Here is a 226,762-nt window from a genome sequence, read left to right on the forward strand (position 1 = left end):
GAGTTGCACCGGCTGGCTGATGCTCGACCGGCGCGGCAACTGGCGCATGCGCGACGAAGCGGCCCAGGCGAGCGGCGCGCCCGGCACGCCGATCCGGCACGAGGCGCTGCTGGGCTTCATCAACCGGAACTACGAGGTCGACGAGCGCGGACAGTGGTTTTTCCAGAATGGGCCGCAGCGCGTGTATGTCGAGCTGGGTTATACGCCGTGGGTGGTCAGGTTGTCCGCAGACGCGGCTGGGTCGCTTGCGTTGCACGACCAGGGTAGCCGCCCGTTCGATCCGGCCGCGGTGTTCGTCGATGAAGACGGCGGCATTCTATTCGCCGATCGCTCGCAACCAGCACGCATCGCGGTGCTGCACGATCACGACCTCGAGATTTTCTCCGATCACGCGACGCTCGCCGACGATGGCTCATTGAGCGGCACATTCCACTGGAGCGCTCAGCTCACACTGCCGCTGCAAAGCGTGCGACGCGATCAGGTGGCCGCGCGCTTCGGCTTCGTCGCGAGCCCGGCGGCGCTGGCCTGACGCGCGTAGCGGCGCGCGTTCGCGTCCACCCTACCCCTTCTCGTCGAGCCGCTCTTCCTTGTAGCGGCTCTCCATCTCGTGCAGACGCGCGTCGACGGTCGCGAGGTCGTAATAGCCGATCGTCTTCAGGTCGCGCGCGTCCTTCAGCTGCCGGATCGCCGATGGCCACGCCCCTTCCAGCGCGAACTTCTCCGCCATCGCGCGATGCTGCGTCAACGCATCGCCACTGCCCGCGCTCGCCTGCGCGAGATACAGCCACCACGCGGGTTGATCGGGATGCGCCTGGGTTTCCTTTTTCGCGAGCGCCTGCGCGTCGGTGAAGCGGTGCAGCGTCAACAGCGTTTGGATATGCATGTCGATCGCGGCGTTCGACTGCGGCCAGCGCTTCTGCGCGAACTCGGCGAGACGTGCGGCTTCGTCGACGTGACCCGCTCGCCGCGCGATGTCGGTCGCGAGCACGTCGAGGCTCGGCGAATCGCGCTCGGGCTCGCCTTCCGCACGCGCGCCCGAGACGAACGTCGCGCGCGCGTTCGCAAGCGATGCCGCGGCGTCATCGTAACGCTCGAGCAGCATCTGGCCGTACGCGATGCCGTACCAGTTCGCCGCGACGTTCAGCGCGGTGCGGTCGTCGATTTCCGAGCGCAATCGCGAAATCTCGTCGGCGTACTCGTTGCGCGCATGGTCCTGCAACAAACGCGCGCGCGCCCGCACGAAGCCGTACTCGGGGTCTTGATGCGGCTGCCGGTACGGCGCGCGACGCGCTCGGTCCTCCATGTCGGCGATCCGCTCGCCGGTCAGCGGATGCGTGCGCGTGTAGGCCGGCACGCCGTTTTCGTTCATCGCCGCGCGGTCGAGCCGGTGGAAGAAAGTCGGCATCGCGTAGGGATCGTAGCCGGCGCCGGCGAGCAGCAGAAAGCCGACGCGGTCCGCCTCCTGCTCGGCCGATCGCGAGAAGCGCAGCTGGCTGTCAACCGCATACGCCTCGCTGCCGAGCGCGATCGCGCTGCCGAGGTCGCCGCTGTGCGCGAGTACGCCAGCCAGCACGCCGAACAGCACACCGACGAGCGCCGCGTAGCCGCTGCGCTCGCCGTTCGAGATCATCCGCGAGATGTGCCGCTGCAGCACGTGCCCCATCTCGTGACCCAGCACGGACGCGAGCTCGGACTCGGTCTGCGTCGCCTCGATCAGTCCCGTATTCACGCCGATGAAACCGCCCGGCAGCGAAAACGCGTTGATCTGCGCGTCGCGCACCGCGAATAGCTCAAAGTCCGGCCGATAACCGCCGATGTACAGCGCGCTGGCAGCCGCCGCTAGCTTGGCGGCGACCGAATTCAGGTAGTCGCGCACGAGCCAGTCGTCGAGATAGTCGGGGTCGCGGCGGATCTCGCGCATCACGCGCTCGCCGAGCTTGCGTTCGGCCTGCGGGGTCAGCGAGCCGGCACCGCCGCTGCCGAGATCGGGCAATTGCTGCGCGACGATCGGCGCGCGCCAGTCGGTGCTGCCGGCTTTGCCGCCGTTGCCGCCATTGGAAAAACGGCTCTGCGCGCCGCCATACGTGCCGAACACGCCACGCGCGATGTCGGGCGGCAGGATCGGATCGGCAGATGCGTCGCTCGAGCCGCTGACGAGCGGCGCCTCGGACGATGACGTTCCCGGCGCGACGGCCGCCCCGCCAGTCGATTGCGCGAACGCGCCCGGCGGCATCGCGAGCGCGACGGATAGCAACGCAGCGAGGAATCGTTTTGAATGCATCGCGAAGCCGATCTGACGAAGTCGAAAAACGCCGCCCGTGGCCCGGACTAAGATAGCGGGCAGGTGCGTCGCAGGACGCATACAAGCCAAACCGCAGAGCACGACGCAGCGCAACCGTAATCAGTCGCCGCGACAATTCGAGGCCGCGCCGCACTGCTATGATAGGCGCCCTCTGAAGGAGTCAACCATGCCTGAGCTCACTCATTTCGATGCGTCTGGTGACGCGCATATGGTGGACGTCGGCGGCAAGCAGGAGACCAGGCGCATCGCGATCGCGCGTGGCTCGATCCGCATGCTTCCCGACACGTTCGCGCTGATCCGCGACGGCAACGCCAAAAAGGGCGACGTGATCGGCATCGCACGGATCGCGGCGATCCAGGCCTCGAAGCGCACCGCCGATCTGATTCCGCTGTGCCATCCGCTCGCGCTGACACGCGTGAAAGCCGATTTCGAACTCGACGAGCAGATGCCGGGCGTGCATTGCACGGTGCAGGTCGAGACGTTCGGGCGCACGGGCGTCGAAATGGAGGCGCTCACCGCCGTTCAGATCGGGCTGCTGACCGTGTACGACATGTGCAAGGCGGTGGATCGCGGCATGACCATCACCGATGTGAAGGTGATGGAAAAGCATGGCGGGAAATCGGGGGATTGGGTGGCGCAAGCATGAAGCGCGGTTCGGCAACTATCCGGGTAGCAACATGACCATCGACGAACTGCTCGAGCAGCTACTGGTGTTTCGCGACGCGCGCGACTGGCGGCAGTTTCATACGCTGCGCAACCTGATCGTCTCCACCGGCATCGAAGCCGGCGAGCTTCTGGAGACGATTCAATGGAAGTCGGACGCGCAGATCGACGCGCTGCTCAGCGATCCCGCGCAATCGACGAATCTCAGGCACGAGTGCGCCGATGTCTTCATGTACCTGCTGCTGGTCGCCCATACCGCCGGCTTCGATCTCGTCGACGCGGCGGCGGAAAAACTGAAGCTGAACGAAGCGCGCTACCCCGTCGACAAGGCGAAAGGGACCGCTGCGAAGTATTCCGATATTTGAACTTTGAGGCGCGCAAGCCCGGCTTGGCGCCACCGCGCCTAAGCCTGCGCGTTGCGATCAATCTTCGTCGCTGTCGTCGTCCGGCGTCGCATCGGCCGCCGGCGTGCCGTAGCGCTTCACCAACTGCTCCTTGAAGCCCGCGAGCGACTTCTGCTCGTCGACGAGCTGGTACAGATAGCCGAGTTGCGCCGGCCAGTCCTTCAGTTCCTCGGCGAAGATCCGCAGGCGTTCGACCGTGTCGAGCGCCGCCGCGGTATCGCCGGTCAGCGCCTGCAGCACCGCATAGCGACGCAGCACCGTCTCGCCCGGCAGCAGCGCGATCGCCTGCTTGTGCATCGAGAGCTTGCGCTGCAGGTTCAGCGGATTCATCGGCTGCAGCGTCGCGAGACCGTATTCGCCCCACGCGCCGAACAGGAACGACGGATCGGCGCCGTACTGCTCGGCCGGACGCTCGCCGTAGTACAGCACCTCGGCACGCGCATAGTCGCGATACACCGGATACAGCGAGGCGAGTCCGCCGAACACCACGACCGCGAACGCGCCGAGCGACAAATTCGCCGGCACCGCGCGCAACGGCCGCGTTTCGAGCAGGCCGAACACGAACATCGCGGGCAACAGGAAGAACATGTACTGCTGCGGATACTCGACGAGCGCATGCATCGTCAGCACGCCGATCAGCGCGATGCCGAACACGCGCGCGGCACTTTGCGGCGCACGCACGACGCGCACGAGCCACGCGACGAGACCCACGAGCACGATCGCCAGGCCGATCAGACCGGTTTTCGCGAGCAGGTCGACGAAGATGTCGTGCGAGTTGTTGGCGATTTCGACGCCGCCCAGCTGCCTGACGAGTTCGAACTGATAGCTCGGGAATCCGCCCCAGCCGACGCCGAGCAGCGGATGCTGCTTGAACATCGTCCAGCCGTATTTCAACAGCGCGATGCGCGGCGCGATCTGGCCGGCGTCCTGGAAGCGCTCGGCCGCCGACTGCCCGAGTTCCAGGTGATAGCGCACATTGGCCCAGCGGATCAGCGCATTGACCACGAAGAACAGCACCCCGAGCGCGATCGGCACCAGCCATTCGCGGTTGCTGCGGCGCAGTCGCGGTTCATTGCGGGTCTGCGCGAAGGCCATCCAGAAGCCGGCCACGACGATCACGCCCATCTGCAGCCACGGACCGCGCGATACGGTCAGCGCGAGGCCGACCGAGAAAATCGTCGACACGAGCAGCCAGATCGGCACCGCGATGCGGCGCGTCTGCACGAGGTACAGCGCGCCGGCCATCGCGAACGCGATATACGTCGCCAGGTGGTTCGCCTGCGCCATGTTGCCGAACGGCCGGCGCTCGACGGTAATGTTGTACGCGACGACGAGCGGAGCCACGCGTGTCTCGAGGTGAAACAGCTGGATGACCTGGCTGAACACCGCGAACAGTCCGCCGACGATCAGCGCCCCCGCCGCCCAGCGCAGCGCGGTTTCGTCGAGCTTCACGCGCGTGAAGCCATAGCCTACGTGCACGGCCATCCACGCGGCGAGCAGGAAGCCTGCGCCGAGCCAGTTCATCGACGGCTCCGTGACTGGCAGCACGAACGTCTGCACGACCAGCACGAGGCCGAACAGCAAGGGCACGAGCGCGACCGTGGGCGACGCGAAGCTCAGGCGCGGCCGCGTGGTCGCGACCAGCAACACGACGGCCGCCCCGGTCAGCAGATACAGCGCGAGCGCGGTGAATTCGGCGTAGAAGGTTGGGATCGGATACGTATGGTTGGCGACCGCGTAGGGCAGGATCAACGCAAGAGCCAGCAGTACGAGAGATAGGTAGCGCGCGAAAGGGTTGGGCATCGAATCAACGGTGGGCATCAGGTAGGGTAGCCCCCCTTCCTTGCGGAAGAGGGGCCCCCTAAGAACCGTACGTGCGAGTTTCCCCGCATACGGCTCAAGCCTACATATTTCTTTACAAAGCCCCGTCAGTGCAACGACGGAGCCGGCTTAGTTACCACAAGTTTACCAACGTGTACCTGCCGGTGGCAGTCGGGGTGTAGCAAGACCCTGTTGGAAAGAGCGTCGGTCCCGCCATGCATCCGATATTCCAGATGATGGTCGTGCCAACTGGTCTCGTTCGTCAGAGCCCAACCACAGTGCGCACATAACCCGCCCTGTGATTTGTACAGCGCCACCCATTGCTTGCGATAGCGCATTGAGTACTCCATGCGCTCCTGCCGCAATTGCTCGCTGTACTGCTCCCACAGCGGATCAAAAGGATTGAATTCCCCTTTGACCTTCCTGTGGCGCTTGATGTCCGTACCGCTGATCTGGTACAGCTCAAGCAAACCCTTGCTGCCGTCCTCTTGAACTACGGGAGCGGCGAACACCCAATGCCGGTTGCCGAGCGAGTGAAAGTACTTCCGTCTCACCCACTCCGCGCTCTTCTTTGGATGCCTCCGCTTCGACCACCGCCAGAGCCTGTAAAACACCAGCGACTCCATGCGGCTATACGCCTGCTTGGCTACTACAGGGCTGTGATATTGCGCCCAGCCTCGTAGCATCGGGTTCAGCAATCGGATCAACTCCTCCTGCTTTACCGCCTTGTGACCGCTGATCGTATCCGCCACCTTGCGATAGAACGTCTGCACGTTCTTCCTGCTCGGCTTGATGAGCAGCGTTCCCGAATACTTCCGGAAATTCCACCCAAGGAAATCAAAGCCTTCGTCAATGTGACCGATCCGGGTCTTCTCCTGCGATAGTTGCAATCCCCGTACCGCGAGGAAGGTCTCTATCCAAGGCCTGACTTCGTGTTCCAGCATCTCTTTCGAGTCGCCGGTGATGACGAAGTCGTCCGCGTATCGAACCACATTCACTTTCAGCTTGTTCGCTTTCCCGATCCCAAATTTTGCACCGAGGTACGCAATCAGTTCCCGTTCCAGCCCGTTCAGCGTTACGTTTGCCAGCGTCGGGGAGATGATGCCTCCCTGCGGCGTACCGGCCTCCGTCGCCTGTAGCTGCCCTTTGTAAATCAGGCCAGCCTTCAACCATTTGCGAAGGATCACCCTGTCCATCGGGACATTGTTCTCCAGCCACTCGTGGTTGATGTGGTCAAAGCATCCCTTGATGTCCGCTTCAAGTACCCATTGCGCCGAACGGCGACGGGCCATGACAACGAAAATCTGAGACATGGCATCAGCCGTCGAACGATTGAGCCTAAACCCATAAGAGTTCGGGTCACTCGTCGACTCTGCTACCGGCTCCAAGCCCAGCAGATACAAGGCTTGCATCGCCCTGTCCCGCATGGTCGGAATGCCCAGAGGGCGCTCCTTCCCATTTGCCTTGGGGATAAAGATTCTCCGTAGAGGCAGAGGCTTATATCCGTGCCGCTTCAACCTGCCGACAGCAAGCCACCGGCTTTCAGGCGAATCCCATAGCTCGCGATCGACTCCAGCCGTTCGCGCACCCTGGTTCTGCGTAACACGTCGTACCGCATACAACTTTGCGGACAACGTGCGAGTCAGCATCCGTTGCAAGGCTTTCACCCTGCGCCAGTCACTTTCTCGCGTCGCCTTCGCAATTCGAATCTGCATCCCTCTCACGTTCCGTTCAACCCGACGCCAATCTATGGCGTGCCAGTTGTCCGGCGCGTGGGAAAGCGCAGATCCGGTCTTTCGACCAGATACTTTCATGCTGCTCTCCTACCTGGAAAAGTCCCCAGACAGAAGGCGCATCTCCCCCAGCGGGGCAGATACACCCCGCTGGGGAACAACAAAACTCAATGCAGGCGCATGCACCTGCATCTGACCAAGTTACAGAGGGTAGTCAGCCGTCTTGCGACGGTAGACCAGACGGAAGTCTGCCCGCTTTCGCGTGAGGTGATGTTCCAACCCCTATCCGAACCATTACAGCCCGGCTTTCGCTTTTTCCGTCCTCCCATACCTGCACAATCAACAGCGTCCCTTGCGGTCCGCCTGCCAGCCTTACTGCGCTGGCAACCATACAGGCTTACCACGTTCCCGGCATGTCACACGACTGACGTAGGTTCTGCCTCTTCCCCGGTGGCTAAATGACGACGTAATCCGACGGTTGAGCGAATTAACCAGCCACGTACCTTTTGGTTAGAGCCCAATGTTCAAGCAGCTTTGGCTCCTCAGTGCTTACGAGGTTTATCAGCAGTTCACTTACATTAACCCTATCAGCCAGCCTAGCTCCTCAACCCCCTTGCTGCTGGGAGTCTCCAGATCGTTCCTCGCGGAGCCGATCTGCCCGAAACGTCCGGGGGCTACGTTGTCAGAAGAGCTTCACACCCCACCGTTGCCAGTGACGCATGTCTTCCTAGGCTACTGCTGGTCGTACAGCAGGTTCACTTCCTCACCCGGACATCAGGCAAGGCAAAACAATGACACACCGAGCTTTCGCTCGTATCGGTTTGCGAATCCGTTGCTGTTGAAAGCGCGGGAATTGCACACGACATCCCGCCCGGTCGGCGGAGATGAAGCCGCTGACTGGGCGGGACCTGACGGTAGTCAGGTCAATACAATGCGATCCTCCGGCTGGACAAGCCCGGGTCACGCTTCACAAAAATATCGGGCGTAGTCCAGAAGGACCACACACTCAGCTACTAGAAATCGCCCCCGAAGAGGCCTCAAGCACATCTTTACTGCAGTCGATGCTCGTAACGTGAGCGAACGGACACGAGCGTGCGTGTCGCACCAACCGGCGCACTATACAAAAAATTCGTTGCACTGTGCGCCGGCCCGGCCGAAATAGGCTGAAAATCAGCCCTTTACGTTGTGGCTTCGACTCATCCGGTCAGCGTTCGGCCGCTGTCTCGTTCACTGACTCAGTTGCCCCCTTACGAGCGGCATTCGGGCGGCGCCAGGTTCGCAGCGAGCGTCGGCGCTTCGGTTGGCATCGGCCCCGAACCCGGCGCCGGCAACGACGACGCGCTCTTGCCGCCAGCAAAGCATTCCCACGTCAGCGCGCCGGTCTGCACCGCGTCCTTGCTCAACGCGACGCGTGCGCTCGGCGCGTCCGCATTGTCCGGCACCGAGGGCACCAGCGTCATCGTGTTCGCGCCGGACTGCGCGACCCGCGTCGAGTACGTGATCATGATCTGGCCGGTGTCGTCGTCGATCTGGATGGACTCGACGTTGCGGGTGGCGGGCGGCGACGCATAGCCGCCGCTGAACGCGTTGCCGCTCGCGGCGTTTTCGGCCACCGCGAGCCGCGCCGACGCCGCGAGCGACAAGCCCTCGCCGACCCGGCTGCGCGCCAGATAGTCCTGGTACGCGGGAATTGCATAGGCCGCGATCACGCCGACGATCGCGAGCACGATCATCAATTCGATCAGCGTGAAACCGACGCCGCAGCGGCGGCGGATGCGCGCGAACCAGCTCGCGCGCCAGCGTGCGCGGCGCAACGAACGCATGGATTGCGTCGACTGAGAGTAAGGGGAATACGGCAGGGTAACGATCATCGGCAGACTCCTGATACGAGAAACGCCTGCCCCGTGGATCGGGAACAGGCGCTTCAATCGTAGCGAGCGAAGCTCGCGCGTCACAGTCAGCCGGATGGCCAGGCTTGCATTCGGACGGCATCACGGTTTAGGCAGTGGCACCGTCAGCGCCACGCTCACACCGCCGCGCGTTTCGCGTAACGGCGCTTGAGCAGATAACCGACGATCACGACGAACAGCGCGCCCGCGATGCTCATCCCGTATTCGGCCACCGGCGTGTCGAGGATCGGCCAGCGGTCGCCGGCCGGGTCGTTGACCATCAGACCGCCCGCGATCCAGCCGAGCAGCCCCGCGCCGAACAGCACGATGCCCGGAAAGCGATCGAGCAGCTTCAGAATCAGCTGGCTACCCCACACGATCAGCGGAATGCTCACGACGAGGCCGAAGATCACCAGAGCCAGACGGTGGTCGTGCTCCGCGGCTTCGGCCGCGCCCGCGATCGCGATCACGTTGTCGACGCTCATCACCGCATCCGCGACGATGATCGTCTTTACCGCCGAGATCAGCCTGTCGGCCGGCTTCACGTTGCCGTGCCCCTCGTGCGCCGGCGCGAGCAGGCGCACGCCGATCCACAGCAGCAGCAGGCCACCCGCGAACTTCAGGAACGGCACGTCGAGCAGCACGACCGCGAACGCGATCAGCACGACACGCAGCACGATCGCGCCGACGGTCCCCCACACGATGCCGCGCATGCGCTGCGTCTGCGGCAGGTTGCGACAGGCGAGCGCAATCACGACCGCGTTATCGCCGCCGAGCAGAATGTCGATGACGATGATCTGAAAGACCGAGCCCCAATGGAGGGTCGTGAAGAATTCGAGCATGGACAAAAGCATTAGAAAGAATCGGCCGGGCGGACAGCAACCCGGCGCAAGCGCGGACGAAAAAAAAGCGGGGGAGTCTGCACTCCCCCGCTTTTCGGGACCGCTCGCTCACGAAAGGACTTCGTAAGCGTATCAAAATCGCGCGCCTAGGGCACGCGAATTCGATTTACAGCATCGCCTTCAGAAGACGCGCCATTTCCGACGGGTTCTTCGTGACCTTGATACCGCATGCGTCCATGATTTCCAGCTTCGCTTCAGCGGTGTCCGCACCGCCCGAGATCAGCGCGCCGGCGTGGCCCATGCGCTTGCCCGGAGGCGCCGTGACGCCAGCGATGAAGCCAACCACCGGCTTCTTCATGTTGTCCTTGATCCACTCGGCAGCGTTCGCTTCGTCCGGACCGCCAATTTCGCCGATCATGATGACCGCGTCCGTATCCGGATCGTCGTTGAACATCTTCATCACGTCGATGTGCTTCAGACCGTTGATCGGGTCGCCGCCGATACCGACTGCCGACGACTGGCCGAGGCCGATCGCGGTCAGCTGGCCGACTGCTTCATACGTCAGCGTGCCCGAACGCGACACGACGCCGATGCGGCCCTTGCGGTGGATGTGACCCGGCATGATGCCGATCTTCAGTTCGTCCGGCGTGATCGTGCCCGGGCAGTTCGGTCCGAGCAGCAGCGTCTTGCGGTTTTCTGCGCGCATGCGGGCCTTGAGCTCGATCATGTCGCGGACAGGAATGCCTTCCGTGATGCAGATTGCGAGATCCAGGTCGGCTTCGACGGCTTCCCAGATTGCCGCGGCAGCGCCTGCCGGCGGAACGTAAATCACCGACACGGTCGCGCCCGTTTCGGCCTTCGCTTCAGCGACGCTCGCGTAGATGGGAATGCCTTCGAAATCTTCGCCGGCGCGCTTCGGGTTCACGCCCGCGACGTACGCTTCGCGGCCGTTTGCGTATTCACGGCAAGCACGCGTGTGGAACTGACCGGTCTTGCCGGTGATGCCCTGCGTGATGACCTTGGTGTCTTTGTTGATCAGAATCGACATGTATTGACCTCTGTTCGTTTGGCGTCGCGCGTGTGCGCCACTCGGCGCGATATTTCACGCCTGAGTCGCTCGCGCGCCGCCACTCGTCATTTTGGCAAATGAGCTGGTAAATGCGCCGTAGACAGGTGGCTTACGCCTTGCCCGAAGCAGCCGCGACGACCTTCTGAGCCGCTTCTTCCATGCTGTCGGCCGCGATGATCGGCAGACCGGATTCGGCGAGCATCTTCTTGCCCAGGTCTTCGTTCGTGCCCTTCATGCGGACCACGAGCGGCACCTTCAGCGACACGGCCTTCGAGGCCGCGATCACGCCTTCCGCGATCACGTCGCAGCGCATGATGCCACCGAAGATGTTGACCAGAATCGCGGTCAGGTTCGGGTTCTTCAGCATGATCTTGAACGCTTCGGTGACCTTCTCTGTCGTCGCGCCACCGCCGACGTCGAGGAAGTTCGCCGGTTCGCCGCCGAACAGCTTGATGGTGTCCATCGTTGCCATTGCGAGGCCAGCGCCGTTCACGAGGCAGCCGATGTTGCCGTCGAGCGAGATGTACGCGAGGTCGAACTTCGATGCTTCGACTTCAGCCGGATCTTCTTCGTCCAGATCGCGGTAAGCGACGATTTCCGGGTGACGGAACAGCGCGTTCGAGTCGAAGTTGAACTTCGCGTCGAGCGCGATGACCTTGCCGTCGCCGGTCAGGATCAGCGGGTTGATTTCGGCGAGCGACGCGTCGGTTTCCCAGAATGCCTTGTACAGGCCTTGCAGGATCGCGCGAGCTTGCGGGATCGAAGCGTCGGGCACGCCGATCTTCTTCGCGAGGTCGTCGGCTTCCGAGTCCTTCAGGCCGGTCGTCGGGTCGACGGCAACCTTGTGGATCAGCTCAGGCGTCTTTTCCGCGACTTCTTCGACGTCCATGCCGCCTTCGCTCGATGCCATCACGACGATCTTCTGCGAAACGCGATCGATCACGAGACCGACATACAGTTCCTTCTTGATGTCGGCGCCTTCTTCGATCAGCAGACGGTTGACCTTCTGGCCTTCCGGACCGGTCTGGTGCGTGACGAGCTGCATGCCGAGGATCTGGTTCGAGTACTCGCGAACCTGCTCCAGCGACTTGGCGACCTTGACGCCGCCGCCCTTGCCACGGCCACCTGCGTGGATCTGAGCCTTGACGACCCACACCGGGCCACCGAGCTCTTCCGCGGCCTTGACCGCATCATCCACCGAGAAGACCGGCTTGCCGCGCGGTACCGCGACGCCGAATTTCCGCAGGATTTCCTTACCCTGGTACTCGTGAATCTTCATGCGTGATTCCCTTCAGTCTGAGAGTTGGATTGAACTTCGTTTCCGCCGCCGTTCAGGCCGACGCGTCGCCGCTTCGTTCGCGGGCCGCCGCGTCGTCCGACGAGGCCGCGCGTTCCGCCGGACGCGGTGCGTGACCATACCAGCGCGGATAAAACTGTTTCACCGCCTCGCCGTCGAAACGCAGCGCGTGGCAGCGTCCCAGCTGGAATGGCGGCTTGTCGTTGGAATGTTCGCCTGTGCCGTTGGACGATTCGTCTCCCGAACCCGCGTTCGCGCCGGGCGTGCCGTCATCGGTATTCCACACGTCGCCGGCGAACGCCTGGATCGCGGCGGTCGGCAGGATCGCGCACAGCTCGGTGAGATGCGTGCAACCGGCCGTGCCGGCCAGCAAACGGGCAGCATCGCGACGGAAGTTGTGGAACAGATTGAGCCCGATGAGGGCACGGTAGGCGGGATTGCTGGCCTGGCACAACCCTGGATAGGGCACCCAGTCGGACGACGCCTCGGCGTCGACGACGTTGAGCTTGCGATCGATGGTGATGCGAAGCCAGAGTTCATGGATCGGCTGACCATTGGGCCGGATTCCCGACGCAAGCGCCACATCGCGTGGCTTTTCGTCGGTCAGGCACGCTTCCACATCCCACAGGCCATCGGCTCGCTCGTAAGCTTCCGCTCTGATTGCGCGACGATGGCGCAACTGACGGGACACTGGCGGGGAGAGCGACATGCGGGAAGGAAAGGCCGGATTGGAAAACCTCTGGATTTTAGCATAACGGGTATTTGGGACAGCCCCGATTGCGCACGGCCGTGCGACCGGTTACGGCGCGGCAATTGACCGGCCGCCGAGGCCGGCGTGCTAGTCGCCGTCCCACGTGTCGTCGATACCCTTCAGGATCTTGCCGATCGTCGCGCCGGAGAAGCCGCGCGACGCGAGAAAGCGCGCCTGCTTCGCTCGCTCGGCCGGCGTTTGCGGCAGCTGGCCGAACTTCTTGCGCCAGACCGCCTGGGCACGCGCGAGTTCGGTTTCGCGCAACTGCGCACTCGCCTCTTCGACGAGCGCCGGGTTCAGCGCGTGTTGCTTCAGTTCGCCGAGAATGCGACTCGTGCCGAGCCGCGATGCGCGCCGGTGGACCAGACTTTCCGCGAAGCGCGAGTCGGATAGCCAGTTTTCCGCTTCCAGCGAGTCGAGCACCGTGTCGAGCGAATCGGTTTCCTCGACGTAGGGCTTCAGCTTGCGCGCAAGTTCGGCGCGGCTATATTCGCGGCGCGACAGATAGCCGAGCGCGCGCGCTTTCAGCGAACGGGTTGGGCGTTGGGATTTTCCGCCGCCGTCTTCGTCGGACTGGCCCGGTTTCGCTTCGCCGGGTTGGCGGCGCGAGCGGGTGTAGGTGACATCGGAGGGGGTTTGGGAATCGTGCCCCGGGGAATCCGGGCTGGACGACGCTGCAGGGGATGCAGAGCGCGTACGCTGCGGGCCGCGGCCGGCAGCTCGGTCGTGTGCGTCGAACGATTCGAACGGGTCGAATGGATCGCCGGAGTCAGGCGATCCATCCGCCGTGTCGCGCGGGCCGTCCGGATAGCGTCCGGAGTCGGAACCGGACAGCGGCCGGCCTTTGCGTATCACGTGATGCTTACTCTTCTTCGCCCGCGACTTCAGCGTCCGCGCCGGTCACGGCGTCCGCCATCGCGGTGACGCCCAGCGATTCGCGGATGCGGTTTTCGATTTCGCGAGCGATGTCCGGATTTTCACGCAGGAATTCACGCGCGTTGTCCTTGCCCTGACCGATCCGCTCGCCGTTATAGCTGTACCATGCGCCGGCCTTGTCGACGATCTTCGCCTGCACGCCGAGGTCGATGACCTCGCCCTGACGCGAGATGCCCTCGCCGTACAGGATGTCGAAAATCGCTTCGCGGAACGGCGGCGACACCTTGTTCTTGACGACCTTCACGCGCGTTTCGTTGCCGATCACTTCGTCGTTCTTCTTGATCGAACCGATGCGGCGAATGTCCAGACGCACCGACGCGTAGAACTTCAGCGCGTTACCGCCCGTGGTGGTTTCCGGGTTGCCGAACATCACGCCGATCTTCATGCGGATCTGGTTGATGAAGATCACGAGGCAGTTCGTGCGCTTGATCGTGCCGGTCAGCTTGCGCAGCGCCTGCGACATCAGACGCGCCTGCAGACCCGGCAGCGAGTCGCCCATTTCGCCTTCGATTTCCGCCTTCGGCACCAGCGCCGCGACCGAGTCGATCACGATCATGTCGATCGAGCCCGAGCGCACCAGCGCGTCGGCGATTTCGAGCGCCTGTTCGCCGGTGTCCGGCTGCGAGACCAGCAGGTCGGCGACGTTCACGCCGAGCTTGCCCGCGTATTGAATGTCCAGCGCGTGCTCCGCGTCGATGAACGCCGCGGTGCCGCCGAGCTTCTGCATTTCGGCGATGACCTGCAGCGTCAGCGTGGTTTTACCGGACGATTCCGGACCGTAGATTTCGACCACGCGGCCGCGCGGCAAACCGCCGACGCCCAGTGCGATGTCGAGGCCGAGCGATCCGGTGGAGACCACCTGGATGTCTTCGACTGCCTCACCTGCGCCGAGCCGCATGACCGACCCTTTGCCGAACTGCTTTTCGATCTGCGCGAGCGCGGCAGCGAGAGCCTTGCTCTTTTCAGCAGTCAGTCCAGCCGAGCCTTTCTTGCTTTCTTCCATGAATCGTCCTTTGCTATGATGAACGGCGTCTGAGGCAGGTGTGCACCGGTGGTTCCGCTCAAATCGAGCCGAGTCTCCAGGACATCACACGAAACGCAGACACTGTATAAAAAAACAGTAGTTTTGGCAAGCGCGATTATGATGCGAACGCGCATTTTTTAGTGTCGCGCCGCCCCAACTACCCACAATAATGTTCGGAGACCGCTGCGCGCCGAGGCAACCCCCACGGTGCCGGCAAAGCCAGGCTGGCGCATCATGCGAATTCTGATAGCCGAAGACGACAGCATACTCGCGGACGGTCTGGTTCGATCACTCCGCCAATCGGCCTATGCGGTCGATCACGTCAAAAGCGGCGTAGAAGCCGATACCGCGTTGTCAATGCAGACGTTCGATCTATTGATCCTCGATCTGGGTCTGCCGCGCATGTCCGGACTCGAGGTGCTGCGCCGCCTGCGCGCGCGCAATTCGAACCTGCCCGTGCTGATCCTGACCGCCGCCGATAGCGTCGACGAACGCGTCAAGGGCCTCGACCTCGGCGCCGACGATTACATGGCCAAGCCCTTCGCGTTGAACGAACTCGAAGCGCGCGTGCGCGCGCTGACGCGGCGCGGTGCCGGCGGCGGCCCGACGGTCGTGCGGCATGGCTCGCTGTCGTTCGATCAGGTGGGCCGCATCGCCTATGTCAACGATCAGGTGATCGATCTGTCCGCGCGCGAGCTCGGCCTGCTCGAAGTGCTGCTGCAACGGATCGGCCGGCTGGTCTCGAAAGAGCAGCTCGTCGACCATCTGTGCGAATGGGGCGAGGAAGTCAGCAACAACGCGATCGAAGTCTACGTGCACAGGCTGCGCAAGAAGATCGAGCCGAGCGGCGTGCGCATCATCACCGTGCGCGGGCTCGGCTACTGCCTCGAAAAAGCGGCGCCGCCGGCAAATGCGAGCGCGCCCGCCGCCCCCGCCGGCTCCGAGCCGCAAACGGCACAAGCGGCCCAAGCTGCACAACCGTCCGCCGCGCCGTCGTCCGCCGCGATGCCGGCGAGCCACCACTACAAATAGAGGCCAGCGATGTCCGCACGCGCTGATCGTGCCACGGCGCACGCGGCGGACCTCGACGAGGCGCGCGACGCGCGCTACGCCAATCCGTTCGCGCCGCCCGACGAAACCGAAGCCGTCGCCGAAGCGCGTCCGCGCTCGCTGTTCGGCGAGATTCTCGACTGGATGCTCGCGCCGCTGCTGCTGCTGTGGCCGATGAGCCTCGCGGTCACGTATCTGGTCGCGAAGTCGATCGCCAACGGGCCGTTCGACCGCGCGCTCGAAACTGACGCCTACGTGCTTGCGCGTCAGATCCATCCGGTCAACGGTGTCGCGGAGCTGTCGCTGCCCGAGTCGACGCGCGATTTCCTGCGCGCCGACAACGTCGACAGTGTGTTCTTTCAGGTGCTCGGCACGCGCGGCGAGCTGGTGGCCGGCGAGCGTGACATGCCGCTGCCGCACGAGGAAGACCGCCCGCCGCCGGGCCTCGTCGAATTCCGCGACGACGTGCTGCGCGGCAGCGACATCCGCGTCGCGTATACCACCGTCGAATTTCCGCAGACGCCGGGCGCGCAGCCGGTGCTCGTGCAGGTCGCCGAAACGCTCGACAAGCGCAGCCAGCTCGCCAACGACATCATCAAGGGCGTGATCCTGCCGCAGTTCGTGATCCTGCCGCTCGCGATCCTGCTGGTGTGGTTCGGGCTCTCGCGCGGACTCGAGCCGCTGCATGCGCTGCAGGCGCATATCCGCGCGCGCCGGCCGGACGACCTGTCGCCGCTCGAGGCGCGCCGCGCGCCGCCGGAAATCGAGCCGCTCGTCACGTCGTTCAACGATCTGCTCACGCGCCTCGAACAGAACATGGAGTTGCAGAAGCGCTTCATCGCCGACGCCGCGCATCAGATGAAAACACCGCTCGCCGGCCTGCGCACGCAGGCGGAGCTCGCCTTGCGCCAGAACGCGTCGGCCGAGGTGCATCGCTCGCTCGAACAGATCGCGACCAGCTCCGAGCAAGCCGCGCGGCTCGTCACGCAGTTGCTCGCGCTCGCGCGCGCGGAGAACCGACGCTCGGGACAGATCTTCACGCCGGTCGAGCTCGGCGAACTCGCGCGCAGCGCGGTGCGCGAATGGGTGCAGGCCGCGCTCGCGAAGCAGATGGACATCGGCTACGAAGCGCCCGACGAGCCGGTCGAAGTCGCCGGCAATCCGGTGATGCTTCGCGAAATGCTGTCGAACCTGATCGACAACGCGATCCGCTATACGCCGGCGGGCGGCCGCATCACCGTGCGGGTGCGGCACGACGTCCCCGCACGGCTCGTGCATCTGGAAGTCGAGGACACCGGACTCGGCATTCCGGCCAGCGAGCGCTCGCGCGTGGTCGAACGCTTCTACCGGATTCTCGGCCGCGAGGGTGACGGCAGCGGCCTCGGCCTTGCGATCGTGCGCGAGATCACGGCGATGCACGGCGGCGAGCTCGCCATCGACGACAACGTGTACCAGGAGTCGCCGCGGCTCGCCGGCACCCTGGTGCGTGTCAGCTTGCACGTGCTCGAACGGGGGCGGGACTTACCCTAACGCGGCCGGATCGGTGGCAATCCCGCGACGCATTTTCGAGATACTTCCGTGCTCGTTAGAAGAACATAGCGATTCGTTGGCGAAATTTGACCACAGATTCGTCGAATTACCGGACCACCCCAGCTTCTACCCCTGAGTCAGAACGCCGTAAGTTTCCACTCCAATAATCGGTTGCACGGGAACGCCTGTGCTGGCGATCCGTACGTATATCAATATTGGAGACGACATATGGCTACCGTTGGCGGGCAAATCTCGCACGTGCCGATGACGCGCGATGAGAAGCGGGTGATCTTCGCATCGTCGCTGGGTACGGTTTTCGAGTGGTATGACTTCTATCTGGCCGGCTCGCTCGCGGCCTTCATCAGCAAGAGCTTCTTCTCCGGCGTCAACCCGACCGCAGGATTCATCTTCACGCTGCTCAGCTTCGCCGCGGGCTTCGCGGTGCGCCCGTTCGGCGCGATCGTGTTCGGGCGGCTCGGCGACATGGTCGGGCGCAAGTACACGTTCCTGATCACGATCGTCATCATGGGCCTGTCGACGTTCCTCGTCGGCTTCCTGCCCGGCTATGCGGCGATCGGGATCGCTTCGCCGGTGATCTTCATTGCGATGCGCCTGCTGCAAGGTCTCGCGCTTGGTGGTGAGTACGGCGGCGCTGCGACCTACGTCGCCGAACACGCGCCGGCGGGACGCCGCGGCTTCTACACCGCGTGGATCCAGACCACCGCGACGCTCGGCCTGTTCCTGTCGCTGCTGGTGATTCTCGGCGTGCGCACGACCATGGGCGAAGACGCGTTCGGCGCATGGGGCTGGCGTATTCCGTTCATCGCGTCGATCCTGCTGCTCGCGGTGTCGGTGTGGATTCGTCTGCAACTGCATGAGTCGCCGGTGTTCGAGCGCATCAAGGCCGAGGGCAAGACCTCGAAGGCGCCGCTCTCCGAAGCGTTCGGCCAATGGAAGAATCTGAAGGTCGTGATTCTCGCGCTGGTCGGCCTGACCGCCGGCCAGGCCGTGGTTTGGTACACGGGCCAGTTTTACACGCTGTTCTTCCTCACGCAGACGCTGAAGGTCGATGGCACCAGCTCCAACATCATGATCGCGCTCGCGCTGCTGATCGGCACGCCATTCTTCCTGTTCTTCGGTTCGCTGTCGGATCGCATCGGCCGCAAGCCGATCATCATGGCGGGCCTGCTGATCGCCGCGCTGACGTACTTCCCGCTGTTCAAGGCGCTCACGCACTACACGAACCCGGCGCTCGAAGCAGCAACCGCGAAGTCGCCGATCGTCGTGATTGCCGATCCGGCCGAGTGCTCGTTCCAGTTCAACCCGGTGGGCACGGCGAAGTTCACGAGCTCCTGCGATATCGCCAAGAGCGCGCTGTCGCGAGCCGGCCTGAACTACGACAACGTCGCGGCGCCGGCCGGCACGATGGCGCAGATCCGCGTCGGCGATACGGTCGTCAACACGTTCGACGGCCGCGCCGCCGACGCCAAGGAGCAAACCAAGACATTCGAGAAGACGCTCGCCGCGACGCTGAAGGCCGCCGGCTACCCGCCGAAGGCCGATCCGGCGCAGATCAACTGGCCGATGAGCATCGTGGTCCTGACGATCCTCGTGATCTACGTGACGATGGTGTACGGGCCGATCGCGGCGATGCTGGTCGAGATGTTCCCGACGCGCATCCGCTATACATCGATGTCGCTACCGTATCACATCGGCAATGGCTGGTTCGGCGGCTTCCTGCCGGCGACCGCGTTCGCGATCGTCGCGGCGAAGGGCAACATTTACTCGGGGCTCTGGTATCCGATCGTGATCGCGTTGGTCACCTTCGTGATCGGCATGTTGTTCGTGCGCGAGACCAAGGACTCGGATATCTACGCGAAGGATTGATTGGGCGGTCAGCTAGAGCCATCTGAAAAAATTGTGCGCCGGGGGTTGACAGCCTCCGGTCGCATCAGCATAATCTCGCTTCTTTAGGCGAATTAGCTCAGCCGGTTAGAGCGACGGAATCATAATCCGCAGGTCCGGGGTTCGAATCCCTGATTCGCCACCAGTTGCACGAAAGCCCTTGATCTAGCGGTCAAGGGCTTTTGTTTTGGTGCCTCCCTGTGGCAGGTGCAGCACAAACGTGCAGCACAGGCCCAACATGGCAGCAAACTTCCTGCAAAGATCGCGGCACGATTCCGTGTTCTATTTCCGGCGGCGCGTCCCCGCCGACCTGTTTGACTCCCTCCGCAAGCGCCAGATTTACAAGTCGCTCAACACGTCCGACCGGCGAGAGGCGATAATTCGCGCGCGCGCCCTCGCGGCACAGACCGACCGAATTTTCGCCTCACTTCGCGCCATGCCGAAGACCAACATTCGCCGTATCGACTACACCCTCGAACTGAGATTCGACCAAAGCGGACTGCCGCAGGCGGTCAAAATCGAAGCCGAGCCGGGCGAGCATGAGGCCGCGCAGAAAGCCCTTGAGACGGCTGTGAGCGGCTTGGCGGCGCTTCGGCAACCTGCTGCGAGCACCCAGCCGCCGATGTCCAGCGCGCATGCTCTAACGCTGGCGGACGGGATTGAAGAATACATGGGCAAGGCGGACATAAAGCCGACAACGCGCGCGAGCTACCGAACGAAGCTCGCGTATTTGGTTGAGCAAGTGGGCGGAGCCACACCGCTCTTTGATATCGACCAATTGCGATTCGTGAAGCTGGCGGAGACAATCACCGCCGACAACACGCGGCACGACAAAACCAAGGGCGACTACATCACCATCATTGGCGGATTCCTCAACTGGCATCGTATCCGAGGCGGCCTGCCACAGCTTACCGCCGCAACGCTGAAGCCCAAGCGCGCGGCCCCATCGACGCTAGACCGCGACGCATTTACCCGCGATCAGTTGCGGACCGTCTTTCTGCACGTGGCGCGCTACCGCGCATCCGAGCCGCACAAGTTTTGGGCAACGGTGGCGACCGCTTTTCTAGGCTGCCGAATTGAGGAGCTAGCGCAGGTCAATATCGGCACCGACCTAAAGCGCGACCCGGATACTGGCGTTTGGTTTTTTGAGTTTGCGGAGACCAAAGACATGGACGGCGTGCTCCGGAAGTCTCTCAAGCGACATTCCAGTTGGCGGCACGCGCCGATACATAGCACCCTTGCTCAACACGGCTTCATCGATTACTTGACTGCACAACGTGACGCCGGATACTCACGCCCGTTCGAGGCGGGTTGGAAACCGCATATCGACAAGACGGATGGCGGCGGCATTAAGTGGAGCCACAAAATTACCAAGTGGGGAGGCGATATGCTCTGCGAACTCATCTCGTCCAGTTCCGTGCCTGACGCTGCCCTGACCTACTTTCACAGCATGCGGCATTCGTTCGCGAACACGCTGGCGGCGGCAGGCGTGAGTGAGGAATATCGCGCCGCGCTACAGGGGCAAGCGTTTGGTGGCATGAATTCACAGACGTATGCCAAGCTTCGGCAGGACCATAACACCCTCTCGAAAGCACTGGAACCCGCCCTAGCACCTTACGCCGCCCTGCTTGGCTAGCGGCCGCCAAGGACCAGACCTACATTAAGAAAACGACCATAGTCGGCAAAAAAATGGACCCCAAATTAGACGCATGGCTTGACGACGCTCTGCAGCGTCACAATCGATTGACCCAGATCGTTACAGCTCTCATGCAGAGTCTTCTTACCGACCGAGGTATCGATTTTCTGACGGTCACTGGTCGGACAAAAGATAAGGGAAAGGTAGTTGAGAAAATTACTCGAAAACGCTACAAAGACCCACACCGACAACTCACCGATCTAACCGGTGTTAGGATTATTGTCTTCTTCGAATCTCAAGTTGAACAAGTCTCTGCGCTGATCAACGAGGCATTCAATGTGGACCTAAAAAATTCGCTAAACAAAGATGCAGTTTTGTCCGTTGATCAAACTGGCTATCGATCGGTTCATTACGTGTGCGATCTAGGGCAAACGAGATTGGCACTCCCCGAGTTCGTCGGACTCGGTGGACTTAAATTCGAGTTGCAAGTGCGCACACTATTGCAACATGCTTGGGCTGAGCTCGCTCATGATCGAAATTACAAGTTCTCGGGAAAATTGCCGCGCGAAATGGAACGGCAACTTTATCTTTATGCGGGAATGTTGGAGATTGCTGACAAAGGTTTTGATCAACTATCGAAAGACATAGACCAATACGCAAGAGACCTTCGCGAGAAAGCGGAAGTCGGTGACCTTACACCTGAAATAGACTCGATAAGCCTTCCAGAATTCATCGATAAGTGGGCGAAAGACAACGAAATTAATTTAGACCCTGCTGGCGACGCAGGAGCCAACTTATCTTCGCTAGTTTCGGAACTGAGGCAATTCGGAATTCGCGATCTTTCTGCGCTGAACGCCATAATTCCAAATGACTACGCGGATCGACTCAAACAGCGCAAGTGTTCAACCACTATATATGGGCTTGTCCGCGATTCCATGCTTATAAAAGACTGGCGGCGGTTTGCAGAAACCGTCCACTTTGATTGGATGATTGATGCAGAAGAGGACAACGAAATATTGAAGGACTACATCCCTGAAGATGACTACCAAAATTTTCTCTCTGCGTTTTCAGGGATACCAGATGACGACAACGGTGATTCGTAGGAAGAGGTCTCCCACACCTTGTCTTAGGGTTAGGGGCCTGCAACGCTTAACCTCATGCCGCACCGGCCAGCGTGGCTAACCAGGCGTTGCGCACCTGGATGTCCTCGCGCCGCGTGCACTGTCCGCGCTCTGGCACGGGAGATCGATTCGTTGCAGAAGGCGGCAAAGCTGGCCTCGGTGCCATGTGCCGCCACTCGGCGTCTTGATGCCAAGCGCATTTAACTCACTCACCATATCCCGCTGTGACAGGCCGCGAGCGCGAAATCCTGCTACAACCCCCGCCAACTTCCGGGCAAACGCGTCAGCGGCTTGCTGACGGGCTTCCGCGTTCGGCTTGAGGTTCGCGGCACCAGCCGTCCCCAGTCTGACGCCACGCGCCTTTGCGGCAGCCAGCGCATCCTTTGTCCGCTTGCTGATCTGGTCACGCTCCCACTCGGCCATCACGGCGTGCATCTGGATCATGACTTTGTTCGCCTGCGGCATGTCCGCCGCCACGAAGTCGCACCCGGTCTCCAGCAGGCCCGACACGAAATGCACGTTACGGGCGAGCCGGTCCAGCTTGGCGATGATGAGCGTCGCACCAAGACGCTTGCACAGCTCCAGCGCGGCGCGAAGCTGCGGGCGTTTTTCGAGGGCGTTCGCACCCTTGCCGGTCTCCGTCTCGGTGAACTCGCCCACCAGTTCCCAATCGCCACCGTTCAGGTATCGCGCTACGGCCTCGCGCTGGGCATCGAGGCCGAGCCCTGACTGACCCTGCCGCGCAGTGCTAACCCGGTAATACGCGACGAACTGACTTTGTGCCATCTCTTCCCCTCGATGCCGGCCTCACGACGAGACGAGGAGCAAGCAATCACGGACCGCAAGCAGCGCGACATTGAGATGTGCAAGGCGTTCGGGACCGCACTAGACAACTTGCGCCGCCGCTACGCCGACGCGCCCTGAATTTTGGCCCCTATAACTGTAAGCTCAGGGAGTGTATATGTATCAATGGGTTACACAGGGTTTGGAGGCTGGAAAGCTGTAAATTGGGATGTGAGCACCTAAGAGCGCGGCCGGCGCATCGTGCTTTTGAGCGACCGCAAACTCAATACCTCCTTCAGCCCATCGCTTTATAGTCTGAATGGGCGACTCGATCACCCATGAACATTGTAGGCATAACTCGACGTAACCCAACCGTAGCTATACCGCGACCGAACCCTGAACAAGTATGTGCCGTCAACCTACAGGGCTACTTTCCTGCGGCCGACCGCCATCATACGCGCACCCTACTTCGCCCCCGGGCTTATCGTCCGCCACATAACCAAGAACATGACCCGAAGCCGTCGTGGCTTAACACCGGGCCGCGCCTTCGAAGATTCGGCGTCGAAGCGATGTCCTAGAAGAGATTGAGCAACGGGACGGGCAACCATTCATCAACTGGAGGTTCGCCGAACGAAACCTTATACTTCGTTTCTACCCGCGTCCCCCCGCATTCGCCCCCATCAATATTGCGACTGCGCTGTTTGGCGCCCAAAAATACTGCGCGCATGTCATTGAGCAAGGAACCTAGTTCGTGAAAAAAGTAGAAGAGGTGTTCAAGCGATCGGGGCTGCCGACCTATACCTTCGTCGAGCCAACGGAATATAACAAACTTCTCGTTTCTGTTCGGACTCCAGGCCGGGGCACCATCGTTGAGGGTCCCTCGGGGATTGGCAAAACGACCAGCGTTTTGCGCATCGTTGACTCACTTACTCAGACGCAGGTAATGAAAGTGTCGGGGAGAAATCCTGACGATTTCGATCTGATCGCAGCCCTACCGGAAATGAAAGACATTGGCATCGTCGTGATTGACGATTTTCATAGGCTGCCAGAAGAGATCAAACACTCGCTTGCCGACTACATCAAACTTCTTGCTGACAAGGAAGATGTTGGGAGCAAGCTTATTATCGTCGGCATAAATAAGGCCGGTCAATCTCTTCTCAATTACGCCTCGGATCTAACCGGACGAATAGACACCATCCAATTTGAGGCAAATCCTGAAAACAAAGTTGAAGAATTGATTTCCTTAGGGGAAGCCGCGCTAAACGTTAAAATCAATATCAAGAGAGAGATTATTGAGGAGGCACAGGGCAGCTTCCATCTTGCGCAGATGCTATGCCAAGAAACGTGCATCGAAGAGGGGATTTTGGAGGAACGCGACACCGAACAAGAGACAAAGACGAGTATGGAAGTGATACGCGAGCGGATCCTTGTGGAGCTCGCGAAATCGTTTTTTGAGAAGGCCAAACTATTCGCAACAGGCCCACGGCTCAGGAAAGAGGGCCGAGCACCATACTTCTTTTTGTTATATTGGTTAGGGCAGGCGCGTGAATGGAGCATCAACGTTACTGACGAAATTAAGCGAAATCCCGAGCACCGAGGAAGCGTCGGCCAAATTGTCGACAAGGGTTACTTATCAGACCATATCGCCAAAAATTCCGACCTTCAGGAAGTAATACACTTTGACGTAAAAACGAAAGAGCTCAGCATCGAGGATCCAAAATTCGTTTATTACTTGAGAAATCTTCTATGGTCAAAATTTTGCGAAAGAGTCGGATATAACTCAATTCAGTTTGATTCTCAATACGATTTCGCGCTTTCGTTTGCCGGCGCCGATAGACCCGTCGCCGAGAAGCTGTTTACTTATTTGACGGAGCGTGAACTTTCCGTATTTTATGATCACAATGAGCAACACCGCATCCTCGCCTCGAATGTAGAGGATTATTTGGGCCCATATACGCTAGTGAAGCCTCATTCGTATTGACTTTATTGGGTAAAGAATATCCCAAACGAATCTGGACAAAGTTCGAGTCCGAACAATTTAAAGAACGGTTCGGTCAAAACGCCGTTATCCCAATTTGGTTCAGCGACGCGCCCCCCGGAATGTTTGACGAAACCACAAAATACGGTGGGATCATGTTAAATACCGAGGAGGATCTTGACAAGGAAGTCGAGCGCATTGGCACGCTGCTTTGCCAAAAAATTACTGAGCACAAAGAATCCAAGAGGACGCTGGATCCGCTTGACGGCGAGGTTTAGTCGCCTTGTGTGGGTAACGCGTACCAGTCCGAGATCGGATCCCCTCATGTCGGAATGGATTACCAAGTCGCCCACGCAGTAAAATGTCACACCCAAAGCGCTTTGGGTGAGATCCGTCGTCTACAACGCAACGGTGCAGCACATTCGCCACTGAGGACCAAGTCGCGCGAGAACAAATTCCCTATAGATCAATGGGTTGAGAGTAGACTGGGTGGAGATCCTTGCGAATCCCTGATTCGCCACCAGCTTCAAGAAAAAGCCGCTGTCCCACAAGGACAGCGGCTTTTTTGTTTTGAAACGCCGTCGCGCGCCTGGCCCGACGGTAGGCATCCAGGCTCAGGCGGCTGCAACCACACACCACTCAACGCGTTGGGACATAGCGGCAACAATGCGCGCATTTTCCAACCCGATACCCAGGCTCTACCACGTTACCTCAGGTCGTTACGAGATTCGCCGGGTGTCGGATGAAAGAGCAGCAGCACGACGGTCATCAGACCAAAGGCTGCGCCCGCATAAAACGTCGTAGCTGCGCCCAGACGTTCCCACAACTGCCCAGCGATAACGCTCGAAGCCAGCGTCACGATACCGCTCAGCAGGTTGAAGAAACCAAACGCAGTCCCGCGCAGATGCGCTGGCGCCGTGTGAGCGACCATCGTGGCGAGCAGGCCTTGCGTCATCCCCATGTGCAGCCCCCAGAGCGCTACGCCCACCACGACTATGCTCCAGTGGGTGCCGTGCGCAAGCACGAGGTCGGCGCCGATCAATACGACGAGACCACCTATCAGCAGCCGCGTATGACGCATCGTGTCCGCGAGCTTCCCGAAGGGATAAGCGGCCAGCGCGTAGACGACATTCATTGCCACCATGACCAGCGGAACGAGCGCAATCGGTACGCCGCTGCCCATCGCGCGAAGAACCAGGAAAGCCTCGCTGAATCGCGCCAGCGCGAAAACAGCGCCGATCCCTACGACCCACCAGTAGTCCGACCCAAGGTCCCTGAGACTCTGCCACCGCACGGGTTTGCTTCTTCTGGCGTCAGACTCGTGCTCAGGCTCCGTGATACCCAACATCAACAGCGCGACCGCGAGCACACCGGGAATGACGGCAAGCCAGAAGGCAAGCCGAAAATTATCCGCCCACACCAGCATGATCAGAACGGCCAGCAGCGGTCCGAGGAACGCGCCGACCGTATCGAGCGACTGGCGCAACCCGAAGGCCGCGCCACGCAGGTGCTGCGGCGTGACATCCGCGATCAGCGCATCGCGAGGCGCACCGCGAATCCCCTTGCCGACACGGTCGATGATGCGCGCCGTCACCACGACGCCCACCGACGACGCAATGGCAAAAAGCGGCTTGCTCATTGCGCCGAGCGAATACCCGGCGACGGCCAGCCACTTCCGGTTGCCGAGGTAGTCACTCAGCGTTCCCGAAAACACCTTGACGATTTGTGCCGTGGCCTCCGCGATGCCTTCGATGAGCCCAATCGTGCCGGCGCCGGCGCCAAGGCCCGCCAGCAGAAACATCGGCAACAGGCTGTGGATGATTTCGGACGAGATGTCCATGCAAAGACTCACCCATCCCAGCACCCACACGCTGCGCGGAATCTGCCGGACGACATTGACTTGCGGTTCGTTTCGCATTCGATAGCGATGGCATCAAATAACACTTTCGAACGGCGCGGCCGCACGCGAGCGCCAATCCAACTTGCTGCGACCCGCTACATCTTATCCGGCATCGCTGGGTCGGATACCCGTCCTCTGCGCCCGAATCGAGTGCACGCCCTGACACACATCAGTGCACTCGCTCCCCGCCCCAGGGCAAAAACTTCCCCTTCGCCGCACCAGGCCCCCGACTAATCCAGGGCATCCCACCTGGCACGCTTCCCGCTTTAAAGAGCGCGCAAGGAGCCGGCGCAACCTCCGGTTCGACAAACAATCTGGAAATGGACGGCTAGGGTTCCGGCCTGCTTCACGCAGGTGCTGGTCCGAGAGCTGTCGACCTCTGGCGAGGTTACACGGCGGGACAAAAGCCCGGGAGAGAACGCGATGTTTGCGCTGCTCCCTGCCGTCGCTAACCGTCCCCTCCGAGGTCAACCCATGTTCAAGCTCGTTCGCTGTCTTGGCATTGCCGCCGTCTCCCTCGCCACCTTCGCCTCCAGCCCCACGTTCGCCGCGGGCCGCAACGACTTCAAGGTCTGCTGGACCATCTACGCCGGCTGGATGCCGTGGGGTGAAGCGAAAACCCAGGGCATCGTGTCCAAATGGGCGAAGAAATACGGCATCAATGTCGACGTCGTGCAACTGAACGACTACGTCGAGTCCATCAATCAATACACGGCCGGCAAGTTCGACGGCTGCGCGATGACCAACATGGATGCGCTGACGATCCCCGCCACCGGCGGCGTGGATTCGACGGCCCTGATCGTCAGCGACTATTCGAACGGCAACGACGGCGTGCTGATGAAGGGCAAGGGCAAGCAGATCGCCGACCTGAAGGGGCAACAGGTCAACCTCGTGCAGTTCTCGGTCTCCCACTACCTGCTTGCACGCGCGCTCGAAAGCGCGCACCTGAGCGAGCGCGACCTCAAGGTCGTGAACACCTCGGATGCCGACATCTCCGGCGCATTCGCGACCCCCACGGTTCACAACGCGGTCACCTGGAATCCGATGCTCGCCGATCTGAAGTCGCAGCCGAACGTCAGCGAAGTGTTCGACTCCAGCAAGATCCCCGGCGAAATCATGGACATGATGGTCGTCAACACGAAGACGCTGCAGCAGAACCCCGCCCTCGGCAAAGCGCTGACCGGCGCATGGTTCGAAATGGTCGCGCTGATGCACACCGACTCCGCGGCCAGCACGACCGCGTTGACGGCGATGGCGAAGGCCTCGGGCACCGATCTCGCCAACTTCAAGGGCCAACTGTCGACCACTGCCCTGTTCTATTCGCCGCAAGCCGCGCTCGACTTCGTCACCAGCGCCGACATGCCGAAGATCATGACGCGCGTCGCGAAGTTCTCGTTCGATCACGGCCTGCTAGGCCAGGACGCGAAGAGCGCGGACGCGGTCGGCATGGCGTTCGACAAGGGCGTCGTGGTCGGCAACAAGAACAACGTCAAGCTGCGTTTCGATCCGACCTACGTCGCGATGGCGGCCGCGGGCAAGCTCTGACACGGACCTTCCAGCCACTTGCCGAGGGCTCGCCGGCGCGGGCTCGCATTCCAGCTTTCCAACCGGGCGCTCACCATGCGACTCATCAATCGACATCCGAGCCGGATCGGCGGCTTGATGCTGCTCCTGCTGCCATTCGTCGTGCTGTTCGCGGTCTACTTCAGCGGATCCTCGATGCGGCTCTCGCTCAATCCCGATGACAAGCTGCTGCCGAGCGCTGCGCAAATGAGCGACGCGGTGAAGCTGGCCGCCTTCACCGAGGACAAGCGCACCGGCGAATATCTGTTGTGGACCGACACGCTGTCGAGCTTGCGGCGGCTCGGCATCGGGCTCGTCGTAAGCGCCGTGATCGCGCTGGTAGCCGCGATCGCGACCGGTTCGTTTCCGCTCGTGAGCGCGACGCTGTCGCCATTCATCACCGTGATCTCGATGGTGCCGCCGCTGGCGGTGCTGCCGATCCTGTTCATCGTGTTCGGGCTCGACGAGTTGTCGAAGGTCGTGCTGATCGTCGTCGGCATCACGCCGGTGATCATTCGCGATCTGCATGCTCGTACCCGCGAGATTCCGGTCGAGCTGTGGGTCAAGGCGCAGACGCTCGGCGCCACCAGCTGGACCTTGATTCTGCGTCTGGTGCTGCCGCAATTGCTGCCGCGTCTGCTGGTGGCGACGCGTCTGTCTCTCGGCGCGGCGTGGCTCTTTCTGATCGCCGCCGAAGCAATCGCGTCGACCGATGGCCTCGGCTATCGCATCTTTCTCGTGCGCCGCTATCTGTCGATGGACCTGATCCTGCCGTACGTCGCGTGGATCACGCTGCTCGCCTGGCTCACCGACGAGCTGCTGCGGCGGATCACGCAATGGTGCTTCCCGTGGTACGGAGGCGCGCGATGATCGAAGTCCGCAACGTCTGGAAAGAGTATGGCGACCAGGTCGTGCTCGAACGTTTGAATCTGACCGTCAAGGAAGGCGAGTTCTGTTCGATGGTGGGCGCATCCGGCTGTGGCAAGTCGACGTTTCTGCGCCTGTTGCTCGGCCAGGAGCGCGTGACGCGCGGCGAGATCCTGCTGGACGGCAAGCCGCTGCCCAGCGAACCGGACAGGCATCGCGGCGTCGTGTTTCAACGCTACTCGGTGTTCGACCATCTGAGCGTATTGCGCAACGTGATGCTGGGGCTCGAGCTTCCCCACGCGAAATTCACCGGCCGGCTATTCGGTGCCCGTCGGCGCGTGGCGCGTGACGAGGCAGCGGCGATGCTCGAGCGCGTCGGTCTGGGCGCTGCGTTGAACAAGTTTCCGCAGCAACTGTCGGGGGGCATGCAGCAACGCCTCGCGATCGCGCAGGCGCTGATGATGAAGCCTCGCGTGCTGCTGCTCGACGAACCGTTCGGCGCGCTGGACCCCGGTATCCGCAAGGACATGCACGAGCTGCTGTCCGACCTGTGGCGCGAAGCGAAGCTCACGATCTTCATGGTCACGCATGACCTGAAAGAAGGCTTCACGTTGGGAAGCCGTGTGCTGGTTTTCGACAAGGTGCGCGTCGACCCGCAGGCGCCGGGCGCCTATGGCGCGCGCATCACCTACAACATTCCGCTCGAGCGCAGCCGCGATTCCGTGTCCGCCGCGCATCTCGCCGAAGCGGCCGTGCGAGGCGCATCGCATATCGAACTGGTCTCCGACTGAAGGGAACTCAGGTATGAACTCAGATACGACCTTACTGCTTGAAGAAACTGTCCCGGGTGGCGGTCATACGTCGCTGATCGTCAAACGTGGTCAATCGCTGCGCATTACCGACCTGCGCGGCGGCGCGAACGTCAGCGTGATGATGGTCAACGCGACGGAAAAGAGCGAACGGCTGAATCTGCCGGATTCGCTGAAGTGCCAGCACACGGCGAGGCTCACGCTTGGGCACTGCCTGTACTCCGACATGGGCCGTGTGCTGGCCGCGATCGTCGCGGATACCTGTGGCTGGCACGACAGCATCGGCGGAGTTTCGAATGCCGGCGAAGTGCACGAACGATACGGCGCAGGCCGCTACCAGGAGCTGCGCAACGCGTTCTATCGCAACGGCACGGACAATCTGCTCGTCGAGATGGGCAAGTGGGGGCTCGGCATCACGGACCTGTTGATGACGCTCAATCTGTTCAGCCGTGTCGACGTCAGCGACGACGGCGTGCTCAGTTTCGTGCCCGGCAACTCGAAGGCCGGCAACTACGTCGAGCTCTACGCGCCGATGAACACGCTCGTCGTGCTCACCGCGATCCAGCACCCGCTCGACCCGAACCCCGAGTACGCGCCAAGGCCCGTCAAGTTCGAATTGAGCGCCGCGCGGCCCGAGGTCGCCGAAGTTTGCCGTACCGCATGCGACGAGAACGCACGCGGTTTCATCAACACAGAACGCTTCTTTCTTTGAGCGAAGGCCACGCTTATGACCAGCACGCTTATCGTCAGCGACAAACGTCCGGAATCCGCGGTCCATCGCGAGACACTCGCCGCGGGCGAGCCGTGGCTTCATGAGGTGAAGGCCGGGCAAACGCTGCGCATCGTCGATCTCGAAGGCAATCAGGCGGTCGACACGCTGTTCTACAGCGTCGCCGATCCGCGCGAGCGCTTCGATCCGCAACGCACGTTGCGCCGCCAAAAGAGCCTCTACCTGAGCACCGGCTCGGTGCTGTACTCGAACCTCGGCAACCCGATGCTGACGATCGTCGCCGACACGTGCGGGCGCCACGATACGCTCGGCGGCGCCTGCGCGCAGGAGAGCAATACGGTGCGCTACGCACTGGAGAAGCGCTACATGCACAGCTGCCGCGACAACTTCCTGCGTGCCTGCGCTCACGACGGCCGCCTGTCGAAGCAGGACATCGGCGCGAACGTGAACTTCTTCATGAACGTACCGGTGACGGCCACGGGCGGGCTCAGTTTCGAAGACGGCATTTCGGCGCCGGGCAAATACGTCGAGTTGCGCGCCGAGATGGACGTGATCGTGCTGATCTCCAACTGCCCGCAGCTGAACAATCCGTGCAACGCCTACAACCCGACGCCCGCGGAGCTGCTGATATGGAACTGAAGCGCATCCGCCACTGGCTTTTTCTGCTGATGCTGGTTCGCTCGGGCCGCTACTTCAGCCGTACGCGCGAAGAACTGACCCAGACCGATCGCTGACGCGACTTCGGCCGTGGACGACCACGGCCGGCCATTCCCACGGCGGGACGGCCCGCCTCCGAATCAACACACCTTCCATGTTCGAGAAGATTCTGATCGCCAATCGCGGCGCTATCGCGTGCCGCATTCTGAGGACGTTGCGCGAACTCGACGTCACCGGCGTCGCCATTTACGCGGAAGCCGACAGAGCGAGCCGCCACGTCAGCGAAGCGCCGGTCGCTCATGCGCTTGGCGAGGGTCCAGCCGCGCTGACTTATCTCGACGTGGAGAAAATCCTCGCGATTGCGCGTCGCGAAGGCGTGCAGGCGATCCATCCCGGCTACGGCTTCCTGTCGGAGAACGCTGCGTTCGGCGAAGCCTGCGAAGCGGCCGGCATCGCGTTCATCGGACCGACGCCCGCGCAGCTTCGCGCGTTCGGCCTCAAGCACACGGCCCGCGAAATCGCGGCGAAGCAAGGCGTGCCGATGCTCGAAGGCACCGGGCTGCTCGCGGACCTGGCGGCGGCGCTCGCGGCGGCACAGACCATCGGCTACCCGGTAATGCTGAAAAGCACCGCGGGCGGCGGCGGCATCGGCATGCGGGTGTGCTGGCACGCCGACGACCTCGGCGCCCATTTCGACGCGGTCAAGCGCCTCGGCGAAAACAACTTCAGCGATGCCGGCGTGTTTCTGGAGAAGTACATCGAACGGGCGCGGCATCTGGAAGTGCAGGTATTCGGCGACGGCAAAGGCGACGCGCTCGCGCTCGGCGTACGCGACTGCTCGGTGCAGCGGCGCAACCAGAAAGTGCTCGAGGAAACGCCGGCGCCCTGCCTGCCCGACGGTATTCAGGCCGCGTTGTGCGAGGCCGCGGTCAAGCTCGCGAAAGCCGTCGACTATCGATCCGCCGGCACCGTCGAGTTCGTCTACGACAGCGCCGCCGAACGGTTCTATTTCCTCGAAGTCAATACGCGTCTGCAGGTCGAGCACGGCGTCACCGAACAGGTGTGGGGCGTCGACCTCGTGCGCTGGATGATCGAACTCGCGGCCGGCACGCTCGCGCCGCTGAAGGACCTGGCGGCGGGCCTGACGCCGCGAGGGCACGCGATCCAGGCGCGACTCTACGCGGAAGATCCGGGGCGTGATTTCAAACCGAGTCCGGGTCTCCTGACCGATGTCGCGTTCCCGCATGCGGACGGCCGCGCATTGCGCATCGATACATGGATCGAGGCCGGTTGCGAAGTGCCGCCGTACTTCGACCCGATGCTCGCGAAAGTAATCGCCTGGTCGCCGACTCGCGATGCGGCGCGCGAAGCGCTCGACGATGCGCTGCTCAACACCCGCCTCTACGGCGTCGAAACGAATCGAGACTACCTGCGCCAGATTCTGCGCGACAGGCCGTTTGCGTCGGGCGAACCGTGGACTCGATGTCTCGAAGGGCTCAGGTATCAGGCCAGCACGGTCGAAGTCGTCAGCGGCGGCACGCAGACCACGGTGCAGGACTATCCAGGGCGCCTCGGCTACTGGGCGGTCGGCATCCCGCCATCAGGACCGATGGACGACCGGGCGATGCGGCTCGGCAATCGCCTGCTCGGCAACGCGGCCGACGCCGCCGCGCTCGAAGTCACGATGAGCGGGCCGACGCTGCGCTTCAACACGGATGCCGTGGTCGCCATCACCGGCGCGCAGATTCCGGTGCTGCTCGATGACGTCGCGCAGCCGCTGAACACCACCATTCACGTCAAGGCGGGTTCGACGCTCGCGCTCGGCACGATACGCGGCGCGGGCGCGCGCGCTTATCTATGCGTGCGCGGCGGCTTCGACGTCGCGCTGTATCTTGGCAGCCGCAGCACCTTTACGCTCGGCCAGTTCGGCGGACACGGCGGCCGCGCGATCCGCGCGGGCGACGTGCTGCATCTCTATCCGCTCGACGACGCACAGGCCGGCGCGGCGCTCGTCGACGCGCCGACGCTCGACGGCGTGCGCACCCTTCGCGTGATCTATGGCCCGCACGGCGCCCCCGAATACTTCAGCGCCCGCTATATCGCGCAGCTGCTCGACACCGAGTGGGAGGTTCACTTCAACTCCAGCCGGACCGGCGTGCGCCTGATCGGACCGAAACCCGAGTGGGCGCGCGAGGACGGCGGCGAAGCCGGACTGCATCCGTCGAACATTCACGACAATCCGTACGCGGTCGGCGCCGTCGACTTCACCGGCGACATGCCCGTGATTCTCGGACCGGACGGCCCGAGTCTCGGCGGCTTCGTGTGTCCGGTGACGATCATCGAGGCGGACCTCTGGCAGGTCGGCCAGCTAAAAGCAGGCGACAAGATCCGCTTCGCGCCCGTCGAAGTCGACGAAGCACGTGCGGCTGCGCGTGAGCGTCGTCGGGAACTGGAGAGCCTCGAGCTTGCACCGGGCGCGCGAGTCGAAAGGAGAGCCACGCTGACCTCGCCGATCGTGCTCGATACCGGCGCGGACCGCGACAGACTCGTCGCGCGCGTATCCGGCGACACGCATCTGCTGCTCGAAATCGGACCGGCGGAACTCGATCTCGTGGCACGGTTTCGCGGACATGCGCTGATGCAGTCCCTCGAAGCGAAGCGTCTGACCGGCGTCGTCGATCTGACGCCGGGCATCCGTTCGCTGCAGATCCACTACCGGCCCGAGGATCTTCCGCTCGCCAGATTGCTCGACATCGTCGCGCAGGCTTGGGACGAGGTCTTGCTGCACAAGGACCTGCGCGTGCCATCGCGCATCGTTCATCTGCCGCTGTCCTGGGACGACCCCGCGTGCCAGCTCGCGATCGAGAAATACATGACCACCGTGCGCAAGGATGCGCCGTGGTGCCCGAGCAACCTCGAATTCATTCGCCGCATCAACGACCTCGACTCCATCGACGCGGTCAGGCAGATCGTCTTCGATGCGAGCTATCTGGTGATGGGTCTCGGCGACGTGTACCTCGGCGCACCGGTCGCGACGCCGCTCGACCCTCGTCACCGGCTGGTCACGACGAAATACAACCCGGCGCGTACGTGGACCGCGGAGAACTCGGTCGGCATCGGCGGCGCATATCTGTGCGTGTATGGCATGGAAGGGCCGGGCGGCTATCAATTCGTCGGCCGCACGTTGCAGATGTGGAATCGCTACCGCGATGTCGCGGATTTCGCCGGACAGCATTACTTGCTGCGCTTCTTCGATCAGATTCGCTTCTACGAGGTGTCGGCCGACGAACTGTTGCGCATTCGCGCGGACTTTCCGCTCGGGCGTTATCCGTTGCGGATCGAAGCGTCCGAGCTTTCGCTGCCGGACTATCAGGCGTTTCTCGCGAGCGAATCCGTCAGCATCGAGCAGTTCCGTTCAAGGCAGCAGGCGGCCTTCCAGGCGGAGCGCGAGCGGTGGCGTGAAGCCGGCACCGCGGAAGTCTCGTTCGAGACGCCGGTCGCCGAAGACATTCAGGCGGCTCCGCTGAAAGACGGTGAAGTCGCCGTGGACAGCGAGATCGCCGGCAGCCTGTGGCAAGTCAAGGTCAAAACCGGCGACACGGTCGACACGGGCGACGTGCTGCTGATCATCGAGTCGATGAAGATGGAAATCTCGGTGTGTGCGCCGTGCGCCGGAATCGTCGGCGAGATCCACGTGGCGCCCGGTTCGCCCGTGCGCGCGGGGCAACGCGTCGCGGTCGTCGAACGTCTTTAATTATCTGGACGCAAACCATGTCGTCATTCCCGTCATCCTCGTCATTCGATCTTCGCCTCCCGACGCTTCGCGCCGCGTATCGCGCGGGAACGCTCACGCCACGCAGGCTCGTCGCTGAACTGCTCGAAAAAGCCGCGGCGCTCAATCCGTCGTTCAATCTGTTCATCCATCTTCTGACCGAAGATGAAGTCGCGCCCTACCTCGACCGGCTCGACACGCAAAGCGTCGAAAGCCTGCCGCTCTATGGCGTGCCGTTCGCAATCAAGGACAACATCGATCTCGCCGGCATCCAGACGACCGCCGCTTGCCCCGCGTTCGCGGACACGCCGTCGCGATCCGCGAGCGTCGTCGCGCAGTTGATCGCGCTCGGCGCGATACCGCTCGGCAAGACCAATCTCGATCAGTTCGCAACCGGCCTGAACGGCACCCGGTCGCCATATGGCAAGTGCCGCAATAGCGTGCATCCCGACTATCCGTCGGGCGGCTCGAGCGCGGGATCGTCGCTCGCGGTCGCGCTCGGCGTCGCCAGTTTCGCGCTCGGAACCGACACGGCCGGTTCCGGTCGCGTGCCTGCCGCGCTGAACAATCTCGTCGGTCTGAAGCCGACTAAAGGCCTGCTGTCCACCGCTGGGGTGGTGCCCGCGTGCCGCACGCTCGATTGCGTGACGTTCTTCACAGCGACCGCGCAAGAAGCGAGCGAGCTGCTTGCGTTGAGCGCGCGCCCCGATCCTCGCGATGCATATAGCCGCGCGAATCCGCAATGGAATACGGCACGCGCGTTCGGCGAGCCAACTGCGTTCCGCTTCGGCGTGCCCATGCAACTCGAATTCGCCGGCTGCGCCGACAGCCCGGAACTGTTCGCGAAGGCGCGCGCATTGCTCGAAGCGGCAGGAGGCGAAGCTGTCGAAATCGACTTCACGCCGTTCGTCGAAGCCGCCAGGCTGCTCTATCAGGGGCCGTGGGTAGCAGAGCGTTACAGCGTGGCGGGCGAGTTGATGACGGAGAAACCCGCTGCGGTATTGCCCGTGATTCGCGATGTGCTGGCGAAGGCGCCCGCCGCGACCGCGGTCGAACTGTTTCGCGCGCAGTATCGCTTGCAGGAATTGAAGGCCGTCTGCGACGCATCGATCGATTCGCTCGATTTCGTCCTGACGCCGACCTATCCGCGTGCCGTCACGCTCGACGAATTGGAGCGCGACCCGATCGGCCCGAATTCCCTGCTCGGCTATTACACGAACTTCATGAATCTGCTGGACTATGCCGCGGTCGCTACGCCGACCGGTTTCATGAAGAATGGTCTGCCGTGGGGCGTGACCGTTTTTGGCCGCGCATTCACCGACCAGTACCTGTTGGGCGTGGCCGACCTGCTGCAACGAAAGAGCGGCGTGCACTGCGTCGGAGACCTAACCGTCGAGCCAGAACAGCCGGGCGATCGATCCGCGGCGACCCACGACCGGATGCGGATCGCGGTCTGCGGCGCCCACATGCAAGGTTTGCCGCTCAACCGGGATCTGCTCGCCCGACGCGCGCGGCTCGTGCAGGCCACTCACACCGCGGGTCGGTACCGGTTGTCGGCGCTGCCCGCGTCGGCCGACGGCACGCGGCGCCCAGGCCTGTGGCGCGTCACCGAGGGCGGCGCAAAAATTGCTGTCGAAGTGTGGGAAATGCCCAGCGCGGAGTTCGGCTCGTTCATCGCTACCGTTCCGTCTCCGCTGGTTCTGGGGAAGGTCGAACTGCTGGACGGTTCGTGGGTTACCGGCTTCCTGTGCGAGCCGTACGGCGTGCAGTCGGGAACCGATATCTCGGAGTTGGGCGGATGGCGGGCATGGCTTGCCAGCGAGCGTGGCGCGAGCTTCTGATGGAACGAACGGTGGGCGGCGGCGTCGCAAGGTATATCCGGCCGCAACTTCGAGGAGGTTCCTTAATGACGTTCCGCACCGTCGCGCTCGCCGCAACCACCGCTGCGCTCACGCTCGGCGGCACGACCGCCGCCCTCACCGCACACGCCCAAACCCCGGGCACGTCCGACAGTCAATGGCGCGCCAGTTCGACCATGCTCGCGACGCTGCTGCAGGACGGCTACAAAATCGTCGCCGTCGTCAACCACGGGGCCACCGACACGATCTTCGCGCAGCGCGATCAGAGCGCGTTCAAATGCATCGATCCGCAGCAAGCGGATGCAAAAGCGAAAACGTCGGTAGCGCCGGGCTGTTACGAGCTTGTGCCGCCGAGCGGCGCCGCGCCGGCGTCAGAATCCAAATAACATGAACTGAAGCGCGAGCCCACCGCCGCCCCGGCTCGCGCGATAGGCGACGGCGTCGCGCCGCCACCGCGACGCTTCAGCGATCCACCAGCCGGCTCAGATTGCCGCGCACCCGCTGCAGCAACGCGATCAACTGCGCCGCTTCTTCATCGCTGAAACCATTGAGCGCTTCGAGCGCGACCTCGTCGCCGACCTTGCGCGCCTTGCCGAGCGTGCGCTCGGCCTTCGGCGTCATGCGCACCTGGCGTTCGCGGCGATCCTGCGGATTCGCGGTCCGCTCGATCCAGCCGCCCTCCTCCATCCGGTCGAGCAGCCGTCCCGCCGAGATCGGCGCGACCTCGAGCAGATCAGCGAGCCGCGCCTGATTGATGTCGCCGTAGTGGCCCAGATAGGCCAGCACGCGACACTGCGCGCGCGTCAGATCGACCGACGACTTCGCGAGATCGTCGAAACGCTTGCCCGCCAGCCGGCCGACGTCGTAGATCAGAAAGCCGAAGCGCTCTTCGAATTGGGTTTTCATGCGCGGATTATACGGAAGCGCTTCGGCGTACAACGCGACCGCGCATGCGTTCTAGCGTCAGCACAACTCCCGATAGCGCAAACCCGCATAGCCGATATACTAAGCATGCTTACTATATCGACCCTCCCCACCGTTCATGTCTTCCGCCTCTACGCCGGCGAGCGCCACCGAGTTGCTCAACCGGCCAATGATCACGATCTCGATCATGCTCGCGACGCTGATCCAGACGCTCGACAGCACGATCGCCAACGTGGCGCTGCCGCATATGCAAGGCACGCTGTCCGCGTCGCAGGACGAGATCACGTGGGTGCTGACCTCGTACATCGTCGCCGCCGCGATCGCCACGCCGCTCACCGGCTGGCTGTCGGACCGCTTGAGCGTGAAGCGGCTGCTGCTGATCGCGATCGGCGGCTTCACCGTGTCGTCGGCGTTGTGCGGGCTCTCCGAGACGCTGACGCAGATCGTCGTGTCGCGGCTGTTGCAAGGGATCTTCGGCGCGTCGCTGGTGCCACTGTCGCAATCGATCCTGCTCGACATCAACCCGCGCGAAAAGCAGGGCCAGGCGATGGCCGTGTGGGGCATGGGCGTGATGGTCGGGCCGATTCTCGGCCCGACGCTCGGCGGCTGGCTCACCGACAGCTACAACTGGCGCTGGGTGTTTTTCATCAACGTGCCGATCGGCGCATTCGCGCTGTTCGGGGTCGCCACCTTCCTGCCGACGCGCGAGCCGAAGCACGACGTGAAGTTCGACGCGTTCGGCTTCATCACGCTGGGCCTCGCGATCGGCGCATTGCAGGCGATGCTCGATCGCGGCGAGCAGCTCGACTGGTTTTCGTCGACCGAGATCGTGATCGAGGCGCTCGTCGCGGCGATCAGCTTCGCGTTCTTTCTGGTCCATACAGCCACGGTCGGCGAGCGCTCGTTTTTCAAATACAAGTTGCTGAAGGACCCGAACTTCGCGACCGGCACGTTCTTCATCTTCGTGATCGGCGCGGTGATGTACGCGACGCGCGCGCTGCTGCCGCCGATGCTGCAAAACCTGATGGGCTATCCGGTCGCGACCACCGGCCTCGTCACGGCGCCGAGCGGCGCCGGCACGATGGTCGCAATGCTGATCGCCGGCCGGCTGCTGAAGCGCGTCGACGCCCGGCTGCTGTTGCTCTGCGGCTTCCTGATTTCAGCGTTCGCGCTGTGGCAGATGATGCAGTACACGATCGTGCTGTCGGCGTCGAACATCGTATGGCCCGGCGTGATCCAGGGCTTCGGGCTCGGTCTCGTGTTCGTGCCGCTGTCCGCGCTGACGTTCTCGACGTTGGCGCCGGAGCTGCGCGCGGACGGCACCGCGACGTATAGCCTGATGCGCAATATCGGCAGCAGTATCGGTATTTCGATCGTGCAGACGCTGATGACGCGTAACACGCAGATCTCGCACGCGGACCTCGCGGCGAACGTCACGGCGTTCAATCCGGCGCTCCAGTCGATGCTCGACGGCGGTTCGAACTACGACATCGCGGCGCTGAACGCGTCGATCACGCAGCAGGCGGCGATGGTCGCGTATCTGAACGACTTCAAGCTGATGTTCGTGGCGACGCTGCTGGTGATCCCGCTGTTGCTGCTGATCCGCCCGTCGCACAAGGCGCCGGATGCGTCGGCCGCGCATGCGGCGATGGATTGAGATCCAGTCCGGCGAAGCCCGCCTCAGCCCTCGATCCGCCCGCGCGTCACGCCGAGCAATGCCGCCATCGCCGCGTACGCCGCGGCGGCGTCGCGCGATCGGATCGCGTCGAACACCGCCGTGTGCTCGGCGAGCGACGCGTTGAACACATCGGCGCGTTTCGCATTGAGCCGCAACTGTGCCTCGAGCGTGCGTTCGATCAGCGCGCCAAGCGGAATCAGCAATTCGTTGCTGCACGCGGTGAGCACGCACAGATGGAACTGCAGATCTGCCCGCACCCATTCGTCGACGTTACGTGCCGCCACCATCGCGGCATGCGCGGCCGCCAGCGCGCCCATCGTGGCGTCGGTGTACGCGGCGGCCGCGAGGCCGGCAGCGTATGGCTCGATCATCTCGCGCATTTCCTGCAGCTTGAGCGCGAATGCCATCGGTTCGGCGACGCGCGAATACCAGTCGAGCAGATCGGCGTCGAGCAGATTCCACGCGGACTTGACCCGCACGCGCGTACCGACGCGCGGCCGCGATTCGATCAAACCTTTCGACGTCAGCGTGCGCAGCGCCTCGCGCAGCACCGTGCGGCTCACGCCGAACGTCTCCATTAACTCGGCTTCGCGAGGCAGGATCGACTCCGGCGCATAGTCGCCGCGCAGAATCGAGGTCGCTAGCAGTTGGGTGACTCGCCCGTGCAGATCGTGCGGAATGATTTTTCTCCTCGCGGTTGGTGGTTTCGTAGCTCGACGCGGCGACAAGTATTCCAAATCCAACCACCAATTCCAAATCTCACCACTATGTGGCAAATAATACTATTAATAGTACTTTAGCGCACTTTTGTTGTAGCATGGAACCCTCGAAAACCTTTGGCAGGCGCCGAGGCCTGCTGCAACCATCTCGCATGAGCTCTGAATAGGCGCCGAAGCGCCTGCTCCGACCGGCATAGGAGACACACCGCCATGAAAATCACCAAGCTCGAAACCTTCATCGTCCCGCCGCGCTGGTGCTTCCTGAAGATCGAGACCGACGAGGGCATCGTCGGTTGGGGCGAGCCGGTGGTGGAAGGCCGCGCGCATACGGTCGCCGCGGCCGTCGAGGAACTGTCCGATTATCTGATCGGCAAAGACCCGCTGCTGATCGAGGATCACTGGCAGGTCATGTACCGCTCGGGCTTCTATCGCGGCGGCCCGATCACGATGAGCGCGATCGCCGGCGTCGATCAGGCGCTGTGGGACATCAAGGGCAAGCATCACGGCGTGCCCGTGCATGCGCTGCTCGGCGGCCAGGTGCGCGACAAGATCAAGGTGTACTCGTGGATCGGCGGCGACCGTCCGAGCGATGTCGCGAACAACGCGCGCGCGGTGGTCGAGCGCGGCTTCAAGGCCGTCAAGATGAACGGCTCGGAAGAACTGCAGATCATCGACACTTTCGACAAGGTGCAAGGCGTGATCAACAACGTCGCGGCCGTGCGCGAGGCGGTCGGGCCGAACATCGGCATCGGCGTGGACTTCCACGGCCGCGTGCACAAGCCGATGGCGAAGGTGCTCGCCAAGGAGCTCGATCCGTACAAGCTGCTGTTCATCGAAGAGCCGGTGCTGTCGGAAAACGCCGAGGCGCTGCGCGACATCGTCAATCAGACCAACACGCCGATCGCGCTCGGCGAGCGTCTGTATTCGCGCTGGGACTTCAAGCACATCCTGTCGGGCGGCTACGTCGACATCATCCAGCCGGATGCGTCGCACGCGGGCGGCATTACGGAATGCCGCAAGATCGCCGCGATGGCCGAAGCCTACGACGTCGCGCTCGCGCTGCATTGCCCGCTCGGCCCGATCGCGCTCGCAACCTGCCTGCAGATCGATGCGGTCAGCTACAACGCGTTCATCCAGGAACAGAGCCTCGGCATCCACTACAACAAGGGCAACGATCTGCTCGACTACATCAGGAACCCGGAAGTCTTCAAGTACGAAGACGGCTTCGTGTCGATTCCGCAGGGCCCGGGGCTCGGCATCGAGGTCAACGAAGAGAAGGTGCGCGAGATGGCGAAGGTCGGCCATCGCTGGCGCAATCCGGTGTGGCGTCACGCGGACGGCAGCGTCGCCGAATGGTGATCTGAACACCTGAGCGAATCACGCGGAGTGCCGCCGGCGGGCGGCATTCCGGCTCCGCGCGGCTTGCGCCGCACCCATCACCCGCCGTCGATAGAAAAACATCAAGAGGTTCACCTCAGTGGAGACGACCCACATTCACGTTCGCACGCAAGCGACCGGCAAACGGCATCGCCTGCTCGCGATGCTGTTCATCACCGTAGTCATTACGTATCTCGATCGCAGCAATCTGTCGATCGCCGCGACCGCGATCGGCCAGGACCTGCAGCTCGATCCCGCCCAGATGGGTCTCGTGTTCTCGGCCTTCGGCTGGTCCTACGCGCTGCTGCAGATTCCGGGCGGCATGCTGGTGGACCGCACGCGCCCTCGCCTGCTGCTCGCGCTGATCATCGGGCTGTGGTCGCTCGCGACGCTGCTGCAGGGCTTCGCCAGCGCGTTCGCGATGCTGCTGTCACTGCGCGTGCTGCTCGGCGCGCTCGAAGCACCCGCCTATCCGACGCTCAATCGCATCGTCACCACGTGGTTTCCGGACCACGAGCGCGCGCGTGCGATCGCCAGCTACACGTCCGGCCAGTACGTCGGGCTCGCGTTCCTGACGCCCGCGCTCGTGCTCACGCAGGAACACTTCGGCTGGCAGGGCGTGTTCTTTCTGACGGGCGCGATCGGCATTGGCTGGGCGCTGGTCTGGTACGCGCTGTACCGCGAGCCGTCCGAGGCCACCGACGTCAACGCCGCCGAGCTCGACATCATTCGCGCGGGCGGCGGCCTCGTCGAACTCGGCAACACGCAACGCGTGCGCACGCGCTACACCGCCGCCGACTGGCGCGCCGTGCTCGGCAACCGCAAGCTGTGGGGCGTGTATATCGGCCAGATCGCGGTGACCTCGACGCTGTGGTTCTTCCTCACCTGGTTTCCCACCTACCTCGTCAAGTACCGGCACATGGACTTCCTGAAGGCCGGCTTCATGGCGGCCGTGCCGTTTCTCGCGGCGTTCGTCGGGATTCTCGGCTCGGGGCTGCTGTCGGACTGGATGATCCGGCGCGGCGTGTCGGCCACCGTCGCGCGCAAGGTGCCGATCGTCACCGGCCTGTTGCTGTCGACGGCGATCGTCGGTGCGAACTACGTCGACACGCCCGCGATGGTGATCCTCTTCATGGCGATCGCGTTCTTCGGCAGCGGTTTTTCGTCGATCACTTGGGTGCTGGTGTCGTCGATGGCGAAGAAGGAACTGCTCGGCCTGACCGGCGGCATGTTCAACCTGATGGGCAACCTGTCGTCGATCTGCGTGCCGGTGGTGATCGGTTTCATCGTCAAGAACAGCGACTTCAAGCCCGCGTTGATGTTCATGAGCGCGGTCGGCGTGGTCGGCGCGCTGTCGTATCTGTTCCTCGTGGGCAAGATCGAGCGCATCCGCTGACGCTTCGTTCGTCATTGCGCCTGCGCGTCACGGCCACCTGACGCGCAGGGCCGTCGCAGTAACGTGACATCCCGGACCGCGGCGGCACGAACAGACGTTCGAGCGCCGCGGCCCGCCCTGCCTCATTCCCCGCCAAGCCTTATCCCGCCTGGCTTTCGCGACGTTTGTTCGGTATCGGACATACGCATGGCCTGCTCCTTGCTGAAATGCGTGCAAATAACGCACGCAGTGGGGAACACCATGGGCGAATTCCTTCCTGACTATCTGATTCGTGAACAGGCGGCGGTCGGCGCGCTGGTCGCCTTCGGCGTGCTGCGCGTCATCGGTGCGATGCTCGCGTATGAGCGCGGATGGAACATCTCGGTGGTCGAGAAATGCTTTATCGCCGCGGCGGTGCTGTACTGCGTGCCGCAGATTTTCGATCTGCTCACGCAGATGGTCGGCTCGCACGCGGCGGTCGCCGAACTCGAAGGCAAGACCGCGGGCTGCGCGATCGCGTTGTTCTGCGCGCCGATTCTCGGCCATCGACTCGGCTTCGAGTAAGCGGGCTTCGCACCTGAGCGCGCGATGCGACTGACGCCACCACTCAGAATCAGATCCGCGAAACGGGCGTTTCGCGCGGGCGACGTGCTTCGGCTAAAGTCCGGCGGCCGCCCGATGACGGCGACGTGGCGCGGTCGCGTGCTGTTCGCGCCGGGCAACTGGCTGATCTGCCAATGGTTCAGCGACGCGGGCGAACTACAGCAGGAGATGTTTGCGGAGGAGACGCTGGAACGGGCGCGCGACGACGCGCCCGTTGCCTGACGAGTAGTAGCGGATGCGCTGGCCACCGCCAGGCGACCGTGTGTATTGCGCCGCACGTGTTCGGAGTGCGGCGTTTTTTTATGCGGCGCTTATAACGGCGCTCATGCGGCGCTGTCGCGCGGACTATGTCGCAGAACTGATGCGTGATGGACGGGCACGGCCTTCACGCATCCATCACGCAGCCATCGAACAGCGGTCGAACACGCATGCCGCGCCCCCGTTGCGTTCAACCGAGCGCCGCGAACGCCGGCACGGTATGCGACAACGCGGCCGCGACGACGAACACGCCGATCATCACGAGCGCTTCCAGATACATCACGTTGACGAAGGTGTGCGCATCCATCGTCGACGCGGTGCGACGCAGACGCGGCAGCGCCGAGCTCCGGTTCAGTCCGCCGAGCACCAGCGCGAGCGCGACCAGCACGAACTTCAGCGTCAGCACGTGACCCCACGTGCTCACCTGAATCGCTTCGAACGAACCGCCCGAGCCGCGCACCGCGTTGAAGACGCCCGACAGCAACACCAGCGCGACCGCGACGATCGACACATTCGACACCTGGGTCGCCGTGCGGATCAGCATGCCGCGCGCGGTCGATGCGCCGAGCGCCGGCAGAACCGCGAAGCCGGAGGCCATCACGAGTCCGCCCCATACGCTCGTCGCGAGCACGTGCAGCGTCTGCATGCCGATTGCGGCCGACATGACGCCGGCATCGGCCGCATGACCGAGCGACGCCTTGCCCGCCGCGATCGCGAGCACCGCGAGCCACAGCAGCGTAGTGCGCAGCATGCCGGTGCCATGGCTCAGCGCGGTGCCGAGCAGCACCAGCGCGCCGCCGAACGCGACGCTCCAGCCGTAGCCGACATGCGTTTGCGTCAGCACCGTCGGCACCACGCCGAACGCCGCGGGCAATGCGACGCCGCTCATCGACGCCGCCTGATACAACAGCCAGCCGAGATCCGCGAGCACCAGCACGAGGGTGGCCGCGAGCATCGAGCGTTGCGCACGTATCAAGCCGGGGCGCGCCGGCGACGTGCTCGCGAGGCCGTCCTTCGCAAGCCATGCGCCGAGCAGTGACGAGCCGACCGCGAAACCAAATGCGACGTTCATGAGCGCGGCCATTGCGACCTGCCCGATCCACAGTCCGTCGAAGTTCATTTGACGTTGAACGCGAAGTCGCCTTGGGTGCGATGGCCGTCGGTGGCCACCGCGATCCAGTGCACCGCGTAGCGGCCGCTCGTCAGTTGTGGCAGCGCGAGGCGCATCACGCGGGCGTCCGCGCCGTCGACCGTCGACGCGCCCGGCGTCGCGGGCTTGCCGCTTGCATCGGCGAGTGTGATCTTGCTGAACGCGGGCTCGAGCGGCTCGGTGAAATGGATCGTCACGTCGGCGGGCGCGTCGGTCTCGGCATTCGCGGCCGGCACGCTCGAGATCAGATGCGCATGCGCGAACGCGGTGGACGACATGGCCAGCGCCAGCGCGCCGGACATCAACGCACGCAGCGTCGAGGAAAAATCGAATAGCTTCATGTAAGGCCGATAGCGGATGAGAACGAACGGAACATAGCCGGGCCGGCGACGCGTAGCGTCTCTACGACGGCCGGCGAGCCCGGAAGTGTACGCTTCGATGGCGCGCGCGGGGATCGGTTCAACCTGGCTCGAGCGAATGTGCCGCGCGACGTCGTGCTTGCGGCGACGTGGCGGCGATTATTTTTTAGGCACGGAAGTGCATTGACCACGACGCACGACGCATCTGAAGTCCGAAACTGGCAAACGCGGCAGACTGTCGCATGGCGGTCACACCTGAAACCGCATCTAATGCGGCAAATAGTCACCATCACCCTTCGATGATAGAATGCTGCGTCGCCGCAGCGACGGCTGTCCTTCACACCGAGCCGCCCGAAGTTCGGTCAGGTCCCCGATTCTGATGGAGTTACGCGTGTCTTCAAGACGCCTCTTCCGCCCGTTGCTTGCCCTTCTGCTGATCGGCTCCGCGGGTGTCTATAGCGCTGCGAAAGCGCAGACTCAACCGAAGGCCCCCGACACGATGGAAGCGCGCGTGCAAGGCTGCACGGCCTGCCATGGCTCGCATGGGCAAGGTACCGACAACGACTACTTCCCGCGTCTCGCGGGCAAACCGGCGGGATATCTGTTCAATCAGCTGCAGAATTTCCGTGAAGGGCGCCGCAAGTACCCGCCGATGAACTACCTCGTCACGTATCTCTCCGACGACTACCTGCATCAGATCGCCACCTTCTTCTCGCAGCAGCGCCCGCCGTATCCGACGCCGGCCAAGCCGACGGTCTCGGCCACCACGCTCGCGCGCGGTCAGGAGATCGTGCTGCACGGCGATGCCGCGAAGCAGGTGCCCGCTTGCGCGGCCTGCCACGGCAAGGCATTGACCGGTATGGAACCGGCGATCCCGGGTCTCGTCGGACTGCACGCCGACTACATCAGCGCGCAGCTCGGCTCATGGCGCTCGGGTACGCGTCACGCGATCGCGCCGGACTGCATGCACACCATCGCCACGCGCCTGACCGACGAAGACGTGAACGCCGTCGCGGCCTGGCTTTCCACGCAGCAGGCTCCGCAAAACCCCGTGCCGGCTCCGGCCCGCTCCTTGAAGACTCCGCTTGCCTGCGGCAGCGAACCGCAATAAGGCGCCGGGAGAGACATTCAAATGAAACGCAAGTCTTTGTTCGCCCTCTCGGCAGTCGTCGTGGTCGCGGCCGCCGCACTCGTTCCCGTCCTGTGGTCGGGCGGCGACCATCTGCATAGCAGCGGCGTGGCCGTGGCGGCAACGCCCGCGGACCAGGCCGACCTGATCAAGAAGGGCGAGTACCTCGCCCGCGCCGGCGACTGTATCGCCTGCCACACGGTGCGCGGCGGCCAGCCGTTCGCGGGCGGCTTGCCGATGGCCACGCCGTTCGGCACGATGTTCACGCCGAACATCACGCCGGACGACCAGTACGGCATCGGCAAGTGGACCCAGGACGACTTCTATCGCGCGATGCACACCGGCCGCTCGAAAGATGGCAGCCTGCTCTATCCGGGCTTCCCGTTCACGAGCTACACGAAAGTCACGCGCGCCGACGCGGACGCGATCTACGCGTACCTGCGCTCGGTCACGCCGGTCAACGTGCCGAGCCGTCCGCACGAACTGAAATTCCCGTTCAACCAGCGCAACATGCTGATCGGCTGGCGCACGCTGTTCTTCCGTGAAGGCGAGTTCAAGCCGGATCCGACCAAGTCGGTCGAATGGAACCGCGGCGCGTATCTGGTCGAAGGCCTCGGCCACTGCGGCATGTGCCACACGTCGATCAACGCGATGGGCGGCCCGGTCAACTCGGCGGCGTTCGCGGGCGGTCTGATTCCGTTGCAGAATTGGTACGCGCCGTCGCTGACGTCGAACCGTGAAGCCGGCCTCGGCGACTGGGATCTGAAGGACATCGCCGATCTGCTGAAGACCGGCGTGTCGAACCGCGGCGCGGTGTTCGGTCCGATGGCCGAAGTGGTTCACAACAGCCTGCAGTATCTGTCGCCCGAAGACATCAACGCGATGGCGACGTATCTGAAGACGATTCCGCAGAAGAGCGAAGCACCGGAACCGATGCAGCTCGAAACCTCGGAAAAGTTCGGCGGCGAACTGTTGAAGCAAGGTCAGAAGATCTACGCTGACAACTGCGCGAAGTGCCACGCGGAAAATGGTCTCGGCCAGCCGCCGGCGTTCCCGCCGCTTGCGAACAACCCGTCGATCCAGATGCCGTCGGCGGTCAACCCGATCCGCATGGTGCTGAACGGCGGTTATCCGCCGAGCACGGAGGCGAACCCGCATCCGTACGGCATGCCGCCGTTCGCGCAGGCTCTGTCGAATCAGGAAGTCGCGGCGGTCGTGACGTACATCCGTATGTCCTGGGGCAACCACGGCACGGCCGTATCGCCGCAGCAAGTGGCCGAACTGCGTTCGGCGCCGCTCGACTAAGCAGGGTTTGACGCACCCCGGGCGCGGCCTGCGAAATTCGCGGCCGCGCCCTTCGTTTTTTCAGGACCGGTATCATGTGGGCCTGTTTGTGTTGGTGGTCGCCTTCGTGGGACCGTGCAGGAGGAAAGAGTCGTGCCCTTCGGTGAGCGTTTGAACAGCATCACCCATCTCGTCGGCGCCGTGCTGTCGGTGGTGGGGCTGGCGGCGCTCGTCACGATGGGAGCGCTCGACGGCGACGCGTACAAGGTCGTCAGCTTCAGCGTGTATGGTGCAATGCTGTTCGTGCTGTATGCGATTTCGACGCTGTATCACAGCGTCAGTCATCCGCGTCTGAAGGCGATTCTGCAGAAATGCGATCATTCGGCGATCTACCTGCTGATCGCCGGCAGCTACACGCCGTTCACGCTCGTCACGTTGCGTGGACCGTGGGGCTGGTCGCTCTTCGGCGTGAGCTGGGGGCTCGCTGCCCTCGGCATCGTGCAGGAACTCACGCTCGGGCGACGCACCCGCAGCGTGTCGATGGTGCTGTATGTGTTGATGGGATGGCTCGCGCTCGTAGCCGTCCGCCCGCTGGTGCAGGCTCTGCCGGCCGCGGGGACCGCGTGGCTCGTGGCCGGCGGCGTCATCTATAGCGCCGGCATCTATTTCTTCATCAACGACGAGCGCATCCGCCACGGACATGGTATCTGGCACCTGTTCGTACTGGCGGGCAGTCTGTGTCAATTCGTCAGTGTCGCGCGCTATGTCGCGTGACATTCCACGGCGACGAATTGCAACTTAAGGCCAGTCGACGTGTCTGCATAGCGCGTTGAAACATTCGGCACATCTGTGAGCGTGCCGCCGATTTCTCCGTGAACGGAACCGGGCTTCGGCCTCGCACACGCCATGCGGGCGTGTCGATGCCGCGCTGGTTTTCCGCGTTGGGGTCCGTTGGGCCCAGCGGGGCCGTTCGCGAAACTGCATTGCAAAGAGCTTTTATGTCTTTTGATTCCCTCGGCTTGTCCGAACCGCTGGTCCGCGCTGTCAATGAACTCGGCTACACCAGCCCGACTCCGATCCAGACTCAAGCGATCCCGGCCGTCCTCAACGGCGGCGATCTGCTCGCCGGCGCGCAAACCGGCACCGGCAAGACCGCCGGTTTCACGCTGCCGATCCTGCAGCGTTTGAATTCGATGCAGCCGGCCGCCGGCGGCAAGCGCGTGGTGCGCGCGCTGATCCTCACGCCGACGCGCGAACTTGCCGCCCAGGTCGAAGAAAGCGTGCGTGCGTACGGCAAGTATCTGAAGCTGAAGTCGACCGTGATGTTCGGCGGCGTCGGCATCAATCCGCAGATCGATGCGTTGAAGCGCGGCATCGATATCGTCGTCGCGACGCCGGGCCGTCTGCTCGATCATATGCAGCAGAAGACCATCGACCTGTCGCATCTCGAGATCCTCGTGCTCGACGAAGCCGACCGCATGCTCGACATGGGCTTCATCCACGACATCAAGCGCGTGCTCGCGAAGCTGCCGCCGAAGCGTCAGAACCTGCTGTTCTCGGCGACCTTCTCCGACGAGATCAAGGCGCTCGCCGACAGCCTGCTCGACTCGCCGGCGCTGATCGAAGTCGCGCGCCGCAATACGACCGCCGAAACGGTCGCGCAGAAGATTCACCCGGTCGATCGCGACCGCAAGCGCGAGCTGCTCACGCATCTGATCCGTCAGCACAACTGGTTCCAGGTGCTCGTGTTCACGCGCACCAAGCACGGCGCGAATCGCCTCGCCGAGCAGCTGACGAAGGACGGCATCAGCGCGCTCGCGATCCACGGCAACAAGAGCCAGTCGGCGCGCACGCGCGCGCTCGCGGAGTTCAAGGACGGCACGCTGCAGGTGCTGGTCGCGACCGACATCGCCGCACGCGGCATCGATATCGATCAACTGCCGCACGTGGTCAACTTCGATCTGCCGAACGTGCCGGAAGACTACGTGCACCGTATCGGCCGCACCGGGCGCGCGGGCGCGACGGGCGAGGCGGTGTCGCTCGTGTGCGTCGATGAACTGCAGTTGCTGAAGGACATCGAAAAGCTGATCAAGCGTCCGGTCCCGCAGGAAGTGATCGCCGGTTTCGAGCCGGACCCGAGCGCGAAGCCGGAGCCGATCCAGCGGCGCGGCCAGGGCGGCGGCGGGCGTTCGCCGCGCCAGGGACAAGCTACGGGGCGTCGTGATGGCGCGGGTGCGGGTGGCGGCGCATCGGCGAACCCGGCCAAAAGCGCGGCTAAAAGCGCGGCTCAAGGCTCCGGTCAGCGTTCGGGACAGGGCACGGGTCAGCGTTCATCGAACGCTCAGCCCGCACCGCGGCCGCAAGGCGCGAAGCCGGCCGGCAACGGTGGGCAGCCGCGCCGCGAGGCACAGCGTCACGACGATCGTCCGCGCACTGCAGCACATGATGGCGGTGCCGCGCACCATGCGCCGCGCAAGCCGCAAGGCAATCGTTCGCACAACGGCGGCAATCCGGGCGCACTGCTCGGCGGCGGTGCGAAGCGCAACGATGCGCCACGAAGCACGCAATCGTCGCGCAACGGCGAGCGTGGCCGTTAAGCGTCGCCGTGCCTGAAGGCTGCCGTTCGATCAGCCGTTAGCGCTTCACTGCTCGAAGACTAACGGCTGCTCGCGGCGGCGGCCCGCTTCAAATGCTCGACCTGCTGTTCCCATCGCTCGAGCACCGCACTCCCCTCCCCCTGCAATTCGAATGTGATGCCGCCTGTCAGGCGCGCATAGCGGACGCTTTGCGCCTCCGCCGTGTCGATCGAGCCGAGCAGATAGACGAGGCCGCTGTCGTCGCCGGCAACGCCAGGCAGCGCCGCTACACCTAATTGCACCTGATAGAACGCCTCGTCGCAGACGAAGCTCAACGCCGCGCGCCCGCTTTGAGAGATCGCGCGCGTCGCCCGCGCCTGCGGCCATAGCGCGATGCACAGCGTGCGCGAGTCGGGCGCATAGAGTTCGCCGACGCTCAGCAGCGATGTGCGCACGTGGCCGTTCGCATCGACGCTCAGTAGCGACGCGGTGAAGCCCACCTTGTCCGCAAGCGACGAACCGTCGAACAACGCGCGCACGTTGGCCGGCCATTCGTCGAACACGTTCTGTTCGAGCGGACGCGCGGACCCGGATGCGGAAGAGGAATCGCTCATGCCATTGGTCCAGTCGAAGTAGTCAGCGAAGCTCGATCATGCCTCGAAAAGGCCAAAGCCCGCATCAGCGGGCTTTGCTTCCTGTTTCTCTTCGTCGGGTCCATGGAAAGCTCACCGAAAGAACACGTGCTGAGTGATCTTCGCGAGCGGGTAATGCAAGCCCGGCTGAATGCGCGCCGGCAGATCGAGCGGCTTGAGCAGCATTTTGATGCACATGTCGGCGGACAGATTGCGCCGCACCAGCTTACTGATGCGCGCGGCGCGCTCGCGGTTATACGCGCAGTCGTGCACGCGCTCCGGATAGCGAATAGCGAACACGTGCCGCAACGCGATCTCCGAATCTTCGTTCTTGATCTCCATCACGCGACGCATCAACGCGCCGAGCACCGCGAGCCGGCCGTTGCCCTCGATCCGGTTGTACTTCTTGAAGTACTTGAAAAAGTGCTTGTAGTGACGGACTTCGTCGGTGCGGATGTTGTCGGTGATCTGCTTGAGCACCGCTTCGTCCGAGCACTCGTTGATCGCGCGATACAGCGTCGCGGTGCCCGTTTCGACGACGCAACGCGCGACCATCTCGAGCGCGCGGGTCTTTTCGAAATCCTCGACCGAGCATGTCAGCGAATACTCGCCCATGAAATTGCGGAACGCGGTGTCCCAGTCGAACTCGGGCCATACATACGCGATATAGGTCTTCAGCGCCCGGCCGTGCTGCATTTCCTCGGGCTCCCACTCGTGGTTGAGCCAGGCCGAGACCTCGGGGTCGTCGTTGAAAAACGTACTCAGATTGCTGGTGTAGAGATCGGTGCCGCTTTCGATGAACGAAGCCGCGCACAGCAACAGCAGCAGGTCTTCGTTGGCCGCGGCCTTCTGCCGGTCAATGCGCGTCAGATCGATGTCCTCGATCCGCCAGGGCATGACATGCTTCAGCTCTGTGTGCATCGTGTCTTGCTCCCATGCTGTACCGACCCGTGGAGTTCTTCGCAACTGCCCCCGCGCTCGCCGTGATGTTTCTCCGTGCCGGATACAACGCCGTGAATTAGAGTTGGGCCCTTGTACTCTGCATGTTAGCCGGAGATATCCGACCATGCAGATCACACAGCACTGACCATGCCGCATCGACGCAGTTCCGATTCCAAGATAGTCGAAATCTTCCAACGTATTAAAACGTCGTGCACGAGGAAAAAAAAAGCCAGCCCAAAAGGCTGGCTTTACGGACAGATGTCAGACCCGGCGGGGTTGACGGCCCGGGCGGTGCCGCCCGGCGGGTCCATCGGCGGTTCCATCGGCTGGCCCCAGGCGCCCCCTTAGCCGGCTACCACGCCCTCAGGCAGGTTGGACGTTGCCCGGGAGTGCACGCACCCGACGCATGCGCAGCGCGACGATGATCAGCGACACGCCCGACAGCACCGCCGCCAGCAGCACGTAATAACTTGGCGCGAGTTTGTCGCCGGTCAAATGAATGAAGGTTTCGACGATGGTCGGCGCGAAGCCGCCGAAGATCGTCACGCCGATGCTGTAACCGATTGAAAGGCCCGTCGAGCGCACCTCGGTCGGGAAGATCTCCGACATCAGCGCTGGCATCGGTCCCGAGTAAGAGGCCTTGAAGAGACCGGCGACGCCCTGCAGCACGAGCAGCCAGCCAATCGTCGGATGGGTCTGAAGCCATGCGAACATCGGATAGATCAGCAGGCCCATCAGAATCGACGTGGTCAGCATGATGCGAATGCGGCCGATGCGATCGGACAGCGCGCCCATGATCGGCGAGAAGATGAACTGCATGCCGCCGTTCAGCACGACCACGCCGAACGACGCGGCGGCCGCCATATGCAGCTGCTTGACCGCATAGAGCGGCATGTAGAGCTGCAGCACGTACACGCCGACCGTCGACTGCGCAACGATGCCGATCGCGAGCAGCAGGTTGACCCAGTGATTCGAGAACGACGCGTCCTTCGTTTCGTTCACGACCTTGTGCTCGCCAGCCGCCTCGCTCGCCGCGCGCTCTTCACGCATTGCGAGGAATTCGGGCGTCTCGTCGAGATGCGAGCGGATGTAGTAGCCGACCGGTCCGACCAGCAGACCGAACACGAACGGCACGCGCCAGCCCCAGCTGTTCAGATGCTCGGCCGGCAGCCACGCGGTCAGCAGTGAACCGAACGCCGCCGCGGTGATCGCCGCGAGACCCTGGCTCGCGAACTGCCAGCTTGCGTAGTAGCCGCGCCGCGTCGCACTGTGCTCGACCATGAACGCGGTCGCGCTGCCGAACTCGCCGCCGACCGCGAAGCCCTGCACGAGCCGCGCGAGCAGCACCAGCAGCGGCGCCGCGAGACCGATCGACGAAAACGGCGGCATCACGGCCATCGTGAAAGTACCGACCATCATCAGCGCGATCGCGAGCGTGAGCGCCGCCTTGCGGCCCTTGCGGTCGCCGTACACGCCGAGCACGATTGCGCCGAGCGGGCGCATCAGGAACGAGATGCCGAAGGTGGCGATCGCGAGCAGCGTGGACAGCCATTCGTCCTGCATCGGGAAGAACTGTTTCGCGATGATCGTCGCGAAGTAGCCGTACACCAGGAAGTCGAACCACTCGAGCGCGTTACCGATCGACGACGAGAAAACGATCCGCCGCACCATCGCTTTCGAAAGCGGTGCGGCGTGAGGGGAAGCGGTCGTCGAATGCGACGCGGGGGTGTTCATGATGGTCTCCTGCTGGTTTGCTGCGTGATATGTGTTGTAGGTGCGCACCGCCTGCGTCAGCGAGGCGGCGCAGCGCACGCGCAAGAGCGCGGCATGCGGGATGCCGCGGCTTACGTGGCTTACGTGTTACCTCTGGCTGCGTGCCGGGAGCCAGGTTCCTGCGCGGACCCCGGCTCCGGGCGTTGCCTCGTTCTTGCTAGAAACCGGCCGCGAGTCCGTCGCGGCGGCTGTCGCTGGCCGCCACGTAGCCGCGCTCCGGCTCGTTGCGATCCAGCTTCCAGATGAACTGGCCGGAGCCGAAGTCCATGTACGGATCGTCGACCGACTTGATCGTGTGGCCGAGCTTCTGCAGGCCCTCGGTGGTCTTCGGGTCGAGCGTCGATTCGATATCGACCGTGAAGTCGCGGTTGACCTTCCAGCGCGGCGCATCGCACGCGGCCTGCGGCTGCTGACCGTAGTCGAGCATGCGCACCACCGTTTGCAGATGGCCTTGCGGCTGCATGTCGCCGCCCATCACGCCGAAGCTCATCACCGCTTCCTGCTGGCCGTTCACCTGCTGCGTGAGGAACGCCGGAATGATCGTGTGGAACGGCCGCTTGCCGCCCTCGACGACGTTCGGCGACTTCGGATCCATCGAGAAGCCGCAGCCGCGGTTCTGCAGCGCGATGCCGCTGTCCGGCACCACGACACCCGAGCCGAAGCCCATGTAGTTCGACTGGATGAAGCTGACCATCATGCCGTTTTCGTCCGCAGCCGACATGTAGATCGTGCCGCCCGCCTTCGGCATGCCGAAGTCGAAGTGGGTCGCGCGCTTCGGATCGATCAGCTTCGCGCGCGAGCTCAGATACGCGTCGTCGAGCATCTGCTCGGGCGTGACTTCCATCGAGCGCGGATCGGCGACGTAGCGGTACAGGTCGGCAAACGCGAGCTTCATCGCTTCGATCTGCAGATGCTGCGACTCGACGCTGTCGACCTTCAGCGACTTCACGTCGAACTTTTCGAGGATGCCCAGCGCCACCAGCGCCGCGATGCCCTGGCCGTTCGGCGGAATCTCGTGCACGGTGTAGCCGCGATAGTCCTTGCCGATCGGCTCGACCCAGTCCGCGCGGTAGTTGCGCAGGTCGTCGGCGCTCAGCGCGGCGCCGCCTTCGCGCGCGAACGCGGCGATCCGCTCGGCGATCTCGCCTTCGTAGTACGCGCGCGGGCCTTGCTCGGCGAGCAGGCGTAGCGTCTTCGCGTGACCGGGGAAGCGCACCAGCTCGCTGACCTCGGGCGCGCGGCCGCGCGGCATGAAGGTCTGCGCGAAGCCCGGCTGGTCCTTCAGCTCCGGGATGGCATTCGCCCACTTGTACGCGACGATGCTCGCCACCGCGTGACCGCGCTCGGCGATCTCGATGGCCGGCTCCATCAGGTCGGCGAACGGCAGCTTGCCGAACTTTTGATGCAACGCTTCCCAGCCAGCGATCACGCCCGGCACCGTGACGGCATCCCAGCCGCGCTTCGGCTGCTTCGCGAGACCGTTTTCCTCGCCGTATTTGCGCTTGAAGTAATCGACGTTCCACGCCGCCGGCGACACGCCCGACGCATTCAGACCATGCAGCTTCTTGCCGTCCCACACGAGCGCGAACGCGTCGCCGCCCAGGCCGCACGACACCGGCTCGACCACCGTGATCGCCGCGGCCGCGGCGATGGCAGCGTCGACGGCATTGCCGCCCTTCCACAGCATGCGCAGCCCGGCTTGCGCGGCGAGCGGATGCGAGGTCGAAACGATATTGCGTGCGAACACGGGCAGACGTTGCGTCGGATAAGGGTTTTGCCAGTTGCTGAAGCCAGTCATGTCGAACACTCTCGAAAGCGCGCGCCGGCACGAAAAAGTCGCCGGACATCATGGGAAAGGTTGTAAAGCAGGTAAATCGCGGAACCCAGGATTGCATCGCGAAGCGGGCCAAAAAACAAATTCATTTATCAAATGAATAAATGCGTATCGCGCCTGAATGACGGTTCGGAGCGGATTCGAAACCTCCGCGTGAAGTTTATGCGGACTGCGTCAGTTGGCGGACAAGGGGCCCGATGGTCTTACAATAGCCGCAACCGCGCTCTTCGTCGGCCGCGCTTCCGGCCGGCTGGTCGATGATCGAGGCGAACCGCGCCGACACTACAGCCACCACCCGAGACCCATGACACGAGACCCCCGCCTGACTCTCAACGCCCGGCAACAGGAATTGCTGGAGTGGGTGCAACGCGACGGCTTCGTGACCGTGGACGACCTCGCGAGCCACTTCGACGTCACCCCGCAGACGATCCGCCGCGACGTCAACTGGCTCGCCGATATGAATCTGCTGCGCCGCTATCACGGCGGCGCCAGTCTGCCGACCAGCTCCGAGAACGTCTCCTACACCGCGCGTCAGCGCATGTTTCATGAGGAGAAACGACGCATCGCGGCGCTGGTGGCCACTCACATTCCCGATCAGGCGTCGCTGTTCATCAACCTCGGCACGACCACCGAGGAGGTGGCACGCGCGCTGAACCGCCACCACGGCCTGCGCGTGATCACCAACAATCTGAACGTCGCGAGCATGATGAGCGGCTACCCGGATTGCGAAGTGCTGGTGACGGGCGGCATCGTGCGGCCTTGGGACAAGGGCATCGTCGGTGAACTGGCGATCGATTTCATCCGGCAGTTCAAGGTCGATTTCGCGATCATCGGCACGTCGAGCATCGAAACGGACGGTACGCTGCGCGATTTCGACACGCGCGAAGTGCGTGTCGCCGAGGCGATCATCGAGCATGCCCGCACCGTTTTCCTTGCCGCCGATCACTCCAAGTTTGGCCGCCCGGCGCTAGTTCGCCAGGGACATCTGGAGCAGATCGACGCGCTGTTCACCGACGCCGCCCCGCCCGCCGACATGGCCGAAGCACTGAGCGCCGCCAACTGTCAAATCTATATTGCCGGATAATTCCAGGCGTTCTCCGCCATGCTGCGGTGCACGCAAAACTTCGAGTGAAATCAAGAATTTGACTCCGAGGCCTGACCGCCGATCGCGCATCCAATTGTCAAATGGAAAATTTACGGGGACCAGGTTGGCGTTTCATCGGTGCTCGCCTACACTCCAGTTCCCCAGCGTGCGTTGCGAGTTTCGCACGGCGTCGGTTGTGTGAATCTGTCGTGTAAGCCGTACCTCCCGCCCTGATCCTTTAGCGGACGCCGCCCCGGCCTGCCGGTCGACTGCAAGGCTGTCCGTGATTTGCTGACATGGAGAGAACGATGCTGAGTCCGCATGAATTCGCCACGTTGTTGCTCGTCAAGGACGCCCCCAACCAGGTCGAAATGGACCGAGAAGAACTCGATGCGTTGCTCGAACGCCAACTGGTGCAACTCGAACGCCTCGCATCGGGCAACGAAGAATGGCGCGTGACCGAATCCGGCGACACCGCATTGCGGGCCATCAAACGTTATTCCTGAGTTTTACCTGAAGTTGCTTCGAGAGTGGTTGGCGGCGTGTTCACGCCGCCTTCGCGGTTGCGCGCCGCTCTCATCTTCCGACTTCGCATCACTCAATTGAACTGACAGCGGGCCGCCTTCGCGGCCCTTTGTTGTGCGCATCTCATTTACACAGTAAATTCACGCGACGGACTTCCCGCCCTCGCGCATGCCCAAGACCCTCTCCGCCGACCAGATCCAGCAGTTTCGCGAAGCCATGCGGCGCGTCGCCGAAAATGCGTTTGCGACGCGCGGCGCGCAAGGCGTGACGATGCGCGAACTGGCGAAGGAGCTCGGCTGCAGCGCGATGACACCGTATCGCTATTTCCGCGACAAAGAAGAGATTCTGGCGATGGTCCGCGCCGCCGCGTTCAACCGTTTCGCCGCGCGGCTCGAAGCGGCCGCGCAAGCCATCCCCGCGAACGCCCCGGCCATCGATCACAGCGCCGTCAGCCGGGCCTACGTCGCCTTCGCGCTCGATGAGCCGCACGCTTACCGTTTGATGTTCGATCAGACGCCGCAACAGCAAGGCGCTTTCCCCGAACTGGCCGCGGCGTCGCAGCGTGCGTGGCGTCTGCTCGAAGCGCATTTCGAGCGGCTCGTCGCGGCGGGCGTTCTCGAAGGCGACCCGCGCCTGATCGGCTATGCGTACTGGACGAGCCTGCACGGTTTCACGATGCTCGCGCTCGCGAACCAGCTGCCGCCCTCGGCGGCGCAACAGGCTGATTCCGCCGGCGACAGCGGGCAGCAACCATCGCGCGAAGCCGTGTTCGCGCAAATTTTGCGCATGCTGTGGCGCGGAGCATTGGCGCCGCACAAGTGAAGCTCGGCGCCGGGCAGGCGGCGCGAGAAGCAGGCTCGTCGGTCGAGCCGCGGCCGCTTATCCGTTACGCAAGGTGGGGTCGACCGCCGAACGCCAGCTGATCGCCCTTGCGCGCTGCTCATTGAAAAACTCGACCCACTGGTTGCGCACCTTCGGATCGCTGCTCCCCGCCTCGCTCGCATGGCGCTGCGCAATCGACGCCTGGAACGCGCAGAAGTCGTCGTTCGACAGCCGGCCGCGCCGGTTCGCCACGTAGGCATCGAAAAACGTCTCGTAGACGATCTGCGCGTCGCTGCCGTAATCGACGGTTTGCGGCGAGCACATCTTCTGCAACGCCTCGAACGACGTCGCGCCCCTCGTCCCCTCCAGACTCGGCGTACTGACGCATCCCGCCATCAGCGCCGCCGCACCGATCATCAATAGTCCACGCATACATCACCTCGAAATGGCTGCTGCCGAGAGTATCGTCCGCGGCCGCACGTTGCGCCACTCCCTGCCCATTCGGCCTGGGCTCGCTCGGATCAAGCGAACTTTACTTTTTCGAATATGTTCATTAAAGTTCGAAAACGAACATGAACCGTTCGATTAGCTTTCCAACCTACTTCCAGATTCGATGCAGAGGACTCAGCCGGTGGCACAAGGCACGAAATACGATTTGCTCGTCGTGGGTGGCGGGATCAATGGCGCCGGCATCGCCCGCGACGCGGCCGGCCGTGGCCTGTCGGTGCTGCTGTGCGAGCAGGACGATCTGGCCGCGCATACGTCGTCGGCGAGTACCAAGCTGATCCACGGCGGCCTGCGCTACCTCGAGTACCGCGAGTTCGGGCTCGTGCGCAAGGCGCTGCAGGAGCGCGAAACGTTGCTGCGCGCGGCGCCGCACATCATCTGGCCGCTGCGCTTCGTGATGCCGCATATGCCGGATCTGCGCCCCGCGTGGCTGATCCGCGCGGGTCTGTTCCTGTACGACCATCTGGCCAAACGCGAGCTGCTGCCGGGCTCGCGCGGCATCGTGATGAGCCGGCATCCGGCCGGCGCCCCGCTCGTCGATTCGATCACGCGCGGCTTCGTTTATTCGGACGGCTGGGTCAACGACGCGCGCCTCGTCGTGCTGAACGCGCTCGACGCGCATGAGCGCGGCGCGACGATCCTCACGCGCACGAAGCTGGTCAACGCCGAGCGCGCTGCCGGCGAGTGGCGCGCGCGACTGCAACGCACGGACGGCACGACGCTCGACGTGCGCGCCTCGGCCATCGCGAATGCGGCGGGCCCGTGGGTCGGCGAGCTGCTGAAAGGCGCGCTCGGCCTGCCGTCCACGCATAGCGTGCGGCTCGTCAAGGGCAGCCACATCGTCACGCGGCGCCTGTTCGAGCACGACCACGCGTACATCTTCCAGAACCCCGACAAGCGGATCATCTTCGCGATTCCGTACGAGCAGGACTACACGCTGATCGGCACCACCGACCTCGAATATCGCGGCGACCCGTCGCAAGTCGCGATCGACGCCGATGAAACGCAGTACCTGTGCGATTCGATCAACCGCTACTTCAGGCAGAAGATCTCGCCCGCCGACGTGCGCTGGAGCTATTCGGGCGTGCGCCCGCTGCTGGAGGACGAGAGCGCGGACAATCCGTCGGCGGTCACGCGCGACTATTCGCTCGAACTCGACGCGCCCGCGCAAGAGGCGCCGCTGCTGTCGGTGTTCGGCGGCAAGATCACGACCTTTCGCAAGCTCGCCGAGCAAGCGGTCGATACGCTCAGCGAGGCGCTGCGCCGCGACGCGGCCGCGTGGACCGTCGGCGCGCCGCTGCCGGGCGGCGACATCGCACAGGCGAACTTCAATCGCTTTCTCGGCGAGTTCTCCCGCGAGCATGCGTGGCTGCCGGCGTCGCTCGCGCATCGGCTCGCGCGCGCGTACGGCACACGCGCGAGTCGCGTGATCGGCCTCGCGCGCTCGCGCGCCGAGCTCGGCCGCGAGTTCGCGCCGGGACTGCACGAAGCCGAGCTGATTTATTTGCGCGATACCGAATGGGCGCGTAGCGCGCAGGACGTGCTGTGGCGGCGCTCGAAGCTCGGCCTGCACGTCGCGCCGGGCATGCTCGAGCAAGTCACGCGCGACATCGACGAATGGTTCGCGCGCGAGCCGGCCCGGCAGAGCGCGTAGGCGGCACGCGCGGGCAAACGGGCATTCGCCGTCAAAAACGGCAGCCAACGCAACCTGGCGCGACTCCGGGCGAAACAAACGGGCGCCGATGGCAACGGCGCACGCCGCCCGCAAGCCCCGCGCCGGCCCCAGCGCAGCTTCGGCTGGACGACACCGGGACGCGCCCTCACACTATGGCGGCCCGCTCACAACAACACGCCGCTTGCATCGCCGGGCAGCAATCCGGCGATCCGCAACATGCATGGAGAAGAGACAATGCAGGATCAGTACGTCCTCGCGCTTGACCAAGGCACCACCAGCTCGCGTGCGATGCTGTTCGACCGGCGCGGCAACGTCGTGTCGACCGCGCAGAAGGAATTCCAGCAGATCTACCCGCAGCCGGGCTGGGTCGAACACGATCCGCAGGAAATCTGGTCGACGCAGGCCGGCGTCGCCGCCGAAGCGGTCACACGAGCCGGCATGAACGGCACGTCGATCGCGGCGATCGGCATCACGAACCAGCGCGAAACCACCATCGTCTGGGATCGCGAAACCGGCCACCCGATGTACAACGCGATCGTCTGGCAGGACCGCCGCACAGCCGACTTCTGCGACGAGCTGAAAGCACAGGGTCTTGAAGCGAGCGTGCGCGCGAAGACCGGTCTGCCGATCGACTCGTACTTCTCGGCAACCAAAATCCGCTGGATTCTCGACAACGTCGAAGGCGCGCGCGAAAAAGCGCGTCAAGGCCGGCTCGCGTTCGGTACCGTCGACAGCTGGCTCATGTGGAATTTCACGAAGGGCGCGCTGCACGTCACCGACGTGACCAACGCGTCGCGCACGATGCTGTTCAACATCCACACGCTGAAGTGGGACGACGAGCTACTCGCCGCGCTCGACATTCCGCGCAGCATGCTGCCGGAAGTGCGGCCGTCGTCGGAGGTATACGGACCGACCGTGACCACCGTGTTCGCGTCGAAGATCCCGCTCGCGGGCATCGCCGGCGATCAGCACGCGGCGCTGTTCGGCCAGATGTGCACCGAGTCGGGCATGGTGAAGAACACCTACGGCACCGGCTGCTTCCTCGTGATGAACACCGGCAGCCAACCGATCGAGTCGAAGAACAATCTGGTCACGACGATCGCGTGGCAGATCGGCGATCGTATCGACTACGCGCTCGAAGGCAGCATCTTCATCGCCGGCGCGGTGGTGCAGTGGCTGCGCGACGGTCTCGGCATCATCAAGAACGCGGCGGAAATCGAAACGCTCGCGCGCGGCGTGCCACATTGCGACGGCGTGTATCTTGTGCCCGCGTTCGCCGGGCTCGGCGCGCCGCACTGGAATGCGCATGCGCGCGGCACGCTGTTCGGGCTCACGCGCGGCACGACCTCCGCGCATATCGCCCGCGCGGCGCTCGATTCGATCGCGTATCAATCGCTCGATGTGCTGAAGGCGATGGAAGCCGACTCGGGCATTCGCATCGGCGAGTTGCGCGTGGATGGCGGCGCCTGCGCGAACAATCTGCTGATGCAGTTCCAGGCCGACATTCTCGGCGTCGACACCGTGCGCCCCCAGGTGTCGGAGACGACCGCACTCGGCGCCGCCTACCTGGCCGGTCTCGCGGTCGGCTACTGGAAGGACATCGACGAACTGAAAAGCCAGTGGAAGCTCGAACACCGCTTCACGCCGGCGCTGCCGCACGCGGAGGTCAAAACCTGCCTGGATGGCTGGCAGCGCGCGATCCGCGCGGCGAAGGCCTGGGCCGACACGCCGTAAGGCGGTAAGGCCGCGGGCGCGCGGAACGCCCAAAGGACGAGCTCCGAAAGCTCGTATGATGACGCTTTTCACCCCGGTGAGCGGGCCCGCAACCCGCCACCCGCGCGCCTTGCGCTTACCGTTTTTCAGGCATGATCGACCACCTCATCTGTGACTGCGACGGCGTGCTCGTCGACAGTGAAGTCATCGCCGATCGCGTGATGTTCGACACGCTGACGGCCACCTTCCCCGGCCTCGATTTCGCCCCGGTCGTCAAAACCGCGTTCGGCCAGCAAACCTCGCGCTTTCTTGCCGGCCTCGAAAAGCAGTTCGACATCGCGCTGCCCGCGAACTTCCTCGATACGATCGAGCACAATGTCGAGCTCGCGCTGGCCGCGTCGCTCGGTCCGATCCACGGCGTGCGCGACGCGCTGCAACGCGTGACGCTGCCGGCCGCGGTCGTGTCGAACAGCCGCATGACGCGGGTCAGCGCATCGGTGCGGCGAGCGGGTCTGCAGCAGATTTTCGGCGAGCGTGTGTTCAGCGCCGAGCAGGTTGCGCGGCCGAAGCCGTATCCCGACGTCTATCTGTTCGCGGCCGCGACGCTCGGCGTCGAGCCGGCGCGCTGCCTCGTCGTCGAGGACAGCGTCGCGGGTTTGAACGCGGCGCGCTCGGCAGGCATGAAGACCGTCGCGTTCGTCGGCGCGAGCCATATTCCGGATGGCTACGCGGATGCACTGCGCGCGATGGGCATCACACGGATCATCAAGCACATGGATGAATTGCCGGCGCTGATCGAAGCGGGCGTGCGCGGCGAGTTCGGCGACGTGCAGTCGTAGCGGTTTTTGCGAGGTCAGTAAAAAAGCCGGTTCTTGTTCCAAAGAACCGGCTTTTTGCGTCATGACGCCGCGTGCCGCTCGATGGATTGACCCGTCAAGCCTCGGCCATCGCGCCCTCGCGCACCTGCGCGAGCGCCTCGCGAAACTCGACCAGCTCGGCGATCGTCAGCATCGGCAGATCGTGTTGCGCGGCGAAGCGCTCGACGTCCGCGCCGCGCGTCATCGTGCCGTCGGCGTTCATCAGTTCGCACAGCACGCCGGCCGGCTTCAGGCCAGCGAGGATCGCCAGATCGACGGTGCCTTCGGTGTGACCGCGCCGCGCCAGCACGCCGCCGGGCATCGCGCGCAGCGGGAACACGTGGCCGGGGCGCACGATGTCGGCGGGTTTGGCCGTATCGGCGATCGCGGCGCGGATCGTCGTCACGCGATCCTGCGCGGACACGCCGGTGCTGACGCCTTCGCGCGCTTCGATCGACACCGTGAACGCGGTGCCGTGACGGCTTTCGTTGTTGACGGCCATCGGCGGCAGTTCGAGCGCCCGGATCTTGTCGTCGGGCAGGCACAGGCACACGATGCCGCTGCATTCGCGGATCAGCAGCGCCATCGTTTCGACCGACAGGCGCTCGGCCGCGACGATCAGATCCGCTTCGTTCTCGCGGTCGTGGTCGTCCTGCAGCACCACGGCGCGACCCTCGCGCAGCGCCTGCAAGGCGGCGGCGATACGCGGCGGTACGGCTTCGGTGGCAAGCAGAGGGAGATCGGCGAACGCATCGTCTGCGATCGTCGACGGAGCGGGAAAAGTAGCAAAGGACATGGTTGAAACGCTCATCGCAAAAGTTGGGCGAGAAACGTTTCAGGGCATTGCAAACAGACTGACGCGCGCCGCCGAGCGCCGCGCAAAAGCGGGTGCTCATCCGCCGCCCAGGCCACAGGCGGTGTCGCGGAACGCACATGACTATCTGCACATCTTCTTCCATCCGGACTATGACCGTCGGCTCTGGCATCTAACCAGATCTGCTGACCCCGCAGTTGTCTTCGCTATTCCGAAGACCACGGTGCGGGCGCTCGCGGGCTTGCCGGCTCGCGCTGTCGCGCTGCCGGCCTACCGCCGGTGGGGAATTTCACCCCGCCCTGAAGACGCACTGATTGCCGGTTCGACCGGCCGGCGAAGCATACAACAGTCGCGCGGGAACTGCAGCGCGACGAAAAAAGACCCTACTCACTCCATTGGACCTGCATCGACGCGCTGACCTGCGTCTGAACCTCGAGCGCCGTCGATCCTCAACCCGGCACGCCTTCGCGCACGGCTTCATCGCGTGCGGCGCCCGCGGCCGGCACTTCCCAGCGCGGCGGCGTCTCGGCCCGCAGCGTCACGCGAAACGCGCGCGCCTCGGTGTCGCCGGGATTGCGCAGGCTGTGCGGTTGATCGGCGTCGAACACGATCGCGTCGCCGGTCGCCAGCAACTGGCGCTGGTCGTGCACGCTTACTTCGAGCGTGCCGTCGCTGACCACCAGATTCACCGTCGTGCCGGGCGCGCGGCGCACGCCCGCTTCGGTATGCAGCGGCGCGATCCGCAGTTCGTGAAACTCGGCGGCGATCGACTCGTCGTCGGGATACAGCGGGCGCACCGAGTAGCGCCCGTTCGCGCTGACCACGCGGGCCGAGCGCTCGGCCGGCAGATGCTCGAAGCCGTTGGTCGCGTGACGCCGCAGGAACGCCGCCACCGACACCTTCAGCGCCGCCGCCACCTTGCACAGCACCTTGATCGACGGCACGCTGCGCGCCGACTCGATCTGCGCGAGCATCGCGCGCGACACGCCGGAAGCACGCGCCAGCGCATCGAGCGAAAGCTGCCGTTCGGCGCGCAGCCGCGCGAGGTTCACGCCGACCAGCTGTTCGAGCGCATCGAAGGGTTCGGCTGGGCGCGGCGCCGCATCGGTATCGGCAGAAGGATCGCGGACCAGCGCGAGCGGGGAATGCATATTGGCCTCCAGAGCGCCGCCCGGCGGCGCAAGAGCAGTAAGTGGAAGCAAGATAGCATCGGCCTTCGCCGCGCCCAACGAAGTTATCTTCACACTGTTATCAGCATTGCGGAGGCAAGCAACTGACGACTCATGCGCGTTGCGGGACTGCCGACGCCGGCGCATCCATGCGCGCCGCGAACCATGTGAGCAGCAGCGCCCCAACGCTGACCGCGGCCGCGACCCACGGCAAGGTATCGAGCGGGTGACCGTGATTGATCACGAGTCCACCGAGCCACGCGCCCGCCGCATTGCCGACGTTGAAGGCGCCGATGTTCAGCGTCGACGCGAGATTCGGCGCGGCGGCGGCCTTCTCGACCACACGCATCTGCAGCGGCGGCACCGTCGCGAACGCCGCGATGCCCCACACGAACACCGTGATGGCGGCGGCCACCGGCGAATGGCTGGTGCGAGCGAACAGCGCCATCACCACCGCGAGCGCGGCGAGGATGCCCATCAGCGACGGCATCAGCGCGCGATCCGCGAGCTTGCCGCCGACCATGTTGCCGACCGTCAGCCCGACGCCGAACAGCACGAGGATCAGCGTCACGCCGCGCGGCGAGAAGCCGCTCACCTGCTCGAGAATCGGCGCGATATAGGTGAACACGACGAACACGCCGCCGAAGCCGAGCACCGTCATCGCGAGCGCGGTCCACACCTGCGGGTCCTTCAGCACCCGCACTTCGTGGCCGAGGCCGGCGGGGCCGGTGTCGTGGCGGTTCGGCAGCAGCGCGCTGATGCCCGCGAGCGACAGCACGCCGAAGCCGCTGACGATCCAGAACGCCGCGCGCCAGCCGAACTGCTGGCCGATGAAGGTGCCGAACGGCACGCCGAGCACGTTCGCGAGCGTCAGGCCCGTGAACATCAGCGCGATCGCGCTGGCGCGCTTTTCGGCCGGCACGAGCGAGGCCGCGACCACCGCGCCGATGCCGAAGAACGAGCCGTGCGCGAACGACGTCACGACGCGCGCGATCATCAGCACCGAGTAGCTCGGCGCCACCGCGCACAGCACATTGCCGACGATGAACACGCCCATCAGCAGCTGCAGCGCGAACTTGCGCGACATCCTGCTCGTGATCACCGCGAGCAACGGCGCGCCGACCGCGACGCCGAGCGCGTAGCCGCTGACGAGCAGGCCCGCGGACGGGATCGACACGGCCAGATCGCGCGCAACCTCGGGCAATAAGCCCATGATGACGAATTCGGTCGTACCGATGGCGAATGCGCTAATCGCGAGCGCGAGTAATGGAATGGGCATTTTTCTGCTCCGGAAATGAGGTGGGATCAGGGATCGGGTTGAAAGGCCTAACAAGGCCTAACGCGCCGCCGTCACGAACTCGATGACGACACCGGGCGCGAGCGCGACGAATAGCTGCTGCTCGGCCGATTGCGCGGGGCTCGCCGGCACCTGCGCGGACTGATGGCCGATGTCGTGCGCGTCGAGCCGCTCGAGCAACGCCTGCCATTCGCCGGCGCTATCGAGCCGAAAGGCGACGTGATCGATGCGCGGCGTGACGCGCCCCACCGCGCTGCCGGAAGCCGACGCGCCGACCAGATGCACTACCGGGCGAGCGTTCGCGTACAACCAGTAGCCGTCGACGGAAAACGGCGGGCGCGCGCCTTCGGTGAGCCCGGCGATGTCGACGAAGAAACGTCGGGCGGTATCGAGGTCGGCGGTGACGATGGTCGCGTGATCGAGTTGCATGGCGTGGGACAGCAGCGGAGTTTCGACGGCTGCATTGTCGCGGCGCGGTGCCAATTTGATAATTGGCGTAGCATTTGAAGCATTTTCAAATTCTGCTTGAAAGCCAGCGATGGACAACCTCGGTGACATCCGCCTCTTCGTCGAAGCGGCGCAGCAAGGCAGCCTGTCGGCGGCGGGCCGCAAGATGGGCCTGACACCGGCCGCGGCGAGCGCGCGGCTCGCCAAACTGGAAGCGCGGCTCAAAGCGCGTCTGTTCGAGCGCACCACGCGGCAGCTGCGTCTTACCGACGAAGGTCGTCTGTATCTGAACTGCTGCCGCCAGGCGCTGCAATCGCTCGACGACGCCGAAGCCGCGCTCCAGGCGGGTCAAGGCGTGGTGCGCGGCAAGGTGCGGGTGTCGGCGACTTCGGACTTCGGCCGCAACCTGCTGATGCACTGGCTCGACGAATTCAACGCGCTGTACCCGGACGTGACGTTCGCGTTGACGCTGTCGGATGCGCTCGCGAATCTGGTGCAGGAGGACATCGATCTGGCGATCCGCTTCGGCGTGCCGCAGGACAGCTCGCTGGTCGCGCGGCGGCTCGCACCGAATCGGCGGGTGCTGTGCGCGTCGCCCGAATATGTCGCGCGCCGTGGCGAGCCGAAGGAGCCGCTCGACCTCGCCAATTTCGACTGCATCGTGCTCGGCACCGCGTCGGGGCCGGCCAGCGAATGGCGCTTCACGCGCGGCGACGAGGTGCAGCATTACAGCGTGCCGTTCGAAGCGGCGCGCGAAACCAACGACGGCGCGGTCGCGCGCGAGTGGGCGCTGCGCGGCTACGGCATCGCGATCAAATCGATGTGGGACGTGGAAGCAGACCTGCGCGCCGGGCGCCTGAAGATCCTGCTGCCGGAGTGGCGCTACCCAGATGCGCCGCTGCACGCGCTGTATCACCGTAACCGCTTCATGGCGCCGCGCGTGCGCGTGCTGCTCGACTTCCTGTCCGAGCGCTTCGCGCAGGTGTCGGACGAACTGGAAAGCCTGCTGGGACTACCGGCGGAGCCCCCGATGCGCGGCCGATGAGCGCCAAAACCCGCGCAGTGTGAAGGGCTATAATATGCAGTTACGCTGCAAAGACACGCGCAAGCCGGCCATCACGCGCCGCGCTGCCCCGCGCCGCGGCCTCCTTCACCTTTTTACGACGCCCCCAGGTTAACCACTGCGACCGGCGAAATTCGATGACCAAGAAAGTTTATGTAAAGACCTTTGGCTGCCAGATGAACGAGTACGACTCCGACAAGATGGTCGACGTGCTCGGTGCCGCTGAAGGACTCGTCAAGACCGACACGCCGGAAGACGCCGACGTGATCCTGTTCAATACCTGCTCGGTGCGCGAAAAAGCGCAGGAAAAAGTCTTCTCCGACCTCGGCCGCGTGCGCGAGCTGAAGGACGCGAATCCGAATCTGATCATTGGCGTGGGTGGCTGCGTGGCGAGCCAGGAAGGCGCATCGATCGTCTCGCGCGCGCCGTACGTCGATATCGTGTTCGGTCCGCAAACGCTGCACCGCCTGCCGCAGATGATCGACGAGCGCCGCGCGAGCGGCCGCGCGCAGGTCGATATTTCGTTCCCCGAAATCGAGAAGTTCGACCATCTGCCGCCCGCGCGCGTCGACGGTCCGAGCGCGTTCGTGTCGATCATGGAAGGCTGCAGCAAGTATTGCAGCTACTGCGTCGTGCCGTACACGCGCGGTGAAGAAGTGTCGCGTCCGCTCGACGACGTGCTGACCGAAATCGCCGGTCTCGCCGACCAGGGCGTGCGTGAAGTCACGCTGCTCGGCCAGAACGTGAACGCTTATCGTGGAAAATTCGGGGGCGCGCTGACCGCGGGCTCGACTGAGATCGCCGACTTCGCGACGCTGATCGAATACGTCGCGGACCTCCCGGGCATCGAACGGATCCGCTACACGACGTCGCATCCGAAGGAATTCACGCAGCGCCTGATCGACACCTACGCGAAGGTGCCGAAGCTCGTCAGCCACCTGCATCTGCCGGTGCAGCACGGCTCCGACCGCATTCTGATGGCGATGAAGCGCGGCTACACCGTGCTCGAGTACAAGTCCGTGATCCGCAAGCTGCGCGCGATCCGCCCGGACCTGTCGCTGTCGACGGACATGATCGTCGGTTTCCCCGGCGAGACAGAGGAAGACTTCGCGAAGATGATGGCGCTCGTCGAAGAGATGAAGTACGACACGAGCTTCTCGTTCATCTACAGCCCGCGTCCCGGCACGCCGGCCGCGAACCTGCACGACGACACGCCGCGCGAGGTGAAGCTCAAGCGCCTGCAACACCTGCAGGCCACGATCGAAGAGAACGTGCAGCGCATCAGCGACGCGATGCTCGGCAAGGTCGAACGCATTCTGGTCGAGCGCCCGGCGCGCAAGGACCCGAACGAGCTCGCGGGCCGCACCGAGAACAACCGCGTCGTCAATTTCCCGGCACCGGTGGCCTCGCATGCACGGCTGATCGGCCAGATGGTCGACGTGAAGATCGTGCACGCGTATCCGCACTCGCTGCGAGGCGAACTCGTGATGGTTCACGACGACAACGCCGCCGTGACCCACTGAGCGCACTCAGCGCACCGGCCGACATTCTGAGTACCGCAACCGACAGGATCGACTCACCGCCTTGAAGACCACTCAGCAGCATCTGGAATTCACCGCACCGCGCGAAGACAACGCGCGGCTCGCCAACCTCTGCGGACCGCTCGACGAAAATCTGCGGCAAATCGAGCAGGCGCTCGACGTGACTCTGTCGCGCCGCGGCCACCGCATCACGATTCGCGGGCGCGGCGCGAAACTCGCGCTCACCGCGCTCGAAAACTTCTACAACAACGCGCGCGATCCTTTGTCGGTCGACGACATCCAGCTTGCGCTCGTCGAAGTGCGCCATCCGGCGCGCCATCGCCCGAACGGCAACGGCAACGGCAACGGCAACGGCAATGGCAATGGCGGAGACGCCGTCGACCCGCGCTTCGCCGGCAATCCCGATCATCCGTTCGACCAGCCCGCCGACACCAACGCGAGCGAAGACGACTTCGAGGAATACGGCCCGAAGCTGTACACGCGCCGCGCGGATCTGCGCGGCCGCACGCCGGCGCAGCGCGAGTACCTGAAGCAGATCGTGTCGCACGACGTCACGTTCGGCGTCGGCCCGGCCGGCACCGGCAAGACCTACCTCGCGGTAGCCTGCGCGGTCGACGCGCTCGAGCGCGACCAGGTCAAGCGCATCGTGCTGACGCGTCCCGCGGTCGAAGCAGGCGAGCGACTCGGCTTTTTGCCGGGCGATCTCGCACAGAAGGTCGATCCGTATCTGCGCCCGCTCTACGACGCGCTGTACGACCTGCTCGGCTTCGACAAGACCGCGAAGATGTTCGAGCGGCAGATGATCGAAATCGCGCCGCTCGCGTACATGCGCGGCCGCACGCTGAATCACGCGTTCATCATCCTCGACGAGGCGCAGAACACGACGCCCGAGCAGATGAAGATGTTCCTCACGCGGATCGGCTTCGGCTCGAAGGCGGTCGTCACCGGCGACACGACCCAGGTCGACCTGCCGCGCGGCCAGAAGAGCGGGCTGATCGAAGCGCAGCAAGTGCTCACGAACGTGCGCGGCATCGCGCTGACGCGCTTCACGAGCGCGGACGTGGTGCGGCATCCGCTGGTCGCGCGAATTGTGGAGGCGTACGATGCGCATGCGCAGAAAACGTCGGCTCCGGCCGATTCGCGCTAAAGGGATGTGCTTCGCCGCGCGAGGCCCACGAAGCCTCGCCGCCACGCCGTAAAAAACGCTCGAGCCACGAACGCCACGCACAGAAACCGCATGAGCCGCACCCCGAAACTGACGTTGACCCTGCAATTCCCCGCCGCCAAAGCCTGGCCGGAACACAAGACGCTGCTGCCGCGCGCGACCGTGGCCGGCTGGATCAAGGCGGCGCTGTTCGCGGACGGCGAACTGACGGTTCGGTTCGTCGATGCCGAAGAAGGCCGCACGCTGAACCGGACCTATCGCGGTAAGGACTACGCGACCAACGTGCTGACCTTCGCCTATGCCGAATCGGAAAATGACCCGGTCACCGGCGATCTGATCCTGTGCTGCCCGGTGGTCGAGAAGGAAGCCGCCGAGCAGGGCAAGCCGCTCGCCGCGCACTACGCGCACCTGCTCGTGCACGGCACGCTGCACGCGCAGGGCTACGACCACGAGGTCGAGGAAGAAGCCGAGGAGATGGAAGCGATCGAGACCGAAATCCTCGGCAAGCTCGGCTTTCCGGACCCTTATCAATAGGCGTCCCGCGTCGCGGCGCCGCCCCTCTCCACGCCAGCCCGATCGATCCCATCGTGAGCACTCCGTCCCCCGAAGCCGAGATCCCCGTGCGCTGCCCGGACTACCCGCCGGTGCTCGGCGACTCGCGACTTCTGACGGATGACGAACTGCGTACGTCGCTCGAATCCACCTTGAGCGGCTGGGACCGCCGCAGCGATCTGTGGCTGTTCGGCTATGGCTCGCTGATCTGGAACCCGGGCCTGCCCACCGTCGAGGCGCTGCGCTCGAAGGTGCACGGCTATCACCGCGGCCTCTATCTGTGGTCGCGGGTGAATCGCGGCACGCCCGAGCAGCCCGGGCTCGTGCTCGCGCTCGACCGCGGCGGCTCGTGCACCGGCATGGCCTTCCGGCTCGCGGCCGATGGCTCGATGCCGCATCTCGAAGCACTGTGGCGCCGCGAAATGCCGATGGGCTCGTACCGTCCCATGTGGCTGCCGTGCGTGCTCGCGGACGGCCGACGCGTCGACGCGCTCGCCTTCGTGATGCGCCGCGACGTGCCGAGCTACACCGGCAAGCTGCGCGACGACATCATTCAGACGGTGCTCGGCTGCGCGAGCGGCCGCTACGGCACGACCTTCGACTACGTGAGCCGCACCGTGCACGCGCTGCGCGAAAGCGGCATGCCGGACCGCGCGCTCGAAGCGCTGCTCGCGCGCTGCAAGCCGGCGGCGTGACCGCGGCATCTCGGCGAAAACCCCACCCCCGACTTTTTTGCCCGCGAGCGCTTTTGCCCGCGTTATCGGTTAGGATGATTCCACGCTCCGCCGTCACGGCGCAGCCGCTCTACCCTGGCTTCGCATATCGCCAAGCCCGGCGGGACACGGTTCCGCCATGCGCCTGGTGTATCCTTTAACGCTCTGCAACAGCGCGCCCAGTCTCGCCGGGCGCACTACCATGAACGACACGTATCCCAGTCGACGTCATACCGGACGCCAACTCGACAAACCGCAGGAAAAGCGCTCGCTGCTCGAGCGCCTGACCGACTTCATCTCGCCCGAGCCCGACTCGCGGGCCGAACTCCTCGAAATTCTGCAGGACGCGCACGAACGCAACCTGATTGACGCCGACTCGCTGTCGATGATCGAAGGCGTGTTCCAGGTCTCGGAACTGAGCGCACGCGACATCATGGTGCCGCGCGCGCAAATGGACGCGATCAACATCGCGGACAATCCCGCGGAATTCATCCCCTACGTGCTGGAAAAGGCGCATTCGCGCTATCCGGTCTACGAGGGCAATCGCGACAACATCATCGGCGTGCTGCTCGCGAAAGATCTGCTGCGCTACTACGCCGAAGAAGAGTTCGACGTGCGCGGCATGCTGCGCCCGGCCGTGTTCATCCCCGAGTCGAAGCGGCTGAACGTGCTGCTGCACGACTTCCGCGTGAATCGCAATCACCTCGCGGTGGTCGTCGACGAATACGGCGGCGTCGCGGGCCTGATCACGATCGAGGACGTACTGGAGCAGATCGTCGGCGACATCGAGGACGAATACGATTTCGACGAGGAAAGCGGCAACATCATCGCGTCGCCGGACGGACGCTTCCGGGTGCGCGCGCTGACCGAGATCGAGCAGTTCAACGACACATTCGGCACGCATTATTCGGACGACGAAGTCGACACGATCGGCGGGCTGGTCACGCATCACTTCGGCCGGGTGCCGCATCGGGGCGAGAAAGTCCGCCTCGAAGATCTGATCTTCGAGATCCTGCGCGGCGACGCCCGCCAGATCCACATGCTGCTGGTGCGCCGCGACCCGCTCGCGGGCCAGCGCGAGCGCGAGACGCAACACGTGCAGACCTGAACCGGCGGCTCGGGCCGATGCACGGCCTGAGCGCCCGCGCGCTTTCATTGCGTGCGCATTTTGCCAACTCGTTTGGCTACCGATTTGCCCTTTCAACTTCCGACGCCGACCGCGCAACAATGGCCGACCCGATCACTTCCCGTTCGCACCGGGGCGTAAGCGCCCCCGCCCCCGCTCCCACCGACGACGGCACGCGCAGCCGCACGCTGCCGCGCTGGCACTACCTCGTCGCCCTGGCCGCAGGGGCGGCCAACACGCTGTCGTTCGCACCGACGCCGCACGGCGGCTGGCTGCAACTCGCGATCTTCGTGTTCTTTTTCGCGTGGCTCACGCGCAGCACCGGCTGGAAAAGCGCCGCGTTGACGGGCGGCGCGTTCGGCTTCGGCAACTTCGTGAGCGGCGTGTGGTGGCTGTATGTGAGCATGCACTACTACGGCGGCATGCCGGCACCGCTTGCCGGCACGGCGCTCGTGCTGTTCTCGCTGTATCTCGCCGTCTATCCGGCGCTCGCCGCGGGGGTGTGGTCGTTCTGCGCGGGCCATGCGCGCAACGGCGCGACCGACGAGCGCGCGCCATTCTCGCCGACCTGGCACGGCGCGCTCGCCTTTGCCAGCGCCTGGGCGATCGGCGAATGGCTGCGCGGCACGGTGTTCACCGGCTTTCCGTGGCTCGCCACCGGTTATGCGCAGGTCGACGGCCCGTTGGCGGGGTTTGCGCCGGTGGTCGGCGTGTATGGCGTCGGCTGGATGGTCGCGCTGACGGCCGCGTTGATCGTGCAGGCGTTGCTGGCGCTGCTGCCGTCGTGGCGCTCCAGGCGTGCAATCGAATCGCGCGATCCGAACGCCAGCGCCGCGGCTGACGTCGACGGCCGCGCCGCGCGACGCCGCGGCACGCGCGTCGCCCCCATCGCCGTGCCTGCCGGCGTCGCGCTCGCGCTGATCGCGATCGGCCTGCTGCTGCCGCTCGTGCAATGGACCACGCCCGCCAATGCGCCGCTGTCGGTGCGTCTCTTGCAAGGCAACGTAAAGCAGGAGATGAAGTTCGAGGAAGCCGGCTTGCGCGCGGCGGTCGACGAGTATCAGCAGATGATCACGTCGAAGCCGGCCGATCTGATCGTCACACCGGAAACCGCGATCCCCGTGCTCGCGCAGCAGTTGCCGCCGAACTTCGCGGCGGCGATCCGCCAGTTCACGGATTCGACCGGCAGCGCGCTGCTGTTCGGCGCGATCGGCGGCACGATCACGCCGGACGGCCGGGTGGTCGACTACACCAACAGCCTGTTCGGCGTCACCCCCGGCTCGCACGAGATGTACCGCTACGACAAGCACCACCTCGTGCCGTTCGGCGAATTCGTGCCGTGGGGCTTCCGCTGGTTCGTGAACCTGATGAACATTCCGCTCGGCGACTTCTTCCGCGGAGCACCGGTGCAGAAGCCGTTCATGGTGCATAACCAGCCGGTCGCGGTGAACATCTGCTACGAGGACATCTTCGGCGAGGAGATCGCGCGCACGCTGCGCGAGAACGCAACGCCCGCCGGCGTGCTGGTCAACTCGACCAATCTCGCGTGGTTCGGCGACACGATCGCGCTCGACCAGCATCTGCAGATCGCGCGCATGCGCTCGCTCGAAACCGGCCGGCCGATGCTGCGCGCCACCAACACCGGCATGACCGCCGCGATCGATGCGAACGGCCGCGTGATCGGGCGCCTCACGCCCTACACGGTCGGTTCGCTCGATGTGAGCGTGCAAGGCACCTCGGGCAACACGCCTTACGTGACGAGCGGCAACAACACGGTGCTGGCGGTGTCGGTGCTGCTGCTCGCGTTCGGTTTCGCGTTCGGACCGGGGATCGCGCGGCGACGCAATACCAGGCTGTAACGCCCGAGCGCCCGCCTGAAGCAACCCCGCCCGCAAAAAAAATGCGCCTGACATGCAGGCGCATTTTTTCATGCAAGGAGCGCGAGCTCCGATTCAGGCTTTCAGCAACCTGAACGGACACTCGCTGATGCTCATCAATCCTTCGGCACCGTATCGATGAACGACTGGCGCAGCGACAGCTTCTGGAAGTGCTTGTCCAGATTCGGATGCGCTTCGCGCCAGTTCAATTGCGGCATCCGGAAGTCCAGATAGCCGAGCGCGCAGCCCAGCGCGATGTCGGCCAGCGTGTAGTGATTGCTCGCGCACCACGGCTTGCTGCCGAGCCCTTGCGACATCGCGACCAACGCTTCGTCGATCTTGCGCTGCTGCCGCGCGACCCACGCGTCCACGCGCTGCTCGGGCGCGCGCTGCGTGCCTTCGAGACGGATCAGCACGGCCGCGTCGAGCACGCCGTCGGCGAGCGCTTCCCAGCAGCGCACTTCGACGCGCTCGCGCCCCGACTGCGGGATCAGCTTGCCGACCGGCGACAGCGTATCGACGTACTCGCAGATCACGCGCGAATCGAACACGGCTTCGCCGTCTTCCATCACGAGACACGGCACCTTGCCGAGCGGGTTGAAGGTGTGAATCCGGGTATCCGGCGCCCAGACATTCTCGGGCACCAGTTCGTAGTCGATCTTCTTGTCGGCGAGCACGATGCGAGCTTTACGCACGTACGGGCTGCCGAACGAACCGATGAGTTTCATCATGACCTTCTGCCTTTTTCTGAATCCGGCGAAAGTATAAGTGGTCAAAGGCGTTCACGAACGTGCCGTCAACATCTTCGCGCGCTGCCTGCGGACCCGCTGTGGACGGATTGCAACATGGCCACGGCCGCCGCGCCGTCGGAATCCGCACAAAGCGAGTCAATGTAGTGCGCGCACCATGGCCGGAGAATCGCGGCGCTACAATCGCACGATGAACCAGCCGACCGAACCCACCATCGCCATCGACGTCTACCGCGCGCGCCGCGAGCGCGTTCTCGCCGCGCTGCGTGCCGCGGGCGGCGGCGTCGCCCTCGTCCCGACCGCGCCGGAAGCGCTGCGCAACCGCGACGCCGACTACCCGTACCGCCACGACAGCTACTTCTACTATCTGACCGGCTTCACCGAGCCCGAGGCGCTGCTCGTGCTCGATGCCAGCGCCGGGCCCGGCGCGCCCGCGTCGATCCTGTTCTGCCGCGAGAAAAGCATCGAGCGCGAGACATGGGAAGGCTTCCGCTTCGGCCCCGACGGCGCGCGCGAAGCGTTCGGCGTCGACGCCGCGTTCCCGATCGGCGAGCTCGACACGCAGTTGCCGCGCATCATCGCCGACAAGCCGGCGCTGCACTACGCACTCGGCAGCTCGGCACATTTCGACGAGCAGGTGCGCGGCTGGCTCGACGCGGTGCGCGCGCAAGGCCGCGGCGGCACCGTCGCGCCGACGGCCGCGCGCGACCTGCTGCCGTTGCTCGACGAAATGCGGCTCGTCAAGGACGACCACGAGCTCGCGATCATGCGCCGCGCCGGACAGATTTCAGCGGCCGCGCATCGTCGGGCGATGGCGGCATGCCGGCCCGGTATCCGCGAGTACGAACTCGAGGCCGAACTGCTCTACACGTTCCGCAAGTTCGGCGCGCAGGCGCCGGCCTATACGTCGATCGTCGCGGCCGGCGCGAATGCGTGCGTGCTGCACTACCCGGCCGGCAACGCGATCGCGCGGGACGGCGACCTGATCCTGATCGACGCGGCCTGCGAACTCGACGGCTACGCCTCCGACATCACGCGCACGTTCCCGGCGAGCGGTCGTTTCACGCCGGCGCAGCGCGAGCTGTACGACATCGTGCTGGCCGCGCAGCTGGCCGCCGTCGCCGCGACGCGCGCCGGCGCGAGCTTCGACGATCCGCACCAGGCCGCGCTGCGCGTGCTGTCGCAGGGGCTGCTTGACACCGGCATCGTGCCGCGCGCGAAGTTCGCGTCGGTCGACGACGTAATCGCCGAGCGCGCCTACGCGCCGTTCTACATGCACCGCACCGGCCACTGGATCGGCATGGACGTGCACGACTGCGGCGACTACCGCGAACGCGGCGCGCCGCGCGACGAGACGGGCGCGCTGCCGTGGCGCACGCTGCACGCGTCGATGGCGCTGACGATCGAGCCGGGCCTGTACGTTCGCCCGGCCGAGGGTGTGCCCGAGCGCTACTGGAATATCGGCATTCGCATTGAGGACGACGCGATCGTGACGCCGACCGGCTGCGAGCTGATCACGCGCGACGTGCCGGTCGCCGCCGACGAGATCGAGGCGTTGATGCAGGAAGCGAGGATGGCCCATGAAGCGCCCCATCAAGCGTCACATCAAGCGAGGACCTGATCCGCGATGAACGAAGCGTCTCCATCCGCGGTGATCCTGAGGCCCGCCTCCCGCCAGCCGGGGTTCGATTTCGACGTGACGATCGTCGGCGCCGGGCCGGTCGGTCTCGCGCTCGCCGGCTGGCTCGCGCGCCGCAGCGTGACGCGCGAACTGAAGATCGCGCTCGTCGACGCGCGCGAGCCCGAAGACTCGATCGCCGATCCGCGCGCGATCGCGGTCTCGCACGGCAGCCGGATGATCCTCGAGCCGCTGCGCTGGCCCGCCGACGCCACCGCGATCGAGCGCATCCACGTGTCGCAGCGCGGTCATTTCGGACGCACGCTGATCGATCATCGCGAACACGGGCTGCCCGCGCTCGGCTATGTGCTGCGTTACGGCTCGATCGTGCACGGCCTCGCGGATGCCGTGCATGCGACGCCGGTCCACTGGTTCCGCTCGACAGCGGCCGGCGCGCCGGTTCAGGAACTCGACGGCGTCACGCTGCCGATCGAAACCGCGGGCGTCGCGCGCCAGTTGCGCACACGGATTCTGGTGAACGCCGAGGGCGGGCTGTTCGGCGATCAGAAGCACGCGAAAAGCGTGAGCCGCGCCCAGGACGAAGACGCCGGCGCAAGCGGCGGCTCGCGCGACTATGGCCAGACCGCGCTGGTCGGCACGGTCACCGTGTCCGCGCCGCGGCCGCACGTCGCGTGGGAGCGCTTCACGTCGCAAGGCCCGATCGCGCTGCTACCGATGGGCGGCGTGCGCGGCGCCGACTACGCGCTCGTCTGGTGCTGCGCGCCCGACGAAGCCGCGCGCCGCACGCAGCTCTCCGACGAAGCGTTCCTGCGCGAGCTCGACGGCGCATTCGGCGACCGCATGGGCCGCTTCACGCACATCAAGGGCCGCGCGTCGTTCCCGCTCGGTCTCAACACGGTCGATACGCTCGTGAACGGTCACATCGTCGCGATCGGCAATGCGGCGCAGACTTTGCATCCGGTGGCGGGCCAAGGCCTCAACCTGGGCTTGCGCGACGCGCATGCGCTCGCCGATGCGCTGTCGGCCGGAGGTCCAACGCCCCTCGCGCTCGCCACCTTCGCGCAACGCCGCGCGCTCGACCGGCGCCTGACGATCGGCTCGACCGACACGCTCGCGCGCCTGTTCACCGTCGACTTCGCGCCGCTCGCGGTACTGCGCGGCCTCGCGCTGACCGCGCTCGAATTCGTCCCACCGGTGAAAACCGCGCTCGCCCGTCAGATGATGTTCGGCCAGCGGCGCTAGTGGCGCGAAACGCCGCGCGGCTCTATGAGTCGCGCGACTTTCATAGAAGATTTAACGGGTTACGAGACTCGGTTCGCGGGTCCCGGCAACCCGTTAACGCTAAAATGGTGGTTTTCCCTCGCATTTCGCGCTGCGCCGGCTGTCACGATTGTCAAATCCTGACCCGTCGTCGGCGCGCGCTTACGTCATGCCCACTCTCGGCCCCCACAATCTGCGCAACAACCTGTTCGTCGCCCCGATGGCCGGCGTAACCGACCGGCCGTTCCGTCAGCTGTGCAAACGGCTCGGCGCGGGTTACGCGGTGTCGGAAATGGTCGCGTCGAACGCGCAGCTGTGGAAAAGCGAAAAGACCATGCGCCGCGCGAACCACGAAGGCGAAGTCGAACCGATCGCCGTGCAGATCGCCGGCGCGGACCCGGAGATGATGGCCGAGGCCGCCCGCTACAACGTCGCGAACGGCGCGCAGATCATCGACATCAACATGGGCTGCCCGGCCAAGAAGGTGTGCAACGTCGCGGCCGGCTCGGCGCTGCTGCAGAACGAACCTCTCGTGCAGCGCATCGTCGAGGCGGTCGTCAACGCAGTCGGCGTCGGGCCCGACGCGGTGCCCGTCACGCTGAAAATCCGCACCGGCTGGAATCGCGAGAACAAGAATGCGCTGAACGTCGCGCGTCTTGCCGAAGCAGCGGGCATTTCGATGCTGACCGTCCACGGCCGCACGCGCGCCGACCTGTACCACGGCGACGCCGAGTACGAAACCATCGCCGCCGTGAAAGCGGCGGTGGGTATTCCGGTCGTCGCGAACGGTGACATCACGTCGCCGCAAAAGGCGCGCGAGGTGCTCGCCGCAACCGGCGCGGACGCGATCATGATCGGGCGCGCCGCGCAGGGCCGTCCGTGGCTGTTCCGCGAAATCGAGCATTTCCTGCAAACGGGCGAGTTGCTGCCGCCGCCGCGCATCGACGAAATCCAGCAGGTGATGAACGAGCATCTCGAAGATCACTACGCGTTTTACGGGGAATTTACCGGGGTTCGCACTGCGCGCAAGCACATCGGCTGGTACACTCGCGGCCTTTCCGGCGCCAACCTGTTCCGGCATCGCATGAATACGCTGGACACCACGCGCGAACAACTCCTCGCCGTCAACGAGTTCTTTGACGCGCAAAAGGCGATCTCAGACCGCCTCGTCTACGTCGACGAAGCGCCCGGCGACCCCGGGCTCGACAACCAGGACGAGAACAACACAGACCGACTAGCAGCATGAGCAAGAACAATATCGAACAATCTGTCCGCGACAGCCTGGACGTGTATTTCCAGGATCTCGACGGCTCCAATCCGCACGACGTCTACGACATGGTCATTTCATGCGTGGAAAAACCCTTGCTCGAAGTGGTGCTCGAGCAGGCCGGCGGCAACCAGTCGCTGGCCGCCGAGTATCTCGGCATCAACCGCAATACGCTGCGCAAGAAGCTGCAACAACACGGTTTGCTGTAGCGCGTTGTAGTTTCTAGCGCCCTGCCACGTTTCCCCTTCGGCTTTTCGTCTTCATCATGATCAAGCAAGCGCTCATCTCCGTTTCCGACAAGTCCGGCATCGTCGACTTCGCCAAATCGCTGTCGGACCTCGGCATCAAGATCCTGTCGACCGGCGGCACCGCGAAACTGCTCGCGGACGCGGGCCTGTCCGTCACCGAAGTCGCCGACTACACGGGCTTCCCGGAAATGCTCGACGGGCGCGTGAAAACGCTGCATCCGAAGGTGCACGGCGGCATCCTCGCGCGCCGCGATCTGCCCGAGCACATGGCCGCGCTTGAGAAGCACGACATTCCGACCATCGACCTGCTGGTCGTGAACCTGTACCCGTTCGTGCAGACCGTGTCGAAGGAAGAGTGCTCGCTCGAAGACGCGATCGAGAATATCGACATCGGCGGCCCGACGATGCTGCGCTCGGCCGCGAAGAATCACCGCGACGTGACGGTGGTGGTCGATCCGGCCGACTACGCGGTCGTGCTCGACGAAATGCGCGCGAGCGGCAACACGGTGTCGTACAAGACGAATTTCCGCCTCGCGACCAAGGTCTACGCGCACACCGCGCAGTACGACGGCGCGATCACGAACTACCTGACGAGCCTGACCGACGAGCTGCAGCACTCGTCGCGCAACCAGTACCCGGCCACCTTCAACATGGCGTTCGACAAGGTGCAGGACCTGCGCTACGGCGAGAACCCGCACCAGAGCGCGGCGTTCTACCGCGATCTGTCGGTGCCGGCCGGCGCGCTCGCGAACTACAACCAGTTGCAGGGCAAGGAACTGTCGTACAACAACATCGCCGACTCCGACGCGGCGTGGGAATGCGTGAAGACCTTCGACGTACCGGCCTGCGTGATCGTCAAGCACGCGAATCCCTGCGGCGTCGCGATCGGCGCGAGCGCCCATGAAGCGTATTCGAAGGCGTTCCAGACCGATCCGACCTCGGCGTTCGGCGGCATCATCGCGTTCAACCGAGAAGTCGACGAAGCGGCCGCGCAAGCCGTCGCCAAGCAGTTCGTCGAAGTGCTGATCGCGCCGTCGTTCAGCGCCGAAGCGCGTCAGGTATTCGCGGCGAAGCAGAACGTGCGTCTGCTCGAAATCGCGCTCGGCGTTGGCCACAACACGTTCGATCTGAAGCGCGTCGGCGGCGGCCTGCTGGTGCAGTCGCTCGACTCGAAGAACGTGCAGCCGCGCGAGTTGCGCGTCGTCACCAAGCGTCACCCGACGCCGAAGGAAATGGACGATCTGCTGTTCGCGTGGCGCGTCGCGAAGTACGTGAAGTCGAACGCGATCGTGTTCTGCGCGAACGGCATGACGCTCGGCGTCGGCGCGGGCCAGATGAGCCGCGTGGACTCGGCGCGTATCGCGAGCATCAAGGCGCAGAACGCCGGTCTGACGCTGACGGGTTCGGCGGTCGCATCGGACGCGTTCTTCCCGTTCCGCGACGGTCTCGACGTGGTGGTCGCGGCGGGCGCGACCTGCGTGATTCAGCCGGGCGGTTCGGTACGCGACGACGAAGTGGTCAGCGCCGCCGACGAGCACAACATCGCAATGGTGCTGACGGGCGTGCGTCACTTCCGTCATTGATCGGCTGAAGTTCGGTAGCTGCCAGAAAGGCCCGGCGGGTTGTCCCGCCGGGCCTTTGTTTTGCCACGACACCGTTCCTAGTCCTCCGGCTCTTTGCGCGCGTAACCGTCCCGCACTTGCGCATGCTGGCTGATGTACGTGCCCAACCCCTGACCGCGTCGCGCGAGACGCTTCAGCACCGCGACGTGTCCGGCGCCGACACTCGCCTCCGTGTACCAATACACGACGCCTGGCCGAAAGCGCACCTTGATGAAATCGTCGCCGATTTCATAGGTGTCGACGCCCGAGTCGCCGCTGAGATTGTGGTAGCGCTCCATCCTCTATCGCCTCCTTGCGCCAAGCGGTAGCAGCTTTTATTCCGCCAGGCACGCGTCAAGCGGACCGCTGCGCTGCGCGTTCGTTGTAGTATCGCAGGCACCTGGTTTTTATCGCTTGTGCGGCACCTCATGAGAATTCTCGGCATCGACCCGGGCCTGCGCGTGACGGGCTTCGGCGTGATCGAACAACACGGCCACACACTGAGCTACGTCGCGAGCGGCGTGATCCGCACCGCCGACGCCGATCTGCCGTCGCGGCTCGGCACCATCTTCGCGGGCATCTCGACGCTGATCCGCGAGCACGCGCCAGATCAGGCGGCGATCGAAAAAGTCTTCGTCAACGTCAATCCGCAGTCGACACTGCTGCTCGGCCAGGCGCGCGGCGCCGCGATCTGCGGGCTCGTCGCGGGCGGCGTGCCGGTCGCCGAGTACACCGCGCTGCAGCTGAAGCAAGCGGTGGTCGGCTATGGCCGCGCGACCAAGGAGCAGATGCAGCAGATGGTCGTGCGGCTGCTGAGCCTGTCGGGCGTGCCGGGCACCGATGCCGCCGACGCGCTCGGCATGGCCATCTGTCACGCGCACGGCGGCTCGACGCTGAGCACGCTCGGCGGCATCGCACCGGCGCTCGCGAAGAAAGGTCTGCGGGTGCGGCGCGGGCGCCTGGTCGGCTAACGCGCCGCATGACCCGCTACGCGGTACGCGCCGCCGAGCCGCTGCGCTACACTCGCGCATTCCCATCCGACTCTGAAAACTAATCCGCCATGATCGGTCGCATTGCCGGCGTTCTGCTGGAAAAAAACCCGCCGCATCTGCTCGTCGACTGCAACGGCGTCGGCTACGAAGTGGACGTGCCGATGAGCACGTTCTACAACCTGCCGTCGACCGGCGAGCGCATCGTGCTTCTCACGCAGATGATCGTGCGCGAGGACGCGCATCTGCTGTACGGCTTCGGCACCGCCCAGGAACGCGCGACGTTCCGCGAGCTGCTGAAGATTTCGGGCATCGGCGCGCGCATGGCGCTCGCGGTGCTCTCAGGCATGAGCGTCGCGGAGCTCGCGCAGACGGTCACGATGCAGGACGCGGTGCGCCTTACGCGCGTGCCGGGCATCGGCAAGAAGACCGCCGAGCGGCTGCTGCTCGAACTGAAAGGCAAGCTCGGTGCCGACCTCGGCGCGATGGCGGGCGCCGCGTCGCCATCCGACCACGCGTCCGACATCCTCAACGCGCTGCTCGCGCTCGGCTACTCGGAAAAAGAAGCGCTCGCGGCAATCAAGAACGTGCCGGCCGGCACGGGCGTGTCCGAGGGCATCAAGCTCGCGCTGAAGGCGCTGTCGAAGGGCTAAGCGCCAGGCCGCGCGCGGTACAATGCCCGCATGATCGAAACCGACAAACTCGCCGCCGAGCGCATCATCGCGGCCACGCCCGTGTCGCCGAACGAAGAAGCGTTCGAGCGCGCGCTGCGGCCGCGTCAGCTCGACGAATATGTCGGGCAGGAGAAAGTGCGCGGCCAGCTCGAAATCTTCATCGAGGCCGCGAAGCGGCGCTCCGAATCGCTCGACCACGTGCTGCTGTTCGGCCCGCCGGGCCTCGGCAAGACCACGCTCGCGCACATCATCGCGCGCGAGATGGGTGTCAATCTGCGGCAAACGTCGGGGCCGGTGCTCGAACGCGCCGGCGACCTCGCCGCACTGCTCACCAATCTCGAAGCCAACGACGTGCTGTTCATCGACGAAATCCACCGGCTCTCGCCGGTCGTCGAGGAAATCCTGTACCCGGCGCTCGAGGATTATCAGATCGACATCATGATCGGCGAAGGGCCGGCCGCGCGCAGCGTGAAGCTCGATCTGCAGCCGTTCACGCTGGTCGGCGCGACCACGCGTGCCGGTATGCTGACCAATCCGCTGCGTGACCGCTTCGGCATCGTCTCGCGACTCGAGTTCTACAACGCCGAGGAACTCGCGCGCATCGTCACGCGCTCGGCGTCGCTGCTCCATGCGCAGATTCATCCGGACGGCGCGTTCGAAATCGCCCGTCGCGCGCGCGGCACGCCGCGTATCGCGAACCGCCTGCTGCGGCGCGTACGCGACTTCGCCGAAGTGAAGGCCGACGGCAACATCACCGCGCAGGTGGCCGACGCCGCGCTCAGCATGCTCGACGTCGACGCGGTCGGCTTCGACCTGATGGACCGCAAGCTGCTCGAAGCAATCCTGTACAAGTTCGACGGCGGCCCGGTCGGTGTCGACAATCTCGCGGCGGCGATCGGCGAGGAGCGCGACACGATCGAAGACGTGCTCGAGCCGTATCTGATCCAGCAGGGCTTCCTGCAGCGCACGCCGCGCGGCCGCGTCGCCACGCTGCTCACGTACCGGCATTTCGGGCTGGCCGCGCCGGATTCGTCGAGCGCGCTGCCGGGTCTGTGGGATTCCAAGAACTGAGTCACGCGACGAGGCCGACCAGGATGTCCGACCAGACCCAGCAACCCGGCCCATCCAACCGTTCACCCGTCAATCCCGCCGGCGACCCGTCCGGCAATTTCACGCAGCGTCTCACCCACCGCTTGCGCTCGAAGCTCGCCGCCGGCGTCACGCATCTGACGACCGGCAGCGGCCCGGTGCTCGACTACTCGTCGCCGCCGGGCGACCCGGGCCTGTTCGGGCCCGACTCGGTCTGCTGGAAAGTCCACGCAGACTTCACGTCGATGATGACGGGGGGCATCAGCGCGCTGCTGCTGCAGGCGCTGCATCCGCTCGCGCTCGCGGGCGTCTGGGACCATTCGAGCTTTCGCACCGACATCCTCGGCCGGCTGCGTCGCACGGCGACGTTCATCGCCGGCACGACGTACGGCAGCAAGAACGATGCGCTCGCGCTGATCGAGCGCGTCAAGCGCATCCATCTCGACGTGACCGGCATCGCGCCGGACGGTCAGTCGTATTGCGCAAGCGAGCCCGCGCTGCTGACGTGGGTGCACGTCGCGGAAGTGTCGAGCTTCATGACCGCGCATCTGCGCTACGTGAATCCGGTGCTGTCCGTCGCCGCGCAGGATCAATACTTCGCGGAAACCGCGCGCATCGCGGAAATGCTCGGCGCCGTCGATGTTCCGCGCTCGCGCGCCGAAATCGAGGCGTACCTGCTCGCGATGCGGCCCGCGCTGGTCGCGAGCGAGCGCACCCGCGAAGTCGTCAGGATTCTGATGAGCGCGCCGGCGCCGAGTTTCGCGATGCGGCCGGCCGGTACGCTGATGCTCAACGCAGGGGTCGATCTGTTGCCAGACTGGGCGCAGTCGATGCTCGGCTTGAGCCGCTACGCGGCGCTGCGTCGAACCTTCGCGCGGCCGGGCGTGCGGGTCGTCGCGCCGGTGATCCGCTGGGCGCTGGTCAATGGGGTATCGAAGCGGGCGCGGCGGCGTGCGGCGGCGCGGGAGCAGGATTGATTGCGGCGCGCATGTCGGGCCGTCCGTCGCGCGCTTCTGCTTAGCGCTTCTGCTTGGCGCTTCTGCTTAGCGCTTCGACTCCGGTCCCTTTCTGAAACCATCATCGTCGGCGCTGCCCGCGTCGAGATGCGATACGTCCGCCCAAGACACGATCGTCGCGCGGCCATTCCCGTAATCCACGATATTCAGGCTGGTGTTCAGCAGCGGGTAATTGCGCGGTGCGTCGAGCGACATACTGGTGGCAAAGCGGTGCACGCAGTCGAGCACGCCGCCATGCGTGACACAGGCGATGCGCCCGCCCGGATGCGCGTCGACGAGCGGCTCGATCGCATGCACGATGCGGTGGTAGAACACCCGTTGCGACTCGCCCTCGGGCGGCGCGAAGCCGGGATCGCGGGTTTGCCACTGCGCGTATTCGTCGGGGAAACGCAGCGCGATCTCGTCGCTGTCATGACCCTGGAACGCGCCGTACGAGCGCTCGCGCAAGTTCTCGCGCGACTGCAGCGGCAGCCCGAGCGCGTCGCCGATCGGCTGCGCGGTCTGCTGCGCGCGCTGCAGATCGCTCGAATAGATCGCATCGAGCCGCGCGCCCTGCTTCGCCTCGTCGGCGAGGCGCTGCGCGAGACGTTTCGCTTGCGCGATGCCCGTTGTCGCGAGCGGTATGTCGATGTGGCCTTGAATGCGCTTGATGCGGTTCCAGTCGGTCTCGCCGTGCCGGATAAACAGGATCTGCGTCGTCATGAGAGAGGGGCGCCATTCGCTGGTGGTATCGAACGGCTATTGTCGCAAAAAGCAGCGACCGCACTCGTGGTGCGGTGCAGACCGGCCTGAACGTGATGGATGGAACGCACGAACGCGCGCACAGGTGCGATTGAACGCTCCGCAACGCAGGCGCGCAGCGCCGCTCGATCACGCGTTGGTCTGCAACCAGAACGTGACCGGCCCGTCGTTGACGAGCGACACCTGCATATCCGCACCGAATTCGCCGGTCTCGACGATCGGGTGCTTTGCGCGCGCGGCCGCGACGAAGTAGTCGAACAGGCGCTTGCCCTCGTCGGGCGGCGCGGCCGGCGTGAAGCTCGGACGCAGGCCGCTGTTGGTATCGGCGGCGAGCGTGAACTGCGACACGAGCAGCAGGCCGCCCGCGCAACCGGCGCCGTCGAGATTCTGCACCGACAGGTTCATCTTGCCGGCCGCGTCGCTGAACACTCGGTAGCCGAGCACCTTGGCGAGCAGTTTGTCGGCCGCGGCCTCGGTGTCGCCGCGCTCCGCGCAGACGAGCGCGAGCAGGCCCGCGTCGATCGCGCCGGTCACGCGATCGGCGACGCGCACTTCGGCGCGCCGCACGCGTTGGATCAGCGCGATCACGCCGTCAGCGTCACGCGCGCGAAGCGGCGCTTGCCGACCTGTACGACGTACTCGCCCGCTTCGACCTTCAGGCCCTTGTCGGACACCGTGGTGCCGTCGATCTTCACGCCGCCCTGCTCGATGTTGCGCAGCGCCTCGCTCGTCGACGGCACGAGGTTCGCCTGCTTCAGCAACTGGCCGATCGCGAGCGGTGCGCCCGCGAGCGTCACCGTGGGAATGTCGTCGGGCACGCCGCCCTTCGCGCGATGGTTGAAGTCCTCGAGCGCGCGCTCGGCGTCCGCCTGCGAGTGGAAACGCGCGACGATTTCCTGGCCGAGCATCACCTTGAAGTCGCGCGGATTGCGACCCGCGTCGGCCTCACGCTTGAAGCCGGCGATTTCGTCCATCGGACGGAACGACAGCAGTTCGAAGTAACGCCACATCAGCGTGTCGGAGATGCTCATCAGCTTGCCGAACATGTCGGTCGGCTTTTCGCTGATGCCGATGTAGTTGTTCTTCGACTTCGACATCTTCTCGACGCCGTCGAGCCCTTCGAGCAGCGGCATCGTCAGGATGCACTGCTGCTCCTGGCCGTACTGCTTCTGCAACTCGCGACCGACCAGCAGGTTGAACTTCTGGTCGGTGCCGCCGAGTTCGAGGTCGGCGTTCAGCGCGACCGAGTCGTAGCCCTGCATCAGCGGGTACAGGAATTCGTGGATCGAGATCGGCACGCCGCCCTGGAAGCGCTTCGTGAAGTCCTCGCGCTCGAGAATGCGCGCGACCGTGTAGCGCGACGCGAGCTTGATCATGCCGTCGGCGCCGAGCGGCATCGACCATTCGCTGTTGTAGCGGATCTCGGTCTTGTCGCGATCGAGCACGAGCGCGGCCTGCTCGAAGTAGGTCTTCGCGTTCGATTCGATCTGCTCGCGCGTGAGCGGCGGGCGGGTCGCGTTACGTCCGGACGGATCGCCGATCAGCGACGTGAAATCGCCGATCAGGAAAATCACCGTGTGGCCGAGGTCCTGAAGCTGCCGCATCTTGTTCAGCACGACCGTGTGGCCGATGTGAATGTCAGGCGCGGTCGGATCGAGCCCGAGCTTGATGCGCAGCGGCTTGGCCGTCGCCGCGCTGCGCGCGAGCTTTTGCGCGAATTCGTCTTCGATCAGCAGTTCGTCGACGCCGCGCTTGGTCACGGCGAGCGCGTGACGGACTTCGTCGGTGATCGGGAAGGCGGAAGCGGGATTGGGCTGGGTGGACTCGGTGCTCATGCTGGAAACGTGAAGTCGCGAAAAAACAGGATTGTCCCATAGATGCGCGCCGACGCGCCCCGCACGGGCTCACGACGGGGGATTTTGTTGCCGTCTGCGCCGTCTGTGGCGCCTGCGCCGCGTCGACACGGATGCGCGCGCGCCATCCGCCTCGCGCTTACCTTCGGCCACGCTTGCGCCGATAATCTGCTACAACGAATCGCAATGAACATCGACAGGAGCAGCGACGTGGCGCAAGACCCCGCAGACGGCATCTATTTCGGACTAATGTCGGGAACCAGCATGGATGGTGTGGATGGCGTGGCCGTCCGGTTTGCCAAGGGGAAGCCGCCCGAGGTGCTGGCCGAGGCGTTCGTCGGCTTTTCGGCCGGCATCCGCGAGGCGCTGTTCTCGCTTCAACAGCCGGGGGACAACGAGATCGAGCGCGAGGCGCTCGCCGCCAACGCGCTCGCGACGCGCTACACGGTGTGCTGCCACGACCTGCTGCGCGACAGCCGCGTATCGGCCGACGACGTCCGCGCGATCGGTGTGCATGGCCAGACCGTGCGGCATCGGCCGGAAAAGGGCTATACGCGGCAGATCAACAACCCGGCGCTGCTCGCGGAAATGCTGCATATCGACGTAGTCGCCGATTTCCGCAGCCGTGACGTCGCGGCGGGCGGCCAGGGCGCGCCGCTCGTGCCCGCTTTTCACGCGACGATCTTTGGCGCGAAGGACGAAACGCGCGTCGTCTGCAATCTTGGCGGCATCAGCAACATCACGATTCTGAACGCGACCGGCGGCGTGCGCGGCTTCGACTGCGGCCCCGCGAACGCGCTGCTGGATGCGTGGGCCGAGCGCCAGCTCGGCAAGCCATTCGACGAAAATGGTCATTTCGCGGCGAGTGGCCAGGTCGATCGTAAGCTGCTGAACGCGTTGCTCGACGAACCGTTCTTCGCCGAGCAGCCGCCCAAGAGCACTGGCCGCGATCTGTTCAACACCACATGGCTCGATGCGAAACTCGAGCCGTTCGCCGCGCTCGCGCCGGCCGATGTACAGGCGACGCTCGTCGCGCTGACCGCCGTGACGGTCGCGCGCGAGATCGAGCGGCATGCATCCGACGCGCGCGCGGTGTACGTGTGCGGCGGCGGCGCGCGCAATCCGGAGATCATGAAGGCGTTGCAGCAGGCGCTCGAAGACAGCGGCGTAAGCGGCGTGCCCGTGATGACGACCGACGCGCTCGGCGTGCCGCCGAGCCAGGTCGAACCGCTCGCGTTCGCGTGGCTCGCGATGCGCTGTATCGCGCGTCTGCCGGGCAGTCTGCCAAGCGTGACGGGGGCGTCCGCGGAGCGGGTGTTGGGGGCGATTTATCCGCGCTGAGGGGCGGTAGAGGCGAAGCAAGCGACGCCTTCTACCGTCGTGCGTTGCCTGTACGGCGCGAAGTCAGCAAAAAAACGGGGCCTGAGAGGCCCCGTTTTCGCAGTGGCTCGAAGAGCCTTTCCGCTCAGACCGAGAACGACGAACCGCAACCGCAGGTCGTGGTCGCGTTCGGGTTCTTGATGACGAACTGCGCGCCGTTGATGTCGTCCTTGTAGTCGATCTCTGCGCCGACCAGATACTGGTAGCTCATCGAGTCGATCAGCAGCTGGACGCCGCTCTTGTTCATCACGGTGTCGTCTTCGTTGATCGCTTCGTCAAACGTGAATCCGTACTGGAAGCCCGAGCAGCCGCCGCCCTGCACGAACACGCGCAGCTTGAGCTCCGGGTTGCCTTCCTCATCGATCAGTTGCTTGACCTTGTCAGCCGCTGCGTCGGTGAAGACGAAGGGGGCCGGCATCTCGGTCACGGGGGTGTCGGTGACTGCGTTCATTCGAACTCTCCAATAAGCTTTAGCCGATATTGTAGGGCTGTTCCGGATATCGTGCTGAAGCCCACAAAATCAATGGGTTCTTGCTGCAAGGTCGCTGCAAGGCGGCCCGTTGTCGCTTGAGCGAACCAGACCGGCCCACGAACGCCTGCGAACCATAAAAAAAGCCGCCTTCGCGCGTGGCGTTGGCGGCTTTTGCTGCAAACCGGCGTGAAAGCCGGTTCGCACCCGAAACGATTAACGCTTCGAGAACTGCTTGCGGCGACGTGCCTTGTGGAAGCCGACCTTCTTACGTTCGACTTCACGAGCGTCACGCGTAACGAAACCAGCCTTCGACAGTTCCGGCTTCAGCGTTGCGTCGTAGTCCATCAGCGCGCGGGTGATGCCGTGGCGAACCGCACCGGCTTGACCCGTTTCACCGCCACCCGTCACGTTGACCTTGATGTCGAACGTGGCGCCGTGGTTCGTGAGTTCGAGCGGCTGACGCACGATCATCAGCGACGTTTCACGCGAAAAGTAGTCGGCGATGGGCTTGCCGTTCACAACGATGTCGCCCTTGCCTGCCTTGATGAACACACGTGCGACGGCGCTCTTGCGGCGGCCCGTGCCGTAATTCCAGTTACCGATCATGTGGGCTCCCCTTAGATCTCGAGCGCCTTCGGCTGTTGTGCCGAATGCGGATGCGTTGCGTCAGCGTAGACCTTCAGCTTCTTGATCATCGCGTAGCCGAGCGGGCCCTTCGGCAGCATGCCCTTGACCGCCTTCTCGAGCGCGCGGCCCGGGAAGCGTTCCTGCATCTTGCCGAACGTCGTTTCATAGATACCGCCCGGGTAGCCCGAGTGACGGTAGTACTTCTTGTCGGTAACCTTGTTGCCCGTGACCTTCAGCTTGCCGGCGTTGATAACGATGATGAAATCACCGGTGTCGACGTGGGGAGTGAATTCAGGCTTGTGCTTGCCGCGAAGACGGTGTGCCACTTCGCTGGCGACACGCCCGAGAACCTTATCCGTCGCGTCAATCACGTACCATTCGCGCGTCACCTCATGGGCTTTTGCGGAAAACGTCTTCATGATCGATCCAAAAAAATTGCTGCGCCCAATGTGTTCTTTCCTGCTTGTAGTGTGCGCATCGAGGCGCGTGCAGGCTCTCCCTGGTTCTTCCTCCGCGGGCGCGGATGCGGAAAAGCCCTGAATTATAAAGGAATTTGCGCTCGCAAGTCAAAACGTGCGATGCGCTCGCCACGAACGGCCGGAAAACGGGCCGAAAACACCTGGTAAACGCCGGCGAAAAAAAACCCGAACGAGCGGTTCGGGTTTAATCCACCAAAGGAGGAGGTGGAGGAGACAGCGGAGGTTGCAGAACTGCTGCAACGATGGATCCAATTATAAGAGTCGCCCTTGTGCGACGCAAGAAGATTTGTATTGTGAAATCAGTTTTCACAATGTGACAGATTCGGTGCGCGGAGACAATTTAACAAAACTCCTTTTAGATCAAGCGCTAAGGATCAAATGATCCGAATCGCATTGGTGCTCATCTAGAGTAAAACCCCTAAATTGCCCCAAAAATTCAGGAATCGGCCGCCCATCCCGCACTGCAACAAGAAAGCAATCGCCGTGCATGGACACGGGATCCGCCGAGCGTGCGCCAATTGTCGGACAGCGGGCTACAATGCCGTCTCGACAAAGCAATGCGCGGCGGGAGTGACAGCATGGAATGCAAAGTAAGCTGGATGGGGCAAGACGGGATGGCGTTCGCGGCCGAGACGGGCAGCGGTCATCTGGTCGCGATGGACGGCGCACCCGAGGGTGGCGGCCGCAACCTCGCACCGCGCCCGATGGAAATGGTGCTGCTCGGCACCGGCGGCTGCACCGCCTACGACGTCGTGATGATCCTGAAGAAGAGCCGCCAGGAGATCGCCGGCTGCTCGGTGACGCTAAAGGCCGAGCGCGCGAGCGAAGATCCGAAGGTGTTCACGAAGGTCCACTTCCACTTCACGGTGACGGGCAAGAATCTGAATCCGGCGACCGTCGAGCGCGCGATCAATCTGTCGCACGACAAGTACTGCTCGGCGTCGATCATGATTGCGAAGACCGCCGAGCTCACGCATTCGTTCGACATCGTCGCGCTCTGAGCGCAATAGCGCCACAGATGGCGGCCACGGCCGCCATCCGCGCCCCAAATGAAAAAGCCGGCGTCCCAACGGACGCCGGCTTTTCTTATTCAGTGGCAAAGCAGGCCGATAAGCCGGATTCTGTGCACGCGCCGCGCCCGAAGACGCGACGCGCGTGGCAGCCATTCCTCTAGGCGCGCCATTACTGACGCGCTCAAGCTTCCTACCCGCAGACGAGACGGGGGCCCCGTCCTGCATCGCGAAGATGCGCGCCTGCCTACTTGGAATTGCTCCGGGTGGAGGTTACCGTGCCGGTCTGCCTTGCGACAGCCGCGGTGCGCTCTTACCGCACCGTTTCACCCTTACCTGATCCCGGCTTGCGCCGGGCCATCGGCGGTTTGCTTTCTGTTGCCCTGTTCCGCGTGTCGCCACGGATGGCCGTTAGCCATCACCCTGCCCTGTGGAGTCCGGACTTTCCTCGCCCTCGTTGGCCGAAGCCGTCGAGGCCGCGACTGCCTGGCCTGCTTTGCTGGCGCGGATTCTAACACCGAACGGGGATGCGCCTAACGATTGCGCCGCCCGGCGCGAAACACGGACGGGTCGTCGTAGAACGTCGGTGATTCGTTGTCGGGCCACCAGCCCGGAATGCCGAGCACGGGCAGCGGCGCGAACAGGCGGCTGGTCAAAGCGTCGGTGCCGAGCAGCGCCGCGCTGACCGCTTCGTCGAGCCACGCATTGCGCGCGGCACTGTCCCAGTCGAAATATTCGGGCGGCACGTCGACGATCCACGCATGGCCGGTGCAGCCCTTGAACGGCGCGATCAGCTTTTCCAGCAGCGCATGGCCGAAGCAACGCACTTCACAGTCGCGCCCCCACGCATCGCGCCGCGCGACGAACAGCGTCTGCCAGTCGAAGCCGCGTAGCGCGGCGCTCAGCAAAGGATCGGCGCAGGCGAACAACAGCGCGTTTTCGTCGAAGAGGGTCAGCATGTCGCGCACGCCGCCACGCGTCGGGCCGACGCCGAGCACATCGAGTTCCGCCGACTGGCGCGCGTTCAGCGCCGCCTTGATCCGCGGAAATGCGAACCACATCGAACCGTTGAAGAAGTCGTGCAGATTGTGGCGCGTCGGCACGCAACCGGTCGACGCGATATGCCCCTCGTACGCGGCGCCCGGCGGCAGATCGTCCTGCGCGATGAACGCGAGACGCTGGCCGCGACCGGTGGTCTGTTGCATCTGGGCGGCGTCGGCGTTCATCGCGGCGAGCAGGTCCGCGTAGCCGGTCAGCGCGGCTTGCTGCCAACGCTGGCCGCGTGCGGCGAACTGCGCGAACCACGGCTTCGACCAGTCGATTGCGGCGAAGCCTGGCGGCAGAGGCTCGGGTGCGATGTCGCGCGCAGCGTTGGCCGCGGCCTCAAGCGCTAGCGCAGGGCCCGCTCTCGCCGCCACATTGTCATCAGCCGCGCGCTGCCCCGCCTCACGCTCCCGCATCTACGGCAGCCTCAAACGAGACGCCAGCCAATCGATTCGCCGCCGCGCAGCGGCACGACCGGCGTATCGCCGGCCGGCAGTTCAGCCGGCAGCGTCCATTCCTCGCGACGCAGCGTGACCTTCTCCGTATTGCGCGGCAGACGGTAGAAGTCCGGACCGTGGAAGCTCGCGAAGCCTTCGAGCTTGTCGAGCGCGCCGGCCTTGTCGAATGCTTCGGTGTAGAGCTCCAGCGCGTGCAGTGCGGTGTAGCAGCCCGCGCAACCGCACGCGTGCTCCTTCAGCCCCTTCGGATGCGGCGCGCTGTCGGTGCCGAGGAAGAAGCGCGGATCGCCCGAGGTCGCCGCCTCGACCAGTGCGACGCGATGCGTCTCGCGCTTGAGCACCGGCAGGCAGTAGTAATGCGGACGGATGCCGCCCTGGAAAATCGCGTTGCGGTTGTACAGCAGATGGTGCGCGGTGATCGTAGCGCCTAGCAGTTCCGGCGCGACGCCCGCTTCGCGGACGTAGTCGGCCGCGTCTTTCGTGGTGATGTGCTCGAACACGACCTTCAACGCCGGAAAGGCGCGGCGCAGCGGCATCATCACGCGGTCGATGAAGACCTTCTCGCGGTCGAACAGATCGATGTCCGAATCCGTCACCTCGCCGTGCACGAGCAGCGGCATGCCGACTTCCTGCATCGCTTCGAGCGTCTTCGCGCACTTCATCAGATCGGTGACGCCCGCGTCGGAGTTCGTCGTCGCGCCCGCCGGGTACAGCTTCACACCATGCACGAAGCCGCTTTCGCGCGCGCGGCGGATTTCATCGGGCGGCATGTTGTCGGTCAGGTACAGCGTCATCAGCGGCTCGAATTTCGCGCCCTCGGGAATCGCGGCGATGATGCGCTCGCGATACGCCTGCGCCATCTCGGTCGTCGTGACCGGCGGCTTCAGGTTCGGCATGATGATCGCGCGACCGAACTGGCGCGCGGTGTCAGGCAGCACGGCCTTGAGCATCGCGCCATCGCGCACGTGCAGGTGCCAGTCGTCCGGGCGGACCAGCGTGACGGAATCGGGGGAAACGTTGGAAGCAGTCATGGCAGGAATACGAGACTTCGCGCGCCTCGCTGATCGACCGGTCAAACCGCGTTGTAGCGGCCCAAACACATGTCAATTTTGCTATTTGGCGTCTCCGGCTCGGTGATATGCTTGGAAAATCATCATTGTAACGGCTCGCTCCGTTCACAGGCTCACCTGCAACATGTGCCAACTTCTCGGAATGAACTGCGCCGCGCCGACGGACGTCACGTTTTCCTTCACCGGATTTGCGGCGCGCGGCGGCGTCACCGATCACCACGCCGACGGCTGGGGCATCGCTTTCTTTGAAGACAAGGCCTGCCGGTTGTTCATCGATCATCAATCGTCGGCCACCTCGCCGATCGCCGAGATGGTCAAGCGTTACCCGATCAAATCCAAAAACACCATCGCGCACATCCGCAAGGCGACGCAGGGGCACATCCTGCTCGAAAACTGCCACCCGTTCATGCGCGAACTGTGGGGGCGTCACTGGATCTTCGCGCACAACGGCGACCTGCAGGCTTACGCACCGGAGTTGAACGGCGTGTATCAGCCGGTCGGCACGACCGACAGCGAGCTCTCGTTCTGTGCGCTGCTGCAAGGCTTGCGCAAGGCTTTTCCCGGCGCGCAACAGCCGCCGCTTCACGAACTGTTCGCCGCGCTCGAGGCGCTCACGCGTGAAATCACGCAGTACGGCGTATTTAACTTCCTGATGTCGAACGGCCAGGCGCTGTTCGCGCATTGCTCGACGCATCTGCACTACCTCGTGCGTCGCTGGCCGTTTTCGACCGCGCATCTGGTCGACGCGGACGTATCGATCGACTTCGCCAAATACACGACGCCCGAAGACCGCGTCGCGGTGATCGCGACCAAGCCGCTGACCGACAATGAAGTGTGGACCGCGTTCATGCCCGGCGATCTGCTGATGTTCCAGCATGGCGAAGTGATCGGCCGCGCCAATATCCCGGTGCCGGAGTCGGTGCTCGAAAAGCTGCGCAATCCGGCGCTCGATGCATCGGCATCGGCCACGACGATCGCGGCGTCGAAAGGCGCCCACGCAGTCGGCACGAGCGGAACCACGCTTTCACCGGACAGCGAAACCGATCTGGAAGCCGCGGATGACACGGCGGCGTTCGAGTCGTAAGCCGCTCACCTCACCCTAAGCCTCGACCACAAAAAAGCCGCTCCACGGAGCGGCTTTTCTGCATCCACGTGCAAGCCTCGGTAACGAGGCCTGCGCGGCGAACCTCAGTGCAGGATCTTCGCAAGAAAATCCTTCGCGCGATCCGACTTCGGATTCGCGAAGAAGTCTTCCTTGCGGTCGTCTTCGACGATCAAGCCCTTGTCCATGAAGATCACGCGATGCGCGACCTTCTTCGCGAAGCCCATTTCGTGCGTCACGCACATCATCGTCATGCCTTCCTGCGCAAGTTCGACCATCACGTCCAGCACTTCGTTGATCATCTCCGGGTCGAGCGCCGAGGTCGGCTCGTCGAACAGCATCGCGATCGGGTCCATGGACAGCGCGCGCGCAATCGCCACGCGCTGCTGCTGACCACCGGACAACTGCCCCGGATACTTGTCCGCATGCGCGCGCAGACCCACGCGATCGAGCAGCTTCAGACCCTTCGCAGTCGCTTCGTCGTTCGAGCGGCCGAGCACCTTGATCTGCGCGAGCGTCAGGTTCTGCACGATCGACAGATGCGGGAACAGCTCGAAGTGCTGGAACACCATGCCGACCTTCGAGCGCAGCTTCGACAAATTGGTTTTCTTGTCGGTCAGCGACTGGCCGTTGATGACGATCTCGCCCTTCTGGAACGGCTCGAGGCCGTTGACGGTCTTGATCAGCGTGGACTTGCCCGAACCGGACGGCCCGCACACCACGACCACTTCGCCCTTTTTCACTTCCGTCGTACAGTCGGTCAGCACCTGGAAATGGCCGTACCACTTCGAAACATTCTTGATAGAGATCATCTTGCGACCTTTTTCTGAAGACCTTTGACGAGGCTCGACGCGATCACGCAGATCACGAAATAACACGCGCCCGCGAACAGTACCATCTCGACGTTCGTGCCGTCACGATCGCCAATATTCGTGGCCGTGCGGAAGAAGTCGGCGAGGCTGATCACGTAGACGAGCGACGTGTCCTGAAACAGCACGATACCTTGTGTGAGCAGCAGCGGCACCATGGCGCGGAACGCCTGCGGCAGCACGATCAGGCGCATTGCCTGCGCATAGGTCATGCCGAGCGCGAACGACGCGTTGACCTGGCCGCGCGGCACCGCCTGAATGCCGGCGCGGATGATCTCCGAATAATACGCGGCCTCGAACAGCGAGAACGCGACCATCGCCGAGGCGAGCCGGATGTCGATGTCCGCCGACAGACCGAGCACGCTTTGCAGCACTTGCGGCACGATCAGGAAGAACCACAGCAGCACCATCACGAGCGGGATCGAACGGAACAGCGTCACGTAGAGCTTCGCGAACCATTCGAGCGGCTTGATCGACGACAGTCGAAACATCGCGAGAATAGTGCCCCAGATGATACCGAACACGATCGCGATCAGCGTGATCTTGAACGTGATGATGGCGCCGGTCCATAGCGTAGGCAGCGCGCCCGGAATACCGCTCCAGTCGAAATGATGCATCACTTGCCTCCGATATAGCCGGGCAGCCGGGTTCTCGCTTCGACCCAGCGCATCAGTTGCATGACGATCAGGTTGATCAACATGTACGCGACCGTGACCGCGATGAACGACTCATACGTCTGCGACGTGTAGTCGACGAGCTGGCGCGCCTGCGCGGACAGATCGAGCAGACCGATCGTCGAGGCGACCGCGGAGTTCTTGAAGATATTCAGAAACTCGGAAGTGAGCGGCGGCACGATGATCCGGTACGCGACCGGCAGCAGCACGTAGCGATACGTCTGCCATTGCGTGAAGCCCACCGCGAGACCGGCCGCGCGCTGGCCGCGCGGCAGCGCGTTGATGCCCGAGCGCACCTGCTCGCACACGCGCGCGGCGGTGAAGAGACCAAGACAGATGATCGACGACGAGAAGAACTGCGCGCTCGGCGGCAATTGCTTGAACCAGTTGCCGATCGACACGGGCAGCAGCTCCGGTATCACCAGATACCAGATGAAGAACTGCACGATCAGCGGAATGTTACGGAAAATCGCGACGTAGACGGTGCCTGCGCCCGACGCCCATTTGTTCGGCACCGTGCGCAGCACACCGAACAACGAGCCGACGATCAGCGCGATCACCCATGCCGACAGCGACACGGTGACCGTCACCCACAGCCCCGAGAGCAGCCAGCCCAGATATGTGGTCGGCTCGCCCGTGGAGACGGGACTCAGCAAGATGCCCCAGTTCCAGTGATATGACATGACCAAGACTCCAGCAAAAAGAAACGGAAGAAGCGTGTGGCCCCTTCCGTTCCGTTCAGCGTTTCGAAAGTGTCGAAAAAGCGGCTAGCGTTTAGTCGATTGCCTTGTCGTTCGGGTTCTTGAACAGCGCGCGCATATCGTCGCTCATCGGGAAGTTCAGGTTCAGGCCCTTCGGCGGGATCGGCGATTCGAACCAGCGCTTGTAGATCTGTTCCGCTTCGCTCGACGTTTGCACCTTCGCGATCGCGTCGTCGGCGACCTTCTTGAAGTCCGCGTCGTTCTTGCGCAGCATGCAGCCGTAAGCTTCACGCGATTGCGGCGTGCCGACGATCACGAAATCGCCCGGGTTGCTCGACTTCGCGCGCTCGCCGGCGAGCAGCGCGTCGTCCATCATGAACGCGGCGGCACGACCAGTGGACAGCGTCAGGAACGACTCGCCGTGATCCTTCGCGCTGATGATGTTCATGCCCATGTTCTTGTCCTGGTTCATCTTGCGAAGTATGCGCTCGGACGTCGTGCCGGCGGTCGTCACGACCGTCTTGCCCTTCAGGTCCGGGAAGTCCTTGATGCCGGAGTCTTTCTTGGTCATCAGGCGCGTGCCGATCACGAAGATCGTGTTCGTGAAGGCGGCCTGCTGCTGGCGCTCGAGGTTATTCGTGGTGGAGCCGCACTCGATGTCGACCGTGCCGTTCTGCACCAGCGGAATGCGGTTTTGCGACGTGATCGGCACGAGCTTCACCTTCAGGTTCGGCATGTTCAGCTTCTGCTTGACGGCCTCGACGATCTTCATCGCGTAGTCCTGCGAATAGCCGATCACGTTCTGCTTGTCGTCGTAATACGAGAACGGGATCGACGATTCGCGATGGCCCAGCGAAATGACGCCCGTGTCCTTGATCTTTTTCAGCGTGCCCGAGTCTTGCGCATGCGCGCCAACCGTAAACAATCCGAGAGTCGCGAGCAGCAGCGCAGCTTTTTTAATCTTCATCTTGATCTCCTTGGCAAGAACCGGCGCCAGTGTAGCAAAGTAATTTTTCTGAAAGTATTCCTATTAACCATGCTGTTGCGCGCACGCCGCGATGGGCCCGCGGCGCCGTCGCACGGCCGTTTCGCGCATATGAGAAGGCGGGCGACATCGATACGATGCCGCCCGCCGGTCAAACACGCCGTCTTTTGGACCGCGCTGCTGCACGAAGTTGTGACGGCCGCGCCTGCCGGCCCGGATGCCGGGCCGCGTCGCCGCCGTTACAAACAAGATAGGACAGGGTGGATCAGGGATACAAGCCGCGCATTTCGCGCGCTTGCAGAATCCGCTTACATGCGACGATGAACGCCGCCGTGCGCACCGACACGTTCTGCTCGCTCGACACCTGCCACACCGCCGCGAACGCTTCGCGCATCACGCGCTCGAGGCGCTCGTTGATCTCGTCCTCGGTCCAGAAGAAGCTCGAGAAGTCCTGCACCCATTCGAAATATGACACTGTCACACCGCCCGCATTCGCGACCACGTCCGGAATCACGAGGATGCCGCGATCGTGCAGGATGTCGTCGGCCGCCGTTGTGGTCGGGCCGTTCGCGCCTTCGACGATGATCTTCGTCTTGATCTTGCCGGCGTTCTTTTCGGTGATCTGATTTTCCAGCGCCGCAGGGATCAGGATGTCCGATTCGACCGTCCAGAACTCGTCGTTGGCGATTGCATCGGCTTCCGGGAAGCCGCCGACGCCGCCCTTCTTCGCGACGTAGTCGAGCAGCGCGACCGCGTCGATGCCGGTGGACTTGTACACCGTACCGGTGTGGTCCTGCACCGCGACGACCTTCGCGCCCGCTTCCTGGAACAGACGCGCGGCGATGCCGCCGACGTTGCCGAAGCCCTGCACCGCGATACGCGCGCCTTCGATGTCGAAGCCGATGCGGCGAGCCGCTTCGCAGCCGACCACGAACACGCCGCGGCCGGTCGCCTCGCGACGGCCGAGCGAGCCGCCGAGCGTGATCGGCTTGCCGGTCACGACGCCGGTGGCCGTCTGGCCCTGGTTCATCGAGTACGTGTCCATCATCCAAGCCATGATCTGCTCGTTCGTGTTCACGTCCGGCGCGGGGATGTCGGTGTTCGGTCCGATGATGATGCCGATCTCGCTCGTGTAGCGGCGCGTCACGCGCTCGAGCTCACCACGCGACAGCGTGCGCGGATCGACGCGGATACCGCCCTTCGCGCCGCCGTACGGCACGTTCACCGCCGCGTTCTTCACCGACATCCACGCGGACAGCGCCATCACTTCGGAGAGCGTAACGTCCTGGTGATAACGCACACCGCCCTTGCCCGGACCGCGCGACACGTTGTGCTGCACGCGATAGCCCTCGAAATGCGCGACCGTGCCGTTATCGAGTTCGATGGGCACGTCGACGACGAGAATGCGCTTCGGGCGCTTCAGGGTTTCGAGCCAGCGCGACAGCGAACCGAGATACGGCGCGACGCGGTCGACCTGGCGCAGATAGTTGCCCCACGGGCCGAGGTCTTCTTTGTTGAGGTAGGAGGGAACGGACTGCAACGTTGAGGCGGCTTGTACGGATTCTGCGGCTTGTTGCTGGGATGACATGAACGCTCCGGCGTTTGATCGAGTACGGGCATTGTGGAAAAACGCCGTATCGAAATCCAATGCCGTTTCCTTATCCCGTTATGTTTTTCTTGCATAACGTTCGGAAAGCCGCAAATTCGCGTCGTCGGGACGCAGGTTCGAGCTCGAGTTTTATGCCGCGGTTCAGGCGGCGCTCTGCCGGAGTTCCTCGGACACCACGTCCCACAACTGCCGCACGAGGATCTGGCGTGCGTCGTCGCTTTTCGCGGCGAGCTTGTCGCGGTACAGGCGAATCTCCATGCTGAGCGTCAGCTGCCCTTCGGGCGTGCCGCGCGACGCGCGATCGAGGCGGATCAGCCGGCCTTCGGCCACCGCATCTTCGACCGCGCTATGCGGCAGAAACGCGACGCCGTGACCGGCGAGCGCCATCGCCTTGAGCCCCTCGGCCATGTCGGTTTCGTAGAGCCGGTCGAGGTACAGGCGCTCGGGCGCGTTCGCGAGAATCACCTCGGTCATGCGCCCGAGGTATGCGTTCGGCGTGTACGACAGATACGGCGCGGGTGCATCGGCCGAGCCAGGCAGCGTGTAACGCGGGCGACCCGCCCGGGCCGGCACCGAGAACGGGCTGATCGGTTCATGGCCGAGCGTCAGCATGTCGTAGCGCGCCGGATCGAGCGCGACCGGATGGCTCGGATGGTGATATCCCATCATCAGATCGCAGCCGCCTTCCACCAGCGACAGCGCCGCGTCGTGCACGTTCAGCGCGCGCAGCCGGGTGTGGATCGGGCCCATCTGCGCCTCGATGCGCTGCAGCCAGCGCGGGAAGTAAGTCAGCGACAGCGTGTGCGGCACCGCGAATTCGATCGTCGCCTGCGGTGTCGCCGTGTGGCCGCGCAGCAGCGCGCGCGCCTCGTGGAATTGCGACAGCATCGCGAGCGCCTGCTCGTTGAACACCTGCCCGGCCGCCGTGAGCCGCGTCGGATAAACCGAACGGTCGATCAGTTCCGTGCCGAGCCACGCTTCGAGCGCCTGGATGCGGCGCGAGAAAGCCGGCTGCGTGACGTGGCGCAATTCGGCCGAGCGGCTGAAGCTACGCGTTTCCGCGAGCGAAATGAAGTCTTCGAGCCATTTCAGTTCCATGCGAGTGCGCTTGCCGGCGGGAGGGAAGAAGCCTGCATTCTAGCGGTGCGGGGTGCGGCCGACGCATCCGGACGGGCGCATCGCATCACGGTGGTAAAATCCACGGTTCCCTCCGTTTCCGATCCGCTCGCTGAGCGCCTAGCTCCTCAACCTGCGCCTCAACCCGGTCCTCATCATGTCCGACACCCGCCCCGACACCCTGTTCGCGCTGAACGCGCTCTCCCCGCTCGACGGCCGCTATGCCGCCAAAACCGAAGCCCTGCGCGACTGGCTCTCGGAAGCCGCCTTCATGCGCAATCGCGTGACGGTCGAAATCCACTGGCTGATCGCGCTGTCGCGCGCCGGCTTCGCCGAAGTGCCGCGCTTCTCCGAGGCGTCCGAGCAGTTCCTGCTGCAACTGGCCGAGCGCTTCACCGCGCACGACGCCGCGCGCATCAAGGAAATCGAGCGCGTGACGAACCACGATGTGAAGGCCGTCGAATACTGGCTGAAGGAATCGGTGAAGGGTCAGGAAGAACTGGAGCGCGCGAGCGAGTTCATCCACTTCGCGTGCACGTCGGAAGACATCAACAACACGTCGCACGGCCTGATGCTCGCCGGCGCGCGCGAACACGTGATCCTGCCGGCGCTGCGTTCGGTGCATCAACGCCTCGTCGCGCTCGCCCACGCGCACGCCGCCCAGCCGATGCTGTCGCGCACGCACGGCCAGCCGGCCAGCCCGACCACGCTCGGCAAGGAACTCGCCAACGTCGCCGCGCGTCTCGCGCGCGCGATCGAGCGCATCGCGAAGGTCGAACTGCTCGGCAAGATGAACGGCGCGGTCGGCAACTTCAACGCGCACCTGTCCGCGTATCCGGAGTTCGACTGGGAAGCGTTCTCGAAGGACGTCGTCGAGAACCGCCTGAAGCTCACGTTCAATCCGTACACGATCCAGATCGAGCCGCACGACTACATGGCCGAGCTGTTCGACGCGATCTCGCGCGCGAACACGATCCTGCTGGATCTGGACCGCGACGTGTGGGGCTACATCTCGGTCGGCTACTTCAAGCAGCGCACGAAGGCCGGCGAAATCGGCTCGTCGACGATGCCGCACAAGGTCAACCCGATCGACTTCGAAAACTCCGAAGGCAACCTCGGTCTCGCGAACGCAACGCTGCGTCACCTCGCCGACAAGCTGCCGGTGTCGCGCTGGCAGCGCGACCTGACCGACTCGACGGTGCTGCGCAACATCGGCGTCGCGTTCGGCTACTCGCTGCTCGCGTACGACTCGCTGATCCGCGGCCTCGACAAGCTCGAAGTGAACGCACAGCGTCTGGACGAAGACCTCGACAACTGCTGGGAAGTGCTGGCCGAGCCGGTGCAAACGGTGATGCGCCGTTTCGGCATCGAGAATCCGTACGAGCAGTTGAAGGAGCTCACGCGCGGCAAGGGCATCACGCGCGAGGCACTGCAGAGCTTCATCGGTGGCCTGGCGATTCCGCAGGACGCGAAGGAGCGTCTGCTCGCGATGACGCCCGGCTCGTACATCGGCAAGGCCGTCGAACTGGCAAAGCGGATCGGCTGATCGGCTAGCCCAGCTTCGGCGCACAAAAAAGCCGCTCCTCGGAGCGGCTTTTTTGCGTCCCGCGTTCGAAGCCGGAACGCGGAGCGGAGCAATCAAAGACTCAGCGCGCTTCGACCTGCTTCAACACCTCGTCGACGATCTCCTCCGGCGTCAGATCGATGCTGACCGTGATCGCTTCATCGTCACCGGGCTCCTCGAGCGTATCGAGCTGGCTTTGCAGCAGCGACGGATCGAAGAAATGCCCGGTGCGATGCCCGAGACGTTCCGAGAGCACCTCGCGCGTACCGTGCAGATAGACGAAGCAGACGTCTTTATCGCCGGCGCGCAGGATGTCGCGGTACGAACGCTTCAGCGACGAACACGTGAACACCGCCGTTTCGCCCGCTTTCTGCTTTTCCTCGATCGCCGCGCGGATCGTCTTCAGCCACGGCCAGCGGTCTTCGTCGGTGAGCGGGATGCCGTGGTGCATCTTCTCCTTGTTCGCCGCGCTATGGAACGCGTCGCCGTCGGTGAACGTGCAATGCAGGCGCTCGGCCAACATTTCGCCAATCAGAGTCTTGCCGGCGCCCGACACGCCCATTGCGATCAGAATCATTTGAAACTCCTTACAGGACCGCCGCAAGTGCGAAGGTCAGGCCCAGCCCCATCAGCGAGATGATGGTTTCGAGGAGCGACCACGTCTTGAAGGTCTGCCCCACCGTCATACCGAAGTATTCCTTGATCAGCCAGAAGCCGCCGTCGTTCACGTGAGAGAAGATCAGCGAGCCCGAGCCGGTTGCGAGCACCATCAGTTCCGGCTTCACCTGCACGCCGCCAGCCAACGCGATCGGCGCGACGATGCCGCAGGCGGTCGTCATCGCGACGGTGGCCGAACCGGTCGCGAGACGGATCATCGCCGCGACGAGCCAGCCGAACATCAGCGGCGACAGATGAATCGCGGTCGCCACATTGGTGATTTCCTTCGAAATGCCGCTATCCATCAGCACGCGGCCAAAACCGCCGCCCGCACCGACGATCAGTGTAATACCCGCGATCGGCGCCAGACACTCGCCGCAGAACTTCTGGATCTGCTCGCGCGTAAAGCCGCGGCTCGCGCCGAAGGTCCAGAAGCTGACCAGCACGGCCGTCAGCAGCGCGACGTCGGTGTTGCCGAAGAAGCGCAGCAGATCGTTCGGCAGCGTCTTCGGCTCGAACACCAGGTCGGCCCAGCTGCCGACCAGCATCAGCACCACCGGCAACAGGATCGTGACCAGCGTGATGCCGAAGCCCGGCAGTTCGCGTTTCGGTGCGTTGGCTTGCGCGGCGTTACCGCTTTGAGCGCCGTTGCCGTTGTTGGCGTCGTGACCGAGAAATTGCGCGGCCAGCGGATTTTCCTTCGGCAACTTGATGTGACGGCTCACCAGCAGCGCGAACAGCGGACCGGCGACGATCGCGCACGGAATCCCTACGATCAGACCGTAGGCGATCGTCTTGCCGATGTCCGCGTGATATGCCTGCACCGCGAGCAGCGCGGCCGGGTGCGGCGGAATCAGACCGTGCACGACGGACAGACCCGCGACCATCGGCAGCCCGACCAGCAGCAGCGATTTATTGGTGCGCTTGGCGACGTTGAACGCGATCGGAATCAGCAGCACGAAACCGACTTCGAAGAACACCGGCAAGCCGACGATGATCGCGACGACCATCATCGCCCAGTGAATGTGCTTCTCACCGAACCAGTTGATCAGCGTGGTCGCGACGCGCTCGGCGCCGCCCGATTCGGCCATCATCTTGCCGAGCATCGTGCCGAGACCGACGACGATGGCTATGTGGCCGAGCGTGTTGCCGTTACCCGTTTCGAACGATTTGACGATGGTCTGCATCGGCATGCCGGCCACGAGGCCCAGCAGCAACGACACGATGATCAGAACGAGAAACGGATAGACCTTCCAGCGCGTGATCATGAAGATCAGCAACGCGATCGCGATCAACGCGTAGACGAGCAGCATGCTGCCGTGGGCAGATTCCATGAATCCCCTCCTTTGGTTTATTGATTTCAGAGTGCGGATGCGGCCGGCACTTCGTCTCACGGCAACCTGCGCGATGCCAGAAAACCCGGCTGACCGCGCGGACGCTGAATTTTACTGTTTGTTTCCACAAAACGCGCGCAAATCCAGCACGCATATCAAGTAAAAAAAGAGTCTCGGCGCGACAGCCTGTGTGGCTGTATCGACGAGACTCCTGGGCCCGGTTCAGTCAACCGATGCGCTGTGGTGTCGTAGGACTTAGTGCGCGGGCGCCGCCAGCTGGCTCGCGGCGCGCGCGAGGCGCGTCACCTCATCCCAGTTCTGCGCGGCGAGCGCGGACTTCGGCGTGAGCCACGACCCGCCGACGCAGACCACGTTCGGCAGCGACAAGAAGTGCAGCGCGCTTTCCGCGGTGATGCCGCCAGTCGGGCAGAACTTCAGCGCCGGGAACGGACCGTGGAATGCCTGCAGCATCGGCACGCCGCCTGCCTGCTGCGCCGGGAAGAACTTGACGATCTCATAGCCGAGTTCGAGGGCCTGGATGATGTCCGACGGCGTCATCACGCCGGGCAACAGCGGCAGACCCGCATCCTGCGCGGCCTGGTGCAGTTCCCTGGTCAGACCCGGCGACACGCCGAACTGCGCGCCCGCCTTCTTCGCCTGGGCGCAATGCTCGGGCTTCGTCAGCGTGCCCACACCGACCACGATGTCGTCGGCGAGTTCGCTCGCACGCTCGATCGCGCCGAGGCCCGCCGGCGTGCGCAGCGTGATTTCGAGCACCTTCACGCCGCCCGCGTGCAACGCGCGCGACACGTGTTCGCCCTGCTCGACCGTGTCGAACGCGAGCACCGGAATCACCGGGCCGAGGCGCACGATATCGCTTACTGTTTTCGACGTCATAGTCAGACTCCTTATTTCTGCAGCGCCGCGCCGGCTTGCGCGGTGCTCGTGTGATGGTCGCCGTGTTGATGGCCGTGCTTGTCGCCGTGCTTGTGCTGGCCGTCGGCCGCGCCGCCCTCGCCGACCAGCTTGCCGAATACCGATGCGCCCTGCTCCGCGGGCGCCGCCGCCGCGCGGAACACGCCGAACAGCTCGCGGCCGAAGCCGACTTCGTTGTCCGCCTGATGCAGCGACTCGGCGTTCGGACGCGCGGCCCATTCGGCTGCGTCGATCTCGATGTCCAGCACGCCGGCTTCGGCGTCGATCACCAGCATGTCGCCGGTGCGGACCTTGCCGATCGGGCCTTGCAGCAACGCTTCCGGCGACAGATGAATGACCGCCGGCACCTTGCCCGACGCGCCCGACATGCGGCCGTCGGTCACCAGCGCGACATGGAAACCCTGATCCTGCAACACACCGAGCAGCGGCGTCAAACGATGCAGCTCGGGCATGCCGTTTGCGCGGGCGCCCTGGAAACGCACCACCGCGATGAAGTCGCGCTTGAGCTCACCCTTGTCGAACGCTTCCTGCACCGCTTCCTGCGAATCGAACACGATGGCCGGCGCTTTCACCTTGCGATGCTGCGCCGCGACCGCCGAAATCTTGATCACGCCGCGGCCGAGCTTGCCCTGCATCAGACGCAGGCCGCCGTCCGGCTGGAACGGCTCCTTGATGCCGCGCAGCACCGCGGTGTCCGCGCTCGCCTCGACGCCCGCGACCCATTGCAGCTTGCCGTCGAGCAGCTTCGGCTCCTCGGTGTAGCGCTTCAGTCCCTTGCCCGCGACCGTGTTCACGTCTTCATGCAGCAGACCGCCTTCGAGCAGGTTGCGCACGAGGAATGCGACGCCACCCGCCGCGTGGAAATGGTTCACATCGGCCTTGCCGTTCGGATAGATCTTCGCGAGCAGCGGCACCGCCTGCGACAGCGTATCGAAGTCGTCCCAGTCGATGATGATGCCGGCCGCGCGCGCGATCGCGACGAGGTGCAGCGTGTGATTGGTCGAGCCGCCGGTCGCCAGCAGCGCGACGATGCCGTTGACGATCGCCTTCTCGTCGACCACATGGCCGATCGGCATGTAGTGGCCACGCTCGACCGTCAGATCGAGCACGCGGCGCGCGGCCTGCGCGGTCAGCGCGTCGCGCAGCGGCGTATGCGGATGCACGAAGGCCGAGCCCGGCAGATGCAGGCCCATCACTTCCATCAGCATCTGGTTGCTGTTCGCGGTGCCGTAGAAGGTGCAGGTGCCGTGGCTGTGATACGCGGCCGCTTCCGCTTCGAGCAGCGCTTCGCGGCCGCACTGGCCGGTCGCGAACTGCTGGCGCGTCTTGGCTTTGTCGTCGTTGGACAGGCCGCTTGCCATCGGGCCGGCCGGCACGAAGATGGTCGGCAGATGGCCGAATTGCAGCGCGCCGATCAGGAGGCCCGGCACGATCTTGTCGCAGATGCCGAGACACAGCGCCGCGTCGAACATGTTGTGGGTGAGCGCGACGGCGGTGCCCATCGCGATCGCTTCGCGCGAGAACAGCGACAGTTCCATGCCCGCGTTGCCCTGGGTGATGCCGTCGCACATCGCCGGCACGCCACCCGCGAATTGCGCGACGCCGCCGTTTTCGCGCGCGGCCTGCTTGATGATGTCCGGGTAGTTTTTGTACGGAGCGTGCGCCGACAGCATCTCGTTGTACGACGACACGATGCCGATATTTGGCTCGCGGATCTGCTTGATCACGAGCTTGTCGTTGCCTTCGAGGCCGGCGAAACCGTGGGCGAGGTTCGCGCACGACAACGCGCCGCGCGCCGGGAAGCGTCCCTGCGCATGCTGGATACGGGCCAGATACGCTTCACGCGTGGGCTTGCTGCGCTCGATCACGCGTTTCGTGACCTTCAACAATTGCGAATGCGGGGAAACCATCGGAGCTCCTTCGTCGCTGGCGGCAGGCGCACGCATGACACCAGGCGGTATCGCGGGGTTGTGATATCGAACGACGTCATCTTAGTAGAAAAACTACACGTCAGCAATGACGAACTCTGCTGCGGCGCCGCATCGCGTAAATCGCCACGCCGCCCTATTGGCGGCGCTTCAGCGCTTTGCAGCGGAAACCCAGGGAATACACTTACTCGCCGATATGTAGTTTTTGTACCTAGCTTTTGTGCGCCAACGACCAATCAGATATAGTCCACACGTTCTTCAGCATAGTGCGAGTTTTCCGATGATGCTGTCCCAGGTGGAAGAGATGCGCGACCAGCTGCGCCCGTCCGAGCGCAAGCTGGCCGATTACGTGATCGAAGCGCCGCGCGAGGTTCTCGATCTGTCGATGACCGAAGTCGCCGCTCGCGCGGGCGTGAGCCAGCCGACGATCGCGCGCTTCTGTCACGCGCTCGGTTTTTCCGGCTTTCGCGAATTCAAGATCCGCCTTGCGCAGGGCATCGCCAGCGAAGTGCCCGCCGTCTATCGCGACGTGCGGCCGGACGAGCCGACGCCCGGCGTCGCCGCGAAGGTGCTCGACCGGACCATCGGCGCGCTGATCCAGGTGCGCAACAATCTGTCGTCGGATAGCGTCGCGGCGGCGATCGACATGCTCGCGCAGGCGAAGCGCATCGAGTTCTACGGCGCCGGCGGCTCGGGCATCGCCGCGCTCGACGTGCAGCACAAGTTCTTTCGGCTCGGCATGCCGAGCGTCGCGTATTCGGACCCGCATACGTTTCTGATGTCGGCCGCGCTGCTCGGACCCGGGGACGTGGTCGTGGCGATTTCCAATACTGGCCGCACGCGCGACATCATCGATGCCGCGAAGGCCGCGCTGAACGCGGGCGCGAAGGTGATCGCGATCACCCACGGCAACTCGCCGCTCGCGCGGCTCGCCACCGTTGGTCTGTTCGCGAACGTCGACGAAGACACCGACATCTTTTCGCCAATGACCTCGCGCGTGTCGCATCTGGCGATCGGCGACATCCTGGCGGTCGGCGTCGCGCTGAGCCGCGGGCCCGAGCTGGTGGAAAAGCTCGCGCAGACGAAGGAAGTGATTCACCGGCGGCGGGTGGATTCACAGGGTTGATCCGCTGCGATAGAACGCGCAACAACGCGGATAACGCAAAAGGGCGATGTGCCATTGAACCGGCACACCGCCCTTTTGTCTTTTCTGGCGCTCCGCTGAATGCCGTCAGTCGCTCAGAACGGCTTGATCACCACCAGCGCGACCGCCGCGAGCATACCGAGCACGGGAAGCTCGTTGAACATCCGATACCACTTGTCCGAGCGGCGATTCTGGCCGCGCTCGAACCTGCGCAGCAGCACGCCGCAATACGCGTGATAGATGACGAGCAGCACGACCACGCCAACCTTCGCGTGAATCCAGCCCTCCCCGCTGCCGATGCCGATCACGAGCCACAGCCACAGGCCGCACGCGATCGCGGGTACCGCGATGAAGCTCATGAAGCGGAACAGCTTGCGCGCCATCAGCAGAAGACGCGCCGTCGCGGCGGGTTCCGTTTCCATCGCCAGATTGACGAAGATGCGCGGCAGATAGAACAGGCCGGCAAACCATGAAGCAATCAACACGATGTGAAACGTCTTTACCCAGAGCATCGGCGGGTCCTTGTGGTCCTTGCGGTCCTTGTTGTTGTGGCGCCCGTGGTCGTGGCGCTTCGATTCGTGTTTATTGACGACCTTCGCCGTGACCCAGCACGACGTATTTCAGCGACGTCAGCCCGTCGAGGCCGACCGGGCCGCGCGCGTGCAGCTTGTCGTTCGAAATGCCGATCTCGGCGCCGAGGCCGAACTCGAAGCCGTCCGCGAAACGCGTCGACGCGTTGACCATCACGCTCGCCGAATCGACCTCGCGCAGGAAGCGCATCGCGCGGTCGTGGTCTTCGGTGACGATCGCGTCGGTGTGCTGCGAGCTGTACGTGTTGATGTGCTCGATAGCCGCGTCGAGGCCGTCGACCACCTTGATCGCGAGCACCGGCGCGAGATATTCGGTGCGCCAGTCTTCCTCGATCGCGTCGACGAGCGGGCCGACGCCCGCATCGGCCAGCACCGCGCGCGCCGCCGCATCGACGCGCAACTCGACGTCCTTGCCGCGATACAGCTTGCCCAGCGGCGGCAGGACCTGAGCCGCGATGCCGCGCGCGACCAGCAGCGTCTCCATCGTGTTGCAGGTGCCGTAGCGGTGCGTCTTCGCGTTGTCGCACACGTTGAGCGCCTTCGTCAGATCCGCGCGATCGTCGACATAAACGTGGCAGATGCCGTCGAGGTGCTTGATCATCGGCACGCGCGCTTCGTTGATCAGACGCTCGATCAGGCTCTTGCCGCCGCGCGGCACGATTACGTCGACATATTCGGTCATCGTGATCAGCTTGCCGACCGCCGCGCGGTCCGCGGTTGCGACCACCTGCACCGCGTCCTGCGGCAGACCGGCCGCCTGGAGCCCTTCGCCGATCAGCTTCGCGAGCGCGGTATTGCATTCGAGCGCTTCCGAGCCGCCGCGCAAGATGGTCGCGTTGCCGGACTTCAGGCACAGCGCGGCCGCGTCGATCGTCACGTTCGGGCGCGATTCGTAGATGATGCCGATCACGCCGAGCGGCACGCGCATCTGGCCGACCTGAATGCCGCTCGGCCGATACTTCAGATTGCTGATCTCGCCGATCGGATCGGCCAGCGCCGCGACCTGGCGCAGGCCTTCGACCATCGTGTTCAGCGCCTTGTCGGACAGGGTCAGACGGTCGATGAACGCGGCATCGTGGCCCTTGCCGCGGGCGCGCTCGAGGTCGCGCGCGTTGGCCGCCTTCAGCAGATCGGCATCGCGCTCGATCGCTTCGGCGACCGCCGCAAGCGCCGCATTCTTCGCGGCGGTCGACGCACGTGCCATCGCGCGCGAAGCCTGGCGGGCGCGTTGGCCGAGGTCGGTCATGTACTGGTCGATATCCATGGTCATTCTCGTGATGCCCCGCACGTTGGCGTGCGGTGGTCGGGCAAGATTAGCGAAAGATCAAACGATTGTAAGACGGGTACCGGGGCTTTGCTCGCGTGCGGGCAGCGGGTGCGCTGCGCTGTCGCGGGATTGCCGATGTGATGCGTTGCGTCGGGCGGGTGGCACGCGAAACAGAATCGCTGCCGAAGCTTTCCGCTGTCTAGACTGGCCGCCGCGCTGGCGCCGCAGTTGGCGCGCGAGGTCGCGTCGGCGGCACTGGCGGCGCTGCCGACGGTTTCGGCGCGGCCACCGTCATGGCGAGTTCGAACAGGCCATCCCACGGATCGGGCGGCGGATCGTTGCGATGATTGCCCGGCGTACCGCCCGACAAGCCCTTCACCTGCCGGTCTAGCCGCGCCGCCAGCGCGAGCGCCTTCTCGAGCGCCGCTTCGCTGACACGCGACAGCGCCGGCCCGATCAGCCGTTCGCGCGGACCCCACACGCGGTTTTCGCGCGTGAGCATCGCAAGCGGCTTGCCGGCCGCGACGCCGCGCTTGATCCGCAACAGCGTGCGGACTTCCTCGACGACCGCCCACAGCACGAGCACCGCGGCCTCGCCTTCACCACGTAGCCCGTCGAGCATGCGCGCGAGACGGCCAACGTCGCCCGCGAGCATCGCCTCGTTGAGCTTGAACACGTCGTAGCGCGCGACGTTGAGCACCGCGTCCTGCACCTGATCGAAGCTCAGCGCGCCGCTCGGATACAGCAGCCCGAGCTTCTGGATTTCCTGATGCGCGGCGAGCAGATTGCCCTCGACGCGCTCGGCGATGAACGCGAGCGCGCGCCGCCCTTCCTCGCCGGCGGCAACGCGCTGGCCCTGGGCCGCGAGCCGCTGTCCGACCCAGTTGGGCAACTGCGCGCGTTCGACCGGGTCGATTTTCAGCGCGACGCCCGCGTCGGCGAGCGCGGTGAACCATGCCGACTTCTGCGTGGCCGCATCGAGGCGCGGCAGCGTGACCATCGTCAGCACGTCGTCATTCACGGTGGACGCGAGCGCCTTCAGCGCATCGGCGCCTTCCTTGCCTGGCTTGCCCGACGGAATGCGCAACTCGACCAGCTGCCGGTCGCCGAACAGCGACATCGACTGGCTCGCGCCGAGCAGCAAGCTCCAGTCGAAACCGCGCTCGACCGTGAACACCGAGCGGTCGGTGAAACCGGCCGCGCGCGCCGCCGCGCGGATGCGGTCGCACGCTTCCTGCGCGAGCAGGTGCTCGTCGCCGTACACGACGTACAGTCCGGCGAGGCCCTTGGCGAGATGCGCTTCGAGCGCGTCAGGTCGCAGTTGCATGGATGGCGGTTGACGGGATGGATGAGGTTCGACGAATCACGGGCGGCACGACGCTCACAGCGGCGGCGGCGGCAGCGGCGCGCGCGGCGCGATGCCCGGCACGGCCTCGGCCGGCGTCGGATGCAGCGAACGCACCACGCCGAGACGGCGGACCAGTTGATCGACCGCGTCGTTTTCCATGTCTGCGAACAGGATGTCGGACTCGGCCGCCTTCGCCTGCGAGAACTGGTCGCTATAGGTCATTGCGCGGTTCAGCGCGATCACGCTGCCCGGAATCAGCACGGTGCCGTCCTTGCCGGTCAGCGTGTAGGTCATCTGCAGATTCAGCTGATACTCGGCGACGACGCCCAGCGAATTCAGCGTCAGCGTGCTGACGTTGCGGTTCTGCGAGATCTGCAGGATCGCGTCGGCATTGGCGACCGAGCTGACCACAACGGTGTCGCTGCCGCCCTGCACGATGCGCGTGAAGCGCGCGACGGCCGCGGGCGAGCCGCCCGCCACATAGAGGCGCTTGAACGCGTAGTCCTGCTGGCCGCGCAACTGGAAGCCGCAGGCCGACAACATCATTACGCTGCAAGCGAGCGTCAAAAACGATCTGCGAGTCACATTCACTCCCGGTTCGCAGTGGATTCGCGGTGCCGAGGAACGCCGCCGGGCCGGCGGCGTTCCGTCTGCCGGATGAGGGCCTGGAACGTCAAACGACCACGTTCACGAGACGGCCCGGCACCACGATGATCTTCTTCGGCGCCTTGCCTTCGCTGAACTTCGCGACCATTTCGTGCGCGGCCGCTTGCTGCTCGATCGCTTCGCGCGACGCGTCCTTCGCGACCGTGATCGCGCCGCGCACCTTGCCGTTCACCTGCAGCACGAGTTCGATCTCGGCCTGTTCGAGCGCCTTCTCGTCGACCTTCGGCCACGGCGCATCGAGCAGCGGACCGAATTCGTCGGCATAGCCGAGTTCCTGCCACAGCTGGAACGTCAGGTGCGGCACGACCGGGTACAGCACGCGCAGCATCACGCCGTAGGTCTCGTGCAGCACGGCCGGCTGCGCGCCCTTCGCGCCGTCGAGCGCGTTGAGCATCTTCATCGCGGCCGATACCACCGTGTTGTACTGCAGACGCTGATAGTCGAAATCGGCCTGCTTCAGCACGCTGTAGATCTCACGACGCAGTGCCTTGTCGGCGTCGTTGAATTGTGCAGCGTCCAACTGGCCGCCGGCGCGCAGCGCGGCTTCGTTCGTGTAACCGAAGTTCCACACGCGACGCAGGAAGCGGCTCGCGCCTTCGACGCCCGAACCCGACCACTCGAGCTGCTGCTCGGGCGGGGCCGCGAACATCACGAACAGACGCGCGGTGTCCGCGCCGTGCTGATCGATCAGCATCTGCGGGTCGACGCCGTTGTTCTTCGACTTCGACATCTTCTCGACGCCGCCGAGCACGACCGGCTGGCCGTCCGCGTTCAGCACCGCGCCGACCGGACGGCCCTTGTCGTCGAACGACACGGTGACGTCCGACGGGTTGTACCAGGTTTTCTTGCCCGCTTCGTTTTCGCGGTAGTACGTTTCGTTCAGCACCATGCCCTGCGTGAGCAGGTTCTTCGCCGGCTCGCCGAACTTCACCAGACCGAGGTCGCGCATCACCTTCGCCCAGAAGCGCGAGTACAGCAGGTGCAGGATCGCGTGTTCGATACCGCCGATGTATTGATCCATCGGCGCCCAGTAGTCGGTGCGCTCGTCGACCATCGTCTTCGCATCCGGCGACGCGTAGCGGTAGAAGTACCACGACGAATCGACGAAAGTGTCCATCGTGTCGGTTTCGCGCTTGGCCGCGCCGCCGCAGGTTGGGCACGCGCAGTTCAGGAACGCTTCGGATTTCGCCAGCGGATTGCCCGTGCCGTCCGGCACGAGGTCTTCCGGCAGCACGACCGGCAGGTCTTTTTCCGGCACCGGCACGTCGCCGCATTTCGGGCAGTGGATGATCGGGATCGGCGTGCCCCAGTAACGCTGGCGCGACACGCCCCAGTCACGCAGACGCCACGTGATCTGCTTGTCGCCGAGGCCGAGTGCCTTGAGATCGGCGGCGATGCTGTCCACGGCTTCGTCGTACGCGAGGCCGTCGTACTTGCCGCTGTTCACCAGCGTGCCGGCCTTCTCGCCGTACCACTCGGCCCAGGCTTCGGTCGAAAATTCCTTGCCCTCGACCGCGACCACCTGCTTGACCGGCAGGTCGTACTTCTTCACGAACGCGAAGTCGCGCTCGTCGTGCGCCGGCACGCCCATCACCGCGCCTTCGCCGTAGCTCATCAGCACGTAGTTGCCGATCCACACCTCGACCTTCTCGTGCGTCAGCGGATGCGTGACGTAGAAGCCGGTGGCCATGCCTTTCTTTTCCATCGTCGCGACGTCGGCTTCGGCGACGCCGCCGCGCTTGCATTCGTCGATGAACGCCTGCAGTTCCGGCTTGCCCTGCGCGAGACGCGTGGCGAGCGGGTGCTCGGCGGCGATCGCGCAGAACGTGACGCCCATGATCGTGTCGGCGCGCGTCGTGAACACGCGCAGCAGCTTCTGCTCACCGTCGATTTCGTACGGGAAGCCAAAGTTCACACCGAAGCTCTTGCCGATCCAGTTCTGCTGCATGATCTTCACGCGCTCTGGCCAGCCGAGGCCTTCGAGATCGTTCAGCAGTTCATCCGCGTACTGCGTGATGCGCATGTAGTACATCGGAATTTCGCGCTTCTCGACGAGCGCGCCCGAACGCCAGCCGCGCCCGTCGATCACCTGCTCGTTCGCGAGCACGGTCTGGTCGACCGGGTCCCAGTTCACGGTGCCGGTTTTCTTGTACGCGATGCCCTTTTCCAGCATCTTCAGGAACAGCCACTGGTTCCACTTGTAGTAGTCGGGGCTGCAGGTCGCGACTTCGCGCGACCAGTCGATCGCGAGGCCCATCGACTGCATCTGCTTCTTCATGTAAGCGATGTTGTCGTAGGTCCACTGCGCGGGCGGCACGTTGTTGGCCATCGCGGCGTTTTCCGCCGGCATGCCGAAGGCGTCCCAACCCATCGGCATCAGCACGTTGTAGCCGTTCATCCGCAGATAGCGGTACATCACGTCGTTGATCGTGTAGTTGCGCACGTGTCCCATATGCAGCTTGCCCGACGGATACGGCAGCATCGAGACGCAGTAGAACTTGGGCTTGTCGGTGGTTTCCGTCGTCTTGTAGGCGTCGCTGGCGCGCCATTGCCCTTGCGCGGCGGCTTCGACGTCGGAGGGAACGTATTTTTCGTGCATGGTGTGATGGGATCGCTAGGTTCGGTGCTTTCGCACCGGCCCGGTGCTCTGCAGAATGTCGTTGCGTCGATTCCCCTTCGGCGGGGAAAGGGCTGATTATACCGTTCGCGGAGGGGTGCGCCGCGCGGCGTGGTGCGGCGCCGGATATGCCGGATTCGTGAACGCGGTGCGCGCCCGACGGCGCCCGATGGCGCTCAATGCTGCGCGGCGGGCGGCGGCGGGTCCGTCACGAAGCCGATCCGCTCGAGCCCGGCCTGCTGCGCGGCGCCCATCACCTGCGCGATCACTTCGTAGCGCGTCGAGCGCTCCGCGCGTAGCTGGATGTCGGGCTGATCCGTCTGCTTGCCGGCCTCGGCGAACTGCGCGCGCATCTGCGCGAGCGTGATCGGCTTGCCGTTCCAGTAGAGCTTGCCGGCGCCGTCGATGGACAAGGAGACGGTTTGCGGGGTCTGGCGCGCAGGTGCTGCCGCAACCTTCGGCAGATCGAGCCGGATCGCGTGCGAAAACAGCGGCGCGGTGATGATGAAAATCACCAGCAGCACCAGCATCACGTCGATCAGCGGCGTCATGTTGATCTCGGCCATCGGCGCGGCCGTCTGCTTCTTCTCCAGTCCGCCGAATGCCATGTCGCCTCCTTGCGTCCGAGCTTGCCCGTGCGATGGGCGGTGTGCCGTGTGGCGCGATGTGTCGTGCCGCGCGTTACGCGTCAGCGGTGCGCCTCGTGCGCCGCCTGCTGCGCGCGCGGCGGCGTCGGCGCGTGCTCGACCGGCGCGCAGACGTACGCGTGAAGATCGTGCGCGAAGCCGTCCAGCTCTTCGCACAATTGCCGCACGAGGCGGCCCAGCACGTTGTACGCGAGCACCGCCGGAATTGCGACCACCAGACCGAACGCGGTCATGATCAGCGCCTCGCCGACCGGTCCCGCGACGTTCTCGATCTGCGCCTGCCCGCTCGCCGCGATGCTGCCGAGCGCGTGATAGATGCCCCACACGGTGCCGAGCAGACCGACGAACGGCGCGGTGCTGCCAACCGATGCAAGCAGCACCTGACCGAATTCGAGGCGCCGCTGCGACGCGTTGAGCGCCTGGCGCAGCGCGCGCAGCACCCGTTCGCTACGCTCGACGCGCGCGAGCAGCGCGCCGGGAATGTCGACCTCGGCCGCATTGAGCGCCGCTTCGGCGAGCGGCGCGAACACGCGCTCGCGGTCGGTGCGGCGCAAGATGGCGACGCCTTCGGCGAGCGTCGGCGCCTGCCAGAAGCGCGCGATAGCCCGCGTGGACTGGCGTTTCGCGCGCGTCAGAATCCAGCTCTTGACGATCAGAAAGCACCAGCTCGCAATCGACATGGCCAGCAGCACATAGGCGACGCCATGCGTGATCGCATCGCTCGTTTGCAGGTAATGGATGATGCCGCTGCTGCCTGCCATCTGACCTCGCCGTGGGAAAGTGACTTTGGGAGGGCGCGCCCGGGATGCGCTGCCCCGCCTTTGCGCAGCGGATTCCGCTCAACGCAGGCCGAGCACGTCCTGCATGTCGAAGAAGCCGTTGCCGTGGCCTTCGAGGAAGCGTACAGCACGAAGCGCGCCTTGTGCATATGACAGGCGGCTCGCCGATTTGTGCGTGATCTCGATCCGCTCGCCGATGCCCGCGAACAGCACCGTATGATCGCCGACGATATCGCCGCCGCGAATCGCCGAAAAACCGATCGTCGACGGATCGCGTTCGCCGGTCACGCCTTCGCGGCCGTAGACCGCGCAATCGTCGAGATTGCGGCCGAGCGCGTTGGCGATCACTTCGCCCATCGTCAGCGCGGTGCCGGACGGCGCGTCGACCTTGTGACGATGATGCGCCTCGATGATCTCGATGTCGTAGCCGGTCGAGAAGTGCCGCGCCGCGTATTCGAGCAGCTTCAGCGTGACGTTCACGCCGACGCTCATGTTCGACGCGAACACGACGCCGATCTTCTCTGCCGCCGCACGCAGTTGCGCTTTTTGCGCGTTGTCGAAGCCGGTCGTGCCGATCACCATTTTCACGCCGTGGCGCTGCGCGGCTTCGAGATGCGCAAGCGTCGCGTCGGGACGCGTGAAGTCGATCAGGTAGTCGGATTCCGCGAACACACGCTCGATGTCGTCGGACAGCAGCACGCCGGTTTCTTTGCCGAGGAACGCGCCGGCGTCCTGGCCCAGTTGCGCCGCGCCGGTGCGGCAGAGCGCGCCGGACAGCGTCGCGTCGGCATCGTTGAGGACGGTTTCGATCAGCATGCGGCCCATACGGCCCGATGCGCCTGCAATGGCAATTTTCATGACGATGAGGATTCGAATAGAGTCAACCGGGACGGAGCCCGGCAAACGCGGCCCGGCGAACGCACCGACCAGTGTGCCGGGGAATGCGCCCGGTAGATATAGGGACAAGCGGCTGCAGATGGCGAGATCCGGCGGCAAAATCAGCCGCTTCGCGCAGAGAGCCCATGCAGCTGGTCGAACCGGACGGCTCGCTCAGACGGGCAGGCAAGGTGTTCGAGCGGCCCGGGCGGTACATTTCTGGTCTCACCCGCTGCCGGACAAACGCAGATCCGGCGGGCGCCGCACACCTCGCGCGCTGCCCGCCTCACCACACCGACTACAGAATCAGTTGCTCGTTCCCGACGTGGGCGGCGCCGTCAACGTCGGCGAATCGGCCGGCGGCGCAGTCAGCGTCGGGCTGCCGCTGGTTTGCGAGCCCGTCGGTCCGACCGGGTTGCTCTCGTTTTCCGGAGCCGGCGGCGGCGGACGTTTGAACTGGAACTGCGGTTGACCGGCGGCCGTCGGACCTTGCGTCGGGATCCCGCCAGCGCCCGCTCTCGGGGCGGTCGAACGCACGGACGACACGCCGCTCGGCGTCAACGACACCGCGCTCGTTGCGCGATTGGCCGCTTGGGCGGCTTCCGCGTTGGCGTCCATGGACGGCGTGGCGGCCTGCTGAGCGCCTGCGACCGACGGCGAGCGCGTCGTATCCACCGTGGGCGGCGCCGCTGCCGCAGCGGCCGCACTTGCGGCAGCCGCGTCGCTGGCAGCCACGGCGTTGGCGGCCTCGGCCGCGCTCGCCGCGCGCGGCGGCGTCGCGTTCGGACGACGGCCACTACGGTCGCCGTCGATTTCGGCCAGCAATTCGAGGTTGCTCGGCAGGTCCTCGCCGCCCGTCCAGTGGGTCACGATGTCACCCGAGAAGAACACGACGAAGTCGCGCTGCTGAACGATCGAGGTATTGCCGCGCTTGAAATAGAACACGTAATCCCAGCGATCCGCGTGGAACATGTCGGTCAACAGCGGCGTGCCGAGCACCTGACGCACTTGCGCGCGCGACATGCCGACCTTCATCTGGTCGGCCATTTCCTGCGACACAAAGTTACCTTGCACGACCGTAATCCGATACGGCGTAATGCGTTGGGCAACGCGCTGGGTCAGGCTGTCGTACGTGGAACATCCGGCAAGAACCGCGACAGTCGCAACAGCGATCAAGGTACCCCGCATGCGGCTCCCCCGGTAGATCAATTGAGATTTAGAAATCATTTCACTCACCGTGCGGGCCCGCTTGCGGGCCGCGCTCATTCCATCGAAAATGACCAGAACGGCAAAACACATTACTATGAGAGCCCAGCATTGTACTCTAGGGATCCCTTGTCATGACCAATCCAACCGATCTCAAGAATATCGGGCTCAAGGCGACCCTTCCGCGCCTCAAAATCCTTGAGATATTCCAGCACAGCCCGGTGCGTCACCTGACCGCCGAAGACGTGTACCGCAACCTCCTGCACGAGGAACTCGATATCGGTCTGGCCACCGTGTATCGGGTGCTGACGCAATTCGAGCAGGCGGGCCTGCTCTCGCGCAGCAATTTCGAATCGGGCAAGGCGGTGTTCGAACTGAACGAGGGGTCGCACCACGACCACCTCGTGTGCCTCGATTGCGGGCTGGTCGAAGAATTTTTCGACCCCGAAATCGAAAGCCGTCAGCAGTCCATCGCCAAGGCACGCGGCTTCAAGCTGCAGGAACACGCGCTGGCACTGTATGGGGCGTGTACGAAGGAGAATTGCCCGCATCGTAAGCACTGATGCGGAGCGGGCCGCGTGCGAGCACGCGGCCTGGCAAGTAAAAAAAGACCCGGCCGATGGGGATCGGCCGGGTCTTTTTTTGTTCAGACGGCTGCAAGCACTGCTATCCGATCAACTCCACGCTCGGCTCGAAGGCGAGCCGCCACGGCTCGGCCAACTGTAATTCGTCGCAATTCGGCGCATCGCCGCCGCGATCGACGACGATGAAATCGCTGACCTGATCCAGCGCGAGTAGCGGGTGGTGCCAGACGCCTTTCGCGTAATTGACGCCCTGCCATGCGTCGGTCCAGAACGCGCGCATCCGTGTGGCGTCGAACTCGCCGGCCGGCGCGACCACCACCAGGTAGCGGCCCGCGCGTAACGGAATGAAAGCCTGGCTGCCAAGCGGATGCCGCTCCATCATCGTGATCTCGACGGGCAGCGCGCGCGGCTGCGCGCGAAACAGGTTGACGAGCGGCCGGCCGCCCTGCTCCACCACGTCGACGCGCGCGAGGTCGTGATAGCGCTCGGTGGTACCGCCATTGATCGGAAAATGACGCGCGCCGTCGAGTTCGATCACGTCGCCGAACGGCGCGAACGCTGAGCGCGTCAGGCGCTCCATCTGCAGGATCTTCATGCTTGCCGCTCCATGACGTTGCTTCTCGTTAAGCGATCTCGCCCCACAGACGCAGGCGCGACACGCCGCCGTCCGGGAAGATATTGAAGCGCACGTGCGTGAGCGGCCCGAGCGCCGCGAGGTCGTCCGTGAACGTGTGCACGTGGTCCATCTGCAGCTTCTGTTCGCCGAGCAGCACCGGCCAGAACATCGCCTGCGTGACGAGCGAATCGTCGGTGCCGCCCGTTACCGATGCCGCCTGTAGCGAGCAGCGGTCCGGGAAGTTGCCCTTGAAGTGCGCGGTGTCCACTTCGATCTTGCGGATCACGCCGGGCCGCGCAAGTGCGACGATCGCCCAGTCATTGCCCGGTTCGCGACGTCGCCGGGTTTCCCAGCCGTCGCCCATGTTCTCGCCGCGGCCCGGCATCAGCATCTGCGAGGCCGGCCCGAAATGCTGGTTGTTCGCGGCGACCAGGTATGCGCCGTTTTCGATCGCGGCGAGATCGAGCAGCGTGCCGCGCTCGACCCGGCTCCAGTCGCGCTGCGGCTGGCCGTACACGCGCAGTCGCGCGAGCCCGCCGTCCGGATACAGATTCACGCGCAGATGGGTGACCGGGCGCGCGTCTTTCACCTCGACGTAGTGATGCTGATTGCCCTGTAGCGTCATGGCCGGCACGAGCGGCTGCCAATCGGCGTGCTCCGGCGGCACCTCGGCATCGGCATAACAGGCATCGATCGACGCCGCCGGCGGGAAATTGCCCGTGAAGTGGCTCGTATCGAGATCGACGCCATGCACGACGCCCGGCCGCGCGAGACGGATCACGCAATGGTCGTGGCCGGTCGTGCGCTTGCGACGCGTCTCCCAGCCGTCCATCCACTTGCCGTGATCGTCGTATTTGCCGGGGATGAACACAGCCGGCTGCGGGTCGAGCATGCGCTCTTTCGGCGCGAAGAATTCGTCGCTGGCGAACAGCGCCTTCGCGCCGAGGCGCGGATCGGCGAGGTTCATGTAGCGGCGCGTGAAGACGGGGGCGTTCGGGTCGAGGATCGGGTTGGCCATGATGTCGGTCGATGTCGAAGAGAAGAGGTCAGAAACGGCCGGCGACGCCACGGCGTCCGCCGGCTTGCGAAAAAGGGTTCAGAAACTGTCTAAAACGATGCCGGTTGGTCCGGTCAGACCATGACCGGCGTGCTGCTATCAGACTGCCGGCGCGTGTTCGCCCGCCCCCGGCTCGACGATGGTGTCGTCGACGGCGGGCACGTAGCGCAGCGCCGCGTCGCGATTCAGCACGCGATGCGCGCGCGCCTTGTCGATATCGTTTTCCCACACGCCGACCACCACGGTCGCGACGCAGTTGCCGATCAGGTTGGTGAGCGCGCGGGCGATGCCGACGAACCAGTCGACCGGCAGGATCAGCACCAGACCGAGCACCGGAATCGCGGGAATCGCGGACAGCGTCGCCGCGAGAATCACGATCGCCGAGCCCGGAATGCCGTGCGCGCCCTTCGACGTCACCAGCGACACCAGCACGACGACGATCAGGTCATGGATCGACAACGGGGTGTTGGTCGCTTGGGCGATGAAGATGACCGCGAGCGTCAGGTAGATCGAGAAGCCGTCGAGGTTGAACGAGTAGCCGGTAGGAATCACGAGGCCGACCGTCGAATCCTTGACGCCCATCCATTCGAGCTTGCGCATGATCTGCGGCAGCACGGCGTCGGACGACGCGGTGCCGAGCACGATCGACAGTTCCTCGCGCAGATAGCGGATCAGCTTGAAGATGCTGAAGCCGGCGAGCCGCATCACCGCGCCGAGCACGAGCACGACGAACACCACGCAGCTCGCGTAGAACACCAGCACCAGCATGCCGAGTTGCTTGAGCGACTCGACGCCGTAGGTGCCGGTCGTGAACGCGATCGCGCCGAGCACGCCGAGCGGCGCGAGCTTGATGATGAAGCCCATCACGCGGAAGAACACTTGCGACAGTTCATCGATCAGGCCGCTCACGCGTTGCGCGCGCTTGCCGAGCAGCGACAGCGCCGAGCCGAACAGCACCGAGAACACGAGGATCTGCAGGATGTCGCCGGTCGCGAACGCATTGATCGCCGTATCCGGGATGATCTTCAGCAGGAAGCCCGCAGTGTCCTTCAGGCTCTTCGCGTGCTCGGTATAGGTCGCGAGCGACCCCGCATCGAGCGAATTCAGGTTCACGTTCATGCCGGCGCCCGGACGCGTCGCGTAAGCAAGCACCGCGCCGATCACGAGCGCGACCGTCGTCATCGCCTCGAAGTAGATCACCGACTTCAAGCCGACGCGGCCGACCTTGCGCAGGTCGCCCGCGTGCGCCATACCGCTCACCACCACGCAGAACACGATCGGCCCGATCACCATCTTGATCAGCTTCAGAAAGCCGTCGCCAAGCGGCCGCAGCGACTGCGCGAAATGCGGAAACACGGCACCGAGCACGATGCCTACCACGAGCGCTATCACGACCCGGCCAAATAGCGAATTGAAGAATTTCAACACGGCTTCCTCCTGCGGAATGGTTGTCTCGGTTACCTCTGTTCAGACTGGTCCGACCAGTACTGTTATGGCGAATAGTAGGAAGCCGATATACTCCCGTCAAGGACTGATCGAACAGTGTTTACCCGTTGTTTTTGAACCGATTTCGGGTCGGATTCGGGATCTCGCGCGTCGTGCGGCGCGCCTTTTCCAACCGCGTATTAGAATTGCGGTCAGACCACGCTACTGAGCGAAACCTTCATGAAAAACGTTCCGCATACCGTCACCGACGCGGCCATCGCGACGATCCGCGAGCGCATCGAAGCGGGCGTCTATCCGGTGGGCAGCCTGCTGCCGGCACAGCGCCAGCTGTCCGAGGAGCTGTCCATCAGCCGCGCGTCGCTACGCGAGGCGCTGTCCACGCTCGAAGCGCTCGGCCTGCTGGTGATCCGTCCCGGCAAGGGCGTGTACGTGGAAAGCGCGCAGGCGAAAAATGCGCAGGCGTGGCGATTCGCGGAACAGTCGTCGTTGCCCGACACGTATCAGATGCGCTACGCGCTAGAAGGCTTTGTCGCGCGCATGGCGGTTCTGGCGGTCAGCAATGACGACCTCGCGTGGCTCGAGGAAAACATCACCGCGATGCAAAGCGCGCTCGCCTGCGAGGAACTCGACGAAGCGGCGCGGCTCGACTACGCATTTCATATGCGCATCGTCAGCGTCGCAGGCAACGCGGCGATCGAGTCGATCCTGCGCAGCAGCGCCGAGATCATGAAGGAAAGCCAGCGCATGCCGTTCTATCGGCGCGAGCGGGTGCTGTCCACCTACACCGAGCATCGCGCGATTCTCGATGCGTTGAAGGCCCGCGATTCGCTCGCTGCGGGCAAGGCGATCGAGACACACATCGCGAACGCCGCGCAGCGCGCCGGCGTCTATTTCCCGACGCCGTAATCGCGTCGATACCGCAGACGAAAAAAAAGCCGCTCCGAGGAGCGGCTTTTTCATGCGGCGTCAGTGTCGACGCGGCGTGCTACTTACTTCGCGTTTGCGAGCGCCACAGCCGTATCCAGCATGCGGTTCGAGAAGCCCCACTCGTTGTCGTACCAGCTCGACACCTTCACGAGACGGCCCGACACCTTGGTCAGCGTCGAGTCGAACGTCGACGAAGCCGGGTTGTGGTTGTAGTCGATCGACACGAGCGGCGCGTCGTTGTAACCGAGGACGCCCTTCAGCGCGCCTTCCGACGCTTCCTTCATGATCGCGTTGACTTCCTCGACCGTCGTGTCGCGCGCGGCGATGAACGACAGGTCGACGACCGACACGTTGATCGTCGGGACGCGGATTGCGTAGCCGTCCAGCTTGCCGTTCAGTTCCGGCAGCACGAGGCCGACCGCCGATGCAGCACCGGTCTTGGTCGGGATCTGGCTATGCGTGGCCGAACGCGCGCGGCGCAGGTCTTCGTGGTACACGTCGGTCAGCACCTGGTCGTTCGTGTACGCGTGGATCGTCGTCATCAGGCCGTTCACGAGGCCGATCTTGTCGTTCAGCGGCTTGACCAGCGGCGCGAGGCAGTTGGTCGTGCACGATGCGTTCGAGATCACCGTGTCCGATGCCTTCAGCACGTTGTGGTTCACGCCGTAGACGATGGTCGCGTCGACGTCCTTGCCGCCCGGCGCCGAGATGATGACCTTCTTCGCGCCGCCCTTGATGTGCGCGCTGGCCTTTTCCTTGGTCGTGAAAAAGCCCGTGCACTCCATCACGACGTCGACGCCCAGTTCGCCCCACGGCAGTTCGGCCGGGTTGCGGTTTGCCAGCACGCGGATCTTGTCGCCGTTCACGACGAGGTAGTCGCCGTCCACCGACACCTGGCCCGGGAACTTGCCGTGCGCGGTGTCGTATTGCGTCAGGTGGGCGTTGGTCTTCGCATCGCCCAGATCGTTGATGGCGACGATTTCGATATCGTGCTTCTTGCCGTTTTCATAGAAGGCGCGCAGGGTATTGCGGCCGATCCGGCCGTAGCCGTTGATTGCGACGCGAATCGTCATGATTTATCTCCTGATGGCTAAAAAAACCGTTTATGTTCGCCAGGTCGGGCATCCGGTTCCGTGCGTTGCCGCGCAGCTTCGAGGGGCGCGACGGCAACGCAACGCAACGATCAGCCGAGCGCGGCCTTGGCCGTCGCGACCACGTTCTCGACGGTGAAACCGAAATGCTTGAACAGCACGCCTGCCGGGGCCGATTCGCCGAACGTGTCGATGCCGACCACGCCGCCTTCCAGACCCACGTACTTGCGCCAGAAATCCGACACGCCCGCTTCGATCGCGACGCGGCGCACGCCGTGCGGCAGCACGCGTTCGCGGTACTCGGCGTCCTGCTTGTCGAACACGTTCGTCGACGGCATCGACACGACGCGTGCCGCGATGCCTTCGCGCGCGAGCGGCTCGACGGCCTTCATCGCGAGTTCGACTTCCGAGCCCGTCGCGATCAGGATGATCTTACGCGCGACGATCTCTTCGTCCCAGTCGCGCAGCACGTAGCCGCCCTTCTCGACGTTGGCGATCTGCGCGTCGGTGCGTTCGTTGAACTGCAGGTTCTGGCGGCTGAAGATCAGGCACGACGGACCTTCATGCTCGATCGCATGGGTCCAGGCCACCGCGGTTTCGACCGTGTCGGCCGGGCGCCACGTTTGCAGATTCGGGATCAGGCGCAGGCTCGCGACGTGTTCGATCGACTGGTGCGTCGGGCCGTCTTCGCCGAGACCGATCGAGTCGTGCGTGAACACGAAGATCGACTGCGACTTCATCAGCGCGGCGACGCGCAGCGCGTTGCGGCTGTAGTCCGAGAACGTCAGGAAGGTGCCGCCGAATGCCTTGTAGCCGCCATGCAGCGCGAGGCCGTTGATCGCGGCGCTCATGCCGAATTCGCGCACGCCGTAGTTCACGTAGTTGCCGGCGGCACGGCCTTCCGCGTTCACGCGCACCGGCTTCGCGGCCTTCCAGTTGGTCAGGTTCGAGCCGGTCAGGTCGGCGGAGCCGCCGAGCAGTTCGGGCAGCACGGCCGACAGACCTTCGATGGCCTGCTGCGATGCCTTACGCGTCGCGACGGTTTCCGCGCGCTCGTTCGCGCCGGCGATGATCGCCTTCGCCTTTTCTTTCCAGTCGGCCGGCAGCTGCTTCGCGCTGCGGCGCTTGAATTCGGCCGCCTCCGTCGGATACTTCGCCGCGTAGGCCGCGAACGCCTTGTCCCAGTCGGCTTCGAATTGTGCGCCCGCTTCCTTCGCATCCCATGCCGCGTAGACTTCCTGCGGAATCACGAACGGCTCCCACTTCCAGCCGATCGCTTCGCGCGTCGCCGCGATTTCCTTGTCGCCGAGCGGCGCGCCGTGCGAATCGTGCGAGCCCGCCTTGGTCGGCGCGCCTTCACCGATCACGGTCTTGCAGCAGATCAGCGTCGGCTTGTCCGACTGCTTTGCCTGCCTGATCGCCGCGTCGACTGCGTCGACGTCGTGGCCGACCACGTTCGGGATCACGTTCCAGCCGTACGCTTCGAAGCGCTTGGGCGTGTCGTCGTGGAACCAGTGCACCACTTCGCCGTCGATCGAGATGCCGTTGTCGTCGTAGAACGCGATCAGCTTGTTCAGCTTCAGCACGCCCGCGAGCGAGCAGGCTTCGTGCGAGATGCCTTCCATCAGGCAGCCGTCGCCGACGAACACGTACGTGTGGTGGTCGACGATCTTCGCGTCGGGCTTGTTGAATTCGGTGGCGAGCAGCGACTCGGCGAGCGCCATGCCGACCGCGTTTGCAAGACCCTGGCCGAGCGGGCCGGTGGTCGTCTCGACGCCCGGCGTGATGCCGTATTCCGGGTGACCCGGGGTCTTCGAATGGAGCTGACGGAAGTTCTTCAGCTCTTCCATCGGCAGATCGTAGCCGGTCAGATGCAGCAACGAGTACAGCAGCATCGAGCCGTGACCGTTCGACAGCACGAAGCGGTCGCGATCGGCCCATTGCGGGTTCTTCGGGTTATGGCGCAGATGACGCGACCACAGGGCAACGCCGATTTCGGCCATGCCCATCGGCATGCCGGGGTGACCGGAGTTCGCCTTTTGAACGGCGTCCATCGACAACGCGCGGATCGCGTTAGCCATCAGGGAGGTGGGTGCGGGAGACGGGGTCGTCATGTCGAGTCCGGAGACAGAGTCAGAAAGCGGTGGCGCGCTTGAGGCCCGGAAGCTCGGCGGTCAGTTCGCTACGGCGCACGATGCGGCGCCAGGAGACGCGAAACGGGCAGAGCAAGCGGACAAGGCTGAAAGCGTCACATTCTAGCAGAAGGTTAACCCCTAGCCGGCCGGAAAGCCGCCTGGCCGCGTGGTCCACCGCACACCACCAGGCCGCGGCATTTACAATTCGAGCAGCTGTTTCCGTACGCTGCCGATCGAGTCCGTCCGCCGTGAACGCCCCGCTATTGTTCAAGCCTTGTCCCGACGCCGTCTATGGCTTTCCTGATGCGCGTCTCGTCGAGCGTGTCGAATCTCGCTATCAGACGATCGAGATCTGGGACACGCCGCAACTCGGCGCGCTGTTCACGCTCGACGGCCGTCCGATGACGTCCGCCGGCGACGAGTTCATTTACCACGAATGCATGGTGCATCCGGCCGCGCTCGCGCATCCGGCGCCGCGCGCGGCGTTGGTGCTCGGCGGCGGCGATGGCGGGGCCGCGCGGCAATTGCTCAGGCATCCGGACATCGAGCGGATCGTCGTCGCGGAGCTCGATGCCGAGGTCGTGCGGCTCACGCGCGAACATTTGCCGCAGGTGCATGGCGGTGCGTTCGACGATCCGCGCGTCGAGCTCGTCATCGGCGATGCGGCGGACTATGTCGCGTCGGCGGCCCGCGCGTCGCACGGCGCAACGACCGTCCCGACCGCGCAGTTCGACCTCGTCGTATTCGACCTGACGCCACCCGATTCGCCCGCGGCCGGCCTCTACACGCGATCCTTCTACGCGCAGCTGAAGCGCGTGCTGCGCGCGGACGCGTTGCTGTCGCTGCATCTCGGCTCGCCGTACCACCACGCGCCGCGCATCGCCGAGCTGCTCGACGACCTGCGCGCCGCGTTCGCCTGCGTGCGCACGCTGGGCACCTTCGTGCCGCTCTACGGCTCGCTGTGGCTGATGGCGATCGCCAGCGACACGCTCGACCCCGCCGCGCTCACGGCCGACGCACTCGCCGGGCGTCTGGCCGCGCGCGGCATCGATTCGCTGCGTCATTACGAACCAGCCCTGCACGCGGGGCTATTCTCGGCAGCGCGATCGGTGCGCGATAAACTGAGCCCATTGACGAAATCGTCCATTTGAAGCGTGGACACTTTGCGCGAATCGGTTCGAGCGATGCCGGCATGTCGCGCCCGATCGAAACCCGCAACGGTGCCCTCGCCGCCCCACGAGATCCGGAGAACTCCATGACCGCCCCCCGCCCCGCCGGTGTGCCCTGGCTGACCCCCTATCTGACGGTGCGCGACGCGCGCGCGTCGACGGCGTTCTTCTCGGCGGCGTTCGGCTTCGAACTGCGCGACAGCGTGCAGGACGACGGCGTCGTGATGCACGTCGAGATGACCTATCAAGGCCAGTTGATCGTGATGTTCGCGCCCGAAGGCGCGTTCGGCTCGACCGCGAAAACGCCGAAAAGCGCGGGCACGATCGCGCCGCAATCGTTCTACGTTTATGTCGATGACGTCGACGCCGTGTATGCTCGCGCGCTCATGGCCGGCGCGAAGTCGCTGAGCGAGCCGCAGGACCAGTTCTGGGGCGACCGCTTCGCGCAGGTCGAAGATATCGACGGCTATCGCTGGGCGCTCGCCCGCCATCTTTCCTGAATTCAAGAGTCTTCCGTCGATGCCCCGTTTTTTCGTTGATGCGCTGCTTTACCCCGACGACGTGATCGCACTACCCGACGACGTCGTTCGCCACGTGGCCGTGCTGCGTCTGCAGCCGGGCGATTCGCTCGTGCTGTTCAACGGCAAGGGCGGCGAATACAGTGCCGAACTCGTCGAAGTCGAACGGCGTTCGGCCCGCGTCAGGATGGGCGAATTTCGCGCGATCGAGGTCGAGCCGCCGTATCGGCTGACACTCGCGCAAGGCATCGCCGGCGGCGACAAGATGGACTGGCTGATCGAGAAAGCGGTCGAACTCGGCGCCTCCGGCTTCGTGCCGCTCGCGACCGCGCGCAGCGTCGTGCGGCTCACCGGTGAGCGAGCGCAGCGGCGGCAACAGCACTGGCAGGGTGTGGTGCGGGCGTCATGCGAACAGTGCGGGCGTAATCGGCTGCCGGACGTGATGCCGGTGAGTGAGGTTGGCGCGTGGCTCGATACGCTGTCGCGCGAGCCGGCGTCCGACGAACTGCGCCTTTTGCTATCGCCGCGCGCGAGCATCGGCTTTGCAGCGCTGCCCGAGGCGCCGCCGGAAGGTGGCGTGACGCTGCTGATCGGCCCCGAAGGCGGCCTTTCCGCCGACGAAGAAGCCGCCGCCGTTGAACAGGGCTTTACCGCGGTGGGCTTGGGACCTCGCGTGCTGCGCACCGAGACCGCAGGGATCGCGGTGCTGGCCGCGCTGGCGGCGCGCTGGGGCGGGTGGTAAGCGAAACCTTGCTCGTGCGGAGCCACACAAGCAAAGGCCCGCCAATTAGCGGGCCTTTGCCGTCTTTACCGCGACGTTCACTGCCAGGTTCGGGCAAAGCGCCCAGGCAGGCGAAAATCCGGCGAGCCTCAGACGAACGAGTAAAACACCCGGAACGCGACCTTGCGCTCGGCCCAGAATTCGGCCGCTTCACGGAACACGTCGAGCAGCGTCTCGCGCCCTTCCTTGTCGAATTTCTGCGCGATCGGCAGATGTTCGAGCACGATCACGAAGCCGGGCTGCGCGCCGGCCTTGTGCACGAGGTCGGTCAGGCAGTCGTAGAGCGCGTCGTAGTTCTTGCCGAAATGCTTGGGAAACAGGAACGACGTCGCGATCGTTTCGAGCACTTCCTGCTTCGAGGCGGCGTTCGCACAGTACGCATACAGAAAGTGCTGGCCAAGGTGGTTGGCCTCGTCGGCGAGATCCTGCACGCGGAACGCGCGGATCGACTGCACGATATTCGGCCGCACCGTCCTGAAAAGGCTCATGGGCTCCTCGTTCGATGAAACCACCGTGCCAGCCTCGCTTTGATTGTCGCGACCCTGCTCGTCGGCGCGCATCTTCATGACGCGTTGAAACAAATTGCCGTCGCCGGCCGCGAAAAGATCCGTCGCGACTCCGGAATCGTGCGCGTAGATGTTGTCGCTCATGCCGTTCATCCCGTTGTCATTCAACAATACGATTAAAACTGGTGTAATGGTCGTCCGAGTAATAACAATTGTCGGTTCGCTGTAGCGGACCTCCGCAGACGATGCGGCGCGCCCCGCGATTACGCGCGTGAGGCGTGGGGACGGTGTATTCGTGGTAATAGCCGCGCCGATGGGCGGGCAGCACCCGTTCGTAGTTGCCGAATACGATGCCGTCCTTCTGATACGGGTAAGGCCCGCCGGCGGCAATGAGGTTCAACGTATCGACCGCCTCGCGCGGCAAGTGCGCCAGCGCGACAGTGCCTACCTGCACTTCCGCCCCAGCGGGCGCCGAGTAGTCTCGCGCCAGCACCTCGGGCGCGGAAGACAACGCGCAGAGCGCGGCAGCACCGATCAGCACGCCTTTCATGCGCAACCAGTTGCGTGCCATGTATCAGGTTTCCCCGCTGTCAGATCACGAGTTTGACGACCATGAAAGTCGTAAGGGTATCGCTAATAGCCTTTGGAATCAACGTTCGACGACCGGGCGACACCCCGCTCCACCGCGCGGAAAAGCCGGCGGTCGGGACTTTGACGACTTTTGACAGAATGTTTAGCCTGATCGGGCTAAACTGAGCTCAATCTTGATCGAACGCGGCGCGCAGCGGTGCAAGCGGCCGCTTGCCGAGGCGCTCGATTGCGGTTGTTGGAGCCGGAACGATTTAGCCGAAAGGCTGTGTCATTGCCATTTTCGGGGTGGCGATCCCCAGCTTGCCCTGAAGGCGTGCCCATTGCGGGCACGCCTTTTTTTTCGGGGCGCGCCGGTTGGAGAACCGGCGCCGGGCCTGTCGCGGCCCGGTCACGATGCGCAGTTAGCGGGTTGCGCTGACGTCGGCAACCAGCAGCGCCGTCATGTTGACGATCCGGCGCACCGTCGCCGACGGCGTCAACACGTGCACCGGCTTGGCCGCGCCGAGCAGCATCGGGCCAATCGCGATGTTGTTGCCGGCCGCTGTCTTCAACAGGTTGTACGAGATGTTGGCCGCATCGATGTTCGGCAGCACCAGCAGGTTCGCGTCGCCTTCGAGCGTCGAATCGGGCAGCACCTCACGGCGCAGGTTGGCGTCGAGCGCGACGTCGCCGTGCATTTCGCCGTCAACTTGCAGTTCCGGCACGCGTTCGCGCAGGATCTCGAGCGTATCGCGCATCTTCTGCGCGGTCGGCGCGTTGCTCGAACCGAAGTTCGAGTGCGACACCAGCGCAACCTTCGGCTCGATGCCGAAACGGCGCACTTCCTCCGCTGCCATGATCGTGATCTCGGCCAGCTCGGCCGGCGTCGGATCGACGTTCACGTGCGTATCGACGAGGAAAATCTGCCGATTCGGCAACACCAGCGCGTTCATCGCCGCATAGACCTTAGCGCCCGGCTTCTTGCCGATCACCTGGTCGATGAAGTGCAGATGGCGGTGCGTGGTGCTGACCGTGCCGCAGATCATGCCGTCCGCCTCGCCCTTATTGACCATCATCGCGCCGATCAGCGTGGTGCGGCGGCGCATTTCGAGCTTGGCCATCTGCGTGGTGATGCCCTTGCGCGACATCATCTTCGCGTATTCCTGCCAGAACTCGCGGTAACGTTCGTCATGATCGGTATTGATGACCGTGTAGTCCTGCCCCGCGACGAGCCGCAGGCCATAACGCGCGACCCGCTGCTCGATCACCGCCGGCCGGCCGATCAGGATCGGCTTGGCGAGCTTTTCGTCGACGATGATCTGCATCGCGCGCAGCACACGCTCTTCTTCGCCTTCCGCGAACACGATGCGCTTCTTTTCCGGTTCGACGCTGCGCGCGAGCTGGAAGATCGGCTTCATCGTCGTGCCGCTGTGGTAGACGAACTGCTGCAGATGCTGGCAGTACGCGTCCATGTCTTCGATCGGACGCTCGGCGACGCCGCACTCCATCGCGGCCTTCGCCACCGCGGGCGCGACCTTGACGATCAGGCGCGGATCGAACGGCTTCGGAATCAGGTATTCCGGTCCGAACGACAGGTCCTGGATACCGTACGCGGTCGCGACGATATCGCTCTGCTCCTGGCGCGCCAGCTCGGCAATCGCGTTGACCGCGGCGATTTCCATTTCACGCGTGACCGTCGTCGCGCCGGCGTCGAGCGCGCCGCGGAACAGGAACGGAAACACGAGGACGTTGTTGACCTGGTTCGGGTAGTCGGTGCGGCCCGTGCACAGCACCGCGTCCGGACGCACTTCGAGCGCGAGTTCCGGCAGGATTTCCGGCGTCGGGTTCGCGAGCGCGAGGATCAGCGGCTTGGCGGCCATCTTCTTGACCATGTCCTGCTTGAGCACGCCGCCGGCCGACAGGCCGAGGAAGATGTCCGCGCCGTCGATCACCTCGGCGAGCGAGCGAGCGCTGGTTTCACGCGCGAAACGCTCCTTGTCCGGGTCCATCAGCTCGGTGCGGCCCTTGTAGACGACGCCCGCGAGGTCGGTCACGGTGATGTTTTCGAGCGGCAGGCCGATGTCGACGAGCAGGTCCAGACACGCGAGCGCCGCCGCGCCCGCGCCTGAGGCGACCAGCTTGACTTCCTTGATGTCCTTGCCGACGACCTTCAGGCCGTTGGTGACCGCCGCCGCAACGACGATCGCGGTACCGTGCTGGTCGTCGTGGAAGACCGGAATCTTCATGCGCTTGCGGCATTCGCGTTCGACGATGAAGCAGTCCGGCGCCTTGATGTCCTCGAGATTGATGCCGCCGAAGGTCGGTTCGAGCGCGGCGATCACGTCGACCAGCTTGTGCGGGTCGGTCTCGTTGATCTCGATATCGAACACGTCGATGCCGGCGAACTTCTTGAACAGGACGGCCTTGCCTTCCATGACCGGCTTCGACGCGAGCGGCCCGATGTTGCCGAGACCCAGCACCGCGGTGCCGTTCGTGACGACGCCGACGAGGTTGCTGCGCGCGGTGAAGCGCGCGGCGTTTATCGGGTTCTCGACGATTTCCTCGCACGCGAACGCGACGCCAGGCGAATAAGCCAGCGCGAGGTCGCGCTGGTTGATCATCTGCTTGGTGGGGGCGATCGCGATTTTGCCGGGAGTCGGGAACTCGTGGTAATCGAGCGCTGCTTCGCGGAGTTTGGTATTGACGGGATTCGACATAAGGCGGGCTTCGAAGAAGTGCAGATTAGAATAGACGTTCGACGGCATTGTAGCCCCAATTGGTGACGCAATTCCTTCAATACGGGTACAACAGCCGCGACTGAAACAGCGTGAAAGCGCGTTGCGCCCCGCGCGTTGCCCGTGCTACGGGCGCTCCGGCGCCTGCAACCGGGCATCACGCTCAATCGCGCTGATCCACGCAATTTCTCCCATCGTTCTCCGCTCATCGTCCGCCATCATGCTTTCCGAGTTTTCGCTGATCGACCGCTTCTTCGCCCGCCGCGCCGCCGCCGCGCGGCCATCCCATGCCGAAGGCAGCACGCTCGGTATCGGCGACGATTGCGCATTGCTGGCACCGCCTGCCGGCGAAATGCTGGCGATATCGACGGACATGCTGGTCGAAGGCCGTCACTTCTTCGCCGATATCGATCCCGAAGCGCTCGGTCACAAGGCGCTCGCTGTCAATCTGTCCGACCTCGCCGCGATGGGCGCGCAGCCGCAGGCGTTCACGCTCGCTTTCGCGCTGCCGAAAGCCGACGAAGTCTGGCTTGCCGGGTTCAGCGAAGGCCTGTTCGCGCTGGCCGAGCGGTACGGTTGCGAGCTGATCGGCGGCGATACGACGAGCGGGCCGCTCAATCTGTGCCTCACGGTGTTCGGCAGCGTGCCGCCGCAAACGGCTTTGCGCCGCGATGCCGCGCAACCCGGCGACGACATCTGGATCTCCGGCACACTCGGCGACGCGCGCGCCGGCCTCGGCGTGCAGCGCGGCGAATGGTCCGCCAACCCGGATGACGCCGCGACGTTCCGCCAGGCGCTCGAACGCCCCGAGCCGCGCATCGCGCTCGGCCTCGCGCTGCGCGGCATCGCACACGCGGCGCTCGATCTGTCGGACGGCCTCGCCGGCGATCTGCTGCATATCCTCGAACGCTCGTCGGTGGGCGCGAGCGTCGACGTCGATGCGGTGCCGCGCTCGGCCGCGCTGCGCCGGCTGCCGCCCGAAGTCCAGCAGCGCTGCACGCTCGCCGGCGGCGACGATTACGAACTGTGCTTCACCGCGCCCGCCGCCGCGCGCGCCGCGGTCGAGGCCGCCTCGCAGAAGGCGGCCGTGCCGGTCACCCGCATCGGTACAATAAGCGCACTGGAGGCGGCCAACGACCGCCCGGCCATTGCGTGGCGCAACGCCACCGGCGCGCCGCTCACTCTGACGTTGCAAGGTTTCGATCACTTCCATGCAGAATGACCCCTCGCTCGGCCCCGCCGACGACTTCCTCGGCAGCGAGCCGCCCAAGGCGCCCGGACCCCGCGCGCCGAAGCCCGGTCAACCGCGCCGCGCGACCGCGCGCTTCATGCTGTCGCATCCGGTCCACCTGCTGTCGCTCGGCTTCGGCAGCGGGCTGTCGCCCGTCGCGCCGGGCACGTTCGGCACGCTGTTCGCGTGGGCCTCGTTCGCGGTGCTGAGCCGCTATCTGACGATGATCGAGTGGGGCGTGCTGATCGTCGCCGGCTTTCTCGGCGGCATCGCGCTGTGCGGCTTTACCGCGAAACGGCTTGGCGTCGGGGATCCATCGGCGGTCGTGTGGGACGAAATCGTCGCGTTCTGGCTCGTGCTGCTGATGGTTACGCCCGCCACGCTCGGCGGCCAGGTGTGGGCATTCGTGGTGTTCCGATTCTTCGATATGGTGAAGCCGCCGCCGATCGGCTACTTCGACCGCCGGCTGAAAGGTGGCTTTGGCATCATGTTCGACGACCTGGTCGCCGCCTTCTTTACGTTGCTCGTGATTGCGCTATGGCGGATGTCGGTTTGAGCGCTGCCTGAGCACCGTTCGAGCGACGTTCGACTCTATTAGTCGCCGCCCGGCCCCTGCCGCTCGCCGCGCCTCACGGCCGGCTTCGTTTTCCGGATTGACTGACGCTATGCCTACCGATTCCGTCGTTCATCAGCTTGCGATCCGCGTGAGCAACCGCCTGCGCGACGAGCGCCTGATGCTCGTGACCGCCGAGTCCTGTACGGGCGGCATGGTCGCGACCGCGATCACCGACATCTCCGGCAGCAGCGGCTGGTTCGAACGCGGCTTCGTCACGTATTCGAATCAGGCGAAGAGCGAAATGATCGGCGTACCGGCCGACCTGATCGAAAAGCACGGCGCGGTCAGCGAGCCGGTCGCACGCGCGATGGCCGAAGGCGCGCTGCGCAACAGTCGCGCGCAGGTGTCACTGTCGATCACCGGGGTCGCCGGCCCCGGCGGCGGGACTGAAACCAAGCCGGTCGGCATGGTGTCGTTCGGCTGGAGCAACCGGCTGCATACGTCGGTGGAAACGAAGATTTTCAAGGGCGATCGCGAGCAGATCCGCGTGCAAGCCGCGACGCACGCGCTGCGTGGTCTGCTGGCGCTGCTCGACGAGCGCGAGCATTGAGCGGCGTCTGACTATCACTGAAGAGGCGGCTATGCCGGAATCGCGCGCGCTTGCTGACGAACTGATCCGCCGCCTGGATTTGCAGCCGCATCCTGAAGGCGGCTTTTTCGCGGAGACCTACCGCTCGGCCGCGCGGGTGCTACGCGCCGGCGAACCGGGCAATCCGGACGACACGCGCGCGGCGTCGACCGCGATCTATTACCTGCTGTGCGACGGCGCGCATTCGGCGTGGCATCGGATCCGCTCCGACGAGGTCTGGCATTTCTACGCCGGCGAGCCGCTGCTGGTCCACGTGCTCGATGAAAGCGACGCCAGCGGTGCGCTCGTCACGCATCGGCTCGGCAATCCGCTCACCCATCCCGACACGGTGTGTCAGGCCGTCGTGCCGGCCGGCTTGTGGTTCGCGGCCGAGTGCGCCGATCCGGCGTCGTTTGCGCTGGTCGGCTGCACGGTCGCGCCGGGCTTCGAATTCAGCGAGTTCGAGCTTGCGGAGGTGGACGAGCTGAAGGCGCGGCATCCGCGCCATGCGGGGTTGATCGGGCGCCTCGGTCCGACGCGCTGACGCGCCGGACCGCCCGCCGCGGGAGCACCCGGCGCGGGACCGCCCGCCGAATCAACGAAACGCGTTGATCCGGTCGCGCGTGTCCTTCGCCGCCTGAGCGGCCGCTTGCGCAAAGTCGTCGCCCTTGCCCGCGTAGATGATCGCGCGCGACGAGTTGATCAGCATACCGGTGCCGTTCGCGGTCCGGCCGGCGCTCACGGTGGCCTGCACGTCGCCACCTTGCGCACCGATGCCCGGAATCAGCAGCGGCATGTCGCCGACGATCCCGCGCACCACTTCAATTTCCTTCGGGAACGTCGCGCCGACCACGAGTCCGAGCTGGCCGCTCGCATTCCACTTTTGCGCGGCCAGTTGCGCGACGACCTGATACAACGGCCGACCACCCGTCTCGAGAAACTGCAGATCCGAACCGCCCGCGTTCGACGTGCGGCACAGCACGATCACGCCCTTACCGGGATGCTCGAGATACGGCTCGATCGAATCGAAACCCATGTACGGATTGACCGTCACCGAGTCGGCCTGGTAGCGCTCGAACGCCTCGCGCGCGTACTGCTCGGCGGTGCTGCCGATATCGCCGCGCTTAGCGTCGAGAATCACCGGCAGACCCGGATGGTTCGCGTGAATGTGGGCGATCAGTTGCTCGAGCTGGTCTTCCGCGCGATGCGCGGCGAAGTACGCGATCTGCGGCTTGAACGACGACGCGTACGGCGCGGTCGCGTCGACGATCGTGCGGCAGAACTCGAAGATCGCGTCGGCGCGGCCCGCGAGCGCACCGGGGAATTTGCTGGGCTCGGGATCGAGGCCAACGCACAGCAGCGAGTTCGTGCGCTGCCAGGCGTCGTTGAGTGTCTGGATGAAATTGGACATGGTGAGTCTCGCGGCGAGCCGGTAAGCGGAGGAGGCGCGTATTTTACCCGTCCCGCGATCGTCGTCCGGCGCTCCAGCGATCCAGACGGCCGGCGGCTAAACCTACGACGATTGTTTACGCCGTGCGCCACGCCCGCCCGGCATCGAGCGCAGCCCGGTCCGCTCGACCGTAAACCGGAACGTACGCGTCAACCGTTCACCACGCTTGAGCAGCGTCATGCCGTTTTCGCTCGCGCCGCCGGCCAGGTTCATTGCGTTGATCGGATGATCGACCGGCTCGAAGCAGAAGAAGTCTTCGCCGGGCGGCGTGTACAGCACGTAGTAGTCGGTGTCGGCGGCGATATTCAGCGACAGCCGGCGCTTCGGCCACACCACCGCCGCCTGGCCGCTCCAGCCGGTGAATGCGTGATTGACGATCGTCTCCGGCAGCGGATACGCGACGCCGAACTGCCACGCGGGTGGCGCCTGCACATGGCGCACCGGCAGCCAGTCGTCGCCCGACAGCCACAGGCCGCCCGCCGCAGCCGACAGTTCGGTGTCCGCGTCGCGCACGAAGAACGGATGCACGCCGAGCCCGAACGGCAACGCCTCGCGGCCGGCGTTTTCGATTTCGAGCACGACGACGAGCGTCGAGCCGTCGAGCGTATAAGTCTGCGTCGCGCGGAACGCGTACGGCTTGCCGTCGCTGCGGTCGAGCGCGAGGCGCACGTGCTCGCGGCCCGCTTCGAGCACCTGCCATTGCGCGAGCCAGCCATCGCCGTGAATCGGCAGCGGTTCGTCGTCACGGTTGCGCGGCACCTCGACGCGCCGCCCGGCCACGCTGAATTGGCCGCCGCCGATGCGGTTCGAGTACGGCAACAGCGGATAGCAGGCGAGCTGGTTCGGTTGCGTGTCGGCGCCGACGTGGCGGCACCGCCGGAAGATTGGCGTCAACGCGCCGTCGTCGCGCCAGTCGAAGCGGGTCACGCCACCGCCGAGCGTCGGCGCGACATCGAGACGCAATTGCGAGTTGGAGAGCGTGACGCACGCGACATCGCCGGCGCTGCCTTCGCCGAGCGCCACCGCCGATGTGCTCGGGCCTGCCAGCACGGGGTTGGCCGCCGCGGCAAGTCGCGAGCGTCGCGTTTGAGAGGTTGTGGATGAGGCTGAAACGAGATTCGCAACAGTCATATCTGGCTCCATCGAGAGGCGTGGGACGTTGCCGTCAGTTTTGACGGGTGTTGCGGGCGATTTTTTCTGACCAATTCGCCTCGAGTCCGAACTGCATGCTGCCGATTCGTTGCCGGCCGGTCGCGGGCGTATTGCTCGCAGACCGAAACTGCTACATCGACTTCTGCTTCACCTTCAGGATCGCGGCCCCGGCGCGCGGCCGGGGCTGCGTCATTCTGCGCTAGATGGGCGCGCCCTGGAACAGCGGTTCGACCACACCGCGCCGCGCGAGTGCCGCGACGAATACATCGCCCGCGAGCGTATCGGCCGCGCGCGCCGTCGCATCGAGCTCGGCGTAGGCGCTCGTGATGTAGAGCGTATCGAGCGCCGTCCCGGCGAGGGTGCTGCCCGCGGCCTGGCCGAGCGCGGCACCGCCGATCGCGACGCAGCTCGGCTGCGTGGTCGGCACGTCGATACGCTCTGTTTCCACGCCATCGGGACCGTAACGCACCACGCGCGCGCCGCCCCACTGCGCGTTCCACAGGCCGCCTTCGCTGTCGACGGTCGAGCCGTCGGGGATGCCGTTGGCGTCGCTCAGGCGAGTGAACAGGCGATCGTTGGCGATGCTGCCGTCCGCGCGATAGTCGCACGCGCGGATTTCACGCGTCGGCGAATCGCAGTAGTACATCGTCGCGCCGTCGGGACTGAACGCGATACTGTTCGAAATCGCCGGCGCTGGCAACGGTAAGCGTTCGAGCGACAGATCGTGATTCAACCGATAAAAGCCGGCGACCGTCTGCCGTTGCCCGCTTTCGTCCTTGGTGCCGAACACGAAGCGCCCTTGCCGATCGCAGCGGCCATCGTTCACGCGCGTGTTCATGCCGGGTTCGACGTCGACGATCCGTTGCGTGCTGCGCGTCTCCAGGTCGAAAAACGCCAGCTGCGACGCGAGCCCGACCAGCACATAGCGCGGGTTTTCGCACAGTGCGAAGGTGGCGAGCCGCTCGGGCAGGTCGAATGAATCGCTACTGCCGTCGGCCGGATCGTAGCGCCACAGCCTCGCGCCTTCGATGTCGGTCCAGTAGAAGCGGCCGCTCCTCGCGCACCAGGTCGCGCCTTCGCCGAGCTCGCACTGCGCGTCGAGCAGCAGCGTGGCACGTTGCACGCGCGCCTTGGCGCTCACGCCCAGCCTCCGTCGACGACGATGTCCTGCGCGGTGATCATGCGGCTGTCGTCGGCGGCGAGGAACAGCGCCATGCGCGCGAGGTCGGCCGGCAACAGCTCGGCGTCGATGCACTGGCCTTCCTTGATCTGGCGGCGGCCGTTGTCGTCGAGCCACAGGCGCAGCTGCTTCTCGGTCATCACCCAGCCAGGCACCAGCGTGTTGACGCGGATATTGAAGTGGCCGAGGTCGCGCGCGAGCCCGCGCGTCAGACCCTGCACCGCCGACTTCGACATCACGTACACCGGATAGCCGCCGTTCTTCAGCATCCAGCTGATCGAGCCGAGGTTGATGATCGAGCCGCTACGCGCGGCCTTCATGTCCTCCATCACGGCCTGTGCCGCGAAGAACTGGTGGCGGATGTTCACGGCGATGCCCGCGTCGAACGACTCGCGCGTGACGTCGCCGATCTGATGGCGCTTGTCGTTCGCCGCGTTGTTGATGAGCGCCTGGATCGGGCCGAGCGCGGCCTTCACGTCGGCGATCGCTTTTTGCAGCGCGTCGACGTCGGTCAGATCGCAGGCCAGAAAGAGCGGCTTGTGCTTCGAATCGCCGAGCTGGTCGGCGAGGGCCTCGCCCGCGCTCGCGTCGATATCGAAGAACGCGACACGCGCGCCCTGCGCCGCGAAGTGCTCGACGAACGATGCGCCGATGCCGGTCGCGCCGCCCGTGATCAGCACCGTACGGTCGACGAGGCTCGGATAGCGCGCGTACGCGGTGTCAGCGAGACTGGCGTTTGCATTGGCCGGAGACGACATCGTTCGATTCCTTTATGAGCTTGGGATGAGGTGAAAGTGAATCAGTCGCGCGAGCCGCGGTTCTTCAACTGGTCGAGCAGCACGGCCGCGAGCAGGATCGCGCCGCGCACCAGGTACTGGTAGAACGCGTCGATGTTCAGCAGGTTCATCACGTTCTCGACCGTGCCCATGATCAGCACGCCGATCACGACGCCGGAGATCGTCGCGCGGCCGCCCAGCAGCGACACGCCGCCGAGCACGCAAGCGGAGATCACGTTCAGCTCGAAGCCCTCAGCCGCGTTCGGCTGACCCGACGTGATACGCGACGCGAGAATCACGCCGGCGAGCGCGGTGACGGCGCCCTGGATCAGGAAGATGTAGACACGCGTGCGCTCCACGTTGATACCCGCAAGCCGCGACGCTTCCGGATTGCCGCCGATCGCGAGCGTATTGCGGCCGTACACGGTCTGGTTCAGCATCACGCCGAACACGATGAAGCAGATCAGCGTGACCCAGATCGGCAGCGACACGCCGAAGAACGTCAGGCCGCCCAACGCGATGAACGTATCCGACGACACGCCGACCGCCTGCCCATGCGACACGATAAAGCCGAAGCCGCGGACGATTTCCATCGTCGCGAGCGTCGTGATCAGCGCGTTGATGCGCAGATAAGCGATCACCGCGCCGTTGACGAAACCGATCACCGCGCCCGCCGCGACCGCCGCGACGATCGCGATGAAGGTGTTGCCGGTCGCGTTGAGCACCATCGCGCACAGCACGCCGGCGAACGCGACGGTCGAGCCGACGGAGAGATCGAAGTCGCGCGACGCGAGGCAGAACATCATCGTGCACGCGACCATGCCGATCTGCGAGATCGACAACGCGAGGCCGAGCATGTTCTCGATCGAGAAGAAATGATCGACGGTCAGCGACATCGTGACGAACATCACGACGAAGATCACGATCAGGCTGTACTCGGTGATCTGCTGCCACCACCTGGTTTTGTCGCTCGACTGCGGAATCAGTGCGTCGGCGGCGCTCTTGGCGGCCTGCTGCGCGAGGTTTTCTCTGGCTTGCATGTTCAATACTCCTCCCCGTTCCCCACGGGTTGCGGACTCACGTCCAGATAAGGTTCAGGCCGCGCGCGAGCCGCTCTGGTTGGCGGCGGCGGTGTTCTCCGGCAGCGCGGTCGAGCTTTGCGGCAGCGCGAGGCTCAGCACCGACTGCTCGGTCGCGTCCTTGCGCGCGAGTTCGCCGGAAATGCGGCCCTGGCGCATCACGACGATGCGGTCGGACACGCCGAGCACCTCCGGCAATTCCGACGAAATCATCACGATCGCGCAACCGCGCTGCGCGAGCTGATAGATCACGTTATAGATCTCGTGCTTCGCGCCGACGTCGATGCCGCGCGTCGGTTCGTCGAGAATCACGACCTTCAGATCGGGCTCGGCGAGCCAGCGCGACAGAATCGCCTTCTGCTGGTTGCCGCCCGACAGGAAACGGATCTTCTGCCGGCGATGCGGCGTCTTGATCTTCAGCAGCTTGATGAAACGGTCCGCCGTCTGCGCCTCTTTCTTGCGATCGAGAAACACGCCCGCACGCAGATAGTGACGGCGGCAGCTGATGTTGATGTTTTCCGCGACGCTCGCCATCGCGACGATGCCCTCTTCCTTGCGATCCTCGGGGCATAGCACGATGCCGTGTTTAATCGCCTCGCCCGCGCTGCGCACCTTGATCGGCTTGCCGTCGAGCATGAGCTCGCCGCCCTTGCGATGCCTGGCGCCATACACCAGATGCATCAGCTCGCTGCGGCCCGCGCCAACCAGACCGAAGAAGCCGACGATCTCGCCGCGCCGCACCTCGAAGCTCGCCGGCTGCGCGAGCGGATGACCTTCGATCGCCTTCGCCGCGAAGCGCACTTCGCCGAGCGGCCGCGCCGAATAGCTATAGATGTCCGAAATTTCGCGCCCAACCATCTCGCTGACGATCGTGTCGCGCGACACGCCTTCGAGCGTCGGATGCGACGCGACCTTGCGGCCGTCGCGGAAGATCGTGCACGCGTCGCACAGCTCGTAGATCTCGTCCATCCGGTGCGAGATGTAGATCATCGCGCGGTTGTCGGCGCGCAGATCGCGCACCAGCTTGAACAGCACCTCGGTCTCGCGATGCGACAGCGAGCTGGTCGGCTCGTCGAGCGCGATCACGCGCGCGTTGCGCATCAGCGCCTTGCAGATTTCGACCATCTGCCGCTGCGCGATCGACAGCTTGCGCAGCTTCGCGTTCGGATCGAGCGCGACGCCCATCGCTTCGAGCCGCTCGCGCACGAAGCGCTTCGCCTCGCGCTTGTTGACCCAGCCGAGCGCATTGGGCAACTGGCCGAGCAACAGATTTTCCGCGACCGTGAGGTCGGGCACGTACTGCAGTTCCTGGTGAATCACCGCGATGCCGGCGCCGATCGATGCGGCCGCGCTCGGAAAGCGCACCTCGTTGCCGTCGATCATGATGCGGCCCGAATCGGGCTGATACTCGCCGCCGAGAATTTTCAGCAGCGTCGATTTGCCCGCGCCGTTTTCGCCCATCAGGCCGTGCACCTGGCCGACGTTGACGTCGAAGGACACACCGTCGAGCGCACGCACGCCTGGAAAAACCTTGCCGATATTGTCAAAACGTAGCGTCGCTGACACTTCGCCTCCTTCATGTGGGCCGCGCGCGGCGCGCGGCCCGTCTGTCTACCGCAGATCTTCTTTCAGCCGCGGTGCACTTGATGTCACCACGGTTTCACGCTTACTTCGACGCGAGGCCCATCTTCTCGCGCACTTCGCCGACGTTGTCGCGCGTCGCCAGCATGCCGCTCGTCAGCGTCAAGAGCGGCGGCTCCTTGCCCTGCGTGATCCACGCGTACATCAGTTCCGAGGTTTCCTCGCCGTGGCGCTTCGGGCTGATGATCACGGTGCCGAAGAAGCCCGTCGGCTGCGGCTTCTTGAACTCGTTCAACGCCGATTCCGAGCCGCCGATACCGATGCCGATCATGTTGTCGGCCTTGAAGCCGCGGCCTTCCGCTGCGCGCACCGCGCCGAGCACGCCTTCGTCGTTCAGCGCGTAAGCGACCCAGTGCTTGTACTGCGGGTTCTTCGTGAGCGCGATGTTCGCTGCGTTGAACGCGTTTTCCGTGTCGGTCTTCGCCTGCGGCGCGGTGACGATGTTCGCCTTCGGGAAGCCCGCGGCGACCAGCGCGTCGGTCGCGCCGGTGGTGCGGTCATGCGCGGTCGGCAGCTGCTCGTAGGTCACGTCGATCGCGCCGACGTCCTTCATGTCCCAGCCGCGCTTCTTGATCTCAGCCGCGATGCCGTCGCCGACCTGCTTGCCGATGTTATACGCCGAGATGCCCATGTGCGGCACCGACTCGATCGGCTTGCCCGAGCCGTCGACGAGGCGGTCGTCGACCGTCATCATCTTCAGGCCGTCGGCCTTCGCTTTCGCGACGATGCCCGGCCCGAGCTTGACGTCGGGCGTGCAGATCACGAAGCCCTGCGCCTTCTGCGCGGCGAGGTTGTCGATCGCGCTCATCACCTTCTCGCCCGACGGCGCGCCGATCTTCACGAGCGTGAAGCCCTTCTCCTTGGCGGCCATTTCGGCGAACTTCCATTCGTCCTGGAACCACGGTTCTTCCGGCTGCTTCACGAGGAAGCCGATCTTGACCGAATCGGCAGCCTGTACGACCGGCGCGTTGAAGAGCACACCCGTCGCCGCCGCTGCCAGCGTGAGGAAAATTCTTCGTTTCATGATGCGTGTCTCCTGACTAATTGATAACGAGAAGGTAATCGGCCGCGTCTTCTTATACCGGTCCTGACACACGCGGCCAGCGCGTCGTCCGGTGTTCTGTGCGTCTCGTTGCCCGTGTTTCCTGGCGATGCGAATTCAGTCGTGATACAGCGCCGAGCGCCCGCCATCGACGGTGATGCAACTCGCGTTGATGAACGGCGCCTCGTCCGACGCGAGGAACACCGCGGTCATCGCCACCTCCTCCGGGCGGCCGATGCGCTTCATCGGCTGCAAATCGAGCGTCGCCTGCTGCGCGGCGGCCGGATCGGGCTGCTCGTTCCACCAGTCGTGCGTCAACTGCGTCTCGATGTAGCCCGGCGCGATCGCGTTCACGCGCACGTTGCGCGGTGCGTACTCGATGCCGAGCGCGCGCGTGAGGCCGATCACGCCGTGCTTCGCGACCGGGTACGGGAAGCAGCCCGGGATGATCTTGAACGCGTGCGTCGACGCGATGTTCACGATGCTGCCCGCACCACGCTCGACCATGCCCGGCAGCACCGCGCGACAGCCGTTCCACACGCCGTCGAGATCGACCGCGAAGCAGCGCCGCCAGTCGGCGTCGGTCATCGTCAGCGGATCGCAGAACACGTTGATGCCCGCGTTGTTGACCAGGATGTCGAGCGCGCCGAACGCGCGTTCGCCTTCGCTCACCGCCTGCCGCACCGACGCGGCTTGCGTCACGTCGGTCTGCACCGCCAGCACGCGTGCGCCGGCGCCAATTTCCGCCTCGATCCGCGCGGCCGTGCGCTGCGCGGTATCGAGGTCGAGTTCCGCCAGCACGACCGCCGCGCCCTCGCGCGCGAAAGCCAGCGCGATCGCCGCGCCGATGCCGCGCCCGGCGCCGGTCACGAGTGCGGCTTTGCCGGCGAGCCGGTTCATTTCTTCACGCCCGCGCGGGCGATCCGCAGACCGTTGATGAACGCCTTCGCATGCGACGCGGTCACCGCCGCGCTCTGGCCCGGCTTGTACAGCGCCGAGCCGAGGCCGAAACCGTTCGCGCCGGCGGTGAGGAACGGCCCCATGTTGTCCGGCGTGACACCGCCGACCGGCACGAGCGGCACCTGCGCGGCGATCACCGCGCGCCATGCCTTGACCACCTGGCAGCCGAGCTGCTCGGCGGGGAACATCTTCAGCACGTCGGCGCCGTTCTTCAGCGCGATGAACGCTTCGTTCGGCGTCGCGACGCCGGGCGCACACGCGAGACCCTTCGCCTTCGCGGCGACGACGACGTCCGGATCGCTGTGCGGCATCACGATGAGCTCGCCGCCCGCCGACTTCACGTCGTCCACGTAGAGCGGATGCAGCACCGTGCCCGCGCCGACGATCGCATCGGCCGGCAGCGCCTTGCGGATCGCCGAGATGCTGTCGAACGGCTGCGGCGAATTGAGCGGCACTTCGACGATGCGAAAACCGGCTTCGTACAGCGCTTGAGCGTGATCGGCCGCATCGGCGGGCGTCACGCCGCGCAGGATCGCGATCAGCGGACAGGCTTCGAACGCGGCGATCAGACCCGCGTGCGGCATGTACGGTCCGGGCAGATTGATGTGAGGTTGCATGTCGGTTCCTTGTTTCGTGAGCGTCTTGGGCGAACGTCGCGCCGGTCAGCCTGCGTGTGCCGCCTGGGCGGATGGCCGGACGAGCCCCGCTTCGACGGCGACGCGCCACAGGCCGCGTTCGGTCGCGTCTCTGACCAGATCCGCGCGCAGACAGCCGAATTGCGCGAGCGCGAGGCGGTAGCGCTCGCACAGCGCGTCGTTGCCGATCAGCCGCAGGCTCTGTTGCGCGAGCGAGCTGCCTTGCTGAGCGAGTACCGCTTCCAGGCCGGCGAGTTCGTGTCCGATCAGCAGGCCCGACAGATAGTCGGGCTGCGCCTCGCTCGACAGCGCGCCGGTCAAGCCGAGCGTGCGCGTGCTGAACACGGTCGCGAGCACACCTGCCTGCCCCTTCTCGCGCGCGATGTTCACGCCGCGCAGAAAGGCTTCGGTATCCGGACGATCGGGTGTGACCATCGTGCGGCCGAGAATCGTGTGCTCGCGCAGCGCGGCGAACACCTCGCCGGTCATGAAGGTATGAAAACGCTCGATGCGCTCCGCCTGCACGACCGCCCACTTCGCATGCGTGCCGGGCAGGCCGATCAGCGAGCGGGCGTTGCTGTCGGCGGCGTTGGTGTCTTGCGCGCCGTTCGCGTCCGCGTCGAGCGCGCCGAAAATCTGCGTCTCCTCGCCGCGCATCACGTTCGGCAGCTCGCCGCGTTGCAGCACGCCCGGCACGATGTGCAGCGTCGCCCCGCTCGCGGTCTGCACGCGGACGATACCGGCCACCAGCGCATCCGCGTTCGCGGGCGTCTCGACATACGGCGCTTCGAGCCAGCCCTGCGCGCTGCCGACCATCCCCGCCGCGATCACCGGCACGCCGCGCGCGTGGCCGAGCCACGCGCCGCAGGCGTCGTCGAACGCGGCGTCGAAGCCGCCCTCGGCCGCGCTGCGCGGCAGATTCATGATGCCGGCCGTCGATGCGCGCGTCGCCAGCACGCGACCGTGCGCGTCGAACAGATAGGCGCGCAGCGACGTCGTGCCCCAGTCGAGCGCGATCAGCGCGGCCTGCGTGAAATCGACGGCGGCGGTATCGGCGACATCGGTCGCGTCCGGCTTCACGCCCGGGTTGGGCGCGGCGGCGGCCTGGTGGTTCGCCAGCGTGGCGGTGCCCGCTTGTTTCATCGCTTGATCCTGCGCGTGGCCGGTTGCGGAGCGCGCCAACCGAGTTCCTCCGAAATCGCGCGCGCCTCGCGCTGCACGATCGGAATCAGTTCATCCATCCGTTCGAGCGACATGTAGGGAATCGTGCTCGCCACCGACAGCGCCGCGACGATCGCGCCCGACGCATCGCGCACCGGCGCCGCGACACAGCGGATCGCCGCTTCGTTCTCTTCGAGATCGAACGTGTAGCCGCCGGCCGCGTAGTTCGTCATGCGCTGCAGAAAGGTCGGCGCGTCGGGGCGGTTGTCCGGCTTGAAGCTGACGCCCGCGAGCGCGCGGCGCGACGCGTCGAACAGCGACTGCCATGCGTCGGAGCCAAGGTCGAGCATCATCGCCTTGCCGATGCCGGTCGACGCGAGCGGCATCCGATGGCCGACGCGCGAGCGCATTTCGAGGCCACGTGTGCCGGGAATCTTGTCGATGTACAGCACGTCGTCGCCATCGCGCACACCGAGGTGGATCGTGTCGAGTGTCTGCTCGGCCAGCGACTCCAGATGCGGACGCGCGACGGCCGTGAGCGGCATCTGTTCGAGCGCGATCGTGCCGAGCTCGATCAGCTTCGGCCCGAGCAGATAGCCGCCCTGCACCTGGCGCAGATAGCGCGCCTGCACGAGGCTGCTGACGAGTCGATGGGTGGTGCTGCGGGTCGTGCCGAGCGCGGCGCCGAAGCTGCGCAGGTCGCGCACGCCGGCCGCGGCCGCTTCGAGAATTGCGAGGCCGCGCAACAGCGTCTGCGTGCCGGCCTGCTGCGGCGTGATTTCCAGCAGCGTGACCGGCAGCCCGAGTCCGTCGACGGTCGCCGCGCGCGCCACCGGGCGGGACGCCCTCGCGGTCGCGGACGCGCTGGCGGCGACATTGGCGCTGACGGCTGAAGCCTCGCGCGGCGCGGAATTCAGCGCGGAATTGGCGGCGCTGTTCGGCCCGCCGGTCGACCCCGGCGCAGCCTCGGCCGCGCTGGCGGCGTGAGTGGGCATCGCTTTGTTCATGGCGATTCGCTTTCGGATGGTTTCTGCGCTTGGTGCGCGGGACCGGAGAACAGGGCGGGAACGCGGGCGGCGCCGCGCTCGCGCGGCTGCTGTGATCGGCTGCCAGACATGTTGGCCTCGTCTCCGGTTTTTTCTGTCGCGGTTCGCTGTATCGGCGCGCTGGAGCGCCGACTCGCGATGCATGTTGGCTTGGATTGTAGGGCGACTTTTGAGAATCACCAATATGTGAATGTTGAGTCCATATATTGAGATTTTAGTTGGCGATCACGTGTTTAGCGGAACGTCGCGCTCTTGAGTCAAGACGCAAAAAAGCCCGCGCGAGGCGGGCTTCGGAGCGGTAAAACCGAGGGAATCGAGCGCTTTTTCAATCCGGAAGTTCAGCCGCGCCCATCCGCCGCGCGATGACTCGCGCGCGTTGCGCGAGATACGCCGAACTCCTATGTTCATCGAAATATTTGGGGCGCGGCAGCATCACCGCGAGCCGCGCCGACTGCGCGGCCGTGAGCTTGCTCGCCGAGGTCTTGTAGTAGTACTGCGCGGCCGCCTCGGCACCGTACACGCCGTTGCCCCATTCGACCGAGTTCAGATAGATCTCGAAGATGCGCTGCTTGTCCATCAGCGTTTCGAGCATCCACGTGATGATCAGCTCCTGGCCCTTGCGGATATAGCTTTTCTCGCGCGACAGAAACAGGTTGCGCGCCAGCTGCTGCGAGATCGTCGAGCCGCCGCGCACGATCCGGCCTTGCGCCTTGTTGCGCTCCCACGCCTGCAGAATCGCGTCGGTTTCGTAGCCTTTGTTGTTGACGAAGTTCGCGTCCTCGGAGGCGATGATCGCGCGCTTCAGGTTGCGCGAAATCTGCTCGTACGGCACCCACGTGCGCTGCACCGACAGATCCGGCCGGTCCTGCGACAGACGCCATGCGTCCGAGCGCATGAACGCGGTCGAGCGCGGATTGACGACGTTCCAGATCGCGATCTGCGCGAAGTAGTACGCCTGGGTCGCGAGCCAGGCGATGGCCACCACCGCGAGCAAATAGCCGAGCCAGCGCAGCGGGCCGGCCTGGCCACGCGAACCGCTGGCACGGCGCGTCGCTGTCATGGTGCGTGCTGTCCGCGTGCTGGCGTTATGTGTGCGACGGCGCGGTCAGCAGCGCGCGCAATTCGGCGAGCACCGGTGCGCCGTCGGGGCGCACGCCGCGCCACACATAGAACGATTCGGCGGCCTGCTCGACCAGCATGCCGAGGCCATCGGCACCGCGCGCGCCGAGCTTCGCCGCGTGCTGCATGAAGACGGTCGGATGCGCGCCGTACATCATGTCGTAGGCGAGCGTGCCGTTGCCGAACGCGCGGTCGTCGCACTCGGGAAGCGACGCATCGAGGCTGCCCGCGGTCGCGTTGACGATCACGTCGTACTGCCCCGCTTCGATCGCGCGGGCGCTGCCGCCGGTGAGACGGCAGTGCGCGTCGCTCGCAGCCTGCGCGAACTGGTCGACCAGCGCCTCGGCCTTCTGCGCCGTGCGATTGACGATCGTCAGCGTATGCGGCGCGCGGTCGAGCATCGGCAGCACGACACCGCGCGCGGCACCGCCCGCGCCGAGCAGCAGGATCCGCGCGCCTTTCAGCGGCACGCCGAGATTCACCTCGATGTCGCGCACGAGGCCGAAGCCATCGGTGTTGTCGCCGTAGATCCCGTCGGCGTCGACGCGCAGCGTGTTCACCGCGCCGGCCGCGGCCGCGCGCGGCGACAGCGTGTTCGCGAACGCATGTGCTTCGAGCTTGAACGGCACCGTCACGTTCAGGCCGCGGCCGCCCGCTTCGATGAACGCGCGCACGTGCGGCACGAACGCGTCGACCGGCGCGAGCAGATGACGGTAGTCGACCGGCTCGCCGGTTTGCGCCGCGAAGCGTCCATGGATGAACGGCGACTTGCTATGGCCGACCGGATTGCCGATGACCGCGTAGCGGTCGCGTGTCTGGTTGCCGCTCATCGTCCCGGCTCCGTGATGTGTTGGTCGTTGTCGGCGGTGTTCGCGGCGTCGTTGCCGTCGCCGGTCGCCGCGGATTCGTCGGCGCCGGGGTTGTCGTTGGGACTGCCGCCGTCGGCTTCGGCCTGGGCCTCGGCTTCGCTTTCGGCGCTGTCGTCCGCTGCGTCGAGCAACTCCTCGTCGCCCTCGTCCTCGCCTTCTTCAGCTTCGGCGCCGCTCGTCACGGTCGGCGCATCGAGCACGTGCAGCAGACGCACCGACGCTTCGATCGTCAGCTCATCGATCGACATCACTTCCATCTGCAAACGCGTGCCGCGCGCATGCACGCCGAGGCCCGGCACGTGCAGCAGCAGCGGAATTTCTTCGAGTCGCACGAGATCGCCCTTCACGACCGACGCGACCACCTGCTTGCGATTCTCCTGCTTGAGCCAGCGCAGACACCAGAAGTACTCCATGCGGCGCTGGTAGTCGGCGTATGCGGTGTAAGTGTCGTCGAAGCCCTGCACGACCGCGAACAGATCGGCGTCCTTCGGTTTGAACGGCGCGGCGAGCTTCGCGGTCACGCCATGCTGCACGCACGCGATCAGCTGCCACTGGTTCACCAGGTCGACGTAGCGGCGCAGCGGCGAGGTGCTCCACGCGTACTGCGTGACGCCGAGCCCTTCGTGCGGTGCGGCGTTGGTCTGCATGCGCGTGCGCTTCGGGCCGCTCGGCGCGCCGAACGCGCGCTGCGTGCGATAGATGCCCGGCACGCCGTGATCGTGCAGGAATCCGCCCCACGACGAGTTCGCGAGAATCGCAAGCTCGGCGACGATCGTGTCGAGCGGCGAGCCGCGCCGGCGCGGTGTGATCGTGATGTGTTCGCCGTCGACGTAGAAATTGAAGTCGGTATTGCGCTGCACTTCGCGGCGCAGGCCGTAGCCGGCGCGCGCGGTCTGGCGCTTCTCGAACAGTGCCTGCGCGAACGGCCACAGCACCGCGATATCGTCCTTGTGCGCATACTCGCCCGTGCCTTCGGCGAGCGCCTGTTCGGTGACGATTTCGTCGAGCGTGTTGTGGCGCAGGTTGTTCTTCACGAACACGCGCTCGGCGCGCGTTTCGCTCGCGACGATCTCCTGCGTTTCGCGATTGACGATCACATACAGCGACAGCGCCGGCCGATAACCACCCTCGGCAAGCGTGAAGGTTTCGACGACGCTGTCGGGCAGCATCGTGATCTTGTCGCCGGGCATGTAGACCGTCGACAAACGGGCGCGCGCGATCGCATCGACGTCGTCGCCGCGCTGGATGCCGAGCGCCGGCGCGGCGATGTGCACGCCGATGCGCACGCGGCCGTCGGCCAGATGCTCGACCGAGAACGCGTCGTCGATTTCGGTCGTGGTGACGTCGTCGATCGAGAACGCTTCGATGTCGGCCTGCGGCAGATCGTCGGGCACGTTCGCGGCCGCCACGGGCGGGAAGCCGGTGCCGTGCGGCAAGAACTCGGACAGGAACTTCGCTTCGTGCAGCGCCCGCGGCGACGCGATCGCGCCGCATTCGAGCATCAGCCGCGCCTGCGAGATGCCGCGCGCGGCCGCGGCGTTTTCGAGCGCCTTGTACTCGATGGTGTTTTTGTCCGGCTTCGTCAGCAGTGCGAGGCCCTTGCTGCCCGCGAACGCGTCCGGCAGACGGCCAGCCTTCAGCTCTTCCTCGTACTGCGCCTGCACGAGCGCCTGCTGACGCTTGCGCTCGAGGCCCGCGAGCGCCATCTTCAACTGCTCTTGCGGCGCGCGCTGGTACATGCCGCGGCCCTTGCGGCGGAAGTACACCGGCGAGCCGTGCATGCGCAGCACCAGCGCCGCGCGCTCGATTGCGCCGAAGCTCGCGCCGAAATACTCGGCGCCCAGCGTCGCGAACGGGAATTCATCGTCCGGCGCGCATTCCCACAGGAAGTCGAGATCGATCTCCTGCGCCAATGCGTCGGCCTGCTGCATCAGTTCGGCCGCGGTGGGCTTCTCGAACTCGATCAGCACATCCTTCGCGCGCACCTTCGCGCGCCGCCCGCCCGGCAACTCGACCTGAAATGCGTCGCCCTGGCGCGACAGCACGCTGCCGGCCTTGAAACTGCCCGATTCCTCGAAGAAAACGTTCACTCAATACTCTCGTTCTGACTAGCATCTGCCGGTGCGCCCGACGCTCTGTGGCGATCGATCACTGCATGCGCGACACGGCAACCTGTTCGTGATAGTGAATCCGCGGCGCGCACTGCGCGCGCCAGCGGGTTGAATCTTGCGACCAGCGGTGGCGGTCGGTGTGTCTTTCCGACTGACGTCCTTGCAGGCCGTCAGGCCGCCGCGCGCGGCGCCGGCGGCTCGACGTGCTCGCCATCGCAGAACGCCAGCACGTCGTCGAGATACTGCACGAACTCGCTGATCGCGTGGTCGCTGCCTTCGATCAGCGTGGTGCGCGCGCCCGGATAGTGCGCGAGCATTTCGCGGTAGTCGAGCACTTCGTCGCCGGTGGCTGCCATCAAATAATAGCGTTCGGGGCGCGTGATCGACGCGACGCCGAGCGCGCGCAATTCATCCAGATGATGCGGCTCGACCACGATGCTGCCGCCGCCGTGCCACAGCGGCTGCTCGCCGAGATACGCGCTCAGGTCGCGCTGCGGCACGACCGCCGGGTTCAGCAGCACGGCCGGCCAGCCGTGCTTCTCGGCCAGATGCGTGGCGAAGTAGCCGCCGAGCGAACTGCCGATCACCGTCACCTGCTGGGCTCCGCCCTGCGCGCGAGCTTCGGCCACCCGCGCTTCGGCGAGCGCGACCGTCTCGAGTGGCGAGACCGGCAGCATCGGGCAGCACCACTCGTCGGCGCGGCCCAGTTCGGCGAGACGCGCGGCGAGCAGGCGCGCCTTGAACGAATTCGGCGACGAACGGAAACCGTGCAGATAGAGAATCACGACGCGCCTCGCGTCGAGAGAGAGTCGAGCAGCTTCTGATGCACGCCGCCGAAGCCGCCGTTGCTCATCACCAGGATCTGATCGCCGGGGCGCGCCGCGTGGACCACCGCCTTCACGAGCGCGTCGAGGTTGTCGAACGCCTGGGCCTTGCCGTCGAGCGGCGCGAGCGCTTCGCCGAGGTTCCAGCCGAGCGCGTCGCGCCCGCTCGGTGCGCCGTAGCCGAACACGAGGTCGGCATCGACGAGGCTCGCCGGCAATTGCGCCTTCATCACGCCGAGCTTCATCGTGTTCGAGCGCGGTTCGAGCACCGCGAGAATTCGCGTGTTGTCGCGGCCGACGCGCGCGCGCAGCCCCGCCACCGTCGTCTCGATCGCGGTGGGGTGATGGGCGAAGTCGTCGTACACGGTCACGCCGTCGACGCTGCCGCGCACTTCCATGCGGCGCTTCACATTGCGAAAGCCGGACAGCGACTTCGCGGCCTGCGCGGGCGGCACGCCGACGTGGCGCGCGGCGGCGATCGCGGCGAGCGCGTTCATGCGGTTATGCTCGCCCTGCACCTGCCAGTCGACCACGCCGACCCGCTCGCCGTTGTGATAGACGGCGAAGCGTTCGTCGATGGGCTCGCCCTGCTCCGCCGCTTGAATCTCCCAGCCGCCCTGTACGCCAAAGCGCTCAACCTCGCTCCAGCAGCCGCGCGTGAGCACGCGCTCGAGCGCGTCCTCGCGGCCGTTCGTGACGACGCGGCCGAGCCGCGGCACCGTGCGGATCAGATGATGGAACTGCGTTTCGATCGCGGCGAGATCGGGGAAGATGTCGGCGTGATCGAATTCGAGATTGTTCAGCACCGCCGTTTTCGGGCGGTAATGGACGAACTTGGAGCGTTTGTCGAAGAATGCGGTGTCGTATTCGTCGGCTTCGATCACGAAGAAGCTCGAATCGGTGAGCCGCGCCGACACGCCGAAATTCAGCGGCACACCGCCGATCAGGAAGCCCGGGTTCAGGCCCGCGTCTTCGAGCAGCCAGGTCAGCATCGAGCTCGTGGTGGTCTTGCCGTGCGTGCCGGCCACGGCCAGCACCCATTTGCCGTTCAGCACGTGTTCGCCGAGCCACTGCGGACCGGACACGTACGGCAGGCCGCGGTCCAGAATCGCTTCCATCAGCGGGTTGCCGCGCGTGACCACATTGCCGATCACGAATAGATCCGCGTTCAGGCCGTTCAGCTGGTCCGCGTCGTAACCCTCGATCAGACGGATGCCTTGCGCCTCGAGTTGCGTGCTCATCGGCGGATAGACGCCGGCGTCGCAGCCGGTCACCGTGTGGCCGGCATTGCGCGCGAGCACCGCGAGTCCGCCCATGAAGGTGCCGCAGATGCCGAGGATGTGGATGTGCATAAGCCTGTCGTGCCGCGCGGGCGTTTTTTGCGAGGGATGGGAGAGCCGCAGGACGGCCGGAACGACCGTCTGCAAAGGACGCCTATTGTAACCGACGCGGCGCGCGCCGCCCCTGCCGGCCACGCCCGGCGCCGCCCCGTCCGGGGCGCCGAACCGCGTCGCCAGGTGCGATCGAGTATCATGCAAGGATGGTTCGCAAATCACATTTCGATCCGCAGCGCGTGCGCGAGGAAATCGCGATCGCGGCTGCACGTCTGATTGCCGAAGACGGTCTGGACTACGCCAGCGCGAAGCGCAAGGCGGCCCGGCAGATCGTCGGCGAGACTCGTGTCGCCGGAGAATGGCTGCCGGACAACGACCAGATCGAAGAAGAAATCCGCGAATATCAGTCGCTGTTCCAGGGCGACAGCCAGCCGGCGCTGCTGCGGCGGCTGCGTGTGATCGCCGTCGACTGGATGGAACGGCTCGCGCCGTTCAATCCGTATCTGACGGGCGCGGTGCTCGGCGGCACGGCCGGCGAGCATTCGGACGTGCATCTGCAGGTGTTTTGCGACAACCCAAAGGAAGTCGCGATCTACATGCTCAATGCGAACATCCAGTACGACGTGTCGGAAACGCGCCACTTCGCGGGGCGCGGCTATGTGGAGACGCTGAGCTTTCTGTGGCGTCCCGCGAACGAGCGCAACGCCGAGCCGGTCGGCATCCACGTCGCGTTGTACGAAACCGACGACCTGCGCGGCGCGGTGCGCGCCGATGCCCGCGGCCGCGCGGCGCGGGCGAAACTTCAGGCGGTGCAGGCGCTGCTCGACGGCGACGAAGTGCCGTCTTTCACCAATTGATCAGACAGAACGGAGCACGATGAACACGAGACGTATGCTGGCGGGCGCGGCCGTTGCGCTGATCGCCGCGGGCGGCGGCGTGCTGGCCAATCACTGGCTCAATCGCGGTACCGACGTCGCGTACGCGGCGCAGCCCGGGTCACAGCCCGACACCCATGCGAGTCCCGTCCAGCAGTTGTGGACCGCGCCGGTCACGAACGTCGACGGCAAGCCCCAATCGCTGAGCCTGCTCAAGGGTCACCCGATCGTCGTCAACTTCTGGGCGTCGTGGTGCGGCCCGTGCGTCGAGGAAATGCCGGCGCTGTCGCAGATCCAGCGGGAGTACGCGAAGAAAGGCATCCAGTTCGTCGGCCTCGGCGTCGACTCGGAAAAGAACATCCAGACCTTCCTGCAGAAGGTCAAGGTCGCGTACCCCATCTTCGTGACCGGCTTCGGCGGCGCCGACCTCGCGCGCGCGTTCGGCAACAATGCGGGCGGTTTGCCGTTTACCGTCGTGATCGACGCAAAAGGCAACATCCGCTCGACAAAATTGGGCCAGATCGACCCCGCGGCGCTGCGCCAGACGCTCGATACGCTGTAAATTTCCCGATTTCTGACGCGGCGCTTTTTGACATCCGATTCCGTGCAGAACGAGCAAAAATGCGCGGATAATTCCCGAATTTGAGTGAAGTTGGGTCCATGGCCGCGCGGCGGGCCGCCCCGGCCGCAGCCGCGTACGCGCGCGAAACTAGACAAGTTTCTCTAATCAGCGCTAAAGTTCGCGCAATTCCACGGAAAAAGAAGCGACCATGACGCGACTGCTGGTACTGCACGGACCCAACCTCAACCTTCTCGGCACCCGGGAACCCGAGGTCTACGGTCGCGTGACCCTGCCGCAGATCGATCAGGCGCTGGCGGACCGCGCAGCCGACGCAGGCGTCGAGTTCGCGTCGTTCCAGAGCAATCACGAAGGCGCGCTGGTCGACCGTATTCAGGCGGCCCGCACCGAGCAAACTGATTTCATCCTGATCAATCCCGCCGCGTACACGCACACGAGCGTGGCCATTCGGGACGCACTAGCGGGGGTCGGCATCCCGTTCGTCGAGATTCATCTGTCGAACGTGCATCGTCGGGAACCGTTCAGGCATCACTCGTATTTCTCCGACCAGGCTGAGGGGGTCATCTGCGGCCTCGGCTGGAAGGGGTATCTGTACGCGCTCGAATTCGCGCTCGACCGGCTCGCGGCCGGCTCGTCGCGCGGCTGAATCCAAACACGTCCAATTTGAGCCGGCTACTGCACGCTTGCACGCGCCGGCACACTACGCATTGAAAAGGGGCACCCTGATGGATCTACGTAAACTCAAAACTCTGATCGACCTCGTCTCGGAGTCCGGTATTTCCGAACTCGAAGTGACCGAGGGCGAAGGCAAGGTCCGCATCGTCAAGAATGCGCCGCCGGTTTACGTCCAGCAGTCCCCCTCGTACGCCGCACCGCAATTCGCGCCGTCGGCACCGGCAGGCGCGGTCGAAGGGCCGGCAGCCGCCGCGGGTGCTCCGGCGACGCCGGCCGCCGCCGCGCCGCAGGGTCACGTCGTGACTTCGCCGATGGTCGGCACGTTCTACCGCGCGCCGTCGCCGGGCGCCGATCCGTTCGTGCAGGTCGGCGACACGGTCAAGGAAGGCCAGACCATCTGCATCATCGAGGCGATGAAGCTGCTCAACGAGATCGAGTCGGACAAGTCCGGCGTGGTCAAGGAAATCCTCGTCGAAAACGGCCAGGCGGTCGAGTACGGCCAACCGCTGTTCGTGGTCGGCTAACGCGGCACGCACCAATCGCCGCCCGCGCGCCGCTCGTCCCGAGGCGCGCGACCGATCCTCTGCGGCAGCCGGCGTCGTGACCGACCCGGCGCCCATTGATGAGTCGAAAACCCGCTATGTTTGAAAAAATCCTCATTGCCAATCGTGGCGAGATCGCGCTTCGTATCCAGCGCGCCTGCCGCGAACTCGGCGTCAAGACGGTCGTCGTCTATTCAGAAGCCGACAAGGAAGCCAAGTACGTGAAGCTCGCCGACGAGGCGGTCTGCATCGGCCCGGCACCGTCGAATCTGAGCTATCTGAACATGCCCGCGCTGATCAGCGCGGCCGAAGTCACTGACGCCGAGGCGATCCACCCCGGCTACGGCTTCCTGTCGGAGAACGCCGACTTCGCCGAGCGCGTCGAGCAGTCCGGCTTCACCTTCATCGGCCCGCGCCCGGAAACGATTCGCATGATGGGCGACAAGGTCACGGCCAAGCAGACCATGATCAAGACCGGCGTGCCCTGCGTGCCAGGCTCGGAAGGCGCGCTGCCGGACGATCCGAAGGAGATCGTGAAGATTGCCCGCCAGGTCGGCTATCCGGTCATCATCAAGGCGGCGGGCGGCGGCGGTGGCCGCGGCATGCGCGTGGTCCACACGGAAGCGGCGCTCGTCAACGCGGTCAACATGACCCGCGAGGAAGCCGGCCGCGCGTTCGGCAACCCGCAGGTCTACATGGAGAAGTTCCTCGAGAACCCGCGGCACATCGAAATTCAGGTGCTGTCGGACTCGTTCAAGAACGCCGTGTGGCTCGGCGAGCGTGACTGCTCGATGCAGCGCCGTCACCAGAAGGTGATCGAGGAAGCGCCGGCGCCCGGCATCGCGCGTCGTCTGATCGACCGCATCGGCGATCGTTGCGCGGACGCGTGCAAGAAGATGGGCTACCTCGGCGCGGGCACCTTCGAGTTCCTGTATGAAAACGGCGAGTTCTACTTCATCGAGATGAACACGCGCGTGCAGGTCGAGCATCCGGTGACCGAACTGATCACCGGTGTCGACATCGTGCAGGAACAGATCCGCATCGCGGCCGGCGAGAAGCTCACTTTCCGTCAGCGCGACATCCAGTTCCGCGGCCATGCGATCGAATGCCGGATCAACGCCGAAGATCCGTTCAAGTTCACGCCGTCGCCGGGACGCCTGACCTCCTGGCATATGCCGGGCGGCCCCGGCATCCGCGTCGATTCGCACGCCTACAATGGTTATTTCGTGCCGCCGAACTACGATTCGATGATCGGCAAGCTGATCGCTTACGGCGCGACGCGTGAACAGGCGATCAAGCGGATGCGCATCGCGCTGTCGGAAATGGTGGTCGAAGGCATTCAGACCAACATCCCGCTGCACCGTGAGCTGATGCTCGACGCGAAGTTCGTCGAAGGCGGCACCAGCATTCACTACCTCGAAAACCGGCTGGCCGCGCGTCAGCAGGTCGCGGAAGAAGCGTAAGTCATGAGCTATCGGGAACTGGTCGCCGAACTGGCGCGCGAGCACGCGGAGGAGTTGTCCGACGCGCTGCTCGAACTGGGCGCGCTGTCCGTATCGGTCGAAGACGCCGACGCCGACACGCCCGACGAGCAACCGCTATTCGGCGAGCCCGGTCTCACGCCGGATCGCACCGCATGGCAGCATTCGCGCGTGATCGCGCTGCTCGCGCCGGAACACGATCCAGCCGTGCTGCTGACCGCCGCGGCCAACGAAATTGGACTCGATGCCGCGCCGGCGTACACCGTGCGCGAGGTCGAGGAGCAGGACTGGGTGCGACTCACGCAGTCGCAGTTCGATCCGATCCAGATCGGCGAACGCATCTGGGTCGTGCCGTCGTGGCACGACGCGCCGGACCCCGACGCGCTCGTGCTCGAGCTCGATCCGGGACTCGCGTTCGGTACCGGCAGCCACCCCACCACGCGCCTGTGCATGGAGTGGATCGAGCAGTCGATCAAGCCGGGCCAGTCCGTGCTCGACTACGGCTGCGGCTCGGGCATCCTCGCGATTCTGGCGAAGAAGTGCGGCGCCGATCCGGTGATCGGCATCGACATCGATCCGCAAGCGGTCGAATCGGCACGTCACAATAGCGAGCGCAATCGCGCCGAAGTCACCTATGGCTTGCCCGATGCCTGCCCGGCCGGCGAGTTCGATGTCGTGGTCGCGAACATCCTGTCGAATCCGCTGAAGCTGATGGCATCGATGCTGTCGTCGAAGGTGAAACCGGGCGGCCGCATCGCGCTGTCGGGCATTCTCGCGCGCCAGGCCGACGAAGTCGCGCAGGTCTACGCGCGCTGGATCGACATCAGCGTGTGGCGCGAACATGAAGGTTGGGTGTGCCTCGCCGGAACGCGCCGCGAAAGCAATTAGAATAAGGCGTATTGTCAACCTAACGGCCTCAGGCTCAACGGCTCGATATGCACCTGGCGACGCGTTGCCCCTTCTGCGAAACTGTCTTCCGTCTGCAAGCGGCGCAGCTTGCACAGCGCCGCGGCCTCGTGCGGTGCGGGCATTGCCAAGAAATCTTCGATGCGTCGAGCAGTCTGTTCGACGTCCCCGAAGGCGGCGATTTTTCCATGGCCAAACCGGTTGCCGCCGCGGCGGCGATCGAAGCGCTGTCGGGTGTGCGGCAACCCGGCCCGGACTTCAGCGGCAACGCATCGGACCCGTGGGCGCCGGCTTCGGAACAGGCCTCCGCCCGCTTTTCCACCAGCACGCTCGACAGCCGTTTGCGCGACCAGGCGAACAGCGTGCCGCTCGCGCCGCTGCCGCTTGGCAACGAGCACGCGCCGGTCACGTCAGGCGCTTCGCGCCAGCCAACCGAACCTGAGTTACGCGCCGGCGCGTTCACCGCACCGCTACCCGCGGACGATGAGCCGACGCTGGCCGACGCGCCACTCGAACCGTTTGCCTATCCCGCCGACGACGCGGTCGATGAGCCGCCTGTCGTCGCGGCCACCGCGGCGGCTGCGCCCACCGCGTCTGCGGCTCCACCGCGAGTCGAAGACGAAGCGCCGCGCGTCTGGCACAAGATCGGCCGCCCCGAGCCGTCCACGCTCGATGAACCGGCTCTGCGCGAACCAGCGAATCTGCATGGCGTGCCCGACAACGAACCGCGCTTCGACCCGCTCGGTGCGGGGCCGGCTAGCTTCGGCGCCGCAGCAGGCCTGGGCGCCGCCGCGGGTGCCGCAGGTACCGCGGGTGTCTTCGGCGCCGGCGGTCCCGGCGGCCCGCGCCCACCGGGCGGTCCTTCGCCCGCTCCATCGAGCGGCGAGCCGTTCTCGGTCAATCCTCCCGTCGGCGATGGCGCCGATCCGTTCCCGGTCATGCGCGAAACCCGCCCCGCGGACGCCGGGCGCGTCGGCTGGATCGTTGCCGGCGTGGTGCTCGCGGCGCTGCTCGTGATTGCGCTGCTCGCGCAACTCGCGTGGTGGCAACGCGAGACCGTGATGGTCAACCTGCCGCGCTCGCAAATTCTGTACGCGCAGGCCTGCGCGCATCTCGGCTGTCAGCTGACGCCGCCGCACGACATCGAAGGCCTGCTGGTCGAGCCCTCCGATCTGCGGCAGATCGACGGCCCGCACAAGCTCGAGCTGAAGATGCCGCTGCACAACCGCCTGAACATCGCGCTCGCCTACCCCGCGATCGAACTCACGCTGCTCGACGACCAGAACAACGTCGCGGTGCGGCGCGTGCTGTGGCCGCAAGATTATGTGCCGCCCGGCACCGTGATCGCGGCCGGCCTGCCCGCGCACGCGACGCAGACGATGATCGTGCACCTCGACACCGGCACCGCGATCGCCTCCAATTTCCGCGTTCAGATTTTTTATCCGTAACGCACCCTCGCGCGCCCGCCTTCGAGCGGGCGCATCATTGTCATCACTGACGCCCTTTTCGGAGCACAACACATGAGTCAAGTCACGCTGGGTGGCAACCCGATCGAAGTAAGCGGCACGTTCCCGTCGGTCGGCCAGCAGGCCGCCGCGTTCTCGCTGGTCGGTAAGGACCTGAAGCCGCTGACGCTCGCCGACTTCGCCGGCAAGCGCAAGGTGCTCAACATCGTCCCGAGTCTCGACACGCCGACCTGCGCGACGTCGACGCGCAAGTTCAACGAAGCCGCCGCGAAGCTCAGCAACACGGCCGTGATCGTCGTGTCGGGCGACCTGCCGTTCGCGGCATCGCGCTTCTGCACGACCGAGGGCATCGAGAACGTGGTGACCGCATCGACGTTCCGCGGCCATGAGTTCGCGCAAGCGTACGGCGTCGACGTGACGAGCGGCCCGCTGACCGGCCTGACCGCGCGCGCGGTCGTGGTGCTCGACGAGAACGACAAGGTCGTGCACGCCGAACTGGTCGGCGAGATCAAGAACGAGCCGAACTACGACGCAGCGCTCGCCGCGCTGAAGTAAGCCCTCTCGCGCACCACCGGCGGCACCGCGCCTCGCGCGCGGCGCCGTCGGTGAGTCGCGTCTCTTCCCACCGCTTTCATACAGGAACGCTCGCCTTGGCTACGCTCATCTGCGGCTCGCTCGCGTACGACAACATCATGACCTTCGAAGGCCGCTTTCGGGAGCACATCCTGCCGGAGCAGGTCCACATCCTGAACGTGAGCTTTCTCGTGCCGACCATGCGCCGCGAGTTCGGCGGCTGCGCGGGCAACATCGCCTATGCGCTGAATCTGCTCGGCGGCGACGCGCGCATCATGGGCGCGATCGGCGCAGTCGACGCGCAGCTCTATCTGGACCGGCTCGCGCAGCTGGGCCTGTCGACGGAAAACGTGCTCGTCGTGCCCGACACCTACTCGGCGCAGGCGATGATCACGACCGACCTCGAGAACAACCAGATCACCGCGTTCCACCCGGGCGCGATGATGCAGTCGCACCAGAACCGCGCCGACGAAGTGAAGGGCCTGACGCTCGGCATCGTCGCGCCGGACGGCTACGACGGCATGGTTCAGCACTCCGAACAGCTTGCCGCCGCTGGCGTGCCGTTCATCTTCGATCCGGGCCAGGGCTTGCCGCTGTTCGACGGCGAGACGCTGCGGCGCATCATTGAACTTGCTACCTATGTTGCGGTCAACGATTACGAAGCCGCGCTGGTGAGCAACAAGACCGGCTGGTCGATCGAACAGATCGCCAGCAAGGTCGACGCGCTGATCATCACGCTCGGCGAGAAGGGTGCCCAGATCCATCACGGCGGCGGTATCGAAGAGATTCCGGCTGTCACGGCAAAGCAGGTGCTCGATCCCACCGGTTGCGGCGACGCGTTTCGCGGCGGCTTGCTGTACGGTATCGAGAAGGGCCTCGGTTGGGCCACGACCGGCCGTCTCGCCAGTCTGATGGGCGCACTGAAGATCGAGCATCAAGGCCCGCAAAACTACGCGCCCAGCCGGGCGGAAATCAACGAGCGGTTCAAGCAGGCCTTCGGATACGACCTGCACTGATATCGCGTGCTATGGGAGTTTGGGAATGAGAACATCGAGTCGCCTGATCGTCGCCACCTTGATCGCCGGTTCGCTGGCCATGTCGGGGTGTGCGGTCAACAGCAGCTCTCCCGACGTTTTCACTGCTTCGCAGGCGCAGCGTGAACAGACGGTTCGCATGGCCACGGTCGAAAGCGTGCGCGCGGTGCGGATCAGCACGAACAACGGTCAGCCGAGCGGGGTCGGCGCACTCGGTGGCGCGGCGCTCGGTGCGCTCGCGGGCAGTACGATCGGCGGCGGACGCGGCTCGGTCGCGACGGGTATCGTCGGCGGCATCGGCGGTGCGGTCGCCGGCAACGCAGTCGAAAACCGCGTCGCGATGCGCGACGGCATCGAAATCACCGTGCGGCTCGATAATGGCGACATGCGCGCGGTCACCCAAACTGCCACCGGCGAAATCTTCCGCGCCGGCGATCGCGTGAGGCTGCTGTCGAGCGGCGGCGTCACGCGCGTCACGCACTAAGCGCAGTTCCCCTCTCGCACGGCGGCGCGTAGTTCAGCGCCGCGACGACGACATCACACGCATGCACCCTCACGGGTCCATGCGTATTTTTTCGTCTGGAACGCCAGGCAAAAAAAAACCCGCCACCGGCACACCGGTAACGGGACATTGACCGGGTGGCGCTCGCAAGAGCACGAGCACGACCCGGTCACCCGACACATCGTGCGATGTGTCGACCTACTACTACTGCTTACGGACGGCTGCCCGTCGGGAACGGCCATGCCGCTGCCGGGTTCAGCGCGGTCTTCACCGTCGCCGCCGGTGCCGCGCTCGAGACAGCAGGCGCAGCGGGAGCAGGCGCGGCCTTCTTGGCGACAGCCTTCTTCGCAGGGGCAGCCTTCTTCGCAGGCGCGGCGGCCTTCTTCGCAGGCGCAGCGGCCTTCTTCGCGGCAGCCTTCTTGGCAGGTGCAGCTTTCTTGGCAGCAGCCTTTTTCGCAGGCGCAGCCTTCTTGGCAGCGGCCTTCTTCGCCGGTGCTGCCTTCTTCGCTGCGGCCTTCTTCGCCGGTGCCTTCTTCGCTGCAACCTTCTTCGCTGCGACCTTCTTCACCGCGGCTTTCTTCGCCGGTGCTGCCTTCTTCGCCGCGACCTTCTTGGCTGCGACCTTCTTCGCCGCGACCTTCTTCACTGCGGCTTTCTTCGCCGGTGCTGCCTTCTTCGCCGCGACCTTCTTCGCTGCAACCTTCTTCGCTGCGACCTTCTTCACTGCGACCTTCTTCGCGGCGACCTTCTTGGCCGGAGCAGCCTTCTTAGCCGGAGCAGCCTTCTTGGCTGCGGTCTTCTTTGCTGCGGGCTTCTTGGCCGCGGCTTTCTTTGCAGTTGCCATCATTTTCTCCTTCAGGTTTTCAGATGAGGTCAGTTCAAACTACACCCTTCGTCAAAACCCGCTTCCCGCGGACGCTTCTCAGGGCGCGCGCTACGAAGCGGGCTATTCATCGGCGTACGCAGGTGCGGCGCGCTTACGCTAATGAATGCGGTAAGGCGCGCGGTGCCCCAGGGCACCGCGCGCCAAATCTGGTCGGCGTCGCAAGGCGACGCCGGCAATTGCTTGATCGGGCCGCCGGCAACGACGCCAGCGGCTTTTTCCGGGGGGAAGTTTGCCCATCCCACTGAAGGGTCCGCAAAGTGCCTGTCATGTTTGTGGGCCGTCAAGGCACCGGGCACGCTTTGCATCAGGCCGTTCTGCTCCTAACCCGGGGCGCCGCGGCCACAGGCGGCGGCATCCCCATCAATGAAACCATCCGCGACGCGGATCCCGGCTTACTCCCAGGAAAGCGCGCCGCCAGTCTGATATTCGATCACTCGCGTCTCGAAGAAATTGCGTTCCTTCTTCAGATCGATCATCTCGCTCATCCACGGGAACGGGTTTTCCTCGTTCGGGTACAGCGGATCGAGACCGATCTGCTGGCAACGGCGGTTGCAGATGAAGCGCAGATAGCTCTTGAACATCGACGCGTTGAGGCCGAGCACGCCGCGCGGCATCGTATCTTCGGCGTAGCGGTATTCGAGCTCCACCGCCTGCTGGAAGATCGCGCGAATTTCGGCGCGGAATTCAGCCGTCCACAGGTGCGGGTTTTCGAGTTTGATCTGGTTGATCAGGTCGATGCCGAAGTTGCAGTGCATCGACTCGTCGCGCAGGATGTACTGGTACTGCTCAGCCGCGCCGGTCATCTTGTTCTGGCGGCCGAGCGCCAGGATTTGCGTAAAGCCGACGTAGAAGAACAGGCCTTCCATCACACAGGCGAACACGATCAGCGAGCGCAGCAGCGTCTGGTCTGCTTCGAGCGTACCGGTCTTGAAGGCCGGGTCGGTCAGCACGTGGATGTACGGAATCAGGAATTCGTCTTTCGCGCGGATCGACGTGACCTCGTGATACGCGTTGAAGATTTCGCCCTCGTCAAGACCGAGCGACTCGACGATGTACTGGTAAGCGTGCGTGTGGATCGCCTCTTCGAACGCCTGGCGCAGCAGGAACTGGCGGCATTCGGGCGCCGTGATGTGGCGGTAGGTGCCCAGCACGATGTTGTTGGCGGCGAGCGAGTCGGCCGTCACGAAGAAGCCCAGGTTGCGCTTGACGATGCGACGCTCGTCTTCGGTCAGCCCATTCGGGTCTTTCCAGAGAGCGATGTCGCGCGACATGTTCACTTCCTGCGGCATCCAGTGGTTCGCGCAACCGGCCAGATACTTTTCCCACGCCCACTTGTACTTGAACGGCACCAGCTGATTGACGTCAGTCTGGCCGTTGATGATGCGCTTGTCGGCGACATTGACGCGCGCTTCGGAAGCGGCCGCCGCGTTGGCAACCGAGTTGCCGGCATGAGCGACGGGAGCGACAGCGATGTCGTTCGCGAAGACTTCTTGAGCGGAGGGAGCATGAGGAGCGGAACGCGTTCCTGTTTGCGAACCCACAGCCGACCCCGCAGCGTTGCGCAACACGTTCGGTTGCGTCGCGCTCGAGGGAGTTACGGCAGTGATCTCGTCATCCCAGTTGAGCATAAATGTCACCATCAATTTAGAACGGTTTGTACCATCTTTTCACGAGCGATAAAAGAGTTCGCTCACGAAAAATCCTGTTTTCGATTCGCGTTGCTACGTTCATACAACACTTTGTTCGACATGCTGCGTGTGACGCATCGAGTGACGCGTGATGAACGCGTGTTGAACATGTGTTGCCGAGGTCCTTCGCGAGCTCGAAGAGCAACGTTTCGAACGACGTTTCGTTGCTCTATCTATCTGTATTGCGCAGTGCGTTCGCGGCATCCGCCGACTGATCGATGGACTGATCGTTGCCGCGCGAGTCGCTCATCGCAAGTGTCGGCGGTGAGCTGCGTCGAGTGTGTTGCGCCGGCGTTGAAGGTGAAGTGCGATGCCGTGTCGAGCGGTGCAAACGGCTGGCGATTCTGATCGAGCCGCCGATCGTCGCTTCGCTCGAAGCCTTCGCCCGGCGCCGCGTCGCGCGCTTCGTCTGGTGTTGCCGACTGCTGCGCTGCCTTGCTGCTTCGACGAGCGGTGAGACTTCGATACGGCTCACCGCTCATCGACCTGCTTCTACTTCTACTTCATTGACGCGGCGCGCTGCTCGCCGCCTGCGGGTGCTCACCTGCCAACTCGTGTGCAGTTAGCAAGCAACGCTCCCGCTTCTTGCCCGTGCTTACTGGCAAGCCTCGCACTCGTCGAAGCCAGGATCGCCCGGACGCATCATGCAGACCGGACCGTCGGCTTCGGGTGCCGCTTCGACTGCGACCGCGGCAGTCGCTGCAGTCGCTGCCGCTGCCTGGAAGCCACCGCCCACACCACCCGTCGCGCCGCCCACGCCGAAGCCGCCTGCCGCGCCGCCTGCGCCACCCGAGCCTTCATGACCCGAGCTCACCGCGTTCAGCGCGCCGTGCGCGACCGTCGACTTCTCGACGTGCGTCGCCGCCATCGTGCGGAGGTAGTAGGTGGTCTTCAGACCGCGCAGCCATGCGAGCTTGTAGATCTCGTCGAGCTTCTTGCCCGATGCGCCCGCCATATAGATGTTCAGCGACTGCGCCTGGTCGATCCACTTCTGACGACGCGAGGCCGACTCGACGAGCCACACCGGATCGACTTCGAACGCGGTCGCGTAGATCGCGCGCAGGTCGGCCGGGATGCGGTCGATGCGCGACAGCGTGCCGTCGAAGTACTTCAGGTCGGCGACCATCACTTCGTCCCACAGGCCGCGCGCCTTCAGGTCGCGCACCAGGTAGTCGTTGACCACCGTGAACTCGCCCGACAGGTTCGACTTCACGTAAAGGTTCTGATAGGTCGGCTCGATGCACGCCGACACGCCGATGATGTTCGAGATCGTCGCGGTCGGCGCGATCGCCACGCAGTTCGAGTTGCGCATGCCGTAGGTCGAGATGCGCGCGCGCAGCGCGGGCCAGTCCATCGACTCGCTCGAATCCACCTCGACATAACCGCCGCGCGCTTCGGCGAGCAGCGCCACCGAATCCTGCGGGAGGATGCCACGGTCCCACAGCGAACCGCGGTAGCTCGAGTAGCGGCCGCGCTCTTCGGCGAGCTCGGTCGACGCGTAGTACGCGTAGTAGCAAACCGCTTCCATCGAGCGATCGGCGAACTCGACCGCTTCCTGCGACGCGTACGGCGTGCGCAGCATGTGCAGGCAGTCCTGGAAGCCCATGATGCCGAGGCCGACCGGACGGTGCTTCAGGTTCGAGTTACGCGCCTTGGCGACCGCGTAGTAGTTGATGTCGATCACGTTGTCGAGCATGCGCATCGCGACGCTGATCGTGCGCTTGAGCTTGTCGTGGTCGAGCGCGACCGTGCCGTCGGCCTGTTCCTTCAGGTGCGCGACAAGGTTCACCGAGCCGAGGTTACAGACGGCGATCTCGGCGTCGCTCGTGTTCAGCGTGATTTCCGTGCACAGGTTCGACGAGTGGACGACGCCGACGTGCTGCTGCGGCGAGCGCACGTTGCACGGATCCTTGAACGTGATCCACGGATGGCCGGTTTCGAACAGCATGCCGAGCATCTTGCGCCACAGCTGCGCCGCCGGAAGCTTCTTGAACAGCTTGATCTCGCCGCGCGCGACCTTGTCTTCGTAAGCCGTGTAAGCCACTTCGAATTCGGCGCCGAACTTGTCGTGCAGATCCGGGCAGGTGGACGGCGAGAACAGCGTCCAGTCGCCGCCTTCCATCACGCGCTTCATGAACAGGTCGGGAATCCAGTTCGCGGTGTTCATGTCGTGCGTGCGACGACGGTCGTCGCCGGTGTTCTTGCGCAGCTCGAGGAATTCCTCGATGTCGAGGTGCCACGATTCCAGGTACGCGCACACCGCGCCCTTGCGCTTGCCGCCCTGGTTCACGGCGACCGCCGTGTCGTTGACGACCTTCAGGAAGGGAACTACGCCCTGCGACTTGCCGTTGGTGCCCTTGATGTGCGAGCCGAGCGCGCGCACGCGCGTCCAGTCGTTGCCGAGGCCGCCGGCGAACTTCGACAGCAGCGCGTTTTCCTTCAGCGCTTCGTAGATGCCGTCGAGGTCGTCGTCGACCGTGGTCAGGTAGCACGACGACAGCTGCGAGCGATGCGTGCCCGAGTTGAACAGCGTCGGCGTGGACGACATGAAGTCGAAGCTCGACAGGATGTTGTAGAACTCGATCGCGCGCGCTTCGCGGTCGATCTCGTTCAGCGACAGGCCCATCGCGACACGCATAAAGAATGCCTGCGGCATTTCAATGCGCACGCCGTCGTGATGCAGGAAGTAGCGGTCGTACAGCGTCTGCAGACCGAGGTAGCCGAACTGCAGGTCGCGGTTCGCGTCGAGCGCGGCGCCCAGACGCTTCAGGTCGAACTGCTGCAGCTTGTCGTCGAGCAGGCCGGCACCGATGCCGCGCTTGATGAACTGCGGGAAGTACTCGGCGTAGCGCACGCCCATTTCGGCTTGCGTGACTTCTTCTTCGAGGATCTCGCGGCGGATCGTGTGCAACAGGATGCGCGAGGTGGCCTGGCTGTAGGCCGGGTCCTTTTCGATCATCGTGCGGGCAGCGAGGATGGCCGAGTCGTACACCTGGCTCATCGGCACGCCGTCGTACAGGTTCTTCACCGTTTCCGCGACGATCGGCTCGGCGCTCACCGCGTCGCCGAGATTCGCGCACGCGGACTCGATGATGCCGCGCAGCGCAGCCATGTCCAGCGGACGCGTGATGCCGTTGTCGGTCACGTTCAGGCCCGGCGTGCCGGCGGCCTCCGCATGCTCGTCATGCGCGCGCGCCTGGTTGCGCTTCTCGCGATACAGCACGTAAGCACGCGCGACGTTGTGCTCGCCGCCGCGCATCAGCGCGAGTTCGACCTGATCCTGAATGTCTTCGATATGGAACGTGCCGCCGTTCGGACGGCTGCGCACCAGCGCGCGCACCACGTTCTGCGTGAGTTGCTCGACCAGTTCGCGCACCCGCGCCGACGCCGCGCCCTGACCACCGTTGACGGCGAGGAACGCCTTCGTCACGGCGATCGCGATTTTCGACGGCTCGAACGACACCACGGTGCCGTTGCGGCGGATCACCTTGTAGTCGGCGTAGTTCGCTTGCGGCGCGAGCGACTGGGCGCCTTGAGTCTGGCCGAACGCCTGGCCAGTCGGTGAGCCCTCATACCGGGTCGTCACGTTGTCGGTGGTTTGCATGTGCAAAGCTCCTGGTCTTGGAAATGGCGGCGAGTGCCGCGGATTAAAACGAACGCCGCGCCGCCGCGTGCGCGTGCGATGAGGTGCAGGAAGGCCGGCTACGCCGGTTGGCGGGATGCAACTGCGAGGAAGCCTGGTTCGATTTGATGACGGTCTTCATCGGGTCGGTCGCGATCACTGGCTGGTCCTTTCCTGAATGCTTCTGGATGTGGCCGGAGATCCCCCACCGGCTGCGCCCCAGGAATTTTTTTTCGCTGTCTGGAATGCTTGCGGCGCCATGCTCGGGTAGCGGGGCGCCGCAGACTTATCCACTCTTATTCACTCGGTTATGCACATGGTTATTCACAGCACAACACAAGATATAGTGCGAAACTCAGTTGTCGGCACCAAGTATAGTGGAGTTTCGGGGCAGGTCAAACCGTTTTATTTGCGTTCGAAGTCTTGACTTTTGCGTCGCGCAACGCGCAGAACCTCCCCGGAGAAGCAGGCTGCGCCTCGTTCTCTGCGGATCACGCAAGATCGTGCGAAGGGGGATTACCGCGTTTCGGAAAACTTGAGATAGGGGAAATACCGACCGTCGAGCGACGTGTCGCTTTGCAGCCGCGGCCACTCGAAATGTGGACCGGGATCGGTCTTGCGACCGGGCGCGATGTCGGAGTGACCGGCAAGCGCGTCGATCGGATAGCGCGCCTTCAGTGCGCTCACGAGCGTGGCGAGCGCGCGGTATTGCGCCGCCTCGAAGGCGGTGGTGTCGCTGCCTTCGAGCTCGATGCCGATCGAGAAATCATTGCAGCGCTCGCGGCCGAAAAAATTCGACGGACCCGCGTGCCACGCGCGCTCATTGCACGACACGAACTGCTCGAGCGCGCCGTCGCGATGAATCACGAAATGCGCGGACACGCGCACGCCGCGCAGATGGGTGTCGTAGTACGGGTGAGCATCGCAGTCGAGCGTGTTCTGGAACAGCTCGGCAATCGCGGTGCCGCCGAACTGGTTCGGCGGCAGGCTGATGTTGTGAACGACGATCAGCGTCGGCACCGCGCCTTGCGGCCGCGCTTCGAAGTTCGGCGACGCAAGCTTGCGCGCGGCGGGAATCCAACCGTCGGCATCGACGGTGTACGCGCCGCTCATCGGGCGTCGCGGCCGCTCGGACGCGCGCCGTGGCGCTGCGCGTGCGCGGCGCAGCAGAACGCCTGCCCCGCGACGCTGACGGAGTCGCTCTTCGGCGCATGCACGCCGCACTCGACGCAGCGGATCATCGGCTCGGCAAGCTGCGGCTGTTGTCCATTCGAAGAACGCGCGCCGCCCTGCGCGGCGCCGGCACCGTTGGCGCCATGGGCACCGGTGCGTTGCGCGGATTGCGCGTCGTGGCGGCGCAGCGCCTTCACGATCCATTGACCGACGATGAACAGCAGAATCAGCAAAAAGATTTGTCGCATGGGGACACGCTCACACTACAGGCCGGTGCAACAGCACCTCCAAAACAAAACGGCTGCCGACGTACGCGAGCAACAGCGCGACGAACGAGGCCAGCACCCAGCGCAATGCCGCACGGCCGCGCCAGCCGGACACCTTGCGCGCGGTCAGCAGCGCGCCGAACATCACCCACGAAAGAATCGCGAACACGGTCTTGTGATCGAGCCGCAACGCGCGGTCGATCAGCTGCTCGCTGAACAGGATGCCCGACAGCAGCGTCAGCGTCAGCAGCACGAAGCCGGCGCCGATCAGACGGAACAGCAGCTTCTCGAGCGTGAGCAGCGGCGGCAGCGTGTCGAGCCAGCTCGACCACCAGCCGTTGCCCGCCGCCGCGTGTCGCTGCGCGAGACCGCCGCGCATCGAATGCAGACGCCGTTCGACCGCCAGCATCAGCACCGCGTGCAGCGCCGCGATCGCGAACAGACCGTACGCGATGTTCGCGATCAGGAAGTGCAGCTTGAACATCGGCGCGGCCGCATACGGCAGCACGCGCACGCCGCCGAACGCGAGCGGCAGCAGCGACGCGACGCACGCGAGCGGCAACACCAGCAGGCGCAGTCCGTCGAGCGGGAAAAAGAAACTTTCGATCCAGTAGATGCCGGCGCCGAGCCAGAACATCGCCGACAGCGCGAACGCGAAGCCGAACACCATCGCGTTCTGCGGGAAGATCGTGGTGTGCAGCAGCACGCCGTGTGCGAGTAGCGCGACGAACAGAAGCGCGCGCCCGGGCGCGCTCATGCCGGTAGCCACCGAGGCGCCCGCGCTCACGGCATGATCGGGCAGCGGCGGCACGCTCTCGAGCAGCGGATGCACGGCCGCGTGCCGGTGCGAGCGCCAGCCGACCACGGCAAGGCCGCCGTAGAGAAGCGCGGTGAGGGCATACAGTACAATATCCATATTCGAAGTTTACACTAGGGCCCTGCTCCGCGACGTCTAGCGCTTCGCGCGCTGCGCGGGCCTCACCGTTCATCGCTCCCCATGCTCGACAATCTGACTCAACGGATGGCGCGCGTCGTCAAGACGCTGCGCGGCGAAGCCCGGCTCACCGAGGCGAACACCCAGGAAATGCTGCGCGAGGTGCGCCTCGCACTGCTCGAGGCCGACGTGGCGCTGCCCGTCGTGCGAGAGTTCATCGCGAAGGTCAAGGAGAAGGCGCTCGGCGAGGAAGTGCTCGCCAGCCTGTCGCCGGGTCAGGCGCTCGTCGGCGTCGTGCAGCGCGAGCTGACCGCGGTGATCGGCGGCGATTACGAAGGCAAGGCCTCCGAGCTCAATCTCGCGGTCACGCCGCCCGCGATCATCCTGATGGCAGGTCTGCAGGGCGCCGGTAAGACGACCACGGTCGGCAAGCTCGCGAAACTGCTGCGCGAGAAGTACAAGAAGAAGGTGCTGACCGTCTCGTGCGACGTCTATCGTCCCGCCGCTATCGCGCAGTTGAAAACGGTGACCGAGCAGGTCGGCGCGGACTTCTTCCCGTCGGAGCCGAACCAGAAGCCGGTCGACATCGCGCGCGCCGCGGTCGACTGGGCCAAGCGCCACTATCACGACGTGCTGCTGGTCGACACGGCCGGCCGCCTCGGTATCGACGAAGCGATGATGAACGAAATCGCCGCGCTGCATGCCGAGCTGAAGCCGGCGGAAACGCTGTTCGTCGTCGACGCGATGCTCGGTCAGGATGCGGTCAACACCGCGAAGGCGTTCAGCGACGCGCTGCCGCTCACCGGTGTCGTGCTCACCAAGCTCGACGGTGATTCGCGCGGCGGCGCGGCGCTGTCGGTGCGTCACGTGACGGGCAAGCCGGTCAAGTTCGTCGGTGTCGCCGAAAAACTCGACGGCCTCGAAGTGTTCCACCCGGACCGCATGGCGAGCCGGATTCTCGGCATGGGCGACATTCTCGCTCTCGTCGAGGAAGCGCAGCGCGGCGTCGACGTGCAGGCCGCGCAGAAGCTCGCCGACAAGGTCAAGAAAGGCGGTGACTTCGACCTCAACGATTTCCGCGCGCAGCTCACGCAAATGAAGGGCATGGGCGGCCTGTCGTCGCTGATGGACAAGCTGCCCGCGCAGTTCCAGCAGGCCGCGGCCGGCGCCGACATGAGCCAGGCCGAGAAGCAGATGCGCCGCATGGAAGGCATCATCAACTCGATGACGCCGGCCGAGCGCGCCAAACCCGAACTGATCAAGGCGACCCGTAAGCGCCGCATCGCCGCGGGCGCGGGCGTGCAGGTGCAGGAAGTCAACCGCATGCTGAACCAGTACGAACAGATGCGCACGATGATGAAGAAGCTCAAGGGCGGCAACCTGCAGAAGATGATGCGCGGCATGAAGGGCATGATGCCCGGCATGCGCTAAGCTTGATGGGGACGGCGCGCGCCAGCGCCAATGCGCGGCGCGGCTGACTTCGGCATCGTGCGGGTTTATTCTGTAGCGCATTGCGTCGTCCCTCGCAGGAACGCCCCTCGGGACGTTGCCTCCCACACTATGTATACAGTTACCGTCCGTCAGACGTCATGAACCGCGAAGAAGCCCTCCATATTTTTCAACATTCCGAAGAGATCGTTTCGGCCTCGGACGTCGGTGCGTCGATCGTCCGCATGGCGGGCGCCATCCGCGACGAGATGAGCGAGGACTTCCCGCTCGTGCTGTCGGTGATGGGCGGCGCCGCGGTATTCACCGGCATGTTGCTGCCGCACCTCGATTTCCCGCTCGAGTTCGACTACATCCATCTGACGCGCTACCGCAATACGACCAAGGGCAGCAACGAGATGCAATGGCGCGTCGCGCCGGCCGAGTCGGTCAAGGATCGCGTGGTGCTCGTGCTCGACGACATCCTCGATGAAGGCGAGACGATGGCGGCGATCCGCGACCGCATCCTCGCGATGGGCGCAAAGCGTTTCCTGTCCGCGGTGCTGTGCGAGAAGATCATTCCGAAGGCGAAGCCGCTTCGCCCGGATTACTGTGGCTTCGAAGTGCCGGACCGGTACGTGTTCGGCTGCGGGATGGATGCGAAAGGCTACTGGCGCAACCTGCCGACCATTCGGGCGTTGACCGAGGGCGCGTGAGCGACCCACCCGCGTACCGGCGAAAAAAAAGCAGCCCGCAAGGCTGCTTTTTTTATGGCTGCTTTTCTATGACCTGGAAAGTGGCAACTCGCGCACCGGCTCCCGCTTCACAGCTTGTGCACGAAAGCGCGGATCCCGCCGAGCATCATCTCGACTGAAATCGCGACGAGTACGAGCCCCATCAGCCGCTCGAACGCCGCCATCACCCGTTCGCCGAGCCACGCCTGGATGCGCTCGGCTAGCATCAGCACGATCGCGCAGATGATCATCGTGACGGTCAGCGCACCGACCCACTCGAACGTCTTGCCCGGCGCCTGCGAGGTCAGCAGCATGACCGTGGCCAACGCCGACGGCCCCGCCAGCGCCGGGATCGCGAGCGGCACGATCAGCGGCTCGCCGCCCCGCGCGTCGCCGCCGAAAGGCCCGTCCGGATGCGGAAACACCATGCGCAGCGCGATCAGGAACAGCACGATGCCGCCGCCGATCCGCAACGACTGGTCACTCAGGCTCATCATGCGCAGAAAGCTCTGCCCGAGCACCATGAACACCAGCAGGATCACAAACGCGATCGCGACCTCGCGCAGGATCACGATCGTGCGACGCTCCGGCGACACACCGCGCAGACAGCTGACGAAGATCGGGATATTGCCGAGCGGATCGGTGATCAGGATCAGCAGCACCGTCGCGGACAGGAAGGTGTACTCCACCGCCCGCTCCGCTTAGTTCGCGAGCGCCGCGCGCACTTTGTCGATCACGGTCTGCGCGGCGTCCGGCACCGGCAGCAGCGTCGCTTCGGCGTCACGGCGACCCTGATACTCGAGCTTGCCGTCCTTCAGACCGCGCTCGCCGATCACCAGCCGATGCGGCACGCCGATCAGCTCCCAGTCGGCGAACATGACGCCCGGACGCTCGCCGCGATCGTCGAGGATCACGTCGATGCCGGCCGCGACGAGTTCCGCGTACAACTTGTCGGCCTGCTCACGCACCGCGTCGCTGCGGTCATAGCCCATCGGGCACAACACGACTTCGAACGGCGCAATCGACTCCGGCCAGATGATGCCCTTGTCGTCGAAATTCTGTTCGATCGCGGCGCCGAGGATACGCGTGACGCCGATGCCGTAGCAGCCCATTTCCATCGGCCGCGGCTTGCCGGTTTCGTCGAGGCAGGTCGCGTTCATCGCTTCGGAGTACTTCGTGCCGAGCTGGAACACGTGGCCCACTTCGATGCCGCGGCAGATGTCGAGCACGCCCTTGCCGTCCGGCGACGGATCGCCCTTCTTCACGTTGCGGATGTCGGCGACGACCGGCTCCGGCAGATCGCGGCCCCAGTTCACGCCAGTAGTGTGATAGTCGACCTCGTTCGAGCCGACCACGAAGTCGCTCATGTTCGCGACCGTGCGGTCCGCGATCACCTTGACCGGCTTCTTCGTGTCGATCGGACCGAGATAGCCCGGCGGCGTGCCGAACGTCTCGATGATCTCGGCTTCGGTGGCCATGCGGAAATTACCGAGGCCCGGCAGCTTGGCCGCCTTGATCTCGTTCAGATCATGATCGCCGCGCAGCATCAGCAGCCAGATGGTCGCGTCGGCGCCCTCGTTCTCGGTGGCGAGCACGACCGACTTGATCGTGCGCGCGAGCGGGATGTCCAGCAGTTCGGCAACTGCTTCGCACTTGGCCTTGCCGGGCGTCGCGGTCTTCTTCATCTCTTCTGCCGGCGCCGCGCGCTGGGCGATCAGCGGCAGTGCTTCGGCTGCCTCGACGTTCGCGGCGAAATCCGAGGTCGGGCAATACGCGATGTCGTCTTCGCCGGTCTCGGCGATCACGTGGAACTCATGCGAGCCGCTGCCGCCGATCGAGCCGTTGTCGGCCGCCACCGCGCGGAAGTCCAGACCGAGCCGAGTGAAGATGCGCACGTACGCGTCGTACATCTTGCGATACGACTCGCGCAGACCTTCCGCGTCCTTGTCGAACGAGTACGCGTCTTTCATGATGAATTCGCGGCCGCGCATCACGCCGAAACGCGGACGGATCTCGTCGCGGAACTTCGTCTGGATCTGATAGAAGTTGACCGGCAACTGGCGATAGCTCTTGATCTGGTTGCGCGCGATGTCGGTCACGACTTCCTCGTGCGTCGGGCCCATCACGAAGTCGCCCTGTTTGCGGTCCTTGAAGCGCAGGAGCTCGGGGCCGTACTGCTCCCAGCGGCCCGATTCCTGCCACAGCTCGGCCGGCTGCACGGCCGGCATCAGCAGTTCGATCCCGCCTGCCCGGTTCATTTCCTCGCGCACGATCGCTTCCACCTTGCGAATCGAACGCAGGCCGACCGGCAGGTAGTTATAGATGCCGCCCGCGATGCGACGGATCATGCCCGCGCGCACCATGAGCTTGTGGCTGATGATTTCGGCGTCGGCGGGCGCTTCTTTGAGGGTGCCGATAAAGAAACGGGAGGCTTTCATTCAAGGTGTCCAAAAGCGGCGGCTTCCGGTGGGACCGCCAGAAAAAGGTGAAAACATGGGGAAAATCGACACAGATCCACGGCGAAGCCGGCATGGTTCGCCCGACCGGCGGCGCACTGCCCCTGCGCAGCGCCGAAACTGCCGCACAAGCCTGTCTCACAAGGGATAGGGCACGGAAAACCAACAGGCTACCGCAAACACGGGCCTGTTGCGGCGAATCGGTCCATTCTTATGCGATTCGGTGCGTAGGGTCCGTTATCTGTTTATAATCAAAGCAATTTTAAAGGATTCGAAGGTGGTTGTATGCTGGATCGTGAAGGCTTTCGCCCGAACGTCGGCATCATCCTCTTGAACGCGCACAACGAGGTGTTTTGGGGCAAACGGCTCCGTGAACATTCCTGGCAGTTTCCGCAAGGGGGCATCAAATATGGTGAGACCCCCGTGCAAGCGATGTATCGGGAGTTACACGAAGAGACCGGGCTGCTTCCCGAGCACGTCAAGGTGATCGGTCGCACGCGCGACTGGTTGCGTTATGAGGTGCCTGACAAGTTCATCAAGCGCGAAGTACGCGGTCATTACCGCGGCCAGAAGCAAATCTGGTTTTTGCTCCGGATGGTAGGACGCGACTGCGACATCTGTTTGCGCGCCACCGACCACCCTGAGTTCGATGCGTGGCGTTGGAACGAGTACTGGGTGCCGCTCGACTGTGTGATCGAGTTCAAGCGGGATGTGTATCAGTTGGCGCTGACGGAGTTGTCCCGTTTTATGCGCCGGCCTGCGCCGCGTGCGGAAAAACCTGGCGGGCATCATGGGTCACGTTATCCCCGGATAGCGTCGTCGATGCAAAGCCCGCCGGATTCCACGGTAAGCACGGTGTTCACTACCGTCACTACCGTGAGTTCGGTCAGCGTCGAAACTTCGACGCGCGTGCTGGTCGTGCCGGATTGCGGCCCCGGCTTACGGGATGCGAACCTGGCACCGGAGCATGAGCGCGAAACGGCCGAAGCCGACGAGGCCATCGCTTCGTCAGTCCGACGAGGTTTGCGCGATTAACCATTCCAGGCGGCGGCTCACGCCGCCTCTCTCTGGCGCGGCTTTCGGGCCGCACCCGTATTTCGAGGGAATCATATTGAAAGCATTTGCACTCGCCGTGGCGTGCGTCGCCACCGGCGCCCTGCTGGCAGGCTGTTCGAGCGCCGGCAAACCGAGCAACAAGGACGACAGCGCGTTCACCTATCTGTTGGATCGCAAAAGCAACTGGGTTGAAAACAAGGTCGACACGTTGCCGCCGCTGCCCTCCGACGCGAGCCTGCTGCCGTTCGAGGTCTCCGGCAATACGCCGCTGCAATTTGCGATCGACCCGAAGTCGGTCAGCGTCGGCGACGACGGCGTAGTGCGTTACACGGTGGTCGTCACAAGCCCGGGCGGTGCGCGCAACGTCAACTACGAGGGCATCCGCTGCGACACGTATGAATGGCGCCAGTACGCGGGGCTGAACGCCGATCACGACGGCTGGGACATGACGGTCGCGAACCAGTTTTCGCGCATCGAAAACGGCGCGCTGAACGCGTACCAGGCCGCGCTGTATCAGGACTATATGTGCGCGAACAAGATTCCGACCGGCACGGCGCAGCACATCGTCGAGAACATTCGTTACAAGCGCACTCAGACGTCGCAGATTCATTGAATCCGTTCTCGCGGCGCGTACCTGAGTCGGACGCCGTCGCTTATGCGTGACGATAAAAAGCCGTTCCAGCCTGCGCTGGAACGGCTTTTTCGTTAGCTCTTTAAGCCCGCGCCGCCCGAAAGATCAAAGCAGCACGAGATTGTCGCGATGAATCAGCTCGGGCTCGAGCATGTAGCCGAGCACCGACTCGATTTCGCCGCTCGGACGCCGCTGGATCAGTTTGGTTTCCGCGCTGCTGTAGTTCGTCAAACCACGTGCGACCTCGCGGCCCGACGCGCTCAGACACGCGATCACCTCGCCGCGCGCGAATGCACCCTGCACGCCGACGATGCCGATCGGCAGCAGGCTCTTGCCGCCGGCGGTCAGTTTTTCGACCGCGCCGTCGTCGATCACGACGTGGCCGCGCACCTGCAGGTGATCGGCCATCCATTGCTTGCGTGCCGCCATGCGCGCGGTGCGCGCGATCAGCTGCGTGCCGATCGCCTCGCCGGCCGCCAGTCGCAGCAGCACGTCTGCCTCGCGCCCACTCGCGATCACCGTATTGGCGCCGCTATGCGCCGCGCGCTTGGCGGCGAGAATCTTGGTCAGCATCCCGCCGCGGCCGAGGCTCGAGCCCGCGCCGCCCGCCATCGCCTCGAGCTCGGGGGCACCGGCGTCGGCCTGCTGGACGAGAGTCGCGTTCGGGTCTTTGCGCGGATCTGCGGTGAAGAGGCCTTGCTGGTCCGTCAGGATGATCAGCGCGTCGCCCTCGATCAGATTAGCGACCAGCGCGCCGAGCGTGTCGTTGTCGCCGAACTTGATTTCGTCGGTGACGACCGTGTCGTTCTCGTTGATGATCGGCACGACGCCGAGCCGCAGCAGCGTGAGCAGCGTGGAGCGCGCATTCAGATAGCGCTCGCGGTCGGCGAGATCGGCGTGAGTAAGCAGGATCTGCGCAGTCTGGATGGAATGTTCGGCGAAGCGGCTTTCATACACTTGCGCGAGGCCCATCTGACCGACCGCCGCAGCCGCCTGCAGCTCATCGATTTCTCGCGGCCGCTTCGTCCAACCCAGGCGCTGCATGCCCTCGGCGATCGCGCCGGAGCTGACCAGCACCACTTCCTTGCCCTGCGCGCGCAGTGCGGCAATCTGCGCGGCCCAGCGGCCGATTGCCGCATGATCGAGGCCGCGCCCGTCGTTCGTAACGAGGCTCGAACCGACTTTGACGACCAATCGCCGTGAATCTGCGATGACGGAACGCATTGTGCGCTGTCTCCCAAGATGACGCGTGATGCATGCCGGCACCCACCGCTGGCGCCGGTGCTCGGGTTGTTATTCCTGCGGATCGCTGCTGGCTTCGCCGGTCGCGGCCGATTTTTGTGTACCCTCGCGAAAACGCACGTCGGAGGCGAGGTCTTCGGCTTCGGCCGCGCGCTGCGCGTCCGAGTGCTCGGCGAGATAGTCGAACACCGCGTAGCAAAGATTTTCACAGCCCTGGCCGGTCAGCGCCGAGATCTCGAACACCGGACCATCCCAGCCGAACCCTTCCAGGAAAGAAGCCACTCGCGCTTCGCGATCGTCCTCTGGCACCATGTCGAGCTTGTTCAGCACAAGCCAACGCGGCTTCTGAAAAAGCTCCTCGTCGTATTTGCGCAGTTCGTTGACGATGGCCTTCGCTTCCACGACCGGATCGACCGATTCGTCGAACGGCGCGATGTCGACGATGTGCAGCAGCAGCCCGGTGCGCTGCAAGTGGCGCAGGAACTGATGGCCGAGGCCGGCGCCTTCCGCCGCGCCTTCGATCAGCCCCGGAATGTCGGCGATCACGAAGCTGCGGCTCGGACCGACGCGCACGACGCCGAGATTCGGCGCGAGCGTGGTGAAAGGATAATCGGCGATTTTCGGCTTCGCGTTCGATACCGACGAGATAAACGTCGACTTGCCCGCATTCGGCATGCCGAGCAGACCGACGTCGGCCAGCACCTTGAGTTCAAGGCGCACCATGCGACGCTCGCCCGGCTTGCCGTCGGTCTTCTGACGCGGCGCGCGGTTCGTGCTGGACTTGAAATGCAGGTTGCCGAGACCGCCGGCACCGCCTTGCGCGATTTGCACGCTCTGATTGTGCTCGGTCAGATCGGCGATCAGCTCGCCGGTTTCCATATCTGTGATGGTCGTGCCGACCGGCATACGCAGCGTGATGTCGTCGCCGCCTTTGCCGTAACAATCCGAGCCGCGGCCGTTTTCGCCGTTGCGCGCCAGATGCTTTTTTGCGTAGCGGTAGTCGATCAGCGTGTTGATGTTGCGGTCAGCGACCGCGATCACGCTGCCGCCCCGGCCGCCGTCACCGCCATCAGGGCCGCCGAACGGAACGAATTTCTCGCGGCGCATCGACGCGCTGCCATCCCCTCCGTCGCCGGCGATGACTTCAATCCTCGCTTCGTCAATGAACTTCATGCGTTACTCCGTCCCGTGGTGTACTGCCCGATTCGATGCAGGGGTTGATACTGATTGGATTCTGCTATTTTGCCGCGCGCGCCGCGCGTTGATCAATCTACCGAACAGCATAGTCGCCGGTGACAAGCGGTTGGCCGCACGGCTTCGGCGCCATAAGAAAGAGGCGCCGCAATAAAAAAAGGCCCCGCGAACTTCGCGGGGCCTTTTCCGGTCCTGAAGCCCGTGCCCGATAAAACTCAGGCTGCCGGGACGACGGAAACGGTGTGCTTCTTCGCCGCGCCCTTCGTCGAGAACTGGACGTGGCCGTCCTTCAGCGCGAACAGGGTGTGATCCTTGCCCATACCGACGTTCTCGCCAGCGTGCATGCGCGTACCGCGCTGACGCACGATGATGCCACCAGCGTTGATAGCCTGGCCGCCGTAAACCTTAACGCCGAGGCGCTTCGATTCGGAGTCGCGGCCGTTCCGGGACGATCCGCCTGCCTTTTTGTGTGCCATTTGATTTGCTCCTTAACCGGTGCGCTTACGCGTTGATCGCGTCGATGCGCAGTTCGGTATAGTTCTGGCGGTGGCCGCCATGCTTCTGGTAGTGCTTCCGGCGACGCATCTTGAAGATCGTCACTTTGGCGTGACGGCCTTGCGACACGACGGTAGCCTTGACGGAAGCCCCACTGACCAGCGGCGTACCGAACTTAATCGATTCGCCTTCGCCCACTGCGAGAACCTGGTCGAGCGTGATTTCAGCGTCAATGTCTGCCGGTATCTGTTCTACTTTAAGTTTTTCGCCGACGGCAACTTTGTACTGCTTGCCACCGGTTTTTATGACCGCGTACATTGAGAACCTCACTCTGTATTCATTTTTCCCGCGCACCGCGCGCGGAAACCCTCAATTATACATAGAGTTAGCTACTCGGTCAAAACCTGCTTAGCAAACCGTCTTCCATCAGGCTTCGACCTCTCTCGCAGGCGCTCGCAGATGGTAAACCAGCGACGCGCGGCGCCCCGCAGACGGCCTTGGGAGGCGGCCCTGACGCCATGCGGAAAGCATCCGCGCCGCAGCCGACGACCCGGAAGCGCCCCGATCGCCTTATAATTCGCGGCACTACCCAATTCAGCCATCATGTCGTCGACTGCCACCTCCTCCCCCAACGTCGCCAGCCTGCTCGCTCCGATCTCCGAAGACATGCAGCAGGTCAATCGCGTCATCCGGCAACGTCTTGCGTCGGACGTGATGCTGATCAATCAGATTTCCGAGTACATCATCAGCGCCGGCGGCAAGCGGCTGCGACCCGCGCTGCTGTTGCTGGTGGCGGGCGCGCTGGGCGATACGACGGGGCACCGGCACGAATTGGCTGCGGTCGTCGAATTTATTCACACGGCCACACTGCTGCACGACGACGTGGTCGACGAGTCCGACCTGAGGCGCGGCCGCCAGACCGCCAACGCGCTGTTCGGCAACGCGGCGAGCGTGCTGGTCGGTGACTTCCTTTATTCGCGCTCGTTCCAGATGATGGTCGGCGTGGGCAAGATGCGCGTGATGGAAATTCTGTCGGAGGCGACCAACATCATCTCCGAAGGCGAAGTGCTGCAGTTGCTGAACATGCACGATGCGGACGTCGACGAAACCCGCTACATGCAAGTGATCCGCTACAAGACCGCCAAGTTGTTCGAGGCGGCCGCTCAGCTCGGCGCGGTGCTGGCCGGCGCTGACGCGAAAACCGAAGCCGCCGCCGCCGAATACGGGCGCCGCATCGGCACCGCGTTCCAGATCATGGACGACTGGCTCGACTACACGGGTACGGCCGAGTCGATGGGAAAGAACGCCGGCGACGATCTGCGCGAAGGCAAGCCGACGCTGCCGCTCATTTATCTGATCGAACGCGGCGCGCCTGAGCAGTCGGCGCTCGCGCGCGAAGCCATCGAGCAAGGCGGCACCGACCGTTTCGATACGATCTTCGACGCGATCACGCGCTCCGGCGCGCTCGATCACACGCTCGAGTGCGCGAAACACGAGGCGCAGGCAGCCGCGGCAGCAATTTCTTCATTTCCCCATTCCATTTTCAAAGAGAGCCTGCTAGAATTATGTTCTTACTCGACGGCAAGACAGTCTTGAACGAGACTGAAACGCCGAATTAGTCCGGATCGAGTCAGCAGTATCAAATCGGGGTGTAGCTTAGCCTGGTAGAGCGCTACGTTCGGGACGTAGAGGCCGGAGGTTCGAATCCTCTCACCCCGACCAGATTCTCCTTGTTAGCTCAAGGTTCAAAAACCGCCGCAGCATTGCTGGGCGGTTTTTTGTTTTGCGCGGCGGTTTTTTGTTTTGCGCGGCGGTTTTTTGTTTTGCGCGGCGCTTTTTCGCTACCCTCGTGCTGTGCGTCGCCGGTTCATTTTCGTCCGGCTCGCGTAGCAGCGCGTGCATTGCCACGCTGTCGTGGTTGCGCCGCCAACCGCCGTCCGCGGCGGAACGCTCAGCCCCCTCTGCTATATTCTCTCCATCCTTTCCCTCATTTTTCACGACGCGTGGAACAACTTCCCTTATGGGCGCAGATAGGCGCCGTCCTTCTGCTGCTTGTCTGCTCCGCCTTCTTTTCCATTTCCGAGACAGCGATGATGGCGCTCAACCGTCATCGCCTCAAACATCTCGCCAGCAAGAACACGCTCGGCGCGAAGACGACCCAGGGCCTGCTCGCAAAAACCGATCAACTGCTTAGCGTAATCCTGATCGGCAACAACCTGTTCAACACGATCATTCCGGTACTGACCACATCGGTCGCGCTGCATACATTCGGCCGCAATAGCCTGGTGCTGTCGATCGCGACCGGTATCGTCGCGTTCCTCATTATTGTGTTCGCGGAAATCACGCCGAAAATCGTCGGCGCGACATTTCCCGAGAAAATCGCGCTGCCCGCGAGCCTGCTGATCGCACCGCTGATGCGCGTCGCGAGACCGCTGATCTGGTTCGTCAACCTGTTCGCAACCGGCATCCTGCGCGTGCTGCATATCAATACGAAGGGCGGGCGCGACCAGCGGCTGTCCACCGAAGAACTGCGCACCATCGTGCTCGAGTCGGGCAGCTTCATGCCGACCAAACACCGCAGCATCCTGCTGAACCTGTTCGACCTCGAAAACATCTCCGTCGATGACGTGATGATCCCGCGCCGCCGTATCGAGGCGCTCGACTTCGATGCGCCGTTCGAACAGATCCTGCATCAACTGGAGACCTGCTATCACAACAAGCTGATCGTCTACCAGGGCGACATCGACCGCGTGCTCGGTGTGCTGCATGTGCGCAAGACGCTGTCGGCGCTGCACAACCAGGAGCTCGAACGCGATACCTTGCGCGAACTGCTCGCCGAGCCGTACTTCGTGCCGAGCGGCACGCCGGTGTTCCAGCAGTTGCAATTCTTTCAGGAGAGCCGGCACCGCATCGCGCTCGTCGTCGACGAGTACGGCGAACTGCAGGGTCTTCTGACGCCCGAAGACATCATCGAAGAGCTGATCGGCGAATTCACCACGTCGATTCCGCGCGGCGCCAGCTCGCGCGGAGGCTGGAACGACGCCGGCGAATGCATCGTCGCGGGTAGCATGCCGTTGCGCGAGCTTAACCGCTGGCTGCAACTCGCGCTGCCCACCGACGGCCCCAAAACGCTCAACGGCCTGATTCTCGAAATCCTCGAAGACATTCCCGACGGCGACGTCTGCGTGCGCATCGGCGACATCAAGCTCGAGGTGATGCGCAGCGACGATCAGGCGATCCGCACCGTCAAGCTGTTCAAGCCGCCGTCGCGCACGAAGGCCGGCAAACCACGGTCGGGCTGACCCCCGCGCCGTCGCTCGCTGACTCACATCCAGCATCGCACACGCTCGCGACACGCGCCATTAGCCGAATGGCCGAATGGCATTCGGACGCCCGCATCCGGAAGATGAAGCCGTCATGTTCTACAGGCGGCTCATCACCGGTTTCTCATGCCAACACCCTTTGCCACCGCCGCGGCATTGCCGCGCCCACTCGCTGCCGACGGCGAATCCAGCGCAACGAGTCTGAACGATCCGGACAACGCCCCAGCCGTGCGTCTGTTGACCGACACGTTGCAAGAAGCGACGCGGCGCAATGCGTCGGATATCCACATCGAGGCGGCCGAACATGGCTGGCGTGTGCGCCTGCGTATCGACGGCGTGCTGCATGAAATCCCGCGGCCGCCCGCGCATCTGCGCGACGCGTTCGTCACGCGGGTGAAGGTGCTCGCGCGCATGGACATCGCCGAGCGACGCGTGCCACAGGACGGCCGGCTACGCCTCGCGACGTCGCCAGGGCGACTCGAGGACTACCGCGTCAATTCGCTGCCGACACTGTTCGGCGAAAAGCTCGTGCTGCGACGGCTCGACGCGCTGCCCGCCGATCTTTCGCTCGACTCGCTCGGCCTCGATCCGCGGCAGCGCGAAGCCGTCGACGCCGCGATCCGCGCGCCGCACGGTCTGATGCTGGTCACCGGACCAACGGGCAGCGGCAAGACGCTGTCGCTTTACTGCTTTCTGAACCTGCTGAATGACGAGGCGCGCAACCTCTGCTCGGTGGAAGACCCAGCCGAAATCCAACTCGCAGGTATCAACCAGGTCAGCGTGCGCGAAAAAGCCGGGTTGACTTTCGCGGTCGCGCTGCGCGCGTTCCTGCGTCAGGACCCGGACGTGATCATGGTCGGCGAGATCCGCGACAACGAGACCGCCGACGTCGCCGTGAAGGCCGCCCAAACCGGCCATCTCGTGCTGTCCACACTGCATACGAACGACGCGCCCGCAGCCATCGCACGGCTCATCGATATCGGTGTCGAGCCGTACAACCTGGCCGCCGCGCTACGCATGGTGACCGCTCAGCGCCTCGTGCGACGACTGTGTGTCGCGTGCCGCGCACCCGCGCCGCATTCGGCGGCGGCGCTCCACGCCGCAGGCTTCGGCGAACATGAGCTTGACGGCTGGCAACCGTATGCGGCGACCGGCTGCGTGGTTTGCCACGGCATCGGCTATAGGGGGCGCGTCGGCATCCATCAGGTGATGCCCGTCTCCGACGCGATGCGCGAGCTGATCGTCGCAAGCGCGGGCGCGCACGAGCTGGGCCGCCTCGCGCAGACCGAACAGGTCGCGACGTTACGTGACGCGGCGCTAGCGCGCGTGCGCGACGGCACCACGAGTCTCGCCGAAGCGCTCGCTGCGACGGAGGTCGCATGAGCACCGCCGCGCTGTCGCCAACACGGCCCGTCGCAGCCGACCTGCGCTTCAGATGGCGCGGCGTCGACGCGGACGGCGCGCGACGCAGCGGCACGCTGATCGCGCCTGACGCGAGCGTCGCGCGCACGATGCTCAAACACGACAACCTCTTTATCGTGGAACTCGCAACGCAAGGGCCGGCGCCGCGCCCGAAGAGCAGCGCGGCCGATGTCACCCTGTTCACGCGACAACTGTCCAGTCTGCTGCGCGCCGGTTTGCCGCTCGCGCCCGCGCTCGAACTACTCGCACAGGCGCCGACAACCGGCCAGCGGCAAGGCATGCCGCGCATCGTCGGCACCGTCGCGCGCGACATCACTTCCGGCCTGCGGTTTTCGGCGGCCTTGCAACGGCACCCCGCGCAGTTCAATGCGCTGTATTGCCAGCTCGTCGAGGTCGGTGAAGCGGCGGGCGCGCTCGTCACCGTGCTCGCCCGCCTCGCCGACGATCGCGAACGCGCCGCAGCGCAGCGCGCGAAGGTGCGCGCTGCGCTGACCTATCCAGTCGCGATCCTGCTGCTCGCGATCGCGATAACCGCCGCGTTGCTGGTGTGGGTCGTGCCGACGTTCAAGCAGACCTTCGATGGCTTCGGCGCGAAGCTGCCCGTGCCCACGCAGTTCGTGCTGGCGCTCTCGGCGGGCGCCGCGCGCTGGAGTGTGCCGCTGTTCGTACTGATGCTCGCAACGAGCTCGGCCATTACGTTCGTGCTGCGTCGTTCGGCAAGCGCGCGCATCCGTTTCTCGCGCGTGTCGCTCAGCCTGCCGGTGGCTGGCCCGCTGCTGCGCACATTGTGTGCGGCTCGCTGGAGTCGCGCGCTCGGCACGTTGCTGTCCGCCGGCACACCGCTCGCCGACGCGTTCGACTCGCTCACGCAGGCAACCGGCAATGCGTTTTTCGATCGCGCGACGGCAGGCATCGCCATCAGACTGCGGCGCGGCGAACGACTCGCCGCGGCGATGCGCGCGGCCCACTGCTTTCCTCCCGAGGTCGTGCAGCCCGTTGCGGTCGCCGAGGAATCCGGTGCGCTCGACAGCATGCTGCTCGATATCGCGTCGCTTGCCGATCGCCAGGTCGACGACAGGATCGGCACGCTATCGAGCCTGTGCGAACCGCTCGTGATCGTCGTGCTCGGCACGCTGGTCGGCGGCCTCGTGATAGCGATGTATCTTCCCATTATTCAACTCGGCAACGTGGTGTAGCATCGCAGCCGAATCCCCTCCATCACCATGCAGGCTCCTCTTCCGCTCGTGTCACAAACTTCCTCCAGCCTGCTCGCGGGCTTACTGCCAGGCCGCTTTGCCAGCGATATCGGCCTCGCCTTCGCGAGCCTGCCCGCCGCCATGCAGATCGCGCTCGCGATCGTGCTCGGGCTCGTGATCGGCAGTTTTCTCAACGTGGTCGTGCATCGGTTGCCGATCATGCTCGAGCGTGCATGGCGCGCCGAGATCAGCGAGACCACCGACGAGCCGCAGACCGACGACGGACTGCCCGCGCGCTACAACCTGTGGGTGCCGCGCAGCGCCTGCCCGCATTGCGGCCATGTACTGAGCGCGTGGGAGAACCTGCCGGTGCTGAGCTATCTGCTGTTACGCGGCCGTTGTTCCGCTTGCGGCGCGCACATCAGCGCGCGCTATCCGCTACTCGAAATCGCGAGCGCCGTCTTCGCTGCGGGCGCACTAATGGCGTTCGGCCCGACGCTGATGGCAGTCGCCGCGTTCGGCCTATGTGCAACGTTGCTCGCGATGAGCGCGATCGACATCGACACGCATCTGCTGCCCGACTCCTTGACGCTGCCGCTGTTGTGGGCTGGCCTGATCGTCAATTTCAACGGCATGTTCACGAATCTGCACGATGCGGTGCTCGGGGCTATCTTCGGATATCTGGTGTTGTGGGCCGTGCATTGGGTATTCAAGCTCGTGCGCGGCATCGAAGGCATGGGTTATGGCGACTTCAAGCTGCTCGCCGCGCTCGGCGCGTGGCTCGGCTGGCCCGCGCTGCCGCAGATCGTGCTGATCGCCGCGGTGGCCGGTGCCGTGATCGGCCTCGTGGCGACGTGGCGCGGCCGTATGCGCTTCGAGGAGCCGCTGCCGTTCGGGCCGTTTCTCGCCGCGGGTGGTGCGCTCACGCTGTTTGTCGGCACGCCGCTTTACCTCGCTCTGGGAGGCTGAAGTATGTTCGTCGTAGGACTAACCGGCGGCATCGGCAGCGGCAAATCGACGGTGGCCAACCTGTTCGCCGCGCGCGGCGTACCGCTCGTCGACACGGACGTGATCGCGCATCGCATCACCGCGCCACATGGCCTCGCAATGCCGCACATCGCCGCCGAATTCGGCGCGGAGTTCGTCGCCCTCGACGGCTCGCTCGATCGCGCGCGCATGCGCACGCTCGTGTTCAGCGACGAGAGCGCGCGCAAACGTCTCGAGGGCATCACGCATCCGCTGATTCGCGCGGAAACCGAGCGCGAAGAGCACGAAGCGCAAGGGCCGTATGTGATCGTCGTGGTGCCGTTGCTGGTCGAGTCCGGGACCTGGAAGAACCGCGTGAACCGCGTGCTCACCGTCGATTGCAGTGTCGACACGCAGATCGCCCGCGTGATGAGCCGCAACGGCTTCAGCCGTGAGCAGGTGCTCGCGATCATCGCGCGCCAGGCCACACGCGAAGCGCGCCTCGCCGCCGCCGATGACGTGATAGTCAATGACAATGCGCCGCTCGAAGAACTCGAGGCGCAGGTGGATGCTCACCATCAAGCGTATCTGTCGCTCGCGAAGGGCGAGGCCGAGTTGTAGCGCGCGCAGGTCACAGGGCGGATCTTCGCTGCAGGCATCAAGCTCATACGAAGCCTTGTGACGGCAGATATGCACCCTCGACACGCGCCGTCACCGACACATTGAACTTTGCGCGCACGCGGGAGCCGAAGCGCTCATAACACCGGGAACTCACAAAAAGTTGCGAAAGCGCGCAGAAAGAGTGCGTGATTGCCTGGGTAGTCCCACGGCATTAGAATGTTTTGCATTCCTGTCACCGACCACGCCCGAGGCGAGCCCGCTTGATCCTTTACGAGTACCCCTTCAATGAGCGAATCCGAACGCTGTTGCGGCTCGAAGATCTGTTCGAGCGCTTCACGTTCTTTCTGACTCAGGAAGACGCGCGGGAACATCACGTCGCACTGACAACGCTGTTCGAAATCTCCGAAGTGGCGGGTCGCGCGGATCTGAAGTCGGATCTGATGAAAGAGCTCGAGCGGCAGCGGCAAACGCTCGCGCCGTTTCGCGGCAATCCGGGCATCGAGCAGAACGCGCTCGAAGCGGTGCTCGGCGAAATCGAGCAGACCCTGGCGGGACTCACGCAGATGCAAGGCAAGACCGGCCAGCATCTTGCAGACAACGAGTGGCTCGCAAGCATTCGCAGCCGCGCAATCATCCCCGGTGGCACCTGCAAATTCGACCTGCCCTCGTATTACGCGTGGCAACAGTTGCATCCCGATCAGCGTCGCCAGGACATTGCCAAGTGGGTGACACCGCTTTTGCCGCTGCGCGACGCGGCCACGATCGTGCTGAGGCTCGCGCGCGAGTCGGGCCAGGCGTCGAAGGTGATGGCGATGCAAGGCAGCTATCAGCAAATGCTGTCGGGGCGCTCGTATCAATTGATGCAGGTACGCGTCGCTCCCGAATTGCGCGTGATTCCCGAAGCGAGTGCCAACAAGTACATGCTGTGGGTGCGCTTCACGGTGCAGGACGGCGATCTGCGGCCGCGCGCGGTCGACGTCGACGTGCCGTTCCAGCTTACGCTCTGCAGCCTGTAACAGCCTGTCAACCACTGCCGCATCGAGCAGCGCGCAGCGGATTTGACGGAATGCGCCTTTTAAGCTACGCGAAATAGCCCTATATTCGTTACTTGTTCCGTTTGCGATTGACCGTCCGACCGTATGCCAACCGTCGTCAAATGTCCTACCTGCGGTAAAGATGTCCGCTGGAGCCCTGAAAGCCGCTTCCGTCCTTTCTGCTCCGAGCGCTGCAAGCAGATCGATCTCGGCGCATGGGCCGCCGAAAAATACAAAATTGGCGGCAATGAACAGGAAGGCTCTTCGTCCGAAGAGGAAACTCCGCGCGGCGACTACAACCCGCACTGAGCGAGCCAGAAAAAAAGCCACGCGAACCGACGCTGCCGATACAGCGCCAGCTACCGCGTGGCCTTGTCAGCTACTGCCGTCAATCAATCAGTTCTTCTCGGCAGCGAGCCACTCCAGCACCGGGATCGTCGCCGGCAACAGCGGCGAGACATCTGCAGGCAAGCTCTGCCACACGAAGGCCTGACCTTCACGCCCGTGCGGCTCGCCCGACCACTGCGTCACCTTGCAGAAGAAGAGGCGCACATAGGCGTGCGGATAATCGTGTTCGAGCGTATGCCACAAATGGCTTGCCTCGACCTCGATTCCAAGTTCCTCGTGCAGTTCTCGCGCAAGCGCGGCCTCGACGGATTCACCCGCTTCCAGCTTGCCGCCGGGAAACTCCCAGTAGCCCTCGTACGGCTTACCCGCCGGTCGCTGCGCGAGCAGATAGCGCCCATCCGGCTGCACCAGCACGCCGACCGCGACTTCGGTGACCGGACGGCCCGCGCCGTTGGTGCCGGGGCTATTGCCCGCGCGATCGCCCGCGCTTTTGCTAGCGTCGCTCATGCCGGCGTCTTACGGCCGGACCAGTCGCGCGCGAACTGCCACGCGACCCGCCCCGAGCGCGAGCCGCGTTCGAGCGCCCACACGAGCGCATCGCCGCGTGCCGATTCGATCTCGGCGTCGTCGCAACCGAAATGGCGCAACCAGTGCGCGATGATCGTCAGATAGTCGTCCTGCTTGAACGGATAGAAGCTGACCCACAGCCCGAAACGCTCGGACAGCGAAATCTTCTCTTCGACCAGTTCGCCCGGATGAATCTCGCCGTCCGACGTGTGCTTGTACGTCTCGTTGTCGCTCATATACTCGGGCAACAGATGGCGGCGGTTCGAAGTCGCGTAGATCACCACGTTGTCGGACTGCGCGGCCACCGAGCCGTCGAGCGCGACCTTAAGCGCCTTGTAGCCCGACTCGCCTTCTTCGAACGACAGGTCGTCGCAGAACACGACGAAACGCTCCGGCCGCTTCGCGATCAGATCGACGATGTCGCCGAGGTCGTGCAGATCGTCCTTGTCCACTTCGATCAGGCGCAGGCCGTCTTTCGCGTACGCGTTCAGACACGCCTTGATCAGCGACGACTTGCCGGTACCGCGCGCGCCCGTCAGCAGCACGTTGTTGGCCGGCTGACTGCGCACGAACTGGCGCGTGTTCTGTTCGATCAAGCCTTTCTGGCGATCGATGTTCTGCAGGTCGTCGAGCGTGATCGACGAAATCGCGGGCACCGGCTGCAGGTAGCCGCGCCCCTGGCGCTTGCGCCAGCGAAATGCGACCGCGGCCGACCAGTCGATGTCCGGTGCGGCGGGCGGAAGCATCGCTTCGAGGCGGCCGAGTACGGCTTCGGCCCGGGTCAGAAACTGTTCGAGTTTGTCCATGGTAAGTGGGCGGCCAGCGGCCGCGCTTTGAACCTGTTTACGAGCGGTAGTCGGCGTTGATGCTCACGTAGTCGTGCGACAGATCGCAGGTCCAGATCGTGGCTTGCGCATTGCCGCGGCCGAGCACGACGCGAATGCCGATCTCGCTCTTTTTCATCACGCGCTGGCCGTCTTCTTCGCGGTAGGCCGGGTTGCGGCCGCCGGCAGTCGCGACCAGCACGTCGTCCAGATACAGATCGATCTTGCCGACGTCGAGATCGTCGACGCCGGCATAGCCGATGGCCGCGAGAATGCGGCCGAGGTTCGGGTCCGACGCATAGAAGGCCGTCTTCACGAGCGGCGAGTGGCCGATCGCGTAGGCGATCTGACGGCATTCGCCGACGCTCGAACCGCCTTCGACATGCACGGTCATGAATTTGGTCGCGCCTTCGCCGTCGCGCACGATCAGTTGCGCGAGGCTCTGCGCGACCTCGGTCACCGCGTCGCGCAGCGCTGCATAAGCGGGCGAGTCGGTGGACGTGATCGCCGGCAGGCTCGATTTGCCCGACGCGATCAGGATGAACGAATCGTTGGTCGACGTATCGCCATCGATCGTGATGCAGTTGAACGAGCGGTCAGCGACGTGCTTTACGAGCTCGTCGAGCACCGGCTGCGCGACGGCTGCATCGAACGCGAGGAAGCCCAGCATGGTCGCCATGTTCGGCTTGATCATGCCGGCGCCCTTGCTGATACCCGTCAGCGTGACCGTGTGACCGTCGACCGCGACCTGGCGCGAGACCGCCTTCGGCAGCGTGTCGGTCGTCATGATTGACTGCGCCGCGTCGTACCAGTTCGCTTCTTTGCGGTTCGCGAGCGCGGCCGGCAAGCCGGCCTTCAGACGATCGACCGGCAGCGGTTCGAGAATCACGCCGGTCGAGAACGGCAGCACCTGCTCCGGCGCGATGTCGGCGAGACGCGCGAGTTCCGCGCAGGTGTCGCGCGTTGCCGCGAGGCCCGGCTCACCGGTGCCCGCATTCGCGTTGCCGGTGTTGATGACCAGCGCGCGAATCGGCTTGCCGCCCGCGCGCACGCGTTGCAGGTTCTCGCGGCAGACCGTGACGGGCGCCGCGCAGAAACGGTTCTGCGTGAACACGCCGCCTACCGTCGCGCCTTCGTCGACGGAAATGACGAGCACGTCCTTGCGGTTCGGCTTGCGGATGTTCGCTTCCGCCCAGCCGAGCGTGACACCGGCGACGGGGTGGAGTTGAGCGGGATCGATCGAGGGAAAGTTGACAGCCATGGTCGCGACCTGTCGAAGAAAATGCCGGCGGACGCCGGCATTGGGGAAACGGAACTGATGACCCGGGTGTGTTGCCGGGTCACCCGCGAAATCAAAACGGCCAAGCGTCGCTCAAAAACGACGCGGCGCGCCCGAAAGCGCGCCGTGTCGGCATTTATGCGATCTTGCCGTGGCACTGCTTGTACTTCTTGCCGCTGCCGCACGGGCACGGGTCGTTGCGACCAACCTTCGGCACGTTGTCGGTGTTCATGTGCACGGCCGCCTGCGGCGCCGCGCCGTGGCCGTGGCTCATCGCATCGCCGATCATCGCGGCGGCGGCCGCTTCGGCCGCGACGGGCGCGGCGGCGCCGGCTTCCGCGAATTCGGCATGACGGAACTCGACGTTCTCCAGATGCGAGCCCTGCTCTTCCATCTGCTCCGCGGCCGCTTCGAGCTGCTCCGGCGACTGGATCTGCACGTTCATCACGATGCGCGTGACTTCGAGCTTCACGGCGTCGAGCATTGCGGCGAACAGTTCGAACGCCTCGCGCTTGTATTCCTGCTTCGGGTTCTTCTGCGCATAGCCACGCAGATGGATGCCCTGACGCAGATGGTCGAGCGCGGCCAGATGCTCGCGCCATGCGCGGTCGAGCGTCTGCAGCATGATCGAGCGCTCGAACGCGCTGAACGATTCGCGGCCGACCAGTTCGACCTTCGCCTCGTAGCCCTCGTCCGCTGCGGCCTCGACCGCTTCGAGAATCTCGTCCGGGCTGATCGAGTTCGACTCGTTGATCATTTCCTGGATCGCGAGGTCGAGCTGCCATTCGTTGCGCAGCACTTCCTCGAGCTCGGGCACGTCCCACTGCTCTTCGATGCTGCCCACCGGCACGAACTGATGCACGATGTCGGAAATCACGCCATGACGCATCGCGGTGATGGTCTCGGTGATGTCGTTGGCTTCGAGCAATTCGTTGCGCTGCTGGTAGATCACCTTGCGCTGGTCGTTCGAGACGTCGTCGTATTCGAGCAATTGCTTACGAATATCGAAGTTGCGCGCCTCGACCTTGCGTTGCGCCGATTCGATCGAGCGCGACACGATGCCTGCCTCGATCGCCTCGCCTTCCGGCATCTTCAGGCGGTCCATGATCGCGCGCACGCGGTCGCCCGCGAAAATGCGCAGCAGCGGATCTTCCAGCGACAGATAGAAGCGCGACGAACCCGGGTCGCCCTGACGGCCGGCACGGCCGCGCAACTGGTTGTCGATCCGGCGCGACTCATGACGCTCGGTGCCGATGATGTGCAGACCGCCCGCGGCCTTCACCTGATCGTGCAGCGTCTGCCATTCGTCGTGCAGCTTCTGGATGCGGCGCTGCTTTTCGTCGTCGGCGAGCGTTTCGTCCTGCTCGATGAACGACGCCTGCTTCTCCGCGTTGCCGCCGAGCACGATGTCCGTACCACGGCCGGCCATGTTGGTCGCGATCGTAATGCGTTGCGGACGGCCCGCTTCGGCGACGATCGCCGCTTCGCGCGCGTGCTGCTTGGCGTTCAGCACTTCGTGCGGCAAGCCGGCCTGCTTCAGCAGATGCGACAGCACCTCCGAGTTCTCGATCGACGTCGTGCCGACCAGCACCGGCTGACCGCGTTCATAGCATTCGCGGATGTCGCGGATGACCGCGTCGTAGCGCTCCTTCGCGGTCTTGTAGATCTGATCCTGCTTGTCGATCCGCTTCGGCGGACGGTTGGTCGGGATCACGACCGTTTCGAGACCGTAGATCTCGTTGAATTCGTACGCCTCGGTGTCGGCCGTGCCGGTCATGCCGGCCAGCTTCGCGTACATGCGGAAGTAGTTCTGGAACGTGATCGATGCGAGCGTCTGGTTCTCGCTCTGGATCTTCACGTGCTCCTTCGCCTCGACAGCCTGGTGCAGACCGTCAGACCAGCGGCGGCCGGCCATCAGACGGCCGGTGAATTCGTCGACGATGATCACTTCGCCGTTCTGCACGACGTAGTGCTGATCCTTGAAGAACAGCGTGTGCGCGCGCAGCGCCGCGTACACGTGGTGCATCAGCGTGATGTTCTGCGGCGCGTACAGGCTTTCGCCCTCGCCGATCAGGCCCCACTCGGAGAGCAGGCGCTCGGCCTTTTCATGGCCCGACTCGGTCAGGAATACCTGACGGCCTTTTTCGTCCAGCGTGTAGTCGCCCGGCTTCTCGACGCCGGTGCCGTCCGCCTTCTCTTCGCCGATCTGGCGCTCGAGCAGCGGCGGCAGGGCGTTCATGCGCACGTAGAGTTCAGTGTGATCTTCGGCCTGACCGGAGATGATCAGCGGCGTACGCGCTTCGTCGATCAGGATCGAGTCCACCTCGTCGACGACCGCGAAGTTCAGGCTACGCTGCACGCGCGCGTCGGTCTCGTAGACCATGTTGTCGCGCAGGTAGTCGAAGCCGAATTCGTTGTTGGTGCCGTAGGTGATGTCGGCGGCGTAGGCTTGCTGCTTCGCCGTGTGCTCCATCTGCGACAGGTTGATACCGACCGACAGACCGAGGAAGTTATACAGACGCGCCATCCATTCGGCGTCACGCTGCGCGAGGTAGTCGTTGACCGTGACCACGTGGACGCCACGGCCCGACAGCGCATTCAGGTAGACCGGCAGCGTCGCGACGAGCGTCTTGCCCTCGCCGGTGCGCATTTCGCTGATCTTGCCGTAGTGCAGCGCCATACCGCCGATCAGCTGCACGTCGAAGTGGCGCATCTTCAGCACCCGCTTGCTGGCCTCGCGGCAGACCGCGAACGCCTCCGGCAGGAGCTTGTCGAGCGATTCGCCGCTCGCGACGCGCTGGCGGAATTCACCCGTTTTGGCGCGCAGTTGGTCATCCGTCAATTGCTCGATCTGCGGCTCGAGCGCATTGATCGCCGCGACGGTCTTTTGATATTGCTTGACTAGCCGCTGATTACGGCTGCCAAAAATCTTCTGTAGAAAACCGGTGGTCATCGGATCGGTGTCTGCGTCGCGGCTTCGGCTGGCTCGCGGTGTGCGCTTCGCGCATACCGCGCCTGGGTCGGAAAGTCCTCGGCGGCTTAGTCCAAGAGTGAATTCGAATCGGGCATTTTAGCACGCGCCTCCGGCTGCGCTCGTGTCGCAGCCGTGACCGAGCCGGCCTCCGCCAGCCCCGCCCGGCAACCCCCAGCGCGCCGCGGACCGGCCTCGCAAGCTGCCCGCACGGTACAATCGCGGCGTGAGCGCGCATGGGGCGGGCTCACGTCGTCAATCCCAAACATGAGCCGTTTTTCGTCCTTTTCAAGGCCGCCGAAGCAGTTCGATCGGCGCCGCCCGCAACCGCTCGCCGAGGTGCTCGGCCGCACGGACGCGTTCGCGGCGCTGCGCGCAGGCGTTGAGCAGATCGCCGCGCTCGAGAAGGATCTGCGCGAATTGCTGCCCGATTATCTGGCGACGAGCGTCGAGCCGGGCTTCATCAAGGAGGGCGTGCTGGCGCTGTTCGCCGCGCACAACGCGCTCGCGGCGCGTCTGCGGCATCTGGAGCCGCGGCTTCTGGCTGATTTGCAGCAGCGCGGCTGGCCCGTGCAGGCGCTGAAGATCCGCGTTCGGCCGCAACCGCTGAAGGAACCGCCGCCAGTCAAGCAGGCGCGCATGACGCCGGCCGGTGCCGCCGCGCTGCAGGCGTTGAGCGAATCGCTCGAGCCGTCGCCGCTGCAGGAAGCGCTCGCGCGCATGGCTGCGCGGCATCGGCGCAATCGCTGAACGCTGAACGCTGAACGCTGAACGCTGAACGAAAAAACGGCCCCGAGGGGCCGTTTTTCATTTGCTTGCCTGTCACGCCGGCGTTACGCGAACGCCGTCTGCGTTTCGTACGCGAAGCCGCGCGGTGCCTTCTGCGAGTCGTCGAAGGTGACGATTTCGTATGAGTCTTCGTGCGCGAGCAGCTCGCGCAGCAGCGCGTTGTTCAGACCGTGGCCCGACTTGTACGCGGTGTACGACGCGAGCAGCGGGTGACCGACCACGTACAGGTCGCCGATCGCGTCGAGCATCTTGTGCTTGACGAACTCGTCGTCGTAACGCAAACCGTCGTTGTTCAGGATGCGGTACTCGTCGAGCACGATCGCGTTGTCCATGCTGCCGCCGCGCGCGAGGCCGAGCTCGCGCATCATTTCCACTTCATGCGCGAAGCCGAACGTGCGGGCGCGCGCGATTTCGCGCACGTACGACGTGTTGGCGAAATCCACTTCCAGCGCCTGGCCGGTTTTGTCCACGGCCGGATGACGGAAGTCGATCGTGAATTTGAGCTTGAAACCGAAGAACGGATCGAGGCGCGCGAACTTGTCGCCGTCGCGAATTTCGACCGGCTTCGTGACCTTGATGAATTTCTTCGGCGCGTTCTGCTCTTCGATGCCCGCCGACTGGATCAGGAACACGAACGAACCCGCGCTGCCGTCCATGATCGGGATTTCTTCGGCGGTGACGTCGACGTAAAGGTTGTCGATGCCGAGACCGGCGCAGGCGGACATCAGATGCTCGATGGTCGACACGCGCGCGCCGTCTTTCTGCAACACGGAAGCCAGACGCGTATCGCCAATCGCCATCGCCGACGCAGGAATGTCCACCGGCGTGGGCAAATCCACGCGCGAAAACACGATGCCAGTGCCCGGCGCCGCCGGGCGGAGCGTCAGATTGACCTTACGGCCGGAGTGCAACCCGATGCCGACGGTCTTGACGATCGATTTGATTGTGCGCTGCTTCAACATGGTGGTCTTCTGTTCGATTGAAAATCCTAATCAGGATTTTTTATTCCATAGCGCGAAGTATACTCCAATCCCCTGACCAGCGTCTTTGCGGGGAACGTGACAATCTGTTTCGCTGCATTACCCACTGGGCACAGCGACGGAAAGCGTGACGGGCCGATGCCCCGGAACGGAGGCGTTTCCGGTCATCGGCCCGCGTAACGGCCTGTCACAAAAGCGTCGTAATCACCGTTGCCGTGGCGCCACGCGGCATAAGCGCGCGAGGTCGCGGCGAAGGTGCGACGTCAGCAACTAGCTCAACGTAGCGAGAATACTCGCTGCATCGCTGACTTCAAATTTGCCGGCAGCCTCGACGTTCAGCGTCTTGACCACGCCGTCGTCGACCACCATCGCGTAGCGCAGGGAACGAATCCCCATGCCGCGCGCCGACAGATCCTGCTCCAGACCAATCGCCCGCGTGAAAGCCGCACTGCCGTCCGCCATCATGCGCACCTTGCCCGAGGTGTGCTGATCGCGTCCCCACGCGCCCATGACGAACGCGTCGTTGACGGACACGCACCAGATTTCGTCGATACCCGCAGCGCGCAACTGCCCGGCATGCTCGACATAGCCCGGTACATGTTTGGCCGAACAGGTCGGCGTGAACGCGCCGGGCAATCCGAAGATCACCACGCGCTTGCCCGCCGTCTGCTCGCGCACGTCGAAACTGTTCGGTCCGATCGTGCAGCCCGCCCGGTCGTCTTCGACATACTCGAAGAGCGTCGCGTCGGGCAGCTTTTCACCTTCCTTGATCATGCTCAGTCCTTTGCATCGATGCGAAGCACGCTCGCACGTCCTCGTGTCGCAGTGAATATCGGTTCGGCCGGTTCAACTATAGGCCACGCCGTTCGGCGGCAGTCACTCCGTCCGTTTCGCGAATCCGCAGAGGGCAGTTGCCCCTGCCGCGAATCAGACGATACGCGACCTGCTTGCCGTTCACCCGCCACGCTCGTGCATTCGTCCGCCAGCGCTGCACCTGCGATACAGCTCGCAGCGCGGCAACGAAGCCTGCCCGTGCGCTCAGTCCGCCTGCTTGCGCAGGAATGCCGGAATGTCGTACGTATCGACGCCCTTTTCCTGCAGCGCCTGCACGTGCGAGGCCGCGGTGTCGCGCGACGTACGCCATACCGCCGGCGTGTCGAGCGAGCCGTAGTCGGCCGTGCTGGCGTGACCTGCCGCCGGTGCGTACGCCGCATGCGCCATCGCGCCGATCGGCTGGTTGTCGGTGCCGGTGCGCAGCAGCGTCATCGGTGCCGTCTGCTGCTTCTTCGCCGCGCGGCCGAGGCCCGTCGCGACGACCGTCACGCGCAGCGCGTCGCCCATCGCATCGTCATACACGGCGCCGAAGATCACGGTCGCATCTTCCGCGGCATAGCTCTTGATCGTGTTCATCACTTCGCGCGTTTCCGACAGACGCAGCGAACGGCTCGACGTGATGTTGACCAGCACGCCACGCGCGCCCGACAGATCGACGCCCTCCAGCAGCGGGCTCGCGACGGCCTGCTCGGCCGCGAGACGCGCGCGATCGACACCGGCGACCGTCGCCGTGCCCATCATCGCCTTGCCCTGCTCGCCCATCACAGTCTTCACGTCTTCGAAGTCGACGTTGACGAGACCGTCGACGTTGATGATTTCCGCGATGCCCGCAACCGCGTTGTTCAGAACGTCGTCAGCGCACTGGAAGCACTTGTCCATCTCGGCGTCGTCGCCCATCACCTCGAACAGCTTGTCGTTCAGCACGACGATCAGCGAGTCGACGTGATCCTCCAGTTGCTGCGAACCGGCTTCCGCCACGCGCATCCGCTTGCCGCCTTCGAATTCGAACGGCTTGCTGACGACGCCAACGGTCAGAATACCCATTTCCTTCGCGATCTGCGCGACGACCGGTGCCGCGCCCGTGCCCGTGCCGCCACCCATGCCAGCGGTGATGAACACCATGTGCGCGCCGCGCAGTGAGTCGGCGATGCGCTCGCGTGCTTCTTCAGCGGCAGCGCGGCCCATTTCGGGCTTCGCGCCAGCGCCCAGCCCCGTGTTGCCGAGCTGGATCACCGCGGTGGCGCGCGAACGCGACAGCGCCTGCGCGTCCGTGTTCATCACGATGAAATCGACGCCTTGCACGCCTTTGTTGATCATGTGCTGAACGGCATTGCCGCCAGCGCCACCGACTCCAACGACCTTGATGACCGTGCCGTTCGTTTCGGTTTCCAGCATCTGGAATTCCATGTTGCCTCCGTCAAGATAAAAAGTTACTGCCACTCGGCGTTATCCGGCAGGAGATCGGGCAACCTCCTGTCGCGCACCAGCCGCCGGCACCAGCGCGAATTTCTCGAAACCTGTGGTCAGAAGTTGCCGAGGAACCAGTCCTTCATACGCGAGAACACCTGTCCCATCGACCCCGACTGCACCGCAACCTTGCGCCCGCGCATCCGCTGCGAGCGCCCTTCGACGAGCAGGCCCATCGCCGTCGAATAGCGCGGATTGCGCACGACGTCGGCGAGACCGCCCGCGTATTCCGGCACGCCAATGCGCACCGGCTTCAGGAAAATGTCCTCACCGAGCTCGACCATGCCGATCATCATCGACGCGCCGCCCGTCAGCACGACGCCCGAACTCAGCAGTTCTTCGTAACCCGACTCGCGCACCACCTGCTGCACGAGCGAAAACAGTTCTTCGACGCGCGGCTCGATCACCGCCGCCAACGCCTGGCGCGACAGCGTGCGCGGACCACGCTCGCCGAGACCCGGCACTTCGATCATCTCGTCCGGATCGGCGAGCGCCTGCTTGGCGATGCCGTAGTCGACCTTGATGTCTTCGGCATCCGGCGTCGGCGTGCGCAGCGCCATCGCGATGTCGCTGGTGATCTGGTCGCCGGCGATCGGAATCACGGCCGTATGGCGGATCGCGCCTTCGCTGAAGATCGCGATGTCCGTCGTGCCGCCGCCGATGTCGACCAGCACCACGCCGAGCTCCTTTTCGTCTTCCGTCAGCACCGCGAGCGACGACGCGAGCGGCTGCAGGATCAGATCGTTCACTTCGAGGCCGCAGCGGCGCACGCACTTGACGATGTTCTGTGCCGCGCTGACCGCGCCCGTGACGATATGCACCTTCACTTCGAGGCGGATGCCGCTCATGCCGATCGGCTCGCGCACATCTTCCTGGCCGTCGATGATGAATTCCTGCGTGAGGATATGCAGCACCTGCTGGTCGGTCGGGATGTTGATCGCCTTGGCCGTTTCGATCACGCGCGCGACGTCCGCCTGCGTGACTTCCTTCTCCTTGATCGCGACCATGCCGCTCGAATTGAAGCTGCGGATATGGCTGCCGGCGATGCCCGTGAACACATTCGTGATCTTGCAGTCGGCCATCAGCTCGGCTTCTTCGAGCGCGCGCTGAATCGACTGCACGGTGGCTTCGATGTTCACCACCACGCCCTTCTTGAGCCCCTTCGATTCGCTCTGCCCGAGACCGATCACCTCGTAGTGACCCTCGCCCTTCAACTCGGCGACGATGGCCACCACCTTCGCCGTTCCGATGTCGAGGGAGACCAGCAGATCTTTATAGTCTTTACTCATAGCGTGCTCAGTGCGTGTGATGTCCGTTTACTTCTTGCCCTTGTCGGGTTCGCTGATGAAGCGCATGCCAGCGGCACGAATCGCGAAACCGTTCGGATAGCGCAAGTCCGCATACTCGATATCCTTTCCCCAACGTTGCGTCACCGCGCTCCATGCCGCGGTCAGGCGCTTGCTGCGATCGGCCAGCGTGTCCTGATTGCGTTCGCGGCCCAACTCGACCTGCGTTCCGTTCGACAGCTTCACCGTCCACGCGTAGCGCGGCGACAGCGTCACTTCCTCGGGCGCCTCGTGGATCGCCGCGAACCACTTCTGGAAGTCGTGATACCGCGCGACGACTTCCTTCGCCGTACCGTCCGGACCGTCGAACGCGGGCAGGTCTTCGTCGAGCTCGCCCTGGTTCGCGGTGAACAGCTCGCCGTCGACGCTCACGAGCTGATCGCTGCCCCACGTCCCAAGCGGCTTGTACTCCTCGAGCGTGACAGCCAGTGCATTCGGCCACACGCGCCGCACGCTCGCGTGACGCACCCACGGCATCTGCTCGAAAGCCTGACGCGCGACGTCGAGATCGACCGTGAAGAAGTTGCCCTTCAGGCGCCCTACGACGCCGGCGCGCACCGTCGGCGAATTGATGTGCTCGGTGTCGCCGTCGATCTGGATCTCGCGCAGCGCGAAATTCGGGCGCTGGATCAGCCAGTAACCGCCCGCCGCCAGCAGCACGAGCACCAGCATCGCGTGCAACGCGTTGGTGGCGAGATTGAGCTGGCGAACGTTGTTCCACATGGGCTTGCTTGCGGTTACCTTGGTTAATCCTGCAGCGTCAGCGCCAACACGCCGACCACCAGTTCCTGATAGCTGATGCCGACCGCGCGCGCCGCTTTCGGCGGCAGCGAGTGATCGGTCATGCCGGGCGCCGTGTTCACTTCGAGGAAGTACGGCTTGCCTTCGCCATCGAGCATGAAGTCCGCGCGGCCCCAGTCGGTGCAGCCGAGCACGTCGAACGCGCGGCGCGCGAGCACCTTCAGGCGCGCTTCCTCTTCGGCGCCGAGACCGCACGGAATCAGATACTGCGTGTCGTTGGCGATGTACTTCGCGTGGTAGTCGTAGAACTCGCCGGCCGGAACGATGCGGATCACCGGCAGGTCCAGATTGCCGGCGATGCACGCGGTGTACTCACCGCCGCCTTCGATGCTCTTCTCGACCACGACGATGCGGTCGTACTTCACGGCTTCGATCAACGCGGCCGGCAGCGCGTCCGCGCTCTTGACCTTGATCACGGCGACGCTCGAACCTTCGCTCGCCGGTTTCACGAACAGCGGCAGACCGAGCTTCGCGACGATCTCTTGCGCGCGCGCTGCGTAGTCGTCGCCGCGCAGCACCGCTTCGAACGGCGGCGTCGGAATGCCAAGCTGCTGCCACACGAGCTTGGTGCGGAACTTGTCGAGACCGAGCGCCGAGCCGAGCACGCCGCTACCGGTGTAGCGGATGCCATAAAAATCGAGCGCGCCCTGGATCTGGCCGTTCTCGCCGTAGCCGCCATGTAGCGCGTTGAACGCGCGCACGAAGCCTTCATCCTTCAACGCGGACAGCGGACGCTCGGCCGGATCGAACGGATGCGCGTCGACGCCGGCGTCGCGCAGCCCCTGCAACACCAGACGCCCGGAATTGAGCGACACTTCGCGCTCGGCGGAATTTCCGCCGAGCAGCACTGCAACCTTGCCGAATTTTTTCGCGAGTTGATCTGAATTCATACTGCTCATCTCACACCTTCATGTCCTGAGCGAGTCGAACCGGCACACCGCCGATCGAACCCGCGCCCATCGTTATCACCACATCGCCGTCGCGCACCACCGTGGACAGCGCGTCCGGCACTTCATCCACCGTATCGACGAACACCGGCTCGACCTTGCCCGCCACGCGCAGCGCGCGCGCCAATGCGCGGCCGTCGGCCGCGACGATCGGCGCTTCGCCGGCCGAATAGACTTCGGTCAGCACCAGCGCGTCGACGGTCGACAGCACCTTCACGAAATCCTCGAAGCAATCACGCGTGCGCGTGAAGCGGTGCGGCTGGAACGCCAGCACCAGACGACGGCCCGGAAATGCACCGCGCGCCGCCGCCACCGTGGCGGCCATTTCGACCGGGTGATGACCGTAGTCGTCCACCAGCGTGTAAGAGCCCGCGGCCCGGCCGTCGCTCGTGACCGGAACTTCGCCGTAGCGCTGGAAGCGTCGGCCGACGCCGTTGAAATCCGCGAGCGCTCGCTGGATATCGGCATCTTTCACTTCAAGTTCAGTCGCAATTGCAATTGCGGCCAACGCGTTCTGCACGTTGTGCTCGCCCGGCAGGTTCAACGTGACGTCGAGCGGCGCCGCGTCCTCGCGCATCACGGTGAAATGCATGCGGCCTTCGCGGGCTTCGACGTTGACCGCGCGCACCTGCGCATCGGCCGCGAAACCGTAGCGGATGATCGGCTTCGACACGAACGGCAGGATCTCCTTCACGTTCGGATCGTCGACGCACAGCACCGCGATGCCGTAGAACGGCAGACGGTGCGTGAATTCGATGAACGCCTGCTTCAGACGCGCGAAGTCGTGACCATAGGTGTCCATATGATCGGCGTCGATGTTCGTGATGACTTCGATCACCGGGAACAGATTCAGGAACGACGCGTCCGATTCGTCCGCCTCGGCGACGATGAAGTCGCCGGTGCCGAGGCGCGCATTCGCGCCCGCGCTGATCAGCCGCCCGCCGATCACGAAGGTCGGATCGAGCCCGCCCGCTGCGAGCACACTCGCGACCAGCGACGTGGTCGTGGTCTTGCCGTGGGTGCCGGCGATCGCGATGCCCTGCTTCAGACGCATCAACTCCGCGAGCATCACCGCGCGCGGCACGATCGGAATGCGGCGATGACGCGCCGCCAGCACTTCCGGGTTGTCGCTGCGCACCGCGGTCGACACCACCACCGCGTTCGCGCCTTCGATGTTCTCCGCCGCGTGCCCGATCGAAATGCGCGCGCCGAGCCCGGCGAGGCGCTCCGTGACCGCGTTGCCCGACAGGTCCGAGCCGCTCACCTGATAGCCGAGATTGACGAGCACTTCGGCGATGCCGCTCATGCCCACGCCGCCGATGCCGACGAAATGAATGTGTTTGACGATGTGTTTCATTGCTTTCCTTCTGGGCTCACGCCCGCCGTCGAACCCGCACCCGCCACCGTCGCGCAGATCTGCGCGACCTGTTCGGTGGCATCCGGTTTCGCGAGCGAGCGCGAACGCTCCGCCATTTCCGCGAGACTTTCCCGCGTCTGGCTGCGCAACCAGTCGGCGAGCTTTTCCGCCGACAGGTCGCGTTGTTGCACGACCAGCGCCGCGCCGTTGTCGGCGAGGAACGCTGCATTGGTGGTCTGGTGATCGTCGACCGCGTACGGGAACGGCACGAACAGCGCCGCGACGCCAACCGCCGAAATCTCCGACACCGTCATCGCGCCCGAGCGACAGATCACCAGATCGGCCTGCGCATAGGCGCTCGTCATGTCGTCGATGAACGGCACCAGCGAGACGTCCGCGCCTGCCTGCAAGCCTGCGGCCGCATAGTTCTCGCGCAACGCGTCGATATGCTTGGCGCCCGCCTGATGCACGATGCGCGGCCGCTCGTCGGGGCCAAGCAGCGCGACCGCGCGCGGCACGACTTCGTTCAACGCGGCGGCGCCGAGACTGCCGCCCACGACGAGCACGTTCAGCGGACCGTTACGCTGCGCGTAGCGTGCTTTGGGTGCATTCGCGCGCGCAAGTTCCTCACGAATCGGATTGCCGGTCCATTCGCCGTGCGGCAGCGCATTCGGAAACGCGACCAGCACGCGCTTCGCGAGCTTCGCGAGCACCTTGTTCGCGAGACCGGCGATCGAATTCTGTTCGTGCAGCACGAGCGGACACCCGCTCAGCGCAGTCATCAGACCCGCCGGGAACGTGATGTAGCCGCCCATCCCGAGCACGACGTCGGGCTTCACGCGACGCAGCACGGAGAGGCTCTGCGTGCACGCGCGCAGCAGGTTCACCGGCAGCATCAGCTTGGTCTTCAGACCTTTGCCGCGCACGCCGCCGAAGCGCACGTACTCCATCGGTATGCCGTGCTTCGGTACCAGCGTCGCTTCCATGCCCGCGGGGTTGCCGAGCCATACGACTTTCCAGCCCCACGCCTGCATCAGATGCGCGACCGCGAGCCCCGGGAACACGTGCCCCCCGGTGCCGCCGGCCATCACCATCAGCGTGCGTTGTGGCAGAGCCGTCATACTTTGCCCCCGCGCATCAGCACACGATTTTCATAATCCACCCGCATCAGCACGGCGATCGCAACGCAGTTCAGCAAAATGCCCGAGCCGCCATAGCTGACGAGCGGCAGCGTGAGACCTTTGGTCGGCAGAAGGCCGAGGTTCACACCCATGTTGATGAAGGTCTGCGCGCCGAACCAGATGCCGACGCCCTTCGCGACGAGACCTGCGAACGTGCGATCGAGCGCGAGCGCCTGACGGCCGATCTCGAACGAACGGCGCACGATCCAGTAGAACATCAGGATCACGACCAGCACGCCGACGAAACCCAGTTCCTCGCCGATCACCGCGAGAATGAAGTCGGTATGCGCTTCCGGCAGATAGTTGAGCTTCTCGACGCTGCCGCCGAGACCGACGCCAAACCACTCGCCGCGTCCGAACGCGATCAGCGAGTGCGTCAACTGATACGCCTTGCCCTGCGCGTAGCGGTCGTCCCACGGATCGAGGTACGCGAAGATCCGCTCCCGACGCCACGGCGACGCCCACACCAGCAACGTGAACGTGCCCACCGCGGTCGCGACGAGACCGCCGAACAGCTTGCCGTTCACGCCGCCTAGGAACAGCACGCCCATCGCGATCGCCGCGATCACCATGAACGCGCCCATGTCGGGCTCGAGCAGCAGCAGCGCGCCGACGAGACCGACCGCGACCGCCATCGGCAGAAAGCCCTTGGCGAAGCTGTGCATGTATTCCTGCTTGCGCACCGTGTAGTTCGCCGCGTAGATCGTCACCGCGAGCTTCATGATTTCCGACGGCTGCATGTTCGTGATGCCGAGCGGAATCCAGCGGCGCGCGCCGTTCACACCCTTGCCGATGTGCGGAATCAGCACGATCACGAGCGCAACGAGCGAGATAAGGAAGAGCTTCGGCGCGTACTTGTCCCACGTCGAAATCGGAATGCGGAACGACGCGACGCCGACCGCCGCGCCCATCAACACGAAGATGATCTGGCGCACGAGAAACGCCCAATCGCGGTACGACGAGTACTTCGGCGAATCGGGCATCGCGATCGACGCCGAGTACACCATCACGATGCCCAGGCCGAGCAGCGCGACGACGACCCACAGCAGCGAGTGATCGTAGTCGAGCATGCGCGAGCGCAGCGGCCGCACGCCGTTGACCGCGCTCGCGAGACCGCTGCCGCCCGAGCGGCTGGACGTGCGGGCAGACGTGCCTGCGCCGCCGCCGTTGCCGCCGGCGGCTTCGCGCGAGCCGAAACGTTCCGACCAGCTCATATCATCGTCCCCCGTTCGGCTGCGATCTCTTCGACCGTGCTGCGGAATACCGCCGCGCGGTGTGCGTAACCCTTGAACATGTCGAAGCTCGCGCACGCGGGCGACAGCAGCACCGCGTCGCCGGGCTGCGCGAGCGCGGTGGCCGCGCGCGTCGCGTCTTCGAGCGTCGCGTGATCGGTCATCGCGACGCCGCAATGTTCGAGCGCCGCGCGAATCTGCGGCGCGTCGCGGCCGATCAGCATCACCGCGCGGCACCAGCGCATCACCGGCGCGGCGAGCGGCTCGAATTCCTGGCCCTTGCCGTCGCCGCCGGCGATCAGCACGACGCGTTGCGCCAAGCCGTCCAGCGCGGCGACCGTCGCGCCGACGTTGGTGCCCTTGCTGTCGTCCACGTAGTCGATGCCGTCGATCGACGCGATCAACTCCACGCGATGCGGCTCGCCGCGGTATTCGCGCAAGCCGTGCAGCAACGGCGCGCCGGGCAGGCCGATCGCGCGGGCGAGCGCGTACGCGGCCAACGCGTTCGCGGCGTTGTGCAGGCCGCGGATGCGCAGCGCGTCGGCGGGCATCAGACGCTTCAACGCGATGTCGGGCGTTGCGGCTGCTTCGTTCTTGCGACGGCGCTTCGTCGTCGGTTCGTCGGTCGCATCGCGATCTTGCGCCTCGACGAGCCACACCATGCCGTTGTCGCGCAACAGGCCGTAATCACCGTCGTTGTTCGGCTCGGTCACGCCGAACGTCACGATCTCCGCGCCGCCGCTGGCAGGCGCGAGCGACATCACGCGCGCGTCGTCGCGGTTCAGCACGCGCACCGTCTGTGTACCGAAGATCCGACCCTTCGCGGCTGCGTACGCGTCGAGTCCGCCGTGCCAGTCCAGGTGGTCCTGCGTGATGTTCAGCACGGCCGCCGCGTCCGGCGCAAACGTATGTGAGGTTTCCAGTTGAAAGCTCGACAGTTCGAGCACCCACACGTCGGGCAGCGCGGTCTGGTCGATCGCTTCGGACAGCTTGTCGAGCAGCGACGGGCTGATGTTGCCTGCCACCGCGACCTTCTTGCCCGCGCGTTCGCACAGCAGGCCGGCGAGGCTCGTCGTCGTGGTCTTGCCGTTCGTGCCGGTGATCGCGATCACTTTCGGCGCGTAGCCCGATTCACCGAGCGTGCGCAGCGCCTGCGAGAACAGTTCGAGCTCGCCCCACACCGGGATGCCCTGCTCGCGCGCCGCCGTGATCAGCGGCAGCAGATCGGCGGCGAGAGGCGACAGGCCCGGGCTGATCGCGACCAGCTCGACACCTTCGAGCAGCACCGGCGAAAACGCGCCGCCGACGAAATCGGCATCGACGCCATGCGCTTCGAGCGCGGACAGGTTCGGCGGCACTTCGCGCGTATCTGCCACGCGCAGCCGACAGCCGTGCCTGGCGCACCAGCGCGCCATCGCGAGACCGGATTCACCCAGTCCCAGCACGAGCACCATCGGCTTTTGCCGATCCCGAAACTTCTCGCCGAACATCGCCTGCTTCCTTAAATACTGCTGCTTAACGCAATTTGAGAGTGGACAAACCGAACAGGCACAACATCAACGTGATGATCCAGAAACGCACGACCACCTGCGTTTCCTTCCAGCCCGACAATTCGAAATGGTGATGCAGCGGCGCCATCTTGAAGAACCGGCGGCCTTCGCCGTAACGGCGCTTCGTGTATTTGAACCACGTGACCTGCAACATCACCGAAAGCGTTTCCGCGACGAAAATGCCGCCCATGATGAACAGCACGATTTCCTGACGCACGATCACCGCGACCGTGCCGAGTGCGCCGCCGAGCGCGAGCGCGCCGACGTCGCCCATGAACATCTGCGCCGGGTGCGTGTTGAACCACAGGAACGCGAGGCCCGCGCCGCCCATCGCCGAACAGAAGATCAGCAATTCGCCCGCGCCGGGAATGTGCGGAAACAGCAGGTATTTCGAGTAGACCGAGCTGCCCATCACGTACGCGAACACGCCGAGCGACGCGCCGACCAGCACGACCGGCATGATCACGAGGCCGTCGAGGCCGTCGGTCAGATTCACCGCATTGCTCGCGCCGACGATCACCAGATACGTGAGCACGATGAAGCCCCACACGCCGAGCGGATAGGTGATCGACTTGAAGAACGGCAGCAGCAGGTCGGCGCGTGCGGGCAAGCCCATCGACAGGCCGCTGCGCACCCACGCCATGAACAGGTCGAACACGCGCACGTTGCTCGCCTCGGACACGCTGAACGCGAGATAAACCGCCGCGAACAGGCCAATCACCGATTGCCAGAAATACTTCTCGCGCGACGACATGCCGCGCGGGTCCTTGTAGACGACCTTGCGGTAATCGTCGACCCAGCCGATCACGCCGAAGCCGAACGTGACGAGCATCACGATCCAGATGAAGCGGTTGGTCAGGTCGGCCCACAACAACGTGGCCACGCCGATGCCGAGCAGGATCAGCACGCCGCCCATCGTCGGCGTGCCCGATTTGACGAGGTGAGTTTGCGGGCCGTCTTTGCGAACGGCCTGGCCGACCTTCATCGCGGTCAGCTTGCGAATGACCGCCGGGCCGCAGACGAGCCCGATCAACAACGCGGTGATGGTCGCCATCACCGCGCGAAACGTCAGATAACTGAACACGCGCAAGAAGCTTGCGTCATTCTGCAGCCATTGCGCCAGCGCCAGTAGCATGCCTGGATCCTTCTATTTCAATGTGCAGCGGGCGTCGTGCCCGCGGCGTTGGGTTGTGGACTCGTAACGGCGTCCACCACGCGCTCCATCTGCATGAAGCGCGAGCCTTTCACGAGAAGCGTTGCGGCAGCGCCGAAGCCGGCCTGCTGCAATTGCGCGACCAGCGCGCCGACATCGGCGACGTGGTGCGCGCCCGCGCCATATGCGGTGCAGGCGTCGCGCGAGGCGTCGCCCATCGCATACAGCGCGTCGATACCGCGCTCTTTCGCATACGCGCCGATTTCGCGGTGAAATGCCGGGCCGTTGTCGCCGACTTCACCCATGTCGCCCATCACGAGGACTCGCGGCGATTCACGCGACGCGAGCACGTCGATCGCGGCGCGCATCGAATCGGGATTCGCGTTGTAGGTGTCGTCGATCACGGTTGCGCCCGCGAGCGTGCCGAGCGCTGCCTGCTTGACCTGCAGACGGCCCTTCACCGCGCCGAACGATTCGAGGCCGCGCTGGATCGCGTCGAGCGACACACCTGCGGCGAGTGCGGCGGAAGTCGCCGCGAGCGCGTTGTGCGCGTTGTGATTGCCCAGCACCTGCAGCGTGACGTCGAGATGGCCTTGCGGCGTGTCGATGCTCAAGCGCTTGCCGTCGAACGTGCCCTTCACCGCGGCTTCGGTCGTGCGCTCCGCGCTGTTCAGCGCGAAATCGATGATGCGGTTGCCGGTGGCGGCGACGCGCCAGATGCTCGCGTACGCGTCGTCGGCGGGGAACACCGCCGTGCCTTCCGGCGACAGCGCGTGAATCACGCTCGCGTGTTCGAGCGCGACCGCTTCGACGGTCGCCATGAATTCCTGGTGCTCGCGCTGCGCGTTGTTGACGACGGCCACCGTCGGCTCGGCAAGTTTCGCGAGCAGTTCGGTTTCGCCCGGATGGTTCATGCCGAGTTCGACCACCGCGAGCCGATGCGCGGCGTGCAGACGGAACAGCGTGAGCGGCAGACCGATGTCGTTGTTGAAATTGCCCGAGGTCGCGAGACGCGCATCCGCGCCGACCGCGGCCGCGAAGATCGACGCGATCATTTCCTTGACCGTGGTCTTGCCATTGCTGCCCGTGACCGCGACGAGCGGCAGGTCGAACTGACGACGCCAGCCGCGCGCGAGCGCGCCGAGCGCTGCGCGCGTATCGGCGACGCGGATCGCGGGCACGCTCCAGTTCTCCGGCGTGCGCGCGACGAGCACGGCCGCGACGTTGTGCTCGGCGACTTGCGGCAGGAAGTCGTGCGCGTCGAAACGATCGCCCTTGATCGCGATGAACAGATCGCCGGGACCGGCGCTGCGGCTATCGGTCGACACGCGCTCGAAGCGCACGCTGTCGTCGCCGGTGACGCTCGCGCCGGGGATCTGCGCAACGGCTGCACGTAGCGAGAACATGGTCATTCGCCACCTCCGCGTGTTTGTGTGGCCCGCGCGGCGAGCGCGAGGCGGGCGTGATCCTGATCGGAGAAAGCGCGTTTCTTGCCCATGATTTCCTGTGTGGCTTCGTGCCCTTTGCCGGCCAGCACGATCACGTCCTCGCGCGCGGCGCCGCGGATCGCCTGCAGGATCGCGCTCGCGCGGTCCTCGATGCGGCGTGCCGTGAAAGCGTGCTGCATGCCCGCGGCGATTTGCTCGATGATCGCGAGCGGATCTTCGCTGCGCGGGTTGTCGCTCGTCACGACGACTTGGTCGGCCAGCCGCTCGGCAATCGCGCCCATCAGCGGACGCTTGGTCGCATCGCGGTCGCCTCCGCAGCCGAACATGCAGACGAGTTCGCCGCCGCGCGCGGTCGCGATCGGGCGCAGCGCTTCGAGCGTTTTTTCGAGCGCATCGGGTGTGTGCGCGTAATCGATCACGACGAGCGGTTCGTCGTTCTGCAGACGGCCGCCCAAACGCTGCATCCGGCCGTTCACCGGGTCGAGCTTCGCGAGTTCGGCGAGCGCCGCGTCGAACGGCACGTCGGCGGCAAGCAGCACGCCGAGCACCGCGAGCAGATTGCTGACGTTGAAGAGGCCGAGCGTTTGCACTTCGACTTCGGCGTTGCCCCACTCCGACGTGCTCAGATGAAACGCGGTGCCGGTGGCGGTGGCACGCACGTTCGAGGCGGTGAGCCACGCGTCGGCTTGAGGAGTGTCTTTGGCGTCAGCGGTGCCTTGTCCTTGTCCTTGTCCTTGCCCGTCCTCGATGCCATAGGCGATCGTGCGCGCGTGACCAAGCGTGCTCGCGAGCAAACGCCGGCCCGCGGCGTCGTCGCGATTGATCACGGCCGCGCGCAGTTCCGGCCATGCGAACAGGCGCGCCTTGGCGGCTTCGTACGCCTCGAACGTGCCGTGATAGTCGAGATGGTCCTGCGTCAGGTTCGTGAACACCGCGATATCGAACGCGGTGCCGTTCACGCGCCCCTGATGCAGCGCATGCGACGACACTTCCATCGCCACCGCCTGCGCGCCCGCGTCACGCAATTGCGCGAGGCTGCGCTGCAATTGCGGTGCGTCGGGCGTCGTGAAGCCGGTGTGCACGAGCTGGCCGACGAGCCCCGTGCCGAGCGTGCCGACGATCGCACAGCGCGTGCCGAGCGCGGACAGCGCCGCGGCTACCCACTGGCTGCACGAGGTCTTGCCGTTCGTGCCGGTGATGCCGACCGCGAGCATCGCGTCGCTCGGATCGCGATACCACGCGCTCGCGATCGTGCCGGCGAGTTCGTTCAACGCAGGCACCGCGTGCGCGACGCACGCATCGAGCGCGCCGCTGAAGCCTTCGGGTTGCACCAGCACGGCGGCCGCGCCGCGTTCGATGGCCGCGTCGATGAACGCGCGGTTGTCGGCGCCGTCGACCGCGTACGCGAAGTACGCGTCGCCGGCCGCGAGCGAGCGCGTGTCGGCGTGCAGATGCGCGCCTGGCTGCACGTGCGCGTGCAGCCAGGCGAGGGCGTCGGCGATCTGCCGGTGCGCTGGATGTTGCTCGCGCAGCGCGCTCATCGCTCGACTCCCGGATGATTTTTCGGGTTGGCGGAAATGGTCAGCTTCTTCACGCCCGGGCTCGTCGACAGCTTCCTTGCCGCGGGCTGTGCGGCCGGCGCTGCCGGCGCGCCGGGCGCAGGCGGCGCCGAATCGTCGGACACGACCATCTGCTTGACGGGCATGTCGGGCGGCACGTTCAGCGCGCGCAGCGTATCGCCGACGATGCCCGAGAACACCGGGCCCGACACCTGACCGCCGAAGTGGCTGCCCGCCGTCGGCTCGTCGACCGACACCGCGACGACGATGCGCGGATTCGGCATTGGCGCCATGCCGACGAACGACGCGCGATATTTGGAGTGGTCGTAGCCGTGCGGCCCGTGTTTGTATGCGGTGCCGCTCTTGCCGCCGACGCGATAGCCGGGCACCGCCGCATCCGGCGACGTGCCTTGCGCCGACACGACGGTTTCGAGCATCGTGCGCACTTCACGCGCGGTGGTCGGCGAAAAGATCTGCGGACCGACGGCCGGCTGGTCGCCCGGCGCATGGAAAATCGTCACCGGCATGATCTGGCCGTCGTGCGCGATCGCGGTGTACGCGCGGCCGAGCTGGAACAGCGACACCGACAGGCCGTAGCCGTACGACATCGTCGCCTGCTCGATGCGGCGCCAGCTCTTCCACGGACGCAGGCGGCCCGCCGCCGCGCCCGGGAAACCGACCTTCGGCGCCTGGCCGAGACCGATGCTGGTGTACATGTTCCACATCTCTTCGGGCCGCAGCTGCATGGCGATCTTGGTCGCGCCGATGTTGCTCGACTTCTGGATCACGCCGCCGACCGTCAGCACGCCGAAGCCGCTGTCGTCGGTAATCGGCGCGCCGTCGAGTACGAAGTGACCGTTGCCCGTATCCACCAGTGTAGTCGGCGTCACGCGGTGCAGATCGAGCGCGAGCGAAATCGTGAACGGCTTCATGATCGAGCCCGGCTCGAACGTGTCGGTCAGGATGCGATTGCGCAGCTGGTCGCCGGTCAGGTGCGTGCGGTCGTTCGGGTTGTAGGTCGGGTAGTTGACGAGCGCGAGCACTTCGCCGGTGCGCACGTCGATTACCATCGCCGCGCCGGCCTTCGCCTTGAATTTCTCGACGGCCGCTTTCAGGTTCGTATAGGCGATGTACTGGATCTTGCTGTCGATCGACAGATCGACGTCGCGGCCGTTGTGCGGCACGACCTGCTCGTCGACGTCCTCGATGATGTGGCCCATCCGGTCCTTGATCACGCGACGGCTGCCCGACATGCCCGCGAGCAGTTTCTGGTCGCCGAGCTCGACGCCTTCCTGCCCCTCGTCCTCGACGTTCGTGAAGCCGATCAGGTGAGCGGTGATTTCGCCTTCCGGATAGAAGCGCTTGTACTCGTCGCGCGAGTAGATGCCGGGAATGTCGAGCGCCACGACTTTGTCAGCGACGTCGACCGGCACCTGGCGCTTCACATAGACGAAGGTCTTGTCTTCCGACAGCTTCGCGCGCAGCTCCTTCGTGGTCATGCCGAGCAGCTTGCCGAGCGAGTCGAGCTTGTCGGCGCCGAGGTCGTCGGGCACCGATTCCGGAATCGCCCAGATTGCGCGCACCGGCAGACTCGTGGCGAGCACGAGGCCGTTGCGGTCGAGAATCTTGCCGCGCGTGGCGGGCATGTCGATGCGGCGCTGATAGCGGATTTCGCCCTGCTTCAGATAGAACGCGTTGCCCGGGCCCTGAATCCAGAACGCGCGCGCGGCGAGCGCAACGAACGCCATGAACAGCATGAACACGACGAGCTTCGAGCGCCACATCGGCAGACGCACCGACAGGATCGGGTTGGCCGAAAACGCAACGCTCTTGTGGGCCGACGATTTTTTCATCGCGTGGCTCCGCGACGGGTCGCGACCGGCGCCGAGGCCGGCGCGGAAGTCGGAATGGGGGCGTCGATCGCCGTCGCGGCGCCCGGGTCGAGCGTCAGGTACTGGGTGCGGCCCGTGGTGACCGATTGCATCTTCAGCGAGGCGGTGGCGAGCTGTTCGATGCGCGACGTTTTGGACAGCGCGCTCTGCTGATATTGAAGCTGCGAATAGTCCTGCTGCAGCTGACGCTCCTGCGACTGCGCGCGCTGCAGCTGGATAAAGATCTGACGCTGCTGATTGGTCGCGTTGACGACCGACAAGGCACAGCCCATCACGATGATCAGCAGGAAAATATTGAGACGGTTCATGGCGCGATCCGCTCCGCCACGCGCATCACGGCAGAACGGGCGCGCGGGTTGTCGGCGACTTCGGCGTCGCTCGCGAAAACGCGGCCGATTATCTTGAGCGGAGGGCTCGGCAGGTCGACCGCACGGATCGGCAGGCGGCGGTCGACCGCCGGCGTGCTTGCGTGCGCCTGCATGAATCGCTTGACGATACGGTCCTCGAGCGAATGAAAGCTGATGACCACCAGCCGCCCCCCTTGCTCCAACAACGACAACGCTGCTTCTAGAACGACTTGCAGCTCCGCAAGCTCTTGATTGACGTGAATCCGTATAGCCTGAAAGGTGCGGGTTGCCGGGTCCTTGCCCTTCTCACGGGTTTTGACGACGTTAGCCACGATTTGGGCAAGCTCGCCCGTGCTGACGAGAGGCCCAAGACGGTCGGACTCTGCCCGGCGAGCAACAAGCGCCTTTGCAATCTGAAAAGCAAACCGTTCTTCCCCATAATCTCGTATCACCTCCGTCAGTTCCTGCACCGTAGCCCGCGCGAGCCAGTCAGCCGCGGACTCACCGCGCGTCGGGTCCATCCGCATGTCGAGCGGGCCGTCGGCGCGAAAGCTGAAGCCCCGCTCCGGATCGTCGACTTGCGGCGACGACACGCCCAGATCCAGCAACACCCCCGACACACGCCCTACCCCGCGCTCAGCCATCGCGCCGCGCAGTGAAGCAAAACTCTCGTGGACGATGGCAAAGCGCGGATCGGCGATTTTCTGCGCCGTCGCGATCGCGAGCGGATCTTTGTCGAACGCGATCAGCCGTCCCGCTTCACCGAGCCGTTCCAGCACGAGGCGGCTATGGCCGCCACGGCCGAACGTGCCGTCCACATACGTGCCGTCGGCGCGCGTGACCAGCGCATCGACCGCTTCGTTCAACAGCACCGTGCGATGCTGCAATTCGTTTCCCATCGCAGAAGCCATATAAATTAGCCGCGATCAGAACGTGAAGTCTTTCAACGCGTCGGGCATGCCCTCGGCGATCGCCGCCTGTTCCTTCGCGGCGTAAATCTGTGCATCCCACAGCTCGAAGTGACGCCCCATGCCGAGCAAGGTCACTTCCTTTTCCAGCGAGCCAGCCGCGCGCAACTCCGGCGACACGAGCACACGGCCTGCGCCGTCCATATCCACATCCATTGCATTGCCGAGAAAAATGCGTTTCCACCAGGCTGCGTTCATGGGCAGCTTGTCGACCTTGTCGCGGAAGATTTCCCATTCGGGGCGCGGAAAGAGCAACAGGCAGCCGTCCGGGTGCTTGGTGATCGTCACCCGGCCCTCTGCCTGTGTTTGCAGCGCATCCCGATAACGAGAGGGAATCGACATCCGCCCTTTCGCATCGAGCGTCAGCGCCGACGCCCCTTGGAACACTTTGCTCTCCCCTATTCGACGCTATTTGCGCCGCCCGCCCGGTCCGTGAAAATCTACCTGAAAGTGATGTCGCGAACACACAAAAATACACTTTCTCACACTGTCTCCCACTTTAGAGGAACGCTAAACAGGGGTCAAGGGAGCGGCCCGCTTTTCGAGCGGATTTTGTTTGCTAGAACAAGGACTTAGCGCGACTCCTTCACGTCCCGCATAAAACGGAAAACCGTTATAAATGAATGGGCTAGTGCAACTTGTGAAGGTGATACGTGAAAAGTGCGGGGAAACAGCGTGGATTGAAAGAGATCGTTAAGGGCGTGTGGAAGGGAAAACGCGGCGTTGCGGGGACGGATGACGAACGGCGCGTGCGGCGCCGTCCCACCTGCGAAAAATGCGTTCAGCGATAGTTGAGGCGATACGTGCGTTGCTCCGGTGTGCGGAGCGAAGCGGGTGAAACGCTCATATGTAATAGGCGGTGCGCGTCATCACCTTCGACATCGCGCGCATCAACGCGCGCGCCGGAAACGGCAACTCGATGCCGCCCGCGTCCATCGCGGCCTTGCCGTGCTGCGCTTCATCGACGCGCATCTGCTCGACGATCGCGCGCGATTCGTGGTCCGCGGCGGGCAGCTGGTCGAGATGACTGTCGAGATGCTGCTCGACCTGGCGCTCCGTTTCGGCCATGAAGCCGAGACTCACGCGATCGCCGAAACGTCCCGCGGCGAGTCCAATCGCGAGCGCGCCGGTGTACCACAGCGGATTGAGCAGACTGGGACGCGAGTCGAGCGCTTCGAGGCGTTTGGAGGTCCACGCCAGATGGTCTTCTTCTTCCGACGCGGCGTGATCGAACATCGCGCGCAACGAAGGCGAATCGGTGGCGAGTTTCTGCGCCTGGTAAAGCGCCTGCGCGCACACTTCGCCGACGTGGTTCACCCGCATCAAACCCGCCGCATGCGCGCGCTCCGCGGGCGAGAGTTCGGGCGCCTCGGCCGTCGTCGCAGAAGCCTGCGGAAGCGGCAGCGGACGGCTCATCCGCGAGACCCCCGTCAGTGAGCGTAAACCCCGATCAAACTCGCCAATCAACTCGTCCAGCAACATAAAGCACTCCCTGATTCGACAACCGCCGCATCGTTCCGGAAGGTCCGCGCGACAAGGCCTTGCGACGCGAAATCCGCAGCCTGACAGGCACCAATCCGCATGAAACGGGCGGTTAATTTCGGATTCTAGACCATGTTGCGTAAACGAAACAGCAACCCTCCGGAGCGGCTCCTTTTTCTTTGTCCCATGTATGCCTTTTGTTACATTACGTGGCAACTTCTCGCGAAGTTGGACAAGCAAGGCCCTCAGCACCTACTAAATATTTCGCCTTGTACAAAAGATTCGCAGTAATCCTTGGAGATCATTCGATGAAAAAGTCGCTTCTCGCTCTCGCAGCACTGGGCGCATTCGCAGGCGTCGCTCATGCGCAGAGCAGCGTGACCCTGTACGGCATCGTTGATGTGGGTATCACCTTTACCAACAACGTCGGCCTCGGCAGCAAAGTCCCCGGCGGCTACCAGCAGTACGCAATGACCAGCGGCGTCCTGCAAGGCTCGCGTTTCGGCCTGCGTGGCACGGAAGATCTGGGCGGCGGTCTGAAGGCTCTGTTCGTTTTGGAAAACGGCTTTGACACGACCAACGGCAAGCTCGGTCAAGGTGGCCTGATGTTCGGTCGTCAGGCATACGTCGGTCTGTCGAGCCAGTTCGGCACGGTCACGCTGGGTCGTCAGTACGACTCCGTCGTCGACTACGTGGGTCCGTTCGAAGCGGGCGATCAGTGGGGCGGCTACCTCGCCGCTCACCCGGGCGACATCGATAACTTCAACAACGCGTATCGCACCAACAACACGGTCAAGTACACGAGCGCGAACTACAACGGCCTGACGTTCGGCGGCACGTATAGCTTCGGCGGCCAGGCAGGCAACTTCACCAGCAACCAGATCTGGTCGTTGGGTGCTGGCTATAACAACGGTCCGCTGCAATTGGGCGTTGGTTACTTGAACGCACGTACGCCGGCAGCGTCGGGCGGTCTGTTCAACAACGGTGGCACGATTGCCGCTGCTAACGCAGCCGTGACGACCCCGATCTACCAAGGCTTCGCATCGGCCAACACGTACCAGGTCATCGGTGCGGGCGGCGCGTACACGTTCGGCGCGGCTACCATCGGCCTGACGTATTCGAACATCCAGTTCGGCAACCTGGGCAAGACGTTCGCGTCGCCGTTCACGGGCCAGAAGGCAACGTTCAACAACGGCGAAATCAACTTCAAGTATCAGTTGACCCCGGCACTGCTGGTCGGCGCGGCGTATGACTACACGCGCGGCGAGCAGATCGAAGGCAACTCGCGTGCTCAGTACCATCAGGGCGCACTCGGCGTGGACTACTTCCTGTCCAAGCGTACGGACGTGTACCTCATCGGCGTGTACCAGCACTCGCTGGGCGAGACGCTCAACTCCGCTGGTCAGGTGGTCGCAGCAACGGCAGGCATCAACGGCCTGACCGGTTCGTCGACCACCAACCAGGTCGCGGCTCGTATCGGTATCCGCCACAAGTTCTAATAAGTCGTAAAAAAGCAGTTTGTCTCAAGGCGCCTTCGGGCGCCTTTTTTTGTCCCCGGATTTCGTCCGCGCAGCAAAAAGCCCGGCGCACTTTCGTGCGCCGGGCTTTTGTTCTTTGCTCGCTTACGCCCTGCCGTCGCGCAATTCGCGGCGCAGGATCTTGCCGACGTTGCTCTTCGGCAGTTCGGTGCGGAATTCGACGACCTTGGGCCGCTTGTAACCAGTCAGTTGCGTTTTGCAGTACGCGAAGATCTGTTCGTCGGTCAGCGACGGATCCTTCTTCACGACGAACAGCTTCACCGCTTCGCCGGAATGCTGATCGGGTACGCCGACCGCCGCGACTTCGAACACGCCCGGCAGCTTTGCGACGACGTCCTCGACTTCATTCGGATACACATTGAAGCCGGACACCAGAATCATGTCCTTCTTGCGATCGACGATCTTCACGAAGCCGTCCGCGCTCATGATGCCGACGTCCCCCGATTTGAAGAAGCCGTCCGCCGTCATCACCTTGGCCGTTTCGTCGGGCCGGTTCCAGTAGCCCGCCATCACCTGCGGGCCGCGGATGCAGATCTCGCCGGGCTGGCCGGGCGGCACTTCGTTGCCTTCGTCGTCGCGGATCGATATCTCGGTCGACGGCAGCGGCAGGCCGATCGTGCCGCTGTATTCAGTGGCGGTGACGGGATTGCAGGTCACGCACGGCGACGTTTCCGACAACCCGTAGCCCTCGACGATCGGCGTGCCTGTCAGCTCGAACCAGCGCCTGGCGACCGCCTCCTGCACCGCCATGCCGCCACCGTTCGCGGTCAGCAGCTTCGAGAAATCGAGCTTGTGGAAGTCGGGGCTGTTCAACATCGCGTTGTACAGCGTGTTGACGGCGGGAATCGTCGTAATCGCGTAACCCTCGAGCGACTTGATCATGCCGGGGATATCGCGCGGGTTCGGAATCAGCACGCCGAGCCCGCCGGTGCGGATCGTCAGCAGCCCGCACACGGTCAACGCGAATACGTGATACAGCGGCAGCGCGACGACCGTGATGAATTGGTCGATATCGGTGCGTTTCGCGCGCACCGGATTGAGCCAGACCTCCGACTGCAGCACGTTCGCGATCAGGTTCCGGTGCAGCAGCGTCGCACCCTTGGCCACGCCCGTGGTGCCGCCCGTGTACTGCAGAAACGCGATATCGTCAGGCCCCTGCTGGACCGGCTTGAAGGTCACACGTGCGCCCTCCGAAACCGCGTCGTTGAACTTGACGTGCCCGGGCAGGCTCCACGCCGGCACCATCTTCTTCACCTTGCGCACGACGAAGTTCACGAGCGGGCCCTTGATGCCCATCAGGTCGCCCATCGCCGCGACCACAACATGCTTGACCGGCGTGTTGCGCACGATCGCCTGCAAGGTCCCCGCGAAATTCTCGAGAAGGATGATCGCCTCAGCGCCGCTGTCCTTCAGTTGATGTTCGAGTTCGCGCGGCGTGTACAGCGGATTCACATTTACGACCACATAGCCCGCGCGCAGAATCGCGGCGATCGCGACCGGATACTGCAGCACGTTCGGCATCATGATCGCGACACGCGCGCCGCGCGTGAGTCCCTTCGACTGCAGCCACGCCGCAAGATTGCGCGAAAGCTGGTCGAGTTCACCGTAGCTGATCTGCTTGCCCATGCACACGAACGCCGGCTTCGCGCGGTGTTCGCGAAAGGCTTCCTCGAGCAACTCGGCCACCGACGAGTAGCGGGTCGGGTCGATCTCTGCGGGAACGCCGGGCGGATAAGATTTCAGCCAGATTTTCTCCATGCAGCGTCTCCTGAATTATTTTCGAATGGTCGTGCTAAAAACGCATCGTAGCATGGGCATATTGCGGCCAATGGCCAAAGCGATGAGGTTAGACGGCAGCCTCGAACTTGCGAGGCTGGGCACCAGCTTCAATGTGCGCGCGGTTCTCAGGCCCGCTCGACTTCGACGAGACAGTCGTAAAACGTCGCGGATCCGCCGAGATCGGTGAGTGCCTGACTCGTCAGCTGGTTGGCGTTGCGGCCGTCCGGCGCCAGCTTCTTCCACCAGATCGACAACCCGACGACCAGCCCTTCGCGCGCCCGATCAGTCACGCGGGCGCGCGCCTGCATCGAGCCGCGGTCGTTGAAGATGCGCACCTGATCGCCGTCGCCGATGCCGCGCGTCTGCGCGTCCGTCGGGTGGATGTCCAGATGCGGTTCGCCTTCGGTCGCGCGAAGACTCTCGACGTTCACGAAGGTGCTGTTCAGGAAGTTGCGCGCGGGCGGCGAGATCATCGCGAGCGGATAGCGGGCCGCCAGCTCGGGAGCGCCGTCGGCCGACTCGTAGGGTGGCAGGTAGTCGGGCAGCGGGTCGAGACCCTGTTGTGCAAGTCGCTCGCTGTAGAACTCGCACTTGCCGGACGGCGTGCGAAAACCGCCGTCGGCAAATGGCGCGTCAGGCAGATTGAGACGGGCCCAGCCGGCTTGCCTCAGCGTCGGCCAGTCGACACCGGCCAGCGTGTTGTCATCCCAGTCAAATGCGGCTTGCGCGACCGCTTCATCGCTGTCGAAGAGCGCCGGTTCCGTCAGGCCCATGCGACGCGCGAGGCCGCGAAAGATCTCGGTATTCGGGCGTGCGTCGCCGATAGGCGCGATGGCGGGCAGGTTGACCATCACGTGCGTCTGGCCGTACGACTTGTGCACGTCGAGGTGCTCGAGCTGCGTCGTGGCGGGCAGCAGCAGGTCGGCGTAATCCGCGGTGTCGGTCTGGAAATGCTCGAGCACGATCGTGAACAGATCCTCACGCGCGAAGCCGGCCGCGACGCGTTCGGAGTCCGGTGCGACCGCGACCGGATTCGAGTTGTAGACGACGATCGCCTCGACCTTGGGGCCGAACGTCGCGTCGCCCGGATGCAGCAATGCGTCGCCGATCGCATTCATATTGATCACGCGGCTCGGCTTCGAGGGCCAGCCCGGCGTCAGGTCGGGACGCTGCAACGCGTGCGAGTCAACCGGTGCCCAACCGCTCGACGACAACAGCGCCCCGCCCGCACGCTCGCGCCACGCGCCCGTCAGCGACGGCAGACACGCAATCGCGCGCACCGCATTGCCGCCGCCGCGCACTCGCTGAAGACCGTAGTTCAAGCGGATCGCGGCTTTCTTCGTGCTAGCGTAAAGTCGCGCAAGTTCGGCGATTTCGTGTTCTTCGAGCCCACAAATTTCACTAACGCGTGACAGTGGATAGCCGAGCGCGCGCGCCTTCAAGTCGGTGAAGCCGAGCGTGTGCGCCGCGATGTATTCGTGGTCGAGCAGATCCTCGGTGATCAGCACGTTCATGATGCCGAGCGCGAGAGCCCCGTCTGTGCCTGGCTTCAGCGCGATGTGTTGATGGCATTTCTCCGCGGTGAGCGAGCGATACGGATCGATTGCGATCAGCCGGGCGCCGCGACGCTTGGCTTCTTGCGCGCGCGTCCAGAAATGCAGATTCGATGCGATCGGATTGGCTCCCCAGATCAGGATCACCTCGCTCTCAGCGAAATACTCGGTGTGCATCCCGAGGCCGCCGCCATACGTGTATTTGAGGCCAGCTGCGCCGGCAGCCGCGCAAATCGTCCGATCCAGCTGCGATGCGCCGAGCTTGTGGAAGAAGCGCTGCGCGATGCTGTCACCCTGCACCAGGCCCATCGTGCCCGCGTAGCTGTACGGCAGAATCGCTTCGGGCGCCCGTTGGGCAATCTCGCCGAGGCGGCTTGCGGCGAGGTCCAACGCTTCGTCCCAGCTGATCGGCTCGAAGCGGCCCTCGCCCTTGCTGCCGACGCGCTTCATCGGCGTCGTCAAGCGGTTCGGATGGTACACACGCTCAGCGTAGCGGCTGACCTTCGTGCACAGCACGCCCTGGGTCGGCGGGTGGTCGGGATCGCCGACGACCTTGATCGCACGTCCGTTGTCGACGGTCACGCGCATCGCGCAGGTGTCGGGGCAATCGTGCGGGCACACGGCGCGCGCGAATTCGGTCGGGGCGTTCATCGGCAATGTGTCCTGGCGAGCAGTGAGCGGTCGGTCAAAATGGAATTTTATTACGTCGATAGCCCGTCGGCCTGGATGGTGCCGCTAAAAATGCCTTCGGCGTAGAATGAATTATCCGCAACGCCCGGGCCGACGTGGTCCGCAGCGATCTCATCGCTAGTCAAGCACAAACGCATAATCACTCCATCATGAAACTGATCCCCGAAATTCAGGCCGCTCGCGGCGAAATCCAGACCCTTCGACGAACCATCCATGCCCACCCGGAGCTGCGCTATGAAGAGACGGCGACTGCTGATCTCGTCGCGCGTTCGCTCGAGTCCTGGGGCATCGAGACCCACCGTGGATTGGGCAAGACCGGTGTAGTCGGCGTATTGAAGCGCGGTAACGGCTCGCGCGCGATTGGTCTGCGTGCCGATATGGACGCGCTACCGATCCAGGAGGTCAACAGCTTTGATCATCGCTCGACGAACGACGGCAAGATGCACGCGTGCGGCCATGACGGGCATACGGCGATGCTGCTCGGCGCCGCCCGCTATCTGGCCAAACACGGCGATTTCGACGGCACGATCGTGTTCATTTTCCAGCCGGCCGAAGAAGGGGGCGCCGGCGCGAAGGCGATGATGGACGACGGCCTATTCACGCAATTTCCCGTGGACGCCGTGTTCGGCATTCATAACTGGCCTGGCATGCCCGCGGGCCACTTCGGCGTGACCGAAGGCCCGATCATGGCATCGAGCAATGAATTTCGCATCGCAATCATGGGGGTCGGCTCGCATGCGGCGCTACCTCACAATGGCCGCGATCCGGTCTTTACGGCGGTGCAAATTGCCAGCGGGCTGCAAAGTATCATCACGCGGAACAAAAAGCCGCTGGATACTGCGGTATTGTCGATTACGCAGATACATGCCGGCGATGCGGTCAACGTCGTGCCGAATGACGCATGGATCGCGGGGACCGTGCGGACCTTCACGACCGAAACGCTCGACCTGATCGAGTCGCGCATGCGCAAGATCGCGCAGAGCACAGCCGAAGCATACGATTGCTCCGTTCAGATCCAGTTCCACCGGAACTATCCCCCGACGATCAACAGCAGCGAGGAAGCGCGTTTTGCGGCGTCGATCATGAAAGAGGTCGTTGGCGCGGAAAATGTCGATGACGCAGTTGAACCGACCATGGGAGCCGAGGACTTTTCGTTCATGCTGCTGGCGAAACCGGGTTGCTATGCGTTCTTGGGCAACGGCGATGGCGGCCACCGAGAAGCTGGCCACGGCGCGGGCCCTTGTATGTTGCACAACGCGAGCTATGACTTCAACGACGAGCTATTGCCGGTGGGTTCGACGTACTGGGTTCGGCTGGCGCAGAAGTTTCTGGCGCAGGGAAAGTAGAAAGTTGCGATGCGTTGAGGCGGGTGGAGATATCGCTTGCCTCAATGCTGCTCGTAAATTTCGGGCGCGTAAACGCAGAAACCCCACCGCGGTGGGTGGGGTTTCTGACTGGGTGAGGAGCCTGACGATTACCTACTTTCACACGGGCAATCCGCACTATCATCGGCGTGGAGTCGTTTCACGGTCCTGTTCGGGATGGGAAGGGGTGGGACCGACTCGCTATGGTCATCAGGCATGACGGGTTGCTGCGTCGCAATGGTATGCGCCACAGCCAATCGGGAAGAAGCGTAAAGGATTCGTGTGTGGGGGTTGCGTTGTTTCTGGCACAACACCGATCTCAACCGTGTGCGTGTCGCTCCCCCTGCTGGGGGTAAAACACACCGGTTATAGGATCAAGCCTTACGGGCAATTAGTATCAGTTAGCTCAGTACATTACTGTACGTGCACACCTGACCTATCAACGTCCTGGTCTTGAACGACCCTTCAAGGGGCTCGAAGCCCCGGGGATATCTCATCTTAAGGCGAGTTTCCCGCTTAGATGCTTTCAGCGGTTATCTCTTCCGAACATAGCTACCCGGCGATGCCACTGGCGTGACAACCGGTACACCAGAGGTTCGTCCACTCCGGTCCTCTCGTACTAGGAGCAGCCCCCTTCAAATATCCAGCGCCCACGGCAGATAGGGACCAAACTGTCTCACGACGTTTTAAACCCAGCTCACGTACCTCTTTAAATGGCGAACAGCCATACCCTTGGGACCGGCTACAGCCCCAGGATGAGATGAGCCGACATCGAGGTGCCAAACACCGCCGTCGATATGAACTCTTGGGCGGTATCAGCCTGTTATCCCCAGAGTACCTTTTATCCGTTGAGCGATGGCCCTTCCATACAGAACCACCGGATCACTATGACCTGCTTTCGCACCTGTTCGACTTGTCAGTCTCACAGTCAAGCACGCTTATGCCATTGCACTATCAGCACGATTTCCGACCGTACCTAGCGTACCTTCGTACTCCTCCGTTACACTTTGGGAGGAGACCGCCCCAGTCAAACTGCCTACCATGCACTGTCCCCGACCCGGATTACGGGCCAAGGTTAGAACCTCAAACAGATCAGGGTGGTATTTCAAGGACGGCTCCACGCAGACTGGCGTCCACGCTTCATAGCCTCCCACCTATCCTACACAGACCGGTTCAAAGTCCAATGCAAAGCTACAGTAAAGGTTCATGGGGTCTTTCCGTCTAGCCGCGGGGAGATTGCATCATCACAAACACTTCAACTTCGCTGAGTCTCGGGAGGAGACAGTGTGGCCATCGTTACGCCATTCGTGCAGGTCGGAACTTACCCGACAAGGAATTTCGCTACCTTAGGACCGTTATAGTTACGGCCGCCGTTTACCGGGACTTCAATCAAGAGCTTGCACCCCATCATTTAATCTTCCGGCACCGGGCAGGCGTCACACCCTATACGTCCACTTTCGTGTTTGCAGAGTGCTGTGTTTTTATTAAACAGTCGCAGCCACCAGTTTATTGCAACCCTTTCACCCTCCTGGCGCAGGCCAGTCAAGCTACAAGGGCGTACCTTATCCCGAAGTTACGGTACCAATTTGCCGAGTTCCTTCTCCCGAGTTCTCTCAAGCGCCTTAGAATACTCATCTCGCCCACCTGTGTCGGTTTGCGGTACGGTCACTGTGAAACTGAAGCTTAGAGGCTTTTCCTGGAACCCCTTCCAGTTGCTTCGCTTCCGAAGAAGCTCGCGCCACACCCTTGAGTCCTGTGCCCGGATTTGCCAAAGCACCCTCTTCAATGCAGCGACCGGGACTTCCAACACCCGGACAACCTTCCGCGATCCGTCCCCCCATCGCATTTCACAATGGTGCAGAAATATTAATCTGCTTCCCATCAGCTACGCATTTCTGCCTCGCCTTAGGGGCCGACTCACCCTACGCCGATGAACGTTGCGTAGGAAACCTTGGGCTTACGGCGAGGGGGCCTTTCACCCCCTTTATCGCTACTCATGTCAGCATTCGCACTTCCGATACCTCCAGCACACTTTCCAGTGCACCTTCGCAGGCTTACGGAACGCTCTCCTACCATGCGTGCAAAGCACGCATCCGCAGCTTCGGTATATGACTTAGCCCCGTTACATCTTCCGCGCAGGACGACTCGATCAGTGAGCTATTACGCTTTCTTTAAAGGGTGGCTGCTTCTAAGCCAACCTCCTGACTGTTTTAGCCTTCCCACTTCGTTTCCCACTTAGTCATATTTGGGGACCTTAGCTGGCGGTCTGGGTTGTTTCCCTCTTGACACCGGACGTTAGCACCCGATGTCTGTCTCCCGTGATTGCACTCTTCGGTATTCGGAGTTTGCTATGGCGTAGTAATCCGCAATGGACCCCACAACCATGACAGTGCTCTACCCCCGAAGGTGATACACGAGGCACTACCTAAATAGTTTTCGGAGAGAACCAGCTATTTCCAGGTTTGTTTAGCCTTTCACCCCTATCCACAGCTCATCCCCTAACTTTTCAACGTTAGTGGGTTCGGTCCTCCAGCACGTGTTACCGTGCCTTCAACCTGGCCATGGATAGATCACCTGGTTTCGGGTCTACACCCAGCGACTGAACGCCCTGTTCGGACTCGCTTTCGCTACGCCTGCCCTAATCGGTTAAGCTTGCCACTGAATGTAAGTCGCTGACCCATTATACAAAAGGTACGCCGTCACCCCTTGCGAGGCTCCGACTGTTTGTATGCATGCGGTTTCAGGATCTATTTCACTCCCCTCCCGGGGTTCTTTTCGCCTTTCCCTCACGGTACTGGTTCACTATCGGTCGATCACGAGTATTTAGCCTTGGAGGATGGTCCCCCCATCTTCAGACAGGATTTCACGTGTCCCGCCCTACTTGTCGTACACCTAGTTCTTCCTCGCTGTTTTCGTCTACAGGGCTATCACCTGCTATGGCCGCACTTTCCAGAGCGTTCGACTAACAATGAGAATAAAGAGTACAGGCTGATCCCATTTCGCTCGCCACTACTTTGGGAATCTCGGTTGATTTCTTTTCCTGCGGTTACTTAGATGTTTCAGTTCACCGCGTTCGCTTCACATGACCTATGTATTCAGTCATGGATACTCCATTAGGAGTGGGTTTCCCCATTCGGACATCTCCGGATCAAAGCTTGTTTGCCAGCTCCCCGGAGCTTTTCGCAGGCTACCGCGTCCTTCATCGCCTGTGATCGCCAAGGCATCCACCACATGCACTTGTTCGCTTGACCCTATAACAGGTGTGTCTCAAGACGCACCCGCTACAGGTTGAGTATTCGTGTTGCGCCGTATTCCAAAGCAATCTTTCGATCACTTAAAAATACATCGATACAATCACAACCCTGATTCACCTACTCACGCACCCATCTCTAAGTACGCTTTCGTGAATCTCTTTACTACTTCTTCCTGATTGTTAAAGAACGACAGCCGATATCACAGTCACACTGTGTACCGCTCTGACTGGCTCAATCGCCAATGCAAAGTACTCAGCATCCCACTTCATGCTGAACCCTTGGCATTGAGGATTGGTGGAGGATGACGGGATCGAACCGACGACCCCCTGCTTGCAAAGCAGGTGCTCTCCCAGCTGAGCTAATCCCCCGGTCATACAGCACTCACGGGTGCCCAGCCTGCACCACAGACAAGGATGGTGGGTCTGGATGGATTCGAACCATCGACCCCCGCCTTATCAAGACGGTGCTCTAACCGACTGAGCTACAGACCCCTGAGCCTGTCTGCGTTGCTTCTACTAACCACAGCCGATAAGCGTGAGCGCTTGCGCAGCAATGCAAGCTCTGGAAAGGAGGTGATCCAGCCGCACCTTCCGATACGGCTAC

General features: G+C 64.3%; 204 protein-coding genes, 4 tRNA genes, 3 rRNA genes, 1 other RNA gene and 2 riboswitches (2 of these 214 running past the window's edge). Of the genes, 90 read left to right on the top strand and 122 right to left on the bottom strand.

Features of this window, described 5'->3' with window-relative positions; translation table 11 throughout:
• A protein-coding gene (locus tag L0U84_RS16545) for a DUF2946 family protein (protein WP_233851203.1) crosses the window boundary here: on the top strand, positions 1–529 show its 3' portion. Its footprint begins 47 nt before the window's first position; the window shows 529 of its 576 coding nt (coding positions 48–576); the start codon falls outside the window, past its left edge; the stop codon is at positions 527–529.
• Between the two features lie 30 nt (positions 530–559).
• Here the strand turns inward: L0U84_RS16545 and L0U84_RS16550 are convergent, their stop codons facing one another.
• Positions 560–2,281, bottom strand: coding sequence for a M48 family metalloprotease (locus L0U84_RS16550; RefSeq protein WP_233851204.1), 1,722 nt, complete (start codon positions 2,279–2,281; stop codon positions 560–562).
• Between the two features lie 187 nt (positions 2,282–2,468).
• Between L0U84_RS16550 and moaC the strand changes: the two genes are divergently transcribed.
• Both moaC and L0U84_RS16560 read left to right on the top strand, forming a co-directional pair.
• Positions 2,469–2,948 (top strand): cyclic pyranopterin monophosphate synthase MoaC, encoded by a 480-nt coding sequence (gene moaC, locus L0U84_RS16555; protein WP_233851205.1) that lies wholly within the window; start codon positions 2,469–2,471, stop codon positions 2,946–2,948.
• Between the two features lie 31 nt (positions 2,949–2,979).
• On the top strand, positions 2,980–3,330 hold the full coding sequence (locus L0U84_RS16560) for a nucleotide pyrophosphohydrolase (protein ID WP_233851206.1): 351 nt from the start codon (positions 2,980–2,982) through the stop codon (positions 3,328–3,330).
• Between the two features lie 57 nt (positions 3,331–3,387).
• On the opposite strand, the gene L0U84_RS16565 is transcribed toward L0U84_RS16560, so the two are convergent.
• The 9 genes from L0U84_RS16565 to recA form a co-directional block, all read right to left on the bottom strand.
• A complete protein-coding gene (locus L0U84_RS16565; protein ID WP_233851207.1) occupies positions 3,388–5,172 on the bottom strand; it encodes a PglL family O-oligosaccharyltransferase in 1,785 nt (594 codons plus the stop codon).
• Positions 5,173–5,297: 125 nt separating this feature from the next.
• A complete protein-coding gene (gene ltrA, locus L0U84_RS16570) occupies positions 5,298–7,004 on the bottom strand; it encodes a group II intron reverse transcriptase/maturase (RefSeq protein ID WP_233851208.1) in 1,707 nt (568 codons plus the stop codon).
• Between the two features lie 1,166 nt (positions 7,005–8,170).
• Positions 8,171–8,794, bottom strand: coding sequence for a pilin (locus L0U84_RS16575; protein WP_326491178.1), 624 nt, complete (start codon positions 8,792–8,794; stop codon positions 8,171–8,173).
• A 155-nt stretch (positions 8,795–8,949) separates the two neighbouring features.
• The gene (locus tag L0U84_RS16580; RefSeq protein ID WP_233852050.1) at positions 8,950–9,654 is read right to left on the bottom strand and encodes a TerC family protein; all 705 of its coding nucleotides are present in this window, start codon (positions 9,652–9,654) and stop codon (positions 8,950–8,952) included.
• Between the two features lie 166 nt (positions 9,655–9,820).
• Positions 9,821–10,702, bottom strand: coding sequence for a succinate--CoA ligase subunit alpha (gene sucD, locus L0U84_RS16585; RefSeq protein WP_062124510.1), 882 nt, complete (start codon positions 10,700–10,702; stop codon positions 9,821–9,823).
• Between the two features lie 130 nt (positions 10,703–10,832).
• Positions 10,833–12,002: an ADP-forming succinate--CoA ligase subunit beta gene (gene sucC / locus L0U84_RS16590; protein WP_129960240.1), complete on the bottom strand. Its 1,170-nt coding sequence runs from the start codon at positions 12,000–12,002 to the stop codon at positions 10,833–10,835.
• A gap of 52 nt (positions 12,003–12,054) precedes the next feature.
• Positions 12,055–12,729 (bottom strand): DUF2889 domain-containing protein, encoded by a 675-nt coding sequence (locus tag L0U84_RS16595; RefSeq protein WP_233851210.1) that lies wholly within the window; start codon positions 12,727–12,729, stop codon positions 12,055–12,057.
• A 129-nt stretch (positions 12,730–12,858) separates the two neighbouring features.
• Complete coding sequence (gene recX / locus L0U84_RS16600; RefSeq protein WP_233851212.1) at positions 12,859–13,626, bottom strand: recombination regulator RecX; 768 nt, start codon at positions 13,624–13,626, stop codon at positions 12,859–12,861.
• 7 nt (positions 13,627–13,633) lie between these two features.
• Entirely contained in the window at positions 13,634–14,710 is a 1,077-nt protein-coding gene (recA, locus tag L0U84_RS16605) for a recombinase RecA (protein ID WP_233851214.1), read from the bottom strand.
• Between the two features lie 255 nt (positions 14,711–14,965).
• Between recA and L0U84_RS16610 the strand changes: the two genes are divergently transcribed.
• From L0U84_RS16610 to L0U84_RS16635, 6 genes are all read left to right on the top strand, one after another.
• Positions 14,966–15,763 carry a response regulator transcription factor gene (locus L0U84_RS16610; protein ID WP_233851216.1) on the top strand — a complete coding sequence of 266 codons (798 nt, stop codon included), beginning with the start codon at positions 14,966–14,968 and terminating at the stop codon, positions 15,761–15,763.
• Positions 15,764–15,772: 9 nt separating this feature from the next.
• Positions 15,773–17,311 carry a sensor histidine kinase gene (locus L0U84_RS16615; protein WP_233851217.1) on the top strand — a complete coding sequence of 513 codons (1,539 nt, stop codon included), beginning with the start codon at positions 15,773–15,775 and terminating at the stop codon, positions 17,309–17,311.
• A gap of 228 nt (positions 17,312–17,539) precedes the next feature.
• Entirely contained in the window at positions 17,540–19,198 is a 1,659-nt protein-coding gene (locus L0U84_RS16620) for an MFS transporter (RefSeq protein WP_233851218.1), read from the top strand.
• A gap of 86 nt (positions 19,199–19,284) precedes the next feature.
• A tRNA-Met gene (locus L0U84_RS16625) sits at positions 19,285–19,361 on the top strand.
• Positions 19,362–19,454: 93 nt separating this feature from the next.
• Positions 19,455–20,852: a DUF6538 domain-containing protein gene (locus L0U84_RS16630; RefSeq protein ID WP_233851219.1), complete on the top strand. Its 1,398-nt coding sequence runs from the start codon at positions 19,455–19,457 to the stop codon at positions 20,850–20,852.
• Between the two features lie 53 nt (positions 20,853–20,905).
• A complete protein-coding gene (locus L0U84_RS16635; protein WP_233851220.1) occupies positions 20,906–21,955 on the top strand; it encodes a GTP pyrophosphokinase in 1,050 nt (349 codons plus the stop codon).
• A 75-nt stretch (positions 21,956–22,030) separates the two neighbouring features.
• Here L0U84_RS16635 and L0U84_RS16640 read toward each other — a convergent pair whose 3' ends face one another.
• Entirely contained in the window at positions 22,031–22,759 is a 729-nt protein-coding gene (locus L0U84_RS16640) for a recombinase family protein (protein WP_233851221.1), read from the bottom strand.
• A 748-nt stretch (positions 22,760–23,507) separates the two neighbouring features.
• On the opposite strand from L0U84_RS16640, the gene L0U84_RS16645 reads away from it, so the two are divergent.
• Together L0U84_RS16645 and L0U84_RS16650 are read left to right on the top strand one after the other, a co-directional pair.
• The gene (locus L0U84_RS16645; RefSeq protein WP_233851222.1) at positions 23,508–24,737 is read left to right on the top strand and encodes a hypothetical protein; all 1,230 of its coding nucleotides are present in this window, start codon (positions 23,508–23,510) and stop codon (positions 24,735–24,737) included.
• 119 nt (positions 24,738–24,856) lie between these two features.
• Positions 24,857–25,012, top strand: coding sequence for a hypothetical protein (locus tag L0U84_RS16650; protein WP_233851224.1), 156 nt, complete (start codon positions 24,857–24,859; stop codon positions 25,010–25,012).
• A 428-nt stretch (positions 25,013–25,440) separates the two neighbouring features.
• Here L0U84_RS16650 and L0U84_RS16655 read toward each other — a convergent pair whose 3' ends face one another.
• Positions 25,441–26,652, bottom strand: coding sequence for an MFS transporter (locus L0U84_RS16655; RefSeq protein ID WP_233851226.1), 1,212 nt, complete (start codon positions 26,650–26,652; stop codon positions 25,441–25,443).
• Positions 26,653–26,951: 299 nt separating this feature from the next.
• Positions 26,952–27,051: riboswitch (guanidine-I (ykkC/yxkD leader) on the top strand.
• Positions 27,052–27,108: 57 nt separating this feature from the next.
• On the opposite strand from L0U84_RS16655, the gene L0U84_RS16660 reads away from it, so the two are divergent.
• The 8 genes from L0U84_RS16660 (at position 27,109) to L0U84_RS16695 (ending at position 37,277) form a co-directional block, all read left to right on the top strand.
• On the top strand, positions 27,109–28,179 hold the full coding sequence (locus tag L0U84_RS16660) for a putative urea ABC transporter substrate-binding protein (RefSeq protein ID WP_233851228.1): 1,071 nt from the start codon (positions 27,109–27,111) through the stop codon (positions 28,177–28,179).
• Positions 28,180–28,254: 75 nt separating this feature from the next.
• Positions 28,255–29,067 carry an ABC transporter permease gene (locus L0U84_RS16665; protein ID WP_233851229.1) on the top strand — a complete coding sequence of 271 codons (813 nt, stop codon included), beginning with the start codon at positions 28,255–28,257 and terminating at the stop codon, positions 29,065–29,067.
• Complete coding sequence (locus tag L0U84_RS16670; RefSeq protein WP_233851230.1) at positions 29,064–29,855, top strand: ABC transporter ATP-binding protein; 792 nt, start codon at positions 29,064–29,066, stop codon at positions 29,853–29,855. The genes L0U84_RS16665 and L0U84_RS16670 overlap by 4 nt, the downstream gene beginning before the upstream one ends.
• Before the next feature lie 13 nt (positions 29,856–29,868).
• Entirely contained in the window at positions 29,869–30,585 is a 717-nt protein-coding gene (locus tag L0U84_RS16675; RefSeq protein WP_233851231.1) for an urea amidolyase associated protein UAAP1, read from the top strand.
• A gap of 15 nt (positions 30,586–30,600) precedes the next feature.
• Positions 30,601–31,242, top strand: coding sequence for an urea amidolyase associated protein UAAP2 (locus tag L0U84_RS16680; RefSeq protein WP_233851232.1), 642 nt, complete (start codon positions 30,601–30,603; stop codon positions 31,240–31,242).
• Between the two features lie 172 nt (positions 31,243–31,414).
• On the top strand, positions 31,415–35,014 hold the full coding sequence (gene uca / locus L0U84_RS16685; RefSeq protein ID WP_233851233.1) for an urea carboxylase: 3,600 nt from the start codon (positions 31,415–31,417) through the stop codon (positions 35,012–35,014).
• A gap of 17 nt (positions 35,015–35,031) precedes the next feature.
• Positions 35,032–36,873 carry an allophanate hydrolase gene (atzF, locus tag L0U84_RS16690; RefSeq protein ID WP_233851234.1) on the top strand — a complete coding sequence of 614 codons (1,842 nt, stop codon included), beginning with the start codon at positions 35,032–35,034 and terminating at the stop codon, positions 36,871–36,873.
• A 65-nt stretch (positions 36,874–36,938) separates the two neighbouring features.
• On the top strand, positions 36,939–37,277 hold the full coding sequence (locus L0U84_RS16695; RefSeq protein ID WP_233852051.1) for a hypothetical protein: 339 nt from the start codon (positions 36,939–36,941) through the stop codon (positions 37,275–37,277).
• A gap of 76 nt (positions 37,278–37,353) precedes the next feature.
• Here the strand turns inward: L0U84_RS16695 and L0U84_RS16700 are convergent, their stop codons facing one another.
• The gene (locus tag L0U84_RS16700) at positions 37,354–37,797 is read right to left on the bottom strand and encodes a MarR family winged helix-turn-helix transcriptional regulator (protein ID WP_129957901.1); all 444 of its coding nucleotides are present in this window, start codon (positions 37,795–37,797) and stop codon (positions 37,354–37,356) included.
• 136 nt (positions 37,798–37,933) lie between these two features.
• Here L0U84_RS16700 and L0U84_RS16705 point away from each other — a divergent pair, with 136 nt between their 5' ends.
• Positions 37,934–39,472: a DHA2 family efflux MFS transporter permease subunit gene (locus L0U84_RS16705; RefSeq protein WP_233851235.1), complete on the top strand. Its 1,539-nt coding sequence runs from the start codon at positions 37,934–37,936 to the stop codon at positions 39,470–39,472.
• Between the two features lie 23 nt (positions 39,473–39,495).
• On the opposite strand, the gene L0U84_RS16710 is transcribed toward L0U84_RS16705, so the two are convergent.
• On the bottom strand, positions 39,496–40,236 hold the full coding sequence (locus L0U84_RS16710) for a FadR/GntR family transcriptional regulator (RefSeq protein WP_442794011.1): 741 nt from the start codon (positions 40,234–40,236) through the stop codon (positions 39,496–39,498).
• 186 nt (positions 40,237–40,422) lie between these two features.
• On the opposite strand from L0U84_RS16710, the gene dgoD reads away from it, so the two are divergent.
• The 4 genes from dgoD (at position 40,423) to L0U84_RS43810 (ending at position 43,789) form a co-directional block, all read left to right on the top strand.
• On the top strand, positions 40,423–41,571 hold the full coding sequence (gene dgoD / locus L0U84_RS16715) for a galactonate dehydratase (protein ID WP_233851237.1): 1,149 nt from the start codon (positions 40,423–40,425) through the stop codon (positions 41,569–41,571).
• Between the two features lie 118 nt (positions 41,572–41,689).
• The gene (locus L0U84_RS16720; protein WP_233851239.1) at positions 41,690–42,985 is read left to right on the top strand and encodes an MFS transporter; all 1,296 of its coding nucleotides are present in this window, start codon (positions 41,690–41,692) and stop codon (positions 42,983–42,985) included.
• A 240-nt stretch (positions 42,986–43,225) separates the two neighbouring features.
• Positions 43,226–43,528: a hypothetical protein gene (locus L0U84_RS16725; RefSeq protein WP_233851240.1), complete on the top strand. Its 303-nt coding sequence runs from the start codon at positions 43,226–43,228 to the stop codon at positions 43,526–43,528.
• A gap of 24 nt (positions 43,529–43,552) precedes the next feature.
• Positions 43,553–43,789 carry a YodC family protein gene (locus L0U84_RS43810; protein WP_267939648.1) on the top strand — a complete coding sequence of 79 codons (237 nt, stop codon included), beginning with the start codon at positions 43,553–43,555 and terminating at the stop codon, positions 43,787–43,789.
• Positions 43,790–44,015: 226 nt separating this feature from the next.
• Here L0U84_RS43810 and L0U84_RS16735 read toward each other — a convergent pair whose 3' ends face one another.
• Positions 44,016–44,945: a copper resistance D family protein gene (locus L0U84_RS16735; protein WP_233851242.1), complete on the bottom strand. Its 930-nt coding sequence runs from the start codon at positions 44,943–44,945 to the stop codon at positions 44,016–44,018.
• On the bottom strand, positions 44,942–45,316 hold the full coding sequence (gene copC / locus L0U84_RS16740; RefSeq protein ID WP_233851243.1) for a copper homeostasis periplasmic binding protein CopC: 375 nt from the start codon (positions 45,314–45,316) through the stop codon (positions 44,942–44,944). The genes L0U84_RS16735 and copC overlap by 4 nt, the downstream gene beginning before the upstream one ends.
• Before the next feature lie 397 nt (positions 45,317–45,713).
• Between copC and L0U84_RS16745 the strand changes: the two genes are divergently transcribed.
• The 4 genes from L0U84_RS16745 to L0U84_RS16760 all read left to right on the top strand — a co-directional run bounded on the left by L0U84_RS16745 (position 45,714) and on the right by L0U84_RS16760 (position 50,344).
• The gene (locus L0U84_RS16745) at positions 45,714–46,445 is read left to right on the top strand and encodes a c-type cytochrome (protein ID WP_233851244.1); all 732 of its coding nucleotides are present in this window, start codon (positions 45,714–45,716) and stop codon (positions 46,443–46,445) included.
• Positions 46,446–46,466: 21 nt separating this feature from the next.
• A complete protein-coding gene (locus tag L0U84_RS16750) occupies positions 46,467–47,768 on the top strand; it encodes a c-type cytochrome (protein WP_233851245.1) in 1,302 nt (433 codons plus the stop codon).
• Positions 47,769–47,900: 132 nt separating this feature from the next.
• Complete coding sequence (gene trhA / locus L0U84_RS16755) at positions 47,901–48,521, top strand: PAQR family membrane homeostasis protein TrhA (protein ID WP_233851246.1); 621 nt, start codon at positions 47,901–47,903, stop codon at positions 48,519–48,521.
• 224 nt (positions 48,522–48,745) lie between these two features.
• Positions 48,746–50,344, top strand: a complete 1,599-nt coding sequence (locus tag L0U84_RS16760) for a DEAD/DEAH box helicase (RefSeq protein ID WP_233851248.1) — start codon at positions 48,746–48,748, stop codon at positions 50,342–50,344.
• Positions 50,345–50,403: 59 nt separating this feature from the next.
• Here the strand turns inward: L0U84_RS16760 and L0U84_RS16765 are convergent, their stop codons facing one another.
• From L0U84_RS16765 to ggt, 4 genes are all read right to left on the bottom strand, one after another.
• The gene (locus L0U84_RS16765) at positions 50,404–50,937 is read right to left on the bottom strand and encodes a hypothetical protein (protein ID WP_233851250.1); all 534 of its coding nucleotides are present in this window, start codon (positions 50,935–50,937) and stop codon (positions 50,404–50,406) included.
• A gap of 111 nt (positions 50,938–51,048) precedes the next feature.
• On the bottom strand, positions 51,049–51,876 hold the full coding sequence (locus tag L0U84_RS16770) for a ferritin-like domain-containing protein (RefSeq protein ID WP_233851252.1): 828 nt from the start codon (positions 51,874–51,876) through the stop codon (positions 51,049–51,051).
• Between the two features lie 384 nt (positions 51,877–52,260).
• Complete coding sequence (locus tag L0U84_RS16775; RefSeq protein WP_233851254.1) at positions 52,261–53,631, bottom strand: MFS transporter; 1,371 nt, start codon at positions 53,629–53,631, stop codon at positions 52,261–52,263.
• Positions 53,632–53,827: 196 nt separating this feature from the next.
• On the bottom strand, positions 53,828–55,468 hold the full coding sequence (gene ggt / locus L0U84_RS16780; RefSeq protein WP_233851256.1) for a gamma-glutamyltransferase: 1,641 nt from the start codon (positions 55,466–55,468) through the stop codon (positions 53,828–53,830).
• A gap of 340 nt (positions 55,469–55,808) precedes the next feature.
• Here ggt and L0U84_RS16785 point away from each other — a divergent pair, with 340 nt between their 5' ends.
• From L0U84_RS16785 to L0U84_RS16795, 3 genes are all read left to right on the top strand, one after another.
• On the top strand, positions 55,809–56,588 hold the full coding sequence (locus L0U84_RS16785) for a DeoR/GlpR family DNA-binding transcription regulator (protein ID WP_233851258.1): 780 nt from the start codon (positions 55,809–55,811) through the stop codon (positions 56,586–56,588).
• A gap of 308 nt (positions 56,589–56,896) precedes the next feature.
• Positions 56,897–57,094 (top strand): hypothetical protein, encoded by a 198-nt coding sequence (locus L0U84_RS16790; protein WP_168991437.1) that lies wholly within the window; start codon positions 56,897–56,899, stop codon positions 57,092–57,094.
• Between the two features lie 187 nt (positions 57,095–57,281).
• The gene (locus L0U84_RS16795) at positions 57,282–57,935 is read left to right on the top strand and encodes a TetR/AcrR family transcriptional regulator (protein WP_233851260.1); all 654 of its coding nucleotides are present in this window, start codon (positions 57,282–57,284) and stop codon (positions 57,933–57,935) included.
• A 57-nt stretch (positions 57,936–57,992) separates the two neighbouring features.
• On the opposite strand, the gene L0U84_RS16800 is transcribed toward L0U84_RS16795, so the two are convergent.
• Positions 57,993–58,367, bottom strand: coding sequence for a hypothetical protein (locus L0U84_RS16800; protein WP_233851262.1), 375 nt, complete (start codon positions 58,365–58,367; stop codon positions 57,993–57,995).
• 181 nt (positions 58,368–58,548) lie between these two features.
• Between L0U84_RS16800 and glpD the strand changes: the two genes are divergently transcribed.
• The 3 genes from glpD to L0U84_RS16815 all read left to right on the top strand — a co-directional run bounded on the left by glpD (position 58,549) and on the right by L0U84_RS16815 (position 62,669).
• Positions 58,549–60,096: a glycerol-3-phosphate dehydrogenase gene (glpD, locus tag L0U84_RS16805; protein ID WP_267939650.1), complete on the top strand. Its 1,548-nt coding sequence runs from the start codon at positions 58,549–58,551 to the stop codon at positions 60,094–60,096.
• Positions 60,097–60,351: 255 nt separating this feature from the next.
• Positions 60,352–61,851 carry a glycerol kinase GlpK gene (glpK, locus tag L0U84_RS16810; protein WP_233851264.1) on the top strand — a complete coding sequence of 500 codons (1,500 nt, stop codon included), beginning with the start codon at positions 60,352–60,354 and terminating at the stop codon, positions 61,849–61,851.
• Between the two features lie 131 nt (positions 61,852–61,982).
• Positions 61,983–62,669, top strand: a complete 687-nt coding sequence (locus tag L0U84_RS16815; RefSeq protein ID WP_233851266.1) for an HAD family hydrolase — start codon at positions 61,983–61,985, stop codon at positions 62,667–62,669.
• A gap of 94 nt (positions 62,670–62,763) precedes the next feature.
• Here the strand turns inward: L0U84_RS16815 and ribB are convergent, their stop codons facing one another.
• The 4 genes from ribB to L0U84_RS16835 all read right to left on the bottom strand — a co-directional run bounded on the left by ribB (position 62,764) and on the right by L0U84_RS16835 (position 66,396).
• Positions 62,764–63,483, bottom strand: a complete 720-nt coding sequence (gene ribB, locus L0U84_RS16820) for a 3,4-dihydroxy-2-butanone-4-phosphate synthase (RefSeq protein ID WP_211193395.1) — start codon at positions 63,481–63,483, stop codon at positions 62,764–62,766.
• Between the two features lie 147 nt (positions 63,484–63,630).
• Positions 63,631–63,812: riboswitch (FMN riboswitch) on the bottom strand.
• 138 nt (positions 63,813–63,950) lie between these two features.
• A complete protein-coding gene (locus tag L0U84_RS16825; RefSeq protein WP_233851267.1) occupies positions 63,951–64,652 on the bottom strand; it encodes a helix-turn-helix domain-containing protein in 702 nt (233 codons plus the stop codon).
• Between the two features lie 130 nt (positions 64,653–64,782).
• Positions 64,783–65,949, bottom strand: a complete 1,167-nt coding sequence (locus tag L0U84_RS16830; protein ID WP_233851268.1) for an MFS transporter — start codon at positions 65,947–65,949, stop codon at positions 64,783–64,785.
• A gap of 57 nt (positions 65,950–66,006) precedes the next feature.
• A complete protein-coding gene (locus L0U84_RS16835; RefSeq protein ID WP_233851269.1) occupies positions 66,007–66,396 on the bottom strand; it encodes a VOC family protein in 390 nt (129 codons plus the stop codon).
• Positions 66,397–66,505: 109 nt separating this feature from the next.
• Between L0U84_RS16835 and L0U84_RS16840 the strand changes: the two genes are divergently transcribed.
• From L0U84_RS16840 to lnt, 7 genes are all read left to right on the top strand, one after another.
• Positions 66,506–67,459 carry a LysR family transcriptional regulator gene (locus L0U84_RS16840; protein ID WP_233851270.1) on the top strand — a complete coding sequence of 318 codons (954 nt, stop codon included), beginning with the start codon at positions 66,506–66,508 and terminating at the stop codon, positions 67,457–67,459.
• Between the two features lie 155 nt (positions 67,460–67,614).
• Entirely contained in the window at positions 67,615–69,000 is a 1,386-nt protein-coding gene (gene miaB, locus L0U84_RS16845) for a tRNA (N6-isopentenyl adenosine(37)-C2)-methylthiotransferase MiaB (RefSeq protein WP_233851271.1), read from the top strand.
• Positions 69,001–69,061: 61 nt separating this feature from the next.
• Positions 69,062–70,165 (top strand): PhoH family protein, encoded by a 1,104-nt coding sequence (locus L0U84_RS16850; protein ID WP_233851272.1) that lies wholly within the window; start codon positions 69,062–69,064, stop codon positions 70,163–70,165.
• A 90-nt stretch (positions 70,166–70,255) separates the two neighbouring features.
• On the top strand, positions 70,256–70,717 hold the full coding sequence (gene ybeY / locus L0U84_RS16855) for an rRNA maturation RNase YbeY (protein WP_233851273.1): 462 nt from the start codon (positions 70,256–70,258) through the stop codon (positions 70,715–70,717).
• Positions 70,718–70,770: 53 nt separating this feature from the next.
• Complete coding sequence (locus L0U84_RS16860; RefSeq protein ID WP_233851274.1) at positions 70,771–71,430, top strand: gamma-glutamylcyclotransferase; 660 nt, start codon at positions 70,771–70,773, stop codon at positions 71,428–71,430.
• 220 nt (positions 71,431–71,650) lie between these two features.
• A complete protein-coding gene (locus L0U84_RS16865; protein ID WP_233851275.1) occupies positions 71,651–72,556 on the top strand; it encodes an HlyC/CorC family transporter in 906 nt (301 codons plus the stop codon).
• 119 nt (positions 72,557–72,675) lie between these two features.
• Positions 72,676–74,433, top strand: coding sequence for an apolipoprotein N-acyltransferase (lnt, locus tag L0U84_RS16870; RefSeq protein WP_233851277.1), 1,758 nt, complete (start codon positions 72,676–72,678; stop codon positions 74,431–74,433).
• Positions 74,434–74,567: 134 nt separating this feature from the next.
• Here the strand turns inward: lnt and L0U84_RS16875 are convergent, their stop codons facing one another.
• Positions 74,568–75,182, bottom strand: coding sequence for a glutathione S-transferase C-terminal domain-containing protein (locus L0U84_RS16875; RefSeq protein WP_233851279.1), 615 nt, complete (start codon positions 75,180–75,182; stop codon positions 74,568–74,570).
• Between the two features lie 208 nt (positions 75,183–75,390).
• On the opposite strand from L0U84_RS16875, the gene L0U84_RS16880 reads away from it, so the two are divergent.
• From L0U84_RS16880 to purH, 5 genes are all read left to right on the top strand, one after another.
• On the top strand, positions 75,391–76,821 hold the full coding sequence (locus tag L0U84_RS16880) for an aminopeptidase P N-terminal domain-containing protein (protein WP_233851280.1): 1,431 nt from the start codon (positions 75,391–75,393) through the stop codon (positions 76,819–76,821).
• A 6-nt stretch (positions 76,822–76,827) separates the two neighbouring features.
• A complete protein-coding gene (locus L0U84_RS16885; protein ID WP_233851281.1) occupies positions 76,828–78,081 on the top strand; it encodes a UbiH/UbiF/VisC/COQ6 family ubiquinone biosynthesis hydroxylase in 1,254 nt (417 codons plus the stop codon).
• A gap of 187 nt (positions 78,082–78,268) precedes the next feature.
• The gene (gene dusB, locus L0U84_RS16890; protein ID WP_233851282.1) at positions 78,269–79,345 is read left to right on the top strand and encodes a tRNA dihydrouridine synthase DusB; all 1,077 of its coding nucleotides are present in this window, start codon (positions 78,269–78,271) and stop codon (positions 79,343–79,345) included.
• On the top strand, positions 79,342–79,575 hold the full coding sequence (locus L0U84_RS16895; protein WP_008919619.1) for a Fis family transcriptional regulator: 234 nt from the start codon (positions 79,342–79,344) through the stop codon (positions 79,573–79,575). Before dusB ends, L0U84_RS16895 begins: the two co-directional genes overlap by 4 nt.
• A gap of 56 nt (positions 79,576–79,631) precedes the next feature.
• A complete protein-coding gene (purH, locus tag L0U84_RS16900) occupies positions 79,632–81,197 on the top strand; it encodes a bifunctional phosphoribosylaminoimidazolecarboxamide formyltransferase/IMP cyclohydrolase (protein WP_233851283.1) in 1,566 nt (521 codons plus the stop codon).
• Between the two features lie 77 nt (positions 81,198–81,274).
• Here the strand turns inward: purH and L0U84_RS16905 are convergent, their stop codons facing one another.
• On the bottom strand, positions 81,275–81,514 hold the full coding sequence (locus L0U84_RS16905; RefSeq protein ID WP_233851284.1) for a hypothetical protein: 240 nt from the start codon (positions 81,512–81,514) through the stop codon (positions 81,275–81,277).
• Positions 81,515–81,643: 129 nt separating this feature from the next.
• Between L0U84_RS16905 and ruvC the strand changes: the two genes are divergently transcribed.
• From ruvC to L0U84_RS16925, 4 genes are all read left to right on the top strand, one after another.
• Positions 81,644–82,186 carry a crossover junction endodeoxyribonuclease RuvC gene (gene ruvC / locus L0U84_RS16910; protein ID WP_233851285.1) on the top strand — a complete coding sequence of 181 codons (543 nt, stop codon included), beginning with the start codon at positions 81,644–81,646 and terminating at the stop codon, positions 82,184–82,186.
• Between the two features lie 89 nt (positions 82,187–82,275).
• On the top strand, positions 82,276–82,857 hold the full coding sequence (ruvA, locus tag L0U84_RS16915) for a Holliday junction branch migration protein RuvA (protein WP_233851286.1): 582 nt from the start codon (positions 82,276–82,278) through the stop codon (positions 82,855–82,857).
• 30 nt (positions 82,858–82,887) lie between these two features.
• Positions 82,888–83,949, top strand: a complete 1,062-nt coding sequence (gene ruvB / locus L0U84_RS16920; protein WP_129957851.1) for a Holliday junction branch migration DNA helicase RuvB — start codon at positions 82,888–82,890, stop codon at positions 83,947–83,949.
• A 23-nt stretch (positions 83,950–83,972) separates the two neighbouring features.
• Positions 83,973–84,944: an oxygenase MpaB family protein gene (locus L0U84_RS16925; protein ID WP_233851288.1), complete on the top strand. Its 972-nt coding sequence runs from the start codon at positions 83,973–83,975 to the stop codon at positions 84,942–84,944.
• Positions 84,945–85,010: 66 nt separating this feature from the next.
• On the opposite strand, the gene L0U84_RS16930 is transcribed toward L0U84_RS16925, so the two are convergent.
• The 3 genes from L0U84_RS16930 to tyrS all read right to left on the bottom strand — a co-directional run bounded on the left by L0U84_RS16930 (position 85,011) and on the right by tyrS (position 87,559).
• Entirely contained in the window at positions 85,011–85,685 is a 675-nt protein-coding gene (locus L0U84_RS16930) for a histidine phosphatase family protein (protein ID WP_233851289.1), read from the bottom strand.
• Between the two features lie 168 nt (positions 85,686–85,853).
• On the bottom strand, positions 85,854–86,312 hold the full coding sequence (gene dtd / locus L0U84_RS16935; protein WP_442794013.1) for a D-aminoacyl-tRNA deacylase: 459 nt from the start codon (positions 86,310–86,312) through the stop codon (positions 85,854–85,856).
• Complete coding sequence (gene tyrS / locus L0U84_RS16940) at positions 86,309–87,559, bottom strand: tyrosine--tRNA ligase (protein WP_233851290.1); 1,251 nt, start codon at positions 87,557–87,559, stop codon at positions 86,309–86,311. Before tyrS ends, dtd begins: the two co-directional genes overlap by 4 nt.
• Positions 87,560–87,787: 228 nt before the next feature.
• Between tyrS and L0U84_RS16945 the strand changes: the two genes are divergently transcribed.
• Positions 87,788–88,918, top strand: coding sequence for an anhydro-N-acetylmuramic acid kinase (locus tag L0U84_RS16945; RefSeq protein WP_233852055.1), 1,131 nt, complete (start codon positions 87,788–87,790; stop codon positions 88,916–88,918).
• Positions 88,919–89,042: 124 nt separating this feature from the next.
• Here the strand turns inward: L0U84_RS16945 and erpA are convergent, their stop codons facing one another.
• The 3 genes from erpA to rplM form a co-directional block, all read right to left on the bottom strand.
• On the bottom strand, positions 89,043–89,408 hold the full coding sequence (gene erpA, locus L0U84_RS16950) for an iron-sulfur cluster insertion protein ErpA (protein ID WP_013090506.1): 366 nt from the start codon (positions 89,406–89,408) through the stop codon (positions 89,043–89,045).
• A gap of 234 nt (positions 89,409–89,642) precedes the next feature.
• Positions 89,643–90,035, bottom strand: coding sequence for a 30S ribosomal protein S9 (gene rpsI / locus L0U84_RS16955; protein ID WP_062124633.1), 393 nt, complete (start codon positions 90,033–90,035; stop codon positions 89,643–89,645).
• An 11-nt stretch (positions 90,036–90,046) separates the two neighbouring features.
• Entirely contained in the window at positions 90,047–90,475 is a 429-nt protein-coding gene (rplM, locus tag L0U84_RS16960; protein WP_013090508.1) for a 50S ribosomal protein L13, read from the bottom strand.
• Positions 90,476–91,113: 638 nt separating this feature from the next.
• On the opposite strand from rplM, the gene L0U84_RS16965 reads away from it, so the two are divergent.
• On the top strand, positions 91,114–91,536 hold the full coding sequence (locus L0U84_RS16965) for an OsmC family protein (RefSeq protein WP_233851291.1): 423 nt from the start codon (positions 91,114–91,116) through the stop codon (positions 91,534–91,536).
• Between the two features lie 93 nt (positions 91,537–91,629).
• Here the strand turns inward: L0U84_RS16965 and rnpB are convergent.
• The 3 genes from rnpB to pyrC form a co-directional block, all read right to left on the bottom strand.
• An RNA gene (gene rnpB, locus L0U84_RS16970) (RNase P RNA component class A) lies at positions 91,630–92,043 on the bottom strand.
• A 35-nt stretch (positions 92,044–92,078) separates the two neighbouring features.
• On the bottom strand, positions 92,079–93,005 hold the full coding sequence (locus L0U84_RS16975; protein ID WP_233851292.1) for a DUF3025 domain-containing protein: 927 nt from the start codon (positions 93,003–93,005) through the stop codon (positions 92,079–92,081).
• 11 nt (positions 93,006–93,016) lie between these two features.
• Positions 93,017–94,078, bottom strand: coding sequence for a dihydroorotase (gene pyrC, locus L0U84_RS16980; protein ID WP_233851293.1), 1,062 nt, complete (start codon positions 94,076–94,078; stop codon positions 93,017–93,019).
• A gap of 163 nt (positions 94,079–94,241) precedes the next feature.
• Between pyrC and L0U84_RS16985 the strand changes: the two genes are divergently transcribed.
• The gene (locus tag L0U84_RS16985) at positions 94,242–95,201 is read left to right on the top strand and encodes a class II glutamine amidotransferase (RefSeq protein WP_233851294.1); all 960 of its coding nucleotides are present in this window, start codon (positions 94,242–94,244) and stop codon (positions 95,199–95,201) included.
• 104 nt (positions 95,202–95,305) lie between these two features.
• On the opposite strand, the gene L0U84_RS16990 is transcribed toward L0U84_RS16985, so the two are convergent.
• The 6 genes from L0U84_RS16990 to L0U84_RS17015 all read right to left on the bottom strand — a co-directional run bounded on the left by L0U84_RS16990 (position 95,306) and on the right by L0U84_RS17015 (position 101,155).
• The gene (locus L0U84_RS16990; RefSeq protein ID WP_013090513.1) at positions 95,306–96,031 is read right to left on the bottom strand and encodes an amino acid ABC transporter ATP-binding protein; all 726 of its coding nucleotides are present in this window, start codon (positions 96,029–96,031) and stop codon (positions 95,306–95,308) included.
• Positions 96,028–96,705, bottom strand: coding sequence for a glutamate/aspartate ABC transporter permease GltK (gltK, locus tag L0U84_RS16995; RefSeq protein ID WP_233851295.1), 678 nt, complete (start codon positions 96,703–96,705; stop codon positions 96,028–96,030). Before gltK ends, L0U84_RS16990 begins: the two co-directional genes overlap by 4 nt.
• Complete coding sequence (locus L0U84_RS17000; RefSeq protein WP_233851297.1) at positions 96,705–97,445, bottom strand: amino acid ABC transporter permease; 741 nt, start codon at positions 97,443–97,445, stop codon at positions 96,705–96,707. Before L0U84_RS17000 ends, gltK begins: the two co-directional genes overlap by 1 nt.
• A 91-nt stretch (positions 97,446–97,536) precedes the next feature.
• A complete protein-coding gene (locus tag L0U84_RS17005) occupies positions 97,537–98,430 on the bottom strand; it encodes a glutamate/aspartate ABC transporter substrate-binding protein (protein ID WP_233851299.1) in 894 nt (297 codons plus the stop codon).
• 283 nt (positions 98,431–98,713) lie between these two features.
• Positions 98,714–100,036, bottom strand: a complete 1,323-nt coding sequence (locus L0U84_RS17010; protein ID WP_233851301.1) for a Glu/Leu/Phe/Val family dehydrogenase — start codon at positions 100,034–100,036, stop codon at positions 98,714–98,716.
• 162 nt (positions 100,037–100,198) lie between these two features.
• Positions 100,199–101,155, bottom strand: coding sequence for a LysR family transcriptional regulator (locus L0U84_RS17015; protein WP_233851303.1), 957 nt, complete (start codon positions 101,153–101,155; stop codon positions 100,199–100,201).
• Positions 101,156–101,330: 175 nt separating this feature from the next.
• On the opposite strand from L0U84_RS17015, the gene purB reads away from it, so the two are divergent.
• Positions 101,331–102,719, top strand: a complete 1,389-nt coding sequence (gene purB / locus L0U84_RS17020) for an adenylosuccinate lyase (RefSeq protein ID WP_233851304.1) — start codon at positions 101,331–101,333, stop codon at positions 102,717–102,719.
• Positions 102,720–102,819: 100 nt separating this feature from the next.
• On the opposite strand, the gene L0U84_RS17025 is transcribed toward purB, so the two are convergent.
• The 4 genes from L0U84_RS17025 to edd all read right to left on the bottom strand — a co-directional run bounded on the left by L0U84_RS17025 (position 102,820) and on the right by edd (position 107,574).
• Positions 102,820–103,314, bottom strand: coding sequence for a gluconokinase (locus L0U84_RS17025; RefSeq protein WP_233851305.1), 495 nt, complete (start codon positions 103,312–103,314; stop codon positions 102,820–102,822).
• Between the two features lie 10 nt (positions 103,315–103,324).
• Complete coding sequence (locus tag L0U84_RS17030; RefSeq protein ID WP_233851306.1) at positions 103,325–104,728, bottom strand: GntP family permease; 1,404 nt, start codon at positions 104,726–104,728, stop codon at positions 103,325–103,327.
• Between the two features lie 255 nt (positions 104,729–104,983).
• Positions 104,984–105,625 carry a bifunctional 4-hydroxy-2-oxoglutarate aldolase/2-dehydro-3-deoxy-phosphogluconate aldolase gene (eda, locus tag L0U84_RS17035; RefSeq protein WP_233851307.1) on the bottom strand — a complete coding sequence of 214 codons (642 nt, stop codon included), beginning with the start codon at positions 105,623–105,625 and terminating at the stop codon, positions 104,984–104,986.
• A gap of 11 nt (positions 105,626–105,636) precedes the next feature.
• Positions 105,637–107,574, bottom strand: a complete 1,938-nt coding sequence (gene edd / locus L0U84_RS17040; RefSeq protein ID WP_233851308.1) for a phosphogluconate dehydratase — start codon at positions 107,572–107,574, stop codon at positions 105,637–105,639.
• 298 nt (positions 107,575–107,872) lie between these two features.
• Between edd and L0U84_RS17045 the strand changes: the two genes are divergently transcribed.
• Complete coding sequence (locus L0U84_RS17045) at positions 107,873–108,718, top strand: MurR/RpiR family transcriptional regulator (protein WP_018421799.1); 846 nt, start codon at positions 107,873–107,875, stop codon at positions 108,716–108,718.
• A gap of 113 nt (positions 108,719–108,831) precedes the next feature.
• Here L0U84_RS17045 and L0U84_RS17050 read toward each other — a convergent pair whose 3' ends face one another.
• From L0U84_RS17050 to bamE, 9 genes are all read right to left on the bottom strand, one after another.
• The gene (locus L0U84_RS17050; protein WP_129957830.1) at positions 108,832–109,248 is read right to left on the bottom strand and encodes a CopD family protein; all 417 of its coding nucleotides are present in this window, start codon (positions 109,246–109,248) and stop codon (positions 108,832–108,834) included.
• A 70-nt stretch (positions 109,249–109,318) separates the two neighbouring features.
• On the bottom strand, positions 109,319–110,590 hold the full coding sequence (locus tag L0U84_RS17055) for a glutamate-5-semialdehyde dehydrogenase (protein WP_233851309.1): 1,272 nt from the start codon (positions 110,588–110,590) through the stop codon (positions 109,319–109,321).
• A 202-nt stretch (positions 110,591–110,792) separates the two neighbouring features.
• Positions 110,793–111,920 carry a DNA polymerase III subunit delta gene (holA, locus tag L0U84_RS17060; RefSeq protein ID WP_233851310.1) on the bottom strand — a complete coding sequence of 376 codons (1,128 nt, stop codon included), beginning with the start codon at positions 111,918–111,920 and terminating at the stop codon, positions 110,793–110,795.
• Between the two features lie 54 nt (positions 111,921–111,974).
• Positions 111,975–112,526, bottom strand: a complete 552-nt coding sequence (locus tag L0U84_RS17065; protein WP_233851312.1) for an LPS-assembly lipoprotein LptE — start codon at positions 112,524–112,526, stop codon at positions 111,975–111,977.
• An 88-nt stretch (positions 112,527–112,614) separates the two neighbouring features.
• Complete coding sequence (gene leuS / locus L0U84_RS17070; RefSeq protein WP_233851314.1) at positions 112,615–115,206, bottom strand: leucine--tRNA ligase; 2,592 nt, start codon at positions 115,204–115,206, stop codon at positions 112,615–112,617.
• A gap of 194 nt (positions 115,207–115,400) precedes the next feature.
• Complete coding sequence (locus L0U84_RS17075; RefSeq protein WP_233851316.1) at positions 115,401–115,832, bottom strand: ExbD/TolR family protein; 432 nt, start codon at positions 115,830–115,832, stop codon at positions 115,401–115,403.
• An 80-nt stretch (positions 115,833–115,912) separates the two neighbouring features.
• A complete protein-coding gene (locus L0U84_RS17080) occupies positions 115,913–116,632 on the bottom strand; it encodes a MotA/TolQ/ExbB proton channel family protein (protein WP_129957825.1) in 720 nt (239 codons plus the stop codon).
• Between the two features lie 78 nt (positions 116,633–116,710).
• Positions 116,711–117,508, bottom strand: coding sequence for a 4-hydroxy-tetrahydrodipicolinate reductase (gene dapB / locus L0U84_RS17085; protein WP_233851317.1), 798 nt, complete (start codon positions 117,506–117,508; stop codon positions 116,711–116,713).
• 324 nt (positions 117,509–117,832) lie between these two features.
• Positions 117,833–118,714 (bottom strand): outer membrane protein assembly factor BamE, encoded by an 882-nt coding sequence (gene bamE / locus L0U84_RS17090; RefSeq protein WP_233852056.1) that lies wholly within the window; start codon positions 118,712–118,714, stop codon positions 117,833–117,835.
• A 152-nt stretch (positions 118,715–118,866) separates the two neighbouring features.
• Here bamE and fur point away from each other — a divergent pair, with 152 nt between their 5' ends.
• A complete protein-coding gene (gene fur, locus L0U84_RS17095) occupies positions 118,867–119,295 on the top strand; it encodes a ferric iron uptake transcriptional regulator (RefSeq protein WP_013090534.1) in 429 nt (142 codons plus the stop codon).
• Between the two features lie 103 nt (positions 119,296–119,398).
• On the opposite strand, the gene L0U84_RS17100 is transcribed toward fur, so the two are convergent.
• The 3 genes from L0U84_RS17100 to L0U84_RS17110 form a co-directional block, all read right to left on the bottom strand.
• The gene (locus L0U84_RS17100; RefSeq protein ID WP_233851318.1) at positions 119,399–119,911 is read right to left on the bottom strand and encodes an ureidoglycolate lyase; all 513 of its coding nucleotides are present in this window, start codon (positions 119,909–119,911) and stop codon (positions 119,399–119,401) included.
• Positions 119,912–119,939: 28 nt separating this feature from the next.
• On the bottom strand, positions 119,940–120,950 hold the full coding sequence (gene alc, locus L0U84_RS17105) for an allantoicase (protein WP_233851319.1): 1,011 nt from the start codon (positions 120,948–120,950) through the stop codon (positions 119,940–119,942).
• 138 nt (positions 120,951–121,088) lie between these two features.
• Complete coding sequence (locus L0U84_RS17110; RefSeq protein WP_233851320.1) at positions 121,089–122,417, bottom strand: C4-dicarboxylate transporter DctA; 1,329 nt, start codon at positions 122,415–122,417, stop codon at positions 121,089–121,091.
• A gap of 237 nt (positions 122,418–122,654) precedes the next feature.
• Between L0U84_RS17110 and L0U84_RS17115 the strand changes: the two genes are divergently transcribed.
• On the top strand, positions 122,655–123,341 hold the full coding sequence (locus L0U84_RS17115) for a FadR/GntR family transcriptional regulator (protein ID WP_233851321.1): 687 nt from the start codon (positions 122,655–122,657) through the stop codon (positions 123,339–123,341).
• 83 nt (positions 123,342–123,424) lie between these two features.
• Here the strand turns inward: L0U84_RS17115 and gap are convergent, their stop codons facing one another.
• A complete protein-coding gene (gene gap / locus L0U84_RS17120) occupies positions 123,425–124,435 on the bottom strand; it encodes a type I glyceraldehyde-3-phosphate dehydrogenase (protein ID WP_129957818.1) in 1,011 nt (336 codons plus the stop codon).
• Between the two features lie 110 nt (positions 124,436–124,545).
• Positions 124,546–126,567 (bottom strand): transketolase, encoded by a 2,022-nt coding sequence (gene tkt, locus L0U84_RS17125; protein ID WP_233851322.1) that lies wholly within the window; start codon positions 126,565–126,567, stop codon positions 124,546–124,548.
• Positions 126,568–126,836: 269 nt separating this feature from the next.
• Here tkt and speE point away from each other — a divergent pair, with 269 nt between their 5' ends.
• The 3 genes from speE to L0U84_RS17140 all read left to right on the top strand — a co-directional run bounded on the left by speE (position 126,837) and on the right by L0U84_RS17140 (position 129,017).
• A complete protein-coding gene (gene speE, locus L0U84_RS17130) occupies positions 126,837–127,739 on the top strand; it encodes a polyamine aminopropyltransferase (protein ID WP_233851323.1) in 903 nt (300 codons plus the stop codon).
• A 104-nt stretch (positions 127,740–127,843) separates the two neighbouring features.
• Positions 127,844–128,257: a VOC family protein gene (locus L0U84_RS17135; protein ID WP_129957815.1), complete on the top strand. Its 414-nt coding sequence runs from the start codon at positions 127,844–127,846 to the stop codon at positions 128,255–128,257.
• Positions 128,258–128,276: 19 nt separating this feature from the next.
• Complete coding sequence (locus tag L0U84_RS17140; protein WP_233851325.1) at positions 128,277–129,017, top strand: 16S rRNA (uracil(1498)-N(3))-methyltransferase; 741 nt, start codon at positions 128,277–128,279, stop codon at positions 129,015–129,017.
• A 128-nt stretch (positions 129,018–129,145) separates the two neighbouring features.
• On the opposite strand, the gene L0U84_RS17145 is transcribed toward L0U84_RS17140, so the two are convergent.
• The 3 genes from L0U84_RS17145 to L0U84_RS17155 all read right to left on the bottom strand — a co-directional run bounded on the left by L0U84_RS17145 (position 129,146) and on the right by L0U84_RS17155 (position 132,897).
• On the bottom strand, positions 129,146–129,706 hold the full coding sequence (locus L0U84_RS17145) for a barstar family protein (protein WP_129957813.1): 561 nt from the start codon (positions 129,704–129,706) through the stop codon (positions 129,146–129,148).
• Between the two features lie 16 nt (positions 129,707–129,722).
• Complete coding sequence (locus tag L0U84_RS17150) at positions 129,723–130,133, bottom strand: ribonuclease (RefSeq protein WP_233851326.1); 411 nt, start codon at positions 130,131–130,133, stop codon at positions 129,723–129,725.
• 421 nt (positions 130,134–130,554) lie between these two features.
• Entirely contained in the window at positions 130,555–132,897 is a 2,343-nt protein-coding gene (locus L0U84_RS17155; protein WP_233851327.1) for an NADP-dependent malic enzyme, read from the bottom strand.
• Between the two features lie 190 nt (positions 132,898–133,087).
• On the opposite strand from L0U84_RS17155, the gene thiL reads away from it, so the two are divergent.
• The 4 genes from thiL (at position 133,088) to L0U84_RS17175 (ending at position 135,826) form a co-directional block, all read left to right on the top strand.
• A complete protein-coding gene (thiL, locus tag L0U84_RS17160; RefSeq protein ID WP_233851328.1) occupies positions 133,088–134,089 on the top strand; it encodes a thiamine-phosphate kinase in 1,002 nt (333 codons plus the stop codon).
• Positions 134,079–134,654, top strand: coding sequence for a phosphatidylglycerophosphatase A family protein (locus L0U84_RS17165; protein ID WP_233851329.1), 576 nt, complete (start codon positions 134,079–134,081; stop codon positions 134,652–134,654). Before thiL ends, L0U84_RS17165 begins: the two co-directional genes overlap by 11 nt.
• Positions 134,655–134,763: 109 nt before the next feature.
• Entirely contained in the window at positions 134,764–135,264 is a 501-nt protein-coding gene (locus L0U84_RS17170; RefSeq protein ID WP_233851330.1) for a CinA family protein, read from the top strand.
• 31 nt (positions 135,265–135,295) lie between these two features.
• Positions 135,296–135,826: a cupin domain-containing protein gene (locus L0U84_RS17175; RefSeq protein ID WP_233851331.1), complete on the top strand. Its 531-nt coding sequence runs from the start codon at positions 135,296–135,298 to the stop codon at positions 135,824–135,826.
• A gap of 51 nt (positions 135,827–135,877) precedes the next feature.
• Here L0U84_RS17175 and pyrF read toward each other — a convergent pair whose 3' ends face one another.
• From pyrF to mpl, 16 genes are all read right to left on the bottom strand, one after another.
• Entirely contained in the window at positions 135,878–136,693 is an 816-nt protein-coding gene (gene pyrF / locus L0U84_RS17180) for an orotidine-5'-phosphate decarboxylase (protein WP_233851332.1), read from the bottom strand.
• 102 nt (positions 136,694–136,795) lie between these two features.
• Positions 136,796–137,863, bottom strand: coding sequence for an aldose 1-epimerase (locus L0U84_RS17185; RefSeq protein WP_233851333.1), 1,068 nt, complete (start codon positions 137,861–137,863; stop codon positions 136,796–136,798).
• A gap of 220 nt (positions 137,864–138,083) precedes the next feature.
• On the bottom strand, positions 138,084–139,025 hold the full coding sequence (locus L0U84_RS17190) for an SMP-30/gluconolactonase/LRE family protein (RefSeq protein ID WP_233851334.1): 942 nt from the start codon (positions 139,023–139,025) through the stop codon (positions 138,084–138,086).
• Positions 139,022–139,822 carry an SDR family NAD(P)-dependent oxidoreductase gene (locus L0U84_RS17195; protein ID WP_233851336.1) on the bottom strand — a complete coding sequence of 267 codons (801 nt, stop codon included), beginning with the start codon at positions 139,820–139,822 and terminating at the stop codon, positions 139,022–139,024. Before L0U84_RS17195 ends, L0U84_RS17190 begins: the two co-directional genes overlap by 4 nt.
• A 41-nt stretch (positions 139,823–139,863) precedes the next feature.
• Positions 139,864–140,880 carry an L-arabinose ABC transporter permease AraH gene (gene araH, locus L0U84_RS17200; protein ID WP_233851338.1) on the bottom strand — a complete coding sequence of 339 codons (1,017 nt, stop codon included), beginning with the start codon at positions 140,878–140,880 and terminating at the stop codon, positions 139,864–139,866.
• A gap of 54 nt (positions 140,881–140,934) precedes the next feature.
• On the bottom strand, positions 140,935–142,485 hold the full coding sequence (araG, locus tag L0U84_RS17205; RefSeq protein WP_233851340.1) for an L-arabinose ABC transporter ATP-binding protein AraG: 1,551 nt from the start codon (positions 142,483–142,485) through the stop codon (positions 140,935–140,937).
• Positions 142,486–142,585: 100 nt separating this feature from the next.
• Entirely contained in the window at positions 142,586–143,584 is a 999-nt protein-coding gene (locus tag L0U84_RS17210; RefSeq protein ID WP_233851341.1) for an arabinose ABC transporter substrate-binding protein, read from the bottom strand.
• Between the two features lie 135 nt (positions 143,585–143,719).
• Positions 143,720–144,502: an SDR family oxidoreductase gene (locus tag L0U84_RS17215; protein ID WP_233851342.1), complete on the bottom strand. Its 783-nt coding sequence runs from the start codon at positions 144,500–144,502 to the stop codon at positions 143,720–143,722.
• Positions 144,499–145,179, bottom strand: a complete 681-nt coding sequence (locus L0U84_RS17220) for a 2-dehydro-3-deoxy-6-phosphogalactonate aldolase (RefSeq protein ID WP_233851343.1) — start codon at positions 145,177–145,179, stop codon at positions 144,499–144,501. Before L0U84_RS17220 ends, L0U84_RS17215 begins: the two co-directional genes overlap by 4 nt.
• A 45-nt stretch (positions 145,180–145,224) precedes the next feature.
• Positions 145,225–146,340 (bottom strand): 2-dehydro-3-deoxygalactonokinase, encoded by a 1,116-nt coding sequence (locus L0U84_RS17225; RefSeq protein ID WP_233851344.1) that lies wholly within the window; start codon positions 146,338–146,340, stop codon positions 145,225–145,227.
• The gene (locus L0U84_RS17230; protein ID WP_233851345.1) at positions 146,337–147,365 is read right to left on the bottom strand and encodes an IclR family transcriptional regulator; all 1,029 of its coding nucleotides are present in this window, start codon (positions 147,363–147,365) and stop codon (positions 146,337–146,339) included. Before L0U84_RS17230 ends, L0U84_RS17225 begins: the two co-directional genes overlap by 4 nt.
• 364 nt (positions 147,366–147,729) lie before the next feature.
• Positions 147,730–148,464 (bottom strand): monofunctional biosynthetic peptidoglycan transglycosylase, encoded by a 735-nt coding sequence (mtgA, locus tag L0U84_RS17235; RefSeq protein ID WP_233851346.1) that lies wholly within the window; start codon positions 148,462–148,464, stop codon positions 147,730–147,732.
• A 25-nt stretch (positions 148,465–148,489) separates the two neighbouring features.
• Positions 148,490–149,353: a shikimate dehydrogenase gene (aroE, locus tag L0U84_RS17240; RefSeq protein WP_233851347.1), complete on the bottom strand. Its 864-nt coding sequence runs from the start codon at positions 149,351–149,353 to the stop codon at positions 148,490–148,492.
• The gene (locus L0U84_RS17245; RefSeq protein WP_233851348.1) at positions 149,350–151,482 is read right to left on the bottom strand and encodes a ribonuclease catalytic domain-containing protein; all 2,133 of its coding nucleotides are present in this window, start codon (positions 151,480–151,482) and stop codon (positions 149,350–149,352) included. The genes aroE and L0U84_RS17245 overlap by 4 nt, the downstream gene beginning before the upstream one ends.
• A 191-nt stretch (positions 151,483–151,673) precedes the next feature.
• Positions 151,674–152,288 (bottom strand): YqiA/YcfP family alpha/beta fold hydrolase, encoded by a 615-nt coding sequence (locus tag L0U84_RS17250; RefSeq protein ID WP_233851350.1) that lies wholly within the window; start codon positions 152,286–152,288, stop codon positions 151,674–151,676.
• Positions 152,285–153,730 (bottom strand): UDP-N-acetylmuramate:L-alanyl-gamma-D-glutamyl-meso-diaminopimelate ligase, encoded by a 1,446-nt coding sequence (gene mpl, locus L0U84_RS17255; protein ID WP_442794038.1) that lies wholly within the window; start codon positions 153,728–153,730, stop codon positions 152,285–152,287. The genes L0U84_RS17250 and mpl overlap by 4 nt, the downstream gene beginning before the upstream one ends.
• A gap of 137 nt (positions 153,731–153,867) precedes the next feature.
• On the opposite strand from mpl, the gene L0U84_RS17260 reads away from it, so the two are divergent.
• The 10 genes from L0U84_RS17260 (at position 153,868) to L0U84_RS17305 (ending at position 162,277) form a co-directional block, all read left to right on the top strand.
• The gene (locus tag L0U84_RS17260) at positions 153,868–154,518 is read left to right on the top strand and encodes a UDP-N-acetylmuramate--alanine ligase (protein WP_233851354.1); all 651 of its coding nucleotides are present in this window, start codon (positions 153,868–153,870) and stop codon (positions 154,516–154,518) included.
• Between the two features lie 19 nt (positions 154,519–154,537).
• Positions 154,538–155,098 carry a TlpA family protein disulfide reductase gene (locus tag L0U84_RS17265; protein WP_233851356.1) on the top strand — a complete coding sequence of 187 codons (561 nt, stop codon included), beginning with the start codon at positions 154,538–154,540 and terminating at the stop codon, positions 155,096–155,098.
• Between the two features lie 208 nt (positions 155,099–155,306).
• Positions 155,307–155,762: a type II 3-dehydroquinate dehydratase gene (gene aroQ, locus L0U84_RS17270; protein WP_129957788.1), complete on the top strand. Its 456-nt coding sequence runs from the start codon at positions 155,307–155,309 to the stop codon at positions 155,760–155,762.
• A gap of 79 nt (positions 155,763–155,841) precedes the next feature.
• Positions 155,842–156,315: an acetyl-CoA carboxylase biotin carboxyl carrier protein gene (accB, locus tag L0U84_RS17275; protein ID WP_233851358.1), complete on the top strand. Its 474-nt coding sequence runs from the start codon at positions 155,842–155,844 to the stop codon at positions 156,313–156,315.
• A 116-nt stretch (positions 156,316–156,431) separates the two neighbouring features.
• Positions 156,432–157,796 carry an acetyl-CoA carboxylase biotin carboxylase subunit gene (gene accC, locus L0U84_RS17280; protein WP_233851360.1) on the top strand — a complete coding sequence of 455 codons (1,365 nt, stop codon included), beginning with the start codon at positions 156,432–156,434 and terminating at the stop codon, positions 157,794–157,796.
• Between the two features lie 3 nt (positions 157,797–157,799).
• Complete coding sequence (prmA, locus tag L0U84_RS17285) at positions 157,800–158,702, top strand: 50S ribosomal protein L11 methyltransferase (protein WP_233851362.1); 903 nt, start codon at positions 157,800–157,802, stop codon at positions 158,700–158,702.
• 47 nt (positions 158,703–158,749) lie between these two features.
• Positions 158,750–160,168, top strand: coding sequence for a zinc-ribbon and DUF3426 domain-containing protein (locus L0U84_RS17290; protein ID WP_233851364.1), 1,419 nt, complete (start codon positions 158,750–158,752; stop codon positions 160,166–160,168).
• A gap of 72 nt (positions 160,169–160,240) precedes the next feature.
• On the top strand, positions 160,241–160,741 hold the full coding sequence (tpx, locus tag L0U84_RS17295) for a thiol peroxidase (protein WP_129957783.1): 501 nt from the start codon (positions 160,241–160,243) through the stop codon (positions 160,739–160,741).
• A 95-nt stretch (positions 160,742–160,836) separates the two neighbouring features.
• Positions 160,837–161,775 (top strand): carbohydrate kinase family protein, encoded by a 939-nt coding sequence (locus tag L0U84_RS17300; protein ID WP_233851366.1) that lies wholly within the window; start codon positions 160,837–160,839, stop codon positions 161,773–161,775.
• A 25-nt stretch (positions 161,776–161,800) separates the two neighbouring features.
• Positions 161,801–162,277 (top strand): hypothetical protein, encoded by a 477-nt coding sequence (locus tag L0U84_RS17305; RefSeq protein ID WP_233851368.1) that lies wholly within the window; start codon positions 161,801–161,803, stop codon positions 162,275–162,277.
• A 229-nt stretch (positions 162,278–162,506) separates the two neighbouring features.
• Here L0U84_RS17305 and L0U84_RS17310 read toward each other — a convergent pair whose 3' ends face one another.
• The 7 genes from L0U84_RS17310 to L0U84_RS17340 form a co-directional block, all read right to left on the bottom strand.
• On the bottom strand, positions 162,507–163,139 hold the full coding sequence (locus L0U84_RS17310; protein WP_233851369.1) for a histone H1-like repetitive region-containing protein: 633 nt from the start codon (positions 163,137–163,139) through the stop codon (positions 162,507–162,509).
• A gap of 29 nt (positions 163,140–163,168) precedes the next feature.
• Complete coding sequence (locus L0U84_RS17315; protein WP_129957780.1) at positions 163,169–163,486, bottom strand: hypothetical protein; 318 nt, start codon at positions 163,484–163,486, stop codon at positions 163,169–163,171.
• A gap of 87 nt (positions 163,487–163,573) precedes the next feature.
• On the bottom strand, positions 163,574–164,809 hold the full coding sequence (locus L0U84_RS17320) for a ribonucleotide-diphosphate reductase subunit beta (protein ID WP_233851370.1): 1,236 nt from the start codon (positions 164,807–164,809) through the stop codon (positions 163,574–163,576).
• A gap of 655 nt (positions 164,810–165,464) precedes the next feature.
• Positions 165,465–168,473, bottom strand: a complete 3,009-nt coding sequence (locus L0U84_RS17325; protein ID WP_233851371.1) for a ribonucleoside-diphosphate reductase subunit alpha — start codon at positions 168,471–168,473, stop codon at positions 165,465–165,467.
• Positions 168,474–169,007: 534 nt separating this feature from the next.
• Entirely contained in the window at positions 169,008–169,604 is a 597-nt protein-coding gene (gene ampD, locus L0U84_RS17330) for a 1,6-anhydro-N-acetylmuramyl-L-alanine amidase AmpD (protein WP_233851372.1), read from the bottom strand.
• Positions 169,601–169,912 carry a PP0621 family protein gene (locus L0U84_RS17335; RefSeq protein ID WP_233851373.1) on the bottom strand — a complete coding sequence of 104 codons (312 nt, stop codon included), beginning with the start codon at positions 169,910–169,912 and terminating at the stop codon, positions 169,601–169,603. The genes ampD and L0U84_RS17335 overlap by 4 nt, the downstream gene beginning before the upstream one ends.
• 10 nt (positions 169,913–169,922) lie before the next feature.
• A complete protein-coding gene (locus tag L0U84_RS17340; RefSeq protein WP_233851374.1) occupies positions 169,923–170,846 on the bottom strand; it encodes a cytochrome C assembly family protein in 924 nt (307 codons plus the stop codon).
• Positions 170,847–170,927: 81 nt separating this feature from the next.
• Between L0U84_RS17340 and ffh the strand changes: the two genes are divergently transcribed.
• Positions 170,928–172,295 carry a signal recognition particle protein gene (ffh, locus tag L0U84_RS17345; protein ID WP_233851375.1) on the top strand — a complete coding sequence of 456 codons (1,368 nt, stop codon included), beginning with the start codon at positions 170,928–170,930 and terminating at the stop codon, positions 172,293–172,295.
• A 158-nt stretch (positions 172,296–172,453) separates the two neighbouring features.
• Positions 172,454–173,005 carry a hypoxanthine-guanine phosphoribosyltransferase gene (locus L0U84_RS17350; protein WP_233851376.1) on the top strand — a complete coding sequence of 184 codons (552 nt, stop codon included), beginning with the start codon at positions 172,454–172,456 and terminating at the stop codon, positions 173,003–173,005.
• A gap of 107 nt (positions 173,006–173,112) precedes the next feature.
• On the opposite strand, the gene L0U84_RS17355 is transcribed toward L0U84_RS17350, so the two are convergent.
• The gene (locus tag L0U84_RS17355; protein WP_233851378.1) at positions 173,113–173,712 is read right to left on the bottom strand and encodes a MarC family protein; all 600 of its coding nucleotides are present in this window, start codon (positions 173,710–173,712) and stop codon (positions 173,113–173,115) included.
• Positions 173,713–173,724: 12 nt separating this feature from the next.
• Positions 173,725–175,461: a proline--tRNA ligase gene (locus L0U84_RS17360; RefSeq protein ID WP_233851380.1), complete on the bottom strand. Its 1,737-nt coding sequence runs from the start codon at positions 175,459–175,461 to the stop codon at positions 173,725–173,727.
• A gap of 303 nt (positions 175,462–175,764) precedes the next feature.
• On the opposite strand from L0U84_RS17360, the gene L0U84_RS17365 reads away from it, so the two are divergent.
• Positions 175,765–176,514 (top strand): RNA pyrophosphohydrolase, encoded by a 750-nt coding sequence (locus tag L0U84_RS17365; RefSeq protein ID WP_233851382.1) that lies wholly within the window; start codon positions 175,765–175,767, stop codon positions 176,512–176,514.
• Positions 176,515–176,590: 76 nt separating this feature from the next.
• Entirely contained in the window at positions 176,591–177,148 is a 558-nt protein-coding gene (locus tag L0U84_RS17370; RefSeq protein WP_233851384.1) for a CNP1-like family protein, read from the top strand.
• A 123-nt stretch (positions 177,149–177,271) separates the two neighbouring features.
• Here L0U84_RS17370 and proB read toward each other — a convergent pair whose 3' ends face one another.
• The 4 genes from proB to rplU all read right to left on the bottom strand — a co-directional run bounded on the left by proB (position 177,272) and on the right by rplU (position 180,415).
• Positions 177,272–178,390: a glutamate 5-kinase gene (proB, locus tag L0U84_RS17375; RefSeq protein ID WP_233851386.1), complete on the bottom strand. Its 1,119-nt coding sequence runs from the start codon at positions 178,388–178,390 to the stop codon at positions 177,272–177,274.
• Positions 178,391–178,459: 69 nt separating this feature from the next.
• A complete protein-coding gene (cgtA, locus tag L0U84_RS17380; RefSeq protein WP_233851388.1) occupies positions 178,460–179,581 on the bottom strand; it encodes an Obg family GTPase CgtA in 1,122 nt (373 codons plus the stop codon).
• A gap of 236 nt (positions 179,582–179,817) precedes the next feature.
• The gene (gene rpmA, locus L0U84_RS17385) at positions 179,818–180,078 is read right to left on the bottom strand and encodes a 50S ribosomal protein L27 (protein ID WP_008923994.1); all 261 of its coding nucleotides are present in this window, start codon (positions 180,076–180,078) and stop codon (positions 179,818–179,820) included.
• A gap of 25 nt (positions 180,079–180,103) precedes the next feature.
• A complete protein-coding gene (gene rplU / locus L0U84_RS17390; protein ID WP_007180329.1) occupies positions 180,104–180,415 on the bottom strand; it encodes a 50S ribosomal protein L21 in 312 nt (103 codons plus the stop codon).
• Positions 180,416–180,700: 285 nt separating this feature from the next.
• Between rplU and L0U84_RS17395 the strand changes: the two genes are divergently transcribed.
• Entirely contained in the window at positions 180,701–181,693 is a 993-nt protein-coding gene (locus L0U84_RS17395; RefSeq protein ID WP_233851390.1) for a polyprenyl synthetase family protein, read from the top strand.
• A gap of 49 nt (positions 181,694–181,742) precedes the next feature.
• Positions 181,743–181,819: transfer RNA gene (locus tag L0U84_RS17400), tRNA-Pro, on the top strand.
• Here the strand turns inward: L0U84_RS17400 and L0U84_RS17405 are convergent.
• Entirely contained in the window at positions 181,808–181,999 is a 192-nt protein-coding gene (locus L0U84_RS17405) for a hypothetical protein (RefSeq protein WP_233851392.1), read from the bottom strand. The genes L0U84_RS17400 and L0U84_RS17405 overlap by 12 nt on opposite strands.
• 101 nt (positions 182,000–182,100) lie before the next feature.
• Here L0U84_RS17405 and L0U84_RS17410 point away from each other — a divergent pair, with 101 nt between their 5' ends.
• From L0U84_RS17410 to yacG, 7 genes are all read left to right on the top strand, one after another.
• Entirely contained in the window at positions 182,101–183,399 is a 1,299-nt protein-coding gene (locus tag L0U84_RS17410; protein ID WP_326491179.1) for an HlyC/CorC family transporter, read from the top strand.
• 147 nt (positions 183,400–183,546) lie between these two features.
• Positions 183,547–184,803: a GspE/PulE family protein gene (locus L0U84_RS17415; RefSeq protein ID WP_233851396.1), complete on the top strand. Its 1,257-nt coding sequence runs from the start codon at positions 183,547–183,549 to the stop codon at positions 184,801–184,803.
• Entirely contained in the window at positions 184,800–186,038 is a 1,239-nt protein-coding gene (locus tag L0U84_RS17420; protein ID WP_233851398.1) for a type II secretion system F family protein, read from the top strand. Before L0U84_RS17415 ends, L0U84_RS17420 begins: the two co-directional genes overlap by 4 nt.
• 27 nt (positions 186,039–186,065) lie before the next feature.
• Positions 186,066–187,007, top strand: a complete 942-nt coding sequence (locus L0U84_RS17425; RefSeq protein ID WP_233851400.1) for a prepilin peptidase — start codon at positions 186,066–186,068, stop codon at positions 187,005–187,007.
• A 3-nt stretch (positions 187,008–187,010) separates the two neighbouring features.
• On the top strand, positions 187,011–187,625 hold the full coding sequence (gene coaE / locus L0U84_RS17430; protein ID WP_233851402.1) for a dephospho-CoA kinase: 615 nt from the start codon (positions 187,011–187,013) through the stop codon (positions 187,623–187,625).
• A gap of 260 nt (positions 187,626–187,885) precedes the next feature.
• Positions 187,886–188,641, top strand: a complete 756-nt coding sequence (gene zapD / locus L0U84_RS17435; protein WP_008921182.1) for a cell division protein ZapD — start codon at positions 187,886–187,888, stop codon at positions 188,639–188,641.
• A gap of 123 nt (positions 188,642–188,764) precedes the next feature.
• On the top strand, positions 188,765–188,968 hold the full coding sequence (yacG, locus tag L0U84_RS17440; protein WP_233851404.1) for a DNA gyrase inhibitor YacG: 204 nt from the start codon (positions 188,765–188,767) through the stop codon (positions 188,966–188,968).
• Between the two features lie 87 nt (positions 188,969–189,055).
• Here the strand turns inward: yacG and L0U84_RS17445 are convergent, their stop codons facing one another.
• From L0U84_RS17445 to secA, 4 genes are all read right to left on the bottom strand, one after another.
• Positions 189,056–189,514 carry an NUDIX domain-containing protein gene (locus tag L0U84_RS17445; RefSeq protein WP_233851405.1) on the bottom strand — a complete coding sequence of 153 codons (459 nt, stop codon included), beginning with the start codon at positions 189,512–189,514 and terminating at the stop codon, positions 189,056–189,058.
• The gene (locus L0U84_RS17450; protein ID WP_233851406.1) at positions 189,511–190,380 is read right to left on the bottom strand and encodes an ATP-binding protein; all 870 of its coding nucleotides are present in this window, start codon (positions 190,378–190,380) and stop codon (positions 189,511–189,513) included. Before L0U84_RS17450 ends, L0U84_RS17445 begins: the two co-directional genes overlap by 4 nt.
• 37 nt (positions 190,381–190,417) lie before the next feature.
• On the bottom strand, positions 190,418–191,659 hold the full coding sequence (argJ, locus tag L0U84_RS17455) for a bifunctional glutamate N-acetyltransferase/amino-acid acetyltransferase ArgJ (RefSeq protein ID WP_233851407.1): 1,242 nt from the start codon (positions 191,657–191,659) through the stop codon (positions 190,418–190,420).
• A 154-nt stretch (positions 191,660–191,813) separates the two neighbouring features.
• Positions 191,814–194,630, bottom strand: coding sequence for a preprotein translocase subunit SecA (gene secA / locus L0U84_RS17460; RefSeq protein ID WP_233851408.1), 2,817 nt, complete (start codon positions 194,628–194,630; stop codon positions 191,814–191,816).
• A 285-nt stretch (positions 194,631–194,915) separates the two neighbouring features.
• Here secA and L0U84_RS17465 point away from each other — a divergent pair, with 285 nt between their 5' ends.
• Complete coding sequence (locus L0U84_RS17465; protein WP_090801953.1) at positions 194,916–195,398, top strand: DciA family protein; 483 nt, start codon at positions 194,916–194,918, stop codon at positions 195,396–195,398.
• 83 nt (positions 195,399–195,481) lie between these two features.
• Here the strand turns inward: L0U84_RS17465 and lpxC are convergent, their stop codons facing one another.
• The 18 genes from lpxC to coq7 form a co-directional block, all read right to left on the bottom strand.
• The gene (gene lpxC, locus L0U84_RS17470; protein WP_129957753.1) at positions 195,482–196,399 is read right to left on the bottom strand and encodes a UDP-3-O-acyl-N-acetylglucosamine deacetylase; all 918 of its coding nucleotides are present in this window, start codon (positions 196,397–196,399) and stop codon (positions 195,482–195,484) included.
• Between the two features lie 288 nt (positions 196,400–196,687).
• The gene (locus L0U84_RS17475) at positions 196,688–197,191 is read right to left on the bottom strand and encodes a peroxiredoxin (RefSeq protein ID WP_233851409.1); all 504 of its coding nucleotides are present in this window, start codon (positions 197,189–197,191) and stop codon (positions 196,688–196,690) included.
• Positions 197,192–197,455: 264 nt separating this feature from the next.
• Positions 197,456–198,658, bottom strand: coding sequence for a cell division protein FtsZ (gene ftsZ / locus L0U84_RS17480; RefSeq protein WP_233851410.1), 1,203 nt, complete (start codon positions 198,656–198,658; stop codon positions 197,456–197,458).
• A 116-nt stretch (positions 198,659–198,774) separates the two neighbouring features.
• Complete coding sequence (gene ftsA, locus L0U84_RS17485; RefSeq protein WP_129957751.1) at positions 198,775–200,007, bottom strand: cell division protein FtsA; 1,233 nt, start codon at positions 200,005–200,007, stop codon at positions 198,775–198,777.
• A 27-nt stretch (positions 200,008–200,034) separates the two neighbouring features.
• The gene (locus L0U84_RS17490) at positions 200,035–200,787 is read right to left on the bottom strand and encodes a cell division protein FtsQ/DivIB (RefSeq protein WP_233851411.1); all 753 of its coding nucleotides are present in this window, start codon (positions 200,785–200,787) and stop codon (positions 200,035–200,037) included.
• 23 nt (positions 200,788–200,810) lie between these two features.
• Positions 200,811–201,764 carry a D-alanine--D-alanine ligase gene (locus tag L0U84_RS17495; RefSeq protein ID WP_233851413.1) on the bottom strand — a complete coding sequence of 318 codons (954 nt, stop codon included), beginning with the start codon at positions 201,762–201,764 and terminating at the stop codon, positions 200,811–200,813.
• A 1-nt stretch (position 201,765) separates the two neighbouring features.
• Positions 201,766–203,169 (bottom strand): UDP-N-acetylmuramate--L-alanine ligase, encoded by a 1,404-nt coding sequence (gene murC, locus L0U84_RS17500; RefSeq protein WP_233851415.1) that lies wholly within the window; start codon positions 203,167–203,169, stop codon positions 201,766–201,768.
• A complete protein-coding gene (gene murG / locus L0U84_RS17505) occupies positions 203,166–204,290 on the bottom strand; it encodes an undecaprenyldiphospho-muramoylpentapeptide beta-N-acetylglucosaminyltransferase (RefSeq protein WP_233851417.1) in 1,125 nt (374 codons plus the stop codon). Before murG ends, murC begins: the two co-directional genes overlap by 4 nt.
• The gene (gene ftsW / locus L0U84_RS17510) at positions 204,287–205,564 is read right to left on the bottom strand and encodes a putative lipid II flippase FtsW (RefSeq protein WP_233851419.1); all 1,278 of its coding nucleotides are present in this window, start codon (positions 205,562–205,564) and stop codon (positions 204,287–204,289) included. The genes murG and ftsW overlap by 4 nt, the downstream gene beginning before the upstream one ends.
• Positions 205,561–207,072 carry a UDP-N-acetylmuramoyl-L-alanine--D-glutamate ligase gene (murD, locus tag L0U84_RS17515; RefSeq protein ID WP_233851421.1) on the bottom strand — a complete coding sequence of 504 codons (1,512 nt, stop codon included), beginning with the start codon at positions 207,070–207,072 and terminating at the stop codon, positions 205,561–205,563. Before murD ends, ftsW begins: the two co-directional genes overlap by 4 nt.
• 25 nt (positions 207,073–207,097) lie before the next feature.
• The gene (gene mraY / locus L0U84_RS17520; protein ID WP_129957744.1) at positions 207,098–208,267 is read right to left on the bottom strand and encodes a phospho-N-acetylmuramoyl-pentapeptide-transferase; all 1,170 of its coding nucleotides are present in this window, start codon (positions 208,265–208,267) and stop codon (positions 207,098–207,100) included.
• A 17-nt stretch (positions 208,268–208,284) separates the two neighbouring features.
• Positions 208,285–209,697, bottom strand: a complete 1,413-nt coding sequence (locus tag L0U84_RS17525) for a UDP-N-acetylmuramoyl-tripeptide--D-alanyl-D-alanine ligase (protein WP_233851423.1) — start codon at positions 209,695–209,697, stop codon at positions 208,285–208,287.
• Positions 209,694–211,274 carry a UDP-N-acetylmuramoyl-L-alanyl-D-glutamate--2,6-diaminopimelate ligase gene (locus L0U84_RS17530; protein WP_233851425.1) on the bottom strand — a complete coding sequence of 527 codons (1,581 nt, stop codon included), beginning with the start codon at positions 211,272–211,274 and terminating at the stop codon, positions 209,694–209,696. Before L0U84_RS17530 ends, L0U84_RS17525 begins: the two co-directional genes overlap by 4 nt.
• Positions 211,271–213,145, bottom strand: a complete 1,875-nt coding sequence (locus L0U84_RS17535; protein WP_233851426.1) for a peptidoglycan D,D-transpeptidase FtsI family protein — start codon at positions 213,143–213,145, stop codon at positions 211,271–211,273. Before L0U84_RS17535 ends, L0U84_RS17530 begins: the two co-directional genes overlap by 4 nt.
• On the bottom strand, positions 213,142–213,492 hold the full coding sequence (gene ftsL, locus L0U84_RS17540; protein ID WP_233851428.1) for a cell division protein FtsL: 351 nt from the start codon (positions 213,490–213,492) through the stop codon (positions 213,142–213,144). Before ftsL ends, L0U84_RS17535 begins: the two co-directional genes overlap by 4 nt.
• Positions 213,489–214,442 carry a 16S rRNA (cytosine(1402)-N(4))-methyltransferase RsmH gene (gene rsmH / locus L0U84_RS17545; protein ID WP_233851430.1) on the bottom strand — a complete coding sequence of 318 codons (954 nt, stop codon included), beginning with the start codon at positions 214,440–214,442 and terminating at the stop codon, positions 213,489–213,491. The genes ftsL and rsmH overlap by 4 nt, the downstream gene beginning before the upstream one ends.
• Before the next feature lie 15 nt (positions 214,443–214,457).
• Complete coding sequence (gene mraZ, locus L0U84_RS17550; RefSeq protein WP_013090620.1) at positions 214,458–214,886, bottom strand: division/cell wall cluster transcriptional repressor MraZ; 429 nt, start codon at positions 214,884–214,886, stop codon at positions 214,458–214,460.
• A gap of 456 nt (positions 214,887–215,342) precedes the next feature.
• The gene (gene coq7 / locus L0U84_RS17555) at positions 215,343–215,981 is read right to left on the bottom strand and encodes a 2-polyprenyl-3-methyl-6-methoxy-1,4-benzoquinone monooxygenase (RefSeq protein ID WP_233851432.1); all 639 of its coding nucleotides are present in this window, start codon (positions 215,979–215,981) and stop codon (positions 215,343–215,345) included.
• Between the two features lie 308 nt (positions 215,982–216,289).
• On the opposite strand from coq7, the gene L0U84_RS17560 reads away from it, so the two are divergent.
• Positions 216,290–217,480, top strand: a complete 1,191-nt coding sequence (locus tag L0U84_RS17560; RefSeq protein ID WP_233851434.1) for a porin — start codon at positions 216,290–216,292, stop codon at positions 217,478–217,480.
• A 123-nt stretch (positions 217,481–217,603) separates the two neighbouring features.
• On the opposite strand, the gene L0U84_RS17565 is transcribed toward L0U84_RS17560, so the two are convergent.
• Together L0U84_RS17565 and L0U84_RS17570 are read right to left on the bottom strand one after the other, a co-directional pair.
• Positions 217,604–219,277, bottom strand: a complete 1,674-nt coding sequence (locus L0U84_RS17565) for a long-chain fatty acid--CoA ligase (RefSeq protein ID WP_233851435.1) — start codon at positions 219,275–219,277, stop codon at positions 217,604–217,606.
• A gap of 146 nt (positions 219,278–219,423) precedes the next feature.
• A complete protein-coding gene (locus tag L0U84_RS17570) occupies positions 219,424–221,502 on the bottom strand; it encodes a molybdopterin-containing oxidoreductase family protein (RefSeq protein ID WP_233851436.1) in 2,079 nt (692 codons plus the stop codon).
• Positions 221,503–221,690: 188 nt separating this feature from the next.
• On the opposite strand from L0U84_RS17570, the gene L0U84_RS17575 reads away from it, so the two are divergent.
• Complete coding sequence (locus L0U84_RS17575) at positions 221,691–222,887, top strand: M20 aminoacylase family protein (protein WP_233851437.1); 1,197 nt, start codon at positions 221,691–221,693, stop codon at positions 222,885–222,887.
• Positions 222,888–223,006: 119 nt separating this feature from the next.
• Here L0U84_RS17575 and rrf read toward each other — a convergent pair.
• The 5 genes from rrf to L0U84_RS17600 form a co-directional block, all read right to left on the bottom strand.
• A 5S ribosomal RNA gene (gene rrf, locus L0U84_RS17580) occupies positions 223,007–223,120 on the bottom strand.
• 155 nt (positions 223,121–223,275) lie between these two features.
• Positions 223,276–226,156 (bottom strand): 23S ribosomal RNA (locus L0U84_RS17585).
• 295 nt (positions 226,157–226,451) lie between these two features.
• A tRNA-Ala gene (locus tag L0U84_RS17590) sits at positions 226,452–226,527 on the bottom strand.
• A 46-nt stretch (positions 226,528–226,573) separates the two neighbouring features.
• Positions 226,574–226,650, bottom strand: a tRNA-Ile gene (locus L0U84_RS17595).
• Between the two features lie 74 nt (positions 226,651–226,724).
• Positions 226,725–226,762: ribosomal RNA gene (locus L0U84_RS17600) — 16S ribosomal RNA — on the bottom strand (it continues 1,493 nt past the right edge of the window).
• The 16S, 23S and 5S rRNA genes sit together here with 2 tRNA genes alongside, the layout of an rRNA operon.

Source organism: Paraburkholderia sp. HD33-4, from assembly GCF_021390635.1.
Taxonomy (GTDB): domain Bacteria; phylum Pseudomonadota; class Gammaproteobacteria; order Burkholderiales; family Burkholderiaceae; genus Paraburkholderia.

Coding starts and splice junctions, on each gene's coding strand:
- L0U84_RS16550 (WP_233851204.1), bottom strand. CDS start 2,281: ATGCATTCAAAACGATTCCTCGCTGCGTTGCTATCCGTCGCGCTCGCG.
- moaC (WP_233851205.1), top strand. CDS start 2,469: ATGCCTGAGCTCACTCATTTCGATGCGTCTGGTGACGCGCATATGGTG.
- L0U84_RS16560 (WP_233851206.1), top strand. CDS start 2,980: ATGACCATCGACGAACTGCTCGAGCAGCTACTGGTGTTTCGCGACGCG.
- L0U84_RS16565 (WP_233851207.1), bottom strand. CDS start 5,172: ATGCCCAACCCTTTCGCGCGCTACCTATCTCTCGTACTGCTGGCTCTT.
- ltrA (WP_233851208.1), bottom strand. CDS start 7,004: ATGAAAGTATCTGGTCGAAAGACCGGATCTGCGCTTTCCCACGCGCCG.
- L0U84_RS16575 (WP_326491178.1), bottom strand. CDS start 8,794: ATGATCGTTACCCTGCCGTATTCCCCTTACTCTCAGTCGACGCAATCC.
- L0U84_RS16580 (WP_233852050.1), bottom strand. CDS start 9,654: ATGCTCGAATTCTTCACGACCCTCCATTGGGGCTCGGTCTTTCAGATC.
- sucD (WP_062124510.1), bottom strand. CDS start 10,702: ATGTCGATTCTGATCAACAAAGACACCAAGGTCATCACGCAGGGCATC.
- sucC (WP_129960240.1), bottom strand. CDS start 12,002: ATGAAGATTCACGAGTACCAGGGTAAGGAAATCCTGCGGAAATTCGGC.
- L0U84_RS16595 (WP_233851210.1), bottom strand. CDS start 12,729: ATGTCGCTCTCCCCGCCAGTGTCCCGTCAGTTGCGCCATCGTCGCGCA.
- recA (WP_233851214.1), bottom strand. CDS start 14,710: ATGGAAGAAAGCAAGAAAGGCTCGGCTGGACTGACTGCTGAAAAGAGC.
- L0U84_RS16610 (WP_233851216.1), top strand. CDS start 14,966: ATGCGAATTCTGATAGCCGAAGACGACAGCATACTCGCGGACGGTCTG.
- L0U84_RS16615 (WP_233851217.1), top strand. CDS start 15,773: ATGTCCGCACGCGCTGATCGTGCCACGGCGCACGCGGCGGACCTCGAC.
- L0U84_RS16620 (WP_233851218.1), top strand. CDS start 17,540: ATGGCTACCGTTGGCGGGCAAATCTCGCACGTGCCGATGACGCGCGAT.
- L0U84_RS16630 (WP_233851219.1), top strand. CDS start 19,455: ATGGCAGCAAACTTCCTGCAAAGATCGCGGCACGATTCCGTGTTCTAT.
- L0U84_RS16635 (WP_233851220.1), top strand. CDS start 20,906: ATGGACCCCAAATTAGACGCATGGCTTGACGACGCTCTGCAGCGTCAC.
- L0U84_RS16640 (WP_233851221.1), bottom strand. CDS start 22,759: ATGGCACAAAGTCAGTTCGTCGCGTATTACCGGGTTAGCACTGCGCGG.
- L0U84_RS16650 (WP_233851224.1), top strand. CDS start 24,857: ATGTTTGACGAAACCACAAAATACGGTGGGATCATGTTAAATACCGAG.
- L0U84_RS16655 (WP_233851226.1), bottom strand. CDS start 26,652: ATGCGAAACGAACCGCAAGTCAATGTCGTCCGGCAGATTCCGCGCAGC.
- L0U84_RS16660 (WP_233851228.1), top strand. CDS start 27,109: ATGTTCAAGCTCGTTCGCTGTCTTGGCATTGCCGCCGTCTCCCTCGCC.
- L0U84_RS16665 (WP_233851229.1), top strand. CDS start 28,255: ATGCGACTCATCAATCGACATCCGAGCCGGATCGGCGGCTTGATGCTG.
- L0U84_RS16670 (WP_233851230.1), top strand. CDS start 29,064: ATGATCGAAGTCCGCAACGTCTGGAAAGAGTATGGCGACCAGGTCGTG.
- L0U84_RS16675 (WP_233851231.1), top strand. CDS start 29,869: ATGAACTCAGATACGACCTTACTGCTTGAAGAAACTGTCCCGGGTGGC.
- L0U84_RS16680 (WP_233851232.1), top strand. CDS start 30,601: ATGACCAGCACGCTTATCGTCAGCGACAAACGTCCGGAATCCGCGGTC.
- uca (WP_233851233.1), top strand. CDS start 31,415: ATGTTCGAGAAGATTCTGATCGCCAATCGCGGCGCTATCGCGTGCCGC.
- atzF (WP_233851234.1), top strand. CDS start 35,032: ATGTCGTCATTCCCGTCATCCTCGTCATTCGATCTTCGCCTCCCGACG.
- L0U84_RS16695 (WP_233852051.1), top strand. CDS start 36,939: ATGACGTTCCGCACCGTCGCGCTCGCCGCAACCACCGCTGCGCTCACG.
- L0U84_RS16700 (WP_129957901.1), bottom strand. CDS start 37,797: ATGAAAACCCAATTCGAAGAGCGCTTCGGCTTTCTGATCTACGACGTC.
- L0U84_RS16705 (WP_233851235.1), top strand. CDS start 37,934: ATGTCTTCCGCCTCTACGCCGGCGAGCGCCACCGAGTTGCTCAACCGG.
- dgoD (WP_233851237.1), top strand. CDS start 40,423: ATGAAAATCACCAAGCTCGAAACCTTCATCGTCCCGCCGCGCTGGTGC.
- L0U84_RS16725 (WP_233851240.1), top strand. CDS start 43,226: ATGGGCGAATTCCTTCCTGACTATCTGATTCGTGAACAGGCGGCGGTC.
- L0U84_RS43810 (WP_267939648.1), top strand. CDS start 43,553: ATGCGACTGACGCCACCACTCAGAATCAGATCCGCGAAACGGGCGTTT.
- L0U84_RS16735 (WP_233851242.1), bottom strand. CDS start 44,945: ATGAACTTCGACGGACTGTGGATCGGGCAGGTCGCAATGGCCGCGCTC.
- copC (WP_233851243.1), bottom strand. CDS start 45,316: ATGAAGCTATTCGATTTTTCCTCGACGCTGCGTGCGTTGATGTCCGGC.
- L0U84_RS16745 (WP_233851244.1), top strand. CDS start 45,714: ATGGAGTTACGCGTGTCTTCAAGACGCCTCTTCCGCCCGTTGCTTGCC.
- L0U84_RS16750 (WP_233851245.1), top strand. CDS start 46,467: ATGAAACGCAAGTCTTTGTTCGCCCTCTCGGCAGTCGTCGTGGTCGCG.
- L0U84_RS16760 (WP_233851248.1), top strand. CDS start 48,746: ATGTCTTTTGATTCCCTCGGCTTGTCCGAACCGCTGGTCCGCGCTGTC.
- L0U84_RS16765 (WP_233851250.1), bottom strand. CDS start 50,937: ATGAGCGATTCCTCTTCCGCATCCGGGTCCGCGCGTCCGCTCGAACAG.
- L0U84_RS16770 (WP_233851252.1), bottom strand. CDS start 51,876: ATGCACACAGAGCTGAAGCATGTCATGCCCTGGCGGATCGAGGACATC.
- L0U84_RS16775 (WP_233851254.1), bottom strand. CDS start 53,631: ATGAACACCCCCGCGTCGCATTCGACGACCGCTTCCCCTCACGCCGCA.
- ggt (WP_233851256.1), bottom strand. CDS start 55,468: ATGACTGGCTTCAGCAACTGGCAAAACCCTTATCCGACGCAACGTCTG.
- L0U84_RS16785 (WP_233851258.1), top strand. CDS start 55,809: ATGACACGAGACCCCCGCCTGACTCTCAACGCCCGGCAACAGGAATTG.
- L0U84_RS16790 (WP_168991437.1), top strand. CDS start 56,897: ATGCTGAGTCCGCATGAATTCGCCACGTTGTTGCTCGTCAAGGACGCC.
- L0U84_RS16795 (WP_233851260.1), top strand. CDS start 57,282: ATGCCCAAGACCCTCTCCGCCGACCAGATCCAGCAGTTTCGCGAAGCC.
- L0U84_RS16800 (WP_233851262.1), bottom strand. CDS start 58,367: ATGCGTGGACTATTGATGATCGGTGCGGCGGCGCTGATGGCGGGATGC.
- glpD (WP_267939650.1), top strand. CDS start 58,549: ATGCAGAGGACTCAGCCGGTGGCACAAGGCACGAAATACGATTTGCTC.
- glpK (WP_233851264.1), top strand. CDS start 60,352: ATGCAGGATCAGTACGTCCTCGCGCTTGACCAAGGCACCACCAGCTCG.
- L0U84_RS16815 (WP_233851266.1), top strand. CDS start 61,983: ATGATCGACCACCTCATCTGTGACTGCGACGGCGTGCTCGTCGACAGT.
- ribB (WP_211193395.1), bottom strand. CDS start 63,483: ATGTCCTTTGCTACTTTTCCCGCTCCGTCGACGATCGCAGACGATGCG.
- L0U84_RS16825 (WP_233851267.1), bottom strand. CDS start 64,652: ATGCATTCCCCGCTCGCGCTGGTCCGCGATCCTTCTGCCGATACCGAT.
- L0U84_RS16830 (WP_233851268.1), bottom strand. CDS start 65,949: ATGCCCATTCCATTACTCGCGCTCGCGATTAGCGCATTCGCCATCGGT.
- L0U84_RS16835 (WP_233851269.1), bottom strand. CDS start 66,396: ATGCAACTCGATCACGCGACCATCGTCACCGCCGACCTCGATACCGCC.
- L0U84_RS16840 (WP_233851270.1), top strand. CDS start 66,506: ATGGACAACCTCGGTGACATCCGCCTCTTCGTCGAAGCGGCGCAGCAA.
- miaB (WP_233851271.1), top strand. CDS start 67,615: ATGACCAAGAAAGTTTATGTAAAGACCTTTGGCTGCCAGATGAACGAG.
- ybeY (WP_233851273.1), top strand. CDS start 70,256: ATGAGCCGCACCCCGAAACTGACGTTGACCCTGCAATTCCCCGCCGCC.
- L0U84_RS16865 (WP_233851275.1), top strand. CDS start 71,651: ATGAACGACACGTATCCCAGTCGACGTCATACCGGACGCCAACTCGAC.
- lnt (WP_233851277.1), top strand. CDS start 72,676: ATGGCCGACCCGATCACTTCCCGTTCGCACCGGGGCGTAAGCGCCCCC.
- L0U84_RS16875 (WP_233851279.1), bottom strand. CDS start 75,182: ATGATGAAACTCATCGGTTCGTTCGGCAGCCCGTACGTGCGTAAAGCT.
- L0U84_RS16880 (WP_233851280.1), top strand. CDS start 75,391: ATGAACCAGCCGACCGAACCCACCATCGCCATCGACGTCTACCGCGCG.
- L0U84_RS16885 (WP_233851281.1), top strand. CDS start 76,828: ATGAACGAAGCGTCTCCATCCGCGGTGATCCTGAGGCCCGCCTCCCGC.
- dusB (WP_233851282.1), top strand. CDS start 78,269: ATGCCCACTCTCGGCCCCCACAATCTGCGCAACAACCTGTTCGTCGCC.
- L0U84_RS16895 (WP_008919619.1), top strand. CDS start 79,342: ATGAGCAAGAACAATATCGAACAATCTGTCCGCGACAGCCTGGACGTG.
- purH (WP_233851283.1), top strand. CDS start 79,632: ATGATCAAGCAAGCGCTCATCTCCGTTTCCGACAAGTCCGGCATCGTC.
- L0U84_RS16905 (WP_233851284.1), bottom strand. CDS start 81,514: ATGGAGCGCTACCACAATCTCAGCGGCGACTCGGGCGTCGACACCTAT.
- ruvC (WP_233851285.1), top strand. CDS start 81,644: ATGAGAATTCTCGGCATCGACCCGGGCCTGCGCGTGACGGGCTTCGGC.
- ruvA (WP_233851286.1), top strand. CDS start 82,276: ATGATCGGTCGCATTGCCGGCGTTCTGCTGGAAAAAAACCCGCCGCAT.
- ruvB (WP_129957851.1), top strand. CDS start 82,888: ATGATCGAAACCGACAAACTCGCCGCCGAGCGCATCATCGCGGCCACG.
- L0U84_RS16925 (WP_233851288.1), top strand. CDS start 83,973: ATGTCCGACCAGACCCAGCAACCCGGCCCATCCAACCGTTCACCCGTC.
- L0U84_RS16930 (WP_233851289.1), bottom strand. CDS start 85,685: ATGACGACGCAGATCCTGTTTATCCGGCACGGCGAGACCGACTGGAAC.
- tyrS (WP_233851290.1), bottom strand. CDS start 87,559: ATGAGCACCGAGTCCACCCAGCCCAATCCCGCTTCCGCCTTCCCGATC.
- erpA (WP_013090506.1), bottom strand. CDS start 89,408: ATGAACGCAGTCACCGACACCCCCGTGACCGAGATGCCGGCCCCCTTC.
- rpsI (WP_062124633.1), bottom strand. CDS start 90,035: ATGATCGGTAACTGGAATTACGGCACGGGCCGCCGCAAGAGCGCCGTC.
- rplM (WP_013090508.1), bottom strand. CDS start 90,475: ATGAAGACGTTTTCCGCAAAAGCCCATGAGGTGACGCGCGAATGGTAC.
- L0U84_RS16965 (WP_233851291.1), top strand. CDS start 91,114: ATGGAATGCAAAGTAAGCTGGATGGGGCAAGACGGGATGGCGTTCGCG.
- L0U84_RS16975 (WP_233851292.1), bottom strand. CDS start 93,005: ATGCGGGAGCGTGAGGCGGGGCAGCGCGCGGCTGATGACAATGTGGCG.
- pyrC (WP_233851293.1), bottom strand. CDS start 94,078: ATGACTGCTTCCAACGTTTCCCCCGATTCCGTCACGCTGGTCCGCCCG.
- L0U84_RS16985 (WP_233851294.1), top strand. CDS start 94,242: ATGTGCCAACTTCTCGGAATGAACTGCGCCGCGCCGACGGACGTCACG.
- L0U84_RS16990 (WP_013090513.1), bottom strand. CDS start 96,031: ATGATCTCTATCAAGAATGTTTCGAAGTGGTACGGCCATTTCCAGGTG.
- gltK (WP_233851295.1), bottom strand. CDS start 96,705: ATGCATCATTTCGACTGGAGCGGTATTCCGGGCGCGCTGCCTACGCTA.
- L0U84_RS17000 (WP_233851297.1), bottom strand. CDS start 97,445: ATGTCATATCACTGGAACTGGGGCATCTTGCTGAGTCCCGTCTCCACG.
- L0U84_RS17005 (WP_233851299.1), bottom strand. CDS start 98,430: ATGAAGATTAAAAAAGCTGCGCTGCTGCTCGCGACTCTCGGATTGTTT.
- L0U84_RS17010 (WP_233851301.1), bottom strand. CDS start 100,036: ATGTCATCCCAGCAACAAGCCGCAGAATCCGTACAAGCCGCCTCAACG.
- L0U84_RS17015 (WP_233851303.1), bottom strand. CDS start 101,155: ATGGAACTGAAATGGCTCGAAGACTTCATTTCGCTCGCGGAAACGCGT.
- purB (WP_233851304.1), top strand. CDS start 101,331: ATGTCCGACACCCGCCCCGACACCCTGTTCGCGCTGAACGCGCTCTCC.
- L0U84_RS17025 (WP_233851305.1), bottom strand. CDS start 103,314: ATGATTCTGATCGCAATGGGCGTGTCGGGCGCCGGCAAGACTCTGATT.
- L0U84_RS17030 (WP_233851306.1), bottom strand. CDS start 104,728: ATGGAATCTGCCCACGGCAGCATGCTGCTCGTCTACGCGTTGATCGCG.
- eda (WP_233851307.1), bottom strand. CDS start 105,625: ATGACGTCGAAAACAGTAAGCGATATCGTGCGCCTCGGCCCGGTGATT.
- edd (WP_233851308.1), bottom strand. CDS start 107,574: ATGGTTTCCCCGCATTCGCAATTGTTGAAGGTCACGAAACGCGTGATC.
- L0U84_RS17045 (WP_018421799.1), top strand. CDS start 107,873: ATGATGCTGTCCCAGGTGGAAGAGATGCGCGACCAGCTGCGCCCGTCC.
- L0U84_RS17050 (WP_129957830.1), bottom strand. CDS start 109,248: ATGCTCTGGGTAAAGACGTTTCACATCGTGTTGATTGCTTCATGGTTT.
- L0U84_RS17055 (WP_233851309.1), bottom strand. CDS start 110,590: ATGGATATCGACCAGTACATGACCGACCTCGGCCAACGCGCCCGCCAG.
- holA (WP_233851310.1), bottom strand. CDS start 111,920: ATGCAACTGCGACCTGACGCGCTCGAAGCGCATCTCGCCAAGGGCCTC.
- leuS (WP_233851314.1), bottom strand. CDS start 115,206: ATGCACGAAAAATACGTTCCCTCCGACGTCGAAGCCGCCGCGCAAGGG.
- L0U84_RS17075 (WP_233851316.1), bottom strand. CDS start 115,832: ATGGCATTCGGCGGACTGGAGAAGAAGCAGACGGCCGCGCCGATGGCC.
- L0U84_RS17080 (WP_129957825.1), bottom strand. CDS start 116,632: ATGGCAGGCAGCAGCGGCATCATCCATTACCTGCAAACGAGCGATGCG.
- dapB (WP_233851317.1), bottom strand. CDS start 117,508: ATGAAAATTGCCATTGCAGGCGCATCGGGCCGTATGGGCCGCATGCTG.
- bamE (WP_233852056.1), bottom strand. CDS start 118,714: ATGCGGGGTACCTTGATCGCTGTTGCGACTGTCGCGGTTCTTGCCGGA.
- fur (WP_013090534.1), top strand. CDS start 118,867: ATGACCAATCCAACCGATCTCAAGAATATCGGGCTCAAGGCGACCCTT.
- L0U84_RS17100 (WP_233851318.1), bottom strand. CDS start 119,911: ATGAAGATCCTGCAGATGGAGCGCCTGACGCGCTCAGCGTTCGCGCCG.
- alc (WP_233851319.1), bottom strand. CDS start 120,950: ATGGCCAACCCGATCCTCGACCCGAACGCCCCCGTCTTCACGCGCCGC.
- L0U84_RS17115 (WP_233851321.1), top strand. CDS start 122,655: ATGAAAAACGTTCCGCATACCGTCACCGACGCGGCCATCGCGACGATC.
- gap (WP_129957818.1), bottom strand. CDS start 124,435: ATGACGATTCGCGTCGCAATCAACGGCTACGGCCGGATCGGCCGCAAT.
- tkt (WP_233851322.1), bottom strand. CDS start 126,567: ATGACGACCCCGTCTCCCGCACCCACCTCCCTGATGGCTAACGCGATC.
- L0U84_RS17135 (WP_129957815.1), top strand. CDS start 127,844: ATGACCGCCCCCCGCCCCGCCGGTGTGCCCTGGCTGACCCCCTATCTG.
- L0U84_RS17140 (WP_233851325.1), top strand. CDS start 128,277: ATGCCCCGTTTTTTCGTTGATGCGCTGCTTTACCCCGACGACGTGATC.
- L0U84_RS17145 (WP_129957813.1), bottom strand. CDS start 129,706: ATGAGCGACAACATCTACGCGCACGATTCCGGAGTCGCGACGGATCTT.
- L0U84_RS17150 (WP_233851326.1), bottom strand. CDS start 130,133: ATGGCACGCAACTGGTTGCGCATGAAAGGCGTGCTGATCGGTGCTGCC.
- L0U84_RS17155 (WP_233851327.1), bottom strand. CDS start 132,897: ATGCCGTCGAACGTCTATTCTAATCTGCACTTCTTCGAAGCCCGCCTT.
- thiL (WP_233851328.1), top strand. CDS start 133,088: ATGCTTTCCGAGTTTTCGCTGATCGACCGCTTCTTCGCCCGCCGCGCC.
- L0U84_RS17165 (WP_233851329.1), top strand. CDS start 134,079: ATGCAGAATGACCCCTCGCTCGGCCCCGCCGACGACTTCCTCGGCAGC.
- L0U84_RS17170 (WP_233851330.1), top strand. CDS start 134,764: ATGCCTACCGATTCCGTCGTTCATCAGCTTGCGATCCGCGTGAGCAAC.
- L0U84_RS17175 (WP_233851331.1), top strand. CDS start 135,296: ATGCCGGAATCGCGCGCGCTTGCTGACGAACTGATCCGCCGCCTGGAT.
- pyrF (WP_233851332.1), bottom strand. CDS start 136,693: ATGTCCAATTTCATCCAGACACTCAACGACGCCTGGCAGCGCACGAAC.
- L0U84_RS17185 (WP_233851333.1), bottom strand. CDS start 137,863: ATGACTGTTGCGAATCTCGTTTCAGCCTCATCCACAACCTCTCAAACG.
- L0U84_RS17195 (WP_233851336.1), bottom strand. CDS start 139,822: ATGTCGTCTCCGGCCAATGCAAACGCCAGTCTCGCTGACACCGCGTAC.
- araH (WP_233851338.1), bottom strand. CDS start 140,880: ATGCAAGCCAGAGAAAACCTCGCGCAGCAGGCCGCCAAGAGCGCCGCC.
- L0U84_RS17210 (WP_233851341.1), bottom strand. CDS start 143,584: ATGAAACGAAGAATTTTCCTCACGCTGGCAGCGGCGGCGACGGGTGTG.
- L0U84_RS17215 (WP_233851342.1), bottom strand. CDS start 144,502: ATGAACCGGCTCGCCGGCAAAGCCGCACTCGTGACCGGCGCCGGGCGC.
- L0U84_RS17220 (WP_233851343.1), bottom strand. CDS start 145,179: ATGCAACCTCACATCAATCTGCCCGGACCGTACATGCCGCACGCGGGT.
- L0U84_RS17225 (WP_233851344.1), bottom strand. CDS start 146,340: ATGAAACAAGCGGGCACCGCCACGCTGGCGAACCACCAGGCCGCCGCC.
- L0U84_RS17230 (WP_233851345.1), bottom strand. CDS start 147,365: ATGAACAAAGCGATGCCCACTCACGCCGCCAGCGCGGCCGAGGCTGCG.
- mtgA (WP_233851346.1), bottom strand. CDS start 148,464: ATGACAGCGACGCGCCGTGCCAGCGGTTCGCGTGGCCAGGCCGGCCCG.
- aroE (WP_233851347.1), bottom strand. CDS start 149,353: ATGAGCGGCAACCAGACACGCGACCGCTACGCGGTCATCGGCAATCCG.
- L0U84_RS17260 (WP_233851354.1), top strand. CDS start 153,868: ATGGTTCGCAAATCACATTTCGATCCGCAGCGCGTGCGCGAGGAAATC.
- L0U84_RS17265 (WP_233851356.1), top strand. CDS start 154,538: ATGAACACGAGACGTATGCTGGCGGGCGCGGCCGTTGCGCTGATCGCC.
- aroQ (WP_129957788.1), top strand. CDS start 155,307: ATGACGCGACTGCTGGTACTGCACGGACCCAACCTCAACCTTCTCGGC.
- accB (WP_233851358.1), top strand. CDS start 155,842: ATGGATCTACGTAAACTCAAAACTCTGATCGACCTCGTCTCGGAGTCC.
- accC (WP_233851360.1), top strand. CDS start 156,432: ATGTTTGAAAAAATCCTCATTGCCAATCGTGGCGAGATCGCGCTTCGT.
- prmA (WP_233851362.1), top strand. CDS start 157,800: ATGAGCTATCGGGAACTGGTCGCCGAACTGGCGCGCGAGCACGCGGAG.
- L0U84_RS17290 (WP_233851364.1), top strand. CDS start 158,750: ATGCACCTGGCGACGCGTTGCCCCTTCTGCGAAACTGTCTTCCGTCTG.
- tpx (WP_129957783.1), top strand. CDS start 160,241: ATGAGTCAAGTCACGCTGGGTGGCAACCCGATCGAAGTAAGCGGCACG.
- L0U84_RS17305 (WP_233851368.1), top strand. CDS start 161,801: ATGAGAACATCGAGTCGCCTGATCGTCGCCACCTTGATCGCCGGTTCG.
- L0U84_RS17310 (WP_233851369.1), bottom strand. CDS start 163,139: ATGGCAACTGCAAAGAAAGCCGCGGCCAAGAAGCCCGCAGCAAAGAAG.
- L0U84_RS17315 (WP_129957780.1), bottom strand. CDS start 163,486: ATGCAAAGCGTGCCCGGTGCCTTGACGGCCCACAAACATGACAGGCAC.
- L0U84_RS17320 (WP_233851370.1), bottom strand. CDS start 164,809: ATGCTCAACTGGGATGACGAGATCACTGCCGTAACTCCCTCGAGCGCG.
- L0U84_RS17325 (WP_233851371.1), bottom strand. CDS start 168,473: ATGCAAACCACCGACAACGTGACGACCCGGTATGAGGGCTCACCGACT.
- ampD (WP_233851372.1), bottom strand. CDS start 169,604: ATGAGCGGCGCGTACACCGTCGATGCCGACGGTTGGATTCCCGCCGCG.
- L0U84_RS17335 (WP_233851373.1), bottom strand. CDS start 169,912: ATGCGACAAATCTTTTTGCTGATTCTGCTGTTCATCGTCGGTCAATGG.
- L0U84_RS17340 (WP_233851374.1), bottom strand. CDS start 170,846: ATGGATATTGTACTGTATGCCCTCACCGCGCTTCTCTACGGCGGCCTT.
- ffh (WP_233851375.1), top strand. CDS start 170,928: ATGCTCGACAATCTGACTCAACGGATGGCGCGCGTCGTCAAGACGCTG.
- L0U84_RS17350 (WP_233851376.1), top strand. CDS start 172,454: ATGAACCGCGAAGAAGCCCTCCATATTTTTCAACATTCCGAAGAGATC.
- L0U84_RS17360 (WP_233851380.1), bottom strand. CDS start 175,461: ATGAAAGCCTCCCGTTTCTTTATCGGCACCCTCAAAGAAGCGCCCGCC.
- L0U84_RS17365 (WP_233851382.1), top strand. CDS start 175,765: ATGCTGGATCGTGAAGGCTTTCGCCCGAACGTCGGCATCATCCTCTTG.
- proB (WP_233851386.1), bottom strand. CDS start 178,390: ATGCGTTCCGTCATCGCAGATTCACGGCGATTGGTCGTCAAAGTCGGT.
- cgtA (WP_233851388.1), bottom strand. CDS start 179,581: ATGAAGTTCATTGACGAAGCGAGGATTGAAGTCATCGCCGGCGACGGA.
- rpmA (WP_008923994.1), bottom strand. CDS start 180,078: ATGGCACACAAAAAGGCAGGCGGATCGTCCCGGAACGGCCGCGACTCC.
- rplU (WP_007180329.1), bottom strand. CDS start 180,415: ATGTACGCGGTCATAAAAACCGGTGGCAAGCAGTACAAAGTTGCCGTC.
- L0U84_RS17395 (WP_233851390.1), top strand. CDS start 180,701: ATGTCGTCGACTGCCACCTCCTCCCCCAACGTCGCCAGCCTGCTCGCT.
- L0U84_RS17405 (WP_233851392.1), bottom strand. CDS start 181,999: ATGCACGCGCTGCTACGCGAGCCGGACGAAAATGAACCGGCGACGCAC.
- L0U84_RS17415 (WP_233851396.1), top strand. CDS start 183,547: ATGCCAACACCCTTTGCCACCGCCGCGGCATTGCCGCGCCCACTCGCT.
- L0U84_RS17420 (WP_233851398.1), top strand. CDS start 184,800: ATGAGCACCGCCGCGCTGTCGCCAACACGGCCCGTCGCAGCCGACCTG.
- L0U84_RS17425 (WP_233851400.1), top strand. CDS start 186,066: ATGCAGGCTCCTCTTCCGCTCGTGTCACAAACTTCCTCCAGCCTGCTC.
- coaE (WP_233851402.1), top strand. CDS start 187,011: ATGTTCGTCGTAGGACTAACCGGCGGCATCGGCAGCGGCAAATCGACG.
- yacG (WP_233851404.1), top strand. CDS start 188,765: ATGCCAACCGTCGTCAAATGTCCTACCTGCGGTAAAGATGTCCGCTGG.
- L0U84_RS17445 (WP_233851405.1), bottom strand. CDS start 189,514: ATGAGCGACGCTAGCAAAAGCGCGGGCGATCGCGCGGGCAATAGCCCC.
- L0U84_RS17450 (WP_233851406.1), bottom strand. CDS start 190,380: ATGGACAAACTCGAACAGTTTCTGACCCGGGCCGAAGCCGTACTCGGC.
- argJ (WP_233851407.1), bottom strand. CDS start 191,659: ATGGCTGTCAACTTTCCCTCGATCGATCCCGCTCAACTCCACCCCGTC.
- secA (WP_233851408.1), bottom strand. CDS start 194,630: ATGACCACCGGTTTTCTACAGAAGATTTTTGGCAGCCGTAATCAGCGG.
- L0U84_RS17465 (WP_090801953.1), top strand. CDS start 194,916: ATGAGCCGTTTTTCGTCCTTTTCAAGGCCGCCGAAGCAGTTCGATCGG.
- lpxC (WP_129957753.1), bottom strand. CDS start 196,399: ATGTTGAAGCAGCGCACAATCAAATCGATCGTCAAGACCGTCGGCATC.
- L0U84_RS17475 (WP_233851409.1), bottom strand. CDS start 197,191: ATGATCAAGGAAGGTGAAAAGCTGCCCGACGCGACGCTCTTCGAGTAT.
- ftsZ (WP_233851410.1), bottom strand. CDS start 198,658: ATGGAATTCCAGATGCTGGAAACCGAAACGAACGGCACGGTCATCAAG.
- ftsA (WP_129957751.1), bottom strand. CDS start 200,007: ATGAGTAAAGACTATAAAGATCTGCTGGTCTCCCTCGACATCGGAACG.
- L0U84_RS17490 (WP_233851411.1), bottom strand. CDS start 200,787: ATGTGGAACAACGTTCGCCAGCTCAATCTCGCCACCAACGCGTTGCAC.
- L0U84_RS17495 (WP_233851413.1), bottom strand. CDS start 201,764: ATGAGCAGTATGAATTCAGATCAACTCGCGAAAAAATTCGGCAAGGTT.
- murC (WP_233851415.1), bottom strand. CDS start 203,169: ATGAAACACATCGTCAAACACATTCATTTCGTCGGCATCGGCGGCGTG.
- murG (WP_233851417.1), bottom strand. CDS start 204,290: ATGACGGCTCTGCCACAACGCACGCTGATGGTGATGGCCGGCGGCACC.
- ftsW (WP_233851419.1), bottom strand. CDS start 205,564: ATGAGCTGGTCGGAACGTTTCGGCTCGCGCGAAGCCGCCGGCGGCAAC.
- murD (WP_233851421.1), bottom strand. CDS start 207,072: ATGTTCGGCGAGAAGTTTCGGGATCGGCAAAAGCCGATGGTGCTCGTG.
- mraY (WP_129957744.1), bottom strand. CDS start 208,267: ATGCTACTGGCGCTGGCGCAATGGCTGCAGAATGACGCAAGCTTCTTG.
- L0U84_RS17525 (WP_233851423.1), bottom strand. CDS start 209,697: ATGACCATGTTCTCGCTACGTGCAGCCGTTGCGCAGATCCCCGGCGCG.
- L0U84_RS17530 (WP_233851425.1), bottom strand. CDS start 211,274: ATGAGCGCGCTGCGCGAGCAACATCCAGCGCACCGGCAGATCGCCGAC.
- L0U84_RS17535 (WP_233851426.1), bottom strand. CDS start 213,145: ATGAAAAAATCGTCGGCCCACAAGAGCGTTGCGTTTTCGGCCAACCCG.
- ftsL (WP_233851428.1), bottom strand. CDS start 213,492: ATGAACCGTCTCAATATTTTCCTGCTGATCATCGTGATGGGCTGTGCC.
- rsmH (WP_233851430.1), bottom strand. CDS start 214,442: ATGGCTTCTGCGATGGGAAACGAATTGCAGCATCGCACGGTGCTGTTG.
- coq7 (WP_233851432.1), bottom strand. CDS start 215,981: ATGTTGCTGGACGAGTTGATTGGCGAGTTTGATCGGGGTTTACGCTCA.
- L0U84_RS17560 (WP_233851434.1), top strand. CDS start 216,290: ATGAAAAAGTCGCTTCTCGCTCTCGCAGCACTGGGCGCATTCGCAGGC.
- L0U84_RS17565 (WP_233851435.1), bottom strand. CDS start 219,277: ATGGAGAAAATCTGGCTGAAATCTTATCCGCCCGGCGTTCCCGCAGAG.
- L0U84_RS17570 (WP_233851436.1), bottom strand. CDS start 221,502: ATGAACGCCCCGACCGAATTCGCGCGCGCCGTGTGCCCGCACGATTGC.
- L0U84_RS17575 (WP_233851437.1), top strand. CDS start 221,691: ATGAAACTGATCCCCGAAATTCAGGCCGCTCGCGGCGAAATCCAGACC.